Genomic DNA, 230,686 nt, shown 5'->3' with positions numbered 1-230,686 from the left:
CGCGATGCTGGCGGCCGGGGCGCACGTGGTCTGGTTCGGCACCACCGACGCGGGTGAGCGCGGCAAGGCGGTGCTCGACGACCTGCGGCCCGCCTTCCTCCTGCTGGACCGGGAAGAAGCGGCCGACGGTGACGACCTGGCCGCCTGGTACCGCGACGAGGCGGGCGGCCGGGTGGCCGGCCTCCCGTCCCTCGGCACCGCTGAGCGACCCGAAGGGCCCGCGGGACCCGAGACATGGCGGGGTGGGCCGGGGGATCGGGCCTATGTCGCCTACACCTCCGGATCCACCGGTAAGCCCAAGGGCATCGCCCAGACCCACGGCGCTCTCGCCCAGTTCGTCGCCTGGATGGCGGAGGAGTTCCGGATGGGGGCGGGGGCGCGGGTGGCCCAGTGGGTGGCGCCCGAGCACGACCCGGCGCTGTGCGAGGTCTTCGCGACGCTGGTCGGCGGCGGGACGCTGTGCCCGATCCCCCCGGCGATCCGGTTGAACCCCGACAAGCTGGTCGACTGGCTGATCGACCAGCGGATCACGCACATCCAGCTCATCCCCAGCTTCGCCAGGGAGCTGCTGTACGTGATCGAGGACCGAGGGCCGGCCTGTCGGCTGGACTCGCTCGGCCACCTGCTGCTGATGGGCGAGGCGTTGCCGGAGGAGCTGGCGAACGCGCTGCGGGCGCGGCTGCCGCACACCAGGCTGCTCAACCTCTACGGCCCGACGGAGACGATCGCGGCCACCTGGCACGAGATCGACGGCCCGGCCCGCGGCCCGGTCCCGATCGGGCGGCCCATCCCCGGGCGGCAGGTCCTCGTGGTGGACGAGCGGGACCGGCCCTGCCCGGCGGGCGTGACGGGCGAGATCGTGATCCGCACGCCGTACGTCACCCCGGGCTACCTCGGTTCGGCGCGGAACGGCGGCCATCCCGCGTTCCAGCCGCTGCGCGGCCTGGCTCCCGTGGCGAGTTACCGCACCGGAGACCTGGGGCGCCGGCGCTGGGACGGGCTGCTGGAGTTCCGCGGCCGCAAGGACTTCCAGGTCAAGCTGCTCGGCAACCGGTTCGAGCTCAGCGACGTCGAGGCCGCGCTGAACGCGCACGAGAGCGTGGCGGAGAGCGCCGCGGTCGCCGTCGCCAACCACGAGGGGCTGGTCACCAGGCTGGCCGTCTACGTGGTGCCCCGCGAGGGAGGGGCGCCGGACGTGTGGCGGGCCCACCTGCGGCGGCGGTTCGGCAAGCTGACCCTGCCGGCCACGTTCACCGTCATGAGCGACCGGCTGCCGCGCAACCTGGCCGGCAAGATCGACAGAGGGCGGCTGCCGGCGCCGGCCAGGCCCAGGGCGGCGCGCCCGCCGCGCACGCCGGCGGAGCGGCGCATGGCGGAGATCTGGTCGGAGCTGCTGGGGGCCGAGGGCGTCAGCGCGGAGGACACGTTCTTCGCGGCGGGCGGGCACTCGCTGCTGCTGCCCCTGCTGGCCGGCGAGATCAGCGAACGCTTCGGCGTACGGCCCGCGCTCCACGCCTGCTTCGCCGCCCCCTCCCTGGCTGCGCTCGCCGCCCTGGTCGAGGCGATGACTTCTGACGCGACTTCCGATGCCCATGCCAACCAACCCATGAAGGGGTGAGGGATTTGACGCTAGCCGAGGCCGACGTGACCGAGCAGGGCGCCGGGCAGCCGGTGAGCATTGACGGTGAGAGCCTGGACATCGCGGGCGTCCGGCGGGTCGCCGAGCTCGGCGCTCCCTGCGAGCTGGGCCCGGACGTCAAGGACAGGACCACCAAGAGCCGGCGGATCTTCGAGGACATCGCCCGCCAGGACATTCCGATCTATGGGGTCACCACCGGCTTCGGCGAGATGATCTACATGTTGGTCGGCACCCAGAAGGAGGTGGAGCTCCAGACCAACCTGGTCCGCAGCCACAGCGCCGGCGTCGGGCCGCTGTTCGCCGAGGACGAGGCCAGGGCGATCCTGCTGGCCCGCCTCAACGCGCTGGCCAAGGGGCACTCCGCGGTGCGGCCGCAGGTGGTCGAGCGGCTGGCGCTCTACCTCAACGAGGGCATCACCCCCGCCATCCCGGAGATCGGCTCGCTGGGCGCCAGCGGCGACCTGTCCACGCTGGCGCACATCGCCAGCACGGTCATCGGCGAGGGCTACTTCCTGCGCGACGGCGGCCGGGTCAAGGCCGCGGAGCTGCTGCGGGCGCGCGGCATCCAGCCGCTGGAGCTGCGCTTCAAGGAGGGGCTCGCGCTGATCAACGGCACGTCCGGGATGACCGGCCTGGGCTCCCTGGTGGTCGGCCGGGCCATGACCCAGGTACGGCAGGCCGAGATCGTCTCCGCGCTGGTGATCGAGACCCTGCAGGGCTCCACCAGCCCCTTCCTGCCGGAAGGCCACGACGTGGCCCGCCCGCACCGCGGGCAGATCGACACGGCCGCCAACATGCGGATCCTGATGCGGGACAGCGAGCTCACCGTGGACCACGCGAGCCTGCGCCGCCTGGTGCAGGACGACCGGACCGAGGACGTCGTCCAGCGCAGCCCGCACTACCTGCAGAAGGCCTACTCGCTGCGGGCCGTCCCGCAGGTGCTCGGGGCCGTGCGCGACACCCTCTACCGGGCGACCGAGACGATCGAGATCGAGCTTAACTCGGCCAACGACAACCCCCTGTTCTTCGAGGGGCAGGAGATCTTCCACGGCGCGAACTTCCACGGCCAGCCGGTCGCGTTCGTGATGGACTTCGTGACGATCGCGCTCACCCAGCTCGGCGTGCTGTCGGAACGGCGGACGAACCGGCTGCTGAACAGGCACCTCAGCTACGGGCTGCCCGAGTTCCTCGTCGCGGGGGATCCCGGGCTCAACAGCGGGTTCGCGGGTGCGCAGTACCCGGCCACCGCGCTGGTGGCGGAGAACAGGACGGTAGCCCCGGCCAGCACCCAGAGCGTGCCGTCCAACGGCGACAACCAGGACATCGTCAGCATGGGGTTGATCTCGGCCCGCAACGCGCGCCGGGTCCTGGGGAACAACAACACGATCCTGGCGCTGGAGTATCTGGCCGCCGCCCAGGCGGTGGACATCTCGGGACGCTACGACCGGCTGAGCCCGGCCGCCAAGGCCGCCTACGAATCGGTGCGCGCGCTCGTCCCCAAGCTGGACGCCGACCGGTACATGTCCGACGACATCCAGACGATGTCCGCGGCGCTGACACGGGGCGAGCCGCTCGCGGCCGTCAACGCCAGCGGCGCCGAGCTGCGCTGATCCCCGTCACGAAGGAGGCCGAACGTGCCAACCGAGACCACGCTTGAGTACGACGCCGTCGTGGTCGGCGGCGGCCCCGCCGGGGCGACGGTGGCGACACTCGTGTCCCTGCGGGGACACCGGGTCCTGCTGCTGGAGAAGGAGCGGTTCCCGCGCTACCAGATCGGGGAGTCGCTGCTGCCGTCCACCGTGCACGGCGTCTGCCAGCTGCTGGGCGTGACCGAGGAGCTGGAGCGGGCCGCGTTCACGGTGAAGCGCGGGGGCACCTTCCGGTGGGGCAGCAATCCCGAGCCGTGGACGTTCGCCTTCGCCATCTCCCCCAAGTTCGCCGGCGAGGGGGCGACCGCCTATCAGGTCGAGCGGATGAAGTTCGACCAGATCCTGCTCGACAACGCCCGTGCCAAGGGCGTCGAGGTCCGCGAGCAGTGCTCGGTGCTGGACGTCGTGGAGGAGGACGGCCGGGTGACGGGCGTGCGCTTCGCCGACCAGGACGGCGTCCGGCACACCGTGCTCGCCCGCCATGTCGTGGACGCCTCGGGCCACAAGAGCCGTATCCACCCCAAAGTCGGTGGGAAGCGGGTGTACTCCGAGTATTTCCGCAACATCGCGCTCTTCGGCTATTTCCTGGGCGGCAAGCGGATGCCGCCGCCCAACCAGGGCAACATCCTGGCCGCCGCCTTCGAGGCGGGCTGGTTCTGGTACATCCCGCTCACCGAGGAGCTGACCAGTGTGGGGGCGGTGCTGCGGCAGGAGGAGCTGGAGCGCGTCCAGGGCGACCGCGAGCAGGCGCTGCTGAGCCTGGTCGACGAGTGCCCGCTGATCGCGGACTACCTGACCGGTGCCCGCCTGGTCGACAGCGGCCCGTACGGCGAGATCCGGGTGCGCAAGGACTACTCCTACTCCAAGGAGAGCTTCTGGCGGCCCGGCATGGTGCTGGTCGGCGACGCGGCCTGCTTCATCGACCCGGTCTTCTCCTCGGGCGTCCACCTGGCCACCTACAGCGCGCTGATGGCGGCCCGCTCCGTCAACACCGCGCTGCGCGACCCGTCGGCGGAGCAGGCCGCGTTCGAGGAGTACGAGGCGCGCTACCGCCACGAGTACGCCCTGTTCCACGACTTCCTGGTCGCGTTCTACGACATGCACCAGGACGAGGAGTCGTACTTCTGGAAGGCCAAGCGCGTCACGCACCACACCGCGACCGAGATCGAGGCGTTCGTGGAGCTGGTGGGCGGGGGCGCCTCCGGCGAGACCGCGCTGATCAACGCGGGCTCCTACATCGAGCGGCGCGACTTCCAGGAGCTCACGGAGATCGTGGAGTCGCCGGTGCTGGCCCAGGGTGAGGACCGTAACCTGCTGCAGGCCTCGCTGGCCCGGTCGGTCGTCAAGGCGGGCGCCCGGATCCAGGTGCAGGCCGCCATGGGCGAGAACGTGGACGAGGTGCTGCCGATGCGGGAGGGCGGGCTGGTCCCCTCGCTCGACGGCATGCACTGGACGGCGCCGGCCGCCTGACCGCCCCGCACGAAAGCGCCGCCCCCCGGCTCCGGCTGAGGGGCGGCGCTTCTTGTGTCGTCCTTATCTCGCGTCGGCGGCCTGCCAGGACCGGCCGGGCTCCGGCCGCAGGACGGCGTGCCGCAGGACCCGCAGGAGCATGGGCGGCCGCATGAGCGCCTGGGGCGGGTCCATGAGCCCGGCCACGCGCATGAACCCGTCGGTCACCTTGGCGTCCTTGGTGGCCGCGTACTGCAGGCGCGCCATGTAGGCGTTGCCCATCCGGACCTTGAGCGTGCGCCGCCCCTCGACCCCCGGGAAGTCGAGATCGCCGCCGGCGGAGATGTCCCACGGCGTGTCGATCACGCGGGCGACGTCGGCCAGGAAGGGCCGCGGCCGCGGCTCGACACCCCGGCGCAGGTGCTCCCGGAGCATGAGGGACTCCAGCGCGGCCACGCTCATCCCCTGCCCGTAGACGGGGTTGAAGCTGCAGGCCGCGTCGCCCATCACCAGCAGCCCGTCCGGGAAGCGGGTCAGCCGCTCGTAGCGGCGCCGCACGCTGGCGGGGAAGCGGAACGACACCGGCTCGTCCAGCGGCTCGGCGTCGTGGACCGCCTCGTACACGTCGGGCACCGGCAGGGACCTGACGTACTCCATGAACGCCCCGGGCTCGGTCGGCGGGTGGTCACCGAGGATCCCGGTCAGCGAGAGGATGCAGACGTCCCGCCCCACCTGGCCGAAGAAGGCGCCGCGCGGGTGGGCGGGAGAGGCCACCGGGTTGATGGACTGCACGCCGCGGAACATCTCCGGCCGGATCCGGTAGTGGCGCGTCGTGTAGGCCAGGCCGACCTTGACCCGCTCCTCCACGGGCCGCTCGTAACCGAACTCCTCCAGCCAGACGGGGGTACGCGAGCCGCGGCCGGTGGCGTCGACCACCAGGTCCGCCTCCAGCGACTCCGGCACGCTCCCCTCGGCCCGCGCCTGCACCAGCGCGCCGATGACCCGGTCGCGCGACGGGGTGGCGATCAGCCCGAGGATGTCGTGGCGCTCCATGAAGGTCACGTTCGGCAGGGCCGCCACCCGGGTGCGTACGTGGTGCTCCAGCACGGGGCGCGGCGCGGTCACCGAGGTCAGCCCCGTACGGGCGGGCCGCAGCCGCCTGGCGTTGAAGTACCAGCGCATCTCCCCCAGGTCGCCGGTGGGCACGCCGGCGTCGGTCAGCTCCTGGGTGAGCCCGGGGAACAGCTCCTCCAGGATGAGGTGGCCGCGGGCGTGCAGGCCGTGGGCGTGCCGGGTGTGCGGCGCGCCCTTGCGCGGCCCGCTCACTCCCAGCACCGTGTCACGGTCCACAACCACGACATTCCTATACGACTCGGCCAGCACGCGGGCGGCCAGAATCCCGGCCATGCTCCCGCCGAGCACCACGACACGATCTCCGACCTGGCTGCTCATGAGCTCCCTTTCACCTGAGGTTCCCGATGGGGTGCCATGCGCCTCGGCCATACGTGCGCGATGGCCGCATGGAGGATGCGCGGCTTGATATGCGGCATGTGATGTGAAGGATGCGCGGCGTGACATGCGGGGTCGCGGAAACCTCCTCAGTGCGTGGAGGCCGCCGGGCGACCGGGCGGGCATTCGGGGTGCGGACCCGCGGGTGCACCGGGCAAACCTTTCCCCGATCGTCATCCGGGCAGGCGGACGGCGCATCTCCTGTCGTGCGCACCGCGCGCCGCACGCTGGGAGGTGTGCCAGGCCGGGCACGGAGGGAGACTGCACCGGGGCGGCGGACAGCGGGTGTGATGAAAGGAGAACACCATGCCTGGCTTCGCACGTTCCGTCCGCCATCGAACCCGCCGTACGGGGGCGCTCGCGCTGGCCGCGCTGGCCGTCGCCAGCGGGCTGAGCGTGACCGACACCGCGTACGCCCACCGCGCCCACGCCTCCGGGACCATCCTGGGCATCTGGGAGGTGCAGAGCCTCAGCGGCGCGGGCAACAACAAGGCTCACCCCGACTGGGGCCAAGCCGGCAAGATCTACCCCCGGGTGGCGCCCGCCAACTACGCCGACGGCGTGGGCCAGCCGGTCTCCGGCCCCAACCCCCGGTACGTGAGCAACCGCATCGTCAACGACACGGGCACCGTCCTGTACTCCCCTCGCGGCGTCAGCCAGTGGGCGTTCGTCTGGGGCCAGTTCGTCGACCACACGTTCGCGCTGCGGCTGGGCCGGCGGCAGTCCGGCGAGCCCGGCGAGACCGCCAACATCCCGGTGAACGTCGACGACCCGCTGGAGTCCTTCCCCAACCGGCTGGGCATGCTCTTCTTCGAGCGCTCCATCCCGGCGCCGGGCACCGGCGTGACCGTCCCGCGTGAGAGCATCAACCAGATCAGCTCCTACCTCAACGCCGCCGCCGTCTACAGCAACACCGACGCGCGTCTCGACTGGATGCGCGAGGGCAGCGTGGACGGCGACCCGGCCAACAACCAGGCGCGGCTGCTGATGCCGGGCGACTACCTGCCGCGCAGGGACAGCCGCGGCAACCCGGAGGCCTCACCTTCCATGGTGGTGGGCGGCCACCTCGTCAACACCCCGTTCAAGGCGGCGGTCGCCGGCGACCAGCGGGCCAACGAGAATCCCGCGCTGCTCGCGACGCAGACGCTCTTCGCCCGCGAGCACAACAGGATCGTCGCCGCGTTGCCCGGCTGGCTGTCGCAGGAGGACAAGTTCCAGATCGCCAGGGCCGTGGTCATCGCGGAGCAGCAGTACATCACCTACAACGAGTACCTGCCCGCGCTCGGCGTGTCGCTGCCCCCGTACAGCGGGTACAAGCCCACGGTCAACACCGAGGTGACCAACGAGTTCGCCACGGTCGGCTTCCGCGGGCACAGCCAGATCCGCGGCAAGTTCGTGATCGAGTCCGCGGCCGGCCGCTACAGCCAGGCCACGCTGGACTCCCTCAGGAGCATGGGCGTGACGGTCACGGTCGACGGCGACGACGTCGAGCTCGTCGTCCCGCTCGGCGAGGACGCCTTCTTCCGTCCCGACCTGCTCGAAGCGATCCAGCTCGGCCCGCTGCTGGAGGGCATCGGCCGGCGCCCGCAGGCCAAGAACGACGAGCAGATCGACAACCTGCTGCGCAGCTTCCCGTTCGAGCTGTCCGGCGACCCGGCCTGCCGGGAGGACCCCGAGCTGCCGCAGTGCGTCACGGGCTTCAACGACCTGGCCGCGGTCGACATCGAGCGGGGGCGCGACCACGGCATGCCGACCTACAACCAGCTCCGCGCCGCGTACGGCCTGCCCGCCAAGTCCTCGTTCAAGGCGATCACCGGTGAGCAGTCCGAGGCGTTCCCCGCCGACCCCGAGCTGACGCCGGGTGCCGAGATCGACGATCCGGACAGCCTGGACTTCACGGCGCTGTACGACGCCGCGGGCAACCCCACCACGTTCGAGGCCGACGACGCCACCCGCGGGGTGCGGCGGACGCCGCTGGCCGCCCGGCTCAAGGCCATCTACCAGGATGTCGGCAAGGTGGACGCGTTCGTCGGCATGAGCGCGGAGCCCAACCTGCCCGGCCGGGACTTCGGCGAGACGCAGCTCGCGATCTGGCGCAAGCAGTTCGCCGCGCTGCGCGACGGCGACCGCTTCTTCTACGCCAACGACCCGATGCTGCACTGGGTCAAGGTCCTCTTCGGGATCGACTACCGCCACTCGCTCGGCGACCTCATCGCGCTGAACACCGACATCCCGCGCGGCGCGATGGCGAGCAACGTGTTCCTCGCGCAGGAGGCCCCCGTCCGGGGCAGGCCCGCCGAGGTGGACACGCGCACCAAGGCGCGGGCCGGGCAGGCACCGGCCGGCCCGGGCACCAGGAAGGGCGCCGAGGCCGCCGCGGGTTTCCGCCCGCCCGGCTCCTGACCGCCGTACCCACCCGCGGGCGGCCCCGCCCGCGGGTGATCGGGACGGGGCGCCGTCCCGCACAGCGCAACACCAGAGATGCGATCCGTACGGCCCGCCGATCACATTGGAAGGGCTTACGACCAGGGGGAGGGGACATGACGAGCCTAGGGTCCGCCGAGGTCAAGCACGTACCGATCAACCAGGCCATGCGCGGCTACCTGCTCAGGTCCTGCACACCACCCGACCCTGTGGTGAGCAGCCTGGTGGAGCGCACCCTCACGGTCGGAGCGGCTTCGGGCATGATGGTGCCGGTCGAGCAGTCGACGTTGCTGACGCTCCTGGCCAAGCTGGTGTCGGCCAGGGTGATCGTGGACGTCGGCACGTTCACCGGATTGTCGGCGCTGGCACTCGCCCGCGGCCTGGCGCCGGGCGGCAAGGTGATCACCTGCGACGTGACCGACACGTGGCTCGACATCGCCAAGGAACACTGGGATCGGGCCGGGGTGACGGACCGCATCGAGTTCCGTCTCGGCCCCGCGGGCCAGACGCTGAGCGAGCTGCCCGAGGGCGAGGCCGACCTCATCTTCCTCGACGCCGACAAGATGAACTACGTCACCTACTACCAGCGGGCCGTGCCCCTGCTGCGCGGCGGTGGCCTGCTGCTGGCCGACAACGTGCTGCTCGACGGCTACGTCATGGACCCGGAGCTGGCCGAGAACACGCTGATGCGCCGGTGCGCCGAGACGATGCGTACGTTCAACGCCGCGCTCGCCACCGACGACCGCTTGGAGACGGTGATGCTGCCCGTGGCCGACGGGTTCACGATCGCCAGGAAGAAATGAGGCAACATGGTCGAGACCTCGCTCTGGAAGGCTCCCGTTCCCACAGCCGATCTCTCCGCCGGCGCGAACGGCGGCGTGGACCGCGTCCCGCTCTCCTACCAGCAGGACTTCCTGCGCCTGGTGGACATGGGCGACGAGGCCGGCCCGTTCGGCCCGCGTTACACGATCGTGGGCGGCTGGCGGCTGAGCGGCCGGGTGGACGTCGAGGCGCTGCAGGGCGCCCTGGACGACGTGGTCGCCCGGCATGAGGCGCTGCGCAGCACGATCGTCCGCGCCGAGGAGGACTCCTACCAGCGGGTCCTGCCGCCGCTTCCGGTGAACATGCAGGTCAGGAGCCTGGCCGCGGACGATCCCGGCTCGCGTGACCGGGTCGCGGAGGAGTTCGTCAACGAGATCGAGGCGGGCACGCTGACCATGCGCGAGGTCCCGGTCATGCGGACGGTGCTCGGCCGCTTCGACGACGAGGACGCGGTGCTCGCGGTCGCGGCCCACCACACGCAGGTGGACGGCTGGTCGATCCAGGTCATCATGCGTGACCTGGCCACGTGCTACGCGGCCAGGGTGGAGCGCCGTACGCCCGACCTGGCGCCCGCCCGGCAGTACCGGGAGTTCGTGACCTGGCAGCGCGGCCAGGCGGACACCGAGTCCGTGCGGACGGCGCGCGCGTACTGGCGGAAGAAGCTGCGCGGCGCCCGCATGACCGGCATCAAGATGGACCGGCCTCGGGTCGCCGGGGCGCCCTGCGACAGCGCCTGGTACCGCTTCCTGGTGCCCGAGGAATACCGGGCGGCGACGCTGCGGCTGTCGAGCAAGCTGCGCTGCTCGCCATTCATGCTGCTGATGGCGGCCTACACGGTGCTGCTCCACCGCGTCACCGGCGAGCGAGACATCGTGCTGCCCACCTTCACCCTGGGCCGGCGCGAACCCTGGACGCACGAGATCGTCGGCTCCTTCAGCAACTTCCTGCCGCTGCGGACCGACATCACCGGCTGCGCCGACTTCCGCGACGTGGTCGGCCGGGCCAGGCAGACCTGCCTGGAGGCCTACGCCCAGGAGATCTCCTTCCTGGAGCTCATGGAGGAGGCCCCCGAGCTGATGGACTCGGTCACCGAGGACGACTACACCTCGTGCGGGTTCGAGGTCGTCCAGTCCCCGTTCATCATGGGCGGCGAGGCGGTGGCCGGGCTGGAGTTCACCGCGATGCGGCGCCGGCTGCTGTCGCACTCCCTCGGCTCGGAGATCCCGGACGGCGCGCTGTGGGCGCTGGAGCTCCAGGCGTCGGGGGGCATGGTCGGCAAGCTCGGCTACGTGAAAGCCCAGTTCGACGAGTCGTCCATGATCGCGATCGTGGACGAGTTCGTCCGCGTGCTCAAGCACACGGTGTGCGACCCTGACCGCCCGCTGGATCGGATCTGACGAATGAAGGCTCTCGTCCTGGCCGGGGGGTCGGGGACCCGGCTGCGTCCCTTCAGCTACTCCATGCCGAAGCAGCTCATGCCGGTGGCGAACACGCCGGTCCTCGAACACGTGCTGCGCGGCATCCTCGACATCGGCATCACCGAGGTCGGGCTGATCGTCGGCGACTGGGCCACGGAGATCGCCGAGACCGTCGGCAACGGGTCCCGCTTCGGCCAGCGCATCACCTACCTGCGCCAGGACCATCCGCGCGGCCTGGCCCACTGCGTGCGCGTGGCCCGCGACTTCCTCGGCGACGAGGACTTCGCCATGTACCTGGGTGACAACATCCTGCTGGGCAGCCTCGGCGAGGTGGCCGAGGAGTTCCGCCTGCGGCGGCCCGCCGCGCAGGTCCTGGTGCGCTCGGTGGCGGACCCCCGCTCGTTCGGGGTGGCCGAACTCCAGCCGAACGGCAGCGTGCTGCGCCTGGTGGAGAAGCCCGAACAGCCGCGCAGCGATCTCGCGCTCATCGGCGTCTACTTCTTCACCCCCGCGGTGCACGAGGCGGTGGCGGCCATCAGCCCGAGCGCGCGGGGCGAGCTGGAGATCACCGACGCGATCCAGTGGCTGGTGGAGAGCGGCAAGGACGTCAAGGCCAGCGTGTACCACGGCTACTGGAAGGACACCGGGCGGATCGAGGACCTGCTGGAGTGCAACGCGCGCCTGCTCAGCGAGCTGCGCAGGGACGTGGCCGGCCACGTCGACTCCGTCAGCCGGCTGCAGGGCGAGGTCTCGATCGCCGAGGGGGCCCACGTGGTGCGCTCGTGGATCGCCGGGCCGGTGGTCATCGGCGCGGGCACGGTGATCGAGGACAGCTACATCGGGCCGAACACCTCCATCGGCCGCGACTGCACGGTGCACTCGGCCGGGCTGACCGACTCCATCGTGCTGGACGGCGCGTCGATCTCCCAGGTCACCGGTGTACGCGGGTCACTCATCGGGCGGCACGCCACCGTCGGCGCGGGCGACCGCGGCGAGGTGCACCACCGCCTGGTCATCGGCGACCACGGACGGATCGAGATAGCGGCCTAGGCACAATCGAATATGCCGGGGAGGCGCCCGCTGGGGCACGCTGGATTTCAGATGGGAATTCCATCCGGTCGGAAAGGCTGCATCGTATGACGCACATCTGTCGTATCTGTGGCGGCGCGGTCCAACAGTTCCTGGATTTGGGCCGCCAACCCTTGTCCAAGGCGTTCCTGAAGCCCGCCGAGGCCGGCAGGGAGACGTCCTTCGACCTGACGGTGGGGATCTGCGCGTCGTGCACGATGGTGCAGCAGCTCGGTGAGGTCTCCCGGGACCTGGTGTTCGGCCCGCGCTACCCGTACCGGTCGTCCGGGTCGCCGGTCATGCGCAAGCATTTCGAACGCCTCGCCCAGCGTTTCCTGAACCACGAGCTGGCCGGTGCCGGCCGGTTCGTCGTGGAGATCGGCAGCAACGACGGCATCTTCCTCAAGACGATCAGTGAGGGTGCCGTGGCGCATCTCGGCGTGGACCCGTGCCCGCGGGCCGCCGAGATCGCCGAGGACAAGGGCGTCGAGGTGCTCGTCGACTTCTTCGAGGAGGACACGGCCACGCAGATCCGCGCCACCCACGGGCCCGCGGACGTCATCTACTCGGCCAACACCCTCAGCCACCTCCCCTACCTCCCCTCGGCCCTCCGCGGCGTGGACGCGCTGCTCTCCGAGCGCGGCGTCTTCGTCGTCGAGGACCGCTATCTGGGCGACATCGTGGCGCACACCCGCTTCGACCAGATCTACGACGAGCATTTCTATCTCTTCACGGTCCGCTCCGTGCAGGCGGCGGCCGCCCTCCACGGTTTCGAGCTGGTGGACGCCAAGCGCCTGCCGGTGCACGGCGGGTCCATCCGCTACACCCTCGCGCGGCCGGGGGTCCGCCCCCAGAACATCAACGTCGGCGAGTTCCTCGCCCAGGAGCGCGCCCAGGGACTGGGCGACCCGGCCACGATGCCGGCCTTCGCCGAGCGGGTCCAGCGCGCCCGCGACGAGCTGCGCACGCTGCTGCGCGAGCTGCACGACTCCGGAAAGCTGGTGGTCGGGTACGGCGCCACCTCCAAGAGCGCCACCGTCACCACCTACTGCGGCATCGGGCCCGACCTCGTCCCCTACGTCATCGACGGCAGCCCGGTGAAGCACGGGAGGCTGACGCCGGGATCGCATATCCCGATCCGCTCGCCGAAGGCTTTCTCAGACCCTTATCCCGACTACGCGCTCCTGTTCGCGTGGGACCACGCGGACGAGATCATGGCGAAGGAGCGCGAATTCCGAAAGGGAGGTGGCCGCTGGATCCTTTATGTCCCCGAGGTGCGCATCGTATGAACGCACCAGCGCCGGTCCGCTTTCGACGAGCCCGTGAGCGGGCCATCATATGAACGCACCGACGCCGGCCCGCTCCCGACGAGCCCGGGAGCGGGCCGAATGTCGCGCAGGGCACTCCCGCCGTCCCGCAGCGCCGTACGGACGCCCCCGGGCCGCGCCACCGGCCGCACCCAGTCGATGAGCCTCTGAGCCACCTGCCCCCGCGGGCACCCCGGACCACCGCCCCCCACGCGGCGCCACGGCCACTGTCCCGGCCCTTGAGACGCCGACCGGCCTGACCGATCGGTTCGAGCCCCCGCCCCATCAACGCTGTCACACACTGACGGCGTCTCCCCGCTGCACCGGGTCGTCCCCAACGGATGCGCGACCAGGGGGCGGGCGCCCGGCAGCGGTGGCCGGTGTGCCGGCGGGCCCGCCGCGACGGCACCCGCGAGGAAGTCGCTCCGGCGGGTGCCGCGCCGCCCCCGGTTCGCGGCTTCCATGTCACCGGCGCGAGGCGGCGGGGCGGCCGCCTCACGGAAGGGGCGGCACCGGGGCGGCCGGCGCTTCTCCCGGCTCTGCGGTGCCGCTCGGGTGAGCGGCACCGCCTCGTGCCCTCGCGCGGCCCTCAATAGGGCAGTTGCCGTCCCGAGGGGGTTCGCCTGTCCGGCTGGCGCTCGTCGCGCCGAACTGGTTTGCGTGGCCGGATCCGGACCTGTCGCATGATGTGCTCCTTCTGTCTGGTCGGGTGGCGACGAGCACCTGGCGTCACGATCAACGGTGCGGCCTGGCAGGCTCGCGGACCAGGTGATTCGGGCGCAGCAAGTTGCTCGCCGCCGACTGCTTCCTGTCACCTGTCGCCGAACACGCTCACGGCCGCGAACCAGGGGCTGGACCGCAGGCTCGCCTCCGCCAGGCGCGCGAGGATCATGTCCTCGTTGAGCGCCTCCTCGTCCGTCAGCTCGTAGTTCGTGTTCAGCGCGGCCTCGCTCATGGCGGCGCCGGTGGCGTGCCTGGCCGCTTCGACCACCTCGGAGGAGGAGGACTGCGCCAGCGACCAGTGGGCGCCCAACTGCTGGACGGCCCTGGCCCAGGCGGCTATCCCACTCTCGATGATGTTGCCCTGCTGTGCCGCGCGTCCGGCGGCGACCTCTGTCATCTCTTCCGCGCTCCTTACGCAAGGGGTACGGGCGCGCGCGGCGCCCTAACCTACACACGAAGTCCCAGGTCCCGGGCGCTGCACGCCTCCGTGCTCTCCCTCGGGGGGACCCGTTGGCAGCAAGCGGAAGCGCCGGGGCAGCTTACTGCCTCCGATTTGCCTGGATCGGCGATTGCCGAAAGCGCAGAGTTGGTTGTGCGAGAACAAAACACAAACAACTCCCGAAGGACCGAAGAAATGAACATCACCGCCACCGCCAAGGCCCGCAGCATTTCTCGCCTCTCGCTCGTCGTCGGCGCCGGAATCATCGCCGGAATTTTCACCCTGAACGCCACGCCCGCCTCCGCCGACAGCACCTGGGACCGCACCTCCAGCGTCAGCACCAGCGACGACAGCACCTGGGACACCCTCAACGCCACCACCGACGACAGCACCTGGGACTAATCACAAACCGGCGCCCGGTAAAGTGGGAGGCGAATCAAATGGGCTTGGGGATTCTGGTCACGGGTGGGGCGGGCTTCATCGGATCCCATTACGTACGCACTCTGCTCGCGAAAAACGAGAACATCAGGCTGACCGTGCTCGACAAACTGACGGAGACCGGAAATCTGGCCAATCTCGACTCGGTGCTCGCGGACAACCGCCTGGCCTTCGTCCACGGCGACGTCAGGGACCCGGCCCTGGTCAACGCGCTGGTGGCCCAGCATGACGAGGTCGTCCACTTCGCCTCCGAGTCGCACGCGGACCACCCGGTCGCGAACACCTCCGAATTCATCGCGACCAATGTCACCGGCACCCAGGTCCTGCTCGACGCGGCCCTGCGGACGGGACTACGGAGGTTCGTCCACGTCTCCACCCACGAGGTCTACGGCTTCGCCGAGGACGGGCCCTGGCCCGAGTCGCAGCCCCTGACCCCCGGCACCCCGTACGCGGCCACGAAGGCCGCCGGCGACCTGCTCGCGCTCGCCTACCACCGCACCTACGGGCTCGACGTGCGAGTGAGCCGCTCCTCCGGCACCTACGGCCACCACCAGCCGCCCCACCAGCTGATCCCGCGGATCATCACCACCCTGCTGGAAAGCGCCGAGATCCCCTGGTACGGCGGCGGGCTGGGCCTTCGCGACTGGCTGCACGCCGACGACCACGTCCAGGGAATCGAGCTGATCCGCACCGCCGGGCGCCCCGGCGAGGTCTACAACATCGGCGGCGGGACGGAGCTCACCTTCGGGGAGCTGACCGGCCTGGTGCTCGAAGCGTGCGGAGCCGGCGGGCGCGCCCAGTGGGACGCGAGCTGGGACATGGAGGGATTCTCCGGGTGGCACGCCCGCCGTGCACCGCACCATTCGGTCGACTGGACCAAGATCCGGACCGAGCTGGGCTACCGGCCGGGTAAGGACATCGAGACCGGGCTCGCCGAGACCGTGGCGTGGTACCGGGAGAACCGGGCCTGGTGGGCGCCCCTCAAGCGGAGCGCGGCCCCGCACAACGCGACCCAGGAGCCCCAGGCGGCCAGGGTCCTCACCACCATCGCGGCCTGACCGCCGTCGCAGTGACCGTCGTCACGCTGGCCGCCCGGGCAGACGTCCCGGCGCCGGCTCGGTGCGGTCCGGCACCCTGAAAGGTGATCCTCAAGCCCCGCGCGAGCCATCATGGGGTGTCCCCCTCTTGGGGTGCCGATGAGAAACAGCACGCGGGACCCGTCCCGTTCGCGACGCGGGCGGGACTCGGATCCCGATCGGGGTCGGCGGGGATGGTGACCTCGCGACCCCGGAGGGCGTACCGAACAAGGAGGTCGTGTGAACGCGCCTGTCGCGCCGATCGCCGCGCACAACCTGCTGGTCCTCCTCCTCCAGCTCGGTCTGCTCCTCCTGCTGGCCCACCTGTTCGGTCGCCTGGCGACCAGGCTCGGGATGGCGGCCGTGGTCGGAGAGCTGTTCGTCGGGGTAGTGCTGGGACCCTCGTTCCTGGCCCACGTGGCGCCGGACCTCCACACCTGGCTCTTCCCCGCCGATCCCGCCCAGTTCCACCTGCTCGACGCCGTCGGGCAGATCGGCGTCCTGCTCCTGGTGGGGCTGACCGGCATCTACATGGACACGGGGCTGGTCCGCCGCTTCGGCAGGACCGCCGCCGGGATCAGTATCGGCGGGCTGGTCGTGCCCCTCGGGTTCGGCATCGCCCTGGGTTTCCTGCTGCCGCGTAACCTGCTTCCGCCGGGCACGGACCCGCTCGTCTTCGCGCTGTTCATGGGCGTGGCGATGTGCGTGAGCGCCATCCCGGTGATCGCCAAGGCGCTGCTGGACCTGAAGATGCTGCACCGTGACATCGGGCAGCTCACCCTGACGGCCGGAGTGATCGACGACGCGTTCGGCTGGTTCATGCTGTCCGTCGTCAGCGCGCTGAGCATCGGCGCGGTCACCGCGGGCACCGTGCTCTCCTCGCTGGCCTACCTCGCCGTCGTGGTGATCGTCGCGTTCACGCTCGGCCGCCTGATCGTGAGCCACGCGTTGCGGCTGGCCTCCAGGTCGGCCGACCCGGGACCGACCGTCGCCATCGCGGTCGCCCTCATCCTGCTGTCCGCCGCGGGCACCCATGCCCTGGGCCTGGAGGCGGTGCTCGGAGCCTTCGTCTGCGGTGTGCTGATCGGCTCCGCGGGGCGCGTCAACCCGGCCAAGATCGTTTCGCTGCGCACGGTCGTGCTGTCCGGTGTGGCCCCCATCTTCTTCGCCTCCGCGGGCCTGCGCATGGACCTGACCTCGCTGGCCGAACTCCCGGTGCTGCTGGCAGGGCTGGCGGTGCTGGCGATCGCGATCCTGGGCAAGTTCCTCGGCGTCTATGCGGGGGCCAAGCTGACCGGTCACTCCTCATGGGAGGCGCTGGCGCTGGGAGCCGGGCTCAACGCGCGTGGTGTGATCGAGATCGTGGTGGCCATGGTCGGGCTGCGCCTGGGCATCCTGACCGTCGAGGCGTACACCATCGTGGTGCTGGTGGCGATCGTCACCTCGCTGATGGCGCCGCCCATCCTGCGGATGGCGATGGCGCGCATCAAGCCGACCACCGAGGAGAAGGCCCGGGAAAGCGAGTACGCGAGCGAAGCGGCCTTCTGAAGCCCGACAACCGTCAGGGCTTGTCCAGCTCCTGGGCCCGAGCGGCGTCCAGTTGCTCCTGGAGCTGCTCGGACAGGGCCGTGTCCAGCCCCTTCATCAGCTCCTGCACCCGGGTCCTGGCCTCCTCGCCCGCCTGCTCGTCGTCGGTGCTCAGCACCGCGTTCTGCACCAGGACCAGGGCCTTGGCCTCGTAGAAGGGCATCTGCATCTTGCGGAACAGCGTGGCCGCCTGCTGGAAGATGGCCACGGCCTGCCTCGGGTCGCCGTCCGCGAGCGCCAGCTCCCCGAGCGAGCTCAGGACCTGCGCCTTGGCCAGGCGCTGGTTGTAGGTGTCGGCCACCGCGAGCGCGCGGCGCAGCACGGTCTCGGACTCGCCGAGCGCCCCCCGGCGCAGGTGGCTGACGCCCAGCCCGATCAGGCTGTACGCCTCGCCCACCGGATCGCTGATGTCACGGGTCGCGGTCAGCGACTGCTCGAAGGCCTCCGCGGCCACCGGATACTCCTCGGCCCGCAGATGGGTCATCCCGATCCGGTAGAGCACCTGGGCCCGCACCCTCCTGCCGCCGTGCGCGTTGCTGCGTACCAGGGCCTCGGCGAGCAGCAGCTTGGCACCGTCGATGTCCTCGCAGTCCAGCCGGAGCTGGGCGAGGCTGTGCAGAACGTAGGCCAGCTCCCCCTCGTGCCCGGAGTTGCGGAAGATCGCCAGCGCCTCCTCGTAGTGGTTCGAGGCCTCCTCGATGCGGCCGTTGAGCCGGTCGAGCAGGCCCAGGTTGTGCAGCACCCTGGCGGTCCACAGCGCGTCGCCCACCTCGCGGGAGTGCTCCAGGGCCAGCCTGAAGTTGCGCCTGGCGTCGACGAAACGCTGCTCGGTGATGGCCAGCGCCCCGATGGAGTAGCGGGCCGCGGCCTGGCCCCGCTTGTCCCTCGCCTGCCTGGTGACCTCCAGCGCGACCTCGTGGATCTCGCGCCAGTCGTCCAGGTAGACCCGCGACTCGAAGAACTGCTCGGCGGTCACCGCGAGCCCCCAGCACAGCTCGACGAAGCCGGCCTGGGCCGCCTGCCTGATGGCCGAGACGATGGTGGCGCGCTCCCGCTCGAACCACTGGATCGGCTGCGCGACCAGCTTCTGGACCAGGTTCTGGGGCAGCGACCAGTACGCGGAGGCGTCCAGGACGCGCAGGTCGAGGCCGTACTCCTGGAGCCTGGCCGCGTCGGTCAGCGCGAGCAGGGCACCGAGCACCCTGGCCAGCGCCGCGCTGCGCTCCCCCGCCGGCTCCTCGGCGGCCAGCCGCTCCCTGGCGAACACCCGGATGAGGTCGTGCAGGCGGTACTGGGCGTGCACGCCGTGCCCGCGACCGGTGAGCTCCACGAGTTGCGCGTCCGCCAGGTCGTCCAGCAGGTCCTGCGCGTCGTGCAGCGGCTTGTTCAGCAGCGCCGCGCTGATCCACGCGGAGAACACGTGCGTGTCGAGGATCGCCAGCCGGCGGAAGAGCCGCCTGGCCTCCTCGCTGATGCCGTCGTAGGTCAGCGAGATACTGGCCCTGATCCCCATCTCGCCGTGCTGGAGCTCGTCCAGCCTGCGGGTCTCGTCCTGGAGCCGGTCGGCGAGCTGCTCGACGCTCCAGTGCGGGCGCGCGGACAGGCGCGCTCCCGCGATGCGCAGCGCCAGGGGGAGCTGCCCGCACAGTTCGGCCAGCGCCGTGGCGTGCTCGGCCTCCGACAGCACCCGCTCCGACCCCGCGATGCGGGCGAGCAGGTCCACGGCCTCCGGGGCCTCGAAGACGCCCACGTCCACGTGGGTCGCCCCGGCCAGCCCCGCCAGCCTGGATCGGCTGGTGACGATCACGCATGAGGCCGGGTTGCCCGGTAACAGGGGCCTGATCTGGCTCTCGCTCTCCGCGTCGTCCAGCACGATCAGCATCGGCCGGTCGGCGATCAGCGTCCGGTACATCTCCGCCCGCTCCTCCAGCTCCTCGGGCAGCGCGTTGCCCGGCACGCCCAGCACCCGCAGGAACCGCCCGAGCACCTGCATCGGGGTGACCGGGCGGGCGATCCCGCCGTGCAGGTCGGCGAAGAGCTGGCCGCCCTCGAAGGACTCGGCGAGGAGATGGGCCACGTGCACCGCGATCGTGGTCTTGCCCACCCCGGCCTTGCCCCCGATGACGATGATCGGCACGGCCAGCCGGACCGTGTCGTAGCCGGCCAGCATCCTGCGGATCTGGTCGACCTCCTGCGTCCGGCCGGTGAAGTCGGCGATGTCGGTCGGCAGCATGGCGGGGACGTTCGGCACTCCGGGGCTGGGGGGTGGCGGTGCCGCCGGGGACTGCTGCTGTTGTGCCCTGGGTACGTCGAGGCTCTCGGCGGAGGTCAGGATCGCATGTTCGAGCTGCTGGAGGCGCTCGTTGGGCTCGATGCCGAGTTCCTCGATCATCATGGTTCGGCCGTCGCGGTAGACCTGGAGCGCCTCCGCCTGCCGGCCGGAGCGATACAGGGCCAGCATGAGCTGTCCGCGGAGCCGTTCGCGCAGGGGGTGCTCCTCGACCAGGCCGGTCAGCTCGCCCACCAGCTCGTGGTGCCGGCCGAGGTCCAGCTCAAGGTCGATGCAGTCCTCGTTCGCGGAGATCCGGCGCTCGTTGAGCAGGCCCGCGGCCGACTGCACGACCCGGCTGTCGATGCCGTCGAGGGCGGAGCCGCGCCACAGCGACAAAGCCTCGCGGTAGTGCCTGATCGCCTCCTCCAGGCTGTCGCCTTCCCGGGCCCGGCGAGCCTTCGTCAGGAGCTTCTCGAAATGGTGGGCATCGATTTGCTCGGGGTTTACCTGGATCGCGTAACCGTGCGGCCGGGTGACGATGACTTCTGGACCGGCGTGGGTGGCGAACATGCGCCGGAGCGCCGAGATGCAGATCTGCACCTGGGCCCGTGAGGTGTTCGGCGGGTCGTCTCCGTAAATCGCCTCCATGAGGCGACCGACGGTGACCGTGCGATTCGCCTCGAGGACCAGAGCTGCGAGGACCGTCTGCTGCCTGACTCCTCCAAGATCCAATTGCTGTCCAGCAACAGAGACTTCAAGTACCCCCAAAATGCGAAATTCCACGCATACTCCTTGAGGCAAACTCCATTAGCCGGGGGAGCAGTCGGAAACGGTCACCTCCCCCTGAGCGAGAAGCCCAGGTGATCCATTGAGCACCGCCAATGTATAGTTTTGCGCGATCGTACAACTTACTGCATTGGGGCACCAGCTAGCCTGCAGGATAGTTCACCAGTTATCAACTCAACCGGGAACACCAATCGGCCGGAGACCTCAGGTCTCCGGCCGATGGCTGGACCGCGAACCGGCCGGAGGCCCCACACCTCCGACCGGCCAGTGATCAGCACGTGTGCCAGGGCTCCCCGCAGGGAAGAGGGGCAGCGTTCGCCGCACCGGCGGTGATCGCGCCGGCTACGGCCATCCCGCCGGTGCCGGCGATCACGGTGATGAGGACGATTCCGACGGCCTTGACGCTGAGTCGCTTGCTCATTTTCTGCCTGCCTCTGCCTCGCCCGGTAAGCCCCGTTGGCTTCCGATCAGGTGAACTGCCGTCACAGTCACAAGCCGGCCCATCCGCTCCTTATTGGATCTCTTCCGCATCGATATCAACGCAGGTCAGAAGCGTTTTCGCGGGGATTTTCCGGCCAGGACGCCGCGCCGGCGGGACGTTTCGCGACCACAGCGCGGTGATCGCCGCTCGATGGCGGCACGGCCGCGGGGATAGCGCGGCGAAGGCGATCCGATAGTGCGGCCCGCGACATTCGACGCAGGCCCGGGTGGACCTCCGCAGAGCGGCGGCACCCGGGCAGCAAGAGGCAGGCGGAGCCAGACCCGCTGGGAACTCAGGAGGATAGGTGGCCTCGAGATGGGCATAGCCGTTCAAGCGCTGGACAGCGTCTACGGAAGGTCGGCGGCCGGCATCAGGGCACGCCTCGAACACGCCGGGCTCAGCGGCTGGCGCGTGCAAGCGGAGGCGGAGACCGACGAGGACGGCTACGTCAAGGCATGGCGTGAGCGGGCGTTCGCCCGCGGGCTGTACCGCATCATCTTCGACAGCGACCGATACTTCGTCACCCTGGGGCTCAGCGCCGCGTACCCGGAGATCTCCGTGATGTTCCGGATGCAGGACGACAGCGGTCCGGACGAGATCCGGATCAGGCTCCAGCTCCTCCTGTCACCGCACGCCTACTCCACGTATTTCGGCTCGCACGGGTAACGGTGTTCACAGTGAAGTCCTTCCGCTACAGCGCTCCAGATCCCCTGCCCCCGACGGACAGGGCATGGCCCGACGCCACCATCACCACCGCGCCTCGCTGGCTCTCCACCGATCTGCGCGACGGCAACCAGGCCCTGGCCAGGCCGATGTCCCCGGCCCGCAAGCAGGCGATGTTCGACCTGCTCGTCCGCATGGGATTCAAGGAGATCGAGGTCGGTTTCCCGGTCGCCAGCCAGTCGGACCACGCCTTCCTGCGCACGCTCATCGATCGGGAGCTCATCCCCGACGACGTCCGCATCACCGTGCTCGTCCAGGCCAGGGACGAGCTGATCAGGAAAACCGCGGAGAGCCTGGAAGGCGCGCCGCGGGCGACCATACACATGTACAGCGCCACCTCGCCGTTCTTCCGGCGGATGGTGTACGGGATGAGCCGCGACGAATGCAAGGACCTGGCCGTCCACGGCACCCGGTTGGTCATGAAATACGCCGAACGCCTCCTCCCCGGCTGCGACGTGGCCTACCAGTACTCCCCCGAGCACTTCGCGGAGACCGAGCCCGAGTTCGCCCTGGAGGTCTGCGAGGCCGTCATGGACCTCTGGCAGCCGGACGAGCACCGCGAGATCATCCTCAACTTCCCCACGACGGTCGAGCGCACCATGCCCAACGTGTTCGCCGACCGGATCGAGTGGCTGCACCGGAACCTGTCCAGGCGCGAGCACGTCTGCCTGTCGGTGCACCCGCACAACGACCGCGGCACCGGGGTCGCCACCGCGGAACTGGCCGTGCTGGCGGGTGCCCAGCGCGTCGAGGGCTGCCTGTTCGGCAACGGGGAGCGCGCGGGCAACGTGGACCTGGTCACGCTGGGCCTGAACCTGTTCACCCACGGCATCGACCCGGGGCTCGACTTCTCCGACCTCGTCGGCATCCGCCGCACCGTGGAGCAGGCCACGGGGCTGCCCGTGCACCCGCGCCATCCCTACGGCGGCAGCCTGGTCTACACCTCCTTCTCCGGCTCTCATCAGGACGCCATCAAGAAGGCCTCCGACGCCATGGCGGCCGCGGCGGAAGCGGCGGAGACGCGGGTCGACCGCATGCCGTGGCGGGTGCCGTACCTGCCGCTGGACCCGCGCGACGTGGGCCGTACGTACGAGACCGTCGTACGCATCACCAGCCAGTCGGGCAAGGGCGGGCTGGCCTACGTCCTGGGCCAGTGGCGGGGACTCCAGCCGCCGCGTGACCTGCTGGTGGAATTCGCCGGCCTGGTCCAGACGCGGGCCGACGCCGAGGGCGGCGAGATCTCCCCGGGCCGGATCCTCGGCATGTTCCAGCGCGAGTACGTCCGGGCCCCCGAGACCCCGGAGCTCCCCGAACCGGACGACGAGCCCATGACCACGGTCCTGTACGTGGACGGCGGGGGCTTCGACTCCGGGCCAGACCGGGTGGACGCCGTCGAGCGCGTCCGCCGGATGCTCACCGAACGCGGCTTCGACCTGCGCGCCGTGCACCACACGGAGCGGGCGGGTCGGCAGTCGCGCATGGACACGGCGGTCTACGCCGAATGTCACGTTGGCGGGCGTTCCTTCTGGGGCGTCGGCCTGGAATGCGATATCGAGACAGCCGCGCTGTCGGCCGTGTGCTCGGCCCTGGTCCGGGCGGGGTCACGTGTGGCCGCCACCGGAGGTGGATCATGGAATTGGTCGAACGAACCGAGTCACTGAACGTCCTCGAAGAACTGCTCGCCCACGCGGTGCTGGGCAAGGGCGGCGTGGCCATGCTCAGTGGCCCGGTCGCGAGCGGCAAGAGCGCCTTGCTGCACGCCCTCGCCGAGCGCTCGATCGACCTGGGAGTGCTGTCCATCACGGCCACCGGCTCGCGCATGGAGCAGGACATCCCGATGGGCGTGCTCAGCCAGTTGCTGCAGGACGCCCCGCTCGTCTCCGAGGAACGCGACAGGGCGCTCGGACTGCTGACCGAGGGATCGCGCAGCGCGATGTCGTCGGGTTTCCAGGCGGGCGCGCTCCAGCAGGTGGACGCCCAGATCGTGCACGCCCTGTGCACGGTTCTGCTGGAGCTGGCGGACCGCTATCCCCTGCTGATCACGGTGGACGACGCGCAGCACGCCGACCGGGCGTCCCTGCTGTGCCTGGCCTACCTGGCCCGCCGGGTGCGCGCCACCCGGATGGTGATGGTCTTCAGCCATCCTGACCAGCAGCGTCAGAGCGAGAACTTCTTCCAGACGGAGCTGCTGCGCCAGCCGCAGTGCCGGCACATCCGGCTCGAACCGCTCTCGCGGGGCGGCGTGATGTCGCTGATCTCCGAACGGCTCGGCACCACGACGAACGAGCGGTTCATCGACGAGTGGTACCAGCTCAGCGGCGGCAACCCGCTGCTGGCCGCGGCCCTGGCCGACGACTACCGCGACCACCTGCGGACGGGCGCGAGCCCGCCCAACGAGGTCGTCGTGTCGGACCGGTACGGCCAGGCCGTCCTGTCGAGCCTGCACCGCGGCGAGCCCGAGACGCTCAGGGTGGCGCGCGGGCTGGCGATCCTGGGCGAGCCCGACGGCCTGGCCTCGCTGCTCGGCACCCCGCAGTCCCACGTGACCAGGGAGATGCAGGCGCTCACCACCACCGGGCTGGTCAGGTTCGGCGTGTTCGGGCATGAGGTGGCGCGCTCGGCAGTACTGCGGGACATGGACGTCCAGGAGCGGATGGACCTGCACCGGCGGGCGGCGGAGCTGGCCTACGACGCCGGGGCGCCGGCCGTCGTGGTGGCCGACCATCTCCTGCAGGCGAGCAAGTCCAGTGCCCCCTGGCTGATCACGGTGCTGGAGGAGGCGGCCAGGAGCGCGCTGCGCAGCGGGTACGTCGAGGACGCCATCGCCTACCTGCGGATGGCCTGGCGGGAGTGCACGGATGAGACCTACCGCGCGAAGATCATGACCATGCTGGTGCGGGCGGAGTGGCGCATCAACCCGGTCGCGCCCGCCGGCCACCTCAACGAGCTCACCGACGCGATGCACCGCGGCAGCCTGCGCGGCAGCGACGCCATCGTGCTCTCGCGCGCGCTGCTGTGGCACGGCAGGTTCGACGACGCGCGCGAGGTGCTCGAACAGCTCAACGAGAGCGAGGCCATCGACGACGCCGAGACGCTCAGCGAGCTGGTCATCGCCCAGCTGTGGCTGCGCACCACCCACCCCCCGTTCCAGCAGCACCTGCGGCATCCCGTCAAGGAGCACGGCCTCGCGGCCGTGGCCTCGGTGGCGGCCAGCCGCCGGCTGGAGTCCGCGCTCGCGCTGGCCGAGGTCCTCTCCAGAGGTCCCCGGGAGGAGGACATGGGTTCCATCGAACGCATCCTGGAGGGCTCGCGCCTGGACGAGATGTCGATGGACACCGTGGAGAACGCGCTGCTCGCCCTCACCTACGCGGGGCAGTGCGAGCGGGCCACGCCCTGGTGCGACCTGTTCTTCGTGGAGGCCTCCTCACGCCACTCGCCCAGCCGCCAGGCCAGGCTCGCCGCCATCCGGGCCGAGATCGCCATCCGCAAGGGGGACATGCAGGGCGCCGACCACTACGGCCGCATCGCCCTGGACATCATCCCCTTCAGCGGCTGGGGGGTCGCGGTCGGCGGGCCGCTGAGCAGTCTTATCCTGGCCGCGACGGCGACCGGCAACTACCACGCCGTCGCCGACCACCTGGAGCAGCCGATCCCCGAGGCGATGTTCGAGACCAGGTACGGCCTGCACTACCTCTACGCCAGGGGCCGCTACAGCATGGCCATCGACTACCCGGCGCTGGCGCTGCGTGACTTCCAGCGCTGCGGCGAGCTGATGACCGCGTGGGACCTGGACGTGCCCGGGCTCGTGCCGTGGCGGGCCGACGCCGCCGAGGCGTGCCTGCGGATGGGCCGCACGGATGAGGCCCGCCAGCTCGTCGAGGCCCAGCTTGCCCGCTGCGACCAGCAGACGCCGCGCGCCAAGGGCATCGCGATGCGGGTGCTGGCGGCCACCTCCGAGCTGCGCAGCCGTCCGGCGCTGCTCCGGCAGGCCGCCGAGTTCCTGCAGCGCAGCGGAGACAAGTATGAGCTGGGCAGGGCCCTGTACGACCTGGTGGAGGCCCACCAGGGACTGGGCGAGCAGCGGCGGGCCGGGCTCATCGCCGCCCAGGCGCAGGCGGTGACCAAGGAGTGCCGGGCGGAGCCGCTGACCAGCGCGCTGTCGCGGGGCGAGGACGTGGACGCGATCGCGCTCCCGCTGGCCAACGAGGTGACGGCCGCGCTCAGCGAGGCCGAACGCCGCGTGGCCGTGCTGGCGGCCATCGGCTACACCAACCGGGAGATCGCCAACCGGCTCTACATCTCCATCAGCACGGTCGAACAGCACCTCACCAGGACCTACCGGAAGCTGGAGATCCACGGGCGGGCCGACCTGCTGCCGCGCCTGGGGTTCGACGGCCAGGGCGTGCCGGAGTCGGTGCGCGAGGCCTGACCTGTTCGACATTCGAGAAGATGCCGCCGGCGGCCGGGGATGCGATGCTCATGGCACGCATCCGAGGCCCCGGCGGCCTCCTCATGGGAGGGGTGGTGGGCAGATGGCGCTGCTGACCGTCGAACGCGGGGCTCCCACGGCGGAGGAGCTCGCCGCGCTCACCGCCGTGGTGGCCGCCCGCCTCCAGGCCAGGTCCCGGCTCCAGAGCAGGGCGCGACTCGCCCGCCCCGGCCGGCCCCAGGGCGGACGGCGGCTCGCGCCGTGGGTCGTCCGCGCGGGCCTCACCCCACCCCGGCCCGCGCCCGGCGCCTGAGGAAGCCGCCCGCGGTCAGGCCCTGATCTCGCACACCATGGATCCCGAGGGGACCGTCTCCCCCACGGTGACCGTCAGGCCGCTGACCGTGCCGGGCCGGTGGGCGGTGAGCGGCTGCTCCATCTTCATGGCCTCCAGGATGACGATCGTGTCCCCGGCGGCGACCGTGGCGCCGTTCTCCGCCACGACCTTGACGATCGTGCCCTGCATGGGGCTGACCAGGACGTCCTCCCCGGTGGCGGTGGCGACGGCCGTACCGCGGCCGGGCAGGGCGGGCACCTCCCAGGCGGGCTCTGACGCGAGCAGGGCGGGCAGCGTGATCTCCAGCCGCTTGCCCTCCACCTCGACCGTGACGCGCTCCCGCCGGTCCGCGCGCCCCGCCGGCTCGGCGTTCGCGGGCGGCAGCGGGTGGTCGAAGTCGTCCTCGATCCAGCGCGTGTGCACGCCGAAGGGCGCCGAGGTGAAGGCCGGGTCGGCGACGACGGCGCGGTGGAAGGGCAGCACGGTGGGCAGCCCGCCGATCTCCAGTTCGGCCAGCGCCCGCCGCGCCCTGGCCAGGGCCTGCGTCCGGTCGCGGCCCGTCACGATCAGCTTGGCGAGCAGCGAGTCCAGCTCCTGCGGAACCGTCATCCCGGCCGTGTAACCGGCGTCCACCCGGATGCCCGGCCCCTCCGGCATCCGCCAGGAGGTGATGGGCCCCGGGGTGGGCAGGAAGCCCCGGCCGGGGTCCTCCGCGTTCAGCCGGAACTCGATGGAGTGGCCGCGCGGGCTCGGGTCGTCGTAGCCGAGCGGCTCGCCGTCGGCGATGCGGAGCTGCTCGCAGACCAGGTCGATCCCGGTGACCTCCTCGGTCACGGGGTGCTCGACCTGGAGCCGGGTGTTGACCTCCAGGAACGAGATCAGCCCGGTCGAGCTGACCAGGAACTCGCAGGTGCCCGCGCCGACGTAGCCGACCTCGCGGAGGATCGCCTTGGAGGAGTCGTACAGCAGGCGGAGCTGCTCGCCGGTGAGGAAGGGGGCGGGCGCCTCCTCGACGAGCTTCTGGTGACGGCGCTGCAGCGAGCAGTCGCGGGTGGAGATCACCGCGACGTTGCCGTAGCGGTCGGCCAGGCACTGGGTCTCCACGTGGCGGGGCCGGTCGAGGTAGCTCTCGACGAAGCACTCGCCGCGGCCGAAGGCCGCGCGGGACTCGCGCACGGCCAGCTCGTAGAGCTCGGGGATCTCCGCCAGGGTACGCGCCACGCGCAGCCCGCGCCCGCCGCCGCCGTAGGCCGCCTTGATGGCGATCGGCAGTCCCTGCTCGCGGGCGAAGGCGACCACCTCGTCGGCGTCGCGGACCGGACCCGCCGTGCCGGGGACGAGGGGGGCGCCGACGTCCCTGGCCGTGTACCTGGCCCGCACCTTGTCCCCGAGCGCGACGATGGCGCTGGGAGGCGGGCCGATCCAGGTCAGGCCGGCCTCCCCGACGAGCTCGGCGAAGAAGGAGTTCTCGGCCAGGAAGCCGTAGCCGGGGTGGATGGCGTCCGCGCCCGACCTGCGGGCGATCTCCAGCACTCCCTCGGCGTTCAGGTAGGCCTTGACGGCGTCGCCGCCCTCCAGGCGGTAGGCCTCGTCCGCCAGCCGGACGTGCGGGGCGTCCAGGTCCGGCTCGGCGTAGACGGCGACGCTGGCGAGTCCCGCGTCGCGGCAGGCGCGGGCGATGCGGACGGCGATCTCACCCCTGTTGGCGATAAGGACCTTGCGCACGCGCCCTCCCGTGGCCGCCCCCCGAACCCGCTGGACAAGACGACGATCCCGCGCCCGGCACCGCATCGCTTCTCGGTGCGTGCCGAGCGATCCACAGCGCAATCTGGGAAATGCCGCGGCGAGATCAAGCCTCCCATTCTGTGGTCAGGCACCCCGAGGAGACGAGCATGAAGATGACTGCGAGGCTGACCACACCGGCGTCGATCGCCGTCGCCGAGCGGGTCCCGCGGCGGCGCGCTCTGATCGTCGCGGTCAGCGCTCTGGCCGGGTTCCTCCTGACGGTCGTCTGGTCGGCGGAGTTCGCCGACTCGGCCATCGGCGACAACGTCGCCAACACACTGCTCGGGCACGACGCCAAGGAGACGCCGATCGCCGGGGTGCTGGCCGGCACCGCTTTCGCCTTCGCCACCGGCGTCGCGGGGACGTTCACCGCCTGCAACATCGCCGCCTTCGGGGCGATGGCGCCGCTGCTCGGCAACGCGGGCGGACGGTGGGGACGCCTGGTGCGGGCGCTCCGGCCCCTGGGCTGGCTGGCGGCCGGGATGATCGCGGTCTCGGCGGTCTACGGGGCGGTCGCCGGGCTGGCCGGCACCCACATGCCGCAGTTCTCCACCGCGCCGAACGTCGCGGGCACCCTGTCGCCGCGCGGCATCCAGTCGATGGTGGTGTTCGGGGTGATCGGGCTGGTGCTGTGCCACCTCGGCCTGGCCGCGCTCCGCCTGGTGCCCGATCCGCTGGCGAGGCTGACCATCCGCTTTCCCGGCGCGCCGATGGTGGTCATGGGCGCGCTCATCGGCGCGTTCCTCATCGGACGGCCGTTCGGGCTGTTCCGCCGGCTTTTCAGGGACGCCGCGGCCAGCGGCAACCCGTGGTACGGCGCCGCCGCCTTCGTGCTCCAGTCCCTCGGCAACATCGTCATCATGGCGTTGCTCTTCCTCGTCGTGACACTCGTGGCCGGCGAGCGCCTGCATCGCTGGCTGGCCGCGCGGCCCGCCAGGGCGGCGGCCCTGGCGGGCGCGGCGCTCATCGTCGCGGGCGTGTTCACCTTCCTGTACTGGGACGTCAGGATGCTCGCCGCCCGGGAGATCATCCCGTGGTATCCGAGGGCGCCCTGGACCTGACCCCGGAATGCCGGCCATCACCCGGCAATCACCCTTGCGAGGATAAACAACAACACACATCGCAATTAACAAGATGCGACCTGTTGTAGCCACATATAACCATAAATGGGGCTAATAGACCCTGAGGAGATTTCATGTCGACCCTTCTGGGCTCATTACGCAGGCTCTTGCTGGCTCCATCGCTCGCCGAGGTGACATTCCAGGTCCGCGGCTTCCCCGCGCCCCCTTCCCCCGCCGTCCCCCGGCTGGAAGCCATCCCCCAGTCGGTGGTCTGCGGCTTCGAATGGGCCATCGACACGCGTGACTCCTGGGAGCTCGAACGCCGGCTGAGCATGGTGGAGACGGAGCTGCGCGGCTTCGCCTACGAGGGCGCGACCATGGCGTGCGTGGTGCTCGACGCGATGGGCGGCGGGCGCGGCAGGCGTACCAGGGAGCTGATGCTCGGCCCCGCGGCGCCGCACATCTTCCTCACCTACATCGGCATCGGCTTCGCCATGTCGAGGCTGCCCCGGCCGCTGTGGAAGAAGGTCGTCCCCGACCTGAGCGGCTCCGCCTACTACCCCGCCATGAGCTGGCTCGCCGTGGACGGCTACGGGTTCGACCTGGCCTACTTCCACACCAGGCGCTGGGTGCACGAGCAGCGCGCGCCCGTGCCCTACCCCTGGGAGGGGCGGCCGGACTACTTCCCGCGAGCCTTCGACCAGGGCGTCGGCCGGGCCCTGTGGTTCATCCACGGGGCCCACGTGCCGGACGTCGTCGTGGCGGTGCGGCGCTTCGCCGCGGACCGGCAGGCGGACCTCTGGAGCGGCGTCGGCCTGGCCGCCACGTTCGCCGGCGGCAGCGACGGCGAACGGCTCGGCGAGCTGCGGCAGGCGGCCGGCGGGCACGCGGCCGAGCTGGCCCAGGGGGCGGTGTTCGCGGCGAAGGCCCGGTCGTTCGCCGGTTACGTGCCCGCCCACACCGAGGCCGCGACCGACGCGCTCACCGGCCTGTCCGTGGCGGAGGCCGCCGCCCTGGCCGACGAGGGCGGCGTGGCCCACGACACGAGCGGTCCCGTGCCCGCCTATGAGCGGTGGCGGCAGAACGTCCGCGCGCACTTCCTCCCATCCGCCGCTCACGCCGACAAGGAGTGACCTTTTGACCAGCTCGCTCAGGGCGCTGCGCCGCCGCCTCATCACACCCGGCCCCTCCTTGATGCCGAAGACGGTCGGGGGCTTCCACGAGAAGAGCCCGGAATCCCGCGAACTGCTGGAGACGGTCGGCCACACGTTCCTGGCGGGCTACGCCCACGCGGTCGAGGCCCGCTCGCCCGCCGAGGCCGAGGAGCGGCTCGAACAGGTGCCGCGGCGCTTCAGGGGCTTCGCCTACGAGGGCGCCGGCATGGGCTTCGCCATCCTCGACGCGGTGCCGATCTGGAGCAGCGGGAACGTCGCCCGTTTCCTGGCCGGCCGCGGCGAGTTCCACAACTACATGATCTACGTCGGGGTCGGCTGGGCCATGGCCAAGCTGCCGCGCTTCCTGTGGCCGAAGAGCTCGGAGTTCGATCCGCTGCTCCACTGGCTCGTCCTCGACGGTTACGGCTTCCACCAGGCCTTCTTCCACACCGACAAGTACGTGACCCGGCACCACGTGGACCACGACTTCCCCTGGCCGGGCGGCCGCTGGGGCGCCTACGCCAACCGGGCCATCGACCAGGGCATCGGCCGGGCCCTGTGGTTCGTCGGCGGGACGGACGTCGACCGGGTCGCCTCACTGGTCGACGGCTACGACGCCGCCAGGCACCCCGACCTGTACGCGGGCGTCGGGCTGGCCGCCACCTACGCCGGCGGCAGCACGGCCACCGAGCTGCGGCGGCTGCGGGACCTGGCCGGCGACCACCGTCCCCAACTGGCCCAGGGCAGTGCGTTCGCCGCGGAGGCCAGGATCAGGGCCGGTCTGCTCGTACCGCACAACGAAGTAGCCACCGGCGCCCTGTGCGCGATCTCACCGCATGAGGCGGCGCGGATCAGTCTCCAAGCCCGCCCCGTGGAGACCCCCCGGGGCGACCTGCCCGCCTACGAGGTGTGGCGGCAGACCATCGCCGAACAGTTCGTGACACTTGGGAGGTACTAGCCGTGGCCAGGACAGCTAGGTGGCTGCGCCGACAAACACCGGGCATCGTCGCCCTGGTGCTGATGACCGCCGCGTTCGCGGTGGGGAAGCCGGGCTTCGCCTCGGACGACAAGAAGGCCGAACTGGCGCGCGCGTACGCCTTCACCCCGTTGAGCATCGCGATGCCCGGCGGCGCCAAGCAACAGACGGTGCGCAAGGTGAACCAGGCCTACGAGCACATCGACGCGTGGATCTCCTCCGTCGGCGCCGGCATCGCCATGAACGATCTCGACATGGACGGCCTGGCCAACGACCTGTGCATCACCGACACGCGCACGGACGAGGTGGTGGTGACGCCCACCCCGGGCGAGCGGTCGAGCAGGTACCAGCCGTTCGCCCTGCCCACCGGCGGCCTGCCGATGAACGCGGCGATCGCCCCCATGGGCTGCCTGCCCGGTGACTACAACGAGGACGGCAGGACCGACCTGCTCGTCTACTACTGGGGCCGCACGCCCGTCCTGTATCTGACGCGGGCCGACGCCGAGAGCCTGAGCGTCGCCGCCTACCGGCCCGTCGAGCTGGTGCCCGGCCCGAGCGGGAGCACGTACACGGGCCCGCAGTGGAACACCAACGTCGCCACCACGGCCGACTTCGACGGGGACGGCCACCTGGACATCTTCGTCGGAAACTACTTCCCCGACAGCCCCGTGCTCGACGAGACGGTCAACGGCGGGGTCGAGATGAACGACTCGCTCTCGGCCGCCGTGAACGGCGGCGAGGACTACCTGTTCCGCTGGACGGGCGCGAGCGGCGGCGCGCAGCCGGCGGCGAGCTTCCAGAAGGTCGACGACGCGCTGCCCAGGAACGTCTCCAAGGGCTGGGAGCTCGGCGCGTCCTCGGCCGACCTCGACGGCGACCAGTTGCCCGAGCTGTTCCTGAACAACGACTTCGGCCGGGACCGCCTCCTGCACAACAGGTCGACGCCAGGGAAGTTCAAGTTCGCGCTGGTCGAGGCGGCCGGCTCGGCCTGGACGCCCAAGTCCAAGCTGCTCGGGCACGACTCGTTCAAGGGCATGGGCAACGACCTGGGCGACCTCAACCGCGACGGCATCTACGACATGTTCGTCAGCAACATCACCACCTCGTTCGGCATCGAGGAGAGCAACCACCACTTCCTGTCCACCGCCAAGGACCAGGCCGACCTGCGCGCGAAGCTGCTCAAGGGCGAGGCGCCGTGGACCGATGTGAGCGGCCCGGCCCGTACCGCCTGGAGCGGCTGGGGCTGGGACGTGAAGATCGACGACTTCAACAACAGCGGCGACCTGGCCATCGCGCAGGCGACCGGCTTCGTCAAGGGCGAGGTCAACCGGTGGTCGCAGCTCCAGGAGCTGGCGACCGCGAACGACGGCGTGCTGCGTAACCCGCGCTCCTGGCCCATCGTCAAGGAGGGCATGGACATCGCCGGCACCCAGACGCTCGCCTTCTTCGTCAAGGACGGCAAGGACACCTACACCGACATATCCCCGCAGCTCGGCCTGGCGGTGCCGGTGCCCACCCGGGGCATCGCGACCGGTGACGCCAACGGCGACGGGCTGCTGGACCTGGCGGTCGCGCGGCAGTTCGACGCCCCCATCTTCTACCAGAACAAGAGCCCGGACGCCGGCGCGTTCCTCGGCCTGCGGCTGACCCACGACAGCGGCACCACCGGTGACGACGGGAAGTTCCCCGCGCTCGGCGCCCCGGTGATCGGCGCGCAGGCGACGGTGACCACGCCCGACGGGCGGCGGCTCATCGGCCGGGTGGACGGCGGCAGCGGCCACTCGGGCAGGCGCGGCAACGACCTGCACATCGGCCTCGGCCAGGACGCCACCGGGCCGCTGCAGGTGCACCTGAAGTGGCGTGACAGGACCGGGCAGGTCCGCCAGCAAGACCTCCAGCTCACTCCCGGCTGGCACTCGCTCAAGCTCGGCGCACAAGCCAAGGAGGGCTGACGACATGGCCGAGAAAACGACCACCCCGCCCCGTCACGACGCCAAGGTCATCACGGCCCTGCGTAACTTCGCCATCTCGATCACGGTCTTCAACATCCTCGGGTACACGGTGCTCGGCTTCGAGCAGCCCTACACCTGGCCGTTCATCGCGCTGGCCACCGGATACACGACCGAGATCGTGCTGGAGATCATCGGCGCCAGGTCGGAGGGCCGCGCGCCGCGCTTCCGCGGCAACGGCTTCCGCGGCCTGGTGCAGTTCCTCTACCCCGCCCACATCACCAGCATCGCGCTGAACATGCTGATCTACGTCAACGACCAGATCGGCGTCATGATCTTCGGGGTCATCGTCGCGGTCGGCACGAAGTGGGTGCTGCGGGCACCGGTACGCGGCCGCATGCGCCACTTCATGAACCCGTCGAACTTCGGCATCGCGGTCATCCTGCTGCTGCTCCCCTGGGCCAGCATCGCCCCGCCGTACCACTTCACCGAGCACGTGACCAACCCGATCGACTGGATCATCCCCGGCGTGATCATCCTCGGCGGGACCATGCTGAACGGCAAGCTCACCAACCGGATGTGGGTGGTCGTCTCCTGGGTGGCCGGCTTCGCGCTCCAGGCGGTCGTCCGCGGCCTGATCGTCGACGACATCTCGATCCTCGGCGGGCTGGCCATGATGACCGGCGTGGCGTTCGTCCTGTTCACCAACTACATGATCACCGACCCCGGTACGAGCCCGTCCAAGCCGCTGTCGCAGATCGCCTTCGGCGGCGGCGTGGCCGCCACGTACGGTCTGCTCCTGGCCATGAACATCCCGTACGCGATCTTCTTCGCGACGGCCCTGGTCTGCCTCATCAGGGGCGGGTTCCTGTGGTCCCTGGAGATCGTCGACCGGTCCCGCGCACGGGACGCCGAGCAGGTCCAGATCGCGGCCGCGAGGGCGCTCGACCCCGTCAAGAAAGAGGCCGCTTCCGCATGAGCAGGATCGCGATCGTCGGCATGGCGTGCCGCTACCCTGATGCCGCCTCACCCCGTGAGCTGTGGGAGAACGCGGTCGCGGGTCGCCGGGCCTTCCGCCGCCTGCCGGACGAGCGCATGCGGCTGGAGGACTACTGGGACGCCGACCCCGCCACCCCCGACCGCTTCTACGCCCGCGAGGCGGCGGTCATCGAGGGGTACGAGTTCGACAGAGTCGCCTACCGCATCGCCGGCAGCACCTACCGCTCGACGGACCTGACCCACTGGCTCGCGCTCGACGTGGCGGCCCAGGCGCTGGTCGACGCCGGGTTCCCCAAGGCGGAAGGGCTGCCGCGGGAGCGCACCGGCGTCGTCGTGGGCAACACCCTGACCGGGGAGTTCACCAGGGCCAACACCATGCGCCTGCGCTGGCCGTACGTGCGGCGGACCCTGGCGGCCGCGCTCAGGGAGCAGGGCTGGGAGGACGACCGCCTGGCCGAGTTCCTTGCGGGCTACGAGGCCGTCTACAAGAGCCCGTTCCCGGACGTCAACGAGGACACGCTGGCCGGCGGGCTGTCCAACACGATCGCCGGGCGGATCTGCAACTACTTCGACCTCAACGGCGGCGGCTTCACGGTGGACGGGGCGTGCTCGTCCTCGCTGCTGTCGGTGACCACGTCGGCCAAGGCGCTGGCCGACGGCGAACTGGACGTGGCCATCGCCGGCGGCGTGGACCTGTCCATCGACCCCTTCGAGATCATCGGCTTCGCCAAGACCGGCGCGCTGGCCAAGAGCGAGTTCCGGCTGTACGACCGGCACTCCAACGGATTCTGGCCGGGCGAGGGCTGCGGCATGGTCGTGCTGATGCGCGAGGAGGACGCGGTGGCGGCCGGGCACCGCGTCTACGCGACCATCCCGGGCTGGGGCATCTCCTCCGACGGCAAGGGCTCCATGACCAGGCCCGAGGTCAGCGGCTACAAGCTGGCGCTGCGCCGGGCCTACGAGCGGGCCGGATTCGGCATCGAGACCGTGGGCCTGTTCGAGGGCCACGGCACCGGCACCGCGGTCGGCGACGCCACGGAGCTGACCGCGCTGTCCGAGGCCAGGACGGAGGCGGGGGCCGACGTCCAGGTGACGGTCGGGTCGATCAAGGCCATGATCGGGCACACCAAGGCGGCGGCGGGAGTCGCCGGCCTGATCAAGGCCACGATGGCGGTGCACGAGCAGGTTCTGCCGCCCACCCTCGGCTGCCGGGACCCGCACGAGATCCTGACCGGCGACTCGGCCGCCCTGCGGGTCACCCGCAGGGCCGCGCCGTGGCCGGCGGGCGTCCCGGCCCGCGCCGGCGTCACCGCCATGGGCTTCGGCGGAATCAACACGCACGTGGTGGTCGAGGGAGGCGGCGGGGCGCCGCGCCGCCGCGCGGCGCTGCCCACCCGTGCCCGGGCGCTGGCCTCCTCGCTGCAGGACGCCGAGCTGCTGCTGGTGGACGCCGCCTCGCCGGGCGAGCTGGCCGAGCGGCTGGCCGAGCTGGTCGCGTTCGTGCCGCGGCTGTCCTACGCCCAGCTCTCCGACCTGGCCCGCACGCTGCAGCGCGGCCTGCGCGACCTGTCGTGCCGCGCCGCCGTCGTCGCCGCCTCTCCCGAGGAGGCCGAGCGGCGGCTGCGCCGGCTGCTGGAGGCGCTGGAAGGCGGCCGGACCACGCTGACGACCTCCGACGGCCGGGCCTTCCTCGGCCGGGTCGAACGGACCTGCCGCGTCGGCTTCCTCTTCCCCGGGCAGGGCTCGGGCCGGGGCACCAGCGGCGGCGCGCTGAGCCGCCGCTTCGCCGAGGCCGAGGAGATCTACCGGCGGGCGGCGCTGCCCGCCGGCGGCGACGTGGTGGCCACCGCGACCGCGCAGCCGCGCATCGTCACCGGCTCGATGGCCGGCCTGCGGGTTCTCGACCTGCTCGGCGTGAGCGCCGAGGTCGCGGTGGGACACAGCCTGGGCGAGCTGTCCGCGCTGCACTGGGCGGGCGCGATGGACGAGGAGGCGCTGCTGCGCCTGGCCGCCGCGCGCGGCCGGGCGATGACGGACAACAGCGCCACCGGCACGATGGCCAGCCTGCGCGCGGCCCCTGACGTGGTCGCCGGGCTGCTGGCGGGCGGACCGGCGGTGATCGCCGGCTACAACGGGCCCGAGCAGACGGTGGTGGCCGGGCCGGTCGAGGCGGTCGAGGCCGCCGGGCGCGCCGCGGCGGAGGCCGGGGTGGTGTGGACCAGGCTGGCGGTGTCGCACGCGTTCCACTCGCCGCTGGTCGCACCGGCCGCGGAGGTGCTGGGCGGATATCTGGCCGAGGAGGACTTCGGCACCGTCGAGGGGCGGGTCGTGTCCACGGTCACCGGCGAGCAGGTGCGCCGCGACGCCGACCTCCCCGCGCTGCTGCGGGAGCAGATCACCGCGCCTGTGCGCTTCGCCGAGGCGGTCGAGGCCGCGGCCGCGGAGGTCGACCTGTTCATCGAGGTCGGCCCCGGCCGGGTGCTCACCGGGCTGGCCACGGCGATCACGGACGTGCCCGCCGTCGCGCTGGACACCGACGACGAATCGCTGGCCGGGCTGCTCAAGGTGGTGGGCGCGGCCTACGTGGCCGGGGTCCCGCTCGTACCGGAGGAGCTGTTCCACGGCAGGCTCACCAAGCCGCTGGAGATCGGCGCGCGGTTCGGCTTCTTCGCCAGCCCGGCCGAGCAGGCGCCGCAGGTCGGCGTGGGCGCGGCCGTCCGGCGGGCGGAGCCCGCGCAGCCCCGGCAGGCGCCGGCCGCCGCCGCGGCGGAGGCCGGGGACGCGGCCGAGTCGGGGGTGGACCTGCTGCGCCGCCTGGCCGCCGAGCGAGCCGAGCTGCCACTGGAGATGGTCTCGCCCGACAGCAGGCCGCTGGACGAGCTGCACCTCAGCTCGGTCACGGTGATGCACATCATCGACCAGGCCGCGCAACGGCTGGGCGTGTCGGCCGCCATGGCGCCGACGAACCTGGCCACCGCCAGCCTGAGCGAGCTCGGGCGGGCGCTGGAGGAGCTGGCGGGCAAGCCCCAGCCGCAGAGCGCCGGGACGATCGCGGGGACGGCGGCCTGGGCCAGGCCCTTCGCCGTGGAGCTCGACGAGGTGCCGCTCGCGGCGACCGGGCCGGCGCAGGAGAGCGGGCCGTGGCAGGTGTACGCGCCCGCGGAGTTCCCGCTCGCCGAGCGGCTGCGCAGCGCGCTCGAACAGGAGAAGGTCGGTTCCGGTGTGCTGGTGTGCCTACCGAGCGACGTCGCCGAGGAGCACCTGGAGCAGGCGCTGCAGGGCGCCAAGGCGGCGCTGGCGGGCGCCCGGGGCAGCAGGTTCGTCCTGGTCCAGGACGGCCGGGGCGCGGCCGGCCTGGCCAAGACGCTGCGCCTGGAGGCCCCGCACCTCCTCGTTACCGTCGTGCACGTACCGCCCCGGCCGGAGGCGGTCGCCTGGGTGGTGGCCGAGGTAGCCGCCACCACCGGCTTCACCGAGGCGTACTACGACGAGCGGGGGGTGCGCAGGCTGCCGACCCTGCGGGCGCTGCCGCCCAGGCAGGCCCGCACGGAGCAGCCGCTCGACGGCTCGGACGTGCTGCTGGTGACCGGCGGCGGCAAGGGCATCACCGCCGAGTGCGCGCTGGCGGTGGCCGTGGACAGCGGCGCGAAGCTGGCCGTGCTCGGCCGTTCCAGCCCGGACGACGACGAGGAGCTGGCCGCCAACCTGCGCAAGATGGCCGAGGCCGGGGTGGGCGTGCACTACGCCCGCGCCGACGTCTCCGACCAGGACCAGGTACGGCGGGCCGTCGGCGAGGCGGAGGCGGCCCTCGGCCCGGTCACCGCCGTGCTGCACGGCGCGGGCCGCAACGAGCCCGGCATGCTGGCCGGGCTCGACCTGGCGGCGTTCGCCAGCACCTTCGCCCCCAAGGTCGACGGCCTGCGCAACGTGCTGGCGGCGGTCGACCCCGGCCGGCTGCGCCTGCTGGTGACGTTCGGCAGCATCATCGGCAGGGCGGGGCTGCACGGCGAGGCGCACTACGCCACCGCCAACGAATGGCTGGCCGATCTGACCACCGAGGTGGCGCGGCGGAATCCGGGGTGCCGCGGCATCTGCATGGAGTGGTCGGTCTGGTCCGACGTCGGCATGGGCGAGCGCCTGTCGGTGGTGGACCACCTGTCCCGCGAGGGCATCACGCCCATCACGCCCGAGCAGGGCGTGGCGATCATGCGGCGCCTGGTGACCGACCCGGACGCGCCCTCGGTCGTGGTGATCAGCGGCCGGACGGGGTCCATCGACACCGTACGGCGCGACCTGCCCGCGCTGCCGCTGCTGCGGTTCGTGGGCAAGCCGCTGGTCCGCTACCACGGCGTCGAGCTCGTCACCGAGGTCGAGCTGAACAGCGGCACCGACCCCTACCTGGCCGACCACCTGCTGGACGGGAACCTGCTGTTCCCCGCCGTGTTCGGGCTGGAGGCGATGGCGCAGGCGGCGCACGCGGTGACCGGGGACGGCACCACGCCGGCGTTCGAGCAGGCGGAGTTCCTGCGGCCGATCATCGTGCGGCCGGACTCCAGCACCACGCTGCGCGTCGCCGCGACCGTCACCGACCAGGACACGGTCGAGGTGGCGATCCGCAGCGCGGACTCCGGGTTCGAGGTGGACCACTTCCGCGCCCTGGTGGACCTCTCCGGCGCCGTGCCGCCCGGCGGGCCGCCCGACCAGGTGGCCGACGGGCTGCCGCCGGTGGACCTGGACCCGCCCGCCGAGATGTACGGCGACGTGCTCTTCCAGGGCGCCCGGTTCCAGCGGTTGCGCCGCTACCACCGGGCCGCCGCCCGCCACGTGGACGCGGACGTGACGGTCTCCGGCGCGCGGGACTGGTTCGCCGCCTTCCTCCCCTCCGACCTGCTGCTCAGCGACCCCGGCATGCGGGACGCGCTGATGCACGGCAACCAGGTCTGCGTGCCCGACGCCACCCTGCTGCCCACCGGCATCGAGCGGCTCTACCCGGCGAGCGGCGCGATGGCCGACACGCAGGTGCGGTACTGCGCCACCGAGCGCAGCCGCGAGGGTGACGCCTACATCTACGACATCGCGGCCAGGACCGCCACCGGCGAGGTCGTCGAGCGCTGGGAAGGGCTGCGCCTGCAGGCGGTGCGCAAGCAGGACGGCCGCGGGCCGTGGCTGGCCCCGCTGCTCGGCTCCTACCTGGAGCGCTCGCTGGAGGACCTGATCGGCGCCCGGGTGGCGGTGGCGGTCGGCCCCCGGAACGACGGCGCCGACGGCGTCGGGGTCGCCGTGGGACGCGCGCTCGGCCGCCCGGCCGACGTGCGGTACGACGCGGACGGCAGGCCGGAGGTCGAGGGCAGCAGGATCGCGGTCGCCCAGGGGGCCGGGGTCGTCCTGAGCGCCGCCACGCTGGGCACCGTGGCCTGCGAGGTGGCACCGGTGGGCCCGGACCCGGTCCCCACCGCGTACGCCGGGCTCGCCGAGCGGGTGGGCGCGGCACGCGGCGAGCATCCGGACACCGCGGCCGCCCGGGTGCGCGCCGCCCTGGCCTGCCTGGAACGGGCGGGAGCCGCGGCGGAGCCCCCGCTGGAGGCGGCCGAGCAGGGGCAGGCGGCGTGGGCGGTCTTCGCCTCGGGCAACCTGCGCGTCGCCACGCTGGTGACGACCCTGCGCGAGGTCAGCGACCCCGTCGTGTTCGCCATCCTGACCGAAGGGCGGCCCTAGCCATGGCCAAGTACTTCGAGTATCTGCACACGGTCGGTTTCGAGGAGACCAACATCGTGGGCAACGTCTACTACGTCAACTACCTGCGCTGGCAGGGGCGTTGCCGGGAGATGTTCCTCAAGCTGCACGCCTCCGACGTGCTCGCCGACCTGCAGGACGACCTGAAACTGTTCACGCTGAAGGTGGACTGCGAGTTCTTCGCGGAGATCACCGCCTTCGACGACCTGTCCATCAGGATGCGCCTGGTCGAGCTCGCCCAGACGCAGGTGGAGTTCAGCTTCGACTACGTGCGTCTGGACCCGGCCGGGGGGCCGGAGACGCTCGTGGCCCGGGGACGGCAGCGCGTGGCGTGCATGCGCGGGCCGAACACCAGAACGGTGCCCTCCAGGGTGCCGGATGCGCTCATCCGGGCGCTCGAACCGTACGCGGCGTAGTCAGGGATCGACAGGTAGGAGGCCGAGCGTGAAAGTGCATGACTCACCATTGTCGCTGGGGCTGACGGACGCCATGACGCTGCGGCGGGCGTTCGGCACCTTCGCCACGGGCGTCACGGTGATCACCACCGGTGAGCCCAACCCGCATGCCATGACCGCCAACTCCTTCACCTCCGTGTCGCTCGACCCGCCGCTCCTGCTGGTCTGCGTCGACCGCAGCGCGCTCATGCACCGGTACCTCAGTGAGGGCAGTTTCTTCGGGGTGTCGGTGCTGGCGGCCGATCAGGAGACGGCGGCCCGGCACTTCGCCAACCGGCTGCGTACGCTGGGCGCCGCCCAGTTCGACCAGGTCGACTGGCGTCCCGGGGATCTGACGGGCGTGCCGCTGCTCAGCGGCACGCTGGCCGAGTTCGAGTGCGAGATGTGGCGCTCCTACGACGGGGGCGATCACTCGATCTTCGTGGGGCGGGTGCTGTCGGTGGAACGCCCCACCGACCTCGACCCTCTGCTGGTCGCCCAGGGCAGGTTCCGCACGATCACCCCGGACTGGTACGAGGTGCCCTCGTGAGCGCTGCGCGGCGCGTGCCGCCGGGCCCACCGCTCACGGCGGGCCCGGGCCTGTTCAGGAAGCTCGCGACCGACCGGCTCGGCATGATGACGTACGCCACCCGCTACGGCGACGCCGTCAGGCTGCGCATCGGCCCCAAGGCGCTCTACTTCTTCAACCACCCCGACCACGCCAAGCACGTGCTGGCCGACAACGCCGGCAACTACCGCAAGGGGATCGGCCTGGTCCAGGCCCGGCGGGCCATCGGCGACGGGCTGCTGACCAGCGAGGGCGAGCTGTGGCGCAAACAGCGCCGCACCATCCAGCCGGTCTTCCAGAACAAGCGGATCGCCGGTCAGGCCGGGGTGATCGCCGCGGCGGGGGCGGCCCTGGTGGACCGGCTCCGCGCGCACGAGGACGGCCTGCCCGTGGACGTGGCCGGTGAGATGACGGGGCTCAGCCTGAACGTGCTCGGGCGCACCCTGCTCGACGCCGACCTGGGCGGCTTCGAGTCGATCGGCCACTCCTTCGAGGCCGTGCAGGACCTGGCCATGTTCGAGATGGTCACGCTGGGCACGGTGCCGTTGTGGACGCCGCTGCCCAAGCAGCGCCGCTTCTGGACGGCCGACCGGGACCTGCGGCAGGTGGTCGACCACCTGGTCGCCGACCGCCTGGCCCGCGGCGCGGACGGTGACGACGTGGTGTCCAGGCTGATCGCCTCGACCGCCTCGGAGCCGGACCCGGCGGTCGCCAGGAAACGCATGCGGGACGAGCTGGTCACCATCCTGCTGGCCGGGCACGAGACGACGGCCAGCACGCTGTCATGGACCTTCTACTTCCTCGACCGGCATCCGGAGGTGCGCCGGCGGCTCCAGGCCGAGGCCGTCGAGGTGCTCGGCGACCGGCTGCCCGGCTACGACGACCTGCGCGATCTCACCTACACCGCGATGGTGGTGCAGGAGGTCATGCGGCTGCGGCCGCCCGTGTGGATGCTGCCCCGCCAGGCCGTGTCCGACGACGAGGTGGGCGGATACCGGGTGCCGGCCGGTTCGGACGTGCTGATCAGCCCGTACACGCTGCATCGGCACGCGGCCTTCTGGACGGATCCCGAGCGGTTCGACCCGGACAGGTTCGACCCCGCACGGCCCGCCACCCGGCCGCGTTACGCCTATATCCCGTTCGGCGCCGGTCCGAGGTTCTGTGTCGGGAACCACCTGGGAATGATGGAGGCCACGTTCGTGATCGCCATGGTGGTCCGCGATCTGCGGCTCGCCCTCGTGCCCGGCTACCGGGCGGAGCCCGAGCCGATGCTCTCGCTGCGGGTGCGCGGCGGGCTGCCGATGACCGTGCACGCAGCGAGGCCCGCGCAGGTCGGAGCCTGAGCGGGCCTCGCGGCTGTGGGTGGATCCCCTGGCCGGGGGCCTCAGTCGTACAGACCGGGATTGGACAGCAGGTCGCGCATCGCGAGCAGGGCCGGGGGGTCCATCGGACGCATCGGCCTGAGCTGCAGGTCGACGCGCGCGACGGGGGCGTCGTGCCGCACGGTGATGGGGCCGTGGCGGCCGACGCACAGCGCCCGGTCGCCGCCGGGGGGATGGTTCAGGGTGTCCTCCCGGCCGGCCGCGACCGACTGGGCGATCAGGTGCCACTCGCCTTCTGGCACATCGAGCAGCAGGAACGGCCCCGGCTGGGGCAGGACGGTGTAGGCGACCGGCCGGCCCTCCATGATGCGGTGCGGGAACATGCCGGCGAAGATGGGCCGGTCGGGCAGCGGCGACAGGATGGCACCGCGGACCACCCGCGTGCCGCCCTCGGCCGGGCCGTGACCGTTGACGTGCCCGTTGACCCGGCCATTGGCCTGGCCGTTGTGCCGGCCGTTGATCTGGCCGTTGATCCGGCCGTTGTGGTGGTGGCCGTTGCCCAGGAACTTCGGCTGCGGCGCGCCCATGGACTGGCGGTAGACGGTGGGGGCGGTCCCCACGCTGCCGGTGAAGCGCGAGCTGAACGTGCCCACGCTGGAGAATCCCACCCGGTGACTGATCTCGGTGACGGTCAAGGAGGTGGTCACGAGCAGGCGCTTGGCCTCCTGCAGCCGGACGGCCGACAGGAAGCGGCCGGGCGACAGCCCGGTGGCCCGCTGGAAAACCCTGGAGAAATGGAACTTGCTGAACATCGCCCTTCTGGCGAGGTCGTCAACAGTCAGCTCATCTCCCAGGTTTTCGTACATTAATTCAACGGCTCTCAGGACGGCTTCTTCTATGTCTCTCTCCATTGCCCCTCCCCCGCGTGTTAGGGCTTCTGCTCCGGCACCCTTTTCGATGGGGGTGGAAAGGTGCGGGCTCAGCTCTTCTATATGACACGCCGCGAGGGCGGAAAAATGCTGCACAGCACCGGGCAGCGACCGGTTCGTTTATGTCTGGCCGCGGTCGCGTGGGCGACCCGGACCCATGGAGTGCTCGGCGGACCCGCCGGTCCGCGGGTACGGCAGAATGCGTCGCAACGGGCGCTCGCGGTGCCGGGGCCGCCGCTCGTGCGGATAGCCGAGCGAGACCTCCTCGAAGCGCACGCCGTCGTGCCAGCTCGTTCTGGGGATGTGCAGGTGGCCGTAGACCACCGCGGTGGCCCGGTAGCGCAGATGCCAGTCCGCGGTGCCCTCCGTGCCGCACCACTGCGCGAACAGCGGGTGGTAGAGCACGTCGGTGGGCTCGCGGACGAGCGGGAAGTGGTTGACCAGAACCGTGGGCAACCGCGGGTCACGGGCGGCGAGCAGGCGCTCGGTCTCCCTGAGCCGCGCCTGGCACCAGTCAGCGCGGCTCGGGTACGGATGCGGGTGCAGGAAGAACTCGTCCGTGCAGATGACTCCCGATTCGCGTGCCATGGCGAGCGCCTCGGCCCTGCTGAGGTGCGCGGGCCTGAAGGTGTAGTCGTACAGGACGAACAGCGGCGCGACCGTGACCGGCCCACCCGCACCCCGCCAGACGGGGTAGGGGTCCTCCGGCGTGATCACGCCCAGCCGCCTGCACAGCTGCACCAGTTGCCGGTAACGGTCGTCACCGCGCAACTGGCTGGCGTCGTGGTGCGGGGTCCAGAGCTCATGGTTGCCCGGCGCCCACACCACGGTCTCGAAACGCTCGTTGAGCAGGCCGAGCGCCCACTCGATGTCGGAGATCCGCTCCCCGACGTCGCCGGCGACCAGCAACCAGTCGCCGTCGTCGTCCGGCCGCAACCCCTCGACGAAGGCTCGATTCTCCGGATAGGCGACATGGAGATCGCTGATCGCCAGCAGGCTCCCGTCGGTTCCCTTGGAATCGTCCACGCCGCGATGCTAATCGCTAGGGCGATTTATCCGGAATTAGTCCGGGCAATTTCTCGGGTCTGGCCTCGCCGAGCGTGGGGGCTCCGGGGTCGAATAGGGGTTGCCGTTTGGTATATAAAGGACAATTCTGGTTGTACCCCGCAGAACACCCATAAATGCCTATCATTCTGCGACTGTCATGATGAAGTGTAACCTAATGGCGACGACGTTGGACGAGGAATTCACCCGCTACGTCAAGACGACCAGGCCGACGCTGCGGCGTATGGCCTTCCGGCTTTCCTCCGACTGGTACGAGGCCGACGACCTCGTCCAGCGTACGCTCATCGCCATTTACCGCCGATGGGAACTCCTGCACAGCCACGACAAGATGGCCCGCTACACGTACGCGATCATGACTCGGTTGCTCATCAGCGACCGGCGGGCCCACCGCTGGTCGCGTGAGGTCCTGTACGACCTGCCACCAGAGCCTCCACCGCTGCCCGACCCCTACCGCCCGCTCGACGACCGGCTCCGGCTCCTCGACGCCCTGGCGGGCCTCGCACCCCGGCAGCGGACCGCCGTCGTGTTGCGTTACTGGGAGGACCGCAGCGTGGAGGAGACGGCCAGGGTCATGGGCAGTAGCTGCTCGACGGTGCGCAGCCAGACTGTCCGGGCCCTGGCCGCTCTCCGTTCGGCCCTGGAGGGCGGCCAGGAGGAGGAGCCACCCGCGACGCCACCGCTGGAGCAGGCGGACGGCGAACCCCAAGGAAAGGCCCCAGGGAAAGGGGAAGGACCCGTATGCCATTGCCAACACGGGATAGCATCCTGACCATCGAGGCGTTCGCGGACACCATAGTCCCCGGCGAGAAGCGGACGCCGGACGACCGGGCCGTCGCGGGCGCGGCGCCGGACGGCGGTGCCGTCGCGGCCGGCGCGCTCGACCTGCTGCAGTGGTCGGCGACGGGGGTCCACGACGGCCTCGACGACTTCGCGCGGGCCCTGGACGGGCACGCCCTCGACTACGCGGGCGAGCACGGGCTGGACCTCGACGAGGACGTCCCGCCGTTCGTCGCGCTGCCGTTCGAGCACCGCACGGCGCTCGTCCAGCGGGTGACCACGCCGGGCCACCGGGAGAAGCCGCTGTGGATCAGCCTGGCCCTGTTCTGCTACATGGCCTATGACTCCGCGGCCCATCTCAACACCGCCGAGGCGCTCGCCGCGGGCCATCCGGGGCTGACCGCGCTGGGCATCTACCAGCCCGACGCCGACGGCCTGTGGCGGTTCCCCGACTTCTCCTACGGCCGCAAGCTCGCCGACCCGCATCCGGACACCATTCCCACGGGGAGCCTGCCATGACCAGTACCGAACGCACCGACGTCCTCGTCGTCGGCAGCGGCTTCGGCGGCGCGATCGCGGCCTACCACCTGTCGGCCGGCGGCGCCCGCGTGGTGGTGCTCGAACGCGGCCCGTGGCTGACGGGCGAGGACTTCGAGCACGACTTCAAGCTCGGCTCCTCCTACACCCGCGCCTTCGACTTCGTCGTGGGCGACGGCATGAGCGTGCTCGGCGGCAACTGCGTGGGCGGCGGCAGCGTCGTCTACTTCGCCGCGATGCCGCGCGCCCCGCGTTTCGTCTTCGAGCGGCACGGCAGCATCGGCCGGCGGATGTGGCCCGCCGCCGTCAGCCGCTCCACCCTCGACCCCTGGTACGACCGGGTGGCCGAGTCGATCCCGGTCACCACGCAGGACTGGAACGACGTCACCTACGCCGGCGGGCTCTGGGCGGCGGCGTGCGCCCACTCGGGCCGCACCGCCAACCCGGTGCCGGTGGCGATCGACAACGACACCTGCGTCAACTGCAACTGGATGATGTCCGGCTGCCGCTTCGACGCCAAGCGCTCGCTGCTGACCAACTACCTGCCCGCGGCCATCGCGCACGGCACCCAGGTCCGGCCACTGCACGAGGTGCAGCGCGTCTCCAGGACCGACGACGGCTACTACCGGGTCCACTACGACCTCATCGACGATGAGGACTACCGGCTCAGGAGCGCGGGCGGCACCATCGACGCGAAGATCGTCGTACTGGCCGCGGGAGCCGGCGCCACCCCCGTGATCCTGCAGCGCAGCGAGGCGGAGCTGGGCTCGATGCCGCACGCCGTGGGCCGCTACTTCTCCGGCAACGGCGAGCGGCTCAACACCGCGGTGTTCGACGAGGACAAGGTGCGCGAGGTGCTCGGGCTGTCGCGGGCCGGCGGCCTGGCCTACGAGGCCAACCAGATCGGCAAGGGACCGACCGTGGCCAACTGGGACCGGCTGGACGGCTCGCTGCCCGAATACACCCGCTACTCGCTCGAACAGCTGTACTTCCCGCCCGGCCTCGGCACCGTGCTCGCCCAGGTGCCGCCCGAGGGGGACGGCCCCACCTGGTTCGGCGTCAGGAAGAAGGAGATGCTGGCGCGCTGGCGCTCCTGGCTGATCATCTTCCAGATGATCGAGGACGACAACGAGGGCGTGTTCGGCCCGCCGCCCGCCACCGGCAACGCCGACCGGCTGTCGCAGCAGATGCTGGGCGTGGGCAGCCTGCGCTACAACCCGTCGGAGACCACGCTGCGGGCCTGGGCCATGGCGGACGCCGAGGTGAAGGAGATCCTGGAGCGCGACGGGCTGGCCACCGTCACGGCCTGGACCAACGACGTCATCGGCGCCTACACCGTCCACCCGCTGTCCTCCTGCCGCATCGGCGACGACCCCGCCACCTCGGCGCTGGACGACCGGCACGAGGTACGCGGCCACCCCGGCATCTTCGTCACCGACGGCTCCGCCGTACCCGGGGCCCTGACCGTCAACCCCGCGATGACCATCGCCGCGCTCGCCGAGCGTGCCGTCCCCGCCATCGTGGCGGCGGCGCGCGAGCGGGGCGTCGAGGTCTCGTACGGGGCACCCGCGCCCGACGGGGGCACCAGCGGGCGGCGGGGAGTGGCCGGCCAGGTGGCGGGCCTGCTGCGCAGATAGGAGCCCCGCGATGGGTGAGATGCTCTCCAAGGCGACACTGCCGGGCGTGCTGGCCCAGATCCGCCACGTGACCCCGGTGCGCCCGGCCACCGCCCAGGGGCTGGTGGCCCAGGTGTACGCGCAGGTGGAGCGGGAGTTCGGGATGCTGGCACCGCCGGTGATCCTGCACTCCCCCGCTCCCGAGGCGCTGGCCGCCTCCTGGGCCATGCTGCGGGAGTCGCTGATCGCCGACGGCACGCAGTGCAGGGAGGCCAAGGAGGCGGTGGCCGCCGAGGTGTCGCGCGCCAACGCCTGCCCCTACTGCGTGGACGTGCACCAGGCCACGCTGGAGGCTTTGCTGCGCTCCCGCCCGGCCTCTGGCGGTGGATCGGCCCCGGCCGGCGGCCCGCCCCCGGCGGGTGGATCGATCCCAACGGGTGGATCCCTCCCGACAGGCGGGTCAGGCCCGGCGGACGGATCGGTCCCGGTGGGTGGGCCGGCTCGCTCGCCCGAGCTGGTGGCGGTCACCGTGACCTTCCACTACCTCAACCGCATGGTCAACGTCTTCCTCGGCCCGTCACCGCTGCCGCCGCGGCTGCCCGCGCCGGCGCGCGGGCTCATGCTGCGGCTGTTCGGCCTGATCATGCGGCCGGCCGCGGCCAAGCCCAGGGTGCCCGGCGCGGCGGCCGCCCTGCTGGACCCGGCGCCGCTGCCGGCCGACCTGGGGTGGGCCCGCGACATGCCGCACCTCTCCCGTGCCTTCGCCGGCGCCGCCGCGGCCATCGACGCCGCGGGCCGCCGCTCGGTGCCGCAGGAGGTCCGCGACCTGGTCACGTCCTGCCTCAACGGATGGGACGGCACCCCGCCGGGCCCGAGCCGCGCCTGGCTGGCCGATCCGGTGTCCGGCCTGCCGCCGGCCCAGCGTCCGGCCGCCCGCCTGGCCCTGCTGACCGCCATGGCCTCCTACCAGGTCGACCAGGAGGTCGTGAACGAGTTCAGGCGCCAGGCGCCGAGCGACCTGACGCTCGTCGAGTTCACCGCCTGGGCGAGCCTGACCGCGGCCAGGCTCGCCATCTGGCGACCGCATTCCGACAGCCATCCGACTTCCCAGGAGAGGACGTAAGCATGAGCGACCTGGAGAACGTGCTGAGCGACCTGGCGGCCGACGGCGATCAACTCGATCGGCTGGTGTCCGGGCTGGAGCCGGCGCGGTGGCGGCTGCCCACGCCCGCGACCGGGTGGACCATCGCCGATCAGATCGCCCACCTGGCCTTCATCTTCAAGCTGGCCAGGCTGGCGGCCTCCGACCCCGAGGCCTTCCAGTACCTGATCAGGGACGCCGAGCACAACTTCGACGGCGCCGTGAACGCCGCCCTGGCCGACTACCGGGACGACTCGCCCGAGGTGCTGCTCGGCCGCTGGCGGGCCGAGCGGGCCGGCGCGGTGAGCGCGCTGGCCGCGGTGCCGCCGGACCAGACCGTGCCGTGGCTGGTCAACCCGCTGCCGCCCACCGTGCTCGGGAGCGCCGGGATCATGGAGCAGTTCGCGCACGGGCAGGACATCGCCGACGCGCTCGGGGCGCGCCTCGAGCGTTCCGACCGGCTCCGGTACCTCGTCATCTTCGCGGTCCTGACCAGGGACTTCGGGTATCTCACGCGCGGTCTGACGCCGCCCGCGGAGCAGTTCCGCTTCGAGATCAGCGCGCCGTCCGGCGAGCTGTGGGCCTACGGGCCCGCCGACGCCGAGCAGCGCGTCTCGGGGCCCGCGGAGGACTTCTGCCTGCTGGTGACCCGGCGCAGGCACCGCGACGACCTGCGGGTCACCGCGGTGGGTGCCGTGGCCGACCACTGGCTGGACATCGCCCAGGCCTACCGCGGCCCCGCGGGTTCGGGCCGTACCCCCGGTCAGTTCGACGACCTGACCGCGCGGGCCTGAGCGCGCGGGACCCGGGCCTGAGGCTCCGGCACGGCGGACCGGTCACGACCACCGCCGTCGCCGGAGCCTTTTTTGTCCATCACTTTCGCCTGCAGCATCCGGAAACGGGCGGCAGCTTCGTGCAGCGGATTTCCCTTTCGGGGCCTGCCCGCGGTGGGCCACCATAGCTATATCAGCAAGGCGGAAATGGCAAAGGGAAGCGCGAAGAGAAAGGGACGATATCGGAAGCGAGCGCCGGCGGGAGGGGGCGGGAGCCCTCCCGCCGGGGCCGTCACAACCAGATCGGCTTCTCCCGGCACCGCAACATACTCGAATCGTCGTCATGACCTGAACAACGCGTCGCCGTGACATCGTCGTCGCCGCGACCTCTACATATTGGGCGTCACAGTGGGGTGTTGCCGTGTTTGCGCTGCGGCCGCTGGCGGTGCTTGTTACGCAGCATCGCCAGCCCGCGGGCGACGGCCGAACGCGTGTGCACCGGGTCGATGACATCGTCGACCAGCCCGCGCTCGGCCGCGAAATGCGGGTGTACGAGCTGGTCGCCGTACTCGGCCACCAGCGCGGCGCGCAGCCCGGCCGGGTCCTCGGCGGCTGCCAGGTCCTTGCGGAAGATGACGTTCACCGCGCCTTCCGCGCCCATCACGGCGATCTCGTTCGTCGGCCACGCCAGTGACAGGTCGGCGCCGATGGAGCGCGAGTCCATCACGATGTACGCCCCGCCGTAGGCCTTCCGAACGATCACCTGGACACGCGGCACGCTCGCCTCGCAGTAGGCGTACAGCAGCTTGGCGCCGTGCCGGATGATGCCGGCCTGCTCCTGCTCGGTTCCCGGCAGGAAGCCGGGGACGTCCACCAGGGTCAGCAGGGGGATGTTGAAGGCGTCGCAGAACCTGACGAACCTGGCGGCCTTCTGCGAGGCCGCCGCGTCGAGCACCCCGGCCAGCACCAGCGGCTGGTTGCCGACCACGCCGACCACCTCGCCGTCGATCCTGGCCAGCGCGCAGATCACGTTGCCCGCCCAGTCCTGGTGCAGCTCCAGGAAGGCGCCGTCGTCGACCACCTCGGCGATGACGGCCCGCATGTCGTACGGCTTGTTCGGCTCCACGGGGACGATCTCCGCCAGCCTGGGCCGTACGTCCGTCACCGCGCCCCGGGGCGGCCCGCTCGGCGGGAGTTCGTGGTTGCTCGCCGGCAGCAGCGAGACGAGGTACCGCACGTGCTCCAGGCACCCGCGCTCGTCGTCGTGCACGAACGTCGACACACCCGAGGTACGGCCGTGCACCTCGGCGCCGCCGAGCTCGGCGTGGGTGGGACGCCGGCCGCTGACCGCCGCCACCACGTCGGGACCGGTCAGGTAGATGTAGGCGGTGTCGCGCACCATGAAGGTGAAGTCGGCCAGCGCGGCCGAGTAGGCGGCCCCTCCCGCGCACGGGCCGAGCACCACGCAGATCTGCGGGATGACGCCGGAGGCCTGCACGGTGCGCTGGAAGATCCCGCCGTAGCCGTTGAGCGACATCACCCCCTCCTGGATCCTCGCACCGCCGCTGTCGTTCAGCCCGATGAACGGCGAGCCCGTGGCCAGGGCCAGGTCCATCACCTTGTGGATCTTCGTGGCGTGTGCCTCGCCGAGCGAGCCGCCGAAGATGGTGAAGTCCTGCGCGTACACGAACACCCGGCGGCCGTGGACGGTGCCGGACCCGGTGATCACGCCGTCGGTGGACGGCCGCTGCTCCTCGATGCGCAGCCCGTGCGCCTGGTGCCTGCGGTACATGTCGATCTCGGTGAAGGACCCCTCGTCCAGCAGCAGGTCCAGCCGCTCGCGCGCGGTGCGCTTGCCCAGCGCGTGCTGGCGGTCCACGGCGTCGCGGTGGCCGGCGAGGATCCGGTCGCGGAGGCCGTCGCGCTGCTCGCGCAGCAGTCGCATGGACCGCTCCGGTCGCGCCCCGTTGGCGCCTGCGGGGGCGCTCCCGTTGGAGCCGTTGTCGAGGTGGCCGGTGGCGGGGCCGTCGGGGTCGCCGACCGGGCCGGGGACTGTGCCGAGTTCAGAGATGCTCACTGGTTCTCCTTCAGATCCAGTTCTCCTCCTTCGCCCGCAACGCCGCCTGGAAGCGGTTGACCGCGCCGAGCCGGGCCATGAGGTCAGCCACGTATCGGCGGTAGGTCCGGACCGAGACGTCGATCTCGCGGGCGGCGACCTCGTCCTTGTCGGCCGTGGCCATCACCGAGAGCACCCGCCGCTCCAGTTCGGAGAGCTGGGGCACCTCCGTGCTGGGCTCGGTGAAGTTACGCAGGTCCACGGCGTCGTTCCAGACGCCGTCGAAGTACGTGATGAGCTGGGAGACCAGGCCGGGCTCGCGTACCAGCAGGGCGCCGCGGTGGCTCTCCTTGGGATGGATCGCCACCACGGCCACGCTGTCGAAGATGACCATGCGGTCCATCTGGGCCTCGGTGATCCTGATCTGGGCGCCCAGGCTCGCCAGGTCGCGCAGGTAGGAGTCCATCAGCGGGTTGCCGAGTGCCGTGGGGTGGTAGACCTCCCGCACGGCCAGGCCGCGGCGGAGGTTACGGGTGGCCACCACCCGGCCGGTCTCGATGGCGCCCGGCGAGAGCGGTCCGCCGGGATGCAGCGCCAGGGTCTGTTCGTAGCAGAAGAAGCCGAGGTCGTCGATGCGCCGGCGGACCTCATCCAGCCCCTCCACCCGCTCGATGGCGAGCACCCCATGGGAGGACTCGCCGCCGCGCAGGTCCTCCTCCAGAGTGGCGATCACGTCCCGGGTCTCCAGGACCCGGCGGATCTCCATGTTGAGCTCGTCGAGACGCTTCTCGATGAGCCGCTCGATCCCGACCCTCGGCTCCGTGGCCACGACCCGGTGCCGGTCCTTGATGTCCAGCAGGCCCAGCAGCCCCAGTTCCTCCACGACGGCCTGGATCCGTTCCGGGTCCGCGTCGGCGAGCCGTTGCCTGGCCGAACCGACGCTGTCGCCGGGGTGCCGCAGGAAATACCGGTAGATCTCAACTGCTTCAGCTGAAACCCCGATGACAGCAATGTCCATGGCTCACCTCGACGCCGGCTGCGCGCTAAGTGCCCCTTGGCGTGTTCTGGTAGGCAGCCAGGCGCCACTGCCCGTCCTGCCGTACGATCACCCAGGTGGCACGGATGGCCCGCTCCTCGGACACCTCGGTCTCACCCGCCGCGAGCACGCCGCCCTCGGTGGTCAGGATCGCCGTGTCCGAGCCGAAGAACCGGAGGTCGATGACCTCTCCGGTCACCTTGGTGTTGCGGTAGGGCCCCGCGAAGGCGGCCCGCATGAACGCCTGGATGTCCTCCGCGCCCTTGCGGTAACGCCCGGGAAGGATCATGGTCCCGTCCGCGCTGAACACCTCGGCGAAGGCGGCCGCGTCCTGCCTGGCCCAGGCGGCGATGATCTTGCCTGGTACGGCGGCGACCGCGGCCCGATCGTCCGGGCTGACTCCGGCGGCGGCAGCGGGTGCGGGACTTGTCGTGGTCATGGCATGTCCTTTCACAGGTAGAGCGTGTTGGGGGCCAGGCCGCACAGGACCCGGCCGTACAGCTCCGCGTTGGTGTCGGGATGCATCAGGGCGTGCAGGCTGACCGCCTGCACGTCACGCGTGATGCGCTGGATCGGCTGGTCGGAGTAGATCGACGAGCCGCCGCTCGCCGTGGCCAGGATGTCCACGGCCTCCTTGCCCAGGCGGACCACCATGCCCATGTCGGCCCGTGCCTTGACGCGCTCCTCCACCGTCCACGGCGTCGCGTCCTCGCCCTTGCGGTCCACCAGCTCGGTGAGCCGCCGCACGTGGAACTCCGCCTGGTCGATCTTCACGGCGGCCTCGGCCACCTGCAGGTGGGTCAGCGGGGCCTGCGCCTGCGCCGCGTAGTCGGTGTAGGTGATCTTGCGCTGCGGCAGCCGCTCGAAGAACGCGTCCCAGGCCCCTCTGGCGAGCCCGAGCACGGTGCCGACGGAGGAGGCGGAGGCCACCGGCAACAGCGGCACGCGGTAGATCGGCCGCTCGGCGTTGAGCCGGGAGGCGACCTGGCCCTGCAGTACGGCGGGCAGCGGCAGCACGCGCGCGGCGGGCACGAACACGTCGACGGCGACCGTGCTCACGCTGCCCGTGCCCTTCAGCCCCGAGGTGTTCCAGTCGTCCACGATCCGCAGATCGGACATCGGGACCAGCCCGATGATCGGGTACGGCTCGCTGCCCTCGCTGACCAGGACCGCCACGATCATCTGCCAGTGGGCGTGCGTGGCGCCGCTGATGAAGGCCCACTTGCCGTTGAGCACGACGCCGCCCTCTGCGGGGGTGGCCATCGCGCTGGGGCTCAAGGTGCCGCAGACGCGTACGTCCGGGGTGGCGAACACCTCGTCCTGCACCTCGTCGGGGAAGGCCGCGGCCCCCCACGTGGCGATCCAGTAGACCGAGGTCACCCACCCGGCGGACCCGTCGCCGGCACCCAGCGCGGCGGCCACCTCGGCCACCGTGCGCGTGTCGGACTCGTACCCGCCGTAGCGGACGGGAGTGCGGAGCTTGAACATGCCCGCGTCGGTCAGCGCCTCGATCGTCTCGTCATGCAGGCGCCCGTTCTCCTCCGCCCACAGCGCGTGCTTCTGCAGCGTGGGGGCCAACTCGGACGCGCGGCCAACCAGCTGCTCCCGGGTCGGAATGTCGGTGCTCGGCACGGCTCCTCCTACAGGCATGCAGACGACAGGCACCCCTGTGTGGGGTCGTCATCCTGACGGTCGCAGCCCTCGATCGACCTGCGCACCTTCTGGATTGCCCATCCGGCAGCGCAACGTGCGAGTAGCCCCGTGAGCCGATCGGGTGCCAGCATCGATCAGAGAAATCAGGCCGAACAAGGGGAGCCGACGTGACCTTGCCACGGCACACATCCCGCCCGCTGACCGGCGAGGAATACGTCGAGTCCCTACGCGACTCGCGAGAGATCTACATCTATGGCGAGCGGGTGGACGACGTCACCACGCATCCCGCCTTCCGCAATCCCGTGCGCATGACGGCGCGCCTGTACGACGCGCTGCACGACCCCGACCTGAGCGGGGTGCTCACCGGGCCGACGGACACCGGGAGTGACGGATACACCCACAAGTTCTTCACCACCCCGCGCAGCGCCGAGGACCTGGTCGGGGCGCAGCAGGCCATCGCGGCCTGGGCCCGGTTGTCCTACGGCTGGATGGGCCGCAGCCCCGACTACAAGGCCTCCTTCCTGGGCACGCTGGGCGCCAACGCCGGGTTCTACGAGCCCTACTCCGACAACGCGCGGCGCTGGTACCGCGAGTCGCAGGAGAAGGTGCTGTTCTGGAACCACGCCATCGTGCACCCTCCGGTCGACCGCAACCGCCCGCCGGACGAGGTGGCGGACGTGTTCGTGCACGTGGACGAGGAGACCGACGCCGGGCTGGTGGTCAGCGGGGCCAAGGTGGTCGCCACCGGCTCCGTGCTCACCCACTACAACTTCATCGCCCACTACGGGCTGCCGGTGAAGGACAAGCGGTTCGCGCTGGTGGCGACCATCCCGATGGACGCCCGGGGCATGAAGCTGATCTGCCGCACCTCCTACGCCGCGACGGCGGCGGTGATGGGCAGCCCGTTCGACTACCCGCTCTCCTCCAGGCTGGACGAGAACGACACCATCCTCGTCCTGGACCGGGTCCTCATCCCCTGGGAGAACGTCTTCATCTACGGCGACCTGGGCAAGGTCCAGCTTTTCACCGCCCGCTCCGGGTTCCCCGAGCGCTTCACCTTCCACGGCGCCACCCGCCTGGCGGTGAAGCTGGAGTTCATCGCCGGCCTGCTGGCCAAGGCCCTGGACATCACGGGCACCTCGGACTTCCGCGGCGTACAGACCCGCCTGGGCGAGGTGCTGGCCTGGCGCAACCTGTTCTGGGCGCTGTCCGACGCCGCCGCGCGCAACCCCATCCCCTGGGAGAACGGCGCCGTGCTGCCCAACCCCGCCTACGGCATGGCCTACCGGTGGTTCATGCAGCTCGCCTATCCGCGGATCAAGGAGATCATCCAGCAGGACGTGGCCAGCGGCCTCATCTACGTCAACTCCAGCGCTGACGACTTCAAGAACCCCGACGTCCGCCCGTACCTGGACAAGTACCTGCGCGGCTCCAACGGCGCGGACGCCGTGGACCGGGTGAAGGTGATGAAGCTGCTGTGGGACGCGGTCGGCACGGAGTTCGGCGGCCGGCACGAGCTGTACGAGCGCAACTACTCGGGCAACCACGAGAACATCCGGGTGGAGCTGCTGCTCTCCCAGCTCGCGGCCGGGCAGGTGGACGGCTACAAGGCGTTCGCCGACGAGTGCCTGGCCGAATACGACCTGGAAGGCTGGACGGTGCCCGACCTGTCATCGTTCGAAGACCTCCGCCAGACCCGCAACACCCTCCTGAACGGCTGACCCCGCGACCGGCCTCCACCGTGCCGGCCTCCACCGTGCCGGTCGCAGCGGGCCGGTCGCAGCGGGCCGACTGAGACGGGCCGCTGTCTCCTGGCGGGCACTCGTGCGCGATGATCTTGCGCGCTCGTGCGCCATGGCCGCGTCCTGATCCCGCCGGCCGCCCTGGAGGTGCTGCGGCGCGGGGTCAACGGCCTGTCACGCGCCAGGTGAACGTGTCCGCACCGATGTCCCGCGATGGCCCCGGGCGCACCCGCGCGTCCGCCGGGCACCTGCCCGCGCGCTTCGCTGAGCACCTACGCGGGCGCACAGCGAAGCGCCCCGGCGGGCAGGGCCGGGGCGCTTCGTTCGTGGAGGAATGGCGGGGTGTCAGGCCGTGGCGGCGGCGCGGAGGGCGTCGGCGCGGTCGGTGGACTCCCAGGAGAACCCCTCGCGGCCGAAGTGTCCGTAGGCGGCGGTCTCCGAGTAGATCGGGCGCAGCAGGTCGAGGTCGCGGATGATGGCCGCCGGGCGCAGGTCGAACACCTGTGACAGCGCCTGCTGGATGGCCTCGACGGGCAGCTTCTCCGTGCCGAAGCACTCCACGAACAGGCCCACCGGGTGGGCCTTGCCGATCGCGTACGCGACCTGGACCTCGCAGCGGTCGGCGAGGCCGGCCGCCACGACGTTCTTGGCGACCCAGCGCATGGCGTAGGCGGCCGAGCGGTCGACCTTGGACGGGTCCTTGCCGGAGAAGGCACCGCCACCGTGGCGGGCCATGCCGCCGTAGGTGTCGATGATGATCTTGCGGCCGGTCAGCCCGGCGTCGCCCATCGGACCGCCGATCTCGAACCGGCCGGTCGGGTTGACCAGCAGCCGGTAACCGTCGGTCGCGAGGTCGAGGCCCGCCAGGAGCGGATCGACCACGGCCTCCTTGACGTCGGGGGCGAGCATCTCCCGCAGGTCTATCCCCGCGGCGTGCTGCGTGGAGACCACCACGGTGTCGAGGCGGACCGGCGTGTCGCCGTCGTACTCGATCGTGACCTGGGTCTTGCCGTCGGGGCGCAGGTAGGGCACCGTGCCGTCCTTGCGCACCTCCGACAGGCGCTTGGCCAGGCGATGGGCCAGCGTGATCGGCAGGGGCATCAGCTCAGGGGTCTCGCGGCACGCGAAACCGAACATCAGGCCCTGGTCGCCGGCGCCCTGCCGGTCGAGCTCGTCCACGTCACCGTCGACCCGGTGTTCGTAGGCGTAGTCCACGCCCTGGGCGATGTCCGGCGACTGCGCGCCGATGGACACCGACACGCCGCACGAGGCGCCGTCGAAGCCCTTGTGGGAGGCGTCGTAGCCGATGTCGAGGATCTTGTCACGGATGATGCCCGGGATATCAACATAAGTCTTGGTGGCCACCTCACCCGCGACGTGCACCTGGCCCGTAGTGATCAGCGTCTCGACGGCGACCCGGCTGCGCGGGTCCTCCTTCAGCATGGCGTCGAGAATCGCGTCGCTGATCTGGTCGGCGATCTTGTCCGGATGGCCCTCGGTGACCGACTCGGAGGTGAACAGGCGCCGAGTCATGATGCGGAACTCGCAAGCCGGCTGCCACGGAGCGGCAACGCGCGGGTGGGACACGTCCTCTGTGCGATTCTCATCAGCGCTCCCGAGCTCGTCGATTTTCTCATCATGACCCGGCGCCCGCGGGCCGATCACCTCTGTGCTTGCCGTGGCGCACCGGGGCGGGGCGTCACTCGCCTTCGGCACGCTCCTGCAGGACCCAGCCGTTGCCGTCGGGGTCGTCGAAAAAGACGAAGGAGTTCCATCTGCCGCCTGGCCCGTCCACGAGTTCGCTGCCCTCGTAGTGCTGGACCGGGCTGACGTTCACCTGCCGTTCCAGGAGTTCGTTCCTGGCGGCCTCGATGTCGGGCACCACGATCTGCAGGCCCTTCACCGTGCCCGGCGGCGGGCCGGCGATCCCGGTGTTCAGGTGAATCGAACAGGCCGAGCCCGGCGGCGTCAGTTGCACCATGCGTACGTCCTCGCTCACCTGGGAGTCGATGTCGACGCTGAAGCCGGCCTGCTCGCTGTAGAACTTCTTCGCCCGCTCCACGTCCGTGACGGGAATAGGCACCACTTCGAGCTTCCATTCCATGGACAGGTCCTTTCGAGTCGGGTACGGGTTGCGGGGAACAACCTCCTCTCGGGCGGGACTCGTTCTCGTGCGACCCACTCTGCACGGCTCGCCACCGGCGGGCCAGCCGAATCGCGGAGAACAAGCTGCCGCGGCTTTCCGGTTCCTGCCGACCGCCCGGCACAGCGCACGATCGCCGCTAGCGCGCCGCTCCGCGATCACCCACGATACGAGGCAACGCGTCCGACACATCGAGGGAGCGCCATGCGGTGGACCGTCAACTCCGAGCGAACCCTGTACCACGACCGATGGGTGCACCTCCTCGCCGCCGACGTGAGCGCGGGCGAGGGCCGGCTGGACCACCGGCTGATCAGGAGCCGGGACGGGGCCTCCGTACTGGCCGTCGACCGGGGCCGCGTCCTGATGATGTGGCGGCACCGCTTCATCACCGACAGCTGGGGGTGGGAGCTGCCGGGCGGCGGGATCGAGCGGGGCGAGGACCCGGCCGCCGCGGCCGCCAGGGAGCTGGAGGAGGAGACCGGCTGGCGGGCCACCGCGCCGCTGCGCCCGTTCATCCGCCTGCGCCCGCTGCCCGGTCTGTCCACCGTCAGGCACCACGTCTTCCGTACGGACTCCCCCGCGTACGCCGGCCCGCCGGTGGACGGGTTCGAGGCCGAACGCATCGCCTGGGTGCCGATCGCCGACCTGGACGGCCTCATCGACGGGGGCGACGTCTCCGAGGGCACGACGCTGGCCGCGCTGCTCCGCCTGCTCGCCGGTCCCCCGCCGGAATGCCGATGACAGGAAGCGGCCGTCCACCGGCAACTTTCTGAATTCCGCTCTTCTGGTTCGCGGCCCGCGCGCCACGCACAGTGGTCGTGAAAGGACCCACCACGACCCGGGAGAAGAGCCGATCAAATGCAACCTGTACCCGCCAGACTTCGCACATTGCCTTCGAATTCGTCACGGCCGCGTTTCTTGCCCGACCGGGAAAACCTCAAAGTGGCGGTCATCGGGTTCGGTTACGTCGGTTCGTGCATAGCGGCGACACTGGCCGATCGCGGCTTCGACGTCGTCGGCGTGGACACCGACCCCAGGCTGATCGACGAGCTGAACGCCGGGCACTGCCGGTTCCACGAGCACGGCCTGCCTGAACTGATCTTCCGCGGGATGGAGTCGGGACGGCTGCGCGTCACCACCGACCCGGCCGAGACCGGCGACGCCGACGTCGTGCTGATCGCGGTCGGCACGCCGATCCGCGACGACGGGTCCCTGGCCGACGACCAGCTACGCGCCGCGTGCCGGGGGCTGAGCCGTCACATCCGCCGGGGCCAGCTCGTGGTGCTCAAGAGCACCGTGCCGCCGGGCACGACCCGTGACGTGGTGCTGCCGCTGCTCGAGTCCGGCGGCCTGACCGGCGGGATCGACTTCGGGCTCGCCTTCACGCCCGAGCGCCTCGCCGAGGGCACCGCGCTGCAGGAGCTGCGTACGTTCCCCATCGTCGCGGGGGGACTCGGCCAGGACAGCGCGCGGGACGCGGCGGAGTTCTGGCGCCGCGCGCTGGAGGTCGAGGTGATCCCGCTGGACTCGCTGGAGTCCGCCGAGATCGTCAAGCTCGCCGACAACTGGTGGATCGACCTCAACATCGCCCTGGCCAACGAGCTGGCCAAGTTCTGCTCCCTGTACGGCGTGGACGTCCTGGACGTCATCTCCGCGGCCAACACGATCCCCAAGGGCAAGGGCAAGGTCAACATCCTGCTGCCCAGCGTCGGCGTGGGCGGGTCCTGCCTGACCAAGGACCCGTGGATGGTGTGGCGCTCCGCCCGCCGGCGCGGCGTGGACATCCTGACCGCCTCGGCCGGGCGGGAGGTCAACGCGGGGATGCCGGAGTACACGGCGGAGCTGATCCTCAACGAGCTGGCCGAGGAGGGCAAGGACCCGGCGTCCTCGAAGGTGGCCGTGCTCGGCCTGGCGTTCAAGAACAACACCGGGGACCTGCGGGCCACTCCGACGCTGGGCGTCGTGACGGCGCTGCGGAAGGCCGGCGTCGACGTACGCCTCTACGACCCGCTCGTGGACGCCACCCGCGCCGAGGAGCTGTTCGGCACGAAGCCCGCCGGGACCCTGGCCGAGGCCGCGCACGACGCGGACTGCGTCGCCGTCCTGGCCCTGCACCGGGAGTTCCAGGACATCGACTTCTCGATGCTGCCGGTCGCGAACACCTGCCTGGTGCTGGACGGCCGGGCCTACTACTCCAAGGAGAAGATCGAGTCGTTGCGCCGGCTGGGCTATCGCTACCGGGGAATCGGCCGGGGAGACTCCCTGGCCGGCCGCGGGACGGCGACGGTCACGCACCTCACGGAGGTGGCGGCATGAGCCGGGCGGTGGTCACGGGCGGGAGCGGCTTCGTCGGCAGCCACCTGGTGGAACGGCTCATCGCGCGCGGCGACGAGGTCACCGTCTTCGACGGCGCGCCGCCGTCGGAGCCGCTGGCCAGGGAGCACGCCAGGTTCGTCGAGGGCGACGTCCGCGACACGGCCAGGCTCGCCGAGGCCATCGGCCCGGGCGTGGACGTCGTCTACCACCTGGCCGCCGTGGTCGGCGTGGACCAGTATCTGGCCAGGCCGATGGACGTCATCGACATCAACTTCACCGGCACCAGGAACGTGCTGGAGCGGGCGCACCGTACCGGCTCCAAGGTCGTCCTGAGCAGCACCAGCGAGGTGTTCGGCAAGAACCCCGCGGTGCCGTGGCGCGAGGACGGCGACCGGGTGCTCGGCCCCACCTCGGCCGACCGCTGGTCCTACTCCTCCGGCAAGGCGCTGGCCGAGCACCTCACATTCGCCTTCGCCCGGCAGCACGGGCTGGCGGCCACGATCGTGCGCTACTTCAACGTGTACGGCCCCCGCCAGCGGCCCGCCTACATCGTCAGCCGGTCGATCCACCGGGCCCTCAACGGGCGCCCCATGGTGGTGTACGACCGGGGGGTGCAGACGCGCTGCTTCACCTTCGTCGACGACGCCATCGACGGCACCGTCCTGGCCGGCACCCGCCCCGAGGCGATCGGCGAGGCGTTCAACATCGGCAGCATGACGGAGACCACGGTGGGCGACGTCGTCAGGCTGATCGCCGAGCTCACCGGGTCGCAGGTGGCCGACGTCCAGGTCGACACGGCGGAACGGCTCGGGTCCGCGTACGAGGACCTGTCCCGCCGGGTTCCCGACAACACCAAGGCCCGTACGCTCCTGGGCTGGACCTGCGCGACCGAACTGGTCGACGGGCTGATCAAGACCGTCGAGTGGGCGCGCTCCAGCCCGCGGTGGCTCGACCTGCCCGACAGCGGCACCTCCTGACAGTGCCCCCGAAAAGACCACCGAAAGGACCACCGAAAGGGGCCCCCGGCAGGGGGCCCCGACAGCGCAAGCCAAGAGGTGTGGCGGCTGTCGCGCCGATGTGAGGATGCAGGTGCGGCTAGGGTGGGGGCGACCTGACAGCGCACCGGGTTTCCGGCGCGCGGCCAGGTGGGGGCACCCGCGCCGCACTACAGATTCCCGCGTCGCGAAGGTGGTCGGCCATGCAGGCTGCTGTCATCCCCGATGTCAACACCGCATGGGAGCTGCGTGAGATCCCCACGCCCCGGCCCGGGCCCGGCGAGGTGCTGATCAGGGTCCGCGCGTCCGGGATCTGCTACAACGACGTGCTGATCACCCGGGGCATCATCCCGTTCCCCGCCTTCGCCCCCGCCGTCACCGGGCACGAACCGGCCGGCGAGGTGGTGGAGGTGGGCGCGGGTGTCACCACCCGCCAGACCGGGGACCGGGTCGGCGTCACCTGGATCCAGGGGACGTGCGGCCGGTGCGACTACTGCGCGCTGGGACTGCCGGTGTCCGGACAGGCGGCGTTCCGCTGCGCGGCGCCCGCGATGACGGGGCTCACCGTCCCCGGCGGGCACGCCGAGTACCTGGTGGCGCCCGCGGCCGCCACGGTGCTGCTCCCCGACGGCCTGGACTACGAGCTCGCCGCGCCGGTGCTGTGCGCGGGCTACACGGCCTGGTGCGCCTTCAGCAAGGGCGCCCCGCGGCCCGACGAGCGCGTCGCAGTCCTGGGCGTCGGCGGGCTCGGGCATTTCGCCCTGCAGTTCTCGGCGGCCGCCGGGTTCGAGACCGTGGCCGTCACCCGATCCCCCGACAAGCACGCGGTCGCGCGCGAACTCGGCGCCGACCTGGTCGTCGGCAGCGGGGAGGAGCTGCTCGCGGCCGGCGGCGCGGACGTGATCCTGGTGACGGCTCCCTCCTATGCGGCCGCCACCGACAGCATGCGCGGGCTTCGCCTCGGCGGCCGGATCGTGCTGGCCGGGATCGACGGGCTGGAACCGTTCACGATCCCGCCGGACCTGGCCAGGCCGTTCTTCGCGCAGGGGCAGCAGGTGCTCGGCGCCACCCATGACGGCCCGAGCTACCTGCGGGAGGCGCTGCGCATCGTCGCCACCGGGAAGGTCCGGCCGCGGGCGGAGGTGTTCGGCAAGGAGCAGGTCGCCGACGCGCTGGACAAGGTGGCCAAGGGCGAGGTCAGGTTCAAGGCCGTCGTTACCTACTGATGAGGCGGAGACCATGAAGACCGACTGCCGGGTGTGCGGCGGCAAGGTGCGGGAGTTCGTCGACCTGGGGCGGCAGCCGACGGCGAACGGATTCCTCACGCCGGAGGAGGCGGAGCGGGAGTTCTTCTTCCGGCTCGCCGTCGGCGTGTGCGAACGCTGCGCGATGGTGCAGCTGATCGAGGAGGTGCCGCAGGAGCTGCGCTACCACGGCGCCTACCGGTACCACGCCTCCGGCTCCGCCGGCCATCGGCAGCACTTCGAGCAGAACGCCCTGCGCTTCCTGGAGACCGAGCTCACCGGCCCGGACCCGTTCGTCGTCGAGATCGGCTGCAACGACGGCGTGATGCTGTCGGCGATCGCCGAGGCGGGCGTGCGGCATCTGGGCGTCGAGCCGTCGACCAACGTGGCCGAGCTGGCCAGGGCCAAGGGCGTGAACGTACTGACCCGGTTCTTCGACGAGGGCACCGCGGCGGACGTCCGCGCCGAGCACGGCTCGGCCGACGTCGTCTTCGGCGCCAACACCATCTGCCACATCTCGCACATCGACTCGGTGCTCCGCGGCGTGGACGAGCTGCTGTCGCCCGGCGGCGTGTTCGTGTTCGAGGAGCCCTACCTGGGCACCATCGTCGAGCGGACCGCGTTCGACCAGATCTACGACGAGCACGTCTTCTACTTCAGCGTGACCTCGGTGCGGGCGATGGCGGAGCGGTTCGGGTTCGAGCTGGTCAACGCCGAGCGCATCCCGCTGCACGGCGGCGAGATCCGGTACACGCTGGCCAGGGCGGGCGCGCGCGTCCCCGCCCCGGCCGTCGGCGCGCTGCTCGCCGACGAGAACGCGCGCCGGCTGTCGGAGCCGGAGACCCTGGAGCGCTTCAGGCGGACGGTGGAGGGCGTCAAGGACGAGCTCCTCACGGTCCTGCGCGAGGTCCGCGCGGAGGGGCGGAGCGTGGTCGGGTACGGCGCCCCCGGCAAGGCCACGACGGTCACCAACTACTTCGGGATCGGGACCGACCTGGTCCCGTTCGTGGTCGACTCCACCCCGTCCAAGCAGGGGCTCCTCGTGCCCGGGTCGCACCTGCCGGTGCGGGCGCCGCACGCGTTCAGCGACCCGTACCCGGACTACGCGCTGCTGTTCGCCTGGAACCACGCCGAGGAGATCATGGCCAAGGAGCAGGAGTTCCAGGACGCCGGCGGCCGCTGGATCCTCTACGCGCCCGAGGTCCGCGTCATCTGAACTGTGTTGTGCCGTCACCCGGCGGGCGGTGTCGTGCCGTCGCCCGGCGGGCGGTGTCGTGCCGTCGCCCGGCAGGCGGTGTCGTGCCGTCGCCCGGCAGGCGCTCATCCCCTCGCACGCACGTCTCAGGGTGCCCCTCCCGGGAGGGGCACCCTGAGACGTGCGTGCGGTCATACCGCCTTCAGGTCCAGGACCTTCTCGCGCCTGCGCCCGCTCACGCGGTCGCGTACCGCCTCGACGACCCGCTCGACGTCGGTGTCGGTCAGCGCCTGGTGCATCGGCAGGAGCAGCGTGGCGGCCGCCGCGGCCTCGGCGCCCGGCAGTGCGGCCTCGCACCCGTACGCCGCGACCTTGTGCAGCAGCGGGTAGCGGAAGGTCGTGTAGACGCCGCGCTCGTAGAGGTCGCGCGCGATCTCGTCCCTGATGCCGCCCTCGAACTGCACCCAGTACATGTAGTAGGACGACTCGTGCCCGGCCGGCAGCGGCGGCGGGCACCGCAGGCCGTCGAGGCCGGCCAGGCCCTCGTCGTAGAGCCTGGCGACCTCGCGCCGGCGGGCGATGAACTCGGGCAGACGGCTGAGCTGGACGTTCCCCACGGCCGCGAGCACGTCATTGGTGACCGAGCGCCTGGAGAAGGAGGTGATGTCGAAGTCCCACCACCGGGTGCGGGCGCGCAGCGCCTGGTCGTAGCCGCTCTTCTGCTCCATGCCCAGGTAGGCCACCTTGGGCGCGCGCGCCGCCAGCTCGGGGTCGCGCACGTACAGCATGCCGCCGTCCACGGTCACGACGATCTTGCCGTGGTCGAAGCTCCACACCCCCATGTCTCCGAACGTCCCGCAGGACCGGCCGTCCACACGGGAGGCGATGGCGATGGCCGCGTCCTCGATCAGCAGGATCCCGCGCTCCGCGCACAGGTCGGCGATCCGCACGACGTCACCCGGATAACCGCCATAGTGCAGGATGAGCACCGCCTTCGTACGCGGCGTCAGCACCGCCTCGATGTGCTCGGCCGTGGGGTTCAGCGTGTGCGGATCCACGTCGCAGAAGACCGGCCGCGCGCCGCTCGCGGCGATGGCGTTGCCCGACCCGACGAAGGCCACCGTCGGCAGCACCACGTCGTCGCCCGGCCCGACGCCGGCCAGCTCCATCGCGATGAACGTCGCCTCGGTGCAGGAGTTGGTGGAGGTCACGTGCTGCCTGCCGACGCCGATGTGGCGCGCGAACCCCGTCTCGAACTCGTTCGTCCGCGCGCCACGGCCGATCCAGTTGCTCTCGAACACCTCCCGCACGGCTGCCAGTTCCCGCTCCCCGAGCGAGGGCTGGAAGACATTGATCATGTTGGCCATCGGATCCTCCCTTGGACATGGCACTGGTGGCCCGGCCGGACGGCCGGGCCACCATGGGGAAAGGCGTCAGGAAGCCGGTGTCGGCTGCTCCTGCGGGGCCCGCTCCTCGGCCGGCGCCTCCTCCTGTGCGTGCCCGTGCGCGCCCATCGGGGGAAGCTGCTTGAGCAGGACGACGGCGAGCACGGCCAGCAGCGCGAAGACGACCGTGCACACCGCGGCCGTGACGACCAGCCCGGAGGTGAAGGCCACGCGGGCGGAGTCGACGAGGGCGCGCCCGGCCGCGGCCGGCAGGGTCTGGGCGACGCTCAGCGCCCCGGCGACGGTCTCACCGGCGGTCTGCCCGGCCGGCGTGCCGGCGATCTCCGCGGGGATCGCGACGTCACCGCGGTAGGCGGCCATGCCGATGCTGCCCATGACGGCGATGCCGAGCGCCACGCCGAGCTCGCCGCTGGTGGACTGCAGGGACGCGGCCGAGCCCGCCTTCTCAGGCGGTGCCGAGGGCACGACCAACTGGCCGACCAGCGGGCCGACGGGGGCGACGCCGAAGTAGACGACGGAGAACCCGACCAGCAGGAACGCCAGCCCGGACGTGGCACTGAGCTGCGTCAGCAGGGCCATGCCGACCGCGGCGATGACCATGCCGCCCGCCAGCACGAAGGCGGGGCGGACCTTCTGCGCGACCCCCTGGCTCACGCCGATGCCGATGAGCAGGGCGAAGACCGGCACCAGGATCCACAGGCCGGTCTGCAGCGGAGTCAGGCCCTTGACCAGTTGCAGGAACTGGGAGATGTAGAACCCGCTGCCGCCCTGGACACCGGCGATCAGCAGTCCCAGCAGCAGCGCGCCGCCCACCGCGCGTACCGAGAACAGGCTCAGGTCGAGCAGCGGGTTGGCCAGCATGCGCTGGCGCACCGCGAACAGCAGACCGAAGAACAGGCCGGCCACCGCGATCAGGACCGGCCCGACCTCCCAGCCGATCCTGGCCACTTCCTTGAACCCGTAGATGAACGGGAGGATCGCCGCCAGCGAGAGGACCACGCTGACCGGGTCCAGCCGGCCGGCTTCCGGGCTCTTGAACTCCGGCAGCACCGCCCGCCCCGTCACCAGCAGGAGCAGCATGATGGGCACGGCGATGAGGAACACCGAGCCCCACCAGAACCACTGCAGGAGCACGCCGCCGATGATCGGGCCGAGCGCGACGCCCAGGGTGAGCGCCGAGGACCAGATCGCGATCGCGATCCCCCGCTGCTTGGGGTTCTCGAACATCGCCGAGATGAGGGCCAGGGTGGACGGCATGATCGTCGCGCCCGCGACGCCCAGCAACGCCCGGTAGATGATCAGCGCCTCGGACGACGACGCGAACGCCGCCAGCACCGACAGCACCCCGAACGCGAACGCGCCGACCAACAGCACCCTGCGCCGGCCGATCCTGTCGCCCAGCGTGCCCATCGTGACCAGGAACCCGGCGATCAGGAACCCGTAGATGTCGCTGATCCAGAGCTGTTGCGTCGCGCTCGCGCCCAGGTCCGTGGTGAGCTGCGGCAACGCCAGGAACAGCACGCTGATGTCCATCATCGTCAGGAGCGTGGGCAGCGTCAGCACCGCCACGCCGATCCACGCGCGCCGACCGGCCTGTGCGGTCGGGTTGGTACCTGTCACTTCCATGATCCTCCTCACAAGGGACGCGTCTCAGCCACGCGTCCCGAGGGACCCGACGAACCGGCAGCGCTCTCCCGGCGCTCCGGAAAACCACGAATGAGTACTCGTTGTGATGACGCCATACAGAGAGTCATCGTCTCAGTCAGGCGGGGGTCCGGGCATCTCCGAGGGTGCGGTCCGGGCGGCGGCCGGGGCCGCGAAGGGCGCTCGGCTACTTGGCCTTCAGCGACCTGTAGTAGGCCCGCTGGTCCTTGTCGAGGTGTTCCATGGCGTCGCTCAGCAGGAGGCGGGGCGCGACGGCGGCGTAGCGGTCGAGGTAGGCCAGCAGGCGCGCGCGGTCGTGCTTGCCGGCCTCGCGCAGCATTCCGCCGACGACCTTCTGCACCAGGTCGTACTCGTCGTCCACGAGCAGCTCGGCCAGGCGGAAGAGGTCGTCCAGGTCGCCCTTGCGGATGAGGGTCAGCGTGGCGAACACGGCGATGCGCCGCTCCCACCAGTGCTCGGAGCGGGCCAGCTCGTAGAGGACGTCGCGGGGCTTGTCGAGCAGGTAGCCGCCGATCACCTGGTGCGCGCTGACGTCGACCAGGTCCCAGTCGTTGATCCGGTCGGTACGCCGCAGATACAGCTCGAAGAGCTCTTTCTTGCGCTCGGGCGTGGTCTGCTTCTTCATGAACTGCTTGCCCATGACGCTGACCGCGCCGACCCGCACCTCGTGGACCTGGCTTTCCAGCAGTTTGTCTATTTCGCCGATCGGCATGTCGACGAATTCCTTGGCCAGGTCGAAGACATCCCTCATGCGCACGTTGAAGAAGTCGTCCTCCGCACCGGTCCTGAACTGGCGCTCGACATTTTCCCGGGCGAACGGCGAGCCGAGGGCGCGCAACCTGTCGATGAACCGCTCAGCGCTGAGATCCGCTGGCATGTCGGCACTCCTCATGGAACGGGCCAGGACTGTCGTCAAGCTATCACCGTAATAAACGGGGTCACCGACCCCTTGTTGGAAATTGCTCCGTTGCACGCCAGCGCACTCCTGGAGGTGCGGGTGACCTCGCTCACCGCCAAATCTGGTCAGGCGTCGTTACCCCGCCTTCCATCTGCGTGGAGGAGAACCATGGCCACCAGCGGCACCGTCACCATCTCCGAAGGCGACTACCTGCGGATCATCATTCACGGCACGACCGCGTTCGAGTTGCTGCGTACCGGCCTGGAATTCGACCTCTTCGAGCGGCTGGAGGCGGCCGGCGGGATGGACGTCGCGGAGGTGGCGGCGGCGACCGGCGTGAAGGAGCAACCGGCCCGCATCCTGCTCCTCGGCCTGACCTCCCTGCTGCTGCTGGAGAAGCAGGGCGACAAGTACGTCAACAGCCGGCTCGCGCGCCGCAAGCTGCTGCGCTCGGGGGAGCGCTTCCTCGGCCCCCTCATCGACATCCAGGCCAAGGTCATCAACGCCAGCCTGGTGGACTTCGCCGAGTCCATGCGGCAGGACACCAACGTGGGGCTCCGGCACATCAGCGGTCCCGGCACCACCCTGTACGAGCGGCTCACCGCCCACCCCGAGTTGCAGCAGGTGTTCTACGACAACATGGGCGACGCCTCGCACCGCGCCTTCGCCCAGATCCTCGACGTCTATGACTTCTCGCACATCCGGCACGCCATCGACATCGGCGGCGGGGACGGCACCAACAGCATCGAGCTGGCCCGGCGTCACCCGCGGCTGGAAGTGACGGTGTTCGACCAGGAGAGCGTGACCAGGCTGGCCGCCGACCGGATCAAGGACCCGGACCTGCGCAAGCGCGTGCACTTCCACCCCGGCGACCTGCTCGCGGATCCGCTGCCCGAGGGGGCCGACGCGATCCTCTACTTCCACATCTTCGAGATCTGGTCGCAGGAGCGCAACACCGAGCTGCTGCGCAAGTGCCATGCCGCGCTGCCGGAAGGGGGCGTGTGCCTGGTCTACAACTTCACCTCCAACGACGCCGGCACCGGCTCGATGAGCGCGGGGCTCGTCTCGCCGTACTTCCTCACCCTGGCCTCCGGCGAGGGCATGGCCTACTCGCCGGACGACATGGAGCGGGCCGTCCGCGACGCCGGCTTCTCCCGCGTGGAGCGTTACCAGGATCTGGGCTTCAGCCACGCGCTCGTCGTGGGCCACAAGTAGGGGATCATCGGTGAACTCCGCCGAACCCATTGCCATCGTCGGGATGGCCTGCAGATTCGCCGGTGGCGTCGACTCGCCCGACAAGTTCTGGAGCCTCCTGCGCGCGGGCGGCGACACCATCAGGGAGCTTCCGGAGGGGCGCTGGGACTGGTACGCCGCCCAGGGGCGCGGACCCGCCGCCGTGGTGCGCGACGTGACCAAGATCGGCGCGTTCCTCGACGACATCCAGGGATTCGACGCCGACTTCTTCGACCTCACCCCGCGCGAGGCCGCGCTCATGGACCCGCAGCAGCGCATCGTGCTCGAACTCTCCTGGGAGGCGCTGGAACACGCCGGCATCCCGCCGCTCGGCCTCGGCGGCGGCGACGCCGGGGTGTTCATGGGGGTGGGCGCGGACGACTACGGCCGCAGGCAACTGGAGGACCTCACCGGCATCGAGGCCTGGACCGGCATCGGCAGCGCCTACTGCGCGGTGGCCAACCGCGTCTCCTACCACCTGGACCTGCGCGGCCCGAGCATCGCGGTGGACACCGCCTGCTCGTCCTCGCTGGTCGCGATCCACCTCGCCGCGCAGGCGCTGCGTTCGGGAGAGTGCCCGCTGGCTTTGGCGGGCGGCGTGCTCGTGATGGCCGCGCCCGGGCTCTCCGTCGTGCTCGACGCGGCCGGGGCCACCTCTCCCGACGGGCGCAGCAAGTCGTTCGACGCGAGCGCGGACGGCTACGGGCGCGGCGAGGGCGGCGGCGTGGTCGTGCTCAAGCGGCTGTCCGACGCCCGGCGGGACGGCGACCGGGTGCTCGCGGTGATCCGGGGCAGCGGTGTGCACCAGGACGGCAGGACCAACGGCATCATGGCGCCCAACGGCGAGGCCCAGGCCCACCTGATGCGGCGGACCTATGAGGCCGCCGGGATCGACCCGGCCACGGTCGGCTACGTGGAGGCGCACGGCACCGGGACGCCGCTCGGCGACCTGCTCGAAGCCGGGGCGATGGCCTCGGTGTTCGGCGCCGGCCGCGCCGCGGAGCGGCCCTGCCTGATCGGGTCGGTCAAGCCGAACATCGGCCACCTCGAAGCCGGCGCCGGCGTGGCCGGCGTGATCAAGGCGGTGCTCGCGCTGCACCACGGCGAGATCCCGCCGAACGTGGGCCACCGCACGCCCAACCCCGCCATCGCGTGGGACACCTCCGGCCTGCGGGTGGTGGACGAGCTGACCCCGTGGCCACGGGCCGGGGAGCCGCGGCGGGCGGGCGTGTCCGGATACGGGTACGGCGGCACGATCGCGCACGTGATCCTGGAGCAGGCGGACCAGCCCGGCGCGAGCGACGCCGCGGACCGCGGGCCCGCGCTGGACGCGCTGGACGCGCTGCACGCGAGCGACGCCGCGGACCGCGGACCGGCCCTGTACCCGCTGTCCGGGGCCGGCCTGGAGGCGGTCCAGCTCTACGCCGGCCGCCTGGCCGACCGCCTGGCGGCCGACGACCGGGTGCGCACGACGGACGTCGGGCACACGCTGGCGCACCGGCGCGCCCACCTGCCGCACCGGGCCGCGGTGTACGCGACCGGCCGCGAGCAGTTGATCGCCCGGCTGCGCGACCTCGCCGCCGCGGGCACGGAATCGGCTACGGGAAGCGTGCTGCCCGCCACCGGGCGCGGCCTGGTCTGGGTGTTCTCCGGGCACGGCTCGCAGTGGACCGGCATGGCCCGCGAGCTGCTCGCCCGGGACGCGGTGTTCGCCGAGGTGATCGACCGGCTGGAGCCGATCTTCACCGAGGAGATGGGCCTGTCGCCCCGCGCGGCGATCCTCGACGACGAGCCGCAGCCGGTCGACGTGATCCAGCCGATGATCTTCGCGCTGCAGGCCGGGCTCGGCGCGGTCTGGCGCGCCTGCGGGGTACGCCCCGACGCGGTCGTCGGCCACTCGGTCGGGGAGATCGCCGCCGCGGTCACCGCCGGCGCGCTCACCCTCGAACAGGGGGCGCGGCTGGTGTGCCGGCGCTCGGTGCTCCTGCGCCAGGTGCTCGGCAAGGGCGCCATGGCCATGGTGAACCTGCCCCCCGGCGAGGCGGAAGGCCGGCTGGGCGGCCGCCGCGACGTCACCGTGGCGGTCGCCGCCGCGGCGAACTCTGCGGTGATCTCCGGCGACATCCCCGCCGTCGCCGAAGTCAGCGGCCGGTGGCAGGCCGAAGGGCTCACCGTCCGCCCCGTCGCCTCCGACGTGGCCTTCCACAGCCCGCACATGGATCCGCTGCTCGACGACCTGGCCCTCGCCGCCGCCGACCTGCCGCCGCGCCCGCCCGCGATCCCGCTCTACTCCACGGCGCTGGCGGACCCGAGGTCCACCGCGCCGCGCGACGGCGCCTACTGGGCGGCCAACCTCGGCGGCCAGGTACGGTTCGCGCAGGCGGTCACCGCGGCCGCCGAGGACGGGTACCGGCTGTTCGTCGAGGTCTCCCCGCATCCCGTGGTGGAGCACTCGATCAACGAGACGCTGGACGCGCTCGGCGTCGAGGACGCCTATGCCACCCACACCCTGCGCCGCAACCGGCCGGAACGCGAGACGCTGCTCACCAACCTGGGCTCCCTGTACTGCCACGGGCTCGACGTGGACTGGTCGGCCCTGTGGCCGGACGGCACGCTCGCCGACCTGCCGACGACCGCCTGGCGGCACAGGCCGTACTGGTCCGAGGAGCCGGCGAGCCGCTCCTTCCTCACCGGGCAGCACGACCCGGCCGGCCACACCTTGCTGGGCGGGCGGATCAACGTGTACGGCACGACTCCGGCGCACGCGTGGCTGACCTACCTCGACCGCGACTCCCGTCCCTACCCCGGCAGCCACCCGGTGCGCGAGGTGGAGATCATCCCCGCCGCGGTCCTGCTCAACTCCTTCCTCGCCGCGGCCTCGGCCGCCGCACCGGCCACCGGGCTCTGGCCCGACCTCACCGACGTGGCGCTGCGCGTGCCCGTCAGCCTCACCCAGCCCCGCTACCTGCAGGTCGTCCTGCAGGACGACACGATCAGGCTCTCCTCCAGGATCGCCGACGACACCGCGACCGACGCCGTGGACCACACGGGCTGGCTCACGCACACCACGGCGGCGATCGAAGCCCACTCCGGCACCCTCACCGCACCACGCACCGGCACCGGCGCCACCGCGTCGCAGTGCCCGGACTCCGGCCGCCCCGCGGCGCGGGAGGAGGCGGCCGAGGACCTGCCCACCGGTTTCGTGATCGACCGGCTCGCCGAACTCGGGGTGGCCGCCATGGGCTTCCCGTGGGTGGTGGAGGACCTCAGGCGCGGCGACGGCATCCTCGTCGCCACGGTACGCGCCGACGGGACCTCGGACAGGGGCTCCGCCGAGGCGCCCGCCACGTGGGCGTCCATCCTCGACGCGGCCCTGTCCACCGCCTCCGTGGTGTTCCCCGGACCGCCGATCCTGCGCATGCCCGCGCACATCGACCGCGTCACCCTCGCCCCGGCCTCCCCCGCCCGCGCCCGCATCACGGCCCGGGTGACCGGCGAGAACGTCATGGACGTGGAGATCACCGACCTGGCCGGCGAGGTCCAGGGCCGGCTGTGCGGCCTGAGGTACGGCGTGCTGGACGCCGACGCCGGAGCGGTCGCCAGCCCCCGCCGCCTGGTGCACCGGATCGCCTGGCGCCCCGTGGAGCCCGCTGTCCGGCCCGGAGTGCCCAACCTGGTCGTGGTCGGCCCGGAGTCGGACCTGCGCAGCAGGCTGACCGGCGGTCTCGGCCTCGCCGACGTGCCCTGCCGGATCACCGCCCGGCCGGACGACCTGCCGGACGCCGAGCTGGCCAGCGACACCACCGTCCTGGTCGTCCCCCCGCCCGCCCTGACCGGCGACGTGGGCGAGAGCGCGGCACGCGCCTCCTGGCTGCTGGCGCGCACCGCGCAACTGCTGGCCGAGGCCGGGCTCGCCAGCCCCGCCCGGCTGTGGTGCGTCACCGAGGGCGTGCGGGAGGCGGCCGGAGAACCGGCGCTCGCGCAGGGGCCGCTGTGGGGCCTCGGGCGGATCATCGGCGGCGAGCACCCCGAGTTCTGGGGCGGGGTCGTCGACCTCGGGACGAGCCCGTCCGACGTGTTCGCGCTCCTCGACGTCCTGCGTTCGGTACGCGGCGAGGACGTGGTCGCGATCAGGAACGGCGAGGTGACGGTGCCGCGGCTGGGATACGTGGAGGGCGAGCCCGTACGCCCGCCGGCGGCCTGCCGGCCGGAGGGAACCTACCTGGTCACCGGCGGCCTCGGCGCCCTCGGACTGGAGGTCGCGCACTGGCTGGCGGCCCGCGGCATGCGCCGGGTCATCCTGACCGGCCGTACCGCGCTGCCGTCCAGGGACCTGTGGGAGGAGGTCACCGATCCGGCGACGCTGGCGCGGATCAACGCCATCAGGTCGCTGGAACGGCTCGGCGTCACCGTCGTCACCGTGGCGGTGGACATCGCCGACCCGGTGGCCGCGACGAAGCTGCTCTCCCCCGCCGCGCTCGGGCTGCCCCCGATCCGGGGCGTCGTGCACGCCGCGGGCGTGCTGGACAACCGCGTGCTCAGGAACCTGGACCAGGAGTCCCTGCGCACGGTGCTGCGGCCCAAGGTGAACGGCGCGCTGGTGCTGCACGAGCTGTTCCCGCCGGGCAGCGTGGACTTCTTCGTGCTGTTCTCCTCCTGCGGCCAGTTGCTCGGCCTGCCCGGCCAGGCCAGCTACGCCGCGGGCAACGCCTTCCTCGACGTGCTGGCCGCGCACCGGCGGGCCCTCGGCGACCCCGCCACGACCAGTTTCGGCTGGACCTCGTGGCGCGGCCTGGGCATGTCCACCTCCTCCGCGGTCATCGACGTCGAGCTGGCCGCGCGCGGCACGGCCGACGTCAGCCCCACCGAGGCGTTCGGCGCCTGGGAGCTGGCCGAGCGGTACGACCTGGACTACGCCGCCGTCCTGCGGACGATCCCGCTCGAACCGGGCGACACCAGGCCGCCGCTGCTCAGCGAGCTGCCCCTGGCCGCTCCCACCGAGGAAGCCTCCGGGGAGGCCGGCGAGCCCGCGACGGCCCCGTGGGCCGGGCTGCGCGGAGCCGAGCTGCACGCGGTCCTGGTCCAGGAGATCGGCCGCGAGGTCGCCGCCGTGACCAAGCTGTCCGCCGGCGAGGTGGACCCGCGCAAACCCCTGGCCGAGATGGGCCTCGACTCGGTCATGACCGGACGGATCCGGCGTGTCCTTGAGCGCAGGTTCCGGCTGGCCCTGCCCGCGACGCTGCTGTGGGACCGGCCGACCGTGGACGCCGTCGCGTCCCTGCTGGCCGAACGGTTCGAGGAGGACGCGTGACGAAGCTCGACGGCGTGGTGCCCTGGCCCGCCGATCTGGCGCACGCCTACCGGGCGGCCGGCTGCTGGCAGGGCCGGACCCTGGGGTCGTACCTGTGGGAGTGGGCCGGGGAGCGCGGCGACAGGATCGCGGTGGTGGACGGCGGCCACCGGCTGACCTACCGCGATCTGGCCGTCCGCGCCGACGCCCTGGCCGAGCGGCTCTCCGGGCTCGGCCTCGGCCGCGGCGACACCGCCCTGGTCCAGCTCCCCAACTGCTGGGAGTTCGTCGTGACCACCCTGGCCTGCTGGCGGCTCGGGGTGGTGCCGGTCATGATGCTGCCGCCGCACCGCGAGTACGAGCTGACCTCCATCGGGGCGCACGTGGGAGCCGGCGCGCTGATCGTCCCCGGCCTGTGGCGGGGCTACGACCACCAGGAGCTCGCGCACCGTGTACGCGACACGTTGCCGCACCCCGCCAGGGTGCTGGTGGTGGGGGACGACGTGCGGCCGGACAGCGTGGACGTGCGCGCCCTGATCGAGCCGGACGGGGACGTCGAGGCCCGCCGCCACCGGCTGGACCGGCAGGCACCCGACCCCTCGGACGTGGCGGTGTTCCTGCTGTCGGGGGGGACCACCGGCGTGCCCAAGGTGATCGGCCGGACCCACGACGACTACCTCTACAACATCCGGCGGTGTGCCGCGGCCTGCGGTTTCGGCCCGGACACCGTGTACCTCACCGTGCTGCCGGCCGGCCACAACTTCCCGCTGGCCAACCCGGGGATCCTCGGCGCGCTGTTCTCCGGCGGCCGGGCCGTGCTGCTCCCCTCGCCCCGTCCCGACGCGGTGTTCGAGGCCATCGAGACCGAGCGCGTCACCGCCACCTCGGCGGTGCCCGCCGTGGCGCTCAAGTGGATGGAGGCGGCCGCCGGCAGCGGGCGCGACCTGTCCAGCCTGCGGTACGTCCACGTCGGCGGCTCCATGCTGTCCAGCGAGGTCGCCGCCCGCATCGGGCCGGCGCTCGGCTGCCGGTTGCAACAGGTGTACGGCATGGCCGAGGGCCTGATCTGCTACACCCCCCTGGACGGGCCGGACGAGGTGGCCCACGCGACGCAGGGCGCCCCCATCAGCCCGTTCGACGAGCTGCTGGTCGTCGGCCCGGACGGCGCCCCGGTGCCGCCGGGGGAGGCCGGCGAGCTGCTCACCCGCGGCCCGTACACCCCGCGCGGCTACTACGGGGTCCCCGTCCAGAACCGCCTGTCCTTCACCCCCGACGGCTGGTACCGCACCGGCGACCTGGTGCGGATCACCCCCGAGGGCAACGTGGTGGTCTGCGGCCGGGTCAAGGACCAGATCAACCGGGGCGGTGAGAAGATCTCCGCCGGCGAGATCGAGACGCTCGTGCAGGAGCTGCCGCAGGTGGCCGAGGCCGCCGCGGTGGCGATGCCCGATCCCGAGCTCGGCGAGCGGGTGTGCGTGTTCGTCCGGCTGCATCCGGGCCAGGGGCTGACGCTGGCGGGGACGGCGGCCGCCCTGACCGCGCGAGGGCTGGCCGCTTTCAAGATCCCCGAGCGGCTGGAGGTGCTGGACGAGATCCCGCACACGCCGGTCGGCAAGCCGGACAAGAAGGCGCTGCAGAAGCTGCTCCTCAACCGCGTCTGACGCTCACCCACCCGCACCCGCCCGCTCACCCGCCCGCGACGCCTGCCTCAGAGCCGCGCGCGCGGGCCGCGCAGGCGGCGCACTCCGACGGCTGCCCGTCCCGCGCGTCGGCGCCCAGCGGTTCGTCCCTGGCGGTCAGCACGCCGGCGAGGTCGGCGGCGAACTCGAAGGGGTGCGTCACGTAGCCGACGTGCCCCCCGGGGAAGTGCACGATCTCCTTGCCGATCCGCTCGGACAGCACGGTGTTCGGGCGGTAGGGGAAGTGCTCGCGCCCGATGCTCCCGTTGCCCAGCACCAGCCGGTCCGAGAGGGTCCGCAGCAGCGCGATGTCGGGCACGTACGCGGGGTAGGTCCGGATCTCGTGCTCGAACCAGAAGGTGTGGTTGCGCCGGATCCTGGACAGCATCGCGGCGAGCTGGTCCGGAGGCAGCTCGACCTCCTTCGGCGGCCGGGTCGGGACGTTCATGCCCATGCCCTCCATGAAGACCGCCCGCGCCTCCTCGACACCGGAGCTGCGGTAGGTCTGGTACAGCTCGGCGTAGAAGGCGAGCCACTGCTCGGCGTCGGGCAGCACGGAGGCCAGCGGCGGTTCGTGGCAGACCAGGGTGCGGATCTGCTTCGGGTAGCGCTCCAGCAGGGCGAGCGCGACGATGGCGCCCGAGCTGCTGCCGAACACGTGCGCGGGGGGCTCGGCGAGGTGGGCGAGCAGCCGGTAGGCGTCGTAGGCGTCCAGCTCGATCCGCAGGTCGTCGTCCACCGACCCCTTGAGCGGGCTGCGGGAGAAGCCCCGCCGGTCGTAGGTGATGACCGTGTAGCGCTCGGCGAGCGCGTCGGCCATCGGGCCGAACGGCGTGGCGTCGCCGTTCCCGCTGGGAATGATCAGCAGGGCCGGACCCGCCCCGCGCACCTCGTAGTAGAGGCTCACGCCCGGCAGGGCGAGCTTGCCGCTCGTGTGTGCGTGCATCTGTCCTCCAGGTGCCCGCGCCATCGAGCGGAGCTCCTGGCAGGCGGGCTTGCCAGGAGCTCGTCTTCTGCGCACCCCCAGGCGGCCGCGGGTGCGTGGCCACGGCGCGTCGCGCTCAGCGACGGCGGTGCTGCGCGGTCAGCCTCTCCAGCGAGGCGACGATGTCGGCCGGGCTGGGCAGGGACAGCCACTCGTCGTAGACGGCCTGCGCGCCGACCTGGTAGGACGGCTCGGTCACCACCTGGTTGACCAGTTTGCGGATGTCGTCGACCGACTGCGTCACGTGGTTCAGCCTGGCGCCGGCGCCCCGGCTGATCACGTAGCTGGACGTCGGGGTCGCCTCGAGCTTCTTGTTCGGCAGCTCCCAGGTGGTGACCGTCTCGACGACCTCCTCGTTGACCCCGAACTCGAAGCCGACGCGGTAGGTGCCGTCCTCCATGGTGCGCGGATCGACCTCGACCGGGCGCATCATGAGGGTCTCGCCGGTGTCGCAGACGATCTGCGGCACCTTGGCCGCGCACGCCGCGGCGAAGGTGCCGATCCCGCCGTGGTGGATGATCGCCGAACAGGTGGGGAGCAGGTTGGTCAGGGTCACCCATTCGATGATCCGGACGTTGTCAGGGACGTTCTCGATGCCCTCCAGCTGCAGGTTGTTCAGCGTGGCGATCACCTCGACGTCCAGGTCGGCGACCGCTTCGAGGATCTTCGGGGAGCGGCCCCAGTCACCCTTGATGAACCTGCGGGTGGACTCGCCGAGCGTCAGCGCCACCCGTGGCCGCTCCGGCTTCGCGTAGAGCCACTCGGGCAGCACGTCCACGCCGGTGAACGGCACGTACCGCATGGGCAGCTTGATCGTGCTGGTCGGCAGCCGCAGGCCCGGCGGCATGGGGTCGAGCGACCACTGGCCGTACAGCAGCTCGCGGTCGGCCTCCGTGCCGTACTGCTCGGCCAGCGGCCGCACCAGGTCGGCGTGCGGGTGCTCGGGCAGGCCCGCCGCCCTGACGTCGTCCCCGCGCTCGGCCAGCCGGTCCATGCTCCAGGCCAGGTAGTCGGGGCCGAGCAGGAAGCGGGCGTGCGCGGCGCCGCTGACGCGGGCCGCCACCGCTCCGCACCCGAACGTGGGGTCCCAGACCACCAGGTCCGGCTGCCAGGCCCGGGCGAAGCCGATCAGCTCGGCGGCGTAGGGGAGGTCGACCCGGACGTAGTCGGAGATCGGGTTGAGCAGCCACTGGTAGTAGGCGATCCAGTGCTCGCGCTCCTCGTCGTCGAGCTTGAGCACGTCGGCGTAGCGCAGCACCTCCTCCGGCCGCGCCGGGGCCTTGGCGTCCGGCCGCATCCGCGCCTCGTCGATCGACGCGTCGCCGAGCGCCACCGGGGTCAGGCCCGCTGCCCTGATCGAATCGGTGAACCGGGCATGGGACGCGACACGTACCTCGTGGCCCGCGCTCTGCAGGGCCCACGCGGTCGGCACGATCGGCCAGAAGTGGGCATGCGACGGGTAGACGGTGAACAGCACTCGCATAGGTCACCCCTTGGAAAGGATCTTCCCTGTGTGGTCCGGCGCAGATCTGCCGTCTGCGGCACCGGGCCTGAGAACTGTCCGCGAGCGGTCAACCGGGCACGTGTGACATTTCTCCGCTCCAGGCTCTCGCACCGGGCCTGGCGGCACATCTCGTGGATTGCCGTATGCCGAGGTGAAGGCGGGTGCCCGGAGGGCCGCGGCGGTTCTCAAGCGGGGTGGATCGTGATCGGGACGCCGTTGAAGACGGCGTTGCCGGACAGGGCGTCCACGAGCGACTCGTCGGTCAGGGCGTTGGCGTTGACCCCGGGGTGGGCGGCGGCCACCCGCTGACCGCTGCCCTGGTGGCCCCAGCCGTGGGGCAGGCTCACCACGCCGGGCATGACCTGGTCCGTCGCCTCCACGGGCACCGTGAGCTCGCCCGCGGCCGAGCGGACCACCGCGGTCTCCCCCAGGCCGAGCCGCGCGACGTCGGCGGGGTTGACGTGCAGCACGCACCGGTTGCTGCCGCCGACCAGGGACGGGGTGTTGTGCAGCCAGCTGTTGTTGGAGCGTAGCTGGCGGCGCCCGATCAGCAGGAACTCCGGCCCCGGCCCGGCGAAGTGCTCGCACAGCCGCAACACGTCCGCCACGATCTTGGGCGGGGTCAGCTCGACCCGGCCGGAGGGGGTGATGAGCAGCTCCTTCAGCCGCGGCTCCAGCGGCCCGAGGTCGATGCCGTGCGGGTTCGCGCGCAGCGTGGCCAGGGACAGGTCGTAGGGCCCGAGTTTGAGCATCGCGTCGAGCAGCAGCTCGGGGCCGCTGTCGCCGTCCAGCCCGGCGCGCAGCTCGGCCACGTCCTGGCCGGCGTACGGGGAGTCCGGGGCCTCGGTGGCGCCACGCAGGATCTGCTCCAGGATCATGTCGTCGAGCGCGGCCGGGGCGGCGTCCGGGCCCTGGCCCGCCAGGATGAGCGTGAGCTTGGCCATGATCTCCGCCTCGGAGAGCTGCCCCGGCTCCAGCGGCAGGATCTGCGGCGAGAACCTGGTGTAGTTGCGCACGGTGACGATGAGCAGCAGGAAGTCGTAGTGCGGCATCTGCGTGATGCGCGGCGGCGGCAGGATGACGTCGGCGTGCCTGGTCGTCTCGTTCAGGTACGGGTCCACGCACACCATGAAGTCCAGCCCCGGCAGCGCCCGGTCCAGCCGCGGGCCGTTCGGCGCCGAGAGCACCAGGTTGCCCGCGATCGACACCAGCGCCCTGACCTGGCCCGTCCCGGGCGTCTCGATCTCGTCGGCCAGCGTCGCGACGGGCACCTCGCCGAGCACCTCGGGCAGGCCGCGGACGCGGCTGTGCCAGCGTCCGGTGTCGAACGGCTGCCCGGTGCGGAAGATCTCCAGCGCCGCCGTCCTGGTGAACATCACGCCGCCGGGCCGGTCGAAGTTGCCGGTCAGGATGTTGACCACGTCCACCAGCCACTGCGCGAGCGTGCCGAACTCGGCCGTGGAGGTGCCGATGCGCGTGTAGACGGCCGCCGTCGGTGCCGCCGCGAGCTCGCGGGCCAGCCGCACGACCTGCTCCGCCGGGACCCCGCACACGCGCGCCACCTCGTCCGGGGTGAACTCGGCGGCCAGGTCCCGCAGCTCCTCCAGTCCGTTCACGTCCACGTCGATCGTGGTGAGGTCCTCGTCGAGCAGGGTGTGGACGATCCCGAACAGCAGGTAGGCGTCGGTGCCCGGCCTGACGAACAGGTGCTCGTCGGCGAAGGCCGCGGTGCGGGTGCGGCGCGGATCGACGACCACGACCTTCCCGCCGCGTTCGCGCAGCGCCTTCAGCCGGGCGGGGAAGTCGGGGGCGGCACACAGCGAGCCGTGCGACTCCAGCGGGTTGGCGCCGATGACCAGCAGGTAGTCGGTGCGGTCCACGTCGGGCACGGCGATGGCGAACGGGTCACCGAACATGAAGCCCGTCGAGACGTGTTTGGGCATCTGGTCGATCGTGCTCGCCGAGTAGGTGTTCCTGCTGTTCAGCGTCCGCGTCATGGCCTCGCGGTACATGAAGCCGGCCATCGTGTGGTACGTGGGGTTGCCGAAGTAGACGGCCACCGCGTCGCGGCCGTATGTCTCGGCCACCCTCGTCAGCCCCCGGTCCACCGCCTGGAAGGCCTCCTCCCAGGTGGCCTCGCGCCAGCGGTCGCCCTCCCGGATCATCGGGCGGCGCAGCCGGTCGGGATCCTCGTCCAGCCGGCCCAGGCTCGCGCCCTTGGGGCAGATGTACCCCTTGGAGAACGGGTCCTCCGCGTCCCCCTTCACCGATGTCACGCGCCCCGCGTCGGTCAGGGTGAGTCGAAGGCCGCAGACGGCGTCGCAGATCGGGCAGGTCCGGTAGGCGGTTCTCATGATGCTCCTGACGGTCGGCCTCGAAGCTCATCATGGCTTCGGGCCCTGACCGGCGGGATCTCCGAGAGTGCGCTTGTCGATCCGGCCGCGCAGGTGGCCGGGGCCACCCCGCAATCGAGAAGATGCGTCAGACGGCGGGCCGGATGAGGATACCCGCAGGAGCACCCCGGACATCGGACGAACGGTGCCGTACTCCCATTCCCGAGCTCCATTTCCGCAGTTAGGGGCCATCCATGACCATCACACCGCCGCGCTCGGGTGAACTGCCGGAATTTCCGATCCCGCGTCCGTCGGAGTGCCCGTACCGGCCGTCCTCGGAGCACGTGGACCTGCGCGACGAGGGCCCGATGACCAGGGTCAAGCTCTACAACGGCCGTACGCCATGGCTGGTGACCGGCGCGGCGCAGGCGCGTGCCGTGCTCTCCGACTACCGCAGGGTGTCCATCCGCCCCTACCACGGGAACTACCCGCTGCTCAACGAGGAGTTCGAGAAGGTCGTGGACAGCGGGTACGCCGACGTCCTGTTCGGGGTGGACCCGCCGGAGCACACCAAGCAGCGGCAGATGATCATGCCGCGCTTCTCCCTGCGGCAGACCGCGAAGCTGCGCGACGACATCCAGCGCATCGTGGACGAGAAGCTCGACGACATGATGCGCCAGGGACCGCCCGCCGACCTGGTGACCCTGTTCGCCCAGCCGGTGCCGTCGATGGTGATGAGCCTGCTGCTCGGCGTGCCGTACGAGGAGAACGAGGAGTTCGAGACGCCGGCCCGCAAGCTGTTCGTGCCGGAGCTGGCCGAGGAGGCCACGGCGGAGCTGGGCGTGTACCTCGACGGGCTGATCCAGCGGAAAGAGGACAACCCGGGCGCCGGCCTGATCGGTCTGATCGACGACCTGATCGTGCAGTTGCACAAGGGCACGATCACCCGGGACGAGCTGGTCCACATCGCGATGGCCATGCTGGTCGCGGGCACCGACACCACCACGAACGTGATCTCGCTGGGCACGCTGGCACTGCTGGACACCCCGGGACAGTGGGAGGCGCTGCGCGACGACCCCGACCTGGTGGGCGGCGCGGTGGAGGAGATCCTGCGGTACGTGTCCCTGGTGGAGGCGTTCGCCCGGGTCGCGACCGACGACATCGACCTCGACGGCGGCGAGATCAAGGCGGGCGAGGGCATCCTCATCAGTTGCGCCGGGGTGAACTTCGACCCGGCGCTGGTGTCCGACCCCGACGTCTTCGACATCCGCCGGCCGCCCCGCCCCAGCTTCTCCTTCAGCCACGGCATCCACCGGTGCCCGGGTGACAACCTGGCCCGTCTGGAGCTGGAGGTGTCGTTCCGGACGCTGGTGGAGCGCATGCCCGGCCTGCGGTCCGCCGTGCCCACGGAGCAGTTGCGGAGCAACAACAACGACGGAACCCTGCAGCGGCTCTTCGAGTTCCCGGTGGTCTGGTAGCGGCCGCCCGCGCGTTCACGGGAGAAAGGTGAGCAGCATGCCACAACTACTCGGTGTCGCCTACGACACCGGTACGAACTTCGCGACCGGTCAGGGTTCGCTGTCGCGTACGGCGTGGAGCACCGACGCCATGCTGGCGGAGCTGAGCCTGATCAGCGACCAGCTCAACGCCAACTCTGTCACGATCTACGGCAGCGACCTGAACCGGCTGGCCGTGACCGCGACCGCCGCGGTGGAGCGCGATCTGCACGTGTGGCTCCAGCCCCGGCTGGTGGACCGGCCGCAGCAGGAGGTCCTGGACCACCTCGCCGAGGCCGCGCACCTGGCCGAGTCGCTGCGGCGGCAGGGCGCCGACATCAACCTGACCGTCGGCGCGGTGCACCTGATCTTCACCCCGGACATCGCCCCGGGCGACCAGTACCACGAGCGGATGGCGAACGTGTACGCCGATGCCGAGCACCGGCTGCTCACCCCCACCGCGCGGGTCGACATGGCGGAGTCGACGCCCCGGCTCAACGAGTTCCTGAGCAAAGCCGCCTCGGTCGTCCGCGGCATCTTCAACGACGGGATCAGCTACTCCTCCGCGCCGTTCGAGGACGTCGACTGGGAGCCCTTCGACTACATCGGCCTCATGTACCAGTACCTGCCCGCCCCGCTCAGCAGGCAGGACCACCTGGCCCTGGTGAACGACTACCGCCGCTGGGACAAGCCGATCCTGATCGCCGAGTTCGGGACCGCGACCTATCAGGGCGCCGAGGACAAGGCGTTCTTCTTCTGGGACGTCGTGGACCGCAGCGGGGCCGTGCCCACGGTCATCGACGGCTACGCGCGCGACGAGAGCGCCCAGGCCGCCTACCACCTGAAGATGTTCGACACCTTCGAGGAGGCCGGGGTTCACGGTGTGGCCGTGTCGGAGCTCATCCACCCCACCCACCCGCACTCGGACGACCCCCGCTACGACCTGGACACGGCGAGCATGTGCATCGTCAAGACCATTCGCGACGACTTCTCCGACCCGGCCTCCGACTACCGGTGGGAGCCGAAGGAGTCCTTCCACGCGATCGCCGACTACTACGCCCACGTCGGCTTCCAAGCGGTCGTGCGGAGATAGATACCGTTTCCGAGCTGGATCAGAGGTTGCCATGACCGTGACAGCAGGGAAGTCTCCGGCGCGAAGCGCCTCGGATCTGCCCGGTTATCCCCTTCCCCGAGAGTGCCCGTACCGGCCGTCCTCCGGCATGACCGGACTCCGCGCGGGAGACCCGATCACCAAGGTACGCCTGTACGACGGCCGTTCGGCCTGGCTGGTGACCGGACCCGAGGAGGCGCGCCTGCTGCTGGCCGACAAGCGGATGTCCAGCCTGGCCCACTATCCGAACTATCCGGTGCTGGACGAGCGGCATCTGCACATGCGGGCCACCCGCGAGATGGCCAGGGAGGAAGAGGGCGGATTCGCCGGCGCGCTGTTCGGCGTGGACCCGCCCGAGCACACCCGGCAGCGCCGGCTGCTGCTGCCCCATTTCACCGCCCGGCGTGTGGCCGCCCATCGGGCCGAGATACAGCGCATCGTCGACGGCCGCCTGGAGGTGATGCTGCAGCAGGGGCCGCCGGCGGACCTGCTGTTCGATTTCGCCGTGCCGGTGCCCATGATGGTGGTCTGCGCCTTCCTCGGCGTCCCGTACGAGGACCGCGGGCGGTTCGAGGGGCCCGCCAGGGACCTGTTCGACACTGAGCGCGCGGGCCAGGCCATGGAGGAGCTCAACGGCTACCTGGAGCACCTCATCGAGGCCAAGGGCCGCGGCAATCCCGGCGACGGCCTGCTCGACGACCTGATCGCCGGCCCGGTGCGGTCGGGCGAGCTCGACCTCGAAGAGCTGATCCAGTTCGCCTCGGCCATCCTGATCGCCGGCACCGTCACCTCGACCAGCACCATCGCGCTCGGCACGCTCGCCCTGCTGAGCGCGCCCGGCCAGTACGCCGCGCTGTGCGCGGACCCGGAGCTGGTCCCCGGCGCGGTGGAGGAGATCCTGCGGTACGTGTCCCTGGTGGAGTCGCTCTCCCGGGTCGCGACCGACGACGTGGAGATCGGCGGCACCCTCATCCAGGCGGGTGACGGCATCCTCATCAGCTTCGCCGGCGCCAACCTCGACCCCAGCGTGACCTCGCATCCCGGCGAGCTGGACATCACCCGGCCGCCGACGAACCACCTGGCCTTCAGCTACGGAATCCATCACTGCATGGGGCACAATCTGGCCCGTCTGGAGCTGGGCATCGCATTTCGCACGCTGGTCGAGCGCTTTCCCACGCTCGCGCCGGCGGTCCCGCCCAATCAGGTCCCCTGGTACTTCGATTTCACCGTACCGCGCCTATTGTCGTTCCCGGTCACCTGGTAACGCGCACGGGCAGGAATTCACGTATTTCCTGGAGAGGAAAGGCTTCGTGACAATTACATCGGTACGCCCGTCAACGTCGACCGAACTGGAAGACCTGGACCGGCGGCACGTCATTCATCCCCTGCAGTCGGCGGCCATCTCCGACCGCATCGTGATCGTCCGTGGCAAGGGCTCCACCGTCTGGGACGCCGCCGGCAACGAGTTGCTGGACGCGACCGGCGGCGGGCTGTGGCACTCCCATGTCGGGCACGGCCGGCGCGAGCTCGCCGAGGCCGCTGCCAGGCAGATGGAACGGCTTGAGTATTTCACCGCCTACCAGGAGTTCGGCAACGACAAGGCGATCGAGCTGGCCGTCCGCCTGGCCGAGCTCTCGCCCGGCGACCTCAACAAGGTGTTCTTCACCAGCGGCGGCTCGGAGAGCGTGGAGACCGCCATCAAGGCGGCGCGGCTCTATCACGTCCGGCGGGGCGAGCCCGACCGCACCTGGATCATCTCCCGCTACTACGGCTACCACGGCGCCAACTACGGCTCGGGCACCCTGACCGGCTTCCCGCCGATGCAACTGGGTGTCGGCCCCAACCTGCCGCACGTGGAGAAGGTCTCGCCGCCCTACCTGTACCGCGCGGCCGAGCTGTACGGCGACCGGGACCCGACCGACTTCCTCATCGAGGAGCTGGAACAGACCATCGAGCGGCTCGGCCCCGGCAACGTGGCCGCCATGATCGGGGAGCCGGTCATGGGCGGAGGCGGCGTGCTCACACCGCCGATGGACTACTGGCCACGGGTGCGCCAGGTGCTCGACCGGCACGGCATCCTGCTGATCGCCGACGAGGTGATCACCGCGTTCGGCCGCACGGGCGCCTGGTTCGACTCTGCGCAGCGGTTCATGGAACCGGACATCATCACCACGGCCAAGGGCATCACCAGCGGCTACTTCTCCTACGGCGCGGTGCTGCTGCGCGACGACATCGGTGACACGATCATCCAGGACATGGGCTTCTTCCACGGCTACACCTTCAGCGGCCATCCGGTCGGCGCCGCGGTGGCCCTGGCCAACCTGGACATCATGGAGCGGGAGAACCTGGCCGAGAACGCGCTGTCCATCGGCGACTGGTTCAAGGCCGGCCTCGCGCCGCTGGCCGAGGTGCCCACCGTCGGCGACGTCCGCGTCGAGGGCGCCGCGGCCGCCATCGAGATGGTGGCCGACCGGGGCACGCGCGAGCCGATGCCGTTCCCCGACGTGTTCGGGCTGACCGCGCGGATCCGCGACGAGCACGGCGTGATCTCCCGCCCGTACGCGCACAACATCATCCTGTCTCCCCCGCTGGTCATGAACGAGGAGGAAGTGCGGCGGACGAGCACCGCGATCGTCGAGGTGCTGTCCCGCGGCGCATAACCCCGCCGCACCCGCAAAAGGGCATCTCCGGGCGTCATTCACGCCCCGAGGTGCCCTTTTCGCATGCCGGGCCAACCTCCCGCGCATTGCAGGAAGCGGGCGGGCGCGTGCAGCTTCATGTCGCCGATAATTCTGTCGCCGGGGCCGTCGAAAAAGCACCATCGAATTGACGGAAGCGAATTCCCGACCCCGAGGAAACGGAAATGAATCGAACCGACACGTACGACGCGGAGGATGTGCGCAACCCGGACTTCCTGGCGCTCGGCATGGGCGCCACGAACATGGTGGCCATGCTCTGGACCGTGGCCATGGGCCACCGGGCCGTGGGCGTGGACATGCGCGGCGAGCCCTCGCTGGGCGTGCACTGGAACATCCGTGAGGAGCTCTACCACCACCTCGGCCACATCGACCAGCTCATGGAGGAGCGTTACGGCGAGGACCGGCTGCCGCGCCGCGGCAACGGGACCATCCTCCGCCTCGCGGAGAGCCTCTACCGGCCCGACTGGCCCGCCGGCCCGGTCGCGACGGACGAGCTGATCTCCGGCTTCACCGACACCCGCATCGGCGGTGTCGTCCACCACACCGAGTTCATCGACGACCGGTGGAAGGACGGCGCGCCGAACCGGATCATCACCCTGGTGGACGCGCCCGAGGCGCCGGACAAGCCGGACGCCACACGGATCGGCCGGAACATGGTCGAAGTGCTCGACAGCCCCTCCACCTTCCAGACCGGCGCCTTCCAGCTCCTGATGCTGCTGCGCCGTTATCTCGAGCTGATCGAGGAGCAGGACCTGGAGAGGGGCCTGCAGCCGCGGGTCCGCCTCTTCACCAACCACCGCGTCGCCGAGGACGGCTGGATCGAGCGTCCCGACGGCAGCAAGCAGATCCTCATCGAAGAGCTGCGCCAGCTGGACTTCAGGGGGAAGTTCCACCGCGTCCGCGCGCCGGGCACCGACCTGATCGACCTCGGCGTGCCGAAGCTGTTCATGATCGCCCAGGGATTCACCAGCGCCGACGCCGATCGGCTGGGATTCAAGCAGGAGGACGTATGCGTCGACCACAACGACGGAAAGGGGCCGGTGGTGGCCCAGGCCGACTACCTCGCCGGGCTGATGGGCGTGCTCGTCGACGGCCGCCTGCGCCGGCGCATCGCCTCGGAATTCGACGAGGAGGGCAACGAGTACTGGGTGCGGCAGATCGCGGTCGGGCACGAAGGCGACCCCGCCGTGGGCTGGGTCCTCGTCCAGGTGCCTGACTTCAAGGTCTTCGACCCGATCGAGGCCGGCCAGGTGCCGCCGGGCACCGACCGGGAGTCGGTGGAGTACTACGCCGCCTACCGGCACATGCTGCGCGACTACTACCTCGAGCAGGTCTCCGCGATCCTGGAGATGCCCAAGCAGAAGCTGGAGCGGACCGCGATGACGTACGGGCCGAAGCTGTTCAGCCTGGTCGAGCGGATCGGCGCGGACGCGCTGGTGGCCCCCAACGGCGTGGTGGCCGGCGACTCGTTCGGCAACGGGCACTTCCTGACCAGCGGTGGCGCCATGACCGGCATGATCGGGCACGCCAGCCGGGTGCTGGGCTACTGGGAGGCCAGGAAGGCGGGCGTCGGGCACGACGACGCCATCAGGGAGCTCGCCGACGGGATCTACTCGGACACGCGGAGCTGGCTGCACGTCAGCGCCACGGAGTTCAGCCAGGCGCTGCCGATCAACTTCGGCGCCGAGCGGATCGAGAAGATCGTCACCGCCACCGGCTCCGACACCACGGCGCGGGCGACCACCGTCGAGGCCACGCGCAGGCTGCGCCACTCGCTGATCCCGCTGGACCCCTCCGACTGGCTGCGGCCTGTGCTCACCGCCGGCCGGATGCACGCCATGGACCTGCCCCCGCTGGAGCCGACGCACCCTGCCGCGCGGACCAACGTGCAGGTCGGGGAGTGAACGGCATGACGTTGTCGCCCCTGCAGCCGCAGTCGCCCGCCGAGCGGGCGCAGCCCCTGGAGCTGCGGCTCCCCGTTGCGAACAAGCACCCCCTGGAGCCGAACCGGGACGAGCTGACGGCGATGATGTCCTCGGCCACCACGTTCGTGTCCGACTTCATCGGCTCGCTCAACGAGACCCAGACCAACGACGCGACCGTCCCCGACGACATGCTGGCACACCTGCTCTCGCCGCCGAGCGAGCAGCCCGGAGACTTCGACCAGCTCCTCGTGACGTTCCGCGAGGCCGCCGAGCGGGCGGTGGACACCGCCGGTCCCGGCTGCTACGCCTACTTCCCCGGCGGCGGCCTGTTCGCCTCGGCCGTGGCCGAGCTGCTCTCGGCCACCGTCAACCGGTACACGGGCTCGGGCGCCATGGCGCCCGCGCTCGTGGCCATGGAGCACGGGGTGATCCGGTGGCTGGCCGGCGTGTTCGGGCTGCCGACCACGGCCGGCGGCCTGCTCACGACCGGCGCCTCCACCGGGACCCTGTCCGCGCTCCTGGCCGCGCGCCAGGACGTGCTCGGCGGGCCGCCGAACACCGGGACCATCTACGTCACCGAGCACACGCACCACAGCGTGGCCAAGGCCGCGCGGATCGCCGGCTTCTCGCCGGACCAGGTGCGCGTCGTGCCGACCGACGCCGAACTGCGGATGGATCCCGGTGCGGTGGAGGAGATGATCGCGGCCGACCGCGCCAAGGGCCGCCGGCCGTTCCTCCTCGTCGGCACGGCCGGCACGACCAGCACGGGCACCATCGACCCGCTGGCCGACCTGGCCACCATCGCCAGGCGGCACCAGGTGTGGTTCCACGTGGACGCCGCCTACGGCGGGGCCTTCCAGCTCACGGAGCGGGGCAAGGCCAAGCTGGTCGGCATCGAACGGGCCGACTCGATCGCCCTCGACCCGCACAAGTCGCTGTTCCTGCCCTACAGCACGGGCGTCCTGCTGGTGCGCGACCTGCGCCAGCTCGCGGCGGCCCAGGAGGCCGACGCCGACTACCTGCAGGACCTGCACCTGGACTCCAGGCTGCCGAACTTCGCCGATCTGGGCACGGAGATGAGCCGTCCCTTCCGGGGGCTGCGGCTGTGGCTTCCCCTGCACCTGTACGGTGTCGAGGCCTTCCGCGCGACGCTGGACGAGAAGCTCGACCTCGCCGAACTGGCGCATCGGGAACTGGGGGACATCCCGCTGTTCGAGTCGCTGACCCCGGACCTGACGGTGCTGAACTTCCACACCTCCGGCGGCGACCAGGTGAACCAGCGGCTGCTGGACACCATCAACGCCGGCGGCCGCGTGGCCCTGACGAGCGTGCGCATCCGCGACCGGTTCATGCTGCGGATGTGCGTGCTCAACCACCGCACGCACCGGGCCCACCTGGACGAGGCGATGCAGATCGTCCGTCAGGCGGGCCGGTCGGTGACGCGCGGGGCCGGGCATCGAAGGGCAGCGGTTCAGCGCTTGCGCCACAGAGAGACGTCGGCGCTGAAGTACTCGTAGTGACGGCGATGGTCACGCAGCACGCCCGGCTCGTCCGACTCCGCCACCAGGTCGAAAGCCTCTCCCAGGAACCGTCTGACCTCGTACTCGCTGGTCGGTGCCAGGGAACGGGCGCCCAGCCACAGATCCGGCGCGGTGTAGGCCGGCTGCCACGACCACGGGCTGGCCACCAGCAACAGGCCGCCCGAGGTCAGCAGCCGGTCGGACTCGGTGAACTGCCGCAGGCAGGCACGCGGGTCGGCGACCCGGTCGAGCAGGTTGGCCAGGATGACGGCGTCGAAGCCCTCCAGTTCCTCGGGCAAGGTGACGGCGTCCGCGACGATGAACTCGACGCGGGCGCCGTCCGCCGGTTGCGGGGCCCGGGCGTGCAGGCGGGTGCGGACCTCGCCCTGGTCGACCCGGTCGTAGGGCACCGCCTGCCCGAGCGCCAGCTTGTTGGCGGTCTGGACGAACTGCGAACTGAGGTCGGCGCCCACGACATGGCGCACGCCGGCGGCGGCCCCGTCGGCGGCCAGGGTGAAGCTGGAGCCGCCCACGGCACATCCCACGTCCAGGACCCGCTCCAGGGAGAGGCCGAGCCGCTCGGCCTCGCGCAGGAGCAGCAGCGCCAGCCGGCGCGGGTAGGCGTGCGCGATGGCCAGCAGCCGGTCCTCGCTCCCGAAGGTCTCCTGAACGGTCGCGAAGTGCAGCATCAGGTAGCGGTCCAGCATCTCCTTGGTGCTGTACTGGTCTTCCTCGACATCAGCGGCGGCCGGGTCGGGAGCGCTGATCAGCCGGATCCCGGTCTGCTGCAGGAAGTGCGGCCGGAAGTGGAAGCGGGCCCAGATGCTGGCCTCGTCCCCGGTGCTGATGAAGCAGCCGCCGAGGATCATCTGGTGCAGGCCGTCGAAGCACGGCGTGCTGAAGTCCTCGTAGTAGGGATGGACGGCGAAGCCCTCCAGCGGGTTGGCGGTGTCCTCCGACCACGTCCACAGGTTGCCCGCCGAGTCGTGCACCCCGTGCTCCGTGGCGGGCGAGAGGTCCACCGGGGTCTCCGACCCGAACGCGAGGTTGAGGTTGACGCCCCGCTCCCGCAGCGCCGCACCGCTCAGCCGCATGACCGGGTCGTCCTCGACCGTGGGGCTGTCGGGCAGCGCGCGCAGGCACATGAACTCGCCCTCGCTGGGCAGCCGGTAGGTGCGTCCGTCCTGCTCCGAGCGCCAGGCACAGTACGCCTTGGCCTCGTGGTAGTTGACGACGGCCGGCCAGTCCCACGGCATGTCGATCTCGTCGAACGTCGTACGCAGGCGATAGCGGTGCAGCCCGCTCGGCCCGTCGGGCACCCAGAACTGCGGCCACTTGGCGTTGCGGAAGGCGCGCCAGCCCCATCCCTCCTCCGACCACAGCTCGGGACGGCGGTAGCCGCCGTCGACCACGAACCGGTGGTACTCGCCGTTGCTGATCAGGAAGCGGGAGGCCTCGAAGCCCGCGACGTCCAGATCCCGCGAGCCGTACTCGTTGTCCCAGCCGAAGGACGGCCACGACCGGGGCTTGCCCAGCCGCACCTGCCTGCCGGGGATGGACACCATGCGGTTGGCGGGAACCGACTCCTGCGTCGGCTTGCCGGCTGAGCCGGTGCGCCGCATCGGTGCCGGGGCCGGCCAGGCGGCCGGCTGCCGGACGAGCCTGATCGGCAGCTCCCGGATCAGCACGGAACTGGTCTCCAGGTGGATGCGGTCGTGCTCGAAGGCGAGCACCAGAGCCCACGCCTGGTCGTCCATGGTGACCGGCCGGCCCAGGTCGGGCGCGAAGGGCGTGGACTCGATGATGCCGCGTACGAGCTGGTAGACCTGGGCGCGGTAGGCGTGTACCTCGCTCACCGACGGCCAGATCATCTCGTTCTTGGACAGGTCATCCCAGGACATCTCGTCCACGCCGGTTTCCAGGATGTGCTCCAGGTAGGCGTTGACGGGGTCGTCGAGCAGCCCGCTGACGCGGAGCTTGTTGACGTAGAGCACGGCCGGGTGGCCGTAGTAGAAGATCATCGGGTGGCGCAGATTGTGCGCCGGCGGACGGTAGAACGCCTCGGCCGTCTGCAGGCCCGCGAACAGCACCTCGGTGAGAGTCCAGCTGTTGTCGAAGTAGTCGAGCACCGCCTCGCGGTCGCACACCTCCAGGTCGGGCATTGGCAGCGAGGTGATCTGACCGTCTTCTCCGATGCCCGGGCACTCGCCCGGCAGGGGTCGTTTACCAGTGAACCACCATGGGTCCCGGGGGCCGACCAGTCCCTTGTCCGAGTGGGCAGCGAGGTTCCGTTTCCACTCCTCCGCCACGGTTACCGTCATCGTTGTCACCTCTTCGTACGAGGGGGGGAACCAGAGCTCCTCGTAGGATTCCAAGGCTCACGATCGAGCGGCATCTCGCATGTTGCTGATCGCCACACAGCAGTCTGGAAGGTGGCCACAGCCGATTCGCGTCCGATGCTGGTAGAGATCGTCGATGAGGGACCCGTGATGACGACACTTGCCTTGGACATGACAGATGACACCGTGGAACGCTTGCGGGACTGGCAGGGAACCTTGCGCGAGCAGTTCCCGATCATCGCGAGCAACCCGCACCTGGCCTACATGGACAGTGCGGCCACCACGCAGAAGCCCCAGGCGGTGCTCGACACCGTCACGCACTACCTGACGACCTCGAACGCCAACACCGGGCGAGGCGGCTACCCCTGGGCGAACAGCACCACGGTCCGGCTGGAGCGGGCGGCGGAACTGGTCAAACGGTTCCTCGGTGACCCGCATCCCGAGAGCACGACCGTGGAGTTCGTCAGCGGAGCCAGTCAGGGCCTGCGGGCCGTGGCGATGGACTGGCTGGCGGACAGGCTCACGGACGGCGACGAGATCATCGCGCCGTTCGCCGACCACAAGGCGAACCTGGAGCCCTGGCTGGAGGTCCAGGGTCGCCTGCTGCGGCGCGGCATCAGCATCACCGTCCACCCGCTGCCCATCGAGGAGGAGTCGGGGGACTACGACTACGACGCCCTGGCGGCCCTGATCAACGACAGGACCAAGTTCGCCGCCGTGACCCACGTGCACCACGTGTACGGCGGGGACATGGGCGTCCAGCGCATCCGCTCGATCCTCGGCCCGGACATCCCGATCTGTCTGGACGCCGCGCAGAGCGCGGGACGCATGCCGCTGTCGATGGAGGAGCTCGACGTCGACTTCGCGGTCTTCTCCGGCCACAAGACGATGGCGCTGCCCGGCGTCGGCGCGGTGTGGGCGCGCAACAAGCGCGGCCCCGAGTTCGTCGCGGGCGGCTGGCGCGGCACCCCGAACACCACCGGCATCGTCAGCCTGGAGGCCGCACTCAACTGGCTGAGCGCCGCCGGCCTGCCGAACGTCCACACGTGGACCGTGACGCTGGCGGCCCGCCTGGCCAACCGGCTGGGCGGGCTGGAGGACATCGAGCTGCTGGGCTGCCGGCAGTGCCCGCGCGAGAACATCGTCACCTTCCGGCATCGCCGGGTCAACGCGGGCGAGCTGGGCTCCATCCTGGCGGCCAACGGCATCATGGTACGGGCCGACGAGCAGCTCCATCCCTCGCCCGGCGGCGCCGTACGGGTGAGCCTGCACATCTACAACACCCCGGAAGAGGTCGAACACGTGGTGTCGGTGCTCGGCCGGGCGTAGCCGCCCGGCCCGGGGCCGTGGGAGGGGCCCTGGCAGCAAGCGGCGGGCCACCGTCAGCTTGCTGCCGCCGAATCCCCTGGTCTGCGGCTCGCGTGGGATCCAAAGTCGATCGCGTAGGACTACTCAAGCGCGTTCGAGGGGATGCCGAGATGACGCAGACCGCCCACCCGGGACGGAAGAAGAGCACGCGCGGGACGCTGATGATGGTCGACGTCTTCGCGCCGACGATGCGACTGGCCCGGCGCTTCATCGACGCCGGCTACGGCGTGGTCCGGGTGCAGAGCACCGAGGAGGTCCCGACCGCCTACCGTGCGAGCATGAGCCGGGACCCGATCTCCGAGACCATCGTCCACCACGGCGACTTCCTCCGGACCCGCGAGGCGGTCGCCGAGCACGAGCCGGTCGCCGTCATCACGGGCGGGGAGTCCGGTGTCGAGCTGGCCGACCAGCTCAGCGAGTCGCTCGGCCTGGTCACCAACGGCACCGTGCGCAGCCGGGCCCGCCGGGACAGGTTCGCCCAGGCGGAGGCGGTCAGGACCGCCGGCCTGCGCGCCCCCCGGCAACTGCTCGTCACCAGCGAGAACGAGCTGGCCGTCTGGCACCACCACCTCGGCAGCCGGGTGGTGATCAAGCCGAACCGCGGCCCGGCCGGTGACGGCGTGGCGTTCAGCGACACCCCCCAGCAGTCGGTCGCCGCCCACCGCAGGCTGACCCGCGGCCGGAACGCCGCCGGAATCCGCGACGAGGGGCTCGTGGCCCAGGAGCACCTGACCGGCACCGAGTACGCGGTGGACACGGTGAGCTGCGCGGGCCACCATCGGATCACCGGCGTCTGGAAGTGCGACAAGCTGTCGGTGAACGGGGTCGTCGACCGGATGAGCGGCTGCACGATCATCCCCGCCGAAGGCCCGGTCCACAGCCGGCTGGCCGGCTACGCGGGCGCGGTGCTCGACGCGCTCGGGGTCGGGTACGGGCCCGCCCACCTGGAGATCGTGCTCACTCCTGACGGGCCGTGCCTGGTCGAGGCCGGCATCGGGCTCGCGGGCGCCGACGTGCCGTACTACACGTGCCTGGCGACGGGCGAATCGCAGCTCGGCTGGACCGTTGACGCCTACACCGACCCCGAGCGGTTCCTGGCCGGGTACCACCGTCCGTACCGGATCAAGCAGCACGTCGCGATGGCGTTCCCCACCCCTCCCGTGGAGGGGGTGCTGCGTTCCTATCCCGGGCTGGAGCAGGTGCGGCGGCTGGAGAGCTTCCACGACGCTCGCATGCACGTCCAGCCGGGCGAGTTCCTGTCCAGGACGGTGGGCAACGACGCCAGGCCGCTGGTGATCGGGCTGAGGCACCCGGTGGCCGAGGTGGTCGCCCGCGACCTGGCCTCGGTCAACTACCTCGACGGGCCGGCGTTCTACGAGGTGGCCGGGTGAGGACGGCGAAACGGCCCGCCGCCCCTGGACGCGCCGATTCCAGCGCGCCCAGGAGCCGCGGGCCCTACCCCGCCCGATACACGCGGTCAGGCCGGGCGGGCGATCTGTGCGGGCGGGCCGTCAGTGGGGGTCGCGTCCGCCGATGGCCGCGAGCCGCTCGTACAGGGGGGCGTCCGGGTTGATCTCCACCTCGGGGCCGATCTGGTATCCCTCCGACTCGTCCCCGCGGTATTCCGGCCTGAGGTTGTCCCCGGCCCAGGCCAGGGCCAGCTCTCCCAGCTCGGGGTCCAGGTCGGTGGGCTGACCCGTCGCCTTGGCGATGTCCCACGCGTGCACCGTCAGCTCGGTGATCTGCTGGCCGACCGCCCAACTGGGGGGAAAGTCCCCGACGGACAGGTGCTGCGACCGGTCCAGGGAGCCGGGCCGCCGCCAGACTTCCAGCAGCTCGTCCGCCACGCCGCGGAAGGCGCCTGACCAGTCATCGCCGATGACGTCGAGCCCCAGGTGCTCGCGCTTGCCGCCGGCGGTCACCACGGCGAACTGGTGCACCTCGTCGGTCACATGGTTGACCAGCGCCCGCACGTCCCAGGACCGGCACGGCGTGGGCAGCTCGGCCTGCTCGGGCCGGATAGCGGCGATGAGGGCGCCGACCTGGGCGAGCGCGCGTTCCAGCAGGTCAAGGTTGTCGTCCGATGAGGACATGAAGGCCGCCTCCTTAGAAATCCTCCGCAGAACAGTGTGGTGCGGGCGATTCTCCCGCGCATCTTCCTGCGTGCGGAATATGGCTCGGGCGGGGTCGCCGCCTCCGCCCGCCGAACTCGCACCCTGGGAGATGCCCGGCCACCTGGGCGGTGTGATCCTGCGTATCGAACCGCCCCGCCGTCTTTCAGGGAGGGTGCCCGCGATGCGCAGTCAAGCCGGAGATCGTGTTGGGATGCTCGGCGGGAGCCTGGCCGGTCGTGACGTCTGCGCCCTGTCGCTGGCCGGGGCCCACGGCGGCCAGCCACCGGCCGAACCCGAGGCGCTGCTGGAGTTCGCCAGGTATCTGCCCCTGCCGGGCGCATACCAGGCGGTCCGCAACGGCGGGTGGTGCGAGGACCGGGTGTCGTCGCGCTGCCCGGCGAGTGTGCGCCGCCGCCGCGAGCGGCTGACCCGTTCCCACTCCGCCTGCTGGTGACGGAGAGCCGGTGAGCGGCTGCGGCCGGAATGGCCGCCGGAGAACGCGTTTCCCGAATATTCGGCAGCGATTCAGCCGCAATACGGGAGATGCCGGATCGCGGAATTCGATGCGACGATGCGAAAGTCCCCCAACTGTATTCACCGGCGTTCGTCCGGAGAGTCAGCGCGGAATTCGCGCTAACCGCGGATGCGGCGCAACGCCAGCAGGTCACGCGTCGGCAATACCTGATCCAGAACGCGACTCAAGGAGATGATCGCCACGATGGGTACTCAAGTTGGAGAGCGCGCGGTGGTGCTCGGCGGAAGCATCACGGCACTTTTCGCCGCCAGCATACTCTCCAAGAGCTATCGCGAAGTGGTGCTGGTGGACCGCGACAAGTTGATCGGGGTCACCGAGTGGCGCAAGGGCGCTCCGCAGACTCGTCACATCAATGGGTTGCTCGCGCGCGGCCACCTGGCGCTGGAGGAGATGTTCCCCGGGATCACCGAGGAAATGATCATCGGCGGGGTCCCGCTGTCGGACCTTTCCGGCACCGTGCGCTGGTACTTCAACGGTAAGCGGCTCAAGCAGGTGCGCTCCGGGCTCACGTGCGTCGCCGCCACCCGGCCGATCATGGAGTACCACGTGCGCCGACGCGTGGAAGCCCTGCCCAACGTGACCTTCATGGAGCACTACGACATCGTCGGCCTGGTCACGAGCCCCGACCGCTCCCGGGTGACCGGCGCACGCGTCCAGCACAACATCGACGGCACCGGCGAGGAGATCCTCGAGGCCGACCTGGTGATCGACGCCACCGGCCGGGGCTCGCGCACCCCGGTCTGGCTGAACGCGCTCGGCTACGGGCCGATCGAGGAGCAGGGGACGAAGGTCGGCCTCGGGTACGCCAGCCGCCACTACAAGCTCGACCCCGCCTCCGACCCGTTCGGCACCGACCACTCGATCAACCCCGTGGCCTCCCCCACCCTCCCCCGGGGCGCGATCTTCACCAAGACCGACAACGGCCGGGTCGAGCTGACCATTTACGGCATCCTGGGCGACCACCCGCCGACGGACCCCGCCGGGTTCAACGCCTTCGCCAAGACCCTGGCGGCCCCGGAGATCTACGAGGCGATCGTCAACTCCGAGCCGCTCGACGACCCGGCGCTCTACCGCTTCCCCACCACCATGTGGCGGCGCTACGACAAGCTCACCCGCTGGCCCGAGGGCTTCCTGGTGATGGGCGACGCCGTGTGCACCCCCAACCCGGTCTACGCCCAGGCGCAGACGCTCGCCTCCCTGGAGGCCCTGGCCCTGGGCCGGCACCTGGAGGACGGGAACCCGCCCGACCCGCTGGCCTTCCAGCGCGACGTCGCCACCATCATCAAGCCGGCCTGGGAGATGACCACCGCCATCGACCTCAGCTTCCCCGGCGTCAAGGGCCGCCGCACCTGGCTGCTGCGGCTCCAGCACGCCTACATGCGGCGGCTGCAGGACGCGGCGACCCGGGACAGCAGCATCACCGGCGCGTTCATGCGGACGGCCGGGCTGGTCGACCCGCCCGAGGCGCTCATGCGGCCCAGCCTGATCTGGCGCGTGCTGCGCGGCTCCAAGGCCAAGCCGGCGCCCGCCAAGCCGGTACGGCAGAAGTCCCTCGTACGGTGACCCTTCCCGTCGCAGTGATCGACCGGCTCGGCCGGGGACGCGCAGCCGCGTCCCCGGCCGAGCCGCTTTCCGCGTGATCAGGCGCAGCTCGCCGTCCGCGCCGTCGAGGCGCACCGGCTGCGCCCCGTGATCGGCCGGGTGTTCCCGTTCGAGCGGGTGCCCGACGCCTTCGAGTGCTGCGAACCGGGCGGCGGGTTCGGCAAGGTGATCATCAGTCACACATGGCGACCGGGTATCGCGGGCAGGTGGGGCGCATGAGGGACATGGTCACCGTGACACCCTGCGAGGACGGCCCGCTGCTCCTACGGGGGACCTTCGAGCTGCTCACCCAGGACGGGGAGCCGATCGACGCCGGCCGCGCGACGGTCGCGCTGTGCCGGTGCGGCCTGTCGTCGGCCAAGCCGTTCTGTGACGGCTCCCACAAGGCCGGCGGCTTCCGGGCCCCCAGCGAGCCGGACCCGCCGACGTAGCCGGCGGGTGGAATGGGCGGCCCGGCGGATCCGGCCGCCCGCGTACGGCATGCCCCCGGCCAGGGCGGCCCCGAGCGCGAGCCAGCTGCAGATCGCCCGTTCCGCTATCCAGGCGGGCGCGAGCAGCGAGCCGGTGACGGGGAAGACCCGGCGTCCGCCCGCCCGCCACCGGCCCGCCTCGGCCAGCGCCACGGCCAGGGCGGCGCACGCCAGGAGCCGGCGGGGCCGGCGGACGAGCGCGAGTGCGGGCAGCACGGCGAGGAACGCCGCCATCCTGGCCGGTCGCGCGAGATCGTCGTAGGCCTGCCGGACCCGTTGCGACCAGAACCGGCGCGTGTCGCACGGCAGCCGCCGGACGTACAGGCCGAGCGGGCGCGCCTCGCGCCCGCCGTGGGCACGGACGGTGCGGATCAGCTCAAGGTTCTCGAACAGCACGTCGCCGTCGTAGCCGCTCATACGCAGGAAGAACGCCCGCCGAATCCCGAACGTGCCCGGATAGTCGGCGCCCAGGCTGCGGTTCAGCAGCGTCCGCGCGGTGTCCCAGCGGGCGTGCCAGGGCAGCGGCGCGAAGTAGTTCTGCGGCCTGACCAGCTCGGCGTCCGCCAGCAGGGCATGGACCGCGGCCAGGCCGGGCAGGTCGTAGCGGACGTCGTCGTCGGCGATGATCACGCGGTCACCGGCCGCGAGCCGCAGCCCGGTGGTGACGCCCGCGACCTTGCCGTTGGCGCAGCAGAGCCCGCTCGCCGGGCGGACGTGCCGGACGACGCCCTGCCAGCGGCGGGCGTGGCGGCCGAACAGCTCGGCCGGGCTCCCGTCCACCACGATCACCCGCGCGTGGCGGGAGAGCCGGCGCAGGTAGGCGGTCAGCTCGTCGAGCCCGGCGTCGTCGGTCCAGCGCAGCGGCAGCACGTAGTCCAGGTCCAGGGCGCCGGGCGGCCCGGGTGCCCGCCGCGCCGGCGCGCGGCCGCTCACGCCGGGACGGGCTCGGTCCACAGCGAGCCGGTCCCACGTTGCCAGCAGCCCATCACGTGTTCGGCCCACCGTCGTTCGAGCTCCGTCGCGCAGGCGGCGCCGTACAGGATGTCGCCCGTGTACGCGGGGAAGGCGGCGGCGAACCCGCCGCACATGTCGTTCGCCGCGATCTGCTCGTGCACGGCGTCCGCCACCACGTGCTCGTCGAAGAAGCCGACGGTCCGCGACCCGGCGCCGAGCCGGCGCAGCCCCGTGGCGTAGCGGCGGTTGGGGACGGAGGAGGTCATCTCCAGCGCGGCCAGGTGGCCCAGCAGCGCCCCGAGCCACCTGCGGTGCAGCCCGAACAGCGACATGGCGTTGGAGATCGCCAGTGTCACGCCGGGGACGCGGTGCAGGTGGGCGCCGTAGGCGTCGTCCAGGCCGAGGCCGCGCATGGTGGCACGGAACAGTTCGGAGTGCATGCGCTCGCGCCTGCCGCCGCCGTACTCGTCGGACTGGATCTCCACGAGCGCGGCCTTGGGGCCCCCGCTGAGCCGCGGGATGGCCCAGGTGTGCGGGTCGGCCTCTTTCAGGTGGTAGATCGACCGGTGCGTGACGAACTCCCGGAAGTTCTCCAGGCTGGCCTCGCGCTGCAGGAAGAGCGACAGCAGCGGCTCCTCGTCCGTGCAGGTCAGCGCCACCAGCGCCGCCCGAACCCCGGCGGGTCCGGGATCGGCGGGACGCGGTACGGCCGCCGCGAGGGAACGCTCGAACCCCTCCTCCAGCGCGGCCCGGAAGCCCAGCAGCCCCGGATCCCACTCCCAGCGGTCGTCCACCCCGTCGAACCCCTGATAATGAAGCTCATAACAGGCGAACAGGGCCAGTTGCGTGTCCTCGTCGTCCAGCGCGAACAGGGCCGGTTGCCTGTCCTCGTCGTCCGGCCCGGCCGCGTCGATCCGGGCGGCACCCGGCGGGCCTTCGAGTGCGCGGAAAAGTGCCTCGGTGATCGGCCCCCGGGGCGGTGGCAGCCGCATCACACCTCCCGGCCCCGCATGGGGCCGTCCACCTGGCTGAGAACACCGCCGGCCATGTGCACCCCCTCCAGTCCCCCTGTCGCTGGCGGCTGCCCCGGGGCCCGCTCCCTAAACAGGCGTTTGGGGCGTCCGCGGCGCGCTTCTGCCCAGGGCGGAGACGTGGTGCTCAGCGCAGGCGTAGCAGGCCCTGAGCCCGCCGAGCACGGGCTTGTCCCCGCCGCCCGCCTCGCGGAACGCGCGGGCGGCGTCGGCGCGGAAGTGGCCGAATGTCGTCATGGGGCTCACCTGCCGGTGTCGGCGGGGATGGTGATCGTGGCCACCAGGACGTAGCCGACCTCGACGTCGCGGTAGGTCACGTGCCTGTCCACGACGTCCGGCAGGTTGGTCCGGTCGCTGCGGGAGCTCGACTCGTGATCGGGGTGGCCGGCGAAGCCGACGCGCGTCCGCGGCTCCTCCTCGAAGCGGAGTTCATCGGCCGTCACCCTGGCGGTCAGCTCGATGTCCGGCGCCGGTTCCCGATCGGTGCTCATGGGGGCTCGTCCCGTCGCCGGACCGGATGCGGACGTCTCGGCCGGTCGCGCGGGTCCTCCTCCTCGCGGCGGCGCCGGAGGGGCCTGCCCTCTCCTTCGGCGGGCCTGGCCCGCCTGGGCATCCGGTCCCGGTCCCGATCGGGTCCGTGCTCCTCGGCCGCCTCGCCGCTCCCCCGGCCGATCTCCTCGACCACATCCTCGGCCCCACGGCCGACCTCCTCGACCGCTTCACCGGTCCCCCGGCCGACCTCCTCGACCGCTTCACCGGTCCCCCGGCCGACCTCCTTCAAGGCGCCTCCGGTGCCCTGGCCGAGGTCCTCGACGGCTCTGCCGGCTCCCCTGCCGAGGTCCCTCAACGTGCCCCTGGCGCCCGCGCCCACCTCCTCCACGGCACCCCCGGCGCCGCGGCCGATCTCCCCGACCGCCCGGCCGGTGCCGCCTCCGACGTCGCGAAGGGCCGACTCCAGGCCCCGCGACAGGTGCTCGAGGATCTGCGGGTTGTCATCGATCGTCCGCAGCACCCGGTCGAGGATCCGGGCGACGTTCTCCAGCCGCACCTTGAGCAGCGCCTGGGCCTCGACGCCCTTGATGTCCAGGGCCACGTGCCCGAGGTCCACGTCGGCCCCGACGCCGAGCCGCAGCAGGTCGAGGACTTCCGCGTTCAGCGACACCCGGGCCCGCAGGTCGTTCACCTCAAGATGGATCTCGTCCACCTTGACGACGGGGACATCGAGGAGGACGTCCGGCTCGCCGCCCAGCGGCTGGGCACGCGTCGCCGGCTCGTCGTGCCGCCGCTCGTGTCGCCGCTCCCGGACGTCGATCTCACCGGTCCGGTTCACCTGCTCGCGCGAGTTCCCGAAGCGGTACCGCCGGTGATTCCGCGATGCGCGGTTGTCCATGAGACCTCCTCGGTTTCCGTCGAGATCTCTCCCCCCAGGATATCGAAACCGCACAAAACACTCATAAAAGGGAGGTAGAGGACAGGCTTGGCATGGCGAACGGAAGCAGGCGGGCCAGGTCCTGGTCACATTTCCGGCGGGGTGGCGGTTCCGCGGATCCACCGGTGAAGGATGGGCAGCGTGGGGCGCGGCCGGAAGGTGTCGATCGGGCCGGCCTCCAGCCCGGCCGTCCGGATCGCCGTGGCGATGTCCCGGTTGAGATGGCAGCCGGCGGCCAGCCGCCGCCACAACGGCGCCAGCGCGTCCTGGGCACGCCCCCGGACTCCGTCGTCCCGTACGTGCTCGATCACCACCAGACGGCCCGCCGGCCGCAGGACGCGCCGCACTTCGGCCAGGGCGGCGGGCAGATCGGCCACCGAGCACAGCACCAGCGTGGAGACCACCACGTCGAAGGTGTCGTCGCCGAACGGCAGATCCTCGACGCGTACCGGGCTGAGCTCGACCGGGACGCGCGCTTCGCCCAGCCGCCGGCGTAGCCGCTCGCGCATCGCCGGGTCCGGTTCGGCGGCCACGACGTGATCGGCGCGCCGATAGTGGGCGAGGTTGGCGCCGGTGCCCGCGCCGATTTCCAGGATCTGCCCGCCCAGGTCCGCCAGCAGCTCCTCGCGGACCCGGCCGAGCCAGCGCCGCTCCAGCGGCCCGGTCACGGTGTCGTACCACCGCGCGAAGAAACGGTGTTCGCCGACGCCCTGCCTGCCGGTCATCTCCTGGTTCATGGCGGCTCCCACCTCCCACTATGCCTCACGGCCGGGTGGCGCCACCGCACCGCCCGCCCGCCCGCACGCCATCGATGTCGGAAGGCTCCCGGAACCCCTGCGCCCGGCGAGCCAAGGCCGGGGCCGCCTACCTGCGGGAAACTCAAAATTGACCCATGATTCCGCCGCGGGAATGCACTATCACGGTCAACGCTGGAACCGGATGAACGTGGCCGCGAGCAGGACGCCCGGCACCCTCTGGTCTCACACCGGCGGCGGCCGGGCGGCCGCCTTGAGGAGCGGCATCCGGCCCGGAGCGATCGGCCTCCCATGTTTTGACCGTCCACGCCCACCACGGCCTCCACGAAAACGGATCGGTTCAATGCCCGGTAAGTGCCCGGTCGCTGTCCTGGTCCGGGTCCTTTCCGGAGGCGAAACTCAAGTCAGCCCGGCTTTCGGGTCAACAGAAGCGGACATGAGTCTGCGCTGTTCGATCGGAAGAAGGAGACGACCATGCGAACGAAAATCAGGCGGATGGGGCTAGTGGCCATCGCTACCGCCGCGACGGCCATAGCTATGACCGCACCTGCAGAAGCGCACTCGTTTAGAGTGGGAAACGATTGGGGCTTCGCAGAGATCAACTCCAACCACACGACCCTGACTGTCTGCAGGATCCTCGGAAGCTGGCCCGATTCAGACGTCTGGGGCTCGGTTAGGTACAGCGGCGGTACTATCATCCGTTATGACGCGCCCACTCTCAGCGGCTTGTGTTACACCCACTCCCTAAAGGCCAACCCCACCGATGTCAGGTACTGTTGGCGGCCTTCAGGAACGAACAACCAATGTACGGCGTGGAGAGGCGAGTGACCTCTCCTGCGGTTTCTGTCCTTCTTGGCCCGTGAGGTTGCGGACCTTGACCGGTTGCGCCACCTTGCCTCCGGGCCACTGGTCAAACATGGTCAGGACTAGCTGCGCAAACACGAAGAGCGCCCCGCTCCTCCGCAAGAGGACCCTGTTGGCGAAGTAGACAAACAAAAGAAGCGGCCCTGTGATCACAGGGCCGCTTCTGTGTTGAGGGGCATTCCGGTTGTTGATGAACCGGCGCTGTAGCAGGGTTGGGGGTACCTGGGCCGCGAGATCGGAGTCTTCCCATGTCTCTGCGGCCCCGCTCCTACTGTGAGGTGCCTGAGGAAACCGTTCGGGTAGCGCGAGCGGCGTTCCCGGGCGGAAGCCCGGCCATCCGCATCCGCGACGCCCTCGGAGTGATCTACAAAGACGAGCAGTTCGAGGACCTGTTCTCGTCGAGAGCGATCCAGGCTTCGACTTCTCGGTGCTGAGCGAGTTCCGGGCCCGGCTGGTGGCAGGGAACTGCGAACAGCAGATTCTGGACACCGTGCTGGAGCGGGCGGCTGAGGCCGGACTGCTCAAGACAGCAGGGCGTGCCCGGACCGATTCCACCCACGTCCTGGCGGCCATCCGCGAGCTCAACCGGCTGGAGTTGGTCGGCGAAATTGGTCGGCGAAATGCTGCGGGCCGCGCTCAACGCGCTGGCCGCCGCAGCACCCGACTGGCTGACCAGCGTGGCCGAGCCGGACTGGTATGACCGGTATGACCGCCGGATCGAGGACTTCCGGCTGCCCAAGGCACTGCCCGCGCGCATCGAACAGGCCGAGATCATTGGTGCCGACGGCATGGCCCTGCTCACGGCCGTCCATGACACCCCGGCGCCGGCGTGGCTGCGTCTGATCCCCATGGTGCAGAGGCTGCGGCGGGTGTGGGTGCAGCAGTTCCACACCGTCGATGACGTGGTGCGCTGGCGGCACCCCAAAAAACCTTCCCCCGAGCAGCGCGCGGCTGGTCTCGCCGTATGAGGATCAAGCGCGCAGCGGCGCCAAGCGGGACATCAACTGGGACGGCTACAAGGCCCATCTCACCGAGACCTGCGAGCCCGATGCCCCCCATCTGATCACGAACGTGGAGACCACCCCCGCTCCGGGAAACGACTTCGAGGCCACCGCACTCGTGCATGACAGCCTCGCCCGTCGCGATCTGGCTCCCGACGTTCATCTGGTCGATACCGGCTACGTCACGTCCCGCGGTGTCATCGCCGCCCAGCTCGACTATGACGTGGAGCTGGTCGGCCCGATGATGCCCGACGCCAGCTGGCAGAGCCGCGCGAAGGGCGGCTACCCGGCGTCGGCATTCACCATCGATTGGGACAACCGCCAGGTGACCTGCCCCAGCGGCAAGACCAGCATTCGATGGGCGATCGAACCCGACCGAGACAAGATTGAGATCCGGGTCGAGTTCTCCCAGCGTGACTGCAGCCGCTGCCCCGTCAAAGCCGAGTGCACCCGAGGCCCGCGTCGGCGGCTGACGTTACGCCCTCAGGCCGAACACGAGGTCCTGACCCGGGCACGGGCCGAGCACCAGACTGACCAGTGGAAAAGCCGCTACCAGGCCCGGCAGGGCATCGAAGGCACCATCGCTCAGGGCGTTAAAGCGTTCGGCCTGCGGCGGTCCCGCTACCGGGGGACGGCCAAGACTCACCTTCAGCATCTCCTCATCGCCGCCGCGATGAACCTCACCAGGCTGGATGCTTGGCTGATCGGAACGCCACTGGCCCCGACCCGAACATCGCACTTTGCCGCTCTGCGGCCTGCAGCCTAAGGGGGTGTATCCATTCCCCTTACGACCTTCAGGGAGTGCGAAGACCACCTCCGAGAAGCGCGTGAAGCAGTCTCCCCTATTGTTAGATGCCGATCGAACTCTAGGGGAATTGAACATGCGCACTGTGCGGATCGACCGCTTTGGCGACCCTGACGTCCTGACCATTGCTGAGGCGCCAGCACCTCGCCCGTTGGAGGGCGAGGTGCTGGTACGCGTTGTTGCCTCCGCCATCAATCCCGTTGATGACAAGACCCGTCAAGGGGCCATCGGCGAGGGCACCCCACCCCTGCCGATGACCTTGGGCTGGGAACTGGCGGGGATCATCGTAGACAGCCCGGCCAGTGGACTGCCCGTGGGTGAACGGGTCTTCGGGATGTCTCACCAGCTGGGAACCGGACGAGGAACCTGGGCCGATCTCGTGGCCATACCGGTTGGCTCGCTCGCCGCCGCCCCCTCGGGGATCAGCCTGGTGGAGGCGGCGACACTGCCGTTGCCTGGGCTCACCGCCTTGCAGACGCTGGACTGGCTGGACATCCGCGCAGGAGAACGCCTTCTGGTGGCAGGAGCGGTCGGCGCGGTAGGAGGCCTGGCCGTGCAACTGGCCCGAGCGCGCGGCGCCCGGGTACACGCGCTGGTTTCCAGACCAGCCCAGGTCGAGGTAGCCAAGGAGTTGGGGGCCGAATGGGCCACAACGGAGCGCGCCACGCTCCAGGTAGCCGCCTATGACGCCGTCTTCGACACCTTCGGCGCCTTTGTCACCGAAGCCGTGGCCGATGAAGGCCGCTACGCCTCCATCGCCACCCAAGCCGGACCCGTGCCGGATCTGTCCCACCGAGCGGTCCGCACCACGGTCAACCAGGTGCGCGAGGACGGCGCAGGACTCGCCGAACTGGCCAAGATTGTAGATGCGGGCCAGGTCAAGGTACGAGTTGACTCCGAATACAGCCTGCAAGACGTGCAAGAAGCGCACGAGCACTTTCTCCGGGGCCAGTTGTCAGGAAAGATCGCCCTCATTCTCTGAAAGCGGCCGGTCAGGAACCGAAGCCTGGCACGTCCGCGCGACAGCACCGGTGGCAGTCGGACCAGTCTCAAGCAGCGCGTGGCGCAGACGCCGACCCACAGGCCCACGCCTGAGTGTTCATTTCACATGACAACCCCCCGTGATCACTCCTGTGATCACGGGGCCGTTTCTTTTGTTTGCCTACTTCGCCAACAGGGTCCCACAAGGGAGAAGCGGGGCGCTTCCGTTTCGATTGGCGGCTTACCGCTGCGATCCAGGCAGGTCTGGCCGCGGCGTGTGCCGGGCCTTGAAGCCGGCCACAGCCGCCAGCGCGGTCGGCACCAGCGGCAGCGTGATCGCCTCCACCCAGTTCTCCTTCAAGGATTCGTGCCGAAAGCGGAACTGGAACGTCCCGGTCGGGTCGAACACCATGAGCTGGTCCTGCTGCGTCGGGTGCACCCACCCGATCGACGCCTGGCTCTCGACGGCCGACACCGCGCCGCCGCGCTGCTCGCCGTTCGACGGGTTGAGGATCGCCGCCTGTCAGAAGCCGGCCGCGTGGGTCAGGCGGCACACGCCATGGTGGCCGCCTTCAGCGCCGCAGCGGTGAACTGCACGCCCATCGCTCCGGCCTTCTTGGCGAGACCACCGGCGTCAACGTCGACTCTTCGCGGCGTCGCGCACGAACATCATCAACCGGCGGACCGTGCTCGTGCCCCGGTCCTTCACGTTGATCTCGGCGAACAACTCGCCCACGTTCAGCGCCACCGGGTTTCACCTCCTGTGGGTCTCGGATGGGTGAAGTCAGCGGCCAGGGGAAGCACGAAACGCCCGCTATGACCGGTGAAATGTCCGGCTAATGCCCCGTCACTGCCCTGGCCGGGCATTAGAGCAGATCCGATACTCCCTTATGCACGATCGAATTACATCGAGTGATGGAGTGAATCATGCCTCTCAAACGAGCGCTGGCAACCATCGCCACCACGGCTGCCGTCATGGCCGGCCTCATGGCTGGGTCGCCAGCGGCATCCGCCGCACAGGCGGCCGCCGACTGCAACGGATACCAGCCGTGGGCCTACGCACCAGGCCAAAACGGCGACGTGGTCACGGGCATCGGATCATGTGGCAGCCAGACCATCACGGTAGAGATCTGGATCGACGTCTCAGGCGGGTTCGACAAACAGGTTGCCTGCTGCCCAAGGGGAACCAGCCCGGTCACGGCGTACGCGTACTGCAGCCGGTCAGGCCGCGGAAACTACTACACCGTAGCGCGGACGCCCATGGGGACCGTCGAGTCCGCGCGACGGCTGCTCTGCTAGTGTCCCGGTCCAGGAAGTCGCGGAAGTCCACCGCGCGATGCTGGGGCGACAACTTTCCGATCACCTTGCCGGTGGCCACGTTCAGCGCGGCGAACAGGTCGATGGTGCCGTGCCGGTGGTAGTCGTGGCTGCGCCGCTCGGGCGTGCCAGGCACCATCGGCAGCACCGGTGCGGACCGCTCGATCGCCTGGATGTGCGGCTTCTCATCGGCGGAGAAGACCACCGCGTTCTCGGGCGGGGACAGGTACAGGCCGGCCACGTCGCGGATCTTGTCGATCAGCAGCGGATCGGTGGAGATCTTGAACTCCTCCACCAGATGCGGCTGCAGGCCGAACGCCCTCGGCCATGGGGACCCGGGGTTCACGCTGCGGACGTACACGCATCTCATGCCTGAAAGCGACGGACGAACCCGGAACGCGATCGACGCGGCGTTTCATCTCCAGGAAACGGCCGCCGGAACAGATCCGGAACAGATCCCTTAGAGATCGAGATTTACCAGGTCAAATAGCTATATGTACTAGTACGAGGAGTACATGGTGACCTCGTCGATCGACCACCAGAAGCCGGACGCCCCGGTCTGGGTGATCCGGACGTATCTGGCACTCTGCGGTTCGACGGAGATCGGGCGTTTCGCGCCGAACCCGATGCCGGTCCCGACCGTCTTCCACGCGCTGCCGTCCAGGGAGAACTCCAGCCGGTAGCCGCGCATGTAGTCGGCCTCCGAGGCCGCCGGGGCCTGCACCGTCACCATGGCGATCGTCCGGACGGCGCCCAGGTCGATGCGGTACCACTGGCCGGGGACCTGGGCCGCGCCGCTGCTCCACCTGGTCGCGCTGTCGCCGTCGATGCCGCCCGCCGGAGTGTCGCCGCCGCCGGTGCCGGAGGCGGTGGCCGTCCAGCCGGTCCGGCCGATGGCGACCGGGGCGAAGGCCGACAACCCGCCCGCGTACTTGGCGACGGTCGCCGACAGCCGCTCGTTCGGGGTGAACGTGCTGGTCGCGAAGCGCTGGAGCTTCTCCACGAAGGTGCCGGGAACGTCACTGTTGATCACCGGGACGGGGGCGGGGCGGTTGTAGTACAGGCCCCAGTAGCCCAGGCCGTCGTCGTCGGTGCTCCGGACCTTGTAGCCCCAGTTCGACCAGGACTGCCGCCGGGCGTTGATCCCCGCCATCCAGCGGGCCCACACGTCGTCGTAGTAGTACAGGGAGTACTCGCCGTACAGGACCGGCACGCCGGTATTCGTCAACAGGCCGGCCAGGGTGTTGAGCTGGTCGGTGACGAACTGGTCCTGGGAGTTCCAGTCCTGGTACTGCATCTGGTACGGGTGCAGCTCGTAGACGACGTTGGTCCAGCCGTGGGTGGAGGGCGGGGCGATCTTGCTGAAGTCGTAGAACGCGCCCAGGACGATGACGTGGTCGGGGTCGATCGCGCGCACGGCGTCGTACAACCGGTCGTAGTAGGCGCTCTTCCGCCCCACGTCGGCGGCGTCCTCGGCGCCGTCCACGAGTGGCTCGTTGATCAGGTCGTAGCCCGCCACCGCCGGGTTGCCCTCATACCTGGTGGCCATCGCCTCCCAGATGTCCTCCACCCAGTCCTGGTAGGCCGCAGAGCCCCAGAATCCGTTCGGGTTGGGCCCCTGGCGGCCGCAACTGGCGTACGGGCAACCGCCGCCGGGCAGGGTGTGCAGGTCGAGCATGGTGTAGATGCCACGGTCCGCGAGCTGGTCGATCGTCCAGTCGATCTTGCTCCACGGGTCGGCCTTCCAGGTGCCGTCGAGGTGGAGCAGCGTGGTCCAGGCGATCGGCAGGCGGACGAAGTTCAGTCCCAGGGCGGCGACGTTGTCGAAGTCGGCCTCGGTGATCCAGGTGTCCTCGTGCGCGTCCCGGATCGCCTGCGCGCCGCCCGTCCCGAAGCGCCGCTCCAGGGCGAGTTGCAGGCCGTGGTCATCGTTGTACAGCGCGACCGACAGCTCGCCGATCGACCACCACTTGTCGCCGGTGCCGGTCTGGTTGACGCGCACGTAGCGGCCGGCGGCGGGCGGAAAGCTGATGTTGGTGGCCTTGAAGGTGCCGGCCCCGGCGGCCACCTGCGTCCAGGTGAACCCGTTGTCGGAGAGCTCGACGGTGTAGCCGCGGGGGTAGTCGCCCGTGGCGGGGTTGGCCTTGTCGATGTCGAGCGTGACGTTGTTGATCGTCATCCGCGCGCCCAGGTCGAGCTGGACCCACATGCCGGCCGCCTGGGCGGCGCCGCTCTTCCAGCGGGTGTTCGGGGCTCCGTCGATCATCGCCGGGACGTCCACGCCGCCCGAGGCCGAGACGGTCCACTGGGCGCGGTCCGTGAAGGACTTGTCGTCGTTGAAGACGTTGAACTCGCCGACCGACCACCAGTCCCCCACCGGGCCGCCGGTCTGCCTGACCCGCACGTACCGGGCGGTGACCGGGGCGAAGTCGGCGGTGGTGACCGGCTTCGCGGTGCTGCCCGCCCCGGTGGCGACGCTCGTCCAGGATGAGCCGTTCGAGGAGACCTCGACCTGGAAGACGCGGGGATGGTCGCCGGCCGCGAAGTCGGTGTGGTTGAAGGCGACCCGGTTGAAGCGCGACACGGCCCCGAGGTCCACCCGCAGCCATTCGGCGCCGCTCATCGGGGCGCCGGTGGTCCAGCGGGTGGAGTCGTCACCGTCCAGGGCGAGCGCGGCGTTCCCGGCGGAGGCGGTGGCCGTCCAGCCCGTACGGTCGAGCGCGAACTCCCCCAGGGGTGACATCCAGGCCTCCTGGGCGAGCCAGCCGCCGAAGTTGGTGCCGCGCAGGCCGACCGTGTCCCCCGTACCGGAGGCGTTCTTCAAGACGGAGCCACTGACCTTGAGAAAGTCACCCGCGTCGAGTGCGGCGGCGGCAGCGGATCGGGGGGTCGCCGCAAGGGTCGCGGCGGTGAGGGCTGTCGTGAGTACGGCGGCTAACCATCGGCGGCGCATGGGGACCTCCTCAAGTCCGGACAGTTGCGATGGTGCGTCCTCCTGACATACTTTGTCTACGGCTTAGGCTAAGCCGATTGAAAACCGTGGGGAGGCGACATGCGCGAGAAACCCCGATTAGCGCTCGTCGTCGCCGCGGCCCTGCTCATGCTCGCCGCCTGCGCCACCGCCACGCCCGGCGGCGGCGCCGCGGAGCTGACCGTCTGGATCATGGGCGACAGCTCGGCCCGCTTCGAGCGGCTCGTCGAGCCGTTCACCGACCGGACCGGCATCGCCGTCGACGCCGTGGCCATCCCCTGGGACACCGTCGACCAGAAGTTCACCACCGCGGTGGCCTCCGGGCAGGGGCCCGACCTCCTGCAGATCGGCCTGTCGAAGCTGCCCGCCTTCGCCGCCTCCGGAGCCCTGCTCACGCTCGACGAGCGGACGCTGAAGAGCCACCCCGGACTGGCCGCCGCCAACTTCCTCGACGGCATCGCCACCTCAGCCACCGGCGGCGCGCGGGTGAGCGTCCCGTGGGTCAGCGACACCCGCGTGCTGTTCTACCGCAGCGACCTGCTCGCCGCCGCGGGCCTGACCAGGCCGCCGGCCACCTGGGACGAGCTCCGCACCCACGCCAGGACGCTCGCCGGCCAGGGCGGGGGCCGGTACGGCTTCCACGTCCCGCAGTGGGACAACACGCTGCCCGTCATCATGACCTGGGCCCAGGGCGGCACGATCGTCGGCGCCGACGGCACGATCGACTTCGACACGCCCGCCTTCCAGCGGGCCGTCGACCTCTACACCGGCCTGTACGCCGACCGCAGCGTGCCCCCCGACGCCGACTTCGACCAGGTCCAGGGCTTCGTCTCCGGCACGAGCCCGATGCTCGTCTCCGGGCCCTACCTGGCCGGCGCGATCTCCGAGGCGGCGCCGCAGCTCGCCGGCAAGTGGTCGGTCGCCCCGATCCCGGGCGGCGCCGCCCGTACGTCCCTGCTCGCCGGCTCGAACCTGGGCATCTGGGGCACCACCGACAACCGGGACGGCGCCCTCCAGCTCCTCGCCTACCTCGCCCAGCCCCGGACCCAGCTCACCTGGTACGAGCTCGACGCCCAGCTCCCGGTGAGCAGGGCCGCGCTCGCCGACCCGGAGCTCACCTCCGAGCCGCTCGTCTCGGTGTACGCCGAACAGCTCCGCGACGCCGAACCGCTGCCCCCGGTGCCCAACTGGGACGGCGAGACCGGAAAGGCCCTCCTCGACGCGCTGAACTCCATCGTCCTGACCGCCGCGAACCGCGACACCGCCCTGCGCGGCCTGTACGCGGCGACCACCGGCACGCCGGCCACCTGAGCAGGGAGCCACCGTGAAACCCAGCCTCGCCCCCTACGCCTTCGTCGCCCCCGCCCTGCTTCTGCTGCTCACGTTCGGCGTCCTGCCGATCCTGGTCGCCGTGCCGGTCAGCCTCACCGACCTGAACCTGGCGGGCCTGGCCGACTGGTCCAGGATCGGCTTCGTCGGCCTGGACAACTACCGCAGGCTGTTCGCCGACCCCGGCTTCTGGCAGGCGCTCGCCAACACCGGGATCTTCGCGCTGCTCGGCGTCCCCGCCGTGATCGTCGTGTCCTTCGTGGCCGCGCTGCTGCTGCACCGGAGCGAGAACCGCTTCTTCCGCGCGCTGCGGGCCTTCTACTTCGTCCCGGCCGTCACCGCGATCGTGGCGGTCTCGCTCGTGTGGGGCTACCTCTACAACACCCAGTTCGGCCTGCTCAACCACCTGCTGTCGGTGGCCGGGCTGCCGCCGGCGCGGTGGCTCGGTGACCCGGTGCTGGTGAAGCTCTCCGTCGTGTTCGTCGCCGTCTGGCGCGGCACGGGCCTGAACATCATCATCTTCCTCGCCGCGCTGAAGGCCATCCCCCAGGAGTATCTGGAGGCCGCGGAGCTCGACGGCGCCTCGGGGACGCGCAAGATCTTCTCGATCGTGATCCCGCTGCTGCGCTTCGCGTTCCTCTTCGTCGCCGTCACCACGGTCATCGGCTGGCTGCAGTTCTTCGACGAGCCGTTCGTGCTCACCAAGGGCGGGCCGCTCGGCGAGTCGACCAGCATGTCCCTGTTCCTGTACCAGGAGGGGTTCTCCGCCGGCGAGTTCGGCTACGCCGGGGCCGGGACCCTGGTGCTCTTCCTGATCATCGCCGGGGTGACCCTGCCGCAGGTGCGCGCGCGGAGGACCGATGCGGACCGCTAGCTCCCGGAGCGTGACCGTGGCCGTCGGTGCCGTGCTGGGCGCCGGGGCGCTGCTGACCGCGTTCCCGTTCCTCTGGATGGTGTTCGGCTCGGTGAAGCCGCGTTCGGAGTCGGTCGCCGACCCGCCCCGGCTGCTGCCGCGCGAGCCCACGGTGGAGAACTACGCGCGGCTCTTCGGTGAGCTGGACTTCGGCCGCTATCTCGGCAACACCATCGCGGTCGTGCTGATCAGCATGGCGGGGGTGCTGCTGATGGCGATGGCCGGGTACGGGTTCGCCAAGTTCCGCTTCCGGGGCCGGGCCGCGCTGTTCTTCCTGGTGCCGGCCACGATGATGATCCCGGTCCAGGTGACCATGATCCCCGCCTATCTCGTCCTCGACGGCATGCGGCTGACCGGCACCCTGATCGGCATCGCGCTGCCGGGGCTGGTGTCGGGATTCGGCGTCTTCCTGTTCCGGCAGTTCATGACCACCGTTCCGACCGAGATGATCGAGGCCGCCCGCATCGACGGGGCCGGCGAGGCGCGGATCTTCTGGCGGATCGTCCTGCCGCTGTCCCGGCCCATCGTGGCGGTGCAGATCGTGCTGGCCTTCATCGGCTCGTGGAACAGCTTCCTGTGGCCGCTCGTCATCGCGGGTGACGAACGGCTCTACACCCTGTCGGTCGGGTTGGCGCTGCTGACCCGGCAGATCGCGACCAGCCCATCGCTCCAGATGGCCGGCTCGACCCTCATGGTGGTGCCCGTCCTGGTCGTCTTCATCGTCTTCCAGCGGCACATCGTACGGGGCTTCACCCTGTCCGGCCTCAAATGAATGAGAAAGCAAGGATCGTCCATGAAACATCGTTCCACCGGCTTCGTCCGCGCCAGCGGCGCACAGCTGGTCGACGGCTCCGGTGCCCCGCTGCTGCCGCGCGGCATCGGCCTCGGCAACTGGCTGCTCGCCGAGGGCTACATGTGGAAGTTCGGTGACGAGCTGAGTTCGGCCCGCCAGATCGAGCGGCGGGTGGAGTCCCTCGTCGGCCCCGACCGGGCCGCCGAGTTCTGGGCCCGGTTCCGCGGCACGTACATCACCGAGCAGGACATCGCCGTCATCGCCCGCCTGGGCTTCGACCACGTCAGAGTGCCGCTCAACTCCCGCGGCCTGGTGGACGCCGACGGCGGGTTCCTCGGCGGCTTCGCCCACATCGACGACCTGCTGCGCTGGTGCGCCGCTCACGGCCTGCGGGTGCTGCTCGACCTGCACGGCGCGCCGGGCGGGCAGACGGGCACCAACATCGACGACTCCCCCAACGGCAAGCCCGAACTGTTCATGGACGAGCGCAACCGGCGGCTGACGATCCACCTGTGGGAGGAGATCGCCCGCCGGTACCAGGACGACCCGGTCGTGCTCGGCTACGACCTGCTGAACGAGCCGCTGCCGAACCAGTGGCAGCACGTCTACTCCGCCGAACTCGTCGCCCTCTACCGCGACCTGACCGCCGCGATCCGCGCGATCGACCCGAACCACCTGATCGTCTACGAGGGTTCGCACTGGGCGACGAACTGGTCCATCTTCACCGACGTCCTCGACCCCAACTCGGCGCTGCAGTTCCACCGCTACTGGTGCCCGCCCGACCGCTCCGGCATCCAGGAGTACCTGGACGCCCGCGACCGCCTCGGCCTGCCCATCTATATGGGGGAAGGCGGGGAGAACACCCCGGAGTGGGTCTACACCGCGCACCGGCTGTACGAGCAGTACGGGATCGGCTGGAACTTCTGGCCGTGGAAGAAGCTCGACACCCTGACCTCGCCCGTTTCCGCCGGCCCGCCCGAGGGCTGGGAGCTGATCGCCGATCCGCACGCCGCGGTGGAGCCCGGCCGGGCCTGGGCCATCCTGGAGGAGTTCCTCGACGCCATCGCGCTGGACGCCTGCGAGTGGCGGCCGGAGATCGTCAACGCCATGTTCGGGCGCGCGCCGCTGCGGATCCCCGCGTGGGGCTTCATCGACGAGTCCCCGGGCTACCGCGACCGGTTCGCCGGGTTCGACCTCGACGCGCTGTGGCACCGTTCCTCGGGCCGGCCGTACGAGGAGGCGGAGCTGATGCCCATGACCGTCGCCGCCGGGGAGGAGCTGCACTTCCCGCTCGACGGCCAGCCCTCGGGATGGCGGGTGGACGCCGACGAGCCGGACGCGTTCGAGATCTCCTGGCGGCACGGCCGGCTGGTCGCCCACGCGACCAGGACCGCGCGGCTGCGGGCCCTCGACGTGACCGCCGGCGACTGATGCGGAGGTCACGAACGATGAGCGTCGAACCCGGAAGCGGCAGGCCGGTGCTTTCTCTTCCCGAGGTGTCCACCGTCACCACCCTGCGGCAGCGGAACCGGGCGCTGGTCCTCAAGGAGGTGATCCTCGCCCAGGAGACCACGCGGGCCAACATCGCCAGGGACAGCGGCCTGTCCACCGCCTCGGCGGGCAACCTCGTCGCCGAACTGATCACCGCGGGACTCGTCGAGGAGCGGGGGCTGGTGTCCTCGCGCGGCGGCCGGCCGATCACGCTGATCGGGCCCCGCGCCGAGAGCGCGATCACGATCGGCGCCGACATCGGCGAGCGCGGCGTCGCGGTCGAGATGTTCGACCTGGCGATGACGCGGATCGACCGGGAGTTCCGCGGCGGTGTCGAGGAGGAGGATCCCGAGCGGATCGGCGTCCACCTCCACGAGGCGCTGGCGGCGCTGCACGACCGCAACCCCGATCGGTGGCCGACCCTGCTCGGCGTCGGCCTAGGGCTGCCCGGCGTGGTCGAGACCGCCTCCGACGGAACCCAGATGCTCTACGCGCAGAGCCTCGGCTGGCCACCCGTAGCCGTCCGGTCCCTGTGCGACCTCGACGGCGTCCCCGTCCTGGCCGAGAACGGCGCGAAGATGCAGGCCCGGGCGGAGCTGTGGTTCGGCAGCGCGCGGGGCGCGCACCACGCCCTGATCGCCCTCCTCGGCCGCGGCGTCGGGCTCGGCATCGTCAACGCCGGGCAGGTCGCCCACGGCGCCCACTCCAGCGCCGGCGAGTGGGGCCACATGGTGATCGACCGGGGCGACCGCGTGTGCCGGTGCGGCAACCGGGGATGCGTCGAGGCCTACGTCGGCTCCGACGCGATCCTGTCCGCCTGGCGGGAGACCGGAGCGGTGTTCGAAGGCACCGGCTGGCGGGCCATGGGCGACCTCATCGCCGCGGCGCACCGCGGTGACCCCGCCGCGAGCACGATCGTCGACGACGTCATCGACTGCCTGGGGGCCGCGCTGGGCGGCATGGTCAACCTGACCGGTCCCGAACGCATCGTCATCGGCGGCTGGGTGGGCCTGCGGCTCATGGAGTCCCTGGGCGACCGCCTCACCGCCGCCGTCAGAAAGCACAGCCTCTCCCGGCCGGGCGACCAGTTCGAGTTGCTGGTCGCCAAGTTCGGCGGCGACGCCGTGGCCACCGGCTCGGCGCTGCTCCCCCTCGAAGCGCTGATCGCCGCCGACCCCATGTCCGAAAGGAGATCCCCATGACCGGCTTACGCGAAGTGAACGTCTCCTCTCCTCGATGGTCCCGCGATCTGCGTCCCCTCCAGCGCGGGTCCGCCGCCGTGCTGAAACCCCGGCGTTCCGAGTGCGACCGGCTCGACCGGCTGGTCGCGGCGGTCCGCTCCGGCGAGAGCCGGTCGCTGGTGTTGCGCGGGGAGCCCGGCGTGGGCAAGTCGGCGCTGCTGGAATATCTGGTCTCGCAGGCCGCGGGCTGCCGGGTGGCGCGCGCCGCGGGCGTCCCGTTCGAGATGGAGTTGCCGTACGCGGCGGTGCACCAGCTCTGCGCGCCGCTGATGGAGCGGCTCTACCGGCTGCCCGAACCGCAGCGCGACGCGCTGAGCACCGCGTTCGGCCTGCGGGCCGGGCCGCCGCCGGACCGGTTCCTGGTGGGCCTGGCGGTGCTGACCCTGCTCGCGGACGTGGCCGACGACCAGCCGCTGATGTGCGTGATCGAGGACGCGCAGTGGCTCGACAGCGCCTCTGCGCAGGTGCTGGCGTTCGTGGCGCGCCGGCTCGGCAGCAAACGGGCGGGGTGCGTGTTCGCGGTCCGCGGCGAGGGGGCGCACCATCTGTCCGACCTGCCGGAGCTGGTGGTCGGCGGCCTGCGGGAGGAGGAGGCGCGGGCGCTGATCCGCTCGGTGCTGCCCGGCCCGCTGGACCGGCCGGTGCGGGACCGGATCGTGGCCGAGGCGCACGGCAACCCGCTGGCGCTGCTGGAGGTGCTGGACGGGATGACGCCGGCCGAGCTCGCGGGCGGCTTCGGCCTGCCGGACGTCTCGGTGCGGCGGGGGCCGAGCGAGGACGGCTTCCTGCGGCGCCTGGAGCCGCTGCCGCCGGACACGCGCCGGCTGCTGCTGATCGCCGCCGCCGACCCGCTCGGGGACCCGGTCCTGGTCTGGCGGTCGGCGGCGCTGCTCGGGGTCGGCTCCGCCGCGGCCGCCCCCGCCGTGGCGGCGGACCTGTGCGAGTTCGGCGCCCACGTACGCTTCAGCCACCCGCTCGTGCGTTCGGCGGTGTACCGGGCCGCCGGGCCTGACGAGCGCAGGCGGGCGCATCAGGCGCTGGCCGAGGCGACCGACGCCGAGGCCGCACCCGACCGCCGGGCCTGGCACCGCGCGCACGCCGCGGCAGGGGCTGACGAGCAGGTCGCCGCCGAGCTGGAGCGTTCGGCCGGACGCGCGCGGGAGCGGGGCGGCCTGGCCGCGGCGGCGGCGTTCCTCCAGCGGGCCACCGAGCTGACCCCCGAACCCGCCCGCCGCACCGAACGCGCGCTGGCAGCGGCCCGCGCCAAGCAGGAGGCCGGCGCGCCGGATGCCGCGTCCGGGCTGGTCGGGATGGCGCTGGCGGGCCCGCTCGACGAGCGGCAGCGCGCCCAGGCGGCCCTGCTGCAGGCGGAGATCGCCTTCACCGCCGACCGGGGGAACGCCGCCGCTCCCCCGGAGCTGCTCGGCGCCGCCCGGCAGGTCCAGTCGCTGGACGCGACGCCGGCCCGCGACGCCTACCTGGAGGTGCTGGCCGCGGCGATGTTCGCCGGCCGCCTGGCCCCCGACGACGCGGACCTGCACGCCACCGCGACCGCCGTCCGAACCACGCCGGCCGCACCGACCACACCGACCACGAGGCCCGCACCGCCTGTGGAGGTCGTGGGAGGCTTGCGGGTCGTGTCCGGCGTGCCGGTGCCCGCGCGGCCGCGGGATCTGCTGCTCGACGGGCTGGCACTGCTCTTCACCGCCGGTCCCGGCCCGGCGGCGCCGGAGCTGCGCCGCGCCGTGGCCGCCTTCCTCGATCACAAAGCCCTCACCGAGGAGGAGCCGCGGCCGCTGTGGCTGGCGTTCTCCGCCGCCATGGCGGTGTGGGACGACGACGCCTGCCGTACGCTGGCCGAGCGCCACCTCTCCCTGGCCCGTGACCTCGGCGCGCTCGCCGAGCTGCCGCTGGCCCTCAGCTCGCGCATCACCGTGCACCTCTTCGAGGGCGATCTCGAAGAGGTGGAGTCGCTGGTGGCGGAGGTGCAGGCGATCAGCGCGGCGACCGGGTTGCGCGTCACCGACTTCGGCGCGCCCGCGCTGGCCGCGTGGCGTGGCCGCGAGGCCGAGGCCGAAGAGCTGATCTGGACGATTTCCCACGAGGCCGGCGCCCGTGGCGAGGGAGCCCGGGTGACCGTCGCCGACTGGGCCAGGGCCGTGCTCTACAACGGCCTGGGCCGCTACGACCTGGCCCGCGCCGCGGCCGAGAGCGCCTGCGCCGACCCGTCCACGCCGGGCGCCCTCACCCAGTGGGCACCTGCCGAGCTGGTGGAGGCCGCCGTCCGCAGCGGCGAGCACGAGCTCGCCCGCCAGGCCGTCGAGCGGCTCGCGCGAAGCGCCGAGACGGGGCGGAGCGACTGGGCCGCCGGGGTCGTGGCGCGGTCGCGGGCGCTGGTCAGCAAGCAGGACGAGGCCGAGAAACTGTATCGGGAGGCGATCGAGCGGCTGGGCCGTACCCGGCTGCGTCCCGACCTGGCCCGCGCCCATCTCCTCTACGGTGAGTGGCTGCGCAGGGAGCGGCGCAGGATCGAGGCGCGCCGGCAGCTCCGTACCGCGTACCGGCTGTTCTCGGCGATGGGGATGACGGCCTTCGCCGAGCGGGCGGCGCGGGAGCTGCGGGCCACCGGGGAGACCGCGCAGCGCGGTGCCCCGGCCGGTGGCGATCTCACCCCACGCGAGGGGCAGATCGCCCGGCTCGCCACCAAGGGGCTCACCAACTCGGAGATCGGCAGCCAGTTGTTCGTGAGCCCGCGCACGGTCGAATACCACCTGCGCAACGTCTTCGCCAAGCTGGACATCACCTCACGCAGCCAGCTCGAACTCGTCCTGACCCACGAACACGCCACCGGCCGGGCAAGCTAGCCACCCGACCGGCGGCGTGGGCCGGCCGGCTGCTGATAGGGCGCCCGCCCGGCTCGGCGGTGGCGGTTCAGGCGGTACGGAGGTCAGTGGTCGTCCCAGTGCCCCTCGTGGGAGGCGTGGCGATGGCCCTCGTGGACGTAGTCCACGTGATCGTTGTGCGGGACGGCCACGTGCCCGCACTGGGGACCGTGCTGGTGGCCATGGCCCTCGTGCGTGACGTGCCTGTCCGGCCCGCACTCGTCCACGTGATCCTCGTGGAGGCGATGCAGGCAGCCGTCGTGAACGTAGTCGACGTGATCACCATGCGGAACCGACACATGCCCGCAACCGGGCCCGTGCCCGTGGGTGTGATCGGCATGCTGGCGATGCTCGGTGCTCACTGACATGTCCAGACTCCTCATGAATTTGCGCTAAAGATCCTCATTAGGGAGCTGCCCGGTGCCACGGCATTGATGGCGATGTTTGCTGGACCCATACCATTCTTGGATGGCCGTTGACCCTTTGATCGACGATCGATCGCCCGATGGCGGACGAGTCAGGACAGGAAGCCGGCGGCTCTAGCGCGTTGGGGGATGTCCGCCCGGAGTGGTGGGCCGGGGGTCGAGCAGGGGCGTGAGCCGGTCGTGCTCGGCGAGCGGCGCGGGCAGGTCGCCGCGGGGCATGTGGATGCGGTTGTGCCACCACACGTCCATGCCGACGCCGCCGGCGCCGGGGATGTCGAACCGGGATCCGGCCACGAACAGCACGCGTTCCGCGCGCAGCCCCAGCCGTTCCAGCGCGGTCCGGTAGGGCTCCGGGCGGGGCTTGTACGCGCCGGCCTCCTCCGCCGTCACGACGACGTCGAAGGATACGCCCGCGCGCCCGGCCGCCCGCCGCCCGAGCTCGCGGGAGCAGTTGGTCACCACTCCGATCCGTACGTGGCGGGCCAGCGTGCCGATGACCTGCGGCGCCTCGGGCCACGGTGCGAGCTCATCCCAGCGGGCGGTGAGCGCCGCGGCGAGCCCGGGCGGCAGACCGCGGGCGCGGGCGGCCTCTTCCACGAGCTCCTCGTACGGCGTGTACGGCCCCGCCCCGTAGGCCAGCCGCAGATACTCCCCGCGCCATTCGCGCCCGGCGACGGGATCCCCGGCCACGGCATCCCACAGGGACCAGGAGTCGAGCACCGCGGTGAGCAGGTCGAACAGCACGGCGTCGTAACGCCCGGCCACCGCGGGACGCGGTCCACCTGTCACGACGCCGCCCAGAACTCTCCCGAAGCCCCGGAAGCCCCCGACCCTCCGGAAAGCGTGGAAGCCCCCAGAGCCCCAGGCACCGGGGAAGCGAACCGGGCGGCCCCGGCGATCCGGCTCGCGGCCGCCCGGGTGTCCTCGAAGGTGACGGGCACGCCGGCCGGGGTGGTTTCGGTTCGGCTCATGACGCGTCCTTCCTTGACATGCCGGCGTCGTGACGGCTGTCCGGCGCCTTACTCGCCGCGCTGGGTGGCCGGCTGAATCTTCGATCCACCGCCGGCGGCCTCGTGCTGTGCACGGCCGCCAATGTGGTCTACCTGTCGACTCTCGCCCTGCCCATATTGGGCAACTTACGCGATCGTGCTCTATCCCTCTGGCGATCTCGATCTCGGGCTTCTTTCCCAGAGTGGTTTTTTCCTACACTTATCACCATCACCATCGCCATCGTGGCCCTCGCCGGGCTGACCGTCTGGCTGCCCGCCGCGGTCAGGGCTGCCTCGGCAGTCTCGCCAGGGACGGGGGCACACCTGCCGGGTTCTCGGCGAAGCTATGGCAAGACGTCGAAGTCGGAGGTGAACAGGGGCCCATCGGACCAGGAGTCGCCGTACGGATAGCCCTCGGTGAGAAAGTCGTGCAGGAACTCCGAGAGGGTGGTGCCGTGGTCGGTGAATTCGAGGCCCCCGCCCTTGTTGAGCATGATGGTCCAGCCGTCGGGGTCATCGGTGGCGGCGAGCCAGTAGCCGGTGTCGCCGTTGTCGGTCATCAGGCAGGGATACAGCAGGTCGGGAAGCGCGGCATCGTCCAGGTGCTCGTGCTCGTGCTCCCACACGGTGATGCCGGCCCCCGCGCGCATCGTGGCGATCAGCGTGGCCTCCCTGCCGAGCAGGTTGCGGGCCCAGGAGCCGAGCGGGTGCTGCAACCACAGGTAGTCGCGGAAGCGGCCCGGTGGCAGGTGGTCGCACAGACGTTTGTAGTCGGTGGGCAGGTGGTGGCCCAATTCGGCCTCGATCGCGTTCCAGTCGATGTTCCAGAACGGAGGGCGCGGCAAGGAGGGAGCCAGGAGTGTGAGGACCTTGTCGATCATGCCGGCTGACAGTACCCGACGGTTGCGGCGATCCAGATCGTGTACGCGGCCGCATGATCGAGAATCTACGCCGGTCCACTGACATGGGATGTCAGGGGACCGGTCCTAGCGTCTGCGGTATGACAAGCAACGACTTCGCGTCCTTCGCCGGTGTTTATGACGTCGCCAACCGCTGGCGCAAGGACTTCCTCGACCCGACTGAGGGTGACGACCGTTGGGAGGAGTTCCCCGGCGTCACCCGCGCCTCCTGCCACTTCGACGGCGCCGCCAGCTTCGACGAGATCGAGTTCCCGACCAAGGGCTTCTCCGGGCTGACCCTGCGGCTGTTCAACCCGGGGACCGCACAGTGGTCGCTGTACTGGGCCAGCAAGCGCACCGGCACCCTCTTCCCACCCGTCACCGGCGGCTTCGGCGCGGACGGCACCGGCGTCTTCCACGGCGACGACGAACACGACGGCCGCAAGGTCAGGGCGCGCTTCATCTGGACCGGCATCACCACCGACCGCCCCCACTGGGAACAGGCGTTCTCCCTCGACAACGGGCAGACCTGGATCACCAACTGGCACATGGACTTCGCCCGGCGCCCGGCCACCGACCACGTCGCGTAACGGCGGCCGCCCTCTTCGGGAACGGCCGGGAGGGTCGGCCCGGCTTCTGAGCGTCACAGCCGGCGATCCCCGCCGGCCGTGGCGCTCAGTCACACACCGTCTAGGACGGCCGGCACTGTGGGGTGAAGCGGATCTCCAGGAAGCGGGCCCGGTTGTTGCTGATGTCGTGGAAGAGGTCGTCGATGCCCGTGCTGTTGACGTTGTACGACACGACGAGCGTGTTCCGGCCGCTCAGCACCGGGTGGGCCGCGACGTTGTAGGTGTAGATGTCGCCCGAGGCGTTCTCGTCGTACGACGGCCGGCCCTCGGGCGTGTCGTAGATCTGCTCGCGGGCGACCCCGGTGAAGCCGAAGGGGCTTGACGCGGTCAGGGTGTAGATCGCCGAGCCCAGGAAGCTGTCGGTGGTGACCATGACGTACCGGCCGTCGACCTCGGAGACGCCGTACGATGAGCCGACGTCACCGGCGATCGCCGTCGCGTCGTGCTCGTCCGGCGACCAGCCGCTCCCCGTGTAGAACTCCCACGCACCGTCCAGCTCGCCCTTGCGGGCCCGGGCGACGAGGGCCTCCTTGGTCCCCGGCCACTCCTTGAGCTGCCGCACCCCGTAGACGTAGATGTAGTCGTCCACGGGCAGGAGCTCGACGCCCCAGGTGATGTCGGCCGAGTCGTAGGTGGGCACGACCCGCTCGACCTTCAGGTCCGGCAGCGAGAGCACGGCGAGGTCGGTCCCGATCCACTCGAAGCCGAAGTGGCCCTCCCCGGCGGCCCGCTGCTTCGCCTCGAAGACGTAGAGCCTGCCCGCGTCGACGATGCCGTCGGCGTTCCAGTACCACGGCTCGTCCGTACCGGGGGGTCCCACGATGGGCAGGGGTTGCTCGGCGGTGCCGCCGCCCAGCATGGTGGTGGCCGGCCGGTCGCTGCCGCGCCGGGTGGTGACGATCGTGTTGTGCACCGGGTCGTGCGGCCGGATGGAGCGGCCCGGCCCGACCGGTCCGAGGAACGTGTCGTTGAACAGCCAGGCGATGCGCCCGTCGGGCAGCGCCGCGGAGTACGTGCCGTCGGCTCCGGCCCACTCCCCGGCCGCGGCGCGGTCTCCGAAGCGCTCCCAGTCCCGCTGGACGCGCACGTCGGGCTTGACGCCCGCGACGACGAGGTCGCAGGTCGGTGTGGCCGCCACCGCCCCGGAGCCGGGCGCGGCGGTCAATAATCCGCTCGCGCCCGCGACGAGCATGGCGAGGACGGTCCGGGTACGCGCGAGTCTCACGATGTTTCCTTCCGCGCGTCCCCGGGATCGGCCTCAGGGACGCGCGAGGTCGGTGCCCTGCTACTTGGTGAGGGGAGCCAGCTTGGGGTCGTCGGCGTAGGCCTCGGCCGCGTTCTCCTTGGTCACGATGACCGGCGGGAGGAGGTAGGCCGGGACGACCTTGGAGCCGTTGTCGTACGTCTTGGTGTCGTTGATCTGGGGTGTGCCACCGGACTGCAGGGTCTTGACCATGTTCACGGACTCGGCGACGAGCTTGCGGGTGTCCTTGTTGATCGTCGAGTACTGCTCGCCCGCCATGATCGACTTGACCGACTCGACCTCGGAGTCCTGCCCGGTCACGACGGGAATCGGCTTGCCCGAGCCCTTCACCGAGGTGATGATCGCGCGGGCGAGGGTGTCGTTCGGGGACAGGACGCCGTCGAGGGTCTTGCCGCCGCTGTTGTAGGTCGAGGTCAGCAGCGAGTCCATCCGCTGCTGCGCGTTCTCGGCCTTCCAGCCCTGGATCGCGGTCTGCTTGATGTCGGTCTGACCCGAGCCGACGACCACGTCACCCTTGTCGATGAGCGGCTTGAGCACGTCCATCGCGCCGTTGAAGAAGACGGCGGAGTTGTTGTCGTCCGGCGAGCCGGAGAACAGCTCGACCGTCCACGGGCCCTTCTCCTTCTTGGCCTTCATGCCGTCGAGCAGGGCCTGGCCCTGCAGCTGGCCGACCTTGAAGTTGTCGAAGGCGATGTAGTAGTCCACGTCCGCGGTGTTGGTGATGAGCCGGTCGTAGGCGATGACGGTCGCGCCGGACTGCTTGGCCTGGCCCACCTGGGTGGCGAGCTGCGCGGCGTCGGTCGCGCCGATGATGATGACCTTCGCGCCCTTGGTGACCATGCTGGAGATCTGCGCCTGCTGGTCGGCGACGGTGGTCGACGCGCCCGCGTACTGCACGTCGGACTTGAACCCGGCCTCCTTGAGCCCGTTGGTGAACAGGTCACCGGCGAGCACCCAGTTCTCCGAGGTCTTCGCCGGCAGCGCGACGCCGATGAGCGAGTCGGCCGGGAAGCCCTTGGCCGCAGCGGTGCTGCCACTGGTGCCGGCGCTGGTGGCGCCTTCACGTTCGGTGGAGCAGGCGGCGCCCAGGGTGAGGAGCGCCACGGCGCCGACGGCCGCGATGCTTCTGGAGAAGTATGTGCGCATGGGATGAAAAGGCCCTTCTTTACTTTGATTCAGGGGTGAGCGCTCTGGAGTGCGGCGCCGTGTCGGTGGTCGAGCGGTCAGCCGGCGACGGGAGTCTTGTCGGGATCGGGGCTCGTAGGTGATCGATCCGCCGTTCCGGCCGGAGCGTCCCGCCGGAACGGGCGCATGATCGACCCGATGATCGAGAAGCGTCCCTGGCTCTTGTTGTAGACGTCGAGCGCGACGGCGAGGAGCAGGACCAGGCCCTTGATGATCTGGACCATGTCGGAGCCGACGCCCTCAAGCTGCAGGCCGTTGTTGAGCAGGGCCATGACGAGGCCGCCGACGATCGATCCGCTGATGGTGCCGAGGCCGCCGGAGACCGCCGCGCCGCCGACGAAGACGGCGGCGATGGCGTCGAGCTCCCAGTTGAGGCCGTCCTGCGGGCCGGAGGCCGCCGATCGCGCCACGAAGATCATGCCGGCCAGGGCGGCCAGGACGGACATGTTCATCATGACGAAGAAGTTGACCCGCTTGAGCTTCACGCCGGACAGCTCCGCCGCCCGGGCGTTGCCGCCGACGGCGTAGATGTGCCGGCCCCCGATGGTGTTGCGCGTGTAGAAGGAGTACGCGAGCACCAGCACGATCAGGATGATGCCGGAGATCGGCAGGCTCGTGCCGATGCGGCCACCGGCGAAGCGCAGCGTGGCGAAGATGATCACGCCCAGCATCACGGCCAGCCGCAGCAGCGAGATCCACATCGGCGCGACCTCGGCGTTCATCTCGCGCCGCGTCTTCCGCGCCCTCAGCTCCCGCCAGATGACGCCCACGCAGGCGAGCACGCCGAGCAGCAGCGTCAGGTTGTTGTACCCGGTGTTCGGTCCCACCTCGGGCAGGTAGCCGGCGCCGATCTCGCGGAAGCCGGGCGGGACCGGCACCGTGTCGGCGTTGCCGATGTACTGGTTGCCGCCGCGGAACAGCAGCATGCCGGCCAGGGTCACGATGAACGCCGGCACCCCGACGTAGGCCACCCAGAACCCCTGCCAGGCCCCGATCAGCGCGCCGACGACCAGGCCGAGCACGATGCCCAGCGGCCACGGGATCGCGTATTCCTGCATCGCCTTGGCGACCACGATGCCGGTGAAGGCGGCGATCGAGCCGACCGACAGGTCGATGTGCCCGGCGACGATCACCATCAGCATGCCGATGGCCAGGATCAGGATGTAGGAGTACTGGCTGACCACCGCGATGAGGTTGCCGGAGGTCAGCGTCAGCCCGTTGGTCCAGATCTGGAACAGCAGCACGATCGCCACGAGCGTGAAGATCATGCCGAACTGGCGGGCATTGGAGGTCGTGCCCCCGAAGAGGTTCTTCTGCAGGTCTTTGATGCGGCTCATGGCGTGGGGATCTTCTTCATAGAGGTCATCTGCTTCATGAGGAGCTCCGGATCGGCCTTGCCACGCGGCACGTCGCCGGTGATGGAGCCCTCGAACACGGTGTAGATGCGGTCGCACAGGCCGATGAGCTCGGGCAGCTCCGAGGAGATGACGATGACGCCCTTGCCCTGGTCGGCGAGGCGCTGGATGATCCCGTAGATCTCATACTTGGCGCCCACGTCGATGCCGCGCGTCGGCTCGTCGAGGATCAGCAGGTCGGGGTCGGTGAACATCCACTTCGCCAGGACGACCTTCTGCTGGTTGCCGCCGGAGAGCTTCGTCACGCCCTCGTCGACGTTCGGCGTCTTGACCCGCAGGTTCTCGCGGTACTCCTCGGCGACCAGATGCTCGCGGACCTGGTCGATCACCCCGTGGTGGGAGATCTTCGACAGTTTGGCCGCCGTCATCGAGGTCTTGATGTCGTCGAGCAGATTGAGGCCGACCGCCTTGCGGTCCTCGCTCACGTACGCGAGACCGTGCCGGATCGCCTCGGCCACCGTCCTCAGCTGGATCTCCTGACCGTCCTTGAAGACCTGGCCGGACAGGTAGACGCCGTAGGAGCGGCCGAACAGGCTCATCGCGAGCTCGGTGCGCCCGGCCCCCATGAGTCCGGCGAACCCGACGATCTCGCCGCGCCGGACGTTGAAGGTCGACCCCTTGCACACCAGCCGGTCGGCCGCGATCGGGTGCCGCACCGTCCAGTCGCGGACCTCGAAGAACACCTCGCCGATGCGCGGCGTGTGATCGGGGAACCGGCTGTGCAGCTCGCGGCCGACCATGCCGCGCACGATGCGGTCCTCGTCCACGCCGTCGGCCTTGACGTCGAGGCTCTCGATCGTGCGGCCGTCCCGCAGGATCGTGATGGTGTCGGCGACCGCCGCGATCTCGTTCAGCTTGTGGGAGATGATGATCGAGGTGATCCCCCGCTCCCGGAAACCGCGCAGCAGGTCGAGCAGGTGCTGGGAGTCGGCCTCGTTGAGCGCCGCGGTCGGCTCGTCGAGGATGAGCAGCTTGACGTCCTTGGCGAACGCCTTCGCGATCTCCACGAGCTGCTGCTTGCCGACACCGATGTCCTTGATCAGGGTGTCCGGGTCCTCCCGGAGCCCGACCTGCTCCATCAGCTCGAGCGCCCGGTGCTGGGCGGCCTTCCAGTCGATCGCGCCGCGCCTGCGCGGCTCGTTGCCGAGGAAGATGTTCTCGGCGATCGACATGCCCGGCACCAGCGCGAGCTCCTGGTGGATGATGACGATGCCGGCCTGCTCACTGCCCCGGATGTCGCCGAACCGGACCTCTTTGCCCTGGTAGACGATGTCCCCGGTGTAGGTGCCGTACGGGTGCACGCCGCTCAGCACCTTCATGAGCGTGGACTTGCCCGCGCCGTTCTCACCGCAGATCGCGTGGATCTCGCCTTCCCGGACCCTGAGGTTGACGTCGGCGAGCGCCGTCACGCCCGGAAAGGTCTTGGTGATGGAACGCATCTCGAGCAGGCTCGAGGCTTGGGTCATGGCCGGGGCTCCGCGCTGGTGGTGCCTCGAGGACCACGCGGGTCCGGTCCTCGAGGGGTGCGGGGTGTCCTGGACATCTACTTGCCTCCGATGGCCTGGTCTATCGGTCCGCAGTCACGGCACCGGGTGCCGGTCCCTGCGGGCGGTGCTTATGTGTCCGGCAGGTTACAGCTATGGGGAGGAATCTAAATCCATTTGTTTTACTAAGTCAACGCCCTGGTGCAGAATGGCCGAGGCGGCGAGCAGAGAGGATCTCGGGTGCGACAAGCAGGTACGAATCTCCCCAAGGTGGGGCGGTACAACCGCGCGGTCGTGCTGGACCAGATCCAGCTCTGTGACGGCATCAGCCGGGTGGAGATCGCCCAGCGCACCGGCCTCACACCCCAGAGCGTCTCCGGCATCGTACGCCGGCTGCTCGACGAGGGCATCGTGCGGGAGGACCACGCCAACCGGGTCTCCAGCGGCGGGAAGCCCCGCGTCGCGCTGCGGATCAACGCCGACGCGGGCAGCGCGGTCGGAGTGCACTTCGACCCGGTCGAGCTCACCTGCGCCGTGGTCGACCTGCTCGGCCGGCCGATGGTGGTCAAGCGACGCCCCACCCCGCCCGGCACCGACCCGGCGGAGGTCGTCGCGGCCATGACCGGACTGGTCGCCGAGGCGCTCGACGCGGCGGCCGTCCCGCCCGGCCGGGTGCTCGGACTCGGCGTGGCCAGCCCGGGCCCGATCGATCAGGATCTCGGCCTGGTCGTCTCCCCGCCCAACCTCGCGCACTGGACCCGGGTGCCGTTACAGGAGATGCTGCACGACAGCACCGGCCTCCCGGTGACGCTGGACAACGACGCCACCGCGGCCGCGGTCGGCGAGCGGTGGTCCGGCGCCGGCCGGGGCGTGGCGAACTTCGCGTACTTCTTCTTCGGCACCGGCATCGGCGGCGGTCTCGTCCTCAATCACCAGGTCTACCGGGGCGGTTCGCTGAACGCCGGGGAGTTCGGGCACTCCTCCGTGCTGCCCGACGGGCCGGAGTGCTACTGCGGCGACCGGGGCTGCCTGGAGACGCTCGTCAGCCCGTCCGCGATCGTCACCGAGGTGCACCGCCGGCTCGCCCGCGGGTGCGGGGCGAGCGTGCTGCGGGAGGCGTTCGAGCGCGATCCGGGCTCGGTCGACCACGCCGCGATCCGGGTCGCGGCCGGCGCCGGCGATCCGCTCGCGGCCGCGGTCATCGACGAGGCCGCGGGACACGTCGGCTCGGTCGCGGTCAGCCTCGCCAACTTCGTCGACGTCGATCTCATCGTGCTCGGGGGTCGCGGCATCGAGCACGTCGAGAAGCGGTACGTCGACGCCGTCTCCTCCGCGCTGGCCGCCAGGCCGCTGGCCCGCCACATCCGGCTCGTCGGCGTCGCCCCGTCCCCGCTCGGCGCGGACGCCGCCGTCGTGGGCGGTGCCGCGCTCGTCCTGCACGCCACGTACTCGCCACAACTGTCAGCGCTCGTCGCCGACTGATCAGAACAGGACGGTCAAGTGGACCAGAATGCCGTGCTCGCCGTGGACATCGGCGGCACCAAGATCGCTGCTGGGCTGGTCGGCGCGGACGGGCAGGTGAGCAGGCACTCCGAGACCCCCACCCCGGCGACGGAGCCGCAGCTCGGCGAGGCGCTGCGGGCGTTGCTGACCTCGGTGGCCGAAGGCGTGCCGATCAGCGCGGTCGGGCTGGCCTCGGCCGGGCCGCTCGACATGGCGCGCGGCACGGTGAGCCCCGTCAACATCCCCGCCTGGCGGGACTTCCCGCTGGTCGAGCTGGCCGGCGACATCGTGCCCGGGGTGCCGGTCACCCTGGTGGGCGACGGCATCGCGGCCGCGGTGGGTGAGCACTGGCACGGCGCGGGCCGCGGCACCGCCTCCATGCTGGGGATCGTCGTCTCGACCGGCATCGGCGGCGGCCTGGTGCTCAACGGCGCCCCCTACCCGGGGCCGAGCGGCAACGCCGGCCACATCGGCCACGTGGTGGTCGATCCGCGCGGGCCCGCCTGCTCGTGCGGGAGCGCCGGCTGCGTGGAGGCGCTCGCCAGCGGCCCGTCGATGGTCCGGTGGGCCCGGGAGCGCGGCTGGACCGGCTCCGACGCCCGGGCCCTGGCCGCCGACGCCGGTCGGGGTCACCCCGTCGCGCTGGCCGCCTTCGACCAGGGCACCGAGGCCCTGGCCCGCGGGATCGTGGCGACGGCGACGCTGTGCGACCTCGACCGGGTCGTGATCGGCGGCGGGGTCTCGGCGGCGGGCCAGGTGCTGTTCGCGCCCCTGCGCGGCCACATCAAGCGGCTGGCCACGCTCGGCTTCGTGCGGCGGACCACCGTCGAGCCGTCGGTGCTGGGGCGGCAGTCCGGCCTGCTCGGGGCCGCGCGCACCGCGCTGCTCGCCGCGCGGGGCCTGATCGACAAGGACGGCGAGCACATGGTCGCGCCCCTTTCATGACCCGTCCGGTGGAGAGTTCGGGGTGCCGGGCGCACATGCCCGGCGCCCCGAAACCGGGCTCCTGACACATATCAGGAGGTAGGCACAGAACGTACGGTCACGGCAAGTGCCTCACCCCGGAGTCGACCATGTATGCACTCCTCAGCCGCGCCGTGACCGCGCTCCTCTCCCTCACTCTGACGGCCCTCGCGCTGATCGCCCTCCCGGCGGCCTCCCAGGCGGCCACCCTCGTCAGGGTCACCGGGTTCGGCTCGAACCCCGGCGCCCTCAACATGTGGGCCTACGTGCCCGACAACCTCCCGCCCGGCTCCCCCGCCGTCGTCGCCCTGCACGGCTGTACGCAGAGCGCGAGCGCGTACCACGCCAACTCGGGCTGGCGGAAGTTCGCCGACCAGCACGCCTTCGCCCTGATCTTCCCGGAGGCCACGACACCGCCCACGAACTGCTTCCAGTGGTTCCAGGAGGGCGACATCCGGCGCGGCCAGGGCGAGGCGCTGTCCATCGCCCAGATGGTGACGTACGCGACGAGCGCGTACCGGCTGGACCCGGCCCGGATCTCCATCACCGGGCTGTCGGCGGGCGGCGCGATGACCGCCGTCATGATCGCCACCTATCCCGAGTTGTTCCACGCCGCCTCGATCGTCGCGGGCATCCCGTACCGCTGCTCCCCGCCCGCCGCCACCTACACCTGCATGCTCGGCCCGGTGAGCAGGACGCCCGCCGACTGGGGCGCGCCGGTCCGGGCCGCGTACGCCGGCTACACCGGCCCCAGGCCGAAGGTGGCGATCTGGCAGGGCCAGGCCGACTACACGGTCAACAAGGCCAACGGCGACGAGCTGCGAGACCAGTTCACCAACGTGCTCGGCCTGCCCACGACGCCGGCCTCGACGGCGAGCCTGCCGGGCGGCACGACCCTGGAGACGTACGGGACGGGCGCGCTGCGCTACTACAAGATCGCCGGGATGGGCCACGGCACCCCGGTGGACCCGGGCGGCGGCGCCGAGCAGTGCGGCACGGCGGGCGCCTTCTTCCTGGACACCATCTGCTCGGCCTACCACGACACCCGCTTCTTCGACCTCGCCGGCGGTAACCCGGACCCGGACCCCGACCCCGACCCGACGCCCACGCCGCCGGTCGGGTGCTTCACCGCCAGCAACTACGCCCACACCCAGGAGGGGCGCGCCCACCAGTCGGCGGGCTACGTCTACGCCAACGGCTCGAACCAGCCGATGGGCCTGTGGAACACGTTCGTGATCACCACTCTCCGGCAGACCGGCCCGGCCTACTACGAGGTCGGCACCTGCTAGATCACGAAGCGCGGCGCGGCCCGGGCCGCGCCGCGCTTCAAAGGCCGTAGACGCGGGTGGCCGTCGCCGTGAACACGTCGCCGATCTCCTCGGCGGTCCGGCCGGCCAGCACGTCCTGCCAGGTGGACAGCAGGGTGGGCAGGTCGGTCCAGAGCTTCTCGATGGGGAAGTTGCTGCCCCACATGCAGCGGCGGGAGCCGAACAGGTCCAGGCACGTGGCGGTCACCCGTTCGATCAGCGGCCGGTCCACGCGGTGCACGAAGGTGCCCTGGCCGGTGAGTTTCACCACGACGTTGGGGTGCTCGGCCAGCAGCTTCATGCCCCGCGTCCACTCCGCGACGCCCGGCGGGTCGAGATCCACCGGCATCCCGGCGTGGACCAGCACGAACGTCAGCCCGGGGAAGGCGGCCACCAGGTCCGCGGCATCGGGCATCTGGCCGGGGAACACCTGGAGCTCGAACAGCCAGCCGAGGTCGGCGACGGCGGCGAGGTTGCGCCGGAAGACCGGGTCCTTCATGCGGTCGGGGGCGGCGGCGAAGCGGAACTCGGGCCGCTCGTGCCAGTGCAGTTGCAGCCGGGTGCCGCGGACGAGCGGGGTGAGGGCGGCCTGGCGGCGCAGGACCTCGGGGGCGTTCTCGTCGAAGAGGTCGGCGCAGCCCACCACGGCGGTGGGCCAGCCGGTCTCGGCGTGGACGTCCCGCAGCCAGCGCACCTCGTCCACGGAGCGGCCGATCGCCCAGTTGGCCTGGACGTAGACCGCCGAGGAGATGCCGCAGGGGACGGCCTCGGCGACGTACTCGGAGGAGGGATAGTCGCGGCGGATCGGCTCGTACGGGCCGAAGATGCGCGGGACCATCTCCCCCCGCAGCCAGGGCAGGTCGGCGGCGCGCCAGATGTGGTGGTGCGCGTCGACGATCCCGGAGCGGCCGGGGGAGGAAGCGGTCATCGGGTTGCTCCCATCGGGTGCTGGGCGGACCAGTGTCGTGCCGCCGTGCGGCGGGGGCCGGACAGGACGGCGGGGAGGCGGTGGACCTCCTCCAGCGCGGTGGCCAGGTCGCGGACGCCGCCGAGGTGGTCGAGGCTCGGGAGCTGGGCGGACATGGCGCGGGTGGCGGGGCGGTAGGTGGGCGAGCAGGCCAGCGGGGACCACCAGACGAGCCGGTGGCCGAGCCGTGACAGCCGGGCCGTGGCGCGGACCATGGGGGCGGGGTCGCCGCGTTCGAGCCCGTCGGACAGGACGATCACGAGCGCGCCCCGGGCGAGCGCCGCGAAGCGCGTGTTGGCCAGGAAGCCTTCCAGCGCCGCGCCGATCGCGGTGCCGCCGTCGGCGTCCGTGACCAGCGCCGACACCGACCTCAGCGCCTGGTCGGCGTACGGGTGCGCGAGCGCGGCGGTGATCCGGGTGAGCCGGGTGCCGAAGGTGAACACCTCGGTACGGGCCGGCGCGGCACGCAGCGCCGTGTGCGCCACCCGCAGCAGGTCCGGGGTGTGCTGCCGCAGCGAGCCGGAGACGTCGACCAGGATCAGCAGCCGGCGGGGGCGGGGCGGGCGGTCGAGGTGGCGCAGCTCGATGATCTCCCCGTCGTGGCGGTGGGCGCGCCGCCAGGCGTGCCGCACGTCCAGCCGGTCCCCCGACCTGGCCGGGCGGCGGCGCCTCGACCGGGTGGCGGGCAGGGCGGCGGGCCAGGCGGCTTCGAGGGCCCGCATGATCGCCCGCCCGCGCTCGCCGGTCCGGCCGAAGTCCCGCGTGCCGTAGGTGCTGAGGGTGCTGGCCTCGATCCCGTCCCCCGGCCGTACCTCGTGGGACGGCGGGTGGTCCGCGCCGGGGCCGCCGGGCGCCGGGGCCCGCTCGTCCTCCTCCCGGATCGGCGGCTCGCCGGGGGCGGCCCGCCGGAACCAGGCGTCGAAGACGCGGTCGAAGGCGGGCAGGTCGCTCACGTCCTGCAGCAGGGTGATCCGGGCGTACCAGTACAGGGCGGCCATGCCGGGCGGCGGGGACTCGGCGATCACCCGCAGCAGGTCCGCCCGCTTGGCCGGCGCGGCGGGCAGCCCGGCCCCGCGCAGCGCGGCCAGGAACCCCCACAGGTGATCCGCGGCGAGCCCGGCCGGCCCGGCCGGCCCGACCGCGGCCGGACCGGCCGGCTCGGGACCAGCCGGCACGGGACCGATCGGGGCGGGACCGGCCGGTGCGCGACCGGCCGCTGCGGGACCGGCAGGCACGGGACCGGCGCTCGGGTCAGGCATCGGTGAACAGCTCCTCGGCATGGCCCAGGAGGAGCCGGGTGTCCTCCTCGTCCTTGATCAGCAGGCCGAGGGCCCGGCGCAGCGCCACCGGCCACGGGCTGCCGCCCTCCGCCAGGGCCAGGGCGCCGCGGGCCCATTCCACCGACTCGGCGATGCCGGGCCGCTTGAGCAGCGGCAACCGCCGTACGCGCTGCACCGCCCGGACGAGCCCGTCTGCCGCCCGCTCCTCCAGCCCGGGCACCGAGGCCCGCAGGATCTCCCGCTCCCGGTCCGGCTCGGGAAAGGCGATCCAGTGGTAGAGGCAGCGCCTTTTGAGCGCGTCGTGCAGCTCGCGCGTCCGGTTGGAGGTCAGCACCACGATCGGCGGCGTGCCCGCCCGTACGGTGCCCAGCTCCGGGATCGTGATCTGGAAGTCGCCCAGGAACTCCAGCAGGAACGCCTCGAACTCGCTGTCGGCCCGGTCGATCTCGTCGATCAGCAGCACCGCCCCCCGCTCCGCCCGCACGGCCCGCAGCAGCGGCCGGCGCAGCAGGAACTCCTCGCGGTACAGGTCGCCGACCTCCTGGCCGCGGCTCTCGGCCACCCGGACCTGGAGGAGCTGCTTGGGGTAGTCCCACTCGTAGAGGGCCTGGCCGGAGTCCAGCCCCTCGAAGCACTGCAGCCGGATCAGCTCCAGGCCGGTGACGCGCGAGAGCACCGCGGCCACCTCGGTCTTGCCGACGCCCGGCTCGCCCTCCAGCAGCAGCGGCCGGCCCAGCCGCAGCGCCAGGTGGATGGCCGTGCACAGCCCTTCGTCCGCGAAGTACCCCTGCCCCGCCAGCGCCGCCGACAGCTCGCCGGGGTCGGGGGTCACAGCTGCGCGTGCTCGGTGGTCAGCAGGTGGACGCGCTGCGAGGTGTGCGCGGCCGCGTCGGCCGCCGCGGCCTTGCCGTGCTCGGAGCCGAACGCGGCGGCGCGGGCCTCCTCGTCGTCGAAGTACAGCTCGTTCACCGAGTCGTACGCCCCGTCCGCGCCGTTGCTCACGCTGACCGTGTACCTGCGCAGGCCGGGCAGCTTCCTGGCGAAGTCCACGTGCTCCTCCACCACCCACTTCGCGAACTCCTCATGGGACATGCCCTCAGCCCGCTTGAGCAGCGAAATGACCTTCAACATGGTTCCTCCTTCAAGGCGTCCAGCCCTCGCAGGACGCGTTCTGGGGTGAACGGCATCGACGTCAGGCGCACGCCGCAGGCGTCGAAGATCGCGTTGGCGATGGCCGGGATCGGGGCGTTCGCCGTCATCTCGCCGATCCCCTTCGCCCCGAAGGGCCCGTTCCCGGCCGGGCGCTCCAGGAGCAGGCTGTGCTGTACCGGGAGGTCGGCGGGCCCCGGCATCAGGTAACCGGCGAAGTCGCGCGGCCCGTGGTCGCGGGCCGGATAGTACGGCTCGGTGGTCTCGAACAGGGCGTGCGACAACCCCATCCACGCCCCGCCCTCCACCTGCTGCGTCGCCATGGCCGGGTTGAGCGCCCGGCCGATCTCGTAGGTGTTGAACAGCTCCAGCACCTCCACCACCCCGGTCTCGTCGTCCACCTCGACGACGGCGACCGTGCACGCGTGCGCCTGGCAGGAGTCGGGGTCCATCTCCCCCGTCTCGGGCACCGGCGTGCTCGGCTCCTTGAGGTAGATGCCGCGGCCGGAGATCGTCCGCCCGTGCCTGAAGTGCGCGGCCAGCGCCAGGTCGGTGACGTGGATGCGCTTGTCCTGCGCGCCCTTGACCAGGATGTGGCCGGTGCCGTCGGTCTCCAGGTCCGCGGCGTCCACCTCCAGCTCCTCGGCGGCGACCTCCAGCATCACGCCGCGCGCCTCGGCCGCCGCCATGATGACGGCGTTGCCGACGCGGTGGGTGCCGCGGCTGGCGAAGGTGCCCATGCAGTGCGGGCCGGTGTCGGTGTCGGCGGTGTCGACCAGGACGTTCTCGATCGGCAGGCCGAGCGTCTCCGCGGCGCACTGGGCGGCGATCGTCTTGATGCCCTGGCCCAGGTCCACCGAGGACAGCGAGATCACGAACGTGCCCGTGGTGGTGGCGTGGATCAGCGCCTGCGAGGGGTCGCCGCCCAGGTTCATGCCGGTCGGATAGTTCACCGACGCGTACCCCCGGCCACGCAGCCTGGCCATCGCTACAGCCCCTCTCGGGTCGTGGAGGACATCCGGCGGAAGACCTCGGGCAGCTCGTGCCCGGCCAGCTCCGCCGCCTTCTGGATCACCTCGACCAGGGCCGTGCCCTCGGCGACCTTGCGGTGGGCCTTGAGGTCGCCGTCGCGGTAGGCGTTGATCAGCCGGAGCTGGAGCGGGTCCATGCCGAGGGCACGGGCGATTTGATCCATCTGCGACTCCAGCGCGAAGTCGGCGATGGTCACGCCGAACCCGCGCATGGCGCTGGACGGCGTGCGGTTGGTGAACACGCAGTGGCAGTCGGCCCACACGTTCGGGATCGCGTAGGGGCCTGGCAGGTGGGCGGCGGCCTTGGTGGTGCCGTACGGGGTGTGCCGGGCGTACGCGCCGGCGTCGACGTACAGGGTGACCTGGCGGCCGATGATCCGGCCGTCGTCCATGACCGCGTCCTTGATGTAGATGCGCTCGGCCGCGCGGGGCGAGGAGACCTGCATCTCCTCGGCCCGGTCGTAGACGAACTTGACCGGGCGGTCGATCGCCATCGCGGCGACGCACGCGATCGGCTCGACCACCACGTCCACCTTGCCGCCGAAACCGCCGCCGACCGTTCCGCCCACGATGCGCAGCTTGTTGAACGGCGTCCCGAGGATGAGCGCCGTGTTGTCCAGGGTGAAGAAGCACGCCTGGGTGTCGGAGTGGATGCGCAGCCGCCCGTCGGCCTGCGGGACGACGACACAGCCGGTGGTCTCGACGGGGGCGTGCTCGATCGGCGCCGACTGGTAGCGCCACTCGAAGACGTGGTCGGCCCGCGCGAAGGTCTCCTGGACGTCGCCGAACCGGATGCGCCGGCAGTGGTGGCCCTCGTAGACGAAGTGGTTCTGCCCCTGGTACTCGTTGACCAGCGGCGCGCCCTCCTTCAGCGCCTCCTCGACGTCGAAGACCGGCTCCAGGTCCTCGTAGGCGACCTCGATCCGGGCCGCGCCCTCCAGCGCGGCCGCCTCGGTCTCGGCGACCACGGCGCAGATGGGCTCGCCGAGGTAGCGCACCTTGTCCACGGCCAGGACGGGCTCGTCGTCCGGCTGCACCCCGATCAGCTTGAGCACGGTGTAGAGGTTGTTCGGCACGTCGGCGTGGGTGAGGACGCGCAGCACGCCGGGCACCGCCAGCGCCCCGGTCAGGTCCACGTCCCTGATCCGCGCGTGGTGCCGGGCCGAGCGGTGCATCTTCAGGTGCGCGAGCCGCGGCGGCGCCACGTCCTCGAAGAACTCGGTCCGCCCGGTGACGTGCCCGCGCGCGTCGGAGCGCCGTACCACCGAGCCGATGACGGTGAAGTCGCCGCCGTTCCGCTCGGCGGCGAAGGTGCCGGTGTCGATGGGGGCGAGCCGGTACGTCATCGCGCCACCGCCCGCTCGCGGCGCCGCCGGGCCGCCTCCAGGATGGCGAGCACGATGGGCCGGTAGCCGGTGCACCGGCAGACGTTCCCCGAGATGGCCTCGATGACGTCCGCCTCGCTCGGGTCGGGGTCGCGATCGAGCAGCGCCTCGGCGACCATGATCATGCCGGAGGTGCAGAAGCCGCACTGGGTGGCGAAGCAGTCGACGAAGGCGCTCTGCACCTCGTCCAGGTCGCCTCCGGCGCCGACCCCCTCCAGCGTGCCGACCGAGGCGCCGGCGACGGTCTCCACCGCGACCAGGCAGGCGGCCTCGGGCCGGCCGTCCACCAGGACCGTGCAACTGCCGCAGGCGCCCTGCGCGCAGCCGCGTTTGGCGGCGGTGAGCCCCAGCGCCTCGCGCAGGCCGGCGAGCAGTGTGGCTCCCGGCGCGGCGATGAACTCGCGTCGCTCACCGTTGACGACGAGCGAGACGATCTGTGACGGCACGGTCCCACCTCTTCCGGGGATGAGTTCGCGGGGAGGAGTCCCGAGGGGAGGAGCCCTCAGGGGAGGAAGGCACGGCGCAGGTGCACGGGCAGGACACGTGCCCGGTACCACGCGCTGGCGTAGGCGTCGTCGAAGGGGTCGATGTCGGCGCGGGCCGCCTCGCCCGCCTCCGTGAGGCTCTCGTGGGTCAGCGGCCGGCCGCGCAGCAGGCGTTCGGCGGAGACCGCGCGGACCGGACGCGGGGCGACGCCGCCCAGCGCGATCCGGCAGTCGCCGGCCGAGGTGACGGAGGCGACGGTCACGACGGCGGCCGAGTTCAGGCGGCGGCGCATGGCCTTGTGGTAGTGCCAGGTACCCGGCTCCGGCAGCGTGACCCGTACCGCGACGGCGACCTCGCCCGGCGCGATCCCGGCGGACAGAACGTCGGCCACCGGGGCCTCCCGGCGGCCGGCCGGGCCGGCGATCTCGCAGGTCGCGTCCAGGGCGAGCAGGCAGACGGCCAGGTCGCCGTACGGTTGCGCGACGAACAGGTTGCCGCCCACGGTGGCCTGGTTGCGGATGGTCGGGGAGGCGATCGTGCGCAGCGCCGGGCGCAGGAAGGCGAGGCCGGGATGGGCGCCGACGGCGGCGAGCGTGGCGGCCGCCCCGATCGTGGCCACCCCGTCGCGCACCTCGATGCCGCCCATCCCCGCGCGGCGCAGGCTGACCAGCTCGGTCACGCCCGCGGACCCGCCGTTGACCAGCGGCATCACGACCGTGCCGCCGCCCATGAGCAGTCCGCCCCTGGCCGAGTGGCTCACCACGGCTTCGACGGACTCCGGCACGTGCACCGCCTGGATCACCATGTGCGGCCTCCCGGGGTTTCGGACGCGATAATTATCGATAATTGATTATCGACAGAGGCGCGTCAAGGGATCTTGTTCCATCGATAATCGGTAGGATCGATCCATGACCGAAGAGCCCGCCAAGCTGCCGCGGCTCACGCTGGCGCGGCAGATCCGCGACTCACTGGTCGGCCGGATCGTCTCCGGCCAGGTCAGGCCCGGAGAGCGGCTGGTGGAGACGCGGCTCGCGGCCACCTATGGCACCAGCCAGGCCCCCGTCCGCGAGGCGCTGCGCGAGCTGGAGGCCATGCGGCTGGTGGAGACCCAGCCGCGCCGGGGCACCTTCGTCCGGCCGTTCGTCCAGGAGACCCTGCGCGAGAGCTACGTCGTACGCGCCGCGCTGGAGGAGACGGCCACCCGGCTCGCCCTGCTGGCCGGGACCGTGCCGGTGGAGGCGCTGCGGGCGGACGTGGCGGCGATGCGGGAGGCCGCCGAACGCGGCGACGACGAGGGCTCGGCACGCGCCAGCGTCTCCTTCCACCGGCGCATCGTCGAGGCCGCGCACAACGAGCTGCTGAAGCTCACCTGGGAAGGGCTGCAGATCGAGGCGCGCACGTCGGTCACGATGGTCGCCACCGAGGTCGACCTGCACGACATCGTCCGCGACCACGCCGGGCTGCTGGCCGCGATCGAGGACGGCGACCTGGAGACGGCCTGCCGGCACGCCCGCGACCACCAGTGGCACTACGCCGACCTCCCGCACGACGCCCACGGCCGCACCCGGGACTCCGCCACCGGCTGACCGGTCACCCCGGCCGGGGACCCCTCCGCCGTCGTGGGGCGCTCGGTCAGCGGATGCGGCGGCCGGTCTCGGCGCAGGAGTATCCGCCCAGTGCCTCCACCTCGGCCCGGAAGCCGGGCCGCTCCAGGAGTGCCCACAGCGGGGCCAGCGCCTCATCGGACAACGCGCCGGTACGCAGCACCAGGTCGTAGGGCTCCTGGGCCACCGGCACGAAGTCGAGCCCGAAGGCGCGGGCGGCGGCGAGGATGCCCAGCCCGGCGTCCGCGCGTCCCGCGGCCACGGCGGCCGCCACCGCCAGGTGGGTGTGCTCCTCGCGGGAGTAGCCGGGCACCTCCGCCGGGTCGATGCCGAGACCGGCCAGCACGTGATCGAGCAGCGCCCGCGTACCGGCACCGCGCTGCCGGTTCACGTACCGCAGGTCGGGCCTGGTCAGGTCCTTGATCCCGGTCAGCCCGAGCGGGTTGCCGGGCGCGACGATCAGCCCCTGGTCGCGGTGGACCAGCCGGACCACGGCGACGTCGGCGTCCGCGCCCAGCAGCCGGTCCACGTACGGCAGGGTGTACTCGCCGGTGGCCGGGTCCAGCAGGTGCGACCCGGCCAGGTGGCACAGGCCGTCGCGCAGCGCCACGAGGCCGCCCAGCGAGCCGACGTTCGAGGAGGCCAGGGTGATCAGCGGGTCGGCGGCGCGCAGGGCGGAGGCCGCGAGGTCGAGCACCATGTCGTGCGAGCCGATCGCGACGATGGTCCGGCCGATCTCGGACAGCCCGCGCAGCAGCTCGACCTGGACCTGCTCCCCCGCGTGGTGGCCCTCCACGCCCGCCGGCACCACGAGCAGGCCGTCGGCGCGTACGAGCGAGGTGAGCACACCGGCGCCTCGCGGCAGCGGGGTGGCCACGAGCCGGTCCCGAACCCGCCCCAGGCGCACCCGCACCCAGTCGTCCATGCCGATGGCGGAGGGCAGCTTCCTGGCCAGGTGCGCCGTGGCCGTGGGGCGCTCGCGCGGCGCGGCGCCGGCCAGCTCGGCGAGCAGCGGAGCCGCGAAGATGTCGAACGTCAGCGCCGCCGACACCGGGTAGCCGGGAACGCCGATCACGGGCGTCTCCGCGACCGCGCCGAGGACGACCGGATGGCCGGGCCGCACGGCGACCCCGTGGACCGCGACGACGCCGGCTCCGGCGACCACGCGGGCGGTGTAGTCGTCGCGCCCCGCGCTCGAACCCGCGATGAGCAGGACCAGGTCGGCGTCGCGGGTGGCCGCCCGGAGCACCGTGGTGATCGTCTCGGGGTCGTCGGGGACGATCTCGGTGACCCGGGCCTCGCAGCCCGCCTCGCGGGCCTGCGCGGCCAGCATCATCGAGTTCGTGTCGAGGATGTCACCGGGGGCGAGCTCCGCGCCGATCGGGCGGATCTCGTCACCGGTGGGCACGATCACCACGCGCGGCACGCTCCGGACGCCGAGCTCGGTCACCCCCGCCGCGGCGCAGGCGGCGACGTCCACCGGCCGCAGCCGGTGGCCCTCCGGCAGCAGCAGCTCACCGGCGCTGATGTCCTCCCCGATGGAGCGGACGTGCTGGTACGGCGGTACGGCCGCGCGGAGCTCGGCCTCCCCCGCCGGGGTGCGGTGCACGTGTTCGCGCATCACCACGGCGTCGTATCCGCCGGGCAACGGGTCACCCGTGTCCACGACCTCGAAGTCACCCGCGGCGAGGAGCACCGGGCTGGTCTCGGCCGCGCCGGCGGTGTCGGCGGCGCGTACGGCGATGCCGTCCATGGCCGCGGAGTCGAAGGCGGGCGAGGACCGCAACGCCCACACCGGCTCGGCCGTCACCCGGCCCACGGCGGCACCGACCGGCACCCGTGCCACGCCGGCCCGGGCGGGACATCCCGCCGCGGCGCGTGCCTCGCGCCACACGGCGTGGGCCCGCGCGGCGGGCACATCGGAGACGAAGGGACTGACTGCGCTCATCGGTACAGGATGACCTCAACCTCGGTGCCCGCGTCCAGGCCGGTGGCCGGTTCGGGCACGATCGCGTAACCGTCGGCGCGGGTCAGCACCGACAGTAGCGCCGACGGGCCGAAGATCGGCTCGGCCACGCCGTCCCGGACCGTGACCTGGACCACGTCGAGCCGGCCGGCCGCCGAGGCCAGGTCGCGCGAGAGCCGCGCCCGCGTGCTCGGCGGCGGCGGCGGGCTCTCACACCCGGCGATGCGCCACAGCAGCGGCACCCCGACCTGCCCGAACACGACCAGCGCGGACAGCGGATTGCCCGGCAGCCCGATGATCGGGATCCCGGCGGACTCGGCCAGCAGGGTGGGCTTGCCCGGTTTGATGGCGATCCCGTGGCACCAGATGTCACCGACGTCGGCCACCGCGCCCGCCGTCTCGTCCCGCGCGCCGACCGACGAGCCCGCCGACACGACGACCAGGTCGGCCTCGGCCACGACCTCGACCAGCCGGTCCTTCAGGGCGCCGGGCTCGTCCGGGACGATGCCCGCGATCACCGGTTCGCCGCCCGCGTCCGCGACCAGCCCGGCCAGCGCGGAGGCCGTGGCGTCGCGCACCTGTCCGGGGGCGAGCTCCGCGGTGCCGGGCGGCACGACCTCGTCGCCGGTCGAGATGATCCCCACCCGGGGGCGTCGGTGCACGGCGACCGCGGTCACCCCGGCGGCGGCCAGGAAGCCGAGGTCCGGGGCGCGCAGCGGCCGGCCGCCGGGCGCCAGCACGCCGCCGGCCGCCACGTCCTCGTCGGCGCGGACGAGGCCGCCGCCCGGCGCGACGGGGCGGGTGACCTCGATCGTGCCCGGCATCGTCTCGGCGGTGTACTCGACCATCACCACCGCGTCGGCGCCGGCCGGGAGCACTCCCCCGGTCGGCATGGCGACGCATCCGCCGGGGCGTACCGCCACGGTGGGCTCGGCGCCCATCCGCACCGCGCCGAGCAGGTCGAGGTAGGACGGCAGCCCGTCGGAGGCGCCGTAGGTGTCCGCCGCCCGCACCGCGAACCCGTCCACGGTGGAACGGGCGAAACCGGGCAGGGCGGCGGGCGCCGTGATGTCCGCGGCGGGCACCCGGCGCAGCGCAGCCGACAGCGGGACCTGCTCCACGGGCGTGCGGTGAGCGGGCCGGAATCCGTACAGGACCTCGGCGAGGGTACGGGCGGTGAAGAACTCCCTGCCGCTCAACGGTCCGGTTGCTCCTTCGAGCCCTCGGGGCGCGGCTGCGGGCGGGCCGCCGCGCCGCCCTTGTCCAGCCCGAGCACGGACACCACCGGTCCCAGCGCCACCTGCCCGAGCCCGCAGATCGACGTCTTGCGCATGGTCTCCTCCAGTTGCAGGATCCGCCCCCGCCCCGCCTCGTCGAGGGTGGCGGAGCCGGCGTCCAGCACGCCGCGCAGCAGCTCGTGCGCCTTGGTGGAGCCGACCCGGCAGGGCACGCACTTGCCGCACGACTCGTTGCGGAAGAACCGCAGCACGTTCGTGGCGGCGGCCAGCAGGTCGGTGCCCTCGGCGAGCACCACCAGGGCACCGGAGCCGAGCATGGTGCCGGCCTCGGCGAGCGTGCCGAAGTCCAGCGCCAGGTCGAGCTGGTCGGGGCCGATGAAGTTGCTGGAGGCGCCGCCCGGCTGCACGGCGCCGACCTGGGCGCCGCCGAGCACGCCGCCGGCGACGTCGATCAGCCGGCGTACGGTCGTGCCCATCGGCACGCAGTAGACGCCGGGACGCTCCACGTGGCCGGACACGGCGAAGAACTTCCAGCCGACGGAGTCGCCCTCGCCCTGCTCCGCCCACCAGCCGGCGCCGCGCTGCAGGATCACCGGCACGTCGGCGAAGGTCTCCACCGAGTTGATCAGTGTGGGGCGCCCGTGCAGCCCGTAGGTGCCCGGGAAGGGCGGCTTGTTGCGCGGCTCGCCGCGGTGGCCCTCCATGCACTCCAGCAGCGCGGTCTCCTCGCCGAGGATGTAGCCGCCGGGCGAGACGAAGATGTCGAGGTCGAGGCGGCGGCCGCTGCCGCAGGCGTTCGCGCCGACCACGCCGGCCGCGCGCAGCGCCTCGATCTCCGCGCGCAGCACACGCTCCTCGGGGCCGTACTCGTGCCGGATGAAGATCCAGCCCTGCTCGGCTCCGACCACGGCCATGCCGAGCAGCAGGCCCTCGATCACCAGGTGCGGCTGGTCGGTCAGGATCTGGCGGTCCTTGAAGGTGCCCGGCTCGGACTCGTCGGCGTTGCAGATCGCGTAGGTGACGCCGCCCGGCTCGGCGGCGGCCACCAGGCCCCACTTCCTGCCGGTGGGGAACCCGGCGCCGCCCATCCCGCGCAGCCCGGAGGCCTCCAGCGTGGCCACCACGCTCTCGGCGGTCACCTCGCCGGACAGCAGCGCGCGCAGGCTCGCGTACCGGGCGGAGACGTCCGATCCGGCGGGGTAGGGATCGTTCGGCCAGGGTTCGGCCCGTCCGGTGACGGCCGCCTCGCCGAGTTCGCCCTCCCGCGCGGCGCCGACCAGCGTGTCCACCTCGGCGACCGGCGCGGGCCGCTCGTTGACGGCCAGCGCCGGGGCGATGTCGCAGCGGCCCAGGCAGGACACCTCGACGAGCTCGATCTCGGTGTCGTCGCCGTAGCGGTCACGCACTTCGGCGATCCGGTCGTCGGCGGAGCGCAGCCAGCACGACAGGTCGTGGCAGACGCTGACCGCCACCTTGGCGGGCGGGGTCGTCCGGAAGTGCGGGTAGAACGAGATGAGGCCCTCGATCTCGTACAGCGGACGCCGCATGGTGCGGGAGAGCTCCTCGAGCTCCTCCCTGGGCAGCCAGCCCAGCCGCTCCTGGATGGCGTTGAGCGCCGGGATCAGCGACGGCCCGGGGAACTTCCCGGCCCGCGCCTCCACGCCCGGCACCCGGGGACGTCCCAACTCGAAACTCAGGGTCATTCAGACACTTCCCATGTCGCTGACGGGGTCCGCGTCTCTCAACGCCTCGACCTGAATCGCGCAGAACTTGAACTCGGGGATCTTGCCGTAGGGGTCGATCTCGTCGATCGTCAGCAGGTTCGCCGCCGCCTCCCGGAAGTGGAACGGGATGAAGCAGTTGCCGAGCTGCTCCCGGTGGGAGACGCGTACCTGCAGCTCGATGGCCCCGCGCCGGGACCGCACCCGGGCCCTCTGGCCGTGCGACAGCCCCCTGTCGGCGGCGTCCTTGGGGTGCATGTACACCTCGGCGATGGGCGAGATGGCGTCCAGCGCGTACGACCGGCGGGTCATCGACCCGGTGTGCCAGTGTTCGAGCAGCCGCCCGGTGTTGAGCACCAGCGGGTATTCCGCGTCGGGCAGCTCCTTCGCCGGGAGCCACTGCGCCGGGACGAGGTGGGCCAGGCCGTCGTCGGTGTTGAACCGCTCGTCGAACATGACCACCGTCCCGTCGGTGTGCTCGGGATCGTCGTTCGGGTAGAGCTTCCCGCTCAGGCCGAGGTTGTCGTGGCGCAGGTTCGCATATGACGGCATGAGCGCGACCATCTCGTCGAACACCTCGCTGGGCGAGGAGTACGACCAGTCCAGCCCGATCCGGCGGGCGAGGTCCTGGACGATCTCCCAGTCCACCCGGGCCTGGCCCGGCGGGTCCATCACCTTGCGGCCGAGCTGCACCCGGCGGTCGGTGTTGGTGTAAGTCCCCTCCTTCTCCAGGTACGACGACGCCGGCAGGATGACGTCGGCGAACTCCGCGGTCTCGGTCAGGAAGATGTCCTGGACCACGAGGAAGTCCAGCGCGCCGAGGGCCTTGCGCACCTTGTTGATGTTGGGGTCGGACAGGAACGGGTTCTCGCCCAGCATGTACATGCCGCGCACGCCGCCGGGCTTGAGCACCGAGCCGATGATCTCGGTGACGGTGAGCCCGCGCTCGGGGTCGAGCCTTGTGCCCCAGGCCTCCTCGAACCGCCGGCGGGTGCCCTCCACGTCGACGCCCTGGTAGTCGGGGTAGAACATGGGGATCAGCCCGGCGTCGGAGGCGCCCTGCACGTTGTTCTGCCCGCGCAGCGGGTGCAGGCCGGAGCCCGGCTTGCCCACGTTGCCGGTGATCGAGCACATCGCGATCAGGCAGCGGGCGTTGTCGGTGCCGGTGGTGTGCTGGGAGATGCCCATCCCCCAGTAGATGACGCCGGCCTTGGCCTCGCCCCAGACCCGGGCGACCTCCCGGATCAGGTCCGCGTCCACGCCGGTGATCTGCGCGGCGCGCTCGGGCGGGTAGTCGTTGACCGTGCGGGCCAGCTCCTCGAAGTTGGAGACCCGGGCCTGGATGAACTCCCGGTCGATCAGGCCGAGCCTGATCACCTCGTGCATGACCCCGTTGTAGAAGGCCACGTCGGTGCCGGGCTTGACCTGGCAGTAGTAGTCGGCGTGCTCGGCCACGGTGCTGGCCCGGGGGTCGACGTAGACGATCTTCGTGCCGCGCCGGCGGGCCTGCTTGAAGAAGGAGCTGGCGACGGGGTGGTTGGCCGTCGGGTTGGAGCCGGTGATGATCACGACGTCGGCGTTGGCGACGTCGCCGTACGTGGTCGACACCGCGCCGGAGCCGACCCCCTCGAAGAGCGCGGCCACCGACGAGGCGTGGCAGAGCCGGGTGCAGTGGTCGACGTTGTTCGTGCCGAACCCGGCCCTGATCAGCTTCTGGAAGAGGTAGGCCTCCTCGTTGGAGCACTTCGCTGAGCCGAACCCGGCGATGGCGCCGGGCCCCTGCTCGGCGTGGATCTCCCGCAGCCGCCGGGCGACGAGGTCGAGCGCCTCTTCCCAGGTGGCCTCGCGGAAGTGCGGCAACACCTCGTCGTAGTCGACCAGGCCGCCGGGCTTGCGGCGGCCGTCCTTGCCGTTCTTGCTGAGCTTCGCGCCGCGGCCGCCGCCACTGCGGTCGCCGCCGCCGGCGCGTCCCCGGTCGTTGTAGGCGTCGCCGCGCACGTCCGCCGACAGCGGGCCCTTGGGGTAGGACGACTCTTTCCTGATCAGGGGCACGGTGAGCCGCTGCGGCGAGGCCGCGTAGTCCCAGCCGTACCGGCCCTTGACGCACAGCCTGCTCTTCGAGCCCGGCTGGTCACGGCCCTCGGCGAAGGCGATCGCGCCGCGCGACCGGTCGACGTAGTAGGTGAGCGCGCAGCCGACGCCGCAGTACGGGCACACGCTGTCCACCGCGTCCAGTTCCTCGCGGGGCCGGATGGGGATGTTGTTGATCGCCTTGTTGGTGAGGGCGCCGGTGGGGCAGGCCTGCACGCACTCGCCGCAGGTCACGCACGAGCTCGCCCCCATGGGGTCGTTGAGGTCGAAGGCGATCCTGGTCGAGTAGCCCTTGCCCGAGCGGCCGATGACGTCGTTGCCCTGGATGTCGTCGCAGGCCCGCACGCAGCGGTCGCAGAGGATGCACGCGTCGTGGTCGACCTCGATCACCGGGTTGGAGGAGTCGAGTCCCCGGCCCGAGCCGCAGGGCAGGTCGGTCGTCTCCTTGGCCACGTCGAACCGGTCGGCGAGGTCGAGGAGCAGGTTGTCGCCGGTGGTGGTCTGTTTCGGGTCCTCCGCGCGGGCCGGCTGGTCGGAGATCAGCAGCTCGGTCAGGGTGGCCCGGTTGCGCTCCAGCTCCGGAGTGCTGGTCTTGACCTGCATGCCGTCCTCGCAGGGACGTACGCACGCCGCCGCGAAGGCCCGGCCGCCGGTGTCCACCACACACATGCGGCACACGCCGACGGGGTCGTAGCGCTCGTTGTGGCACAGCACCGGGATGTCGACGCCCACCTGCTTCGCGGCGTCGTAGATGCTGGTGCCCTCCGGCACGGTCAGCTCGTGGCCGTCGATCTCGACGGCCACAGTCCGTACGGCCATTATCGGCTCTTCGAGAGTCGTCATCTCAGCACCGCCAGTCCCACGATAGCGAGCATACAGAATACGGCATACAATTTACCCCGAGTTAGTCCAACAGCAAATCTTCAAGATCGGCCGCCGCCACGCGGCCTTCCCCGTCGAGGCCACGCGCGGCGTAGTAACCGGCGACCATCGAGCGCAGCCGGCCGGCGTCCAGCACCGCCCGGCGGCCCGAGCCGAGCTCCAGCGGGGTCTCCAGCATCCGCGCCGGAAGCGTGTCGTCGGCCGCGGTGGCCCCCTCGCGCAGGTTGAACGCGCGTTTGGCCCGGACGATCCGCCGGGCGGTCTCCCGCAGCTCGGCCGCGTCGAGCCGCCAGCCGGTGACCAGCGTGAGCAGCCCGGCCCACTCCGTGAAGGGGTCCTCGAAGACGCCGCGCAGGAACTTGCACAGGATCATCGAGTCCATGACCGCGGCGCGGTCCTCGGTGTCGATCGCGGCGGCGACGTGGGCGGCGCCGCCGTCCAGCCGGTCGAGCTCGCCCGACAGGTCGGCCTCGTAGGCGCCCGACCGGTTGTGGTCGGCTCCCCTGGCGTTCACCGCGAGGCCGAGCGCCATCGACTGCAGGCTTCGCGGCTCGTAGCCGGGCAGCTCCAGCCCCTTGACCTGCGGTGCGAAGTCGATCGAGGCGTGCCCGACCACCTCGGCGGCCCGGCGGGACCCCTGCGCGAGCAGCTCCCCCAGGCCAGGCGCCCTGGTCCCGATCGCGTCCAGGGCGCGCAGCAGCGCCGCGCCGTCGCCGAACCGCAGCCACGGCTCGTCGATGAGGCCACGCTCGACGCACTCCATGGCCCAGGCGATCGTGCCGCCCGCGGAGATGGTGTCGATGCCCAGTTCGTCGCATCGCGCGCTGGCGGCGAACACGTCGTCGGGGTCGGACACCCCGCACAGCGGGCCGAGCGCGAAGACGTTCTCGTACTCCATCCGCTGCTTTCCCCCGCCCTTGCGGGAGTAGATGTGCTCGCAGCCGATGGAGCACGACGCGCAACTGTTGCGCGCCACCCCGCGCAGCTCGTGCAGCTCCTCGGCGGCGAGCTGGGGCGCGCCCTCGAAGGTCGCCGCGGTGAAGTTGCGGGTGGGCAGAGTGCTGACGGCGTTGAAGGCGAGGAGGTTGGCCAGCGTGCCCAGCTCCCGGTATTTCGCGGTGGCCGGGCCGAAGCTGCGCTTGCGCAGGTCACGCGCGGCGGCCAGGACGCCCGCCTGGTCCGCGACCGACACCTTGGTCGCCGATCTGACCAGCACGGCCTTGAGGTTCTTGGCGCCCAGCACCGCGCCCAGGCCGCCCCGTCCGGCGTGGCGGCCGTCGTGGCTGATCGTCGCGTATCGCACCTGGCGCTCGCCGGCCGGGCCGATGGCGGCGGTGCGCCAGGTGCGGCCGAACCGGGACCTCGCCGCGTGCTCGGCCTCCGCGGCCGTCAGCCCGGCCAGCTCCGGCGCCGGTTCGAGGCGTACGCCGTCGCCGTCGATCAGCAGCACCGAGAGCTCGTCCGCGCGACCGCGGATCACGATCGCGTCATGCCCGGTGAGCTTGCCGGCGATGGCGAACTGGCTGGAGGCGAGGGCGTCGGTCAGCAGCCCGGTCAGCGGTGACTTGGCCACCACCGCGAACTTCGCGCTGGTCGTCAGCGGGGTCCCGACCAGCGAGGAGAAGACGAAGGCCAGCGGCGCCCGGGGAGACAGCGGATCTATGCCGGCAGGGGCCAGCCGGTGCAGCAACCAGGTGCCGAGCCCTACGCCCCCCACGTAGGCCCGCAGCACCCGCTCGCTCAGCTCGAGGGCGGCTCCCGTCGCCTCCGGGCCGTCGAGATCGACGAGCAGTGCCCGCCCGAAGAAACCACCAGGCGTCATAATTCAGACTTTAAACCCACCTGGCCAGTGACCTGCGCCCGGGCCGTCGTGGCTGCCCGCCAGGCGCCTCAGCCACCGGCGTCGGCGGACAGGAAGGCGACGGTGTCCCCCGCGACCAGGGGCAACGCCTCGTCCCGGGTGACCTGATCGCCGTTGAGCGCGGCCACGACATGCCGGTCCAGCGCCAGCCCGGCGGCGGTGGCCGCCGCTCCAAGCGTGGCGGCCCGGACGCCGCGTGGCCGGTGCCCGCCGTTCCGCGCCAGCGCGCCGAAGCACTCGACCGTGATCTCGGGTGGCGGCCGGTCGCGGGCCGCGGCGTAGTCCTCGGGGGTGTTGACGTTCACCACGGACTCCAGCGCCGGATCATGGCGCGCGAGGCCGGGGTCGGCGAGCAGCTCCTCGTCGCCGAGCTGAACCACCGGGCAGTGCTTGAAGAGCATGCCCGGCCGCAGGTCGCCCTCGGCGAGGAGATCCGCGATCAGCCCGGCCAGGGCGGTCCGGTACGCGGCCGCCAGCGGCTGCCGGAACCCGCGTGCCACCGGCAGCGCGACGTCGGTGCCCGGGCCCAGCCCGCGCAGCACGCGGCGCACGAAAGCCGGATGGAGGAACGGCAGGTCGGTGGAGCACACGAAGGCCGTCTCGGCCCGGCCGGCCACCGCCGCCAGCCCCACGGCCAGGCCCTGCATGGGGCCCAGCCCTTCGACCGGGTCCTCGGCCACGTGGACTCCCGGGGGAAGCGGCGGCAGCTCCTGCCCGGGGGCGGCCACCACGACGACCGGGCCGCCGACGGTCCTGGCGAGCATCGCGGTGGTGCGATACAGCAACGTCGAACCGTGCCACTCCAGCCACGCCTTCGGCTGCCCCATCCGGGTGGAGCGCCCGCCCGCAAGCACGACGCCCGCAGCATTCTGCATGTCCGCATGCTAGGCCACGCCGCCGATCGCTCTCGCCAGGGGGACCGCTCCACGGGCTCAGGTGGTGGTCGCCAGGACCGCCTCAAGGTCGTGGGCGCGGGGGTCGGCCAGATCCGTCATCATCCGCAGGGCCGTCCGCAGGATGCCGCGGGCGAGCATGGCGTGCCCCCTGCCGTTGAGCACCTCGCCGAGGTCGGCGAGGGTGACCGCCTCCCAGCGCTGGTTGCCCATCCGGCGGAAGACCTCGATGGCCTGGCGGAAGGCGCGGACGGCGTTGCGGACGTCGCCGATCAGCGCGTAGGCGCGGCCCATGTTCCGCAGGCACTGCGCGAGGGAGGGCTCGTCACCGACCTGGACGAGGATCTCGTGGGCCTGCCGGAAGGCCGGCACCGCGCGCTGGTAGTCGCCCGCCACGGTGTGGGCGATCCCCAGATTGTCCAGCACCAGCGCGATGCCGCGGGGGTATCGGCTGCGCTCGTGCAGTTCCAGCGCGCGCCTCAGGTGGCGCTCCGCCGGATCGTACTGTCCGGCCTCGCCGAGGACCATGCCGAGATTTCCCAGCGCCATGGCCTCGCCGTGCACGTGCCCGGCCGACTCGAAACGGGTGAGCGCGTCGCGGAAGAATCTCTCCGCCAGCGCGACATCGCCCCTGTCGGAGTAATGACAACCCACGGAGTTGAGGGTGTATGCCTCACCGGTGGGCTCGTTCGCGGTTCGCGCCGCACGTACCGCCAGCATGAGGAAGTCCAGGCCGTCGGACCACGGGATGCGGGCGTCGAAGAAGCTGGTCATGGCCATGGTCGTGCGCCAGGCGTAGCCGGCCCACGACGGGTTCGCGGCCGCCCACGACGTCACCGCCCGCAGCGAGTCGAACTCGACCTCCAGCCAGGCCAGCGCCTCGCCGGCGTCGGCGAAGACGGGCGGGGGCCGGTGCGGCCGCATCGGGGCGACGAAGTCGCGGCGGCGGCCCGGCAGCAGTTGCCGGTCGGCGCTGACGGCGGTGAACAGGTAGTGGTCGAGCAGCCGCCGGACGGCGGCCCGCTGCTCCTCCTCCGGCATGTGCCGCCGGGCCTGGTCCACGGCGTACAGGCGGATCAGGTCGTGCAACTGGTAGCGCCGGGGAAGGCGCTGTTCCAGCAGGTGCGCGGCCAGGAGCTGGTCGAGGCTGCGCTCGACCTCGGCGGGCGAGCGCCCGGCCAGGGCCGCGGCCGCCTCCAGCGCGATGTCCCCGGCGGGCTGCAGGCCGAGCGCGTGGAACGTGGCGGCCGCCTCCGCGCTGAGCGCCCCGTACGACCATGACAGGACGGCGCGCAGGTCGGTGTTCGGATCGCTCTCGCCGGTGCCCAGGTTGTCGAGGCGGGCCTTCTCGTCCTCCAGCCCCTCCACGACCTCGCCGAGGGTGGCGGCGCGCTGGGCGCGCTCGGCGACGACGGCCAGGGCGAGGGGCAGGTGGTCGCACAGCGCGACCAGCCTGGAGGCCGCCTCGGGCTCGCGGGCGACCCGGGCCGAGCCGACGGTCGCCGCCAGCAGCTCGATGGCCTGCGCTTCGGGCATCGCGCCCAGCGTGACCCGGTGGGCGCCGTCGCGGATCGACAGGGATCGCAACTGGTTGCGGCTGGTCACGATGACCAGGCCGCTGGTGCCCGGCAGCAGGGGGCGTACCTGGTCGGCGTCGCGGGCGTTGTCCAGCAGGATGAGCACGCGCCGGTCGGCGAGGATGGTCCGCAGCAGCGCGCAGCGCTCGTCCACGTCGAGGGGGATGGCCTCGCTGACCACGCCCAGGCGGCGCAGCAGGCTCTCCGCCGCCGCGGCCGAGGTCATCGGGCCGGTCGGGCCGTAGCCGCGCAGGTTGAGGTAGAGCTGCGCGTCGGGGTAGGCGTGGGCGACGCGGTGCGCCCAGTGCACGGCCAGCGTCGTCTTGCCCGCGCCGGGCGCGCCGTCGATGGCCACCACCGTCGGGGCACGCCCGTTCCGGCCGGGTGCCGACGCTCCGGACAGCAGCCGCTCCAGCGCCGCGAGCTCCTGGCCGCGGCCGGTGAAGCCCACGATGTCGTGCGGCAACTGCCGGGGTCTGGGCGTCTCGCGCCGGACGGGCGTGATGCCCGGATGGTCGGCGGCCTCGCCCATGAGCACCGTCTGGTGCAGCCGGACCAGTTGCTCGCCGGGGTCCAGGCCGAGCTCCTCGCTCAGCACCGTACGGACGCGCTGATAGGCGCTCAGCGCCTCGGCCCGCCTGCCGCCGCGGTGCAGGGCGGTGATCAGGCGCGCCCACAGCGACTCACGGGTCGGGTAGCGATGGGTCAGGTCCGACAGCTCGGCGATGAGGTGCCCCGGCGGCTCGGTGGCCAGCTCCAGGTCGATCCGGCGCTCGGTGGCGGCGAACCACTCCTCGGTCAGGAGCGGGATGACCTCCTGCTCCAGCCAGGCGCCACGGGAATTGCCGAAGGGCCTGCCACGCCACAGTTTCAGCGATTCGCGCAGCAGGGCCAGCTCCTCCTCCGCGGCGGCGGCCGCGTCCGCGCGGCGCACCAGGTCGCGGAAGCGGTGGAGGTCCACCGTGCCGGCCTCCACCTTGAGCTGGTAGCCGTCCGGGCACGTCTGGATGAGCTCCGCCCCGATCACCCGCCGCAGCCTGGTGACGTAGGTGTGCACCGCTCCCTGCGGCCAGTCCGGCCCCTGGTCCGGCCAGAGCCGCCGGGCGAGCATGCGCGTCGACACCGACTCCCCGACCGACAGCAGCAATGACGCCAGGACCGTCCGCTGCTGGCCGACGGGCAGGGTCAGCACGTCACGGCCGATCCGGACCTCCCACGGCCCGAGGATGCCGAAGCTGATCTCAGCAGCCATGCAGTCCCGCAGCCGTCCCGGGAGACGCTCCGGCCATGCCCGACCTCCCATCGCACAGGCAACCCCGCCGCTGACGCCGCCGGAACATGAAGCCACGGATGCGGTGTGGTCGCGGCGACGCCTGCCATGTTCATCCGAGTTTAGGCCGGTAGCGGCTCGAACAATCCTCTGGTGCGGGGCTCGCCGCCCGGCCGGCCGGCGACCGGCCGGCCGGCGACCGGCTGCCGCTCGACGAGCTGACGGTGGGTGACCTCTCGGTACGCGCGTGCGCGGCGGGTCCCGGACGCGACGCCGGCGCGGTCTGTCGCATGCCGCGCTGGGTCCGGCTGTTCGTGAGGGAGTCAGTGGCGCGGAAGGGCGTCTGAGCCCCGAACCGCCCAAAGGTCAAGTGGCGACAAGCCCGGCGAAAATCGTTACTCTCCGATGGCAGCCCTCAATGATCACGGGAGTGTCCATGAACATTCGCGGGAGAGCGTCGGCCGCTGTGACGGCCGGCGCTCTGGTCACCATCACCACCTTGACCGCGGGCGGCTTACCCGCGGCGGCCCAGACCGGAGCGGCACCCGGGGACCCGGTCACGCACGAGGAGAACCCGCGGGTTCCCGAGGGCGCCGCGTGGACGGAGGCGTACTTCCCGTCCGCGGACGACAGCGGCGTCGAGTTGCACGCCGACGTGCTGCGCCCGGCCCACCTGCCGCCCCACGCGAAGACCCCGGTGATCCTCTCGATAGGCCCGTACTTCGCGCACGCCGGGCAGACGGGTTCCGAAGGATGGGACCGGGTCGGGCCCTCCTCGCGCTTCCAGGACTTCATCGACGGCGCCGGCCTGATGGCGCGCGGCTACACCTTCGTCATGGTGGACCTGCGCGGCTTCGGCGGCAGCACCGGGTGCCTGGACTGGGTCGGCCCGGGCGAGCAGGCCGACGTCCGGGCCGCCATCGAGTGGTCGGCCAGGCAGCCCTGGTCGACGGGCAAGGTCGGCATGTACGGCAAGTCATATGACGCCGTCACCGGCCTGGTGGGCAACAACCTCCGGATCAAGAGCCTGAAGGCGGTCGTCGCCCAGGAACCGGTCTGGAACATGTACAACTACCTCTTCAGCAACAAGGTCCCGCGGCCCAACGTCACGGGCACGCCGGAGGCGTACAACTCGATCGCGACGATCCCCGCGCTGACCGACGACAGCGACCGGTACAAGGCGAACGCGGCCTACGAGGACAGCCATCCGGAGTGCCTGAGCGACAACCTCACCAACAACAACAATCCCGACCTGCACTCGGCGTACTGGCGGGCCCGCAACCTGGCCGCCGGCGCGGCCGGCACGGACACCCCGCTGTTCGTGACCCAGGGGTTCATCGAGCCCAACACCAAGCCCGAGGACATGGAGGAGTACCTGGACAACCACCGCGGCCGGGAACGCGGTTGGGTCGGCCAGTGGGAGCACGTGCGGGGCAACGACACCGACTCCGAGGGCCGGCTGCTCCAGGGCCGTGCCGGCTGGTTCGACGAGGTGATGCGCTTCTACGACCAGTACCTGCGCGGGGTCCGCCCGTCGGTGACCGACCCCGAGTACGCCGTCGAGGACAATCTCGGCAACTGGCGCGCCCAGAGCACCTGGCCGGTGGTCACGACGTCGTACGACGCGCGGCTCTCCTCCGGCCGGTACGTCGACAACGGCGGCGCCCCGGCGGCGGCCGCCCGAGCGGACGACGGCCGCTGGGACATGGAGAACGCGCCGCGGATCGAGCCGCTGTCCGAAGCCGAGGCGAGCGCGGCCAGGCGGGGCGGCGCCACCGAGACCACCGACACCAGCTTCTGGACCTGGTCCACGCCCGCGTCCCAGAAACTCCGGCTCACCGGCACGCCGGAGATCAGGCTCGACGCGAGCACGAACGGCAACGTGATGGTCCGCCTGTGGGACGTCGCCCCGGACGGCACGGCGACGATGTTCAACGAGAACGTCGCCCTGCTGGAGCGCAGGGGACGGATCTCCTTCGACCTGAAGTCGACCGACTGGACCATCGAGCCGGGGCACCGGCTGGGGGTGCAGATCGGGACCATCGACACCGGCCGCTGGCGTGACGTGCCCTCGGGCAACACGATCAGGATCTCCGACGCGGGGCTGTCCCTCGACGTGCTGGCCCCGCGGTTCGACAGGCCGACGCAGGGCGACCGCTCGCCGTACCTGGACGCCTACCTCGCCTCCAACGCCACCACGCTGACCAACGTCGGCCGCGGCACCTTCCCGCTGAAGCTCTGGCGCTGACCAGCCCCTTCCCGGCACCCATCCCAACGGGTGCCGGGAAGCCGGCTTTCATGCGGGCCGACGGGGTAGGGACACGCGCATGGCCACATTCATGGATCGGGTGCGCGCTTATCTGCGCAGCCCCCAAGGCAGGCAGAACGTCGAGAAGGCGAAGCGCATGGCCCGCGACCCCCGCACGCGGGACAAGGCCCGGCGCCTGCTGAACCGCTGGCGGTCGCGGCGCCACTGACCCGGGCCGGCGTCGTCTCCGGTCAATGTCGGCCGGTGCGGTTCTCCTCGCCCACGCACCGATCGCGCCGGCGGCACTGCCGCTCAACGTGGGGGGCCGCCGCTCTCGTACGGAGTCAGGAAGTCCTGCAGCTCACGGTGCCGGAACTGGTACGTGGCGCCGCTGACGCGCAGCAGCCGGGCCTCGCAGGCCCAGTCGAGAAAGGTCCACAGCCGCAGCGGGAGCAGCCCGCGCATGGCCGCCACGGCCAGGCCGATCATGGCACGCGCCCAGGCGATCGCGCCGAAGGCCAGGCCGAAGGTCACGCCGCCGATGAGCGCGCACACCAGGGACTCCACGACGTCCTGGTTCATGACGAACACCAGGAAGGCCGCGACACCCCCGGTGAGGCCGAAGGCCACCCCGATCGCCGGGTTGCGGTGGAGGGCCTCGCGCGGATGGGCGAGCTCCGCGTCCTTGTTCCAGCCCCCGGTGGCGATCTTGAAGACCACGCCGAGCGCGAAGGCCAGGACGAAGGCCCCGGCGACCCCCACGACCAGCGGCACCGGGCCGGCCTGGGCCAGCCGCAGCGGCGGCAGCCCGGTCAGCGCGCCGCACAAGCCGAAGCCCAGCAGCGTGAGGGGCTCCGCGCGGACCGCCTCGGCCACGCTCATGCGCCCGGCGCCCCGGCGGCCGGCGGCGGTCAGCCCGATGACCGCGCCGAGCACCAGCCCGCCGGTTCCCCCCGCGCCGACGGCGAAGGCGGGGCCGAAGACCTTCCCGCCGGTCAGCGCGAGCCCGGCCAGGCCGCCGAGCACCCCGACCGGCAGCCCCGCCAGGGCGCCGAGCAGGCCGCCGGTCACGCGCCGCCGGCGGGGCACGTCCATCCGCCCGCCGGCGGCGGCCGGCCAGGGCGACAACGACAGGCCGGTCGCGATGCCCACCCAGCTCGCCATGAGCGCCAGGGTGAGCAGTTGCTCGGGGCTGAGGCCCCCGCGCAGGTCACCGGGGCCGTCCACCGCCGAGCCCGTCCAGAACGCCAGCATGGCGATGACCGCGAGGATCACGCAGCACAGGCAGTGCAACGCCCGGACCCGGTAGCGGCCGCCGATCGGCCACAGCAGGTGGGGGACGATGTCGATCGCCGTCAGGCCGGGCGGCGGCCGGTCCTCCGCCGCGCCGCGGGCGGCCTGCCAGCGCAGATGGGCCGCCAGGTGCACGAGCCACACCCGTACCTGGCCGGGCTGGTACGGCGTCCCGTAGGCGGCCCGGGGCGTGAGGTCGGTCGCCGCCGGGACGTACGCCTCCAGTAACCGCCCGGCGATCCTCCTCGCCGCCTCACCGGGGTCGGCTTCCGGGTCCGCGCGGAGCAACTCCGCCGGGTCGGCGCCCGACTCCACGGCGGTCACCGTCAGCAGCAGCCGCCACGGCGTGGCCAGCGCCGCGTGCACGGCCCTGCCCGCCGGCCCGGACAGCGCCGCGTGGATGCCGTCGCGCCGGCTCTCCCACGGATGGCCGTCCGGCCAGCGGGCGAGCAGGTACGTGCCGATCTGGTCAGTGGTCAGGTTGTGCAGCCGGACCCGGGCGGCGTTGTCCAGCACGGCCCCGGCCTCGCGCAGCTCATCCTCGCGGGCAGCGCGGCAGGTCACGACGACCGCCCCCGGCCTGCGGCCGGACAGGTCGCTGTACCGGTTGAGCTCGGCCAGCAGCGCGATCGCCCGGCGCGGCGGGCCGGTGGACGGCTCGGGGTCCAGCTCGTCCAGCCCGTCCACCACCGGCAGCACCCGGCGATCCCGCACCAGCCGCAGCGCGTCCTTGGCCGCGAGCCCGAAGTCCTGCGCGAGCTGCTCGGCCAGCCAGGGCTCGAACGGCCTGCCCATGGTCCACCGGGCCGCGTTCAGCCGCACCGGCACCGGCTGCCCGTGGTCGGGCCGCCCGCGGGCGGCCAGCAGGGGCTCCAGCAGTTGCAGCACCAGCTCGATGGCGAGCACCGTCTTGCCCGCTCCCGACTCCCCCACGACCAGCAGGCGCCGCGACGGAAGGCCGGTGAAGAACCGGCCGATCGCGTGCAGGTCGTCCGCCGCCTCACCGGAAGCCTCGCCCGAGCGGGAAGCGTCACCCGACCGGAAAGCCTCGCCCGGCCGGGAGGCGTCACCGGGCCCAGAGGCGTCACCCGGCCTCGCGGTGTCCTCGGGCCTGGCGGCGTCGTGCGGTTCGAAGGAGACGGGCGCGAGGTGGTAGCCGCCGAGCAGCCCCTTGCGCGCCCGGTCCTCCTCCTGCAGCACCCGCCGCACCAGCAGCTCGGCCGCGGGGTCCGGCCCGGGCCGGTCGGCGGGCGTCACCGGCGGTTCCGCCTCGGCCTCCGGCGTGGCGGCGGCCGGTTCGGCCAGGGCCGTCCTGGCCGCCCGCCAGCGTTCGAGCTCACCGGGGATCAGCTCGGCCGGATGGTCGCAGAAGTGCAGGCACGCGGTGACGAAGGCCCGTACGAAGTCCCACCGCGGCAGCCGGTCGGTCTGCCGCAGGACGTGGGAGGTCGTGCTCTTGGGCAACGCGTCCACCGTGGCCCCGTCCGAGGTCACCGTCTGGCCGCCGAGCGAGCGCAGCCTGCTCAGGGACGGCTCGCCCGCCCACGTCCTGAGCAGGATCAGCGCCCGTACGAACTCCGCCGCGCTGGCGGCCTCCGTGGGGTCGGGCGGGGCGGGCGGATCGGCGATCACTGGTCTTCCGTCCTCACCAGCGACCACGCGAACCTCCCTCTCGCCCGCCGGGGCCACCGGCCGTCCAGGACCCGGCCCTCCAGCGTCTGCACGTGGCGTGACTCCATCAGAAAGTTACGCGCCTCGTCGGCCTCGACGAGCTCCCTGCCCACCGCGATGGGCACGAACCCGTGCCGGGGAATGTAGACCCAGCGGCCGCGGTCCCAGTCGTAGGGGTCGAACCAGCGGTGCCGTACGGTGCCGGACACCCGCACCTCCGGCCCGTCCCTGGTCAGGACGAACGAGCCCTGCGAGCGCAACAGGCTCATCCTGCTGACGTAGAACAGCTCCGTGCCGATGAACGCGTTGATCCGCGCGTCCCAGTAGTCGTGCGTCCAGGTGGACGCGCCGTCGCTCAGCGACTTCGCCTCCCGGGCGAGCTGCCGTTCGAACCGGAGCTGGTTCTTGCGCTCGGCCTTCTTGATCACCTTGAACGAGCGCAGCCACCGCGGCGACATCGTCCTTGCGGCGCCCACGCCGTCCATGAAGTGCTCCAGGAAGTCGGAGGCGATCGGGTGGAAGTCCCGGCCGCCGTCCACGATCGAGCGGAACAACGTGACCAGTTCGGGGACGGGCCGGCCGGTCCGCCGCCGAAAACCTCGCAGGAACATGCTCGCTCTCTCCGTGGGGGCCAGGGTCACTGACACGTCCGGCGGTACTCCTCCTGGCGCACGAGGCGCTCCCATTCCTCCCGGATGAGAGGGCGGCCCGCGTTGGCGCACGCCGCGGCCACCAGATCGGCGGGCATGCGGACGTTCCACAGCCGCGCCGTCCCGTCGTCGGCCACCGTGGCGACGGACGTCCCGTCCCGGCCGTAGGAGACCGCCGTCACGCCGCCGCCGTGGCCGGTCATCGGCGTGCCGAGCTGCCGGTTGACCAGCAGGTCCCACAGCCGCACGTCGCCGCGGTTGTCGCCGGTGGCGAGAATCTGGCTGTCCGGGCTGAACGCGAGCGCGTTGGTGGCGGCGCCGTCGATGATCAGGCCGATGCCGGCCGAACGCCGATGCGCCATGTCCCACAGCCGGACGGCGTTGTCGAAGCCCGTGAAGGCCAGCATCCTGCCGTCCGGGCTGAACGCCAGCGCGTTGACGAACCCGCCCGCGACCCGGTCCTCCGGACCCGGGATCTCGCGGCGGGTGGCCACGTCGAACAGCCGCACCCGGTCGTCGAAGCCGGCGCTCGCCAGGATCGCGCCGTCGGGGCTGATCGCCATCCCCGTGAGGACGCCGGTGTGCTCGGGGACGCTGATGCGCGGCCCGGTCTCCTCGCGGCTCGCCACGTCCCAGAACGCGATGGCCTGGTCCTGCTGGACGGCGACGAACCTGCCGTCGGGACTGAGCCGGGTCAGGCCCTTGAGCCTGCTTTCGTGAGCGATCTCGCGGCGGCTCGCGACGTCCCAGAGCCGCAGGCCGTCCATGCTGGACGTCAGCATCGTCCGCCCGTCGGGGGAGAACTCGATCGAGGTCACGGACCAGCGGGCGCCCTCGGGACGCAGCGGGGGTCCGAGGGGCCGCTGGGTGGCCACGTCCCACAACTGGATCGCGGGGTCCTTCTCGCGGGCGACGCCGGCGGCCAGGATCCGCCCGCCGGGGCTGAGCGCGACGGTGGTCCGTGCCGGCATCGGGGTGCCGAGCTGCAGGTGGACCTGCGGGTCCGCGAGGCGTACCACGCCGTCGCCGCTGGCGGCGGCCAGCAGCTTCCCGTCCGGGCTGAACGCCACCCGCTCGACGGGCACGCTGTTGTCGGAGAGCGCCATGAGCTGCTGCCGGCTGGCCGTGTCCCACAGGATGGTACGGCCGCTGGCCCCGGCGGTGGCGAGCCGCGTGCCGTCCGGGCTGAAGGCGACCCCGTAGAAGCCGGCCGTGCGGTCCCTCAGCACGCCCGTCTGCTTCCCCGTCGCCACGTCCCACAGCCGGGCGGTGTCGTCCCAGGCCGCGGTCGCGAGGGTGGCGCCGTCCGGGCTGAAGGCGACATCGCCGACCGTTCCGCCGTGCACGAGCGGGGCGCCGATCTGGCGGCCCGTGGCGGTGTCCCAGAGCCGCGCCGTTCTGTCGTTGCCCGCGGTGGCCAGGGTCTTCCCGTCCCGGCCGAACGCCACCTGGAGGATCTTCCTCGACAGGTCGTCCTTCGGGCGGCCCATGGCAGGCCCGTGCGGGCGGCGGGTGGCCACGTCCCACTGCTGGACCACACCGGCGTAGTCGCCGGTCACGAAGGTCCTGCCGTCCGGGTTGTACGCGAGCGCCGACACGATCTGCGCGTGCTTCAGCGGGGTGCCGAGTTCGCGGTGCGTGGCCACGTCGTAGAACCGGACGATGTCGAGGCACGCCGTGGCCAGGGTTCGACCGTCGGGGCTCAAGGCGAGGCGCACCTCCGAGCAGTCGTATCTGTCCCGGGTGATCGGGGCGCCGAGCTGCCGCCGCGTCGCCGCGTCCCAGAGCCGGGCGGTGCCGTCGTCGCTGCCGGTCGCGATGATCGAGCCGTCGGGGCTGAACTCCAGCGCCATGACGCCTCGCGTGTGCCCGGTGAGGGTCCCCCGGCCGGTACGGGTCGCCGCGGACAGCACCCGGTTGCGGGCCTCGTCGGTGTGCGCGATGTCCCACGCGGCCACGGCCAGCATCGAGGACTGGGCGGCGTCGCCGGTGACCTCGCTCAGCGCCGCGAGCTGGCGGGAGCTCGCCACCTTGCGCTGCGCGTCGGCCTCGCCGGCCGCGTTGACGGCGGTGCCGGCCGCGATGAGGGCGAGCACCGACAGCAGTGCCAGGCCGGCCATGACGAGCCGGCGGCGGCGGCCCACCCGCCGGGCCTCGCGGGTGGAGGCCGCCAGGAAACCCTCCGCGGTGGGGCCGGGCGGCGGGAAGCTGTCGGGGTCGCGCTCCCACTGGGGCCGGCTGTCCTGGACGGCCAGCAGCCGGGCGCCCTGGTAGAGGAAGGCGGGGTCGCGGTGGTTCTCGGCCCACTGCGTGGCGGCGTCCAGCAGCCGGTCGTACACCGCCTGCGCGGCGAGGTCGGGCTCGATCCACTGCCGCAGGGTCGGCCAGGCGGTCAGGAGCGCGTCGTGGGCGATCTCGGCGGTGTCCTCGTGCAGGGTGAGCAGGCGCTGGCCGGCGAACGCGGACAGCAGCAGCCCGGCCCGCTCGCGCCGCTCCGGCGAGTGCGCGGACGCGGCGGCGTGCAGTTCCCCCATCGTCGCCCGGCGCCGTGCCACCTGCCCGCCCGCGGTGATCACGGTCATCCGCCGGAAGAACCTGAGCGCGGTCTTGCGATCCTCCGGCGGCAGCCGGCCGAGGACCTCGTCGGCCGTGCGGCGCACGGAGTCGCGGACCCGGCCGGACTCCTCGTAGCCCCGGACGGTCAGGGTGCCGTCCTCGCGGCGCTCCCAGGTGTTGCGCAGCGCCTGCGAGAGCAGGGGCAGGGCCCCGGCCTCGTAGCGGTCGCCGGCCGCCCGGCCGTCGCGCAGCTCGCCCAGGATGGTCTCCACCAGACCCGGCTCCAGGTCCAGGCCGGCCGCGGCGGCGGGGCCGGTGATGGCCAGCCGCAGGTCCGATTCCGTCATCGGCTCGACGATGACCTGGCCGTCCTGGATGGCCTCGGCGAACCGGGGGTAGGCGGCGCAGCGGTCCCAGTAGTCCGCGCGTACGCCGACGATCACGGCGGCGCCGTCGCGGCCCTCGGTCAGGGCGTGCAGGGTCCGGACGAACGCCTGGCGCTCCCGCTCGTCGGTCACCAGGGTGAACAGTTCCTCGAACTGGTCCACCACCAGGACGAGACGGCCCCCCGGCGGGAGGGCCTCGGACAGCGCCCGCCGCGGTTCGTCCCGCAGCCGCGCGTGCGCCGTCTCCGCCCGGCCGCCGAACGCCTGTGCCCACCGTTGGGAGAGCGCCAGGAACGGGTTCGCGGCCGGTGTGAGAAGCAGGCACGGCCAGTCCCGCGAGCCGGCGACGGGCAGCGTCCCCTCCGCCAGCGCCGGTATCAGGCCCGCCCGTAACAGCGACGACTTGCCCACCCCCGAGGCGCCCGTGACCAGCAGGATGGACCCGTGGCCCGCCAGCCGCCGTCCCAGGCGGCCGAGGAGGTCGCGGGTCACCCGCGTACGCCCGAAGAACAGCTCGGACTTCCGGCTCTCGAACGGCGCCAGACCTTGGTAGGGACACTCATCGTCCGGATGGCCGCCCGATCGCCGCTCGCCCATAGCGCTCATTTTGGCCAATCCCCGCCGTTTCCATCAATTCGTTTGGACCGGATGTCGGTGACCGGTGCCGGGACGTCCAATTTCGTGCGATGTCGTCCAACCAGTGGCTCGAACCCGCCGAACACAGTTTCGATGGTCACCATCGGCGACGGGCCGGTGATGAGAGACGGGGGCGAACGTCGTGGGGGATCCCGATGCCGGGTTGTCCTTTGGAGCACTACTGCGCGGGTGGCGGAAGCGGGCCTTGCTGACTCAGGAGCAACTCGCCGAACGGGCCGGGCTCAACGTCAGGACCGTTCGGCGGCTGGAGAACGACGGGCTGGGGCAGCCGCGTACCGCCTCGATCGTGCTGCTGGCACGGGCGCTGGCGCTGGACCGCGGGGAGCGGGCGCTGCTCGCCGCCGCCACCCGCGCCCCGTCCGCTCCTGCGGCCGCGGCGGCGCCGGGTCCGCCGGCGACCGTTCCCCGGCAGTTGCCCGCCGACGTGGCCGCGCTGGAGGGCCGCGGGCGCGAGCTGGCGATCGTGGCGGGTCACCGCAGCGCGACCACCGTGCCGGTGGTCTCCATCACGGGCATGGCGGGAACGGGCAAGACGGCGCTGGCCGTGCACGCCGCGCACCGGCTCGCGCCTCAGTACCCCGACGGGCAGCTCTTCGTGGACCTGCACGGCCATGACCGGGCGGCGGCGCCGGTCGAGCCGGGCGCGGCCCTCGCCCGCGTACTGGGCGCGTTCGGCGTCCCCGGCGAGCAGGTCCCGGCGCGTCTCGACGACCGCGCCGCGCTGTACCGGAGCGTGCTGGCGGGCCGCAGGGTGCTGATCGTGCTGGACGACGCCACCGGCGAGCAGCAGGTGCAGCCGCTGCTGCCGGGCTGCCCGGACTGCCGGGTGATCGTGACCAGCCGGCGCGGCCTGGTCTGCCCGGGCGACGCCCGCGACCTGTCGCTGGACGTGCTGCCGGTGGCCGACGCGGTCGCCCTGTTCGTCCGCATGGCCGGGCGGGAGCGGGTCGCGGGCACGCCGCCGGTAGTGCTGGCCGAGACCGTACGGCGCTGCGGGCTGTTACCCCTGGCCATCCGCGTCGCCGCCGCCCGGCTGCGCGCGCATCCGTCATGGGACGTGCGGCATCTGCTCGGCCGGCTGGCCGCAGACCGGCTGGCCGAGCTGCGGGCCGGGCGGCACAGCGTCGCCGCCGCGCTGGACCTGTCCTACGAGCGGCTGCCGGCCGACCACCGGCGGGCCTACCGGCTGCTGGGCTCGTGCGTCAGGGCGGAATTCGGCCTCGACGTGGCCGCCGTCCTGCTGGACACGACCGCGGCACGGGCGGGAGGGCTGCTGGCCCGGCTCCTGGACGCCCATCTCCTGCAGGAGCCGGCCCCCGGCCGGTACCGGTTCCACGGACTGGTCCGTGAGCATGCCACGGAGCTGCGCCGCCGGACGTGGGTGCCGTTGACCTGGGTGGCGCGCTCAGCGGAGTCGAATATCGCACTATTTCATGACATAGCTGGCATCTACTCCGGAGTCGAATGACGCCTCGGCGAGGATCGCCCTGCTGCCGGCCGGGCCTGAAGCCCTGCCCGGACCAGCCGCCCGCCGGGGCGGGCGTTGATCATTCGCCGGGGGCTTCCTAGTCTGCTGTCATGGACATCGCCACCGCGGCCAAGCTCTGGGACGCCCAGCCGGGCTGGCTCAACACCGCCTCCTACGGCCTGCCCCCACGCCCCGCCTTCGAGGAGTTGCAGGCCGTGCTGGCGGACTGGCGGACTGGCGGCAGTGACTGGGAACCGTGGGACGCCTCGGTGGGGCGGGCCCGGGCGGCCTTCGCCCGCATGGTCGGCGCTTCCGCCGAGGACGTGAGCGTCGGCGCCACCGTGTCCCAGATCATGTCCGTCGTGGCCACCGCGCTCCCGCCGGGCGCCCGCGTGGTGGTGCCCGAGATCGAGTTCACCAGCAACCTGTTCCCGTGGGCCGTGGCCGCCGACGTCACGACCGTGCCCGCCGACCGCCTGGCCGACGCCGTCACGGGCGCCACCGCCGCCGTCGCCTTCAGCCTCGTGCAGTCCGCCACCGGCGAGCTCGCGAACCTCCCGGACATCCTGGCCGCCGCCCGGGCCCACGACGCGCTGGTCGTCGTCGACGCCTCCCAGGCCTGCGGCTGGCTTCCGGTGGAGGTGGCGGGCGTGGACGTGCTGGCCTGTGCGGCGTACAAGTGGCTGATGGCGCCGCGCGGCGCCGCCTTCGGCTACCTGTCGCCGCGCGTGCGCGAGCGCATGCGCCCGCTGGCCGCCAACTGGTACGCCGGCGCCGGCGAGGGCGGCTCCTACTACGGCCCGCCGCTCCGGCCGGCCCCCGGCGCCCGGGCGTTCGACCTGTCGCCCGCCTGGTTCTCCTATGTCGGCGCCGCCCCCGCTCTCGAACTGCTCAACGAGATCGGCATCGAGCCGATCCGCGAGCACGACGTCGCCCTCGCCAACCGGTTCAGAGCCGGCCTCGGCCTGGAACCCGGCGACTCCGCCATCGTCTCGGTGGACGCCCCTGGCGAACGGCTCGCCGCCGCCGGCATCCGCGCGGCCGTACGCGCCGGCCGGGTACGCGCGAGCTTCCACCTCTACACCACCACCGCCGACGTGGACCGCGCCCTGGACGCCCTGACCTGACCTCCGGCCCGTGTCCTTGATCAGCGGTATCTGGAAGAACTCGATGCCGCTGAGCTGACGAACCGCCGTCGGACCGCGGCAGCACCCTGGCCGGGATCAGCTCCAGGTGATCGAGGTCGATCTCCTGCCCGCTCCTAGTGAGCGCGCAGGAAGTCCAGGACGATCGCGGCGGTCTCGTCGGGACGCTCGAAGTGCGGCAGGTGACCCACGCGGTCGAGCAGGCGCAGATCGGCGCGGGAGAACACGGCGCGCAGCACATCCTCCGGCGGCATCGGGGTCACCGGGTCCTGACGCCCCCACACCACCTGGACGGGCATGCCGCAAGTGTCGAGGAACCGGTACAGGTACTCGGCGGCGTGGACGGGGACGTTGCCGAGCGCGGACAGAAGGCTGCGCTTGAAGCCTTGGTAGCGCAGTTCCGGTGACAGGCGGGCTTGGATGCGGGCCACCACGCGGCGGTCGCGCGAGTAGCCGGGCAGGCGGGACTTCAATGCCCGGTCGCCGATGAGGTGGAAGAGGGGCAGGCCGACTCCGGGCAGCATGGCCAGGCGCAGCCCGAGGTTTAGCGGGGTGGCGAAGCCGTCGGGGGACATCAGGCACAGGCGGGAGACGCGTTCGGGGTGGCGCACGGCGAACTCGGCCGCGATCGGGCCGCCGAAGGCCAGGGCGACCAGCGTGACCGGGCGGTCGACGCCGAGCGCGTCCAGCAGGTCGACGATCTGGTCTTCGAACAGGTGCTGGTTGTAGTCGACCTGGGGACGGTCGCTGAAGCCGATGCCATAGCGGTCGTAGCGGATCGTGCGGTAGCCGGCCTTGGCCAGCCGTTCGAACAGACCGTCCCACACCCACTGCGACAGCGTCGCCCCAGGGATGAACAAGATAGGTTCTCCCGTCTCGGGCCCGTCGGTCGCGACGTGGGTGATGCCGTGGCGAAGCCGGACGAACGATCCGGGGGCGTCCTGCCGGGCCCGGGCGTCCATCGCGATGGTCTCGCGGGTGCGGTTCAGCAGGACGGGCAGGGCGATCGCCGTGGCGGCCAGTGCGAGTCCGGTGCGCAGGCTCATAGGTCATCACTCCTTGGCAGAGGGAAAACGGTAAGGTAATGACCGTTGGTCATTCTTTTGACCGCCGGTCAGTCTGCAGGAATGACCGGCGGTCAGTCAAGCGGATGGGAGGGCATGACCCGTGAGCGGAGACTCGGAGGCGACGCGGAAACGCGTGATCAAACCGGCGCGCGAGCGGCGCGCCGACCTACTGGACGCCGCCTGGGACGTCTTCGCCGAGCGGGGGGTGGCCGACGCCACCGTGAGCGACATCGCCGCGCGGGCGGAGGTCGCCAAGGGCAGCTTCTACCTGCACTTCTCCGCCAAGGAGCAGGTCGTGGCGGCCTTGTGGGAACGCTACGTGGCCGGCTATCTCCGGCTCGCCGAAGGCGTCCTCGGCGACCGGACGCCGCAGGACGACTGGATCGGCGTGCTCACCGGTCTGCTCGGCCATCTGATCGATCACTCCATGGAGCATGCCGACCTGCATCGCATCGTCTACGGTTCCGCCGACGCCAAGGCGCTCGCCCTGTGCGAGGAGACCAACCAGCAGGTCATCGCCCTGCTCGCTGAGGCGATCCAGCGCGGGATGGATGCCGGGGTGCTGCGGTCAGGGTCCGCGGAGGTCTTCGCCCGTGTCCTCTATCACGGGGTCCACGGCGCCCTGCACGACATGATCTCCGGCACCGTGCCATACGGCGAGGACGAGGTCGTCTCGACCGTCCGCGACATCGTTGGCCGCGTCCTGCGCCCTGGCTCATGATTCCGACCCGTGGGTGCGTACGTGGCCCGCGCCTCTCGCGACGCACCAATGCCGCCCACGCCCGCCCACCCTCGACGCTCCCTGGGATCCCGGGTCCGAGCCGCCAGGTGATCAGGACATCGGCGGGGCCGGACCGCCGAGCTGCGGCAGCACCTTGGCCGCGATCAGCTCCAGGTGATCGAGGTCGGCGAGGTCGATCAGGCGCAGATGCACCCGGGTGGCGCCGATCGCGGCGAACTCGCCGATCCGATCGACGAGCTGGGCGGGCGAGCCGACCACCGGATCCTCCGGCGGCAGCGCGCTCGGCACGTGCAGGGGGGCCGCCCGGCGCCGGGCCTCCGCGTCGTCGCGCCCGATCGCGACCACGATGCCCGCGGAGAGCACCAGCGGAGCCCGGCCATCGCGGGTCCGGCCGATCCGCTCCTGCGCCTCGACGGCGCGCTCGAACGCCTCCGCGGTCACCGGCACGTTCCTGAACGGCAGGTTGAACTCGTCCGCGTAGCGGGCGGCGAGCCGCGGGGTGCGCCTCGGCCCGCGCCCTCCGACGATGATCGGCGGCCGGGGCCGCTGCACGGGCCGGGGCAGCGCGGGGGCGTCCACCAGCCGGTAGTGCTCGCCGTGGTGACTGAACCGGCCGCCGGCGGGCGTCGCCCACAGCCCGGTGACGACGGCGAGCTGCTCCTCCAGACGGGCGAAGCGCTCACCGGCCGGGGGGAACGGGATGCCGTACGCGGTGTGCTCCCGCTCGTACCAGCCGGTGCCGAGGCCCAGCTCCACCCGGCCGCCGCTCATCTGGTCCACCTGCGCGACGGTCACCGCGAGCGGCCCGGGCAGCCGGAAGGTCACCGGGGAGACCAGGGTGCCCAGCCGGATCCGGGAGGTCTCCCTGGCCAGGCCGGCCAGGGTCACCCAGGCGTCCGTGGGGCCGGGCGGGCCGCCGCCGGGCTCCATGGACCGGTAGTGGTCGGCGCGCAGGTAGCCCTCGAAGCCGCCGTCCTCGGCCAGCCGCGCCATCCGTAGCTGATCGTCGTAGGTGGCGCCGCGATGCGGCTCGGTGAAGACGCACACGCGCATGCTCACTGTCCCCTTTCCGGGGCAACCGCCGACGTGCCCGGCCCCAGCAGCAGCTCGTGCAGGTCGGCGCTGCACCGCGCGACCTCGTCGAGATAGGCGTTGCGGCCCAGGGTCCGCGGGCGCGGGATGCGGATCTCGACGATCTCCCTGATCCGTCCTGGACGCGGCGTGAGCACCACCACCCGGTCGGCCAGGAGCACCGCCTCGTCGATGGAGTGGGTGACGAAGACGATGGTCGACGCGTTCTCCATGTGCACGCGCTGCAGCTCCACCGACAGTTCCTCGCGGGTGATCGCGTCGAGCGCGGAGAACGGCTCGTCCATCAGCATCACCCGGGGGTCGCCGATCAGGGACCGGCACAATGAGACCCGCTGCTGCATGCCGCCGGACAGCTCGTGCGGCAGGCGCCTCTCGAAGCCAGCCAGCCCGGTCAGCTCCAGGAGCCGCGCGGCGCGCTCGCGATGCGCCGCCCGGCGCCAGCCGAAGATCTCCACCGGGAGCAGCACGTTGTCGATGACCGAGCGCCAGGGCAGCAGCGCGGGCCGCTGGAACAGCATCGCGATGTCGCGCCGGGCCTTGGTGACCCGTTCGCCGGCGACCGCGATCTCGCCTTCGGTCGGCGGCAGCAACCCGGCGACGAGTCTCAGGAGGGTGGACTTGCCGCATCCCGAGCGGCCGACCAGGGCGACGAACTCGCCTTCGGCCACGGTGAGGTCGATGCCGCGCAATGCCTCCACGACGCCGGACCGGCCACTGAAACTGCGGGAAACCCCGGCCAGTTCGATCATGCGCGCGGCTCCACCTGACTGCGGTTTTATCCCAGTCGCACCAGAGTATATGGATTGACAAGAAATGGAAGCATTACGGGTTTAGGTACCATTTGTTGTATCATTTAACGCGATTCCCAATATGGGGACTCAGGCACACCGTACGCTGTCCGCGGCAGCAGCCCCGCGACATCACCTCGCCCATGATCTCCCGGCTCCCGCCCCGAACCGTCCTTTCACGGGCTGATCGGTGCCGGATGAAAGGACACGGTGGCATGAGCAGGATCACCCGTACTGTCGCCATTCTCACCTTGACCTGTGCGTTCGCCGCTGCTTGCAGCAATCCCGGCAATCAACAACAGACATCTACTTCTAGCGCTAAATCACTGGAAAAGGTGACTTATCTGACCTCGTTCGGCAATTTCGGGCGAGACTCGTACGCCTGGGTCGCGAAGGACAAGGGGTTCTTCCGCGAGGCCGGCCTTGACGTGGACATCAAACCCGGCGGCGGTACGGGCGACAACATCGCGAAGATCCAGGCCGGAGCGGCGATGTTCACCCCGCTCGATCTCACCGGCGTGCTGCTGGCGCGCGGCAACGGCGGCGCCCGGGACATCGTCGTGGTGGCCGGGATCCAGCAGCGGACCATGGCCGCGCTCATCAGCCTCCAGGGCAACGGGATCACCACCCCGAAGGACCTGGAGGGCAAGACCCTGGCCGACACCCCGGGGTCGGTGGTGCGCAACCTCTTCCCCACCTACGCCAAGCTGGCCGGCATCGACGCGAAGAAGGTCACCTGGGTCAACGGCGCGCCCGCGAACCTCATCGGCCTGCTGGCGGGCGGCGCCGTGGCGGGCATCGGCCAGTTCGTGGTGGGCGAGCCGACGGTGGAGTCGGTGGCCAAGGGCAGGCAGGCGGTCGTGCTGCCCTACAGCGATGTGATGAGCGATCTCTACGGCAACGTACTGGTCACCACGGCACAGATCGCCCGGGACCGGCCGGACCTGGCCAAGCGGTTCATCGCTGCCCTGATCAAGGGCCTCGTCCACAGCATCGACCATCCGGACGAGGCCGGCCGGATCCTCCAGAAGAACGTCCCGGCGTCGGCCGCCGCCCCCGCCGCCGCCGAATGCACGCTGATGCGCGCCTTCGTCCGGCCGGAGGGCGCTGCCGGCAACGTGGTCGGCACGATCGATTCGGCGCGGGTCGCGCGCAGCATCGAGCTCCTCCAGGACGCCGGCGCCATGCCCGCCGGGCTGACACCCGACCAGCTCATCAGCGCGGAGCTGACCCCGAAGCCCTGAGGGGGCAGCGTCACCACCGACCGTCACCGGCAGAATCGGGGACCCTCATGACCCACCGTTGCGCATTTCCTTCCCGCCCTGAAGGACGGGGCCTCCACGCCGCGGGTAGTCGGTGACATGGCCGAGGCGGGCGCCGGCCGACCGGCCGCGAGACGTGCCGTCCCCGGCGGGCGCGCGGCGTTCACGGTGGCGGGGTGGCCCGTCCTCGGGCTCGTGGTCACCATCGTGCTCTGGTGGGCGGTCACCTCGGCCGTCCCCCTCGTCCATCCGGCGGTGCTGCCGCCGCCCGCCGAGGTCCTGGCCGCCTTCCGGGCGAAGCCGGCGGAGATGCTCGGCGGGCTGGCCGCGACGACGCTGGAGACGGTGGCCGGGTTCCTGCTCTCCGCCGTCGCCGGGGTGCTGATCGGGCTGCTGCTGGCCGCCTCGCGGGCGGCCGAGCGGATGTTCTCGCCGCTGCTGGTGGCGATCAACGCGGTGCCGAAGATCGCGCTCGGGCCGTTGCTGGTCGTCTCGCTCGGCTGGGGGCAGCGGCCGATCCTGACCATGGTCGTCCTGCTGTCCTTCTTCCCCATCGTGCTCTCCACCACGACCGGCCTGACCACCACCCCCGCCGAGCTCGCCGAGCTGGCCCGGTCCCTGGACGCCTCACGCTGGCAGACCTTCCGCAAGGTAAGGCTCCCGGCCGCGCTGCCGCACGTCTTCGTCGGGCTGAAGGTCGCCATGCCGCTGGCCGCGATCGGCGCCGTGATCGGCGAGTTCCAGGCCGGCGAGGACGGGCTCGGCTACCAGATCGTCCAGTACAGCGGGATCGCCGACAGCGCCACCGCCTGGGCGGCCATCACCCTGCTGGCGGCGATGAGCGTCGCCCTCCACTCCGTCCTCGTGCTCGCCGAACGGCTGGCACTGCCCTGGGTACGGGAAACCACGTCGGGACGCTGACCCGCTCGGCTCCGCGCCCCGGAATCCGGCCGCTACCGGCTGGTACGATCGAGATGCCATGAGCCTCGAACCCGGCAGTGGTCGGCTCCCTCTCACCCTGCCCGAGGTGTCCACCGTCACGACCCTCCGGCAGCGCAACCGGGCGCTGGCCCTCAAGCACGTCATCCTCGCGCAGGAGACGACCCGGGCCGCCATCGCGGAAGAGACGGGCCTGTCCGCGGCCTCCGCGGCCAACCTCGTCACCGACCTGATCGCGGCGGGCCTCGTGGAGGAGCGCGGATCGATCTCCTCGCACGGCGGGCGGCCCATCACGCTCATCGGCCCGCGCACCGAGAGCGCGATCACGATCGGCGCCGACATCGGCGAGCGCGGTGTCGCCGTGGAGATGTTCGACCTGGCGATGAACCGGATCGACCGGGAGTTCCGCGGCGGCGTCACGGAGGAGGCCCCCGAGCGGATCGGCGCCGACCTCCGGGAGGCCCTGGAGGCGCTGCGCGAGCGCAACGCCGGGCGCTGGCCGACGCTGCTCGGCATCGGCCTCGGCCTGCCCGGTGTGGTCGAGACCGCCCCCGACGGGACCCAGATCCTCTACGCCCAGAGCCTGGGCTGGCCGCCCGTCCCCGTCGCGTCCCTGTGCGCCGCCGGGCGCATCCCCGTCCTCGCGGAGAACGGCGCCAAGATGGCGGCCAGGGCCGAGCACTGGTTCGGCAACGCCCGCGGCGCCTCGCACGCGCTGATCACCCTGCTCGGCCGGGGTGTCGGGCTGGGGATCGTCAGCGGGGGGCGGCTGCTGTTCGGCGCCCGCTCCAGTGCCGGGGAGTGGGGGCACATGGTGATCGAGCGGGGCGGCCGGCCGTGCCGGTGCGGCAACCGCGGGTGCGTGGAGTCCTACCTCGGCTCCGATGCGATCCTGTCGGCGTGGCGGGCCGCCGGCGGCGTCTTCGAGGGCACCGGCTGGCGCGCCGTCGGCAAGCTCATCTCCGACGCGCACGCCGGAGACCGGGCCGCGGTGGCGATCGTCGATGACGTGGTCGACTGCCTCGGCGCCGCGCTGGGCGGGCTGGTCAACCTGGCCGGGCCCGAGCGCATCGTCATCGGCGGCTGGGTGGGGCTACGGCTGATGGAGTCCCTGGGCGAACGCATCGCCGAGGCGACCAGGAGACACAGCCTGTCGCGTCCCGGCGGCCAGTTCGAGCTGCTGGTCGCCAAGTTCGGCGGCGACGCCGTGGCCACCGGGTCGGCCCTGCTCCCCCTGGAGGCCCTCATCGCCGCCGACCCCATGTCCCGCGAGGTCGCGGGTCGCTGACGTCCGGCCACCGGAGCCGTCGGCCACCCTTATGTTCCCCGTCATACGCCGTTACCCGATTGTGTGAAATATGCGGCGATTCAACTTAATGTGCGAATCGTTCGGCTAGCAAACTTCGTCACCCCCGTCTCCGGCGGGTTGCGTACCGCGCTCGACGAGCTCGGCGCCGGATACCTCGCGGCCGGCCACGAACCAGTGCTGATCGTGCCCGGCCCCGCCGCCCGTGACGAGCAGACCCGCGCCGGACGGCGCATCACCATTCCCGGCCCTGTCGTCCCCGGCATGGGCGGATATCGCGTCATCGCGGGCAGGCGGCGGGTCCGGCGGCTGCTCGACGACCTCGGACCCGACCGGCTGGAGGTGTCGGACCGGACCACGCTGCGCTGGACCGGCTCCTGGGCCAGAGCCGCGGGCATACGATCGGCGATGGTGTCCCACGAGAGCCTGGCGGGGCTGCTGCGCCTCTACCGCCTGCCCTCCCGCCATCTCGGCGACCGGCTCAACCGGGCCAGCGCCGAGGCGTTCGACACGGTGATCTGCACCACCGACTGGGCGGCGGCCGAGTTCCGGCGGCTCGGCGTGCCGAACCTGCTCCGCGTGCCCCTGGGGGTGGACCTCACCACCTTCACCCCGAGCCGCTACGACGCCCGGCTGCGTGCCGGCCTGGCCCGGCCGGGCGAGCACCTCCTGGTGCACTGCGGCCGTATGTCGCCGGAGAAACGCCCCGACCGCTCGATCCGGGCGCTGGCCGAGCTGCGGCGCAGGGGCGTGCCCGCGGTGCTGGTCGTGGCCGGTGACGGGCCGCTGCTGGGATCGCTGCGGGAACGGGCGGCCGGGCTGCCGGTCCGGTTTCTTGGCCACCTCGCCGACCGGGAGGCGCTGGCCGGTCTGCTCGCGACCGCCGACGTGGCGCTCGCGCCCGGCCCGGTCGAGACGTTCGGGCTGGCCGCGCTCGAAGCGCTGGCCAGCGGAACTCCGGTGGTGGTCAGCAGCGACAGCGCCCTGCCCGAGGTCGTCGGCCCGGCCGGGGCCGCGGCGGAGGACGACCCGGCGGCCTACGCCGACGCGGTCATGGCCCTGCTCGACCCGCGCTTCGGCGCGGCGGCGCGGGACCAGGCCGAGCGCTACACCTGGCCGGCCGCCGTCCAGGGCTTCCTGCGGGCCCACGCCCTGATCGACATGTCGGTGAGGCCGCGATGACGGCTCCCCTGCGGATCGCCGCGCTCGGCGACTCGGTGACGGCGGGCATCGGCGACCCCGTACCGGCGCGCGGCTGGACCGGCCTGCTGGCCGGCGCGCTGGGCGCGTGCGGCCCGGTCGAGCTGAGCAACCTCGCCACCTGCGGCGCCCGCTCCGTGGACGTGGCCCGCGAGCAGCTCCCCCAGGCCCTGAAACTGCGGCCGGCGGTGACCACGCTCCTGGTCGGCGTCAACGACACCCTGCGCGGCCGGTTCGCCCCGCCGGAGATCGCCCGGGACCTGGAGGAGGTGGTCGTCGAGCTCGGCCGCGCGGGCAGTCTCGTGCTGACCGCCACCCTGCCCGACCCCGGCCTGCTGCTACGCATCCCGGGCGCGCTCCGCCGCCCGCTGTCCCGCCGCATCTGGCTGATCAACGACATCGTGACCGCCCTCGCCGAACGACACCAGACCCTGCACCTCGACCTCGCCGGAAACCCGGCGCTGTACGAATCGCGCCTGTGGAGCGGGGACCGGCTCCACCCCAACGAACGCGGGCACCGGCTGCTCGCCCGGCTCGCCGCCGAGCAACTGGGCGCCCACGCGTTCCCCGCCCTGCTCCCCGATCCGGAGCCGGGCGAACCCGAACCCGCCGCCTGGCGGAGCATTCCGCTCCTGATCGCCGCGGGCACCGCCTGGCTGGCCCGGCGCTGCTTCGACTTCCTGCCCACCTTCGCGGTGCTCGTCGCCAAAGAGCTCTGGCGCCCGCAGCCTGAGCAGCGCGTTGACCAGGAATTCGCCTGGCGGAACCCTGCCGGGCAGCCGGCCGTCGCGAACGGATGGGATGAATCGCCCTATGAGGGTCGCCATCGTGACCGAGTCGTTCCTGCCGCAGGTGAACGGGGTCACCAACTCCGTCTGCCGCATCCTTGACCACCTGGCCGACACCGGCCACGAAGCCACCGTCATCGCCCCCGAGCCCGCGCCCGCCACCTACGCCGGATTCCCCGTCCATCCGGTCCGCAGCCTCGCCCTGCCCTTCTACCGGTCCGTCAACGTCGGCCTGCCCTTCGCCGGGCACATCACGCGGAGGCTGCGCGACTTCAAGCCGGACGTGGTCCACCTGGCCTCCCCGGTGTTCCTGGGCGCGGCCGGGGCGGTCGCCGCGCGGCGGCTCGGCGTCCCCTCGGTCGGGGTGTTCCAGACCGAACTGGCCGGGTACGCCCGCCGGTACGGCGTGCCCGGCGCGAGCCCGATCATCTGGTCCTGGCTCGCGCGCATCCACCGGCAGACCACCCTTACCCTGGCGCCCTCCACCGCCACCCTGCGCGAGCTGGCCGCCCACGGCATCCCCCGGCTGGCGCTGTGGCGGCGCGGCGTCGACCTCGACCTGTTCCATCCCCGGCACCGCGTCGCCGGGCCGGGCGACGGCCCGATCACCGTGGGCTATGTGGGCAGGCTCGCCGCCGAGAAGCGCCCCCACCTGCTCGCCTCCGTCGCGGACCTGCCCGGCACGCGGCTCGCCGTCGTCGGGACGGGCCCGGAGGACGAGCGCCTGCGGCGGCTGCTGCCGAGCGCGCGCTTCTACGGCCTGCGCACCGGGTACGAGCTGACCCGCCTGCTGGCCTCGTTCGACGTGTTCGTGCACACGGGCAGCAACGAGACCTTCTGCCAGGCCGTACAGGAAGCGCTGGCCTGCGGCGTCCCCGTGGTGGCCCCCGCCGCCGGCGGGCCGCTCGACCTGATCACCCCGGGCGTCAACGGGCTGCTCTACCCGCCGGACGACACCGCGCGGCTGCGTGCCGCCGTCGCCACGCTCGCCGCGGACCCGGCGCTCCGGCTCCGGGCGGCCGGGCAGGCCAGGGCGTCCGTCGCGGGCCGCACCTGGACGGCGGTCTGCGAGGAGCTGGTCCAGCACTACACGGCTGTGGGCGGCGCGGACCCCGAGATGCAGCCGGCCGGTCCCGAGGCCGGGCTCGGCTGGGGCACGCCCTGACCTGGACCCGCTGTCGACGAACCGGCGCCGCTCAGGGGAGATCGTGCGTGAGGCCCGGGACGGCGAGGTGGACGGGGCCGTCGAAGTACAGCTTGGCCTCGGCCCTGCGGGCCTGCCGGGCGGCGTCGTCGTGGGGCAGGTGGGTGAGCATGAGCTGGGCGGCCCCCGCCGCGTGCGCGGCGCGCGCGGCGTCGGCGGCGCTGAGGTGGCCGTGCCGGGTGCCGTCGGCGCCGCCAGCCGGTCGGTCGCCGCGTCGCTTTCCTGCCCGCCCACCGGCGCCTGGTTGTCGTCCGTGAGCCCGCTCAGGCCGGTCCCGTGGCGAGGTCCAGCAGGAAGTCCTTCACCTCGGTGGCGGCGAGCTGGGGTCGCGCGGCGGACGCGTCGGAGCACAGCAGCACCGGGGCGTCGGCGGGGTCGGCGGGCAGGCGGCCGTGCGAGCCGCGTACCGCCTGGGCGCCGGCGTCCAGGCCGACCACGCTCATCAGGTAGCGCAGGCCGAGCTTCTTGCGTGCCAGGGCCGCGGCCGCCCGGCGTTTGGCCGCCGCCGGTGCCGCGGGGTCGAAGAACAGCTCGGCCGGGTCGTAGCCGGGTTTGCGGTGGATGTCGACGAGGCGGGCGAAGTCGGGCGCGGCGGTGTCGTCGAGCCAGTAGTAGTAGGTGAACCAGGAGTCCGGCTCGGCGACCAGCACCAGCTCGCCGGAGCGGGGGTGGTTCAGGCCGTGCGCCGCCTTGCCGGTCTCGTCCAGCACCTCGGCCACGCCGGGCAGCCCGGCGCATCGCTTCGCCACGGCGGCCACGTCGCCGGGGTCGCGGACGTACACGTGCGCGACCTGGTGATCGGCCACGGCGAACGCGCGCGACGTCCACGGGTCGAGGTACTCCATGCCGTCCTGCCGGTAGACGCGCAGCAGGCCCTCGGCGCGCAGCGCGCGGTTGACGTCCACGGGCCTGGCGACGTCGGTGATGCCGTACTCCGACAGCACGACCACGGTCGCGTCGCGGGCCGCGGCCGCCGCCAGCAGCGGCGCGAGCACCTGGTCCAGGGCGGCCGCCGCGGCGGCGGCCTGCGGCGCCGACGGGCCGAACCGCTGCAGGTCGTAGTCGAGGTGCGGGACGTAGACCAGGGTCAGATCGGGCCGGTGGGCGGCCATGACGCGCTGCGCCGCCCGGCAGATCCACCGCGAGGACGGCAGGCCGGCGCCCGGCCCCCAGTACGTGAACAGCGGGAACGTGCCGAGGGCGGCGGTCAGGTCGTCGTGCAGTTCGGGCGGGTCGGTGTAGCAGTCGGGTTCCTTGCGGCCGTCGGCGTGATAGATGGGGCGCGGGGTGACGGTCCAGTTGACGTCGGCGCCCATGGCGTACCACCAGCAGATGTTGGCCACCGTGTAGCCCGGCTGCCGCCGGCGGGCCGCCTGCCACAGCTTCTCGCCGCCGACCAGCGCGTTGTGCTGCCGCCACAGCAGCACCTCGCCCAGCTCGCGGAAGTACCAGCCGTTGCCGACGATGCCGTGCCCGGCCGGGGTGGCGCCGGTCAGGAACGTCGATTGCACGGTGCAGGTGACCGCGGGCAGCACGGTGCCGAGCGGGGCCTGGAATCCCCGCTCGGCCACGGCCCGCAGGCTCGGCATGTGCGCGAGCAGCCGTGGCGTCAGCCCGACGATGTCCAGCACGACCAGGGGTTTCATCGGCTCACCTCATCCAGCACGACCAGGGGTTTCATCGGCTCACCTCCGCGGGGAGCAGGGAGCGGGCGAAGGCCAGTTCGGCGGCGATGCCGCCGGCCAGCGCGGCGGCGTCGCGGGGCCGCTGCTCGGGCGGCAGCACGTCCCAGGTGTAGGTCTCCACGTCGAAGTGGTCGCAGGCCGGTTCGGGGCCGGCGAGCAGCTCGCGTACGGCGGCTCGCAGCAGCGGCACGGTCGAGGAGAGCGGGGCGGCGGGCGCCGCGTGCAGCGGAACATGGTAGTGGACCCGCCACGGGCCGGGCAGCCGCTCGGCCAGCGCCTGGTCCAGGTCGTCCGCGGCGACGCCCAGCGACGAGCGGGTCTGGTGCAGGAACCGCGGTTCGACATAGGCCCGCAACGCCTCCTCCGCCGCGACGGGATCGGCGGCCTCCAGTGCGGCGGAGAGCTGTACCTTGACCACCGGCAGCCCGGCGGCGCGGAGCCGGTCGAGCGCGGCGGCCGGTTCCTCCCAGGCGACGGCCAGGTGGGCGAGGTCCAGGCAGATGCCGAGCCATCGGGTGTCGATGCCGGACAGCAGCGCGGCGGCCTGGGCGGTGTTCTCGATGACGCAGCCCGGCTCGGGCTCGAAACCGACACGAACCGGGCGGCCCGTGGTCGCGGCGAGGTCGTCGAGGCCGCGCGCCAGCTCGTCCAGGTGCCGCCGCGCGACGTCGGCGCGCGCCGGGTCCCAGAGTCGCCGCCAGGCCAGCGGCAGGGTGGAGACCGAGCCGCGGGCCGCGCCGTCGGGCAGCAGGTCGACCAGGATGCGGGCCAGGTCGAGGGTGTAGGTGAGCCGCTCCCGGCTCGTCCAGTCGGGACGGTAGACGGCGTGCTTGACCACGGGCGCGTGGAAGGCGCCGTACGGGAACCCGTTGAGGGTCACCACCTCCAGGCCGCGGACGTCGAGCTCCCGGCGCAACCGGCGGCGCAGGGTCGCGTCGGCGGCCAGTTCGGCGGCCGTCGGTGCGGGCAGCCACAGCCCGAGGCCGAGCACGTCGGCCGCCAGCTCGCGGCGTACGGCGACCGCGTAGGTGTCGAACTGCGCGAGGATGCCGTCCAGGTCCTCGGCCGGGTGCACGTTGGTGCAGTAGCTCAGGTGATGCATCAGCTACCGCCTCGCAGGATCGAGTTCCCGGCGAACGTGGCCTGGCGGGTGGTGCCGCCTGTTTGCTCGCCGTGGGCTTCGGTCTCCGGCAGGGTCAACCTCCCGGACTGGCCGTAGAACTCGACGGGATTGCGCCACAGCACCCGGTCGACGTCGTCGTCGGTGAAGCCGCCGGCGAGCATCGCCTCCCCGGTGTACACCGTCAGCAGCGGGTCGGAGCGGCCCCAGTCGGCGGCCGAGTTGACCAGCACCCGCTCCAGCCCGTACCGGCGGAGGATCTCCACCATCCGGGGTGGCGACATCTTGGTGTCGGGGTAGATGGAGAAACCGAGCCAGACCCCGGCGTCGCGGGCCCTGGCGACGGTGACCTCGTTGAGGTGGTCGAGGGTCACCCGGGCCGGGTCGATGCCGGACTCGGCGACGACGGCGAGGCTGCGCTCGACGCCGCGCTCCTTGTCCCGGTGCGGTGTGTGCACCAGCGCGGGCAGGTCGTGCTCCAGCGCGAGCGCGAGTTGCGCGGCGAAGACCTCGTCCTCCTCCGGCGTCATCGCGTCGTAGCCGACCTCGCCGACCGCCACCACCCCGTCCTTGTCCAGGTAGCGGGGCAGCAGGTCGAGGACGGGACGGCAGCGTGGGTCGTTGGCCTCCTTGGGGTTCAGCGCGATGGTGGCGTGGTGGTGGATGCCGAACTGGCTCGCCCGGAACGGCTCCCAGCCGACCAGCGCGTCGAAGTAGTCGGCGAACGAGCCGGGATTCGTACGCGGCTGGCCCAGCCAGAAGGCCGGCTCGACCACCGCCCGCACTCCGGCCGCGGCCATCCGCTCGTAGTCGTCCGTGGTGCGCGAGGTCATGTGGATGTGGGAATCGAAGACACGCATCAGGCCTCCTTGTCCTGCTCCAACGGGGCGACTCTGTCCAGTACGGCCGTGACGTCGCCCTTCTCCGGCCGGGCGGCTCTCTGCGATCCGGCCGTGGCGTCGGCCTGCTCCAGCGAGACCACTCGCCTCAGGAGCGTCAGGGCGTCGCCCGGCACCGTACGCCCGGCCGCGCGGCGTTCCCGGACGAATCCGTCCAGCATCGCGGCCAGCTCGGCGTCCGCCCGCTCGTCCAGGCCGTGCACCTGCTCCAGCGGCACGCCCATGAAGACGCATTTGAGCACACCCTGCCGCCAGGCCGCGTCGTCCAGGCGGGTCGCGTACGGGCTGAGGGCCGCCGCCACGAGCCGGGGATCGTTCGTCCGCAGCGCGTCGCGCAGCAGGGGCAGGCCCGCGTCACCGATCGGCAGCAGCGGCAGCGCCTTCAGCACGGCCAGCTTCTCACCCGCGTCCCCGTGCTGGTAGGCGGTGTCGACCGCGGCAGGCATCCTGGCCGGCGGCAGCGCGGCGAGCAGCAACGCCCGCGCGGCCTGATCCGCGCTCCACCCGGGTTCCGCCCGCAGAAGCGCCCGCCCGCACTGACGGCCCGCGGCCGCGAACAGCCGCTCCAGCCCGTCCGGCTCGATCACCACCCGGGCCACGGCCCCGGCGAGCCACCCGCCGGTGGTCAGGGCACCGTGGTGGACGAGCGCGCTGCGCAGTCCATCCAAAGTCGTCATCGCTCCTCCTGTCCAGCCGCCGTGTCAGCGCGCGACGGCGCTCCCGGCCCGCCACCGTCGATCGGCGATGCCACCGATCCCCCGCCGCCCTCCGGGCCCGCCACCGAACCACCACCCTCCGGTGGCCACGTCACCGGACCGAGCTGCCGTGGGGCCGGGGTCGCGGCCGCAAGCGCGGCTGCTCGGCGCAGGAAGTCGATCGAGCGCGCCGCCACGGCGGGCGCGGCGTGCGCGTGGCGGGGCAGTTCCACCGACACCAGCCCGCGATAGCCGGCCGCCGTGAGCGCGGCCAGCACCGGCGGGAAGTCGATCTCGCCGTCGCCGAACTCCAGGTGCTCGTGCACGCCCCGGCGCATGTCGTCGATCTGTACGTTGACCAGGTACGGCGCGGAGACGGCGACGCATTCCGGCACCGGCAGTGGTTCCAGGCAGCGGCAGTGCCCGAGGTCCAGGGTGACGCCGAAGCCGGGCGGATGGCCCAGGTCGGCGTGCAGCCGCAGCCAGCCCGCGAGATCGGCCACCAGCATGCCGGGCTCCGGCTCGAACCCGAGCCTGACGCCGGCCTCCGCGGCGACCTTGACGATCTCGGCACAGCCGCGTACCAGCCGATCCCACGCGTCGGGCACCCCCGGCGGGGGCACTCCCGCCCAGCAGGAGACGGCCTCGGCGCCCAGGTCGGCGCCCACCCGCACCGCCAGCCGCAGGTACTCCAGACGTCGCTCCGGATCGTCGTGCAGCAGCGTCGGCGCGTGCTTGTGCCAGGGGTCCATCAGGTAACGCGCACCGGTCTCGATCACCACGGCCAGCCCCAGCCGGTCGAGGTCCGCGGCCACCCGCGCGGCCCGCCGGGCCAGGCCGGGCTCGAAGGGGTCGAGGTGGCCGGTGTCCAGGGTCAGAGCGACGCCGTCGTAACCCAGATCCGCCAGCACGGTCAGCGCCTCGGGCAGCCGGTGGTTGGTGAATCCGTTCGTCCCGTAGCCGAAGCGCAGCGGCGGGTCCGCTGGTGTCGTCATGTCGGGGACACCTTCCGGGACAGCCGCCGGCCCAGCAGCGCGGCGAGGGCCACGCACAGCCCGGCCACGGGCGCACCGGCCCGCGCCGCAAGGGCACCCTGCAACAGCGGCAACTCGGTGATGCCGGCCCCAACCGCACCACGCACACGCTCCGGCGAGGGCTCAGCCAGCGCCCGCGCCTGTGCGGCCCCGTACCGAACGGCATACCCAACCGCCAGCACGCCGGCCAACCCCGGCCTGAGGCCAGAAGCGCCGCCCACCCCCGGGCTGTGGCTGGTGGTCAGGTTCGGGCCGGGGGCGGTGGCGGCCGCGGAGGTGGCGAGGGTGGCGGCGAGGGTCGTCGCGGGGAGGGCGCGGCCGGTGCCGGAGACTTCGTAGCGGGACAAGGTCGTCACCATGTAGGTGTGTGCGGCCACCGTCAGCGCGGGCGGGATCGCCCTGGCGACGGCACCGCCTGCCCCGGGCGGCGCCGATCGGGCGGCGCAGGCGCCCAGCAGCACGTCCAGGCCCCGGCAGGCGGCCATCATGGCCGGGCCCGCACGGGTGTTCTTGGCGCGCAGGTCGTAGGCCCACACCGCACCGGCCAGCGGAAGCGCGACTGTGGCGGCCCGCCGGCCTCCGGTCGCCACCGCGAGCGCCAACCCGGCCATGGTCAGGCCCGCTGCCACGGCCACCGCCTGGCCCGGGCTGATCCTGCCGGACGGGATGGGCCGCTCCGGCCGCTCGCGGGCGTCGAGGTCCCGGTCGGCCCAGTCGTTGGCGGCCATCCCGCCCCAGTAGAGACAGACCGAGGCCGCGATCAGCCCGAGGGTCGCGGGGCGCAGCGTCCCGGCCGCGGCCGCCCCGGCCACCGCATCGCCGGGCACCGACAGCGCGGCCGGGGCCCGGACCAGTTCGGCGAGGTCACGCCAGCTCGGACGGTCAGCCATCGGCCAGCCCTCGCACGAAGCCCACCAACACGGCCCACTGTTCGGCCAGCGAGTGGGGGACGCCGCCGAGCCCGTCCTGGGTGTGGTAACCGCCGGGCGAGTTGAGGGCTCCCGACGGGCCGGATTCCCCGGACGGGCCGGAACCGCCGGGCGAGCCCAAGGCGCCACGGGGGTCGGAATCGTCGCGTGGGGTGGGAGCGCCGGTTCGGTCTATGGGGCCGAGGGGGTCTTTGAAGAAGAAGGCCAGTTCGGGGAGGGGGCCTGTGCGGCCGGTGGTGTGGGCGGCGGTGGTCAGCCGGGCCAGGTCGAGGATCAGCGGGGCGGCCAGGGCTGAGTCGCAGCCGTGCCAGGTGAACTCCATCCGCATCGCGGTGCCCAGGAAGCCGGTGAAGGTGATCAGGTCCCAGGCCGTCTTGAAGTCGCCGATGTCGTCCACGTACTCGATGAGGCTGGTGCCCTGGGGCTGGTAACCGAGGGTTTCGGCGAGGACTCGTTGTTTGCTGGCGGCCTTGGCGGCGTTCGCGGCGGGGTCGGCGAGGTTGGCGCCGTCGCCGCCGCCCAGCAGGTTGGTGCCGGACCACGTACGCACCCGGAGGTTGCGCATGGCGAACATGGGGGCCAGCACGGACTTGACGAGGGTTTCGCCGGTTTTGCCGTCGTGGCCGGCATAGGGCACGCCTGCCCGGATGGCCAGTTCGTGCAGCGCCGGGAGGCGGGCGCCGGTGGAGGGGGTGAAGTCGACGAAGGGGCAGCCCGCGGTGAAGGCGGCGTACGCGTTGAGCGAGCTCGGCGGCAGGACGTCCCCGGGGGTGGCGAGGGCGGCTTCGAGTGTCGCCAGGCCGCCGTGGGCCGGGTGCGGTGGCGTGGCGGGTTCGGTGGAGGCCACGTTGATCACGACGACCCGGTCGAGGTCGTGCCGCTGCCGGAAGTCGTCGATGTCGGCGGCGATGAGGCGCGCGGTCTCGTACTGGGTGCCGGCCTGCGGCACCGGGCGCAGCGCGTGCTGGACGGCGGCCAGGTCGGCCTCCACGGCGGCGGCGATCCGCGCCGGCAGGACACCGGCTGCGACCAGTGCCTCCGCCTTCTTGATCAGCGGTGTGGCGGTGATGTCGTGGCCGCCGAAGACGAGGTCGGACAGGGCGGGCACGGCGGGGTTACGCAGATGGGGAAGTTCGGTGACGCAGCCGTACGGCTCGGTCAGACCCGCGCGCAGCGCCGCCGCGCCGGCGATGGTGGTCACCGCGACCGATCCGCGGGCTCCGATCAACCAGATTCCGGTGCTCATGCAGCTCGCTCTCTTTCTCGCCCTTCTTCGTGGGTGGGGTGGGGATCCCGGCGGCCGGAGCCGGGGATCGTCGTGGGTATGGAGTCGTGGGTGCGGAATCGTGGTGGATGCGGAGTCGTGGGGGCCGGGGGGTGCGGGCTCGGTGTTGGGGTCCGGGGAGGGTTCCCGGACCCGCCCCAGTGGTCAGCTCGTGCCGTAGACCTCGAAGGAGAACAGGGAGTAGCCCCAGCCCGTGCCTCGGGCCGTGCCGTAGATGCGGACATAGCGGGTCGAAGCGTTCAGGCCGGTGTTGTCGTCCTCACCCCCGTTGCCGCCGGTCACCGAGCGCACGCTGGTCCAGGTGCTGCCGTTGGGCGAGGTCTGGATCTGGTACGCCGACCCGTACGCGGCCTCCCACAGCAACCGGACCCGGTTGACCGTGTACGTGCCACCCAGATCCACCTGGATCCACTGCGGATCGGAGAACGCGCTCGACCACCGCGTCGTCGCCGACGCGTCCACCGCCGCCGAGGCCGGGTACGCGGCCGACTCCAGGCTGGAGGCGGTCGCCGGCTTGTTCAGCGCCAGGTTGGAGACGGGTGGCTGCGTGCCCGAAGGCTTGATCCGGACGTTGCGGAAGGCGACCTGGTCGGCGCTGCCGTGGTTCTGCAGGCCGACGTACCCGTCCAGACTGCGGTTGGGGTCGGTGTTGGTGAAGTCGTTGATCAGGGAGCCGTTGAGGTACACGCGGATGCGCTGGCCCTCGACGAGGATCTCGAAGGTGTTCCACTCCCCCGGCGGGTTGAGCGCCGCGTCGCGGGCGGCGAGGTCGGCGGACTTGAACCCGTAGATGGCACCGGTGGTGCGGTCCGCGGTGTCGCTGGCGTCGATCTGGATCTCGTACCCCTGGTTGACCGCGACGTTGGGGTCGCCGCCGGGGTTGGGGAAGCCGACGAAGATGCCGGAGTTGCTGTCCCCGGTGAGCTTCCAGTCCGCCTTCAGCGAGTACGAGGTGTACTGCTGGGCGTTGTACCAGAACAGGCCCATGCCTCCGGAGGAGGTCAGCGTGGCGTCGGAGTTGCCGAAGCCACCGGGCCCGGACTGCGCCCAGCCGCTGGTGGAACCGTTGTAGAGGGCGGTGTAGCCGGTCTCGGGCCGGCAGTCGGCCTTGGTCTGCCGGGCCGCGTACCGGATGCCGCCGAGCAGTTGGGAGCGGAAGGCGGGCTCGGCGTAGGACTGCTGGGTGTGGCCGAAGCCGGTGTAGAACGAGCGCCCGCTGTCGATCGTCTTGCACCAGGTGATCGGATGGTCGCCGCCCATCGAGCCGCCGGAGTAGGACGACTCGTCGAGGGTCGCGAGGACGCGGGCGGTGCCGCGTGGGTTGGTCTGGTAGTTGTACAGCTCGTCGGTGCGCGTCCAGGTCTGCGGCAGGTGCGCCGTGGCCGCGTGGGCCCGGTTCTCGGTCCTGGAGTTGACCTGCTGGATCGCCGGATGGCTGGCGAAGTAGGCGCCGACGAGCTGGCCGTAGAAGGGCCAGCCGTACTCGGTGTCGGCGGCGGCGTGCACGCCCACATAGCCGCCGCCACCGCGGACGTAGGACTCGAACGCGCTCTGCTGGCTCGCGTTGAGCACGTCACCGGTGGTGCTGAGGAAGACGACCGCCTCGTACTGGGCGAGGTTGGCCGTGGTGAACGCGGCGGCGTCCTCGGTGGCGGTGACCGTGAAGGTGTTGGCGGCGCCGAGGTCGCGGATGGTCTGGATGCCGACGGGGATGGAGTCGTGCCGGAATCCGGCGGTCTTGGAGAAGACGAGGACGTCGTAGGGGACGTCGGCGGCCGCGGCCGGAGCGGCGGCGGACAGGCTGCCGGCGGCCAGGGCGATGGCGGCGCTCACACCTGCCAAGAGTCTGCGCATGGATCCTCCAGTTGCTGCGGTGCTGGCGTGGTGCTCAGTTGCTGCCGTAGACCTCGAACGAGAACAGGGAGTAGCCCCAGCCCGTGGCTCGGGTGGTGCCGTAGATGCGGACGTAGCGGGTGGAGGCGTTCAGGCCGGTGTTGTCGTCCTCGCCGCCGTTGCCGCCGGTCACCGAGCGCACGCTGGTCCAGGTGCTGCCGTTGGGCGAGGTCTGGATCTGGTACGCCGACCCGTACGCGGCCTCCCACAGCAACCGGACCCGGTTGACCGTGTACGTGGCACCCAGATCGACCTGGATCCACTGCGGATCGGAGTACGCGCTCGCCCACCGCGTCGTCGCCGACGCGTCCACCGCCGCCGAGGCCGGATAGGCGGCCGCCTCCGTGCTGGAGGCCGTGGCCGGCTTGTTCAGCGCCAGGTTCGTCGCGGGCGGCTGGCCGCCGCCGTTGAGGGTGAAGGCGTCGATGTCGAACAGCGACCCCGCGCCGCCGGTGAAGACCAGGTAGAGGGCCGACATACTGGCCGGGGGCGTGACGGTGCCGGTGACGTTGGCCCAGGTCTCCCAGCCTCCGGTGGGGGCGACCGTGGCCGTACCGAGCACCGTGCCGGTCGCCGAGCCGGAGCGCAGTGTCAGCGTGCCGCCCGCGCCGGCGGAGGCGACCCGCGCGGTGAAGGAGGTGACCCCGGCCAGGTTGTACGGCGTGAACGAGATCCAGTCGCCGTTGTCGATGAAGCCCACCGCGTTGCCGCCGTTGGCCGATCCCTTGGCCACGATCGTCACGCCCTGCTGGGCGCTGTAGTGCTCGGCCTGGCGGGTACGCGGCTGCAGCACGGCCTGCGACGCGTGGATGGCCGTGGTCGAGCCGGGCGGCGTGTACTCGGCGTCGAGCACGCCGAAGATGTTGGCGTTGGGGTCGTGCTCGCCGTCGGCGGTGGTCTGGAGCGTGCCCGAGCATCCGGTCGCGCTGGTCAGCGCGTGGCCGTGGCTGTCGTGGCCGAGGATGTAGTTGACCTTGACCCGGCCGCAGTCGACGTTGGGGTTGTTCGGATCGCTGACGCTGACCTGGAACGGGATCGCGTCGCCGAAGTTGAACACCCGCCCGTTGGGCGGGGAGGTCAGGGTGACCGTCGCCTGGCCGACGCTGATGACGACGCTGGCCGTGGCGCTGCGGCCGGTGCTGTCGGTCGCCGTGAGCGTCGCGGTGAACTGGCCGTTGGAGGTGTAGGTGAAGGTCGGGTTGGCGGCGGTGGAGTCGGTGCTGCCGTTGGTGGTGAAGTCCCACGCGTACGTGATCGGGTCGCCGTCCGGGTCGGTGGTGCCCGCGGAGCTGAACTGCACGGCGAGCGGCGCGTTGCCGCTTCTCGGGCTGGCACCCGCCGCCGCGATCGGAGCCTGGCCGGTGCCGGCGTTGTACTCGATGCGGTAGACGGCGGAGTTGGCGTCGCCGCCGAACCAGCCGGTGCCGTAGTCGAGCACGTACAGGGCGCCGTCCGGCCCGAACTCCAGGTCCATCACCTGGGTGCCGGTGTAGGCGGGGAACGACTCGATCGTCCCGACCCCGCCGCCGGACGTCACGGTGGCGGTCTTGATCCAGCGCCGGCCGAACTCGCCGAGGAACACCCTGCCGTCCATGGCCTGGGGGAACTTCACGTCCGAGGCGAGCGCGGCGTCGTAGCGGTAGACCGGGCCGCCCATCGGCGACAGGCTGCCGCAGCACAGCTCCGGCCGGTCCTGCCCGGCCCCGTACGGCAGCCACGCCGCCCGCGAGGCGGGAAGCTGGGTGATGCCGGTGTTGCGCGGCGAGTTGTTCGTCGGCCCGCCGGCGCAGTTGTAGGCCGAGCCCGAGGGCCCGCTGGGGAAGGTGAACTCGATGTAGGGCACGTTGAACTGCGAGCAGTACGGCCAGCCGTAGAAGCCGGGCTGGGTGATGCGCTCGAACGACACCGACGCGGCCGGTCCGCGCGTCGAGCTGGCGGTGCCGGCGTCGGGTCCGTAGTCGCCCAGGTAGACGATGCCGGTCGCCCTGTCCACGCTCATCCGGAACGGGTTGCGGAAGCCCATGGCGTAGATCTCGGGCCGGGTGCCCGCGGTGCCGGGGGCGAACATGTTGCCCGCCGGGACGGTGTAGCCGCCGGTGGCGCCGGGCTTGATCCGCAGCACCTTGCCCCGCAGGTCGTTGCTGTTGCCGGAGCTGCGCTGCGCGTCGAAGGCCGGGTTGCGGTCGGCGCGCTCGTCGATCGGCGTGTAACCGCTGGAGTCGAACGGGTTGGTGTCGTCCCCGGTGGACAGGTACAGGTTGCCGGCCGCGTCGAAGTCGATGTCACCGCCGACGTGGCAGCACATGCCACGGCTGGTGGGCACGTCCAGGATGGTGACGGCCGAGGACGCGCTGATCGTGTGGTCGGCGTTGACGGTGTAGCGGGCCAGCCGGTTCACGCCGTTGAACGGGGCGAACTGGGCGGCGGTGCCGGTGGCCGGCGCGTCACCGGCCGGGGTGCTCAGCGGCGGGGCGAAGTAGACGTAGACCCATCGGTTGGAAGCGAAGTTCGGGTCGGCCTTGATGCTCTGCAGGCCCTCCTCGTCGTGGGTGTACACCGGGATGGTGAGCGCCACTTTGGTATTGCCCAGCGAATCGGTGTAGCGAATCGTGCCGTCACGCGAGGTGTGCAGGACGCCCCGGTTGGGCAGGACGGTCAGGCCCATCGGCTCGCCGGTCTCGGCCACGCCCTTGGCGAGGGTCACCTGCGTGTAGCCGGCCGCCATGGCCGGGGACGGGACGGCGAGGCCGAGGGCGGCCACGGTGATCGCGATGCATAAAGCCAGTCTTCGTAACATGATCGGTGGTTCCGCTTCCTGTCGAAGGACTTTCAGACAGGCGTGCGCCGCTCACGCCAACGACACGGAGATGGACTCCCGCCCATCGGAGGCGTCGTTCCCGGCACGCTGCCGACCTCGCCGAATCGGCCGGCGGGTGCCGGTCGTGCGTTGTTGCCGCTCTTGTGCTGGGCGGACCGTACGGTGTCATGGGGGACGCCCCGCTCATCGGCCGGGTGGGAGTCGGTACCCGTGGGCGCCGGTACCGGCAGCGCCCAGCGGTCTCCACCCGGCGTGAAGAGCGGGGCCGGGTCGCCAGGGTGGTCGGCGTCCGCCCTGCCGGCCCTGCTCTCCCCCTTCGGTGCGGTCGATCAGGACCGCGGTGGTGGCGCGGCTCGGCGCGCCAGGCGATCGTCGTGCGGTCATGACGCCTCCGCGAAGGCGAGGTCGCTGGCCAGGAAGCTCGCGCCCGCGACGCCGGCGCGGGTGCCGAGCTCGGACAGCACGACGGGAAGGTTGCCGGTGGCCAGGGGCAGCGAGCGCCGGTAGACCACGCTGCGGATCTCGGCGAGCAGTACGCTGCCCAGCCCGGTCAGCCCGCCACCGATGACGATCATGGACGGGTTGATGAAGCTGACCAGCCCGGCCAGCACGCCGCCGAGCCGCCGGCCGCCCTCCCGGATGAGGCGCAGGGAGGTGGCGTCGCCCTCGGCCGCGCACTCGGCCACGTCCTTGGCGCTCACCGAGCCGTACAGGGTCAGCCGCCGCGCCAGGGCCGCCGAGGCGCCCGAGCGCGCGGCGGCGGTGGCCTCCCGCTCCAGCGCGATGCCGCTGAACAGCGCCTCCAGGCAGCCGATGCTGCCGCAGGTGCAGACCGGGTCGTGTGGTTGGACCTGGATGTGGCCGATGTCGCCGGCGCAGCCGTCCGAGCCTCGGTAGAGCTCGCCGCCGAGGAGGATGCCGCAGCCGACGCCGCTGCCGATCTTGACGAAGAGCATGCTCTCGGCGGAACGGGCGACGCCGCCGTGGCGCTCCCCCACCGCCATGACGTTGACGTCGTTGTCGACCACCACGGGGCAGTGGTGCTCGTGGGCCAGCAGACGGCGTACGGGATAGCGGTCCCAGCCCGGCATGATCGGTGGTGAGACGGGGACCCCGTCGCGGAAGCTGACGGGACCGGGCACGCCGATGCCGATGCCGTTGAGGCGCCGGTAGGCGCCCTCGGCGCGGAGCTTGGCCAGGATGGCGTCGACCCGGCTCAGCACCGCCTGCGGGCCGGAGCGGATGTCGGCGGGCTCGCTGTAGGCGGCGATCGGCCCGAGGCGGCCGTCGGTGATCTCGATGTCGATCGAGGTGGCCCCGAGGTCGACGCCCGCGAAGCGGATGCCGGGATGGAGCTCGACGAGAGTGGAGCGGCGGCCCCCGCGCGAGGCGGACGGGCCGGCTTCGCGGACCAGGTCGCTGGCCACCAGCCTTTCGAGTTCGGCGATCACCCGGGTGCGGGGCAGGTTGAGCCGATTGCCGAGGTCGGCGCGGGACAGCGGTCCCTCGTCCCTCAGCAGGCGGAGCAGGCGGCGCTGGAAGTCCAATTCGCTGCACCTCCTGCCACTTTCACTACCTTTGCGGCTGGTTGTGCCGCAAGATTAAAGTGTTACGTCCATGTTGTCCATATGTTTCGTTCACGCATCTGAACTTTTGCCTTGACTCATCGAAAGGTCGGCATTGGCCGGCGCTTCGGCCGGTCAGGTGGTGCAAAACGCGGCGGCAGGCCGCTGGGCTGGAAACTTTCACCGGAGGCTAACCCCTCAGTCCCGATCTGAACAGCACTCCCGAGGGCCGCGACGAAACCCCACCGAGGGCCCGAGGCGCCGGCCCGACCCCTTCTACCTGGCGATACGGCCCATGCCTGCGAGTTCCGTCCCGCAACGGTCACCCGCGCGCCAGGTCCCTACTTTTCATGATTTCAACGGAATGGTGGTTGATCTGCGACAAAGGTCTTTCCTGCGGTGGCGGAAGCAGGTACGTTCCACCCGACATCGGTTGCGCCGAGGGGTGGTAGGTGAAGTCGAACCGGCCGGAGAACTCCCACCAGGCGGCACTGCTGCGCGTGCTGCGGGACGGGCCACGATCGCGGGCCGAGCTCGCGGACCTCATCGCCGGCCCGGCCGCCCCCGGCGGCTTCCCGGTGAGCGCGCTGCCGGTCAGCGGCGTCTATCCGCACCCGGGCCGGATGTCACGCTCCAAGCTCAACTCCGAGCTGGACCAGCTGGTCGGGCTGGGGCTGGTCGAGCTTGACGGGCTGGCGGCCTCGCGCGGCGGCCGCCGCTCCGGCCAGGTGCGGCTGTCGCGCAACACCCGCTTCGCGGGCATCGACATCGGGGCGACCTCGGTCGACGTGGCCGTCACCGACGGCGAGCTGCGCGTGCTGGGCCATGTGAGCGAGCCGTGCGACATCAGGCTCGGCCCCGCGCACGTGCTCGACCGGGTGCTCGTGCTGGCCGGCAAGCTGCGCGAGCAGGGCCTGTTCACCCAGTTGCACGGAGCCGGGATCGGGGTGCCGGGACCGGTGAGCTTCGCCGAGGGGTTTCCGGTCGCGCCGCCGATCATGCCCGGCTGGGATCGGTATCCCATGCGGGAGACGGTCAGCCAGGAGCTCGGCTGCCCGGCCATGCTGGACAACGACGTCAACATCATGGCGCTCGGCGAACTGCACGCCGGGGTGGCCCGGCAGGTCGGCGACTTCCTGCTGCTCAAGATCGGCACCGGCATCGGCTGCGGCATCGTCGTGGACGGCAAGATCTATCGCGGCGTCTCAGGCAGCGCCGGCGACATCGGGCACATGCGGGTCGACGAGCTCGGCCCGGTGTGCGCGTGCGGCAACACGGGCTGCCTGGAGGCGTACTTCGGCGGTGCCGCCCTGGCCTCCCAGGCACAGGCCGCGGCTCGCTCGGGCCGCTCGTCCTTCCTGGCCGAACGCCTGGCCGCGGCCGGACGGCTGTCCGCCGAGGACGTCGCCGCGGCCGCCACCCAGGGCGACGCGGCGGCGATCCAGCTCATCAGGGACGGCGGCCGCCGCGTGGGCCAGGTCCTGGCGGGGCTGGTCAGCTTCTTCAACCCGGGCCTGGTGATCATCGCGGGCGGGGTGGCCCAGCTCGGCCACGTGCTGCTCGCGGAGATCCGCAGCGTCGTCTACCGCCGCTCGCTGCCACTGGCGACCGGTAACCTGCCCATCGTCCTGTCCGAGCTGGAGGACATCGCCGGGGTCGTCGGTGGCGCCCGCCTCATCAGCGATCACGTCTACTCCGCCTAGACCGCCGCGACCCACCGGAATCTCCACGCGCCGGGCCCGATCGATCACCCGGTGTTCGCGGGCCAGGTCTTGGCCACCAGAGTGAGCACGTCGTACGTGGCGACCGGCCGTCCTTCCTGGTTGGTCACGAGGGCGTCCCAGCGGACCTCGCCGTAGTCCGCGCCGCTGCGCGGGGTGATCTGCTTGACCGTCAGGGTCACGGCGATCGCGTCGCCGGCCTTGAGCGGGGTGAGGAAGCGCAGGGCGTCCACGCCGAAGTTCGCCAGGACGGGGCCGGGCGCCGGGTCGACGAACAGGCCGGCGGCCAGCGACACCACCAGGTAGCCGTGGGCGACGATGCCGCCGAAGAGCGGGTTGCGCGCGGCGGCCTCGGGGTCGGTGTGCGCGTAGAAGGTGTCCCCGGTGAACTCGGCGAAGTGGTCGATGTCGGCGCCGGAGACCGTACGCGGCGTGGAGCTGATCGTGTCGCCGACGCGCAGCTCGGCCAGGGACTTGCGGAACGGGTGCACGCCGGACTCGGTGCGCCTGGCGCCGGTGGTCCACCGGCCGGTGACGGCGGTGAGCAGGTCGGGAGAGGCCTGGACGGCGGTGCGCTGCATGTGGTGCAGCACCCCGCGGATGCCGCCCAGCTCCTCGCCGCCGCCGGCCCGCCCGGGACCGCCGTGTACGAGGACCGGCAGCGGAGAGCCGTGCCCCGTGGACTCCTGGGCGTCGTCCCTGTCCAGCACGAGCACCCGGCCGTGCCACGGCGCGAGCCCGAGCACGACGGACCGGGCGATGTCCGGGTCGTGGGTGGCGACGGAGGCGACCAGGCTGCCCCTGCCCCGGGCGGCCAGGGCGACGGCCTCCTCGACGCCGTTGTAGGTGAGCACCGTGCCCACCGGGCCGAACGGCTCCACGTCGTGCGGCTCGGTGGCCCCTGGACGGGCGCGCAGCAGGAGCGGGGTCATGAAGGCACCGCGCTCGGGGTCGCCGTCGAGCAGCGGACCGCCCCCGGGGTCGCCGGCGACGACCCCGGCGCTCGCGCGCAACGCCTCGACGGCCTTGCGCACCTCGTCGCGCTGGCCGAGGCTGGCCAGCGCGCCCATCCGCACCTCCGGGTTGCGCGGGTCGCCCACGGCCACCTTCGCCAGGCGTGCGGCCAGCGCCTCGACCACCGCGCCGGCCAGCGCCTCGGGGACGAGCACGCGGCGGATGGCCGTGCACTTCTGCCCGGCCTTGACCGTCATCTCGGTGACGACGCCCTTGACGAACAGGTCGAACTCCGGATCGTCCGGCCGCACGTCGGGCCCGAGGATCGAGCAGTTGAGCGAGTCGGCCTCGACGCCGAGCAGGACGCCGCCGTCGAGCACGTTCGGGTGGCGGCGCAGGACGCCCGCGGTGTGCGCGGAGCCGGTGAAGGCGACGGAGTCCTGGACCGTCAGCTCGTCGAGCAGCCCGCCCGCGCCGCCGGCGAGGAGTTGGAGCGAACCCTCGGGCAGGATCCCCGACTCGATGATCTGCCGGACGGCCGCCTCGGCGAGGTAGGCGGTCTGGCTCGCGGGCTTGACGATCGACGGCAGCCCGGCGAGGAAGGCCGGGCCGAGCTTCTCGAGCATGCCCCAGACCGGGAAGTTGAAGGCGTTGATCTGGACCGCCACGCCCGGCCGGGAGGTGTAGAGGTGCTGGCCGACGAAGGTCCCGCCCTTGCCCAGGCGCTCCAGGCCGCCGTCGAGGAAGACCGTGTCGTTCGGCAGCTCGCGGACGCCCTTGCTCGCGTAGCTGAACAGGGTGCCGATGCCGCCGTCCACGTCGATCGCGGTGTCGCGCGCGGTGGCGCCGGTGCGCACGGACAGCGCGTACAACTCCTCCTTGCGCTCCAGCAGGTGTTTGGCCAGCGCCTTGAGCAGGGCCGCCCGCTCGTGGAAGGTCAGGGCTCGCAGGGCCGGCCCGCCGGTGCCGCGAGCGTGCCGCACCATGGCGGCGAGGTCCAGCCCCCGGCTTGAGATCCGTCCGACCTGCTCGCCCGTGGCGGCGTCGAGCAGTGGTTCGCCATCGTCGGCCGCCCGGAACCATCGTCCGGCGGCGTAGCTTTCCAGCAGCGCGCTCACGCCGCCTCCTTTCGCCCGGGGACTCCTGTTCGCCCCCGGGGTCTCCTTCCCCGAGACCTGTTGCGCGAAGACCCCCGCCCGTGTCACGGTATTACTGACCGAGCGATAAGTAAATAAGGTTGCCTCGGAGGAAAGATGACGACCGTTCCCGTGGAGCCGGACCAGGAAGAGCGGCTGCGGGCCGCGTTCGACGCGACCATCGCCCGCCGTGACCGCATCGAGCCGCGGGACTGGATGCCGGACGCCTACCGCAGGACACTCGTACGCCAGATCGCCCAGCACGCGCACTCCGAGATCATCGGCATGCAGCCGGAAGGCGACTGGATCGGCCGCGCGCCCTCCCTGCGCCGCAAGGCGATCCTGCTGGCGAAGGTGCAGGACGAGGCCGGGCACGGCCTGTATCTCTACTCGGCGTGCGAGACCCTCGGCGTCTCCCGCGCCGAGCTGACCGACCTGCTGCTCACCGGCCGGCAGAAATACTCCTCGATCTTCAACTATCCGGCGCTCTCCTACGCCGACGTCGGCACGATCGGCTGGCTCGTGGACGGCGCCGCGATCTGCAACCAGGTGCCGCTCTGCCGCACCTCCTACGGCCCGTACGGGCGTGCCATGATCCGCATCTGCAAGGAGGAGTCCTTCCACCAGCGGCAGGGATATGAGCTGCTCATGACGATGATGCGCGGCACCGGCGAGCAGCGCGCCATGGTCCAGGAGTCGGTCGACCGGTTCTGGTGGCCGGTCCTGATGATGTTCGGCCCGCCGGACGCGCGGTCGCCCAACAGCGAACGGTCGATGGCCTGGGGGATCAAGCGCAACTCCAACGACGAGCTGCGGCAGAGGTTCGTGGACATGACGGTCCCGCAGGCGCGGGCGCTCGGCGTCACGCTGCCCGACCCCGACCTGCGCTGGAACGCCGAACGCGGCCACCACGACTTCGGCGAGCCCGACTGGGAGGAGTTCGCCGCGGTCATCCGGGGGGAGGGGCCGTGCAACGCGCAGCGGATGGCCCACCGCCGGGCCGCGCACGAGGAGGGCGCGTGGGTCCGCGAGGCGGCGACCGCCTTCGCGCGGCGGCAGGAGGGCGGGCGATGAGCGCCGACCGGCGGGAATGGCCGCTCTACGAGGTGTTCGTACGCGGCAAGCGCGGCCTCAACCACGTGCACGTCGGATCCCTGCACGCCCCGGACGACACGATGGCCCTGCGGCACGCCCGCGACGTCTACACCAGGCGCAACGAGGGCGTCAGCATCTGGGTCGTACGGGCCGACGCGATCGCCGCCTCCAGCCCGGACGAGAAGGACCCGCTGTTCGCGCCGAGCGGCGACAAGGTCTACCGGCATCCGACGTTCTACGAGATCCCCGACGACGTCCCGCACATGTGAGAGCACGATGAGCGACGACCATGGCAGCATCTTCGACGGCCTGCTCGGGGGCGATTCGTCCCAGTGGGCCTTCGGCACCGACTTCGAGGACCCGCTGGCCGGCGTCGGCACCAGGACGCCCGACGGTGTGGATCCCGCCGAGCTGGCCGCGTACTGCCTCATGCTCGGCGACGACGCCCTGATCATGTCGCAGCGCCTGTCGGAGTGGTGCGGCCGGGCCCCCGATCTCGAAGCGGACATCGCGCTGGCGAACATCGCCCTCGACCTCCTCGGGCAGGCGCGCCTGCTGCTGGCGCGGGCGGCCGCCGCCGATCCGCGCGTCGTGCCCGCCCTGCCCGCGGGCTCGCCGGTGCCGCCGGAGGACGCGCTGGCCTTCTTCCGCGAGGACCGGGAATTCCGCAACGTGCGCCTGGCCGAGGTGGCGGGCGGCGACTTCGCGCATGTGGTCGTCCGGTTGCTGCTGTTCTCGGTTGCCCGGCTCGCGCTGCTGGAGCGGTTGCGTACGAGCCGTGACCAGGTGCTGGCCGCGGTGGCGGCCAAGGGCGTCAAGGAGGTCGCCTACCACCGTGACTGGGCCGGGCGCTGGTTCCTCACCCTGGCGCGCGGCACCGAGGAGTCGCACCGCAGGCTCCTCGCCGCCCTCGACGCCCTGTTCCCGCTGCAGGCCGAACTGGCCGCCGATCATCCCCTCGAACGTTCCCTGGGACTGGCCGGGATCGGCGTGGATCCCGCGTCCCTGCGTGAGGAGGTGGACGCCGTCCTCGATCAGGTGCTCGCCGTCAGCGGAGTCGACCGCCCCACGGTGCCGCCACCGGCCGGCGTGGACGGGCGGACGGGCCGCGACGGCGTGCACACCGAGGCCCTGAGCCTGCTGCTCGCCGAGATGCAGGTGGTGGCCCGCGCACACCCGGGCGGTCGCTGGTGAACGCCGGGCGACGCGCCGCGCGGGCGCACGGCCCGGTGAACGCCCTGCGGCGCGACCCGGAGACGGCCAGGCGGCGTGCCGTGGAGGCCGCCGGGAAGGTGCGTGATCCCGAGATGCCGATGCTCACCCTCGACGACCTCGGTGTCCTGCGCGGCGTCGAGGTGGCGCGGGAGGCGGACGGCGGCGAGGTCGTCATCGCCTCGATCACGCCGACCTACACCGGCTGCCCGGCCATGGCGACGATGCGCGACGACCTCGTCCGCCGGCTGAACGACGCCGGGTTCCCGCGCGTCGAGGTGCGCGTCGTCCTGGATCCGCCCTGGTCCAGCGACTGGATCTCCGAACGCGGCCGGGCCGCCCTGCGCGCGGCCGGGCTCTCTGCTCCGGGCCCCGCCCCCCGCCGCACCGGGCCGGTGCCGCTCACGCTCGGCCCGCCCAGGACCGCGCCGCCCTGCCCGCGCTGCGGCTCCGCGGCCACCCTGCTCACCTCCGAGTTCGGCGCCACCGCCTGCAAGGCCCTCTACCGCTGCACCGGCTGCCTCGAACCGTTCGAGCACGTCAAGGAGATCTGAATGACCATGCTCGCGCCCGCGCCGTCCAGGGCCGCCGTCTTCCACCCACTGACCGTGGCGGCGGTGGACCGGCTGTGCGAGGACGCCGCCGCGATCACGTTCGACGTCCCCGCCGAACTGCGCGACGCGTACGCCTTCCGGGCCGGGCAGTCGCTCACCCTGCGCCGGATCATCGACGGCCGCGAACACCGCCGCTCCTACTCGATCTGCGCCCCGGCCGGCTCGGCGCCGCGCATCGGCGTCCGCGAGATCCCCGGCGGGCTGTTCTCCTCCTGGCTCGTACGCGAGGTCCGGCCGGGCACCCGGATCGAGGTCCAGCCGCCCACCGGCTCCTGGCGGGCCGACCCGGACCCGGGCGAGCGGCATCTGTGCGTCGCCGCCGGCTCGGGCATCACCCCGATGCTGTCGGTCGTCTCGACGGTGCTCACCCATCCCGGCGCCCAGGTCTCGCTCCTGTACGGCAACCGGACCAGCCGTACCGTCATGTTCACCGAGGAGCTCGGCGACCTGAAGAACCGCTACGGTCCCCGGCTCCAGATCGTCCACGCGCTCTCGCGCGAGCCACGGGACGTGGAGCTGCTGTCCGGGCGGCTCGACGGTGACCGGCTGCGGCGGCTGCTCACCGGGCTCGTGCCCGTCGAGGTGTTCGACCACGTCTGGCTGTGCGGGCCGCTGCAGATGGTCGAGAGTGCCCGGCCGGTGCTGGCCGAGCTGGGTGTCGCCGCGGGGCGCGTACACGTCGAGCTGTTCTACGCCGACACCCCGCCGCCACCGCCGCTCCGGGCCGCGGCCGAGGTCCCCGGCGCGACCACGGAGCTGACCGTCGTGCTGGACGGCCTGCGGACGACCGCCACCGTCTCGCGCGAGACGCCGCTGCTCGACGGCGCCCAGGCCACCCGCGGCGACCTGCCGTTCGCCTGCAGGGGCGGCGTCTGCGGGACGTGCCGCGCCGTCGTCCGCGCGGGTGAGGTCGACATGCGCCGCAACTACGCCCTCGAACCGGCCGAGACGGCCGCCGGCTTCGTCCTGACCTGCCAGGCCTACCCGGTCGGCGAGCAGGTGACGGTCGACTACGACGCCTGATTTCCGCTCACCCGCCGGGCCTGGACGACAAAGGGTCGTGCCGGGCCTGGGTGGCCATGTCCCGTGCCGGACCTGGCCCGGGCAAGGATGGGTGGCCACTCGTTCCGCCATGGTGGACAGCCAGGCTTGTGCCTCCTCGAACGGCGCATCCGACTCGATACGCAGCCGGAGGCCGTCCGTCACCTCACGGACGAGACCCGGATCAATGTGCGCGATCGCACTAGATCTTCCAACTGCTGGACGGTATCCATTGGGCGATCATGTCCAGGCGGTCGAGGGTGGGGTCCGCAGCGAGAATGCACCGGTGGAGCTCTCGCACGGATCTTCCCGGCTCCAGGCCGTGCTCGCGGACCAGCGTCATGCGCAGCCTGCCGTACGCGGACAGGGCATCGGCCTGCCGTCCCGACCTGTAGAGGGCGAGCATGAGCAGCGCGTGCAGCGCCTCGCGCAGCGGATGGGCGACGGTCAGCTCGCGCAGCTCGAGAACGACCTCCGCGTGCCGTCCGAGCTCGATGTCGGCCTGGAGGCGGGCTTCGACCGCCAGAAGTCGTGCCTCCTCCAGCCGATCCGCGTGTGCCTGGATCATCGGGCTGGTGGGCACATCCGTGAGTGCGGGCCCGCGCCACAGAGCCAGCGCCGCAGCCAACCGGAACCGGGCCAGCGTCGGGTGACGGGCCTCCATGGCCTGCCGGCTGTCGAGGAGCATCCGCTCGAAGCGGGCGGCGTCGGTCTCCCACACGTCGTACAGTTCGTACGAACCCGCTCGCGTGCGCAGGTGTTGGCCGAGCACCCGGCGCAGCCTCCAGACATATCCCTGAAGCGTCTTGCGAGCATATACGGGTTCCAGACCCTGCCAGAGCTCCTCGATGATCCGGTCCGCCGACACCGGCCGGCCGACGTTGATCGCGAGAATGGTGAGCACGACGCGGTGCTTGGGCGCGGTGATCGGGACGAGACTGTTGCCGTGCATGACCTGAAGTGGGCCGAGCAGGCCGAAACGGAATCCGGGAGACGTGAAGGGCACAACACCTCCTGAATCGGTCGGTCCGAATATGAGCTATCGGATGAGATAAATCGCGCCCTGGGCTGCCACCCAGGCTTGCGCGCTGAGAGGGCAGGGTGGATTTCCGGGTTCTCGGGTCTCTGGCGTGGTGACACGCGATTGCCGTTGACCGACCGGCCCCCGTGAGCGCCGGACCCACCCGTCTGCCGTGGGACCAGTGGTAGCGGCCGGCCATGCGCCGCATCCCGAACATCTGCTTCCTCACGGGAGATGAGTCGAGTCATCATTCCTCCAATGACGCGCTGTCATCCGATATGTCAGACCATAGACAAGTTCGCTTTTCATTGACTTTAGGTTCGCTTTTTGCGAGCCGTGGATGGCCCTCCCAGCTACCGGGGGAAAGGCGGGAAGGCTGCCGCCGCACCTCGGCCGGCAAGACCGAGCACGAGGTGATCACGCAGTGCCGGCACGGCACGATCAACCCCGCGCCCGTCGCGGGCGGGGTCGGCGACAGGGCTTGGCGGCGCGCGGTGGATCGGCGCCACACCGGGCCCATACCAAGGCTCCGTAGATTCGAGACCGCCGAGAGTGATCGGATGCGAACGGAATGACGGCATGCCGGCTTGGAGCGTGGAGCCGCCGAAATTCCCGCTGGCGAAGAACACCATGCTCAGCGTGACGACCGACGCCCAGCACGAGCGCGCGTGCTGCCTGCCCTTCTCATCCTTCGGGCCTCCACCGATCACCGTCGCCAGAACGAGAACAAGGAGAACGACAATGAGGGCCAGAAGATTGACGGCGGCGGGAATCGCCGGAGCCACGGTGGTCGCCACCATGCTCGGGGCGGGGCCGTCGTCCGCGGCCACGTCACCCGCATCCACCGACGACGCACAACTGAAGACCGGCTACACGGTCCTCTGCAGTGACGGCACGGGCGAGCTTGCCAACTTCTCATGGACCCCCGGCACCCTCTACACGACCGTGTACTACAACAACCACTGCCTGCATGACGTGAACGTCACGGTCCACGACGATGCCGGCGGCGCCACAGAGTGCCTCACCACGACCGCAGTCACGAAAGGCAGCAAAGAGTTCTACGGGCGTGTTGAGAAGCTCACCAGGGACTGCTGAGCCGCCATCACCACAACCCGTAGAACGACTCCACTCTCCGAACGTCCAGCATGACAGTCGCCAGAAGCGAGAACGAGGAGGGCAACAATGAGGGCCAGAAAATTGATGGTGGCGGGAATCGCCGGAGCCACGGTGGTCGCCACCATGCTCGGGGCGGGGCCGTCGTCCGCGGCCACGTCACCCGCGTCCACCGACGACGCACAACTGAAGGACGGCTACACGGTCCTCTGCAGTGACGGCTCGGGTGACCTTGCCAACTTCTCATGGACCAACGGCACCACCTCCGCGACCGTGTACTACAACAACCACTGTGCCCACGCGGTCAACGTCACTGTTTCGACCATCGACGTAGATTTCCCCACCGACAGCCCGTGGAACCGTTGCCTCACGACGTCGGCGCACTCGACGGGTAGCAAAAAGTTCGGGTACCTTTTCGGGGGCTCGATCTATCACGTTTCGCGAGGCTGTTGACCCAGTTTCGTCAGCAGGTTTCGCTTGCTGATCGGCTTGGCGGATCGCCTGTGATGTCCTTCGCGGTCACGGCCACGCCCAGCTCCTTGAAGACCTGCTCGGCCGCGTTCAGGTGATGGCGAGCGGTCTGGCTGTCGCCCAGATCGGCGTGCGCTTCGCCGAGATCCTGGTGGGGGTCTCGGCGAGGCCTCTGCTGTCACCGATCTCGGAGTGGCCAGCGCGCGATCGAGGCCGAGCTAGTGGCGGAGGCGGGCGAGGGCCTCGGCGGCCCTGGCCCGCCACCGTTCGGCCTCCATGCCGGCGAACAGAGTGTGCGCCCGCTTCAGATGGGCGGTGGCACCGGGATCCCGCTGCCGCCCGAGGAGCACGCCGAGGGAGAGCCTGGCCCGCCCCTCGATATGGCGCTCACCGAGTTCCTGGGCCAACTCCAGAGCCCGGGACAGGACGAGCCCAGCGGGGGCGGCCTGCCCCATGGCCGCCTTCGCCTCACCGATCCCGTGCAGGACGTACGCCTCGCCGATCCGGTCGTGCATGTCATGGACCGTGGCCAGCGCCTCCTCATACACCTTCAGCGCTCGCCGGGCGTCGCCGCGCCGCAGGGCGAGTTCGGCGATCCGGCTGAGGGCCTGGGCCGCGCCACGATGGACGCCCGCACTCCTCAGGATCCGCAGCGCCTGGTCGAGCACCGGCTCGGCCTCCTCCAGCCGATCCTCTTCGAGGTGGATGGCAGCGATGCTCACCAGGACGTGGCCCACGGCGGCCCGGTCGCCGGCGGCTTCGAGCAGGGGAAGCGCCTGGCCGTACCGTTCGAGCGCCATCTCGAGCTCACCTCTGACGCGCAACGACAGGGCGAGGTTACGCAGTGCCAGGGCCCTGCCGTGCACCTCGCCGATCCGCTCGAACACGTCGATCGCCTGGCACAGCAGCGGCTGCGCCTCGCCGTAGTGCTGCTGGTAGTTGGCGAGCGTGCTCAGGGAGTAGAGCATGGCCGCCTCGCCATGGCTGTTGCCGGCCAGCTGACAGGCCTCCAGAGCGATTTCGGTCAAGGCGCGCCACTCGTCGTAGTACCCGTGGGTCTCGAAGAGCATCACCGCGGTCATCGCGATGTTCCAGCAGAGCTCGTCCAGGCCGTACGCGGCCGCCTGCCGTACGGTGGCCAGCAGCGTGGCCCGTTCCTCGTGCAGCCATGGCAGCGGGTCATCTCCGAACAGTTCGTCGGCGAGGGCGGCGGTATCGGGGACTCCGGCGCGGCTGCCGCGCGGCAGGGTGAAGTGGCCGTTGTAGTAGCGCTGGTGCGCCTGGTCGGCCAGGGACAGCAAGCGGGTGCTGGCCCGCTCGACCGCCGCGCGCCGGTTCTGCGGGCTCTCGTCCGCTACCGCGCGCTCGCCCGCGTAGGTGCGGACCAGGTCGTGCATGACGTACCGGTCACCCCTGCGGGCCAGCAGCGAGGCGTCGGCCAGTTCGTCGAAGGCCGCCTGCGCGTCGTGCGTGCCGAGCAGGGCGGCGCCCAGCCAGGGAGCGCTGTGCGGGCTGTCGAGCAGGCCGAGCCGCCGGAACAGCGTGCGGGCCGTGGGCGACAGGCCACGGTAGGCGACGTTGAGGCTGGCCCGTGCCTCCAGATCGTCGTGGGTGAGCACACCGGCCGCGTCGCGGGAGTCGCCGAGCAGATCCACCAGCGACCGGACGGTCCAGCGCGGCCGGACGGCCAGCCGCGCGCCGGCGATACGTAAAGCCAGGGGCAGCCCGCCGCACTGCTCGGCGAGCGTTTCGAGCGATGAGTGTTCCAGGGCGGCGCGGTCGGTGCCGATGTCATGGGTCAGCACCTCGACCGCGCTGCGCCGGTCCAGGACGTCGAGGCGGACGATCTGGTGTTCCGGCAGGCCGATCGGGCGGTGGCGGCTGGTGATCAGCACGGCGCACGGCGCGCCGCCCGGCAGCAGCGGCCACACCTGCTCGAAGGCACCCGCGTTGTCGAGCAGGAGCAGCACCCGGGCGCCGGCGACAGTGGAGCGGAACAGCGCGCCCCGTTCCTCCGCCAGCTGTGGCACCGCCGGGGCTCCCAGCGCGCGCAGGAACCGGCTCAGCACGTCGGCGGGCTGCAGTTCGCCACCGCGCAGGTCGATGTAGAGCTGCCCGTCCGGGTAGGCCGGGGCCAGCCGGTGCGCCGTCTGGAGTGCCAGCTCGGTCTTGCCCACGCCCGCTCTGCCGACGATGGCGGCCACGGGCAGGGCGCTGCCGCCGCGGTCCCCGCCGAGCAGCGAGGCGATGCGGCGCAGCTCGGCGTCGCGGCCGGCCAGGCGGGAGATCACCGGGGGGAGCTGGCGGGGGATCGGCGTGGACCGTACCACCACCGGCGGAGCGTCGAGGTCGGCGTCCTCCTGGTTGAGGATGGCCCGCTCGATCCGCCTGAGCTCGTCACCGGGTTCCAGGCCCAGCGTGTCGAGCATCATGCCGCGGAAGTCGCGGACGACCTCGAGCGCCTCGGCCTGCCGGCCCGACCGGTAGAGCGCGAGCATGAGCAGGACGTGCAGCCGTTCGCGCAGGGGGCTGTCGGCGACCAGACCGCGCAGCTCGGCGACCGACCGCTGGTGGTGTCCGGCGGCGAGCTCGAACTCCAGGCACTGCTCGTGCGCGAGCAGGCGTCGTTCCTGCAGGCTGTGGGCCATCGTCTGGACGAGGTCGCTGGCGATGTCGGACAGCGCGGGTCCGCGCCACAGGGCCAGCGCGGCGCGCAGGGTCCTGACCGCCCGCTCGGGTTCCTCGTGCTGCGCTCTGGCGGTCAACTCGTCGAAGTCCGCGAGGTCGAGCCGGCCCGGCTCCACCTTGAGCAGGTATCCCGGCGGCCGGGTGATGAGGAGGCTGTGCGGGGGCGCGGTGTCGCCGAGGGCGCGGCGAAGCTGGGAGACCCGGATCTGGATCTGGTTGCGGGCGGTCTCGGGTGGCGCCTCGCCCCAAGCGGCCTCGATCAGCCTGGTGACGGGGACCGCCCGGTTGGAGTTGAGCAGCAGTACCGCCATCACGACACGATGGAGGCTGCCCCCGAGCGGGATCTCGCCGCTGTCGCCTTCCACGCTCAGCGGCCCAAGAACTCTGAATCTCATGATCGCCTCCGCCCCCGATCTTGCCAGGTGAGCCTCGGGAAGGACCATGTGGAACGGCCTTGCGCCTGCCGATGACGTCATCCGTGCAGGTCATGTGGTCGGCTCAGGGTCGTGCCGGATCGGGGTCGGGTCAGGTCCCGGGCATGGGGTGGCTCAGGTCTCGTGGCTGGCCAGGCCGTCGAAGGCGATGGCGGTGATCGCGTCGGCGACCATCGCCTGGTCGTAGGTCCCGTCCGGCCGATACCACTCGACCAGCGAGTTGACCATGCCGAACAGCAGCCGGCTCACCAGCGCGGGTGGCACGTTGTCGCGTAGCGCGCCCTCGGCGACGGCGTCCGCGACGAGCGCGGCCAGGCGGTCGTCGAGCCAGCGCCGCCGCCCGAGGGCCGCCAGCTCGACCTCGCTGTTGCCGCGCACCCGGAGCAGGAGCGTGACGGACGGCTGGTGCGCCACCAGCACCTCGACGCTGCGCCGCACCACCTCGCGCAGCCGCTCGTAGGCGCTGACCCCGGCGCGCTCCCGCGACGCCTCGGTCACGACGGCGGTCAGCTCGTCGAGCGCGTCGTCCAGGGCCTGGCCGAGCAGTTGCTCCTTGCTGGTGACGTGGTGGTAGATGGCCGGCTTGGTCAGCCCCAGCTCCTTGGCCAGGTCGCCCATGCTCGTGGCGTCGTAGCCGCGCCGGTTGAACAGCTCGACCGCGGCCCGCAGGATCGCCGACTGGTCATGGCCGGGACGACCGCGCCGGCGGCGCGGGGCCGGCTCGGCATGGTCGGTCGTGCTCACCCTTGCAGCATCTCACGGGCGAAGGCCGCCCTGACCCGCACGGATGCGCAAACGGTTTGTCGGCCCATGTGCCTTGCCAGCCGTTCAGGAACGACCGGCGGAGGGGCGGGGAACGCCAGGTGAGCGCTCCGTGAACATGCCGCCACACGCCATGGCCTGGGCCAATGCTCCCTACGCCTTGCGACTAGCATGCGTTTGCCCTTTTTATGGCGAATTGCCGGGAGACAAGATCGTGGAATTCAGGCGGCCGGGCACGGTGATCCTCGCGTGCCTCCTCCTCGCGACGGGATGCGCGACGGGATGCGCGACGGCCGGCGCCGGCGAGCGCGCCTCTCCGCCGAAGCCCGCCACGCCGGCCGCTCCCGTGGTGGTCCAGGTCTCCGCGAGCCACTGCGGCGAGGGCTGGACGAACCCGCACGCCGGTCAGCAGACTCTCATGCTCACCAACACCGGGGACGCCCCCTCGGGGGCCGATCTCATCGGGGTGCCCGGCGGAGCCGTGCACGCCGAGCTGGAAGGGCTGGGCCCGGGGGTCACCCGGCCCATGCGGGTCAGCCTCGCCCAGGGCACGTACGCCATCCGGTGCGAGATCGACGAGCGCGACCCGATCACCGGCCCGTCCGTCACCATCACCGGGGCCGGCGCCGGCGGCCCGGCGACCACCCCGATCACCTACGCCGACCTGTTCGCCCCGGCCAAACACTACGGCGAGTACGTCGCCGGCGGCCTGGACACCCTGCTGGCCAGGACCAAGACGCTGGCCAGGGCGGTGGACCGGGGGGACCTGGCCGCCGCCAGGAAGGCGTGGCTGCCCGCGCATCTCGCCTACGAGAGCCTCGGCTCGGCGTACGGCACCTTCGGCGACTTCGACGGGTCGATCAACGGGGGTCCGGCGGGGCTGCCCGGCGGCGTCCACGACAAGGACTTCACCGGCCTGCACCGGGTCGAGTACGGCCTGTGGCACGACGAGTCCGCCAAGAAGCTGCGCCCGATCACCGACCGCCTGCTCAAGGACGTCAAGTCCCTGCACGACGACTTCCCCGACGAGCGGCTCGACCCCGGCGACCTGCCGCTGCGCGCGCACGAGATCCTGGAGAACACCCTGCGGTTCGAGCTGACCGGGCGGTCCGACGAGGGCAGCGGCACCACGCTCGCCACCACCGCCGCCAACGTGAAGGGCACCCGCGTGACCATCGGCGTGCTGAGGCCACTGCTCGACGACCGCTATCCCGGGCTGAAGCAGGTGGACGAGCACCTGGACCGGCTGGACGGGCTGCTCGCGGCGCAGCACCACGGCGGCACGTGGACGCCCGTCGACCGGCTGGACCCCCGGGTCCGCGAATCCATCAACGGCGCGGTCAGCGGCCTGCTGGAAGAGCTGGCCCCGATCGCCGAGATCCTCTTCCCGAGGCGGACAAAGTGAGCGGCCACAACCGCAGGACGTTCCTCACCGGCGCGCTGGCCACCGGGATCGCCGGTGCCGCCGGCACCCGGGCCCGCGCCGCGCGACCGGCGGCGGCCGAGGCGGGCCCGCCGCCGGTGCCCGGCTTCCACGGCCCCCACCAGGCCGGGATCCTCAACGCCCCCCGGCGCAGGACGATCGTCACGGCCTTCGACGTCATCGCCGGCGGCAAGGACGAGCTGAGGGAGCTGTTCCGTACGCTCACCGACCGGGCGCGCGCTCTGACCACCGGCGGGGTCCCACCGGAGCTGGGCATCACCGCGCCGCCCGCCGACTCGGGCGTCCTCGGGCCGAGCCTGCCCGCCGGGGCCCTGACGGTCACCCTCGGCCTCGGCGCCTCGCTCTTCGACGACCGGTACGGCCTGGCCTCGCGCAAACCGGCCGGCCTGGCCGAGATGCCGGTCTTCCCCAACGACGACCTGGATCCGGCCTGGTGCCACGGCGACCTCAGCCTGCAACTGGAGGCGGACGACGACGACACCCTGCTGCACGCGCTGCGCGACATCGCCCGGCACACCCGGGGCGCCATGCAGGTGCGCTGGCGGATGAACGGGTTCACCAGCCCGCCCCGGCCGAGCGGCACGCAGCGCAACCTCATGGGGTTCAAGGACGGCATCGCCAACCCCGAGACCAAGAACGCCGCCGAGATGGACCGGCTGGTGTGGATCCGGGACGACAAGCCGGACACGTCCTGGGCCACCGGCGGCACCTACGTCGTCTACCGGCTGATCCGGATGCTGGTGGAGTTCTGGGACCGGGTGGGGCTGAGCGAGCAGGAGCAGATGTTCGGCCGGACCAAGGACGGCGGCGCGCCGCTGGACGGCGTCCATGAGCAGGACGTGCCCCGGTACGAACGGGACCCGGTGGGCAAGGTGATCCCGGTCACCAGTCACATCCGGCTGGCGAACCCGCGCAAGCCCGAGACGGACGACAGCCGCATCCTGCGCCGCAGCTTCAACTACGACAAGGGCGTGGACGAGGTGGGCAACCTCGACGTCGGGCTGCTCTTCAGCTGCTTCCAGCAGGACCTGCACCGGCAGTTCGAGGCAGTGCAGATGCGCCTGGTGAACGAGCCGCTGGTCGACTACATCACGCCCTTCGGCGGCGGCTACTTCCTCGCGGTGCCCGGCGTCCGCGACGCGACCTCGTCGTATGCCCAGAACATCCTACTTTGAAAACTTTTATGTCCATATTTCCCCATTAGTTACTTTTGTTGCGATAGCGCGTTGTATGCGCGTGATGGGATCCCCTGGGCGCCCGCGAGCCGTTGTGCTCCCCGCGCCGCCCGGACCGAAGAACGGCCCGGTTTCTTCACAAGGAGGCACCGTGGGCACTGGCCCAGGTAAGAAAGCAGCGCGCTGGTACGCGACAGCGGCCACGCTGGCGGCCGCCGGAGCGCTGGCGGTCTCGGGCACGACGCCGGGTACCGCGGACACCGTGACGCCGTCGGCGTCCCCGTCGGCGTCCCCGTCGGCCACCTCATCGGCGGCGCCGACCCCGTCCGCGACGGCCCGGACCCTCTCCCCGCAGGCCCTGGCCCAGGCGCAGGCCAAGGCCAAGAAGGTCCGTACCAAGACCCCCGTCAAGCACGTCGTCGTGCTCTTCGACGAGAACGTGTCCTTCGACCACTACTTCGGCACCTACCCGAAGGCGGCCAACACCGACGGCACCGAGTTCAAGGCGGCCAAGGGCACTCCGTCGGTGGACGGGCTGAGCAAGAAGCTGCTCACCAAGAACCCGAACCAGTACAACCCCAAGCGCCTCACCCCCGAGCAGGCGCTCACGTGCAGCCAGGACCACAGCTACGCGCACGAGCAGCTCGCCTACAACGGCGGCAAGATGGACAAGTTCGAGGAGAACACCGCGCACGACACCTGTGGCGGCGACAACATCTACCAGGCGCCCGGCCTGGTGATGGACTACTACGACGGCAACACCGTCACCGGCCTGTGGAACTACGCTCAGAACTACGCGATGAGCGACAACTCCTACAACACCGGTTTCGGCCCGTCCACGCCCGGCGCCCTGAACCTGATCTCCGGCCAGACCCACGGCTTCCGCGCGGTGGACCCGGAGAAGGGCACCGACGTCACCGACGCGGGCATCGTGTCCTCGCCGGACGCGCGCGGCATCGGCACCGTGATCAACGACCCCGACCCGGCGTTCGACGACTGCTCGGACAACAACCACACCGCCAAGAACAACCTCGCGGCGGGCACCGGCCAGAACATCGGTGACCTGCTCAACCGCAAGAACGTGACCTGGGGCTGGTTCCAGGGCGGCTTCAAGCCGACCGACACCTCAGGCAAGTATGCGGTGTGCGGCTCCAGCCACGAGAACGTCGGCGGCAACACGGTGACGGACTACAGCCCGCACCACTCGCCGTTCCAGTACTACCCCTCGACGTCGAACCCGAAGCACCTGCCGCCGTCCTCGACCGCGGCGATCGGGTACAGCGACCAGGCCAACCACAACTACGACCTGAGCGACTTCGACGCCGCCCTGGCCAAGGGCAACCTGCCCGCGGTGAGCTTCCTCAAGGCCGGCGCCTACCAGGACGGCCACCCGGGCAACTCTGACCCGCTGGACGAGCAGCACTTCCTGGTCAACACCATCAACAAGATCCAGAACTCTCCCGAGTGGGCGTCCACGGCGATCTTCATCGCCTACGACGACTCCGACGGCTGGTACGACCACAAGATGGCGCCGATCGTCAACGGCTCGCGTGACTCGGCCGCCGACGCCGCCGCGCTGTGCGGCAAGGCCGAGGTGCGCGCCGGCTACAACGACCGCTGCGGTTACGGCCCGCGTACCCCGCTGCTGGCCATCTCGCCGTACTCCAAGGTCAACCACGTCGACCACCACCTGACCGACCAGACCTCGATCCTGAAGTTCATCGAGGACAACTGGGGCACCGGTCGCATCGGCAACGGCTCCATGGACCAGGTGGCAGGCTCTCTTGAGGGCATGTTCGACTTCGGCAAGGCCAAGGCCGGCCGCGTGATCCTCGACCCCGCCTCCGGTGCGGTGGTCACCGGCTCGCACCACTGATCTGGAACGTCACCGTCCTTTCCGGCCGGTCCCGGCAAGGACGGTGACGACCGGCCCCGCCGAGGGCCGTCAGGGCCGGTGGAGTAAAGCCCGGTCCTGACCAGCGGATCGTCGTGGTCACCCACGGCGGCGTGATCGCCGAGGCGCCGGCGGCGGCCACGGGCTCGCGGCCGTTCGCGTTCCTCGGCGCCGACAACGCGTCGGTGTCACACCTGGTGCTGACCCAGGCCCGGTGGATCCTGCGCCGCTTCAACGACACCGCGCACCTCGACCCCGCCTTCTCCACCACGGCCGCCCTGCCCACCTGACGACTCGATCAGCAGGCGGTGCGACTCCAGCAGGCCCTCCGGGAGGTCGCCGGGGGCGCACCAGCGGGCCTCAAGGATCTCCATCGGGTCCAGCCGCATCGTGCCGCCGCCGGCGTACTCGGCCGTGTAGGCGACCTCGATCCGCAGATGGAACCCGCTCCCGAGGTGCACCAGCTCGCCCACGCTCACCTCCAGCCCGGTCTCCTCCCGCACCTCGCGGGCGACCGTCCGCTCGAAGGTCTCGCCCCGTTTCGCGCTGCCCGTCGGCAGTCCCCACTGCCGGTGCTCGTTCCAGAAGCGGTGGCGCAGCAGCAGCACGTTGCCATCCCGGTCGCGGACGACACCGGTCACCCCGGCCATGAACTTGGCCTGGGACAGGTAGAGCAGCCGCCACCGCAGCGGTCCCCGGAGGCCGAGCCAGAGCCGGGCGATCAGCCTCTTCACGCCCGGGCAGCCAGGGAGAAGAGCTCCCGCAGCGCGCCCCGCACGTCCTCATCGACGCGGCCGATGGGGAGGAACGGGACCAGGACGGTGACGTGCGCCATGACGCCGATCTCCCGCCGGCGCCACCGCCGCACCAGCGGCTCCGCCGCCGGGACGTTGGCCACGAGCGCGATGTCCCCCACCTTGAACCGTGTGCCGCCCAACCGGTCCCTCCCTGTCGGTCGCCCGGATCCCGGGCAGCACGAATATACCGATCATCACGCTCGGCCATGGAGGCTCGCGTCATTCGGGGATCGGGGCGCTGGACGTGCTGTGCGACGTCGTCCTCAGCCACACCACCGGCCACCGCATGGGGATCTTCCGCCCTGGGACGCGGCCGCCGCGTTGTGCCCCTCGTGCTCGGCCCGCGTCAGCGGCGCCGGGTGTCCACGTTGCCGGCCAGGCTCGCGAGGAGGCGGGGCACTTCGGCCACCGTCTCGGGGGGCAGGCCGGTCACGGTCTCCTCCGCGAGCGCGCACCACACCTGCTTGACCTGCTCGGCCAGCGCCCTGCCGCTGTCGGTGAGCTCCACGACGCTGGCCCGCCTGTCGGAGGGAGAGGGGGTGCGGCGGATGTGGCCGCCGGCTTCGAGCTTGCGGGTCATGAGCGTGACGCTGGGCGGCTCGCAGTTGAGCGCCTCGCTGAGCTGGGCCTGGATCATCGGGCCGGTCCGGGCGAGTTCGAGCAGGAGCACCTCCTGGCCGGGGTGCAGGCCCAGCGGGGTCAGCAGTGCGGCGGCCCTGGCCCGGTGGCGCAGACTCAGCAGGCGGACGGCCTGGTTGAGGGCGTTGGCGTTCTCGAAGTCCACGAACTCTCCTCGGCAGGGTGGTTACGCCCATAACATTATGCGTATAACCAACCTACAGGGCATCGAACGCGGCCAGCAGACGGCCTGGGCGCTCTTCTCCGCCGACTACGTGATCAGAGTGTGGCTGGCCGACCGGCGCCGCAGCTTCATCCTCACCCATATCCCGGCGCTGCTGGTCGTGGTGCTGCCGCTGCTGCGCCCGCTGGCGGTGTTGCGCTCGCTCCTGCTGCTGACCGCGCTGATGCGCCGGGGCACCCTGCCGCTGCGCATGCGGGTCACCGTGTTCGTCAGCGGCTGGGCCTGCTCCCTGGCCCTGGTCGGCGGCATCGCGGTGCTCGACGCCGAGCGCCACGCCGCCGATCCCACGATCGTCACACTGTCCGACGCCCTGTGGTGGTCGCTGACCACGATGACGACGGTCGGCTACGGCGACCTGTATCCGGCCACTCTGGAGGGCGGCTCATCGCGGCGACCCTGATGCTCTCGGGCATCGCCCTGCTCGGTGTCGTCACCGCGTCGATCGCCGCCTGGTTCGTCGAGCGCTTCCAGCAGACCTCGGCCGCGGAGAAGCAGAGCGAGGCCGACCTCCAGCAGGTTCTGGCGGAGCTGCGGGAGGTACGCGCACGGCTCGACGAACTCACCAAAGCCGACCGCGGAGGCGCGGGCGGCGACGGCAGCCGCGGGGACGGCGACGGCTCCCCCGGCCGGGGCGGCTCCCGCGTCACGCCCGCGAGCCGGTGAACTCGGACCGGGCCTTCCCGACCGGCGCGGACGGCTCGGAAGGGGCGCGGCCCCGTGGCCCACCGCACGGGTGCGCGGTGGGCCGTGGCGGGTCAGTGGCGGGCGTCGTTGGCGACCTCGACGACGAGCCGCGCCAGCTCCAGCCGGTCGATGTTGGGACCGGGGGCCTCGGCGTTGCCGAGGACGATCGCGCCCCGCTTCGTGGTCAGGGTGAGCGGTGTCGCCTCCGGCCAGAAGTTGTCCCAGGCGTAGTTGTGCCGGAACACCCCGCGGGTCGTCGTACCGCCGGTCTCGGTGATGTCGAGGAAGCGGCTGATGACGTCGGTGTTGTACGGGTGGCCGGTGTTCCGGTCGGCGTTGGCGTAGTGGACGAGCAGGACGTACTGGCCGGGACCGAACCCGGCCGGGCGGTCGAGGGTGAGGGTGTTGCCCGCGCCGCCGCCGAGGTCGCCGACGTAGGCGCCGGCGGAGGCGTTCGAGGCGCTCGTGGCGGGGACGGTGACCGCCCTCGCCGCGCCGGCCCGCCGCGCCTGCTCGGCCTCGATCCGATGGACGGCGCCGTCGGCCCGGTCGGCCCGGATCGTGGTCAGCTCGCGCAGCCGCAGGCCAGCCGGGCCGGCTATGTCGATCTTGGAGATGCCGGCCGGAAGGTACACCCGAACACGCGAGGCGCCCTCGCCGGGACGCGTCACCCGCAGGCCCGGGATCTCCCGCCCGTCGAGGCGTACCCGGAGGTCACCCCGCGCGGCGGCACCGTAGGACAGCGTCACGTCGTGGTAGCCGTCCTCGGCCGCGGCGACGAAGAACGTGGCGCGGGCGGCGCCGCCGAGCTCGATGGCCGGTTCGCCGCCGGTCCGGGTGATCCGCGCCCCGCCGGACAGCCGTGCCTCGTCGGCGGGGTGCACCGCCCGCGCGGGCCCGGTGATCTCCGTGAGGTCGAACTTGTCGAGCGTGATGTCGCCGCCGGGCAGCAAAGTGGTGCCGTCGGCGCTGGTGCGCAGAGAGAGCCGGTGGGTGCCGGCGGTCAGCTCGACCTCCACGTCGGTACGGCCGCGGTAGGTCCAGCCGAGGTTCGCCGAGTACTGCACGATCTGGTCGAGCACGCCGTCCACGAAGAGCGCGTGCCGGCCCGGCACCTTGTTCGCGCCCTGGTAGACGCCCAGGCGGTAGCGGCCGTCGCGGGGCACGGTGACCGGGAAGGTAACGGCCGAGCCGGCCGCGTTCAATCCGCCGACGTCGCGCTTGCCGGACGTGGCGTACCGCTGCGGGTCCGCCGTCGTGTCCTGGTCGAAGACCTGCGCCGAGGTGAGTGTGGCGGACTCGGCCTCGACCGAGACCGTCCACGGCGCGTCGGGCGCCGGGGACCTGCCGCCGGCCGGGACGATGGTGACCCGGTAGGCGGCCATCACGTCGCCGCCGGGCAGGTCCACCTGGAGCGTGCCGCCGCGCGGCGCGGTGCGCTCGGCCGCGATGACCGGCGGCTTGAGCGCGTCGCCCTCGTATCCGGTCCAGGTCGTCCTCGACACCAGGACGTCGACCTGCTCGCCGAAGACGTCGGGGTCGAGGCCGGAGACGTCGAGGCGGACGGGCTCCGCGCCGCCGCCGACCAGGATGGTGCCGCGCCGGGCGGGCTCGTCGATCGCCGCGACGGCCTGGACCGTGTCGGCGGCGTTCAGCCGGGGCGGGGTGGCCCGGACCGTCTGCCCGGTCAGGTCCGCGTACCACTTGAGCAGCCACCAGCCGCCGTTGGCCCGGCGGGTACGCACCGCGTGGTCGTTGAGGTTGCCGGCGTAGGTCCAGTAGGCCATGTCGGCGTCGACCTTGGTGTCCTCGAACAGGGAGATCCACTGGATCATCTGGCCGGGGACGGACATGTCGCGCCGGTTGCCGTACTCGTCGATGTTGATGGGGAGGGGGCCGATGCCGAGCGCGCGTTCCAACTGCCGGTAGTGCTCGAAGTGGCCGCGGTAGTCGGCCAGTCGGCTGCGGGCCAGCTCGTGCCAGGCCATGATGTCCGGCAGGCAGTCGCCCTCGGGATCGCCGGCGCAGTCGGCGTCCCTCGCCCAGGTGAGGAAGTCGCGGAGCCGGCCGGGGTTGTAGCCGGCCTCGTTGGGGCCGACGATGCGGGCGGTGGGGTCGATCGACCGGATGCGCTCGAACACCGCCTTCCAGTCGGCGAAGAACTTCTCCTTCAGGGTGGCCCAGTCCCGGTACCAGATGCCGTCGGGCTCGTTGAACGGCACCCAGACGAACCTGTCCTTGTCCCCTGGCCGCTCCCGGACGACCTTGCGCACCATGGTGTCGACCTTGGCGAGGTAGTCGTCGATGCCGAGGTCCTCGTACGGCCACCGGCTGTAGACGTCCTGCATGTAGACGACGATCTCCTCGCCTCCGGCGGCGAGGAAGCCGTCGGCGATCACCAGCGCGTCGCCGTTGGGATGCTGGTCACCGTCCGGGGCCTTCTGCGCGACGGTACGCGGCCGGGCGCCGGCGAGCAGGCTGTCCCCCGGTACGCCCGGGTCCGACAGGCCGTAGAGCATGCCGGTCGCCCCGCCGTGGACGGGACCGGTCCGCTGCGCGAAGTCCACGGTGACCACGTCGGGAGCGGCACTGGCGGCGGCGGGGGCGGCCGGGGTGGCCGTCAGGGCGGCGAGCGCCACGACGGCGGCCGCCGCGTGGGCATGCCGGAACAACCGATGTCGGTGCATGACAGTCCTTTCCTGGTGTCGGTCGGAACCGACCGGGTGAGGGGTGCGACGCCCGGGTGCCTTACTTGACGGCGCCGCCGGTGATGCCGGAGATGATCCTGCGCTGGGCGACGGCGAAGACGATCAGCAGGGGCAGGCTCATCAGGATGATGTAGGCGAAGATCAGGTGCCAGTTGTCGAGGTAGAGGCCGGCGTTGGCGACCTGGAAGAGGTTCAGCGGGAGGGTGTCGAGGCGGCCGCCGACGACGAAGAACGCGTAGAAGACGTCGTTCCAGACGTACAGGCAGATGAGGATGGTCGCGGTGGCCAGCACCGGCCGGAGGAGCGGCAGGATGACGGAGACGAACACGCGTACGGGCCCGGCCCCGTCCATGCGGGCGGCCTCCTCCAGCGACAGCGGCACCGTGCGGACGAAGCCGGTCACGAAGAAGATGACGGTGGACATGTAGATGCCGGTGTAGACGCCCACCATCCCGACCGGGGTGCCCGCCAGGCCGAGCTGGCGCAGCAGGAGCACGATGGTGACCACGGCGGGCGGCAGCACGATGCCGCTGATGGCGAACGCGTACAGCACGGCGGCGAGCCGGCCGGCGCGGCGGGCGAGGACCCAGGAGGCCATCGAACCGAGCGTGAGCACCAGCGCGACCGCCGGGGCGACGACCAGCAGACTGCCGAGGAGGGCCGCGGGCACCTCGCCCTGCTGCCAGACCTGGGCCAGGTTCTCCCACAACTGCCAGCGCGAGGGCGGAGACAGGTTCGGCGACAGGGCCTCGCTCTGCGACTTGCCCGCGGTCGCGACGATCAGCCACAGCGGCACGCCCATGACGGGCACGACGAGCGCGACGACGGCGACTGGCCGTAGCCGGGCCGCCGGCCCCCGGCCCCTGGACGGGCGGGCGGCACGGCGCGCGAGCACACCGAAGTCGGGGACGGTCACGGGTCCTCCTTCGTCGGACCTGCGTACCTGATGGTCGGCTCGCTCACAGGATCTCCTCCCTCCTGCGCAGGATGCGGATCACCGGGAACGCGAGCACGGCCACCATCAGGAACAGCACCAGGCTCATGGCCGTGGCCTGCGCGAACAGGCCCTGGCCGAAGGTGCGGTAGATGAAGATGTTGAGGATCTCGGTGCTGCGCGCGGGCCCGCCCCCGGTGAGCGCCTGGACGATGTCGAAGCCGTTCATGGACCCGAGCAGCGCGGTGGCGACGTTGAAGGTGACGGCCGGGGCCAGCAGCGGGAAGCGGACCGACCAGAACGCCTGCCAGGCCGAGGCGCCGTCGATGCGGGCGGCCTCGGCGACGTCCTCGGGGACGGACTTGAGTCCCGCCAGGTAGATGAGCATGGACAGGCCCATCCACTTCCAGGCGTGGATGACCGCGGCCAGCACGAGCGTCCAGGTGGTGCTGCCCAGCCAGGCGATGCCCACCTGCTGCCCGGTCAGGGCCGACAGCAGGGTGTTGAGGCTGCCGTCGGGTTTGAGCAGGGCCTGGAAGACGTAGCCGACGGCCAGCGCGGACATCAGCACGGGGACGAGGAAGGCCAGGCGGGCGGCGCGGTTGAGCCAGGTGTCCCGCTCCAGCAGGACGGCCAGGCCGAAGCCGAACAGGTTCTGGAAGAGCGCCACCAGGGCCGCGTAGACCACCGTGATCCGCAGGGCGCCGAGCAGCGTGCCGTCCGACAGCAGGGAGCCGAAGTTGTCGAAGCCGACCGGCCGGATGTCGCTCTTGAAGCTGGACCAGTCGGTGAAGGCGTAGATGAAGTTGAACAGGGTCGGCAGGAAGAAGAAGACGAACAAGATCGCGAACGCCGGCGCGAGGAACCACATCGGATGGGTACGGTCGCGCCCGGTCCTCGCGGTCACCGGCCGCCCGGCGGATGCCCGGCGTGCGGCGAACGGGCGGGAGAGCGTCTCCTGGCCGGTCGGCACGAGCTGCTCCTTGGAATCGTGGCGGGAGGCGTGCGACCTCCTGCCGGTCGGGTCGTGCGGCGGGCGGCCGCCCGCCGGTCGTGGGTCAGAAGCCGCCGGCTCCGGCCGCCCTGGCGAGCTGGGCGAACTGCTTCTGCGTGGCGGCGGCCACCTGCTCGGGCGTCATGCTGCCGGTGACCATGTCTGCCAGGTTGAGATACAGGTCCGGGTTGGCCACGGCGAGCGCCTGCATGGAGCCGACCGCCTGGCCGAGCGAAGCGTGCACGTCCAGCAGCGCCCGCGGCACACCGCCGGGAGTGGGCACGTCGGTACGCAACGACACGGTCTTGCGGTCGGCGACGAAGCCCGCGTAGCCCGGCCCCATCCAGTACGCCAGCAACTGCCGGGCGGCGGCCTCCCGCCTGGCGTCGCCGGTGCGGAAGGCGACGAGCGCGTTGGACTGGTCCGGGATGAACGTGCCGACGTTGCCCGACGGCGAGATCGGGAAGAAGCCGATCTTCCGGTCCAGCTCCGCGGTGCCGGCCATGGCCTGGAGCTGGCCGAAGAACGAGTTCACCTGGATGGCCATGGCGGCCTTGCCGGACAGCAGCGCCGCGCCCTGGTCCTCGAACGTGGCGGTCTTGATGTCGGCGTTGAACAGCCCCTCGTCGATCAGCGCCCGGTATTTCCTGATGGCGTCCAGGATGGTCTTGTCCTCGAAGGTCTCCTTGCCGGTGTTGACCCGCTCCCACAGGCCGTCCTTGGCGGCGTCGGCGAGCTGGACCTGCACCCACCACTGGGTGGCCCACTTGTCGCCGGCCATCTCGAAGAACGGCGTGACGTTCCTGGCCTTGAGGTCGCGCGCCACGTCGAGCAGCTCGTCGAAGTTCTTCGGCGTGCCGGTGATGCCGCCTGCGGCGAAGGCCTCCTTGTTGTAGTAGACGCCCTCGACCGCCGGACTGGTGATCAGCGCGGCGTAGCGGGTTTTGTCCAGCAGCCCCGTGATGTCGCGCAGTTCGGGGGAGAGTGCGGCGATCCAGGGGGCGCCGTCGAGCGGCTGGAGGTTGGCGCGGGCGTTCAGCGCGGTCAGCATGGACGCGGTGGGCTGCCAGAACGCCAGGTCCGGCTTGTCGCCGGTGGCGACCTTGGTCTGGACGCCCTGCTCGTACGGGTCGGGGACGGTGACGACCTCGACCTTGGCACCCGTCGCCCGGGTGAAGGCGTCGGTCACAACCTTGGGCACGGTGTTACTGTTCTGCGCGGCCCAGATGGTCAGCGTGACCCCGTCCAGGCGGGCGGCGGGCGAGGGCCAGGGGGCCGGCGAGCCGCCCGCGGCGGGCGCGGCGGCGGGGTCGCTGCAGGCCGTGACGGCCAGGACGAGGGCCGCCGCGGTGGCGAGATGCGGTGCGAGCTTCACGGTTCTCTTCCTTTATCCGTGTCCGGCCGCGGCCGGACGTCCCGTTCAGCGGGCTAGAGGGGACGAAGGCGCAGGATGCGGGCGGTGGGGGCGGGCAACGCGGTGGTGACGGCCAGCTCGGCGGTCCGCGGGTCCCATGCGTACGTCCAGCCGCCGGCCGCCGCGGGATAGGCGATCTCCACGCGCAGGTCCCGCCCGGCCAGGTGAGGGAACGAGAGCACGGTTCGTGCCGTCGCCCGGTGTGAGGGGTCGTCCGCCGCTCCGGGTCTGCGCCAGATCCCCAGGTGGACGCCCTCCTCCGTACGCAGGCCGAGGGCGAGCCACGGGTCGTCCCAGCCCGGCAGGCCGAGCGGCCAGCACGGCACGGCACGCGGCAGGTCCGGGCGGAGGCTCTGGTGGAGCCGGACACCGTCGCGGACCAGGGCGAGCTGTTCGGGCGTCATCCGGTGCAGGTTGCCGGACAGGTACAGGCGCCCCAGGATGCCGGTGCACAGGGTGAAGGCGATCTCCTCCTCGGTCATCTCGGGCTGGGGGTAGGCCCAGTTGGCGGCCTGCTCGGGCAGCACCGCCAGCGGCGCCGCGACCGCGATCGGCGGGTAGCGCAGGAAGTCCTGCTGGTCGCTGGTGGACTGCAACTGCAGGCGCGACAGCATCGCGTAGTCCATGCGCATCGCACCGGAGCCGCAGTTCTCCAGCACCAGGTGCGGATGCCGCTCCAGGACGCCCTCCAGCCAGGCCAGATGGGCGCGGTTGTGCGCGAGCAGCCCGGCGCCGACGCTCGTGGCGTCCCGGTCGGTGCCCGCGCCGGGGTTGACGTTGTAGTCGAGCTTGAAATAGCCGGCGCCCAGCTCCTCCACCAGCCGGTCCACGACCTGGTCCAGGTGCGCCACGGCGGCCGGATGGCGCAGGTCCAGGTGGTAGCGGCCGTGCTCGACGACGCGGGTGCCGGCGCGCTGCAGGAACGCCTCGCCGGGCAGCTTGTCGGCCATCGGGCTGCGCACGCCGATGACCTCGGGCTCCACCCACAGGCCCGGCGTCATGCCGTGGCCGGCGATGCGGGCCAGCACCTCCTCCAGGCCGCGCGGGAAACGGGTCTGGGAGGGCTGCCACTCCCCCACGCTGTCCCACCAGTCGCCGCCGTCGTCGTACCAGCCGGCGTCCACGCAGAACACCTCGGCGCCGGCGGACGCCGCGGCGTCGATCAGGGGCAGCAGCTTGTCCGTCGTCGGGTCTCCCATCAGGGTGTTCATGTAGTCGTTGAACACCACCGGCAGCCGGGCGCGGTCGGGATGGGGGCGCAGCAGGGCGCGCCGGTGCGCGGTCAGCGCCGCCGCCGCGCCCTCCAAGCCGTCGTCGGAGACCGCGATCGAGACCGGCACGGTGGTGAACGACTCGCCGGGGGCGAGCAGCTCGCTCCACTGGTGGTCGTGGTCGGTGGGCCCGGACAGGGCGACGTACGCGCCGTCCAGCCGGTCGCCGGTCTCCCACCGCCACGGGCCGTTGTGCTCGATCTGCCAGAGCCAGGTGTGGCCGGTGTCCCGGTCGGTCAGGCCGCCCATGGGCACGTACCGGCCGCTGGACCAGGTGCCCGAGCTGGTCACGGCGAACGTGCCCTTGCCGTGCTGGCCGTGCCCGGGCAGGCCGAGGTCGGCCAGGTGCGCGCCGAGCGGCCTGCCGGTCCAGCGGCTCTCGCCGAGCCACTGGCTGTCGGCGTACAGCACGTCCAGCCCGCTCACCGGCCGGCCGCGGAAACCCGCGGCGAAGGAGGTGACGGCCAGCAGCATGACCGGTTCCTCGCCCAGGTTGGTCACCCGGACCGACGACTGCACGGCCGCCACCCCCTCGCGCGAGCGCAGGGTGAGCTCGGCGCCCAGCGCGGAACCCTCGTCGCGCATCCGGATCCGCAGCTCGTGCCATCCGCCCTCGGCCGACTGCTCCGCCCCGGTGTAGCGCAGTCGGCAGCCCACCGCCGTCTCCGACAGCCGCTGTGACGCCCTGGCCCGGCCGGCGCCGGGTACGAGCACCTCCACCAGCGGCTGCGCCACCCGCGCCGGCAGGATGGGCGGCCCCGGCGACAGCTCGCGCAGCACTACCGGGCGATCCGGGTGGACCTCCACGACGGCGGCGAGGCCGGGATGCCCCCAGCGCAGGTGTTCCACGGACGAGAGCACAGGTTCCCCTCCAGACGAGGACGGCCGGCGACCGGTGTGACCGGTCACATTTTCTGAGCGACAGTGTGAGCGGTCACATGCCGCGGGGGAAGTCCCCTATGCGAGATCGTTACGTCCGGCGTCCCACGAGCCGCGCGACGCCCTCAGGCGACCGGGCCGGCGGCCCCCAAGGAGGGGGCCGCGGGTCTCAGGGCCCGTTTCCCGACGGCCGCCGTGGTGGCGCGGTGGACTCCCGCACCACCAGGCTCGGCGCGACGAGATCCACCCGGGGCTGCTCCCGGCCGGTCAGCTCGGCCACGGTCGCGCGGAAGCAGGCCCGTCCCAGCCCCGCGAAGTCCATCCGGACGGTGGTCAGCGCGGGCGTCCAGAACGCCGAGCCGGGGATGTCGTCGAACCCGACGACGCTCACGTCACCGGGCACGTCCTTGCCCGCGTCGTACAGTGCCCGCCGCACGCCCTGGGCGATGTCGTCGTTGCCACACAGGATCGCCGTCACGTCGTCCCGGGCGGCCAGCCGCTGCCCGGCCGCATAGGCGGAGGCGATGTCCCACCCGCACCCCAGCACCTCGGGGATCTCCGCGCGGCCCTCCCGCAGCGCGTCGCGCCACCCCGCCAGCCGGCCGCGCGGACCGCCCTCCGACGGGATCGCCACGTGGTGCACCGTCCGGTGGCCCAGCGCCAGCAGGTGCCGCGTGGCGTCGGCCGCGGCGCGCCGCTCGTCCAGCGCGATCGCCACCCGTCCCCGGTCGGGCGCGGCGGGCTCGGCGGCGGCGACGGCGGGCACGTGATCCGGCAGCGCCTCCAGCACCGCCACGCCCATCGGATCGAACGCGATCACCACCACACCGCCGGCGCTGGCGTCGCTCACGTAGTCCACGGTCTGCTTGACCTCGGCGGGCTCGGCCGACTCCACCACCCGGACGCCCACCGCCATGCCCTCGGCGCGCGCGGCCTCCTCGATCCCCCGCAGCGTGGCGGCGTAGCCGTACAGCACGGTGTTGGAGGTCACCACGGTGATGCCGCGGGCGCGGCCCAGGCTGAGCGCGCGGGCGGCGCGGCTGGGCCGGAAGCCGAGGCGCTCGATGGCCGCCAGCACCGTGGCCCGCGTCTCCGGCCGCACCCGCGGCGACTCGTTCAGCACGCGCGAGACGGTCTGGTAGGACACCCCCGCCGCGGCGGCGACGTCCCGGATGCTGGGCACGGCCACGTCACGGGCGCCAGAACGGGACACACGCCGGGAAGTCGAGGTCACGGTCACATGGTAGGCCCGGCGATCCAGGACGGATCCGACGCGCCAATGTCACGCGAGAAGATCGCAGACCTGGGCAGGCCCGCGCACGCCATGCGGTCGGTCCGGGAGGAGCACCGCCCGGCACATACCCGGGCCGCACCGGCGGGGGCGCCGGGGACGACGTAGGGTCCAGGTCAGCAACCAGTCCCGGCCGCGGTGCCGGCCCTCGCGAGATGGAATTCCGCATGAGCGTCATTCCCGCGCACCTGCGCGCCCTCGCGGAGCGCGCGGAGGCGCTTTCCGCCGAGGTACGGACCCTTTGCGCCGGCATCCCGAACGGGTCACCGGAGCACGACGGGCTGACGGCGGCCGCCGCGGGCGCCACCTTCGTCCGCCTCCACGACAGCGGCACGGTGTGACGGCCCCCGCACCCCCGGACGGCGCCGATGCCGGGAGACCGCCTCCGAGCGGCCGGACGCTACGACGCGATCCTCGGCCGGCTCGCGTCGCTGCCCGGCTGACGGCGCGCGGCGGGGGCTCAGACGCTGCGCAGGACCGAGACCACGATGCCCAGCACCACGGCGCCGTCGCCGTCGATGACGTCGTAGGCGGGGTTGCGCGGTTCGAGATAGACGTGCCCGCCGCGGCGGCGGAAGACCTTGACGGTCGCCTCACCGTCGATCATGGCGGCGACGATCTGGCCCGAGTGCGCCTCCGGCTGCTGCCTGACCACGACGATGTCGCCGTCGCAGATGGCCGCGCCCACCATCGAGTCGCCCCGCACCCGCAGGCCGAACACGTTGCCCCGCCCGGTGAGGTCGCGGGGCAGGGTGAGCGTGTCGTCCAGGTGCTCCTCGGCCGCGATGGGAGTGCCGGCGGCGATGTCCCCGACCACGGGCACGGTCACCAGGTCGCCGGCCGGCCGCGGCGCCGAGGCCCGCAGGAACAGCCGCACGTCGATCGGCCGGGTCATCGTCTCGCCCCGGCGGAGGAAACCCTGCTCCTCCAGACTCCTCAGGTGCTTCGACACCGATGAGGGCGACCGCAGCCCGACCGCGCGGCCGATCTCGCGGGTGCTCGGCGGGTATCCGTACCTGACCACCCAGTCCCGGATCGTGGCCAGGATCCGCTGCTGGCGCTCCGGCAGGACCGAGGAGTCCAGATACTCGAACGCGTCGGGATCGTCGTAGGTGGTCATCTGCGAAATGCTAGAGGCCGGCGTCCAACGCGGAGTCATCGGCACGGCAGGGCTTTCGCATCTTGACCTCACACTGCCGTGCGGACGCATGTCCCGCCGGGTGAGCGGGCAGGCACATGGAGTGATGGCCGTGGTTCCGGGCGCGCTCGTCGCCGCCGTGCTGGTCGCCGTTCCCGTCATGCTGGTCGCCGTTCCCGCCGTGCCCGTCCCGTACGCGCCGACCGGTGCGGGCGTTGTGGTGTCTCCGGCCGAGCCGGCGAGCCTGCCCGGGCTGGTGGACCTGGTGGTCCGGCGGCTCGTACTGGCCGATGCCGTGGCGGCGGCGAAGTTCGGCGGCGGAGGTCCCATCAGCGATCCGGCGCGGGAGCGGGAGCTGCTCGACTCGGTGGCCGCCCTGTCGGCGGGGCTCGGTCTCGACCCCGAGGCCGGGGTGCGATTCTTCCGCGCCCAGATCGAGGCTTCCAAGGTGGTGCAGCGGGGTCTGCACGCGCGCTGGCGGGCTCACCCGGCGCTGCGGCCGCGTGAGACGCCCGACCTGGCCACCGAGGTGCGCCCGCGCCTCGACCTGCTCACTCCCCGGCTGCTGCGCCTGCTGAAGCAGACCGCACCGGACCGGGGATGCCGGACGCGCCTGGCCCTGGCGCGGCGCGCGGCCGGGACCCGAGCCCGCCTCGACGGCCTGCACCGCGACGCACTACGCCTGGCCCTTGCCCCGGTGTGCTGGCCCGCTGAGGGCGCAAAACCTGAAATCGAGTGAAAGCGGGGTGCGAGGCTGGCATGCGTCGAAGTGGGTCCGCCAGGAGGTCGTCAGAGTGGGTCCGCCAGGGCCGCGGTCAGGCGTGAGGCGAGGGTCGCGACCGCCGCCCGGAGTTCCGGGCCGCCCTCGACGCGGAAGGCGAAGGGCACGGCCGGCAACCACTCCTGCGCGTACATCGCCGGATTGCTGGTGCTGCCGACGAGCACGCACCCGTCCCCCAGCGGTTCGAGCCGTCCCATGGGCGGCCGCACCCAGGGCGCCACCTCGGCCGGCGGGGCCTCGAACACCACGCGGGTGGGGAACTCCCAGCCGCTGCCCAGGTTCTCCTCCAGCACCGCCACCGGGTCGAGGCCGGCGGGCGGCTCGAACCCGTACGCGCTCTGCCGGACCGCCCGGATCCGGTCGACCCGGTAGGTGCGGATCGCGTCCGCGCGATGGGAGTGGCACAGCAGGTACCAGCGGCCGAAGCGGACGACCACCGCCCACGGGTCCACCTCGGCCTGCCACTCGTCGCCGCTCTCGCTCCGGTAGGTGACCAGCACGCGGCGGCGGCCCGCGACGGCGGCGACGAGCGCGATGGTGATGGTGGGATCCGGGCGGGCCGCGTGCCGGTCGGGCGCGGCCGAGGCGTGCTCCCGCAGCGCCGCCGCCTGCCGGCCGACGCTCTCGGGCAGCGCCCGGATGACCTTGCCCAGGGCGGAGCCGACCAGGTCGTCGGCGTCGGCGGCGGCGGCAGGCTGGCCGTCGAGCACCGCCATGACCAGGCCCAGCGCCTCGGACTCGGTGAAGGCGACCGGGGGCAGCCTCGCCCCGCGCCCGAGCCGGTAGCCGCCGTAGGGGCCCCGGGCCGACTCCACGGGGATGCCCGCCTCCCGGAGGATCCCGACATACCGGCGCGCGGCCCGCTCGGTGACGCCCAGGGACGCGGCGAGCTCGTCGGCCGTCACGCCGGGGCGGGTCTGGAGGATCTCCATGGTACGCAGGGCTCGTGCGGTGGGGCTGAGGTCGATCGGCACATGAGCAGATTAGGAGGTCATGGAAACAACCCGGAAGTAAATCGTCCGGAATCGCCCCTAGCGTGGTCCCCCATGACCGAGTTCCGCCGGCAGGACCTCTCCGGCGCGCGCTTCGAGCGCGTGAGCCTCCGGGATGCCGCCTTCACCCGGGGGCTGTTCAACGACGCCCGCATGCACGCAGCCGACTTCCCCCTCGACCCGCACACCCTGGAGAAGGAACAATGACCATGGACATCCTGCTCATCGCCGGCCTGTGGCTCGACGGATCCGCGTGGGACGACGTCGTGCCCGCGCTCAAGGACCTCGGCCACCGTCCCGTCCCGCTCACCCTCCCCGGCCAGGGCAACGGCTCCGCCTCGGCCACGCTCGACGACCAGGTGGCGGCGGTGCTCGCCGCGGTGGACTCGGCGTCCGGGCAGGTCATGGTGGTGGGGCATTCCGCCGCCTGCACCCTGGCGTGGCTGGCCGCCGACGCGCGGCCGGAGCGGGTCGCCAAGGTCGCCCTCATCGGCGGCTTCCCGACCGGCGACGGGCAGCCCTACGCCGACTTCTTCGAGCTGAAGGACGGCGTCATGCCCTTCCCCGGCTGGGGACCGTTCGAGGGGCCGGACTCCGCCGACCTGGACGAGGAGGCCAGACGAACCATCGCCGCCGCGGCGATCCCCGTCCCGGCGGGGGTGTCCAAGAGCGTGGTACGCCTGACGGACGAGCGGCGGTTCGACATACCGGTCGTCCTGGTGTGTCCGGAGTACACCCCCGCCCAGGCCCGGGAGTGGATCGAGGCCGGCGACGTGCCCGAGCTCGGCAGGGCCAAGCATCTCGATTTCGCCGACATCGACTCGGGCCACTGGCCGATGTTCACCCGGCCTGCCGAGCTCGCCCGGCTCCTGTCCGCGGCGGCCACCCCAGCCTGACCCACCCGGCCTTCCCCCCACTCCGGCCAAACCCGGCCGGGCCTGCCCCGCTCCCGGCCGCGCCGGCTACCCCGGCGCCTTGCCACGGCGGGTCATCCCGGCAGGCCATCACGTGCGGCCGAAGCCGACGGCGAAGGCGCGCCTGAGATACTCCCAGGCCGGGGTGGTGAGAATTCCCTTCGTCGCGGTTTCGGCCCCCTGCCGGTCGATCTTCGCGTAGAGCGCCGACAGGACCCCCCTGTCGTCCCCGGTCATCTCCACGACCGTCTCGGACCATTCCCGGGCCAGTCGCTGGACCTCCGGGTCGGCGGGATCCGTGGCCCGCCCCGCGTGCTCGTCCAACCGGCCGGCCAGCTCCGCCATCCGCTGCCGCCACCGGGCGAACCCCTCCTGTCCTGCCTCCTCATGCCGCTGCCTGAGCCGGGCGAACTGCTCGGCGGTGAAGTTCCTGGCCTGCATCGTCGCCTCCATCGCGTGGATGAGCTGGTCGATCGACGGCTCCCCGGCCTGGCTCAGGTTTCCGGCCAGGCTCCGCAGCCGCCGCCGCAGCGTGCTGTGCAGTGCGACCTGACGTTCCACCTGTTCGAGCTGGCGGGCGAGCACGCTCCGCAGATCCCCGCCGTCGCCGTCCAGAGCGTCCGCGATCTCGCCGAGGGACAACCCCAGCTCGCGCAGCGCCAGGATCCGATACAGGCGGCGCACGTCATCGCCGGTGTAGAGGCGATGGCCGGCGGCCGACCGCTCGGCCGGACACAACAGCCCGATCTGGTGGAAGTGCCGCAGGGTCCGCACCGTCAAACCGGTCGCGGCGGCGAGTTCGCCGATCTTCCAACGTCGTTCGGTCACATCGATCACCCGTCGGAACGCTATGTGCTGACGTCGCGTCCGGTGCAAGCCCCGATGTTCGGAGGCGACGAGCCGATCTTGGCGTAATGTGCAATTTTCGTGTCGTTGACGCCATGACCGCGGCGCGACCAGCATGAAAGGCATGCAGCGACGGGTTCTGATCCTCGTCTTCCCCGGCTTCCAGCTCCTGGACATGGCCGGGCCCGCCGACGTGTTCGGCACGGCCGACCTGCTCCTGGCCGGCCGCGGCTACCAGGTCGAGCCGGTGGCCCCGCGGGCCGGCACCGTACGCGCCGGGAACGGGGTCACGGTCGTGGCCGGAGGGCTCCCCGAGGTGACAGGACCGGTCGACACGTTGCTGGTGGCGGGCGGGTTGACCGTGCCGGAGCACGTACGGGATCGGGAACTGGTCGAGACCGTCGCCCGGCTCGGGGCGTCCGCGCGGCGGGTCGCCTCCGTCTGCAACGGCGCGTTCCTGCTGGCCGAAGCCGGGCTGCTGGACGGCCGGCGGGCCACCACGCACTGGCTGGTCGCCGGTGAGCTCAGGAGCCGGTACGACCGCGTCGAGGTGAACGCCGACCCCCTCTACATCGAGGACGGCCACGTCTGGACCTCGGCGGGCGTACTGTCCGGCGTGGACCTCTCGCTCGCTCTGGTGGCCAGGGACCACGGCCACCGGCTGGCGAGGGACGTGGCCCGCGGGCTCGTGGTCTATCTGCACCGGCCGGGCGGGCAGAGCCAGTTCAGCACGCCGATGCGGACCATGACGCCACGCAGCGAGCCGCTGCGCGAGCTGCAGGCCTACATCGACGCCAACCCCACCGCCGACCTGAGCGTGCCCGCGCTCGCCGCCCGGGTCGGGATGAGCGAGCGGCACTTCTCCCGCGTCTTCACCGAGCAGACCGGCCTGTCCCCCGGCCGGTACGTCGAACGCAGCCGGGCCGACACCGCCCGCCGCCTCCTGGAGGTCACCGGACACCCCCTGGAGCGGGTGGCCAGGGAGGCCGGGCTCGGCACCCCTGAGACGCTCTACCGCGTCTTCCGCCGCCACTGGCGGATCTCACCCGGCGACCATCGTCGCCGTTTCCAGTCCAAGGAGAGATGACATGCAGGTGGCAATACCGCTGTATCCGCGTTTCACCGCGCTGGACGCCGTCGGGCCGTACACGGCACTGGCCTTCGCGCCCGGCTACACCGTCACCTTCGTCGCGGCGGAGGCGGGCCCGGTGACCGACGACCGCGGCACGCTCACCTTGACCGCCACGGCGTCGTACGACGACCTGCCCCGGCCCGACATGATCGTCGTGCCGGGCGGGGTCGGCACCTTCGACGCCCTGAAGGACGAGGCGCTGATCCGGTGGGTCCGGGAGGCGCACGAGCACACGCGCTGGACGACCTCGGTGTGCAGCGGGGCGCTCGTCCTGGGGGCCGCGGGGCTCCTGAAGGGACTGACCGCCACCACCCACTGGGCCCTGCTGGACTCCCTCAAGCAGTACGGCGCCGAACCGCTGAGCGAGCGGGTGGTCACCGAGGGCAAGATCGTGACGGCGGCCGGGGTGTCGGCCGGCATCGACATGGGCCTGACGCTGCTGGCCCAGGCCAGCGACGAGGTGACGGCCCAGGCGGTGCAACTGGCGATCGAGTACGATCCGCGGCCCCCGTTCGACTGTGGCTCCCCGGGCAAGGCCCCCGAGGGGATGGTCGAGCGGGCCATCAACCTCATCGTCTGACCGGAATCGCCCCGGGAGACATCCGTACGGAAGCGAACGCCCCCGCCCCTCCAGCCTGGGGCGAGGGCGTTGCCCGTCCGGGCCCCATGTCCGGCAGGCCCGGAGGTCTACCGTCAGCCTGGAGCGTTCCAGCACGGAAAGCGATCCTCGTCCCGGCCCGCACGGGCCCGGCCGCCGCCGTGACGCTGCCGCGTGTCATGTCGGCTCCTTCGCCGGTGAGGGCGCCGCCCGGAAAGGGCCGGGTGCTGGAGACTATGGGCCGCGGCCGGGCCGCGGCTTCAGGGCGCGGCCCAGGGAAATCCCCAGACCACCGGGAGCACGTCGAAGTGGACGACCACGTGGCCGACCGACGGGCCGGGGGTGGCGGCGGGCGAGTCGTACTCCCTGCGCCCCCCGTGAGCGCCGCCTTCGCGGTCGGGGCGGTGGCCGGGTCCCTGCTGCCGGGACGGGCGGCGGGAATCTTCGGGGAGTTCAGGACGATCATCGCCGGGTGGCTGATCAGCAGCCTGCTGTACCTGGTGCCCGTGCTCGCGCCCTCGCCGTGGACGCTCTACCCCGTCGCCGTCCTGTGGGGCGTGACGGGAGCGGCGACCAACGTGCTCGTCATCTCGGCCCGGCAGCGGCTGATCCCGGCGGAATTGCTCGGTCGGGTCAATTCGGCATACCGCCTCGTCGGTATGGGTGGGATGCCGCTCGGAGCAGCCCTCGCGGGCGTTGTAGCCGAGTTGGCCGGGATTGCTGCCGTCCTCGTGGGCGCCGCGGGAGTACGTTTGACGGCAGTCGGGCTAGTGTGGCGCGCCCCGTCGGATCAAATTTCTGGGCCGCTGACCAGCGAACCCACACTTTCCGACATATCCAGATCACGTTAGGCACCCTACGGCTGGTGCTGAGGTGACATGATTATCCCCGAGCTTGAGGGGATGGTATGCGGAAGATCGGCGGACGGTACCTCCTGAATGAGGAGGCCGGTCGTGGGGGTATGGGTGTCGTCTGGCGCGCGTTCGATCAGCTCCTCCACCGTACGGTGGCGCTCAAGGAGCTGACCTTGGCCGGTGAGGCCGAGATGGTGCGTCGCCGGGTGCTGCGCGAGGCCAGGATGGCTGCTGGGCTCACGCACCCGAATATCGTGACGGTCCACGACCTGATCGAAGAGGGCGGAAAGCTCTGGATCGTCATGGAATACCTTGACGGCTTGTCGTTGCACCAGCTGCTTTCCCAGGTGGGCACGTTGCCCGCGCAGTCGGTGGCGGCGATCGGGCAGCACCTGCTCGCGGCGCTGCGCACCGCGCACCAGGCCGGGGTGCTGCACCGTGACGTCAAGCCCGCCAACGTCATGCTGACCGGCGACCGGGTGGTGCTGACCGACTTCGGCATCGCCACCGCCGAGGGCGACATCCGCATGACGACGTCGCGGCGCCTGCGTGGCACGCCCGCCTTCATGGCGCCCGAGCGGCTCCACGGCGGGCCCGCCAGCAAGGAGGCCGACATGTGGTCCTTCGGCGCCACTCTCTACAGCGCCGTGGAAGGCCAGCCGCCCTATCCCGGGCAGGACGCGGCCACGGTGCTCGGCATGGCGCGAAGCGGCCCGTACCCGCCGCCACGGCGCGCCGGGGTGATGCGCCCGCTGATCGAGGGCCTGCTCTTTCACGACCCGATCCGCCGCTACACCCCGGAGCAGACAGCGGGCCTATTAGCGGGCATGCGCGCCAGCGCATACCAGGCGGCCATCTAGCGCCCGCCCGCACCCGGTGCGGTGGTGAGGCCCGGTCCGGGCGCGGGCGGTGTGGTGGTGCGGCGTGGGCGGGGTGGATCCCGCCCACGTGACCGGTCCGTCCCCGTTCGGGAGGGCTACTCCTCCTTGCCGCGGGCTTCCACCTCCGCGGCGTCCAGGGCGGCCGCCTCCTCCGGGGTCGGCGCGGTGCCGCCCAGGTGGGCGGGCTGCCACCACACGCCCGGCGGCACCTCCGGATACGTCCGCTGCGCCCGGTCCACCATCTCCGACATGCGGGCGTGCAGGTCGGCCGCGTGCTGGTCCACGTCCTCGCCGCGCTTGGGGTAGACGGGCTCGCCCACGATGATCGTGAGCGGCACGTGGCGCTGGAAGAGGGCCTTCGGGCGGCCCTTGGTCCAGAAGCGCTGGCTGCCCCACAGCGCCACCGGAATGAGCGGCGTCTTGGTCGCCTGCGCCATCCGGATGGCGCCGCTCTTGATCTCCTTGACGGTGAACGAGCGGCTGATGGTCGCCTCGGCGAAGACCCCGACGACCTCACCGGCCTTCAGCATGCGCAGCGCGGTGGCGTAGGAGCTCGCCCCCGCTCCCCGGTCGACGGGGATGTGGTGCATGCCGCGCATCAGCGGCCCGGAGATCCGGTGCTCGAAGACGTCCTCCTTGGCCATGAAGCGCACCAGCCGCTTCGAGGGCAGCGCGGCGAACCCGGCGAAGATGAAGTCGAGGTAGCTGATGTGGTTGCTCACCAGCACCGCGCCCCCGGTCCGCGGCACGTGCTCCGTCCCCTCCATCTGGATGCGGATGTCGAGCATACGAAAGAGGGTCCGCGCGGCGGCGATCACCGGCGGGTACACGATCTCAGCCATGAGCAGAAGGTAGCTTACTCAGGCGGGTTCCACGGTAGTCGGGAGGCTCACCATGCCCCGTACGTTGCCGTGCGCGGTCCTCCGGATGGCGGCCTCGTCGATGTCGTAGCCGGGCGAGACGGTCTTCGTGAGCTCCTCCAGCGCCACCCGGCCTTCGAGGCGGGCCAGCGGGCCGCCCAGGCAGTAGTGGCGGCCCACACCGAAGCTGATGGCCCTGCCGGTGTCGCGGCTCAGGTCGTAGGTGTCGGCGGCGGGGAAGATGGATTCGTCCCGGTTGGCGGAGCCGATCAGCAGCCAGATCCTGGCGTTCTCGGGGACGAGGGTGCCGTACCACTCGGTGGGACGGGTGAGGCGGCGGGCCAGGCCGTGCGCGGGGGTGTCGTACCGCAGCGACTCCTCCACCCACGGCTCGATCGCCCCGGCGAAGGCGGCGGCGCGCTGGTCCGGGTTGCGCCACGCCCAATACCAGGCGGCGCTGAGCAGGTGGGCGGTGGTCTCGGTGCCGGCCCCGATGAGCAGGAACACGAACGCGACGATGTCCTCGTCGGTCAGCTCGCCGTCGGCGGCGAGGGCGGAGACGAGGTCGTCTCGCGGCGCGGCCCGGCGCTCGGCCGCGATGGAGCGGTAGTAGTCGCCGAGCGCGAGCAGGCTCTTGACGCCGTCCTCGGCCATCTGGCCCCGCGGGTCGTAGGCGAGCGCGACGGAGAAGGAGCGGCGCACGCCCGCCCGCTCCGACGGCGGGACGCCCACCAGCTCGGAGATCACGTCGAGCGGCAGCTTGGCGGCGAAGTCACGGGCGAAGTCGAACGTGCCACGCTCCACCGCCTGCGCGAGGTGACCGCGGGCGATCCGCCGGATCATGGGTTCGAGCGCGGCGACCCGGCGCGGGGTGAAGCCGCGGGAGATGGCGGCGCGCATCCGGGTGTGCTCGGGCGGGTCCATGGCGACGAACGACAGGAACGAGCGCGCGTGCGGACCGGAGGCGCCGGAGTCGAGCATGGGGCCGTGGTCGCTGGACAGCAGGGCGCTGTCGGCGAACGCGGCGGACACGTCTCCGTGCCGGGACAACGCCCAGAAGCCGAGTTCGGGGTTGTGGTAGAGGGGCGCCTCGCGGCGCAGCCGCGCGTAGACGGGGTACGGATCATCGTTGACGGCGGGGTCGTACGGGCTGTAGGCGACGTCCACGCCGCCTACGCTACGACGCTTGCGCCCTCGTGAAAACGGGCAGATGTTCTGACCATGAAGAAGCTCATCAACACGGCAGAATCCGTCGTTGAGGACGCGCTGAACGGCATGGCCGCGGCCCACCCCGCGCTGCGGATCCGCGACCGGGTGGTCTACCGGGCCGAGGGCCCGCGAGCCGGGAAGGTCGGCCTGGTCTCCGGCGGCGGCTCAGGGCACGAGCCGCTGCACGCCGGATTCGTCGGCCACGGCATGCTCGACGCCGCCTGCCCGGGCGAGGTCTTCACCTCCCCCGTCCCCGACCAGATCATCGACGCGACCCGGGCGGTGGACGGCGGCGCCGGCGTCCTCCACATCGTCAAGAACTACACCGGCGACTTGCTGAACTTCGAGATGGCCGCCGAGCTGGCCGAGGACATCGAGGTGGCGAGCGTGCTGGTCGACGACGACGTGGCCGTACGGGACTCCCTCTACACGGCGGGCCGCCGCGGCACCGGGGCGACGCTGTTCGTGGAGAAGATGGCGGGCGCGCTGGCCGAGGAGGGCGCGCCGCTGGACCGGGTCGCCGCCGTGGCGGGCGAGGTGGACGAGCGCAGCAGGTCGTTCGGCATCGCCCTGACCTCGTGTACGACGCCGCACGCGGGCAAGCCCACGTTCGACCTGCCGGAGACGGACGTGGAGCTGGGCATCGGCATCCACGGCGAGCCGGGCCGGGCCCGCGTGCCGATGAGCTCGGCCCGCGAGCTGGCCGAGACCGCCGTGGAGGCCGTGCACGGCGACCTGCCGCTGCGCGGCGACCTGCTGGTCATGGTGAACGGGATGGGCGGCACGCCCCTCATGGAGCTGTATGTGGTGTTCGCGGAGGTGGCGGCGTTCGTCCGGGGGAAGGGGGCACGGGTGGCGCGCTCGCTCGTGGGCAACTACGTGACGAGCCTGGACATGCAGGGCTTCTCGGTGTCGGTCTGCATGCTCGACGACGAGCTGACCCGGTTGTGGGACGCGCCCGTCGAGACGCCCGGCCTGCGCTGGGGGCGCTGATGGACACCGGCGTGCTGGTGGCCTGGTTCGAGGAGGCGGCCAGGCTGATGCACCAGGACCGCGAGCGGCTGACCGACCTGGACGCCGCGATCGGCGACGCCGACCACGGCACCAACCTCGACCGCGGCTTCAACGAGGTGGCCAAGGCGCTGGCCGCCACGCCGCCCGAGACGCCGGCTCAGGTGCTCGCGACGGCGGGTGCGACGCTGATCCGCCGTGTCGGGGGCGCTTCCGGGCCGTTGTACGGGTCCGTGTTCCGGCAGATGGGCAAGTCGCTGACCTCGCCGGTCACCCTGGCCGGGTTCGCGGCGGCCTTCGAGGAGGGGGTC

The 230,686-nt window shown here is 71.6% G+C and carries 180 protein-coding genes and 3 pseudogenes (2 of these 183 only partly in view); 97 read left to right on the top strand and 86 right to left on the bottom strand.

Features of this window, described 5'->3' with window-relative positions:
* The 3 genes in view from ABGB18_RS01435 to ABGB18_RS01425 are tightly spaced (at most 24 nt apart) and all read left to right on the top strand, a layout consistent with a single transcriptional unit that may run on beyond the window.
* On the top strand, positions 1 to 1,618 hold the 3' end of the coding sequence (locus ABGB18_RS01435; RefSeq protein WP_347693427.1) for an AMP-binding protein. 1,742 nt of this gene lie to the left of the window's left edge; the window shows 1,618 of its 3,360 coding nt (coding positions 1,743-3,360); the start codon falls outside the window, past its left edge; its stop codon occupies positions 1,616 to 1,618.
* Positions 1,619 to 1,623: 5 nt separating this feature from the next.
* On the top strand, positions 1,624 to 3,249 hold the full coding sequence (cmdF, locus tag ABGB18_RS01430) for a tyrosine 2,3-aminomutase (protein ID WP_347693426.1): 1,626 nt from the start codon (positions 1,624 to 1,626) through the stop codon (positions 3,247 to 3,249).
* A 24-nt stretch (positions 3,250 to 3,273) separates the two neighbouring features.
* A complete protein-coding gene (locus tag ABGB18_RS01425) occupies positions 3,274 to 4,758 on the top strand; it encodes a tryptophan 7-halogenase (RefSeq protein ID WP_347693425.1) in 1,485 nt (494 codons plus the stop codon).
* A 63-nt stretch (positions 4,759 to 4,821) separates the two neighbouring features.
* Here ABGB18_RS01425 and ABGB18_RS01420 read toward each other — a convergent pair whose 3' ends face one another.
* Positions 4,822 to 6,189, bottom strand: coding sequence for an FAD-dependent monooxygenase (locus ABGB18_RS01420; protein ID WP_347693424.1), 1,368 nt, complete (start codon positions 6,187 to 6,189; stop codon positions 4,822 to 4,824).
* 363 nt (positions 6,190 to 6,552) lie between these two features.
* Between ABGB18_RS01420 and ABGB18_RS01415 the strand changes: the two genes are divergently transcribed.
* From ABGB18_RS01415 to ABGB18_RS01395, 5 genes are all read left to right on the top strand, one after another.
* Positions 6,553 to 8,649, top strand: coding sequence for a peroxidase family protein (locus tag ABGB18_RS01415; RefSeq protein WP_347693423.1), 2,097 nt, complete (start codon positions 6,553 to 6,555; stop codon positions 8,647 to 8,649).
* Between the two features lie 137 nt (positions 8,650 to 8,786).
* Positions 8,787 to 9,473, top strand: coding sequence for a class I SAM-dependent methyltransferase (locus tag ABGB18_RS01410; RefSeq protein WP_347693422.1), 687 nt, complete (start codon positions 8,787 to 8,789; stop codon positions 9,471 to 9,473).
* Between the two features lie 6 nt (positions 9,474 to 9,479).
* Positions 9,480 to 10,889, top strand: coding sequence for a condensation domain-containing protein (locus ABGB18_RS01405; protein WP_347693421.1), 1,410 nt, complete (start codon positions 9,480 to 9,482; stop codon positions 10,887 to 10,889).
* Positions 10,890 to 10,892: 3 nt separating this feature from the next.
* Positions 10,893 to 11,960, top strand: a complete 1,068-nt coding sequence (locus ABGB18_RS01400; RefSeq protein ID WP_347693420.1) for a glucose-1-phosphate thymidylyltransferase — start codon at positions 10,893 to 10,895, stop codon at positions 11,958 to 11,960.
* Between the two features lie 86 nt (positions 11,961 to 12,046).
* Complete coding sequence (locus tag ABGB18_RS01395) at positions 12,047 to 13,267, top strand: class I SAM-dependent methyltransferase (protein ID WP_347693419.1); 1,221 nt, start codon at positions 12,047 to 12,049, stop codon at positions 13,265 to 13,267.
* 829 nt (positions 13,268 to 14,096) lie between these two features.
* On the opposite strand, the gene ABGB18_RS01390 is transcribed toward ABGB18_RS01395, so the two are convergent.
* Complete coding sequence (locus ABGB18_RS01390; RefSeq protein WP_347693418.1) at positions 14,097 to 14,405, bottom strand: hypothetical protein; 309 nt, start codon at positions 14,403 to 14,405, stop codon at positions 14,097 to 14,099.
* A 237-nt stretch (positions 14,406 to 14,642) separates the two neighbouring features.
* Here ABGB18_RS01390 and ABGB18_RS01385 point away from each other — a divergent pair, with 237 nt between their 5' ends.
* The 3 genes from ABGB18_RS01385 (at position 14,643) to ABGB18_RS01375 (ending at position 17,509) form a co-directional block, all read left to right on the top strand.
* On the top strand, positions 14,643 to 14,849 hold the full coding sequence (locus ABGB18_RS01385) for a hypothetical protein (RefSeq protein WP_347693417.1): 207 nt from the start codon (positions 14,643 to 14,645) through the stop codon (positions 14,847 to 14,849).
* A gap of 38 nt (positions 14,850 to 14,887) precedes the next feature.
* Positions 14,888 to 15,943, top strand: coding sequence for a GDP-mannose 4,6-dehydratase (locus tag ABGB18_RS01380; protein ID WP_347693416.1), 1,056 nt, complete (start codon positions 14,888 to 14,890; stop codon positions 15,941 to 15,943).
* Between the two features lie 258 nt (positions 15,944 to 16,201).
* Entirely contained in the window at positions 16,202 to 17,509 is a 1,308-nt protein-coding gene (locus ABGB18_RS01375) for a cation:proton antiporter (protein WP_347693414.1), read from the top strand.
* Positions 17,510 to 17,522: 13 nt separating this feature from the next.
* On the opposite strand, the gene ABGB18_RS01370 is transcribed toward ABGB18_RS01375, so the two are convergent.
* Positions 17,523 to 20,603, bottom strand: a complete 3,081-nt coding sequence (locus tag ABGB18_RS01370; protein WP_347693412.1) for a BTAD domain-containing putative transcriptional regulator — start codon at positions 20,601 to 20,603, stop codon at positions 17,523 to 17,525.
* 274 nt (positions 20,604 to 20,877) lie between these two features.
* Positions 20,878 to 21,027, bottom strand: coding sequence for a hypothetical protein (locus ABGB18_RS01365; RefSeq protein ID WP_347693411.1), 150 nt, complete (start codon positions 21,025 to 21,027; stop codon positions 20,878 to 20,880).
* A gap of 375 nt (positions 21,028 to 21,402) precedes the next feature.
* On the opposite strand from ABGB18_RS01365, the gene ABGB18_RS01360 reads away from it, so the two are divergent.
* The 4 genes from ABGB18_RS01360 to ABGB18_RS01345 all read left to right on the top strand — a co-directional run bounded on the left by ABGB18_RS01360 (position 21,403) and on the right by ABGB18_RS01345 (position 26,552).
* Positions 21,403 to 21,753, top strand: coding sequence for a hydroxyisourate hydrolase (locus ABGB18_RS01360; RefSeq protein ID WP_347693410.1), 351 nt, complete (start codon positions 21,403 to 21,405; stop codon positions 21,751 to 21,753).
* Positions 21,754 to 21,764: 11 nt separating this feature from the next.
* Positions 21,765 to 23,471, top strand: coding sequence for a 2-isopropylmalate synthase (locus ABGB18_RS01355; protein WP_347693409.1), 1,707 nt, complete (start codon positions 21,765 to 21,767; stop codon positions 23,469 to 23,471).
* Positions 23,441 to 26,239: an AAA family ATPase gene (locus ABGB18_RS01350; RefSeq protein WP_347693408.1), complete on the top strand. Its 2,799-nt coding sequence runs from the start codon at positions 23,441 to 23,443 to the stop codon at positions 26,237 to 26,239. Before ABGB18_RS01355 ends, ABGB18_RS01350 begins: the two co-directional genes overlap by 31 nt.
* A gap of 103 nt (positions 26,240 to 26,342) precedes the next feature.
* Positions 26,343 to 26,552 carry an acyl-CoA carboxylase epsilon subunit gene (locus ABGB18_RS01345; protein ID WP_347693407.1) on the top strand — a complete coding sequence of 70 codons (210 nt, stop codon included), beginning with the start codon at positions 26,343 to 26,345 and terminating at the stop codon, positions 26,550 to 26,552.
* Between the two features lie 15 nt (positions 26,553 to 26,567).
* Here the strand turns inward: ABGB18_RS01345 and ABGB18_RS01340 are convergent, their stop codons facing one another.
* Entirely contained in the window at positions 26,568 to 28,298 is a 1,731-nt protein-coding gene (locus tag ABGB18_RS01340; protein ID WP_347693406.1) for a biotin carboxylase N-terminal domain-containing protein, read from the bottom strand.
* A gap of 167 nt (positions 28,299 to 28,465) precedes the next feature.
* On the opposite strand from ABGB18_RS01340, the gene ABGB18_RS01335 reads away from it, so the two are divergent.
* The 9 genes from ABGB18_RS01335 (at position 28,466) to ABGB18_RS01295 (ending at position 42,575) form a co-directional block, all read left to right on the top strand.
* Positions 28,466 to 29,419, top strand: coding sequence for a hypothetical protein (locus ABGB18_RS01335; RefSeq protein ID WP_347693405.1), 954 nt, complete (start codon positions 28,466 to 28,468; stop codon positions 29,417 to 29,419).
* A 134-nt stretch (positions 29,420 to 29,553) separates the two neighbouring features.
* Positions 29,554 to 30,552 (top strand): DUF1702 family protein, encoded by a 999-nt coding sequence (locus ABGB18_RS01330; protein ID WP_347693404.1) that lies wholly within the window; start codon positions 29,554 to 29,556, stop codon positions 30,550 to 30,552.
* 4 nt (positions 30,553 to 30,556) lie between these two features.
* A complete protein-coding gene (locus tag ABGB18_RS01325; RefSeq protein WP_347693403.1) occupies positions 30,557 to 31,531 on the top strand; it encodes a DUF1702 family protein in 975 nt (324 codons plus the stop codon).
* A gap of 2 nt (positions 31,532 to 31,533) precedes the next feature.
* Positions 31,534 to 33,501 carry a VCBS repeat-containing protein gene (locus ABGB18_RS01320; RefSeq protein ID WP_347693402.1) on the top strand — a complete coding sequence of 656 codons (1,968 nt, stop codon included), beginning with the start codon at positions 31,534 to 31,536 and terminating at the stop codon, positions 33,499 to 33,501.
* 4 nt (positions 33,502 to 33,505) lie between these two features.
* Entirely contained in the window at positions 33,506 to 34,477 is a 972-nt protein-coding gene (locus ABGB18_RS01315; RefSeq protein ID WP_347693401.1) for an enediyne biosynthesis protein, read from the top strand.
* Entirely contained in the window at positions 34,474 to 40,212 is a 5,739-nt protein-coding gene (locus ABGB18_RS01310) for an SDR family NAD(P)-dependent oxidoreductase (RefSeq protein ID WP_347693400.1), read from the top strand. The genes ABGB18_RS01315 and ABGB18_RS01310 overlap by 4 nt, the downstream gene beginning before the upstream one ends.
* A 2-nt stretch (positions 40,213 to 40,214) precedes the next feature.
* Entirely contained in the window at positions 40,215 to 40,646 is a 432-nt protein-coding gene (locus ABGB18_RS01305; RefSeq protein ID WP_347693399.1) for an acyl-CoA thioesterase, read from the top strand.
* A gap of 28 nt (positions 40,647 to 40,674) precedes the next feature.
* A complete protein-coding gene (locus tag ABGB18_RS01300) occupies positions 40,675 to 41,214 on the top strand; it encodes a flavin reductase family protein (RefSeq protein ID WP_347693398.1) in 540 nt (179 codons plus the stop codon).
* Positions 41,211 to 42,575 (top strand): cytochrome P450, encoded by a 1,365-nt coding sequence (locus ABGB18_RS01295; protein WP_347693397.1) that lies wholly within the window; start codon positions 41,211 to 41,213, stop codon positions 42,573 to 42,575. The genes ABGB18_RS01300 and ABGB18_RS01295 overlap by 4 nt, the downstream gene beginning before the upstream one ends.
* Before the next feature lie 41 nt (positions 42,576 to 42,616).
* Here ABGB18_RS01295 and ABGB18_RS01290 read toward each other — a convergent pair whose 3' ends face one another.
* On the bottom strand, positions 42,617 to 43,420 hold the full coding sequence (locus tag ABGB18_RS01290) for a helix-turn-helix transcriptional regulator (protein ID WP_347693396.1): 804 nt from the start codon (positions 43,418 to 43,420) through the stop codon (positions 42,617 to 42,619).
* A gap of 183 nt (positions 43,421 to 43,603) precedes the next feature.
* Positions 43,604 to 44,509, bottom strand: coding sequence for a metallophosphoesterase (locus ABGB18_RS01285; protein WP_347693395.1), 906 nt, complete (start codon positions 44,507 to 44,509; stop codon positions 43,604 to 43,606).
* Between the two features lie 196 nt (positions 44,510 to 44,705).
* On the opposite strand from ABGB18_RS01285, the gene ABGB18_RS01280 reads away from it, so the two are divergent.
* Genes ABGB18_RS01280 through ABGB18_RS01260 form a run of 5 tightly spaced genes read left to right on the top strand, consistent with a single transcriptional unit; the run spans position 44,706 to position 49,413 of the window.
* On the top strand, positions 44,706 to 45,317 hold the full coding sequence (locus ABGB18_RS01280) for a SigE family RNA polymerase sigma factor (protein WP_347693394.1): 612 nt from the start codon (positions 44,706 to 44,708) through the stop codon (positions 45,315 to 45,317).
* Positions 45,293 to 45,844: a DUF5987 family protein gene (locus tag ABGB18_RS01275; RefSeq protein WP_347693393.1), complete on the top strand. Its 552-nt coding sequence runs from the start codon at positions 45,293 to 45,295 to the stop codon at positions 45,842 to 45,844. Before ABGB18_RS01280 ends, ABGB18_RS01275 begins: the two co-directional genes overlap by 25 nt.
* The gene (locus tag ABGB18_RS01270) at positions 45,841 to 47,499 is read left to right on the top strand and encodes a GMC family oxidoreductase (RefSeq protein ID WP_347693392.1); all 1,659 of its coding nucleotides are present in this window, start codon (positions 45,841 to 45,843) and stop codon (positions 47,497 to 47,499) included. The genes ABGB18_RS01275 and ABGB18_RS01270 overlap by 4 nt, the downstream gene beginning before the upstream one ends.
* Positions 47,500 to 47,509: 10 nt before the next feature.
* Complete coding sequence (locus tag ABGB18_RS01265; protein WP_347693391.1) at positions 47,510 to 48,601, top strand: carboxymuconolactone decarboxylase family protein; 1,092 nt, start codon at positions 47,510 to 47,512, stop codon at positions 48,599 to 48,601.
* Positions 48,602 to 48,603: 2 nt separating this feature from the next.
* On the top strand, positions 48,604 to 49,413 hold the full coding sequence (locus ABGB18_RS01260; RefSeq protein WP_347693390.1) for a TIGR03084 family metal-binding protein: 810 nt from the start codon (positions 48,604 to 48,606) through the stop codon (positions 49,411 to 49,413).
* Between the two features lie 382 nt (positions 49,414 to 49,795).
* Here the strand turns inward: ABGB18_RS01260 and ABGB18_RS01255 are convergent, their stop codons facing one another.
* From ABGB18_RS01255 to ABGB18_RS01240, 4 genes are all read right to left on the bottom strand, one after another.
* Positions 49,796 to 51,337 carry an acyl-CoA carboxylase subunit beta gene (locus ABGB18_RS01255; RefSeq protein ID WP_347694283.1) on the bottom strand — a complete coding sequence of 514 codons (1,542 nt, stop codon included), beginning with the start codon at positions 51,335 to 51,337 and terminating at the stop codon, positions 49,796 to 49,798.
* A gap of 142 nt (positions 51,338 to 51,479) precedes the next feature.
* Positions 51,480 to 52,466: a hypothetical protein gene (locus tag ABGB18_RS01250; protein WP_347693389.1), complete on the bottom strand. Its 987-nt coding sequence runs from the start codon at positions 52,464 to 52,466 to the stop codon at positions 51,480 to 51,482.
* A gap of 25 nt (positions 52,467 to 52,491) precedes the next feature.
* Positions 52,492 to 52,923 carry an SgcJ/EcaC family oxidoreductase gene (locus tag ABGB18_RS01245; protein WP_347693388.1) on the bottom strand — a complete coding sequence of 144 codons (432 nt, stop codon included), beginning with the start codon at positions 52,921 to 52,923 and terminating at the stop codon, positions 52,492 to 52,494.
* An 11-nt stretch (positions 52,924 to 52,934) separates the two neighbouring features.
* Complete coding sequence (locus ABGB18_RS01240; RefSeq protein WP_347693387.1) at positions 52,935 to 54,116, bottom strand: acyl-CoA dehydrogenase family protein; 1,182 nt, start codon at positions 54,114 to 54,116, stop codon at positions 52,935 to 52,937.
* 188 nt (positions 54,117 to 54,304) lie between these two features.
* Here ABGB18_RS01240 and ABGB18_RS01235 point away from each other — a divergent pair, with 188 nt between their 5' ends.
* Positions 54,305 to 55,858: a 4-hydroxyphenylacetate 3-hydroxylase N-terminal domain-containing protein gene (locus ABGB18_RS01235; protein WP_347693386.1), complete on the top strand. Its 1,554-nt coding sequence runs from the start codon at positions 54,305 to 54,307 to the stop codon at positions 55,856 to 55,858.
* A gap of 366 nt (positions 55,859 to 56,224) precedes the next feature.
* Here the strand turns inward: ABGB18_RS01235 and metK are convergent, their stop codons facing one another.
* Complete coding sequence (gene metK / locus ABGB18_RS01230) at positions 56,225 to 57,412, bottom strand: methionine adenosyltransferase (protein WP_347693385.1); 1,188 nt, start codon at positions 57,410 to 57,412, stop codon at positions 56,225 to 56,227.
* Between the two features lie 166 nt (positions 57,413 to 57,578).
* Positions 57,579 to 57,983 (bottom strand): VOC family protein, encoded by a 405-nt coding sequence (locus tag ABGB18_RS01225; protein ID WP_347693384.1) that lies wholly within the window; start codon positions 57,981 to 57,983, stop codon positions 57,579 to 57,581.
* A 243-nt stretch (positions 57,984 to 58,226) separates the two neighbouring features.
* On the opposite strand from ABGB18_RS01225, the gene ABGB18_RS01220 reads away from it, so the two are divergent.
* From ABGB18_RS01220 to ABGB18_RS01200, 5 genes are all read left to right on the top strand, one after another.
* The gene (locus ABGB18_RS01220) at positions 58,227 to 58,763 is read left to right on the top strand and encodes an NUDIX domain-containing protein (protein ID WP_347693383.1); all 537 of its coding nucleotides are present in this window, start codon (positions 58,227 to 58,229) and stop codon (positions 58,761 to 58,763) included.
* Positions 58,764 to 58,940: 177 nt separating this feature from the next.
* Positions 58,941 to 60,338: a nucleotide sugar dehydrogenase gene (locus tag ABGB18_RS01215; RefSeq protein WP_347693382.1), complete on the top strand. Its 1,398-nt coding sequence runs from the start codon at positions 58,941 to 58,943 to the stop codon at positions 60,336 to 60,338.
* A complete protein-coding gene (locus ABGB18_RS01210) occupies positions 60,335 to 61,315 on the top strand; it encodes an NAD-dependent epimerase/dehydratase family protein (RefSeq protein WP_347693381.1) in 981 nt (326 codons plus the stop codon). The genes ABGB18_RS01215 and ABGB18_RS01210 overlap by 4 nt, the downstream gene beginning before the upstream one ends.
* A gap of 221 nt (positions 61,316 to 61,536) precedes the next feature.
* The gene (locus tag ABGB18_RS01205) at positions 61,537 to 62,559 is read left to right on the top strand and encodes an alcohol dehydrogenase catalytic domain-containing protein (protein ID WP_347693380.1); all 1,023 of its coding nucleotides are present in this window, start codon (positions 61,537 to 61,539) and stop codon (positions 62,557 to 62,559) included.
* A gap of 13 nt (positions 62,560 to 62,572) precedes the next feature.
* Entirely contained in the window at positions 62,573 to 63,793 is a 1,221-nt protein-coding gene (locus ABGB18_RS01200) for a class I SAM-dependent methyltransferase (protein ID WP_347693379.1), read from the top strand.
* A 170-nt stretch (positions 63,794 to 63,963) separates the two neighbouring features.
* Here the strand turns inward: ABGB18_RS01200 and ABGB18_RS01195 are convergent, their stop codons facing one another.
* The 3 genes from ABGB18_RS01195 to ABGB18_RS01185 form a co-directional block, all read right to left on the bottom strand.
* Positions 63,964 to 65,139 carry a DegT/DnrJ/EryC1/StrS family aminotransferase gene (locus ABGB18_RS01195; RefSeq protein ID WP_347693378.1) on the bottom strand — a complete coding sequence of 392 codons (1,176 nt, stop codon included), beginning with the start codon at positions 65,137 to 65,139 and terminating at the stop codon, positions 63,964 to 63,966.
* Between the two features lie 66 nt (positions 65,140 to 65,205).
* Complete coding sequence (locus ABGB18_RS01190) at positions 65,206 to 66,804, bottom strand: MFS transporter (RefSeq protein WP_347693377.1); 1,599 nt, start codon at positions 66,802 to 66,804, stop codon at positions 65,206 to 65,208.
* Positions 66,805 to 67,009: 205 nt separating this feature from the next.
* The gene (locus tag ABGB18_RS01185) at positions 67,010 to 67,720 is read right to left on the bottom strand and encodes a DNA alkylation repair protein (RefSeq protein WP_347693376.1); all 711 of its coding nucleotides are present in this window, start codon (positions 67,718 to 67,720) and stop codon (positions 67,010 to 67,012) included.
* A gap of 189 nt (positions 67,721 to 67,909) precedes the next feature.
* On the opposite strand from ABGB18_RS01185, the gene ABGB18_RS01180 reads away from it, so the two are divergent.
* Genes ABGB18_RS01180 through ABGB18_RS01170 form a run of 3 tightly spaced genes read left to right on the top strand, consistent with a single transcriptional unit; the run spans position 67,910 to position 75,925 of the window.
* Positions 67,910 to 68,956, top strand: a complete 1,047-nt coding sequence (locus ABGB18_RS01180; protein WP_347693375.1) for a methyltransferase — start codon at positions 67,910 to 67,912, stop codon at positions 68,954 to 68,956.
* 10 nt (positions 68,957 to 68,966) lie between these two features.
* Positions 68,967 to 74,285, top strand: coding sequence for a type I polyketide synthase (locus ABGB18_RS01175; RefSeq protein ID WP_347693374.1), 5,319 nt, complete (start codon positions 68,967 to 68,969; stop codon positions 74,283 to 74,285).
* On the top strand, positions 74,282 to 75,925 hold the full coding sequence (locus tag ABGB18_RS01170) for an AMP-binding protein (RefSeq protein ID WP_347693373.1): 1,644 nt from the start codon (positions 74,282 to 74,284) through the stop codon (positions 75,923 to 75,925). Before ABGB18_RS01175 ends, ABGB18_RS01170 begins: the two co-directional genes overlap by 4 nt.
* A 25-nt stretch (positions 75,926 to 75,950) precedes the next feature.
* Here ABGB18_RS01170 and ABGB18_RS01165 read toward each other — a convergent pair whose 3' ends face one another.
* The 3 genes from ABGB18_RS01165 to ABGB18_RS01155 form a co-directional block, all read right to left on the bottom strand.
* Entirely contained in the window at positions 75,951 to 76,889 is a 939-nt protein-coding gene (locus tag ABGB18_RS01165; RefSeq protein ID WP_347693372.1) for an alpha/beta hydrolase, read from the bottom strand.
* Between the two features lie 115 nt (positions 76,890 to 77,004).
* On the bottom strand, positions 77,005 to 78,411 hold the full coding sequence (locus tag ABGB18_RS01160) for a nucleotide disphospho-sugar-binding domain-containing protein (RefSeq protein ID WP_347693371.1): 1,407 nt from the start codon (positions 78,409 to 78,411) through the stop codon (positions 77,005 to 77,007).
* 206 nt (positions 78,412 to 78,617) lie between these two features.
* Positions 78,618 to 80,786, bottom strand: a complete 2,169-nt coding sequence (locus ABGB18_RS01155; protein ID WP_347693369.1) for a molybdopterin oxidoreductase family protein — start codon at positions 80,784 to 80,786, stop codon at positions 78,618 to 78,620.
* A 233-nt stretch (positions 80,787 to 81,019) separates the two neighbouring features.
* Between ABGB18_RS01155 and ABGB18_RS01150 the strand changes: the two genes are divergently transcribed.
* The 6 genes from ABGB18_RS01150 (at position 81,020) to ABGB18_RS01125 (ending at position 89,513) form a co-directional block, all read left to right on the top strand.
* Positions 81,020 to 82,243, top strand: a complete 1,224-nt coding sequence (locus tag ABGB18_RS01150; RefSeq protein WP_347693368.1) for a cytochrome P450 — start codon at positions 81,020 to 81,022, stop codon at positions 82,241 to 82,243.
* Positions 82,244 to 82,280: 37 nt separating this feature from the next.
* Positions 82,281 to 83,354 carry a hypothetical protein gene (locus ABGB18_RS01145; protein ID WP_347693367.1) on the top strand — a complete coding sequence of 358 codons (1,074 nt, stop codon included), beginning with the start codon at positions 82,281 to 82,283 and terminating at the stop codon, positions 83,352 to 83,354.
* Between the two features lie 127 nt (positions 83,355 to 83,481).
* Positions 83,482 to 84,636 carry a cytochrome P450 gene (locus ABGB18_RS01140; protein WP_347693366.1) on the top strand — a complete coding sequence of 385 codons (1,155 nt, stop codon included), beginning with the start codon at positions 83,482 to 83,484 and terminating at the stop codon, positions 84,634 to 84,636.
* Between the two features lie 46 nt (positions 84,637 to 84,682).
* Positions 84,683 to 86,032 carry an aspartate aminotransferase family protein gene (locus ABGB18_RS01135; protein ID WP_347693365.1) on the top strand — a complete coding sequence of 450 codons (1,350 nt, stop codon included), beginning with the start codon at positions 84,683 to 84,685 and terminating at the stop codon, positions 86,030 to 86,032.
* Between the two features lie 203 nt (positions 86,033 to 86,235).
* The gene (locus ABGB18_RS01130) at positions 86,236 to 87,975 is read left to right on the top strand and encodes a hypothetical protein (RefSeq protein ID WP_347693364.1); all 1,740 of its coding nucleotides are present in this window, start codon (positions 86,236 to 86,238) and stop codon (positions 87,973 to 87,975) included.
* A 5-nt stretch (positions 87,976 to 87,980) separates the two neighbouring features.
* Entirely contained in the window at positions 87,981 to 89,513 is a 1,533-nt protein-coding gene (locus ABGB18_RS01125) for an aminotransferase class V-fold PLP-dependent enzyme (RefSeq protein WP_347693363.1), read from the top strand.
* On the opposite strand, the gene ovoA is transcribed toward ABGB18_RS01125, so the two are convergent.
* Positions 89,468 to 91,837, bottom strand: coding sequence for a 5-histidylcysteine sulfoxide synthase (gene ovoA / locus ABGB18_RS01120; RefSeq protein ID WP_347693361.1), 2,370 nt, complete (start codon positions 91,835 to 91,837; stop codon positions 89,468 to 89,470). The genes ABGB18_RS01125 and ovoA overlap by 46 nt on opposite strands.
* A 189-nt stretch (positions 91,838 to 92,026) precedes the next feature.
* Between ovoA and ABGB18_RS01115 the strand changes: the two genes are divergently transcribed.
* Complete coding sequence (locus ABGB18_RS01115; protein WP_347693360.1) at positions 92,027 to 93,184, top strand: aminotransferase class V-fold PLP-dependent enzyme; 1,158 nt, start codon at positions 92,027 to 92,029, stop codon at positions 93,182 to 93,184.
* Between the two features lie 149 nt (positions 93,185 to 93,333).
* The gene (locus ABGB18_RS01110; RefSeq protein WP_347693359.1) at positions 93,334 to 94,614 is read left to right on the top strand and encodes an ATP-grasp domain-containing protein; all 1,281 of its coding nucleotides are present in this window, start codon (positions 93,334 to 93,336) and stop codon (positions 94,612 to 94,614) included.
* A 120-nt stretch (positions 94,615 to 94,734) separates the two neighbouring features.
* Here ABGB18_RS01110 and ABGB18_RS01105 read toward each other — a convergent pair whose 3' ends face one another.
* Positions 94,735 to 95,316, bottom strand: a complete 582-nt coding sequence (locus tag ABGB18_RS01105; RefSeq protein WP_347693358.1) for a TIGR03086 family metal-binding protein — start codon at positions 95,314 to 95,316, stop codon at positions 94,735 to 94,737.
* 232 nt (positions 95,317 to 95,548) lie between these two features.
* Here ABGB18_RS01105 and ABGB18_RS01100 point away from each other — a divergent pair, with 232 nt between their 5' ends.
* Complete coding sequence (locus ABGB18_RS01100; RefSeq protein ID WP_347693357.1) at positions 95,549 to 95,791, top strand: hypothetical protein; 243 nt, start codon at positions 95,549 to 95,551, stop codon at positions 95,789 to 95,791.
* 264 nt (positions 95,792 to 96,055) lie between these two features.
* Positions 96,056 to 97,435: an FAD-binding monooxygenase gene (locus tag ABGB18_RS01095; protein WP_347693356.1), complete on the top strand. Its 1,380-nt coding sequence runs from the start codon at positions 96,056 to 96,058 to the stop codon at positions 97,433 to 97,435.
* Between the two features lie 302 nt (positions 97,436 to 97,737).
* Here the strand turns inward: ABGB18_RS01095 and ABGB18_RS01090 are convergent, their stop codons facing one another.
* From ABGB18_RS01090 to ABGB18_RS01065, 6 genes are all read right to left on the bottom strand, one after another.
* A complete protein-coding gene (locus tag ABGB18_RS01090) occupies positions 97,738 to 98,877 on the bottom strand; it encodes a glycosyltransferase family 2 protein (protein ID WP_347693355.1) in 1,140 nt (379 codons plus the stop codon).
* A complete protein-coding gene (locus tag ABGB18_RS01085; protein WP_347693354.1) occupies positions 98,874 to 99,890 on the bottom strand; it encodes an iron-containing redox enzyme family protein in 1,017 nt (338 codons plus the stop codon). Before ABGB18_RS01085 ends, ABGB18_RS01090 begins: the two co-directional genes overlap by 4 nt.
* Positions 99,891 to 99,998: 108 nt before the next feature.
* Entirely contained in the window at positions 99,999 to 100,166 is a 168-nt protein-coding gene (locus ABGB18_RS01080) for a hypothetical protein (RefSeq protein WP_347693353.1), read from the bottom strand.
* 5 nt (positions 100,167 to 100,171) lie between these two features.
* Positions 100,172 to 100,420 (bottom strand): hypothetical protein, encoded by a 249-nt coding sequence (locus ABGB18_RS01075; protein WP_347693352.1) that lies wholly within the window; start codon positions 100,418 to 100,420, stop codon positions 100,172 to 100,174.
* Complete coding sequence (locus ABGB18_RS01070; protein WP_347693351.1) at positions 100,417 to 101,319, bottom strand: hypothetical protein; 903 nt, start codon at positions 101,317 to 101,319, stop codon at positions 100,417 to 100,419. The genes ABGB18_RS01075 and ABGB18_RS01070 overlap by 4 nt, the downstream gene beginning before the upstream one ends.
* A gap of 125 nt (positions 101,320 to 101,444) precedes the next feature.
* Positions 101,445 to 102,095 (bottom strand): methyltransferase domain-containing protein, encoded by a 651-nt coding sequence (locus ABGB18_RS01065; RefSeq protein WP_347693350.1) that lies wholly within the window; start codon positions 102,093 to 102,095, stop codon positions 101,445 to 101,447.
* Positions 102,096 to 103,225: 1,130 nt separating this feature from the next.
* Here ABGB18_RS01065 and ABGB18_RS01060 point away from each other — a divergent pair.
* Both ABGB18_RS01060 and ABGB18_RS01055 read left to right on the top strand, forming a co-directional pair.
* Positions 103,226 to 104,744 (top strand): annotated as a pseudogene (locus ABGB18_RS01060) (transposase).
* Positions 104,745 to 104,859: 115 nt separating this feature from the next.
* Positions 104,860 to 105,765 carry an NADP-dependent oxidoreductase gene (locus ABGB18_RS01055; RefSeq protein WP_347693349.1) on the top strand — a complete coding sequence of 302 codons (906 nt, stop codon included), beginning with the start codon at positions 104,860 to 104,862 and terminating at the stop codon, positions 105,763 to 105,765.
* Between the two features lie 240 nt (positions 105,766 to 106,005).
* Here the strand turns inward: ABGB18_RS01055 and ABGB18_RS01050 are convergent, their stop codons facing one another.
* The 3 genes and pseudogenes from ABGB18_RS01050 to ABGB18_RS01040 form a co-directional block, all read right to left on the bottom strand.
* The gene (locus ABGB18_RS01050) at positions 106,006 to 106,239 is read right to left on the bottom strand and encodes a hypothetical protein (protein ID WP_347693348.1); all 234 of its coding nucleotides are present in this window, start codon (positions 106,237 to 106,239) and stop codon (positions 106,006 to 106,008) included.
* An 834-nt stretch (positions 106,240 to 107,073) separates the two neighbouring features.
* Positions 107,074 to 107,409, bottom strand: a pseudogene (locus ABGB18_RS01045) (IS630 family transposase); the annotation flags it as partial.
* A gap of 171 nt (positions 107,410 to 107,580) precedes the next feature.
* Positions 107,581 to 110,034 (bottom strand): discoidin domain-containing protein, encoded by a 2,454-nt coding sequence (locus ABGB18_RS01040; RefSeq protein ID WP_347693347.1) that lies wholly within the window; start codon positions 110,032 to 110,034, stop codon positions 107,581 to 107,583.
* A gap of 99 nt (positions 110,035 to 110,133) precedes the next feature.
* Here ABGB18_RS01040 and ABGB18_RS01035 point away from each other — a divergent pair, with 99 nt between their 5' ends.
* The 7 genes from ABGB18_RS01035 (at position 110,134) to ABGB18_RS01005 (ending at position 119,066) form a co-directional block, all read left to right on the top strand.
* Complete coding sequence (locus ABGB18_RS01035) at positions 110,134 to 111,363, top strand: extracellular solute-binding protein (protein WP_347693346.1); 1,230 nt, start codon at positions 110,134 to 110,136, stop codon at positions 111,361 to 111,363.
* Between the two features lie 13 nt (positions 111,364 to 111,376).
* Positions 111,377 to 112,255, top strand: coding sequence for a sugar ABC transporter permease (locus ABGB18_RS01030; RefSeq protein ID WP_347693345.1), 879 nt, complete (start codon positions 111,377 to 111,379; stop codon positions 112,253 to 112,255).
* On the top strand, positions 112,242 to 113,066 hold the full coding sequence (locus ABGB18_RS01025) for a carbohydrate ABC transporter permease (protein ID WP_347693344.1): 825 nt from the start codon (positions 112,242 to 112,244) through the stop codon (positions 113,064 to 113,066). Before ABGB18_RS01030 ends, ABGB18_RS01025 begins: the two co-directional genes overlap by 14 nt.
* A 21-nt stretch (positions 113,067 to 113,087) precedes the next feature.
* On the top strand, positions 113,088 to 114,518 hold the full coding sequence (locus ABGB18_RS01020; protein ID WP_347693343.1) for a cellulase family glycosylhydrolase: 1,431 nt from the start codon (positions 113,088 to 113,090) through the stop codon (positions 114,516 to 114,518).
* Between the two features lie 17 nt (positions 114,519 to 114,535).
* Positions 114,536 to 115,780, top strand: coding sequence for an ROK family protein (locus tag ABGB18_RS01015; protein WP_347693342.1), 1,245 nt, complete (start codon positions 114,536 to 114,538; stop codon positions 115,778 to 115,780).
* Positions 115,777 to 118,683, top strand: coding sequence for an AAA family ATPase (locus tag ABGB18_RS01010; RefSeq protein ID WP_347693341.1), 2,907 nt, complete (start codon positions 115,777 to 115,779; stop codon positions 118,681 to 118,683). The genes ABGB18_RS01015 and ABGB18_RS01010 overlap by 4 nt, the downstream gene beginning before the upstream one ends.
* Before the next feature lie 122 nt (positions 118,684 to 118,805).
* On the top strand, positions 118,806 to 119,066 hold the full coding sequence (locus ABGB18_RS01005; protein WP_347693340.1) for a hypothetical protein: 261 nt from the start codon (positions 118,806 to 118,808) through the stop codon (positions 119,064 to 119,066).
* A gap of 174 nt (positions 119,067 to 119,240) precedes the next feature.
* Here ABGB18_RS01005 and ABGB18_RS01000 read toward each other — a convergent pair whose 3' ends face one another.
* The 3 genes from ABGB18_RS01000 to ABGB18_RS00990 all read right to left on the bottom strand — a co-directional run bounded on the left by ABGB18_RS01000 (position 119,241) and on the right by ABGB18_RS00990 (position 120,996).
* Positions 119,241 to 119,915: an HAD-IA family hydrolase gene (locus tag ABGB18_RS01000; protein WP_347693339.1), complete on the bottom strand. Its 675-nt coding sequence runs from the start codon at positions 119,913 to 119,915 to the stop codon at positions 119,241 to 119,243.
* Positions 119,912 to 120,097: a hypothetical protein gene (locus tag ABGB18_RS00995; RefSeq protein WP_347693338.1), complete on the bottom strand. Its 186-nt coding sequence runs from the start codon at positions 120,095 to 120,097 to the stop codon at positions 119,912 to 119,914. Before ABGB18_RS00995 ends, ABGB18_RS01000 begins: the two co-directional genes overlap by 4 nt.
* A gap of 362 nt (positions 120,098 to 120,459) precedes the next feature.
* Positions 120,460 to 120,996 carry a hypothetical protein gene (locus ABGB18_RS00990; RefSeq protein ID WP_347693337.1) on the bottom strand — a complete coding sequence of 179 codons (537 nt, stop codon included), beginning with the start codon at positions 120,994 to 120,996 and terminating at the stop codon, positions 120,460 to 120,462.
* Positions 120,997 to 121,115: 119 nt separating this feature from the next.
* Here ABGB18_RS00990 and ABGB18_RS00985 point away from each other — a divergent pair, with 119 nt between their 5' ends.
* A complete protein-coding gene (locus tag ABGB18_RS00985) occupies positions 121,116 to 121,604 on the top strand; it encodes a hypothetical protein (protein ID WP_347693336.1) in 489 nt (162 codons plus the stop codon).
* 100 nt (positions 121,605 to 121,704) lie between these two features.
* On the opposite strand, the gene ABGB18_RS00980 is transcribed toward ABGB18_RS00985, so the two are convergent.
* The 4 genes from ABGB18_RS00980 to mmsA all read right to left on the bottom strand — a co-directional run bounded on the left by ABGB18_RS00980 (position 121,705) and on the right by mmsA (position 126,946).
* Positions 121,705 to 122,868 carry a hypothetical protein gene (locus ABGB18_RS00980; RefSeq protein ID WP_347693335.1) on the bottom strand — a complete coding sequence of 388 codons (1,164 nt, stop codon included), beginning with the start codon at positions 122,866 to 122,868 and terminating at the stop codon, positions 121,705 to 121,707.
* Between the two features lie 60 nt (positions 122,869 to 122,928).
* On the bottom strand, positions 122,929 to 124,053 hold the full coding sequence (locus tag ABGB18_RS00975) for a sugar-binding protein (RefSeq protein WP_347693334.1): 1,125 nt from the start codon (positions 124,051 to 124,053) through the stop codon (positions 122,929 to 122,931).
* Between the two features lie 77 nt (positions 124,054 to 124,130).
* Positions 124,131 to 125,429, bottom strand: coding sequence for a multiple monosaccharide ABC transporter permease (mmsB, locus tag ABGB18_RS00970; protein WP_347693332.1), 1,299 nt, complete (start codon positions 125,427 to 125,429; stop codon positions 124,131 to 124,133).
* The gene (gene mmsA, locus ABGB18_RS00965) at positions 125,426 to 126,946 is read right to left on the bottom strand and encodes a multiple monosaccharide ABC transporter ATP-binding protein (protein ID WP_347693331.1); all 1,521 of its coding nucleotides are present in this window, start codon (positions 126,944 to 126,946) and stop codon (positions 125,426 to 125,428) included. Before mmsA ends, mmsB begins: the two co-directional genes overlap by 4 nt.
* A gap of 285 nt (positions 126,947 to 127,231) precedes the next feature.
* On the opposite strand from mmsA, the gene ABGB18_RS00960 reads away from it, so the two are divergent.
* From ABGB18_RS00960 to ABGB18_RS00950, 3 genes are all read left to right on the top strand, one after another.
* Positions 127,232 to 128,473 carry an ROK family transcriptional regulator gene (locus ABGB18_RS00960; protein WP_347693330.1) on the top strand — a complete coding sequence of 414 codons (1,242 nt, stop codon included), beginning with the start codon at positions 127,232 to 127,234 and terminating at the stop codon, positions 128,471 to 128,473.
* Positions 128,474 to 128,491: 18 nt separating this feature from the next.
* On the top strand, positions 128,492 to 129,439 hold the full coding sequence (locus ABGB18_RS00955; RefSeq protein ID WP_347693329.1) for an ROK family protein: 948 nt from the start codon (positions 128,492 to 128,494) through the stop codon (positions 129,437 to 129,439).
* A gap of 128 nt (positions 129,440 to 129,567) precedes the next feature.
* On the top strand, positions 129,568 to 130,746 hold the full coding sequence (locus ABGB18_RS00950) for a PHB depolymerase family esterase (RefSeq protein WP_347693328.1): 1,179 nt from the start codon (positions 129,568 to 129,570) through the stop codon (positions 130,744 to 130,746).
* A 37-nt stretch (positions 130,747 to 130,783) separates the two neighbouring features.
* Here the strand turns inward: ABGB18_RS00950 and ABGB18_RS00945 are convergent, their stop codons facing one another.
* The 8 genes from ABGB18_RS00945 to ABGB18_RS00910 all read right to left on the bottom strand — a co-directional run bounded on the left by ABGB18_RS00945 (position 130,784) and on the right by ABGB18_RS00910 (position 137,867).
* On the bottom strand, positions 130,784 to 131,692 hold the full coding sequence (locus ABGB18_RS00945; protein ID WP_347693327.1) for an amidohydrolase family protein: 909 nt from the start codon (positions 131,690 to 131,692) through the stop codon (positions 130,784 to 130,786).
* The gene (locus ABGB18_RS00940) at positions 131,689 to 132,906 is read right to left on the bottom strand and encodes a VWA domain-containing protein (protein ID WP_347693326.1); all 1,218 of its coding nucleotides are present in this window, start codon (positions 132,904 to 132,906) and stop codon (positions 131,689 to 131,691) included. Before ABGB18_RS00940 ends, ABGB18_RS00945 begins: the two co-directional genes overlap by 4 nt.
* 76 nt (positions 132,907 to 132,982) lie before the next feature.
* A complete protein-coding gene (locus ABGB18_RS00935) occupies positions 132,983 to 133,843 on the bottom strand; it encodes a MoxR family ATPase (protein ID WP_347693325.1) in 861 nt (286 codons plus the stop codon).
* Positions 133,840 to 134,142, bottom strand: a complete 303-nt coding sequence (locus ABGB18_RS00930) for an EthD family reductase (protein WP_347693324.1) — start codon at positions 134,140 to 134,142, stop codon at positions 133,840 to 133,842. The genes ABGB18_RS00935 and ABGB18_RS00930 overlap by 4 nt, the downstream gene beginning before the upstream one ends.
* Positions 134,136 to 135,146, bottom strand: a complete 1,011-nt coding sequence (locus ABGB18_RS00925) for a molybdopterin cofactor-binding domain-containing protein (RefSeq protein ID WP_347693323.1) — start codon at positions 135,144 to 135,146, stop codon at positions 134,136 to 134,138. The genes ABGB18_RS00930 and ABGB18_RS00925 overlap by 7 nt, the downstream gene beginning before the upstream one ends.
* Before the next feature lie 2 nt (positions 135,147 to 135,148).
* Complete coding sequence (locus tag ABGB18_RS00920) at positions 135,149 to 136,537, bottom strand: molybdopterin cofactor-binding domain-containing protein (RefSeq protein WP_347693322.1); 1,389 nt, start codon at positions 136,535 to 136,537, stop codon at positions 135,149 to 135,151.
* Positions 136,534 to 137,022, bottom strand: a complete 489-nt coding sequence (locus tag ABGB18_RS00915; RefSeq protein ID WP_347693321.1) for a (2Fe-2S)-binding protein — start codon at positions 137,020 to 137,022, stop codon at positions 136,534 to 136,536. Before ABGB18_RS00915 ends, ABGB18_RS00920 begins: the two co-directional genes overlap by 4 nt.
* Positions 137,023 to 137,078: 56 nt before the next feature.
* Positions 137,079 to 137,867 carry an FAD binding domain-containing protein gene (locus tag ABGB18_RS00910; protein WP_347693320.1) on the bottom strand — a complete coding sequence of 263 codons (789 nt, stop codon included), beginning with the start codon at positions 137,865 to 137,867 and terminating at the stop codon, positions 137,079 to 137,081.
* A gap of 103 nt (positions 137,868 to 137,970) precedes the next feature.
* Between ABGB18_RS00910 and ABGB18_RS00905 the strand changes: the two genes are divergently transcribed.
* A complete protein-coding gene (locus ABGB18_RS00905) occupies positions 137,971 to 138,648 on the top strand; it encodes a GntR family transcriptional regulator (protein WP_347693319.1) in 678 nt (225 codons plus the stop codon).
* Between the two features lie 46 nt (positions 138,649 to 138,694).
* Here the strand turns inward: ABGB18_RS00905 and ABGB18_RS00900 are convergent, their stop codons facing one another.
* From ABGB18_RS00900 to ABGB18_RS00870, 7 genes are all read right to left on the bottom strand, one after another.
* Complete coding sequence (locus ABGB18_RS00900) at positions 138,695 to 140,614, bottom strand: molybdopterin biosynthesis protein (RefSeq protein WP_347693318.1); 1,920 nt, start codon at positions 140,612 to 140,614, stop codon at positions 138,695 to 138,697.
* Positions 140,611 to 141,831, bottom strand: a complete 1,221-nt coding sequence (gene glp, locus ABGB18_RS00895) for a gephyrin-like molybdotransferase Glp (protein ID WP_347693317.1) — start codon at positions 141,829 to 141,831, stop codon at positions 140,611 to 140,613. Before glp ends, ABGB18_RS00900 begins: the two co-directional genes overlap by 4 nt.
* Positions 141,828 to 143,573 carry an NAD(P)H-dependent oxidoreductase subunit E gene (locus tag ABGB18_RS00890; protein WP_347693316.1) on the bottom strand — a complete coding sequence of 582 codons (1,746 nt, stop codon included), beginning with the start codon at positions 143,571 to 143,573 and terminating at the stop codon, positions 141,828 to 141,830. The genes glp and ABGB18_RS00890 overlap by 4 nt, the downstream gene beginning before the upstream one ends.
* Positions 143,574 to 146,501, bottom strand: coding sequence for a formate dehydrogenase subunit alpha (fdhF, locus tag ABGB18_RS00885; RefSeq protein ID WP_347693315.1), 2,928 nt, complete (start codon positions 146,499 to 146,501; stop codon positions 143,574 to 143,576). It abuts the gene before it with no gap.
* A gap of 85 nt (positions 146,502 to 146,586) precedes the next feature.
* Positions 146,587 to 148,386 (bottom strand): aldehyde ferredoxin oxidoreductase C-terminal domain-containing protein, encoded by a 1,800-nt coding sequence (locus ABGB18_RS00880; RefSeq protein ID WP_347693314.1) that lies wholly within the window; start codon positions 148,384 to 148,386, stop codon positions 146,587 to 146,589.
* Positions 148,387 to 148,454: 68 nt separating this feature from the next.
* Complete coding sequence (locus ABGB18_RS00875) at positions 148,455 to 149,300, bottom strand: molybdenum cofactor guanylyltransferase (protein ID WP_347693313.1); 846 nt, start codon at positions 149,298 to 149,300, stop codon at positions 148,455 to 148,457.
* Between the two features lie 57 nt (positions 149,301 to 149,357).
* Positions 149,358 to 152,147, bottom strand: a complete 2,790-nt coding sequence (locus ABGB18_RS00870) for a BTAD domain-containing putative transcriptional regulator (protein WP_347693312.1) — start codon at positions 152,145 to 152,147, stop codon at positions 149,358 to 149,360.
* Positions 152,148 to 152,601: 454 nt separating this feature from the next.
* On the opposite strand from ABGB18_RS00870, the gene ABGB18_RS00865 reads away from it, so the two are divergent.
* Together ABGB18_RS00865 and ABGB18_RS00860 are read left to right on the top strand one after the other, a co-directional pair.
* On the top strand, positions 152,602 to 154,413 hold the full coding sequence (locus ABGB18_RS00865) for a CocE/NonD family hydrolase (protein WP_347693311.1): 1,812 nt from the start codon (positions 152,602 to 152,604) through the stop codon (positions 154,411 to 154,413).
* Positions 154,414 to 154,492: 79 nt separating this feature from the next.
* Positions 154,493 to 154,642: a hypothetical protein gene (locus tag ABGB18_RS00860; protein ID WP_347693310.1), complete on the top strand. Its 150-nt coding sequence runs from the start codon at positions 154,493 to 154,495 to the stop codon at positions 154,640 to 154,642.
* Between the two features lie 83 nt (positions 154,643 to 154,725).
* On the opposite strand, the gene ABGB18_RS00855 is transcribed toward ABGB18_RS00860, so the two are convergent.
* Genes ABGB18_RS00855 through ABGB18_RS00845 form a run of 3 tightly spaced genes read right to left on the bottom strand, consistent with a single transcriptional unit; the run spans position 154,726 to position 161,566 of the window.
* A complete protein-coding gene (locus ABGB18_RS00855) occupies positions 154,726 to 157,365 on the bottom strand; it encodes an NACHT domain-containing protein (protein WP_347693308.1) in 2,640 nt (879 codons plus the stop codon).
* The gene (locus ABGB18_RS00850) at positions 157,335 to 158,024 is read right to left on the bottom strand and encodes a hypothetical protein (RefSeq protein WP_347693307.1); all 690 of its coding nucleotides are present in this window, start codon (positions 158,022 to 158,024) and stop codon (positions 157,335 to 157,337) included. Before ABGB18_RS00850 ends, ABGB18_RS00855 begins: the two co-directional genes overlap by 31 nt.
* Positions 158,015 to 161,566 (bottom strand): WD40 repeat domain-containing protein, encoded by a 3,552-nt coding sequence (locus ABGB18_RS00845; protein ID WP_347693306.1) that lies wholly within the window; start codon positions 161,564 to 161,566, stop codon positions 158,015 to 158,017. The genes ABGB18_RS00850 and ABGB18_RS00845 overlap by 10 nt, the downstream gene beginning before the upstream one ends.
* 181 nt (positions 161,567 to 161,747) lie before the next feature.
* On the opposite strand from ABGB18_RS00845, the gene ABGB18_RS00840 reads away from it, so the two are divergent.
* Together ABGB18_RS00840 and ABGB18_RS00835 are read left to right on the top strand one after the other, a co-directional pair.
* Positions 161,748 to 163,094: an NB-ARC domain-containing protein gene (locus tag ABGB18_RS00840; protein WP_347693305.1), complete on the top strand. Its 1,347-nt coding sequence runs from the start codon at positions 161,748 to 161,750 to the stop codon at positions 163,092 to 163,094.
* Between the two features lie 110 nt (positions 163,095 to 163,204).
* Positions 163,205 to 164,221 carry an aminotransferase class V-fold PLP-dependent enzyme gene (locus ABGB18_RS00835; protein WP_347693304.1) on the top strand — a complete coding sequence of 339 codons (1,017 nt, stop codon included), beginning with the start codon at positions 163,205 to 163,207 and terminating at the stop codon, positions 164,219 to 164,221.
* Between the two features lie 134 nt (positions 164,222 to 164,355).
* Here ABGB18_RS00835 and ABGB18_RS00830 read toward each other — a convergent pair whose 3' ends face one another.
* Entirely contained in the window at positions 164,356 to 165,285 is a 930-nt protein-coding gene (locus tag ABGB18_RS00830; RefSeq protein WP_347693303.1) for an alpha/beta hydrolase, read from the bottom strand.
* A 121-nt stretch (positions 165,286 to 165,406) separates the two neighbouring features.
* On the opposite strand from ABGB18_RS00830, the gene ABGB18_RS00825 reads away from it, so the two are divergent.
* The gene (locus ABGB18_RS00825; protein WP_347693302.1) at positions 165,407 to 166,027 is read left to right on the top strand and encodes a TetR/AcrR family transcriptional regulator; all 621 of its coding nucleotides are present in this window, start codon (positions 165,407 to 165,409) and stop codon (positions 166,025 to 166,027) included.
* Positions 166,028 to 166,138: 111 nt separating this feature from the next.
* Here ABGB18_RS00825 and ABGB18_RS00820 read toward each other — a convergent pair whose 3' ends face one another.
* Together ABGB18_RS00820 and ABGB18_RS00815 are read right to left on the bottom strand one after the other, a co-directional pair.
* Positions 166,139 to 167,101, bottom strand: a complete 963-nt coding sequence (locus ABGB18_RS00820; protein ID WP_347693301.1) for a TIGR03560 family F420-dependent LLM class oxidoreductase — start codon at positions 167,099 to 167,101, stop codon at positions 166,139 to 166,141.
* Positions 167,102 to 167,103: 2 nt separating this feature from the next.
* The gene (locus tag ABGB18_RS00815; RefSeq protein ID WP_347693299.1) at positions 167,104 to 167,889 is read right to left on the bottom strand and encodes an ABC transporter ATP-binding protein; all 786 of its coding nucleotides are present in this window, start codon (positions 167,887 to 167,889) and stop codon (positions 167,104 to 167,106) included.
* Between the two features lie 374 nt (positions 167,890 to 168,263).
* Here ABGB18_RS00815 and ABGB18_RS00810 point away from each other — a divergent pair, with 374 nt between their 5' ends.
* From ABGB18_RS00810 to ABGB18_RS00785, 6 genes are all read left to right on the top strand, one after another.
* A complete protein-coding gene (locus ABGB18_RS00810) occupies positions 168,264 to 169,172 on the top strand; it encodes an ABC transporter substrate-binding protein (protein WP_347693298.1) in 909 nt (302 codons plus the stop codon).
* A 117-nt stretch (positions 169,173 to 169,289) separates the two neighbouring features.
* Positions 169,290 to 170,111 carry an ABC transporter permease gene (locus tag ABGB18_RS00805; RefSeq protein WP_347693297.1) on the top strand — a complete coding sequence of 274 codons (822 nt, stop codon included), beginning with the start codon at positions 169,290 to 169,292 and terminating at the stop codon, positions 170,109 to 170,111.
* A 58-nt stretch (positions 170,112 to 170,169) separates the two neighbouring features.
* Positions 170,170 to 171,417, top strand: coding sequence for an ROK family transcriptional regulator (locus ABGB18_RS00800; RefSeq protein ID WP_347693296.1), 1,248 nt, complete (start codon positions 170,170 to 170,172; stop codon positions 171,415 to 171,417).
* Between the two features lie 90 nt (positions 171,418 to 171,507).
* On the top strand, positions 171,508 to 172,617 hold the full coding sequence (locus tag ABGB18_RS00795) for a glycosyltransferase (RefSeq protein WP_347693295.1): 1,110 nt from the start codon (positions 171,508 to 171,510) through the stop codon (positions 172,615 to 172,617).
* Entirely contained in the window at positions 172,614 to 173,525 is a 912-nt protein-coding gene (locus tag ABGB18_RS00790) for an SGNH/GDSL hydrolase family protein (RefSeq protein WP_347693294.1), read from the top strand. Before ABGB18_RS00795 ends, ABGB18_RS00790 begins: the two co-directional genes overlap by 4 nt.
* Entirely contained in the window at positions 173,449 to 174,588 is a 1,140-nt protein-coding gene (locus ABGB18_RS00785) for a glycosyltransferase family 1 protein (RefSeq protein ID WP_347693293.1), read from the top strand. Before ABGB18_RS00790 ends, ABGB18_RS00785 begins: the two co-directional genes overlap by 77 nt.
* A 302-nt stretch (positions 174,589 to 174,890) precedes the next feature.
* On the opposite strand, the gene ABGB18_RS00780 is transcribed toward ABGB18_RS00785, so the two are convergent.
* The 10 genes from ABGB18_RS00780 to ABGB18_RS00735 all read right to left on the bottom strand — a co-directional run bounded on the left by ABGB18_RS00780 (position 174,891) and on the right by ABGB18_RS00735 (position 188,532).
* Positions 174,891 to 176,273, bottom strand: a complete 1,383-nt coding sequence (locus ABGB18_RS00780; protein WP_347693292.1) for a nucleotide pyrophosphatase/phosphodiesterase family protein — start codon at positions 176,271 to 176,273, stop codon at positions 174,891 to 174,893.
* Positions 176,274 to 176,304: 31 nt separating this feature from the next.
* The gene (eboE, locus tag ABGB18_RS00775; RefSeq protein WP_347693291.1) at positions 176,305 to 177,414 is read right to left on the bottom strand and encodes a metabolite traffic protein EboE; all 1,110 of its coding nucleotides are present in this window, start codon (positions 177,412 to 177,414) and stop codon (positions 176,305 to 176,307) included.
* A complete protein-coding gene (locus ABGB18_RS00770; protein ID WP_347693290.1) occupies positions 177,414 to 178,292 on the bottom strand; it encodes a TatD family hydrolase in 879 nt (292 codons plus the stop codon). The genes eboE and ABGB18_RS00770 overlap by 1 nt, the downstream gene beginning before the upstream one ends.
* Positions 178,292 to 179,008 carry an EboA domain-containing protein gene (locus ABGB18_RS00765; protein ID WP_347693289.1) on the bottom strand — a complete coding sequence of 239 codons (717 nt, stop codon included), beginning with the start codon at positions 179,006 to 179,008 and terminating at the stop codon, positions 178,292 to 178,294. The genes ABGB18_RS00770 and ABGB18_RS00765 overlap by 1 nt, the downstream gene beginning before the upstream one ends.
* Positions 179,005 to 180,021, bottom strand: coding sequence for a sugar phosphate isomerase/epimerase family protein (locus ABGB18_RS00760; RefSeq protein WP_347693288.1), 1,017 nt, complete (start codon positions 180,019 to 180,021; stop codon positions 179,005 to 179,007). Before ABGB18_RS00760 ends, ABGB18_RS00765 begins: the two co-directional genes overlap by 4 nt.
* Positions 180,018 to 180,950 carry an SCO3242 family prenyltransferase gene (locus ABGB18_RS00755; RefSeq protein WP_347693287.1) on the bottom strand — a complete coding sequence of 311 codons (933 nt, stop codon included), beginning with the start codon at positions 180,948 to 180,950 and terminating at the stop codon, positions 180,018 to 180,020. Before ABGB18_RS00755 ends, ABGB18_RS00760 begins: the two co-directional genes overlap by 4 nt.
* On the bottom strand, positions 180,943 to 182,235 hold the full coding sequence (locus ABGB18_RS00750; protein WP_347693286.1) for an inositol-3-phosphate synthase: 1,293 nt from the start codon (positions 182,233 to 182,235) through the stop codon (positions 180,943 to 180,945). The genes ABGB18_RS00755 and ABGB18_RS00750 overlap by 8 nt, the downstream gene beginning before the upstream one ends.
* Positions 182,236 to 182,418: 183 nt before the next feature.
* Complete coding sequence (locus ABGB18_RS00745; RefSeq protein WP_347693285.1) at positions 182,419 to 184,128, bottom strand: ThuA domain-containing protein; 1,710 nt, start codon at positions 184,126 to 184,128, stop codon at positions 182,419 to 182,421.
* A gap of 34 nt (positions 184,129 to 184,162) precedes the next feature.
* A complete protein-coding gene (locus ABGB18_RS00740; protein ID WP_347693284.1) occupies positions 184,163 to 186,964 on the bottom strand; it encodes a carbohydrate-binding protein in 2,802 nt (933 codons plus the stop codon).
* A gap of 401 nt (positions 186,965 to 187,365) precedes the next feature.
* Entirely contained in the window at positions 187,366 to 188,532 is a 1,167-nt protein-coding gene (locus tag ABGB18_RS00735) for an ROK family protein (protein ID WP_347693283.1), read from the bottom strand.
* A 470-nt stretch (positions 188,533 to 189,002) separates the two neighbouring features.
* On the opposite strand from ABGB18_RS00735, the gene ABGB18_RS00730 reads away from it, so the two are divergent.
* Entirely contained in the window at positions 189,003 to 190,253 is a 1,251-nt protein-coding gene (locus ABGB18_RS00730) for an ROK family protein (RefSeq protein WP_347693282.1), read from the top strand.
* A gap of 44 nt (positions 190,254 to 190,297) precedes the next feature.
* Here ABGB18_RS00730 and paaZ read toward each other — a convergent pair whose 3' ends face one another.
* Positions 190,298 to 192,343, bottom strand: a complete 2,046-nt coding sequence (gene paaZ, locus ABGB18_RS00725) for a phenylacetic acid degradation bifunctional protein PaaZ (RefSeq protein ID WP_347693281.1) — start codon at positions 192,341 to 192,343, stop codon at positions 190,298 to 190,300.
* 135 nt (positions 192,344 to 192,478) lie between these two features.
* Here paaZ and paaA point away from each other — a divergent pair, with 135 nt between their 5' ends.
* Genes paaA through paaE form a run of 5 tightly spaced genes read left to right on the top strand, consistent with a single transcriptional unit; the run spans position 192,479 to position 196,305 of the window.
* The gene (paaA, locus tag ABGB18_RS00720) at positions 192,479 to 193,435 is read left to right on the top strand and encodes a 1,2-phenylacetyl-CoA epoxidase subunit PaaA (RefSeq protein ID WP_347693280.1); all 957 of its coding nucleotides are present in this window, start codon (positions 192,479 to 192,481) and stop codon (positions 193,433 to 193,435) included.
* Positions 193,432 to 193,725: a 1,2-phenylacetyl-CoA epoxidase subunit PaaB gene (gene paaB, locus ABGB18_RS00715; RefSeq protein ID WP_347693279.1), complete on the top strand. Its 294-nt coding sequence runs from the start codon at positions 193,432 to 193,434 to the stop codon at positions 193,723 to 193,725. Before paaA ends, paaB begins: the two co-directional genes overlap by 4 nt.
* A 7-nt stretch (positions 193,726 to 193,732) precedes the next feature.
* Positions 193,733 to 194,650, top strand: coding sequence for a 1,2-phenylacetyl-CoA epoxidase subunit PaaC (gene paaC / locus ABGB18_RS00710; protein WP_347693278.1), 918 nt, complete (start codon positions 193,733 to 193,735; stop codon positions 194,648 to 194,650).
* A 44-nt stretch (positions 194,651 to 194,694) separates the two neighbouring features.
* Positions 194,695 to 195,222 carry a 1,2-phenylacetyl-CoA epoxidase subunit PaaD gene (gene paaD / locus ABGB18_RS00705; protein WP_347694282.1) on the top strand — a complete coding sequence of 176 codons (528 nt, stop codon included), beginning with the start codon at positions 194,695 to 194,697 and terminating at the stop codon, positions 195,220 to 195,222.
* Entirely contained in the window at positions 195,223 to 196,305 is a 1,083-nt protein-coding gene (gene paaE, locus ABGB18_RS00700; RefSeq protein WP_347693277.1) for a 1,2-phenylacetyl-CoA epoxidase subunit PaaE, read from the top strand. It begins immediately after the preceding gene.
* Positions 196,306 to 196,525: 220 nt separating this feature from the next.
* On the opposite strand, the gene ABGB18_RS00695 is transcribed toward paaE, so the two are convergent.
* The gene (locus tag ABGB18_RS00695) at positions 196,526 to 197,329 is read right to left on the bottom strand and encodes an AfsR/SARP family transcriptional regulator (protein ID WP_347693276.1); all 804 of its coding nucleotides are present in this window, start codon (positions 197,327 to 197,329) and stop codon (positions 196,526 to 196,528) included.
* A gap of 654 nt (positions 197,330 to 197,983) precedes the next feature.
* On the opposite strand from ABGB18_RS00695, the gene ABGB18_RS00690 reads away from it, so the two are divergent.
* Together ABGB18_RS00690 and ABGB18_RS00685 are read left to right on the top strand one after the other, a co-directional pair.
* On the top strand, positions 197,984 to 198,439 hold the full coding sequence (locus ABGB18_RS00690) for a hypothetical protein (RefSeq protein ID WP_347693275.1): 456 nt from the start codon (positions 197,984 to 197,986) through the stop codon (positions 198,437 to 198,439).
* Between the two features lie 87 nt (positions 198,440 to 198,526).
* On the top strand, positions 198,527 to 198,910 hold the full coding sequence (locus ABGB18_RS00685) for a hypothetical protein (protein WP_347693274.1): 384 nt from the start codon (positions 198,527 to 198,529) through the stop codon (positions 198,908 to 198,910).
* 236 nt (positions 198,911 to 199,146) lie between these two features.
* On the opposite strand, the gene ABGB18_RS00680 is transcribed toward ABGB18_RS00685, so the two are convergent.
* Positions 199,147 to 202,011: a BTAD domain-containing putative transcriptional regulator gene (locus ABGB18_RS00680; RefSeq protein WP_347693273.1), complete on the bottom strand. Its 2,865-nt coding sequence runs from the start codon at positions 202,009 to 202,011 to the stop codon at positions 199,147 to 199,149.
* 153 nt (positions 202,012 to 202,164) lie between these two features.
* On the bottom strand, positions 202,165 to 202,794 hold the full coding sequence (locus ABGB18_RS00675) for a TetR/AcrR family transcriptional regulator (protein WP_347693272.1): 630 nt from the start codon (positions 202,792 to 202,794) through the stop codon (positions 202,165 to 202,167).
* Positions 202,795 to 203,026: 232 nt separating this feature from the next.
* Between ABGB18_RS00675 and ABGB18_RS00670 the strand changes: the two genes are divergently transcribed.
* From ABGB18_RS00670 to ABGB18_RS00655, 4 genes and pseudogenes are all read left to right on the top strand, one after another.
* Entirely contained in the window at positions 203,027 to 204,217 is a 1,191-nt protein-coding gene (locus ABGB18_RS00670) for an EfeM/EfeO family lipoprotein (protein WP_347693271.1), read from the top strand.
* Entirely contained in the window at positions 204,214 to 205,431 is a 1,218-nt protein-coding gene (gene efeB / locus ABGB18_RS00665; RefSeq protein WP_347693270.1) for an iron uptake transporter deferrochelatase/peroxidase subunit, read from the top strand. The genes ABGB18_RS00670 and efeB overlap by 4 nt, the downstream gene beginning before the upstream one ends.
* A gap of 151 nt (positions 205,432 to 205,582) precedes the next feature.
* Positions 205,583 to 207,307 (top strand): alkaline phosphatase family protein, encoded by a 1,725-nt coding sequence (locus tag ABGB18_RS00660; protein WP_347693269.1) that lies wholly within the window; start codon positions 205,583 to 205,585, stop codon positions 207,305 to 207,307.
* A 113-nt stretch (positions 207,308 to 207,420) separates the two neighbouring features.
* A pseudogene (locus ABGB18_RS00655) lies at positions 207,421 to 207,507 on the top strand (histidine phosphatase family protein); the annotation flags it as partial.
* 6 nt (positions 207,508 to 207,513) lie between these two features.
* Here ABGB18_RS00655 and ABGB18_RS00650 read toward each other — a convergent pair.
* The 3 genes from ABGB18_RS00650 to ABGB18_RS00640 all read right to left on the bottom strand — a co-directional run bounded on the left by ABGB18_RS00650 (position 207,514) and on the right by ABGB18_RS00640 (position 208,906).
* Positions 207,514 to 208,059 carry an NUDIX domain-containing protein gene (locus tag ABGB18_RS00650; RefSeq protein ID WP_347693267.1) on the bottom strand — a complete coding sequence of 182 codons (546 nt, stop codon included), beginning with the start codon at positions 208,057 to 208,059 and terminating at the stop codon, positions 207,514 to 207,516.
* Positions 208,056 to 208,262, bottom strand: coding sequence for a hypothetical protein (locus tag ABGB18_RS00645; protein ID WP_347693266.1), 207 nt, complete (start codon positions 208,260 to 208,262; stop codon positions 208,056 to 208,058). The genes ABGB18_RS00650 and ABGB18_RS00645 overlap by 4 nt, the downstream gene beginning before the upstream one ends.
* A gap of 206 nt (positions 208,263 to 208,468) precedes the next feature.
* A complete protein-coding gene (locus ABGB18_RS00640) occupies positions 208,469 to 208,906 on the bottom strand; it encodes a MarR family winged helix-turn-helix transcriptional regulator (RefSeq protein WP_347693265.1) in 438 nt (145 codons plus the stop codon).
* 37 nt (positions 208,907 to 208,943) lie between these two features.
* Here ABGB18_RS00640 and ABGB18_RS00635 point away from each other — a divergent pair, with 37 nt between their 5' ends.
* Together ABGB18_RS00635 and ABGB18_RS00630 are read left to right on the top strand one after the other, a co-directional pair.
* Complete coding sequence (locus tag ABGB18_RS00635) at positions 208,944 to 209,384, top strand: potassium channel family protein (RefSeq protein ID WP_347693264.1); 441 nt, start codon at positions 208,944 to 208,946, stop codon at positions 209,382 to 209,384.
* Positions 209,384 to 209,647: a hypothetical protein gene (locus ABGB18_RS00630; protein WP_347693263.1), complete on the top strand. Its 264-nt coding sequence runs from the start codon at positions 209,384 to 209,386 to the stop codon at positions 209,645 to 209,647. Before ABGB18_RS00635 ends, ABGB18_RS00630 begins: the two co-directional genes overlap by 1 nt.
* A gap of 92 nt (positions 209,648 to 209,739) precedes the next feature.
* On the opposite strand, the gene ABGB18_RS00625 is transcribed toward ABGB18_RS00630, so the two are convergent.
* The 6 genes from ABGB18_RS00625 to ABGB18_RS00600 form a co-directional block, all read right to left on the bottom strand.
* Positions 209,740 to 212,355 (bottom strand): hypothetical protein, encoded by a 2,616-nt coding sequence (locus ABGB18_RS00625; protein ID WP_347693262.1) that lies wholly within the window; start codon positions 212,353 to 212,355, stop codon positions 209,740 to 209,742.
* Positions 212,356 to 212,416: 61 nt separating this feature from the next.
* Entirely contained in the window at positions 212,417 to 213,292 is an 876-nt protein-coding gene (locus ABGB18_RS00620; RefSeq protein WP_347693261.1) for a carbohydrate ABC transporter permease, read from the bottom strand.
* A 43-nt stretch (positions 213,293 to 213,335) separates the two neighbouring features.
* A complete protein-coding gene (locus ABGB18_RS00615) occupies positions 213,336 to 214,283 on the bottom strand; it encodes a sugar ABC transporter permease (protein ID WP_347693260.1) in 948 nt (315 codons plus the stop codon).
* Positions 214,284 to 214,368: 85 nt separating this feature from the next.
* Positions 214,369 to 215,679, bottom strand: coding sequence for an ABC transporter substrate-binding protein (locus ABGB18_RS00610; protein ID WP_347693259.1), 1,311 nt, complete (start codon positions 215,677 to 215,679; stop codon positions 214,369 to 214,371).
* A 53-nt stretch (positions 215,680 to 215,732) separates the two neighbouring features.
* Complete coding sequence (locus ABGB18_RS00605; RefSeq protein ID WP_347693258.1) at positions 215,733 to 217,850, bottom strand: alpha-galactosidase; 2,118 nt, start codon at positions 217,848 to 217,850, stop codon at positions 215,733 to 215,735.
* Positions 217,851 to 218,037: 187 nt separating this feature from the next.
* On the bottom strand, positions 218,038 to 219,102 hold the full coding sequence (locus ABGB18_RS00600) for a LacI family DNA-binding transcriptional regulator (RefSeq protein ID WP_347693257.1): 1,065 nt from the start codon (positions 219,100 to 219,102) through the stop codon (positions 218,038 to 218,040).
* A 224-nt stretch (positions 219,103 to 219,326) separates the two neighbouring features.
* Between ABGB18_RS00600 and ABGB18_RS00595 the strand changes: the two genes are divergently transcribed.
* Positions 219,327 to 219,500, top strand: a complete 174-nt coding sequence (locus tag ABGB18_RS00595; RefSeq protein WP_347693256.1) for a hypothetical protein — start codon at positions 219,327 to 219,329, stop codon at positions 219,498 to 219,500.
* Between the two features lie 119 nt (positions 219,501 to 219,619).
* Here ABGB18_RS00595 and lexA read toward each other — a convergent pair whose 3' ends face one another.
* On the bottom strand, positions 219,620 to 220,279 hold the full coding sequence (gene lexA / locus ABGB18_RS00590) for a transcriptional repressor LexA (RefSeq protein WP_347693255.1): 660 nt from the start codon (positions 220,277 to 220,279) through the stop codon (positions 219,620 to 219,622).
* 124 nt (positions 220,280 to 220,403) lie between these two features.
* Between lexA and aroQ the strand changes: the two genes are divergently transcribed.
* Complete coding sequence (gene aroQ, locus ABGB18_RS00585; protein ID WP_347693254.1) at positions 220,404 to 221,036, top strand: gamma subclass chorismate mutase AroQ; 633 nt, start codon at positions 220,404 to 220,406, stop codon at positions 221,034 to 221,036.
* Positions 221,037 to 221,086: 50 nt separating this feature from the next.
* Here aroQ and ABGB18_RS00580 read toward each other — a convergent pair whose 3' ends face one another.
* Positions 221,087 to 222,052, bottom strand: a complete 966-nt coding sequence (locus ABGB18_RS00580) for a WYL domain-containing protein (RefSeq protein ID WP_347693253.1) — start codon at positions 222,050 to 222,052, stop codon at positions 221,087 to 221,089.
* A 72-nt stretch (positions 222,053 to 222,124) separates the two neighbouring features.
* Between ABGB18_RS00580 and ABGB18_RS00575 the strand changes: the two genes are divergently transcribed.
* The gene (locus tag ABGB18_RS00575) at positions 222,125 to 222,277 is read left to right on the top strand and encodes a pentapeptide repeat-containing protein (protein ID WP_347693252.1); all 153 of its coding nucleotides are present in this window, start codon (positions 222,125 to 222,127) and stop codon (positions 222,275 to 222,277) included.
* Complete coding sequence (locus ABGB18_RS00570) at positions 222,274 to 222,966, top strand: alpha/beta hydrolase (protein ID WP_347693251.1); 693 nt, start codon at positions 222,274 to 222,276, stop codon at positions 222,964 to 222,966. The genes ABGB18_RS00575 and ABGB18_RS00570 overlap by 4 nt, the downstream gene beginning before the upstream one ends.
* A 108-nt stretch (positions 222,967 to 223,074) precedes the next feature.
* Here ABGB18_RS00570 and ABGB18_RS00565 read toward each other — a convergent pair whose 3' ends face one another.
* Positions 223,075 to 223,812 (bottom strand): MerR family transcriptional regulator, encoded by a 738-nt coding sequence (locus ABGB18_RS00565; RefSeq protein ID WP_347693250.1) that lies wholly within the window; start codon positions 223,810 to 223,812, stop codon positions 223,075 to 223,077.
* 142 nt (positions 223,813 to 223,954) lie between these two features.
* Here ABGB18_RS00565 and ABGB18_RS00560 point away from each other — a divergent pair, with 142 nt between their 5' ends.
* From ABGB18_RS00560 to ABGB18_RS00545, 4 genes are all read left to right on the top strand, one after another.
* Positions 223,955 to 224,917: a GlxA family transcriptional regulator gene (locus tag ABGB18_RS00560; protein ID WP_347693249.1), complete on the top strand. Its 963-nt coding sequence runs from the start codon at positions 223,955 to 223,957 to the stop codon at positions 224,915 to 224,917.
* A gap of 1 nt (position 224,918) precedes the next feature.
* A complete protein-coding gene (locus ABGB18_RS00555; protein WP_347693248.1) occupies positions 224,919 to 225,542 on the top strand; it encodes a DJ-1/PfpI family protein in 624 nt (207 codons plus the stop codon).
* A gap of 395 nt (positions 225,543 to 225,937) precedes the next feature.
* Positions 225,938 to 226,411 (top strand): MFS transporter, encoded by a 474-nt coding sequence (locus ABGB18_RS00550; protein ID WP_347693247.1) that lies wholly within the window; start codon positions 225,938 to 225,940, stop codon positions 226,409 to 226,411.
* Between the two features lie 56 nt (positions 226,412 to 226,467).
* Positions 226,468 to 227,274, top strand: coding sequence for a serine/threonine-protein kinase (locus ABGB18_RS00545; RefSeq protein WP_347693246.1), 807 nt, complete (start codon positions 226,468 to 226,470; stop codon positions 227,272 to 227,274).
* 116 nt (positions 227,275 to 227,390) lie between these two features.
* Here ABGB18_RS00545 and ABGB18_RS00540 read toward each other — a convergent pair whose 3' ends face one another.
* Together ABGB18_RS00540 and ABGB18_RS00535 are read right to left on the bottom strand one after the other, a co-directional pair.
* A complete protein-coding gene (locus tag ABGB18_RS00540) occupies positions 227,391 to 228,137 on the bottom strand; it encodes a lysophospholipid acyltransferase family protein (protein ID WP_347693245.1) in 747 nt (248 codons plus the stop codon).
* 18 nt (positions 228,138 to 228,155) lie between these two features.
* Complete coding sequence (locus tag ABGB18_RS00535; RefSeq protein ID WP_347693244.1) at positions 228,156 to 229,322, bottom strand: cytochrome P450; 1,167 nt, start codon at positions 229,320 to 229,322, stop codon at positions 228,156 to 228,158.
* A 54-nt stretch (positions 229,323 to 229,376) separates the two neighbouring features.
* Between ABGB18_RS00535 and dhaK the strand changes: the two genes are divergently transcribed.
* Both dhaK and dhaL read left to right on the top strand, forming a co-directional pair.
* Positions 229,377 to 230,357 (top strand): dihydroxyacetone kinase subunit DhaK, encoded by a 981-nt coding sequence (gene dhaK, locus ABGB18_RS00530; RefSeq protein WP_347693243.1) that lies wholly within the window; start codon positions 229,377 to 229,379, stop codon positions 230,355 to 230,357.
* Positions 230,357 to 230,686: the 5' portion of a dihydroxyacetone kinase subunit DhaL gene (gene dhaL / locus ABGB18_RS00525; RefSeq protein WP_347693242.1), read on the top strand. 288 nt of this gene lie beyond the right edge of the window; 330 of the gene's 618 nt are visible here — the first part of the coding sequence; its start codon is at positions 230,357 to 230,359; its stop codon lies beyond the right edge, outside the window. The genes dhaK and dhaL overlap by 1 nt, the downstream gene beginning before the upstream one ends.

This window comes from Nonomuraea sp. B12E4, from assembly GCF_039871825.1.
GTDB lineage: Bacteria > Actinomycetota > Actinomycetes > Streptosporangiales > Streptosporangiaceae > Nonomuraea.
The sequence above is the reverse complement of the archived record's forward strand: the minus strand, read 5'-3'. Positions and strand labels throughout refer to the sequence as shown.

Excerpts from the sequence above, each read along its gene's own strand:
- ABGB18_RS01420 (WP_347693424.1), bottom strand. The coding sequence starts at position 6,189 with ATGAGCAGCCAGGTCGGAGATCGTGTCGTGGTGCTCGGCGGGAGCATG.
- ABGB18_RS01415 (WP_347693423.1), top strand. The coding sequence starts at position 6,553 with ATGCCTGGCTTCGCACGTTCCGTCCGCCATCGAACCCGCCGTACGGGG.
- ABGB18_RS01410 (WP_347693422.1), top strand. The coding sequence starts at position 8,787 with ATGACGAGCCTAGGGTCCGCCGAGGTCAAGCACGTACCGATCAACCAG.
- ABGB18_RS01405 (WP_347693421.1), top strand. The coding sequence starts at position 9,480 with ATGGTCGAGACCTCGCTCTGGAAGGCTCCCGTTCCCACAGCCGATCTC.
- ABGB18_RS01400 (WP_347693420.1), top strand. The coding sequence starts at position 10,893 with ATGAAGGCTCTCGTCCTGGCCGGGGGGTCGGGGACCCGGCTGCGTCCC.
- ABGB18_RS01395 (WP_347693419.1), top strand. The coding sequence starts at position 12,047 with ATGACGCACATCTGTCGTATCTGTGGCGGCGCGGTCCAACAGTTCCTG.
- ABGB18_RS01390 (WP_347693418.1), bottom strand. The coding sequence starts at position 14,405 with ATGACAGAGGTCGCCGCCGGACGCGCGGCACAGCAGGGCAACATCATC.
- ABGB18_RS01385 (WP_347693417.1), top strand. The coding sequence starts at position 14,643 with ATGAACATCACCGCCACCGCCAAGGCCCGCAGCATTTCTCGCCTCTCG.
- ABGB18_RS01380 (WP_347693416.1), top strand. The coding sequence starts at position 14,888 with ATGGGCTTGGGGATTCTGGTCACGGGTGGGGCGGGCTTCATCGGATCC.
- ABGB18_RS01365 (WP_347693411.1), bottom strand. The coding sequence starts at position 21,027 with ATGAGCAAGCGACTCAGCGTCAAGGCCGTCGGAATCGTCCTCATCACC.
- ABGB18_RS01360 (WP_347693410.1), top strand. The coding sequence starts at position 21,403 with ATGGGCATAGCCGTTCAAGCGCTGGACAGCGTCTACGGAAGGTCGGCG.
- ABGB18_RS01350 (WP_347693408.1), top strand. The coding sequence starts at position 23,441 with ATGGAATTGGTCGAACGAACCGAGTCACTGAACGTCCTCGAAGAACTG.
- ABGB18_RS01345 (WP_347693407.1), top strand. The coding sequence starts at position 26,343 with ATGGCGCTGCTGACCGTCGAACGCGGGGCTCCCACGGCGGAGGAGCTC.
- ABGB18_RS01335 (WP_347693405.1), top strand. The coding sequence starts at position 28,466 with ATGAAGATGACTGCGAGGCTGACCACACCGGCGTCGATCGCCGTCGCC.
- ABGB18_RS01330 (WP_347693404.1), top strand. The coding sequence starts at position 29,554 with ATGTCGACCCTTCTGGGCTCATTACGCAGGCTCTTGCTGGCTCCATCG.
- ABGB18_RS01315 (WP_347693401.1), top strand. The coding sequence starts at position 33,506 with ATGGCCGAGAAAACGACCACCCCGCCCCGTCACGACGCCAAGGTCATC.
- ABGB18_RS01310 (WP_347693400.1), top strand. The coding sequence starts at position 34,474 with ATGAGCAGGATCGCGATCGTCGGCATGGCGTGCCGCTACCCTGATGCC.
- ABGB18_RS01305 (WP_347693399.1), top strand. The coding sequence starts at position 40,215 with ATGGCCAAGTACTTCGAGTATCTGCACACGGTCGGTTTCGAGGAGACC.
- ABGB18_RS01290 (WP_347693396.1), bottom strand. The coding sequence starts at position 43,420 with ATGTACGAAAACCTGGGAGATGAGCTGACTGTTGACGACCTCGCCAGA.
- ABGB18_RS01280 (WP_347693394.1), top strand. The coding sequence starts at position 44,706 with ATGGCGACGACGTTGGACGAGGAATTCACCCGCTACGTCAAGACGACC.
- ABGB18_RS01270 (WP_347693392.1), top strand. The coding sequence starts at position 45,841 with ATGACCAGTACCGAACGCACCGACGTCCTCGTCGTCGGCAGCGGCTTC.
- ABGB18_RS01265 (WP_347693391.1), top strand. The coding sequence starts at position 47,510 with ATGGGTGAGATGCTCTCCAAGGCGACACTGCCGGGCGTGCTGGCCCAG.
- ABGB18_RS01260 (WP_347693390.1), top strand. The coding sequence starts at position 48,604 with ATGAGCGACCTGGAGAACGTGCTGAGCGACCTGGCGGCCGACGGCGAT.
- ABGB18_RS01255 (WP_347694283.1), bottom strand. The coding sequence starts at position 51,337 with ATGCGACTGCTGCGCGAGCAGCGCGACGGCCTCCGCGACCGGATCCTC.
- ABGB18_RS01250 (WP_347693389.1), bottom strand. The coding sequence starts at position 52,466 with ATGGACATTGCTGTCATCGGGGTTTCAGCTGAAGCAGTTGAGATCTAC.
- ABGB18_RS01245 (WP_347693388.1), bottom strand. The coding sequence starts at position 52,923 with ATGACCACGACAAGTCCCGCACCCGCTGCCGCCGCCGGAGTCAGCCCG.
- metK (WP_347693385.1), bottom strand. The coding sequence starts at position 57,412 with ATGACTCGGCGCCTGTTCACCTCCGAGTCGGTCACCGAGGGCCATCCG.
- ABGB18_RS01225 (WP_347693384.1), bottom strand. The coding sequence starts at position 57,983 with ATGGAATGGAAGCTCGAAGTGGTGCCTATTCCCGTCACGGACGTGGAG.
- ABGB18_RS01220 (WP_347693383.1), top strand. The coding sequence starts at position 58,227 with ATGCGGTGGACCGTCAACTCCGAGCGAACCCTGTACCACGACCGATGG.
- ABGB18_RS01210 (WP_347693381.1), top strand. The coding sequence starts at position 60,335 with ATGAGCCGGGCGGTGGTCACGGGCGGGAGCGGCTTCGTCGGCAGCCAC.
- ABGB18_RS01205 (WP_347693380.1), top strand. The coding sequence starts at position 61,537 with ATGCAGGCTGCTGTCATCCCCGATGTCAACACCGCATGGGAGCTGCGT.
- ABGB18_RS01200 (WP_347693379.1), top strand. The coding sequence starts at position 62,573 with ATGAAGACCGACTGCCGGGTGTGCGGCGGCAAGGTGCGGGAGTTCGTC.
- ABGB18_RS01195 (WP_347693378.1), bottom strand. The coding sequence starts at position 65,139 with ATGGCCAACATGATCAATGTCTTCCAGCCCTCGCTCGGGGAGCGGGAA.
- ABGB18_RS01190 (WP_347693377.1), bottom strand. The coding sequence starts at position 66,804 with ATGGAAGTGACAGGTACCAACCCGACCGCACAGGCCGGTCGGCGCGCG.
- ABGB18_RS01185 (WP_347693376.1), bottom strand. The coding sequence starts at position 67,720 with ATGCCAGCGGATCTCAGCGCTGAGCGGTTCATCGACAGGTTGCGCGCC.
- ABGB18_RS01180 (WP_347693375.1), top strand. The coding sequence starts at position 67,910 with ATGGCCACCAGCGGCACCGTCACCATCTCCGAAGGCGACTACCTGCGG.
- ABGB18_RS01165 (WP_347693372.1), bottom strand. The coding sequence starts at position 76,889 with ATGCACGCACACACGAGCGGCAAGCTCGCCCTGCCGGGCGTGAGCCTC.
- ABGB18_RS01160 (WP_347693371.1), bottom strand. The coding sequence starts at position 78,411 with ATGCGAGTGCTGTTCACCGTCTACCCGTCGCATGCCCACTTCTGGCCG.
- ABGB18_RS01155 (WP_347693369.1), bottom strand. The coding sequence starts at position 80,786 with ATGAGAACCGCCTACCGGACCTGCCCGATCTGCGACGCCGTCTGCGGC.
- ABGB18_RS01150 (WP_347693368.1), top strand. The coding sequence starts at position 81,020 with ATGACCATCACACCGCCGCGCTCGGGTGAACTGCCGGAATTTCCGATC.
- ABGB18_RS01145 (WP_347693367.1), top strand. The coding sequence starts at position 82,281 with ATGCCACAACTACTCGGTGTCGCCTACGACACCGGTACGAACTTCGCG.
- ABGB18_RS01140 (WP_347693366.1), top strand. The coding sequence starts at position 83,482 with ATGACCGGACTCCGCGCGGGAGACCCGATCACCAAGGTACGCCTGTAC.
- ABGB18_RS01130 (WP_347693364.1), top strand. The coding sequence starts at position 86,236 with ATGAATCGAACCGACACGTACGACGCGGAGGATGTGCGCAACCCGGAC.
- ABGB18_RS01125 (WP_347693363.1), top strand. The coding sequence starts at position 87,981 with ATGACGTTGTCGCCCCTGCAGCCGCAGTCGCCCGCCGAGCGGGCGCAG.
- ovoA (WP_347693361.1), bottom strand. The coding sequence starts at position 91,837 with ATGACGGTAACCGTGGCGGAGGAGTGGAAACGGAACCTCGCTGCCCAC.
- ABGB18_RS01115 (WP_347693360.1), top strand. The coding sequence starts at position 92,027 with ATGACAGATGACACCGTGGAACGCTTGCGGGACTGGCAGGGAACCTTG.
- ABGB18_RS01110 (WP_347693359.1), top strand. The coding sequence starts at position 93,334 with ATGACGCAGACCGCCCACCCGGGACGGAAGAAGAGCACGCGCGGGACG.
- ABGB18_RS01105 (WP_347693358.1), bottom strand. The coding sequence starts at position 95,316 with ATGTCCTCATCGGACGACAACCTTGACCTGCTGGAACGCGCGCTCGCC.
- ABGB18_RS01100 (WP_347693357.1), top strand. The coding sequence starts at position 95,549 with ATGCTCGGCGGGAGCCTGGCCGGTCGTGACGTCTGCGCCCTGTCGCTG.
- ABGB18_RS01095 (WP_347693356.1), top strand. The coding sequence starts at position 96,056 with ATGGGTACTCAAGTTGGAGAGCGCGCGGTGGTGCTCGGCGGAAGCATC.
- ABGB18_RS01085 (WP_347693354.1), bottom strand. The coding sequence starts at position 99,890 with ATGCGGCTGCCACCGCCCCGGGGGCCGATCACCGAGGCACTTTTCCGC.
- ABGB18_RS01080 (WP_347693353.1), bottom strand. The coding sequence starts at position 100,166 with ATGACGACATTCGGCCACTTCCGCGCCGACGCCGCCCGCGCGTTCCGC.
- ABGB18_RS01075 (WP_347693352.1), bottom strand. The coding sequence starts at position 100,420 with ATGAGCACCGATCGGGAACCGGCGCCGGACATCGAGCTGACCGCCAGG.
- ABGB18_RS01070 (WP_347693351.1), bottom strand. The coding sequence starts at position 101,319 with ATGGACAACCGCGCATCGCGGAATCACCGGCGGTACCGCTTCGGGAAC.
- ABGB18_RS01065 (WP_347693350.1), bottom strand. The coding sequence starts at position 102,095 with ATGAACCAGGAGATGACCGGCAGGCAGGGCGTCGGCGAACACCGTTTC.
- ABGB18_RS01055 (WP_347693349.1), top strand. The coding sequence starts at position 104,860 with ATGCGCACTGTGCGGATCGACCGCTTTGGCGACCCTGACGTCCTGACC.
- ABGB18_RS01040 (WP_347693347.1), bottom strand. The coding sequence starts at position 110,034 with ATGCGCCGCCGATGGTTAGCCGCCGTACTCACGACAGCCCTCACCGCC.
- ABGB18_RS01035 (WP_347693346.1), top strand. The coding sequence starts at position 110,134 with ATGCGCGAGAAACCCCGATTAGCGCTCGTCGTCGCCGCGGCCCTGCTC.
- ABGB18_RS01025 (WP_347693344.1), top strand. The coding sequence starts at position 112,242 with ATGCGGACCGCTAGCTCCCGGAGCGTGACCGTGGCCGTCGGTGCCGTG.
- ABGB18_RS01020 (WP_347693343.1), top strand. The coding sequence starts at position 113,088 with ATGAAACATCGTTCCACCGGCTTCGTCCGCGCCAGCGGCGCACAGCTG.
- ABGB18_RS01015 (WP_347693342.1), top strand. The coding sequence starts at position 114,536 with ATGAGCGTCGAACCCGGAAGCGGCAGGCCGGTGCTTTCTCTTCCCGAG.
- ABGB18_RS01010 (WP_347693341.1), top strand. The coding sequence starts at position 115,777 with ATGACCGGCTTACGCGAAGTGAACGTCTCCTCTCCTCGATGGTCCCGC.
- ABGB18_RS01005 (WP_347693340.1), top strand. The coding sequence starts at position 118,806 with ATGGCCCTCGTGGACGTAGTCCACGTGATCGTTGTGCGGGACGGCCAC.
- ABGB18_RS00995 (WP_347693338.1), bottom strand. The coding sequence starts at position 120,097 with ATGAGCCGAACCGAAACCACCCCGGCCGGCGTGCCCGTCACCTTCGAG.
- ABGB18_RS00990 (WP_347693337.1), bottom strand. The coding sequence starts at position 120,996 with ATGATCGACAAGGTCCTCACACTCCTGGCTCCCTCCTTGCCGCGCCCT.
- ABGB18_RS00985 (WP_347693336.1), top strand. The coding sequence starts at position 121,116 with ATGACAAGCAACGACTTCGCGTCCTTCGCCGGTGTTTATGACGTCGCC.
- ABGB18_RS00975 (WP_347693334.1), bottom strand. The coding sequence starts at position 124,053 with ATGCGCACATACTTCTCCAGAAGCATCGCGGCCGTCGGCGCCGTGGCG.
- mmsB (WP_347693332.1), bottom strand. The coding sequence starts at position 125,429 with ATGAGCCGCATCAAAGACCTGCAGAAGAACCTCTTCGGGGGCACGACC.
- mmsA (WP_347693331.1), bottom strand. The coding sequence starts at position 126,946 with ATGCGTTCCATCACCAAGACCTTTCCGGGCGTGACGGCGCTCGCCGAC.
- ABGB18_RS00950 (WP_347693328.1), top strand. The coding sequence starts at position 129,568 with ATGTATGCACTCCTCAGCCGCGCCGTGACCGCGCTCCTCTCCCTCACT.
- ABGB18_RS00945 (WP_347693327.1), bottom strand. The coding sequence starts at position 131,692 with ATGACCGCTTCCTCCCCCGGCCGCTCCGGGATCGTCGACGCGCACCAC.
- ABGB18_RS00930 (WP_347693324.1), bottom strand. The coding sequence starts at position 134,142 with ATGTTGAAGGTCATTTCGCTGCTCAAGCGGGCTGAGGGCATGTCCCAT.
- ABGB18_RS00925 (WP_347693323.1), bottom strand. The coding sequence starts at position 135,146 with ATGGCCAGGCTGCGTGGCCGGGGGTACGCGTCGGTGAACTATCCGACC.
- ABGB18_RS00920 (WP_347693322.1), bottom strand. The coding sequence starts at position 136,537 with ATGACGTACCGGCTCGCCCCCATCGACACCGGCACCTTCGCCGCCGAG.
- ABGB18_RS00910 (WP_347693320.1), bottom strand. The coding sequence starts at position 137,867 with ATGGTGATCCAGGCGGTGCACGTGCCGGAGTCCGTCGAAGCCGTGGTG.
- ABGB18_RS00905 (WP_347693319.1), top strand. The coding sequence starts at position 137,971 with ATGACCGAAGAGCCCGCCAAGCTGCCGCGGCTCACGCTGGCGCGGCAG.
- ABGB18_RS00900 (WP_347693318.1), bottom strand. The coding sequence starts at position 140,614 with ATGAGCGCAGTCAGTCCCTTCGTCTCCGATGTGCCCGCCGCGCGGGCC.
- ABGB18_RS00890 (WP_347693316.1), bottom strand. The coding sequence starts at position 143,573 with ATGACCCTGAGTTTCGAGTTGGGACGTCCCCGGGTGCCGGGCGTGGAG.
- fdhF (WP_347693315.1), bottom strand. The coding sequence starts at position 146,501 with ATGGCCGTACGGACTGTGGCCGTCGAGATCGACGGCCACGAGCTGACC.
- ABGB18_RS00880 (WP_347693314.1), bottom strand. The coding sequence starts at position 148,386 with ATGACGCCTGGTGGTTTCTTCGGGCGGGCACTGCTCGTCGATCTCGAC.
- ABGB18_RS00875 (WP_347693313.1), bottom strand. The coding sequence starts at position 149,300 with ATGCAGAATGCTGCGGGCGTCGTGCTTGCGGGCGGGCGCTCCACCCGG.
- ABGB18_RS00870 (WP_347693312.1), bottom strand. The coding sequence starts at position 152,147 with ATGGCTGCTGAGATCAGCTTCGGCATCCTCGGGCCGTGGGAGGTCCGG.
- ABGB18_RS00865 (WP_347693311.1), top strand. The coding sequence starts at position 152,602 with ATGAACATTCGCGGGAGAGCGTCGGCCGCTGTGACGGCCGGCGCTCTG.
- ABGB18_RS00860 (WP_347693310.1), top strand. The coding sequence starts at position 154,493 with ATGGCCACATTCATGGATCGGGTGCGCGCTTATCTGCGCAGCCCCCAA.
- ABGB18_RS00845 (WP_347693306.1), bottom strand. The coding sequence starts at position 161,566 with ATGGGCGAGCGGCGATCGGGCGGCCATCCGGACGATGAGTGTCCCTAC.
- ABGB18_RS00835 (WP_347693304.1), top strand. The coding sequence starts at position 163,205 with ATGGACATCGCCACCGCGGCCAAGCTCTGGGACGCCCAGCCGGGCTGG.
- ABGB18_RS00830 (WP_347693303.1), bottom strand. The coding sequence starts at position 165,285 with ATGAGCCTGCGCACCGGACTCGCACTGGCCGCCACGGCGATCGCCCTG.
- ABGB18_RS00820 (WP_347693301.1), bottom strand. The coding sequence starts at position 167,101 with ATGCGCGTGTGCGTCTTCACCGAGCCGCATCGCGGCGCCACCTACGAC.
- ABGB18_RS00815 (WP_347693299.1), bottom strand. The coding sequence starts at position 167,889 with ATGATCGAACTGGCCGGGGTTTCCCGCAGTTTCAGTGGCCGGTCCGGC.
- ABGB18_RS00805 (WP_347693297.1), top strand. The coding sequence starts at position 169,290 with ATGGCCGAGGCGGGCGCCGGCCGACCGGCCGCGAGACGTGCCGTCCCC.
- ABGB18_RS00800 (WP_347693296.1), top strand. The coding sequence starts at position 170,170 with ATGAGCCTCGAACCCGGCAGTGGTCGGCTCCCTCTCACCCTGCCCGAG.
- ABGB18_RS00790 (WP_347693294.1), top strand. The coding sequence starts at position 172,614 with ATGACGGCTCCCCTGCGGATCGCCGCGCTCGGCGACTCGGTGACGGCG.
- ABGB18_RS00785 (WP_347693293.1), top strand. The coding sequence starts at position 173,449 with ATGAGGGTCGCCATCGTGACCGAGTCGTTCCTGCCGCAGGTGAACGGG.
- ABGB18_RS00780 (WP_347693292.1), bottom strand. The coding sequence starts at position 176,273 with ATGAAACCCCTGGTCGTGCTGGACATCGTCGGGCTGACGCCACGGCTG.
- eboE (WP_347693291.1), bottom strand. The coding sequence starts at position 177,414 with ATGCATCACCTGAGCTACTGCACCAACGTGCACCCGGCCGAGGACCTG.
- ABGB18_RS00770 (WP_347693290.1), bottom strand. The coding sequence starts at position 178,292 with ATGCGTGTCTTCGATTCCCACATCCACATGACCTCGCGCACCACGGAC.
- ABGB18_RS00765 (WP_347693289.1), bottom strand. The coding sequence starts at position 179,008 with ATGACGACTTTGGATGGACTGCGCAGCGCGCTCGTCCACCACGGTGCC.
- ABGB18_RS00760 (WP_347693288.1), bottom strand. The coding sequence starts at position 180,021 with ATGACGACACCAGCGGACCCGCCGCTGCGCTTCGGCTACGGGACGAAC.
- ABGB18_RS00755 (WP_347693287.1), bottom strand. The coding sequence starts at position 180,950 with ATGGCTGACCGTCCGAGCTGGCGTGACCTCGCCGAACTGGTCCGGGCC.
- ABGB18_RS00750 (WP_347693286.1), bottom strand. The coding sequence starts at position 182,235 with ATGAGCACCGGAATCTGGTTGATCGGAGCCCGCGGATCGGTCGCGGTG.
- ABGB18_RS00745 (WP_347693285.1), bottom strand. The coding sequence starts at position 184,128 with ATGCGCAGACTCTTGGCAGGTGTGAGCGCCGCCATCGCCCTGGCCGCC.
- ABGB18_RS00740 (WP_347693284.1), bottom strand. The coding sequence starts at position 186,964 with ATGTTACGAAGACTGGCTTTATGCATCGCGATCACCGTGGCCGCCCTC.
- paaA (WP_347693280.1), top strand. The coding sequence starts at position 192,479 with ATGACGACCGTTCCCGTGGAGCCGGACCAGGAAGAGCGGCTGCGGGCC.
- paaB (WP_347693279.1), top strand. The coding sequence starts at position 193,432 with ATGAGCGCCGACCGGCGGGAATGGCCGCTCTACGAGGTGTTCGTACGC.
- paaC (WP_347693278.1), top strand. The coding sequence starts at position 193,733 with ATGAGCGACGACCATGGCAGCATCTTCGACGGCCTGCTCGGGGGCGAT.
- paaE (WP_347693277.1), top strand. The coding sequence starts at position 195,223 with ATGACCATGCTCGCGCCCGCGCCGTCCAGGGCCGCCGTCTTCCACCCA.
- ABGB18_RS00685 (WP_347693274.1), top strand. The coding sequence starts at position 198,527 with ATGAGGGCCAGAAAATTGATGGTGGCGGGAATCGCCGGAGCCACGGTG.
- ABGB18_RS00680 (WP_347693273.1), bottom strand. The coding sequence starts at position 202,011 with ATGAGATTCAGAGTTCTTGGGCCGCTGAGCGTGGAAGGCGACAGCGGC.
- ABGB18_RS00635 (WP_347693264.1), top strand. The coding sequence starts at position 208,944 with ATGCGTATAACCAACCTACAGGGCATCGAACGCGGCCAGCAGACGGCC.
- ABGB18_RS00630 (WP_347693263.1), top strand. The coding sequence starts at position 209,384 with ATGCTCTCGGGCATCGCCCTGCTCGGTGTCGTCACCGCGTCGATCGCC.
- ABGB18_RS00625 (WP_347693262.1), bottom strand. The coding sequence starts at position 212,355 with ATGCACCGACATCGGTTGTTCCGGCATGCCCACGCGGCGGCCGCCGTC.
- ABGB18_RS00595 (WP_347693256.1), top strand. The coding sequence starts at position 219,327 with ATGAGCGTCATTCCCGCGCACCTGCGCGCCCTCGCGGAGCGCGCGGAG.
- lexA (WP_347693255.1), bottom strand. The coding sequence starts at position 220,279 with ATGACCACCTACGACGATCCCGACGCGTTCGAGTATCTGGACTCCTCG.
- aroQ (WP_347693254.1), top strand. The coding sequence starts at position 220,404 with ATGGCCGTGGTTCCGGGCGCGCTCGTCGCCGCCGTGCTGGTCGCCGTT.
- ABGB18_RS00575 (WP_347693252.1), top strand. The coding sequence starts at position 222,125 with ATGACCGAGTTCCGCCGGCAGGACCTCTCCGGCGCGCGCTTCGAGCGC.
- ABGB18_RS00570 (WP_347693251.1), top strand. The coding sequence starts at position 222,274 with ATGACCATGGACATCCTGCTCATCGCCGGCCTGTGGCTCGACGGATCC.
- ABGB18_RS00560 (WP_347693249.1), top strand. The coding sequence starts at position 223,955 with ATGCAGCGACGGGTTCTGATCCTCGTCTTCCCCGGCTTCCAGCTCCTG.
- ABGB18_RS00555 (WP_347693248.1), top strand. The coding sequence starts at position 224,919 with ATGCAGGTGGCAATACCGCTGTATCCGCGTTTCACCGCGCTGGACGCC.
- ABGB18_RS00545 (WP_347693246.1), top strand. The coding sequence starts at position 226,468 with ATGCGGAAGATCGGCGGACGGTACCTCCTGAATGAGGAGGCCGGTCGT.
- ABGB18_RS00540 (WP_347693245.1), bottom strand. The coding sequence starts at position 228,137 with ATGGCTGAGATCGTGTACCCGCCGGTGATCGCCGCCGCGCGGACCCTC.
- dhaK (WP_347693243.1), top strand. The coding sequence starts at position 229,377 with ATGAAGAAGCTCATCAACACGGCAGAATCCGTCGTTGAGGACGCGCTG.